Here is a 220,391-nt window from a genome sequence, read left to right on the forward strand (position 1 = left end):
GCCCGGACGCCGCGCCGCCCGGCGTTTTACTGCGTAGCGATCACTGGGTACCGACTACTGGGTACCGATTACTGCGTACCGGCTAGTTCTCGATGGTGAAGCCCTGCTCCCCGCCGTACTTGATCGAGGCGTCCTGCCAGGCCTTCAGACCGTCCGCCAGCTTGGTGCCGGAGACGTAGGCCTTGCCGACGGTGTCGTTGAAGATCGAGTTGGCGTACGGCTGGAACGGGAGGTACGACCAGTCGCTCGCGACGTTCGCGGCGGACTCGGCGAAGATCTTGTTCGCTTCCTGGCCGCCGAAGTAGTCGAACTTCTTGCTCTGGAAAGCGGCCGACTCCAGCTCCGCCTTGGTGGCGGGGAAGGCACCCTCGCTGATCCGGGAGGCGACGCCGTCACCGGCGTTGGCGTACTCGGTGAAGGCGTAGGCGAGTTCCTTGTTCTTGGCCAGCGCCGGGACCGCCAGCGAGCTGCCGCCGTTCTCCGCGCTCGCCTTGTCTCCCGCGGTCCAGGCCGGCATCGCCGCCGCGCGCCACTGGCCCTTGGCGTTCGGGACGCCGCTGACGAAGTTGGCGGGCATCCATGCGCCGGTGGCCAGGGTGGCGATGGTGCCGTCGCCCAGACCCTTGTACCAGTCGTCGGTCCAGCCGTTGACCGGGGCGAGCAGCTTCTCGTCGATCAGCTTCTGCCAGACCGTCTCGAACTTCTTGGCGCCCGCGTCGTCGAAGTTGATGGCGACCTTGGTGCCGTCGACCTTGTAGGGGCGCGAACCGGCCTGCCACAGCAGGGAGGTGGTGAAGCCCGGGTCACCGAGGTCGTTGGCGATGTAGGCCTTCGGGTCGGCCTTGTGGAGCTTGCGGGCCGCTTCCAGGTACTCGTCCCAGGTGGTCGGGACGGTGATCTTGTACTTGTCGAAGACCTTCTTGTTGTAGAACAGCGCCATCGGGCCCGAGTCCATCGGCAGGCCGTAGACCTTGTCACCGTCGCTGACCGCGTTCCACGGACCCGGCGTGTACTTCGAGGCGAGCTTGGAGGCGCCGTACGGGGCCAGGTCGCTCAGGCCCTTGGTCAGGGAGTACTGGCCGAGCGCGAAGTACTCGACCTGGGCGACGTCCGGGACGCCCTTGCCGGCCGAGATCGCGTTGGACAGCGCGGTGTAGTGCTTGTCGCCGGAGCGCTCGCCGACCAGGTTGATCTTGACCTTCGGGTACTTCTTCTGGAAGTCGGCGGCCACCGTCTTCAGAGTGGGCTCCCAGGCCCAGACCGTGATGTCGCCGCCCTTGTCCAGGGCGGCCTGGATGTCGCCGGCGGAGACGGCCTTCGTGTCGGAGTCGTCGTCCGAGCCGCCGCAGGCGGTGACGCCCAGGGCGAGGGTGGAGACGAGGGCTATGCCGCGCAGGATGCGGCTCGTTGTTCTGCGCATGGGGCTGCTTCCACTTCTTCGTGGGTGGGACAGGTGAGGGTGGAGGTGGTGCCGGTACTGCTCAAATGTGGGGCTTGGGGGCGCGGCCCACGTCACTCCTTGACACTTCCGGCGGCGAGGCCGGACTGCCAGTACTTCTGGAGGAACAGGAAGGCGGCGATCAGCGGAAGGATGGTGAGCAGGGACCCCGTGATCACCAGGTTGAAGATCACGTCGCCACCGATGGTCTGTGCCTGGGAGCTCCAGGCGCTCAGACCCAGCGTCAGCGGGTACCAGTCCGGGTCCTTCAGCATGATCAGCGGGAGGAAGTAGTTGTTCCAGGTGGCGACCGTGGTGAACAGCAGCACGGTCACGATCCCTGGGGCCAGCAGCGGCAGCGCGACCCGGAAGAAGATGCGCGCCTCGGTCGCCCCGTCCATCCGGGCCGCCTCCAGCAGCTCGGTCGGGATCGCCTCCGCGGCGAACACCCACATCAGATAGAGACCGAACGGCGACACGAGCGACGGGATGATCACCGCCCACGGGGTGTCGGTCAGCCCCATCTTGCTGAACATCAGGAAGGTCGGCACGGCCAGCGCGGTAGCCGGCACGGCGACCGCGCCGATCACCACGGCGAAGATCGCACGCTTGCCGGGGAACTGGAACTTCGCCAGTGCGTACCCGCCCAGCACGGCCAGCAGCGTCGCGCCGCCCGCACCGAGGACCACGTACAGCAGGGTGTTCAGCAACCAGCGGCCGAAGATGCCGTCGTGGTAGGTGAAGGTGGTCCGGATGTTGTCCCACAGGGCGAAGTCGTGGGCGAACCACAGGCCGTTGGAGTCGGCCAGGCCCGACTGGGTCTTCGTGGCGTTGATGACCAGCCAGATCAGCGGCACCACGGTGTAGAGGACCATCAGGGCCATCAGCACCGTCAGCAGCACATTGCGCTTCGGCTTGCCCGGGGTGTGCTTCTTGCGAGGGGTCCGCAGTCTGGGAGCGGTGCTCTTCGCGGGGGAGGCGGTGACAGAGGTGCTCATCGGGGTCACGCTCCCTTGCGCATGCCGCGCAGCTGGACGGCGTAGGCGACGATCATCGTGATGACGCCCATGATGATGGCCACCGTCGCGGAGTAGTTGTGCTGCTGGCCGTTGAAGGACAGCGAGTACGTGTAGAAGTTCGGCGTGAAGTCCGTGGTGATGGAGTTCAGCGCCAGCGGACGCAGGATGCTCGGCTCGTTGAAGAGCTGGAAGCTGCCGATGATCGAGAAGATCGTCGCGATGACGAGCGCGCCCCGGATCGCGGGCAGTTTGATCGAGCTGATGATCCGCCACTGACCGGCACCGTCGATCTCCGCCGCCTCGTACAGCGAGGTCGGGACGACCCGCAGCGCCGAGTAGAAGATCAGCATGTTGTACCCGACGAACTCCCAGGTCACGATGTTGCCGATGGAGGCGAGCACCCAGCCGGGGGAGAGCAGGTCGGGCAGGGTGACACCGAACGCGGAGTTGATGTCGCCCACCAGGCCGTACTTGGTGCCGTACATGAAGCCCCACATCAGGGTGGCGACCACGGCGGGCACGGCGTACGGCAGGAAGATCGTGATCCGGAAGAAGCTCTTGCCGTAGAGCCGGCCGCTGTCCAGTGCCAGCGCCACCAGCAGGGCGATGCCCAGCATGATCGGCACCTGGATCGCCAGGAAGAGTGCCACCCGGCCGACTGCCGACCAGAACGCGTCGTCCTGCAGGGCCCGCGTGTAGTTGTCGAGCCCGACGAACTGGTTGCCGCCGATCAGCTGGTCCCGGAAGAGGCTCAGGTAGATCGAGTACGCGATCGGCGCCAGGAACACCAGCGCGAACACCGCCACGAAGGGACCGATGAAACCCCATCCCGTCCAGGAACGGCGGTCCCGTCGCGCCGGAGGAGGGGCCGGCCGCGGCTCGGCGGCCACCGGCGGTTGCAGCGTCGTCATGTCGTTCCTCGCTCGTCCAGTCCTGGAGCCCGGCAGTGTTGCGCGGAGATTTCCGTACGCCCACCGCCACCATGATGTTTACGTAAACATCAGCCACGCAAGAGGCTTGGCAAGCTGTTATGTTTACGTAAACATCTGATGGCGGCATGTCTACACTGCCCCGATAACGATGGTCAAGGGTCCTCCGGGGAGACCGTGGCACCTGCGCCGACAGAGAGGTGGGCACACCGAGTGGACATGGCTGGAAGAACACCGGCCAACGTGCCGAGACGCGCCCGGACCACCGCCTCCATGGCGGACGTCGCGAGGCTCGCCGGGGTGTCGTCGCAGACCGTCTCCCGCGTCTCCAACGGTTACGCGGGTGTGAACGAGGAGACCCGGCAGCAGGTCCTCGAAGCCATGGCGGAACTCGGCTACCGGCCCAACAGCGCCGCCCGCGCCCTCAAGCGCGGCGAGTTCCGCACGATCGGCGTCATCACGTTCACGCTGTCCACCACCGGCAACGTGCGCACCCTGGAGGCGATCGCGACCTCGGCGGCCGAGGAAGGCTACGCGGTGACACTGCTCCCGGTGGCCGTGCCCACCACCGACGAGGTGCGCGGCGCGTTCTCCCGGCTGGAGGAACTGGCCGTCGACGCGGTGATCGTCATCATGGAGGTCCATCTGCTGGACGCGGCGACCGTGAAACTGCCGCCGCACGTCCAGGTCGTCGTGGTGGACTCCGACGCCGGTGACCACTACACCGTCGTGGACACCGACCAGGCCGGCGGCACCATGACCGCCGTCCAGCACCTCCTCGACCTGGGCCACCGGACCGTGTGGCACCTGGGCGGCCCCGAGGGCTCGTTCGCGGCGCAGCGCCGCGCGGACGCCTGGCGGGCGGCCCTCACCGAGGCGGGCCGTACCGCGCCGCCCCTCGTCCGGGGCGACTGGTCGGCGGAGTCCGGCTACCTGGCCGGCCTCGAGCTGGCCGCCCGCGAGGACTGCACCGCAGTCTTCGCCGCCAACGACCAGATGGCCCTGGGCCTGCTGCGCGCCCTGCACGAGCGCGGGCGCCGGGTGCCCGAGGACGTCAGCGTCATCGGTTTCGACGACATCCCCGAGGCGGGCTCCTTCCTGCCTCCGCTCACGACCCTGCACCAGGACTTCGCCGAGGTCGGCCGGCTCTGCGTCCAGGCCGTACTGCGCAAGATGCGCCCGGACGGCTCGGAACACGGCACGACGCTCGTACCGACCCGGCTGGTGCTCCGCCAGAGCACGGCACCGCCGTCGGCGGTGGGATGACGGCGGCTGCGGGCGCGTGCGCGCCCCTCGGTTGTTCGCTCGCCCCTCGGGTCTTCGCCCACGGCACCGGCCGCCGGTCCACGCTGCGGTGACGGCCGCTGCGCACACGCGTGTGCGCCGTGCGCCCTTGGCCGGCTCAGGTGTCCCCTGTGGAGCCGTCCGGCGTGTGCGCCCGTGGCCACTTCGGCCGTCAGCCCGTGGCTGCCCCGGGCGGGTGCCCACGCCGCGGTATGGGCCGCTGCGCACACGCGTGTGCGCAGCGGGGTCGCCCGGGTGTCCGCCCGGGCTGCTTCCGCTCTTCGCGCACGGCGCGCCGTTGTCCGGGTCCGGTGACGTCGCGGCGCACACACGCGTGCGCGCCGCGGCCGGCTCGGGCAGCCGCGGTGGGGTCGTGCGCCCGCCGTTGCCTCGGGCGGGTGCCCGTCGCTACCTCGGGTGTTCGCCCACCGCGCGGGCCGCTGTTCGCCAGGCCGTGGTGACGGCGAGGCGGGCGGCCGCCGTGCCGCGTTCCGTCTCCGCGGGGAGCCGCAAGGGGGCGCCGAGGTGGACATGGCAGTGCGGACGCCGGACCGGCGCCGTCAACGCGCCCGCCAGCTGCTTGGCGGCCGACCCCGAGGCGATCCGCCGGGCGCCCGCATGACCCACCGGCACCACCAGCGCGCCGGTCGCCTGCGCCAGGCGGGCGAGCCCCGTGCGGAACGCCTCGGGCGCGGCGGTTGCCGCGTCCCTGCGGCGCGGCAGCCGGCCCTCGCCGTACAGCAGTACATGCCGGCCGCCCGCCAGCGCCTCGGCTGCGGCGTCCAGAGCGAGCGCCGCGTGCGCCGTACGGCGGTGGACCGGGATGTGTCCTTCGCGGCTCAGCGCTCTGCCGAGCAGCGGTATGCGCCACAGCCCCGCGGTCGCCATCACCACCGGCTCCAGGTCCAGCCGCCGCAGCGCCGTCATGACGACGGCGGGGTCGGCCATGGAGTCGTGGTTGGCCACGAAGATGGTCCCCGCGGGCAGACGCAGCTTGATCTCACTGGTGACGGTGAGGCGCCCGAAGAACGGTGTCAGGGCGAGGACGGCACGACTGAACACGTGGGAACCTCCGGTGAGGGCGTTCGGAGCCCCAGTTTCGTGCCGCGGGGCGGGACCGCGCCTGAGTACGGATACTCAAGCAGCGCGCCGGATACGGCGGGTCGGATACGGCGGGCCGCTCGCGCCCCGGCCGCGGCCCCACGTGCCGGTGCGCCGTCCGGGGCCTGAGCCGGAGGGCGGCCGGGGTGGGCCGGCCCGTCCGCCGTGTGCACGGCCGATGCCCTCAGCCGGCCGGGTGGGTGCGGGCCAGCAGGAGCGCGACGTCGTCGTCGGGCTCCGGGCGCAGGGCGCTGAGGAGCGCGTCACCGGTCTCCTCCAGGGAGCGGCCGCTCGTACCCTGCAGGAACCGGGTCAGGGTGGCGAGGCCCGTGTCGATCGGTTCCTCACGGTTCTCGACCAGTCCGTCGGTGTAGAGGGTGAGCAACGACCCCGGGGTGAGCTCCAGCTCCGTGGTGCCGAAGTCCACTCCGCCCAGCCCGCCCACCCCGAGCGGTACACCGCCGGGGATGTCGACGAGTCGGGTGGTGCCGTCTTCCCCGGTCAGGACCGGCGGCAGATGGCCGGCGCTGGACAGGGTGCAGATACCGCGACGCAGGTCGCACACGGCGTAGACGCAGGTGGCGATCGCGTCGCCGAGCGAGCCGGCGATGTCGTCGAGGTGCCGCATCAGCTCGGCCGGCGGCAAGTCGAGGCGGGCCAGCGCGCGCGTGGCACTGCTCAACTGCCCCATGATCGCGGCGGCCTGGACGCCCTTGCCCATCACGTCCCCCACGACGAGCCCGGTGCGCTGCGGTCCCAGCGGCAGCACGTCGTACCAGTCACCGCCGACCTCGCTCAGGGCCGGGCGGTAGCGGGCGGCGATGTCCAGCCCCTCCCGCTGAGCGGGCGCGGACGGCAACAGGCTGCGCTGGAGTGTCAGGGCGGTCGCGCGTTCGCGTCCGTAGAGGCGGGCGTTGTCGATGCAGATCGCGGCGCGCGCGGCGAGCTCCGAGGCGAGCACCCGGTCCTGCTCGTCGAAGGGGCGCTCGTTGACCGTGCGGTACAGGCTGAGCGTCCCGAGCACCTTGCCCCGGGCCATCAGCGGCAGTGCCAGGTAGGAGTGGACACCCGCCTCGTGCAGGGTCTGGGCGGCGCTCGCGTCCCGGGCGATGCGCCGCATCATGCGCCCGTCCACGCGCCCGACGAGGACCGGCCGGGCGCTGCGTACGCACCGGGTGATGATCCGCGACGAACTGTAGACGGCCAGTTCGCCGACCGGGTCGGCGGCGTGGATGGCGTCGGTGGGGTAGCCGGCCGCGACGGCCAGCGCCCGGAACTCGGCCGGGGCATGGCCCGTGACGGGCGTGATGGTGCCGTGGGCCACGACGGACTCGAGGATGTCGACGGCCGCCAGATCGGCCACGTGCGGGACGGTCACGTCGGTCAGTTCCCGCGCGGTCTGGCGCAGGTCCAGCGTGGTGCCGATCCGTACCCCGGCCTCCGCGATCACCGACAGGCGCTGACGGGCCTGGGCGACCTCGGCCGCGGCCTGCTGGCGCTCGGTGACGTCCAGGACGGCCATCGCGAGGCCGAGCACCCGGCCGTTCGTGTCCTCGATGCGGTGGTACGACTCGGAGTACGCGCGCTCCTCGACGTCCGCCGCCGTACGCCCGATGGTCTGCTGGTCGAGCAGCGGCCGGCCGGTCGCCAGGACGTGCCGCATACGGGCCTCGATGGCCGGTACGTCCAGGTCGGGGAGCACCTCACCCACCCGGCGGCCCACCACGGCCGCCTCGGGCACGCCGTTCATGCGCTCGAGCGCCGGGTTGACGCCCACCCAGCGAAGCTCGTTGTCGAAGACGGCGATGCCGACCGGGGTCTGGTTGACGAGACCGTGGGAGAGGGCCAGGTCCCGTTCCACGCTCCGCACCGTCGTCGCGTCCGTCGCGAGCCCCAGCAGGTGGGGCTGTCCCTCGTCGTCGAGCAGCCGCATCGTGCGGAACTCCACGGCGCGCTCCGTACCGTCCCGGTGACGCAGCGGGAACACACCGGCCCACCGGTCCCCCGAAGCGACCTGGGCGAACAGCTCCCGGCCCCGCGCCCGGTTCCCGGGCGCGACCAGAAGGGTGTCCGCGCGCTGCCGGAGGGCCTCCGCCGCGGAGTAGCCGAGCAGCTGTTCGATCTCGGGGCTCCACAGCGCGATGTGCCCGCGCGCGTCCAGGACCACGGCGGCGACCTTCAGGAGGTCGAGCAACCCGCCCGGCGCCGCCGTGACCTCGTCGTTGTCCGTCGCATACCCATGCATGCCAGCCGCTCCTCCCGGCGCGGCAGGGGCACCGCCAAGATCCGTTCCTGAGATTCGATTACGTCACAATACGGTCGGAAGAGCAACGCTGTCGCGAAGATCCTTTGATCCCGGACGCGACGGCGCCAGTCCCGCTGAGCAGGAGCGTCGCCGCCCGCCCGGCCGGTCGCCGACTGCCCAGGACCGGCCGCTCAGCGCTCGATGCTCAGCGGTCGCCGCTCAGCGCTCGTCGCTCGATGCCCGGCGATCGATCACTCCGACCCCGCCGGGCGGGCACGCTGTTCCGGTGCCGGCTCTCGGCCTCCCTCCGTGCCGAACACCTTCAGGATGCGCTCCGCAGCCAGTGTGGCCGTCAACTCGCCGTCCCGCACCTGTTGTTCGAGTACGGGCGCGAGGGCCCGTACCGACGGGGCGGAGTGCAGCCGGCCGAGGAGTTCGTCGCGGACCATCGCCCAGGTCCAGTCGACCTGCTGCTCGCGGCGCTTGGCGGCGAGCCCGCCGGTGGAGTCGAGCAGGGTGCGGTGCTGTTCGAGGCGGTCCCAGACGGTGTCCAGGCCGGCCGACTCGCGGGCACTGCAGCTGAGGACCGGCGGGGTCCAGACGGCGTCCCTGCCGTGCATGAGCCGCAGGGCGCCCGCCAGTTCCCGCGCCGCGCCGCGGGCGTCGCGCTCGTGCGGACCGTCCGCCTTGTTGACGGCGATCACGTCGGCCAGTTCCAGGACGCCCTTCTTGATGCCCTGGAGCTGGTCACCGGTGCGGGCCAGGGTGAGCAGCAGGAAGGAGTCGACCATGTTGGCGACCGCGGTCTCCGACTGGCCGACGCCGACCGTCTCCACCAGGACCACGTCGTAGCCCGCGGCCTCCATCACCACGATCGACTCGCGCGTCGCCTTGGCCACCCCGCCCAGCGTGCCCGAGGTCGGGGACGGGCGGACGAAGGCCGCCGGGTCCACGGCCAGGCGTTCCATCCGCGTCTTGTCGCCCAGGATCGAGCCGCCGGTCCGGGTGGAGGACGGGTCGACGGCGAGCACCGCGACCCGGTGTCCCAGCGCGGTGAGCATGGTGCCGAACGCGTCGATGAACGTCGACTTGCCCACCCCCGGCACTCCGCTGACACCGATCCGCCGGGCCTTCCCGCTGTGCGGGAGCAGCTCGGTCAGCAGCCCCTGCGCCAGCGCGCGGTGATCGGGCCGGGTGGACTCGACCAGCGTGACCGCCCGGGCCACCAGGGCCCGCCTGCCGTCGAGTACACCCTTGACATACGTGTCGAGGTCGATGGCCATGGGGCTTACAGATCGTGTCCGAGGTCGGCCGACAGCCGTTCGACCAGGTCGTACGCCGCGTCCGGGATCACCGTCCCGGGCGGGAAGACGGCAGCCGCGCCCATCTCCAGCAGGAGGGGCACGTCCTGCGGGGGGATCACCCCGCCGACCACGATCATGATGTCCTCGCGTCCCTCCTCGGTGAGCTGCTCCCGCAGCGCCGGCACCAGGGTGAGGTGTCCGGCGGCCAGCGACGAGACGCCGACGATGTGCACGTCCGCCTCCACGGCCTGACGGGCCACCTCGGCCGGCGTCTGGAACAGCGGACCGACGTCCACGTCGAAGCCGAGGTCGGCGAAGGCGGTGGCGATCACCTTCTGGCCGCGGTCGTGCCCGTCCTGGCCCATCTTGGCGACCAGGATGCGCGGGCGGCGGCCCTCGGCCTCCTCGAAGGCGTCCACCAGGGTGCGGGTGCGTGCCACGGACGGGGACTCGCCGGCTTCGTTGCGGTACACGCCGGAGATGGTACGGATCTGGCCCGCGTGGCGCCCGTACACCTTCTCCAAAGCGTCGGAGATCTCCCCGACGGTGGCCTTCGCACGAGCGGCGCGCACGGCCAGCTCCAGCAGGTTGCCCTCGCCGCCGGCCGCCCGCGTCAGGTCGTCGAGCGCGTCCTGACAGGCCCGCTCGTCGCGTTCCGCGCGCAGCCGCCGCAGCTTGGCGATCTGCTGGGCCCGTACCGAGGAGTTGTCGACCGATCGCACGTCGATCTGTTCGTCGGTCTCGACGCGGTACTTGTTGACGCCGATCACCGGCTGGCGCCCGGAGTCGATACGGGCCTGGGTGCGGGCCGCCGCCTCCTCGATGCGCAGCTTGGGGATGCCGGCGTCGATCGCCTTGGCCATGCCGCCCGCCGCCTCGACCTCCTGGATGTGCTGCCAGGCCCGGCGGGCGAGGTCGTACGTCAGCTTCTCGACGTAGGCGCTGCCGCCCCACGGGTCGATCACCCGGTTCGTGCCGGATTCCTGCTGGATCAGCAGCTGGGTGTTGCGGGCGATCCGCGCCGAGAAGTCGGTGGGCAGCGCGAGCGCCTCGTCCAGGGCGTTGGTGTGCAGCGACTGGGTGTGGCCCTGCGTGGCCGCCATCGCCTCGACGCAGGTACGGGTCACGTTGTTGAACACGTCCTGCGCGGTCAGCGACCAGCCCGAGGTCTGCGAATGGGTGCGCAGGGACAGCGACTTGGCGTTCTGCGGGTCGAACTGCCGCACCAGCTTCGCCCAGAGCAGGCGCGCCGCCCGCAACTTGGCGATCTCCATGAAGAAGTTCATGCCGATCGCCCAGAAGAACGACAGCCGGGGCGCGAAAGCGTCCACGTCCAGCCCCGCCTCCCGCCCCGCCCTGATGTACTCCACGCCGTCCGCGAGCGTGTAGGCGAGTTCCAGGTCGGCCGTCGCGCCCGCCTCCTGGATGTGGTAGCCGGAGATCGAGATGGAGTTGTAGCGGGGCATCCGCTGTGAGGTGTAGGCGAAGATGTCGGAGATGATCCGCATCGACGGCTTCGGCGGATAGATGTACGTGTTGCGGACCATGAACTCCTTGAGGATGTCGTTCTGGATGGTCCCGGCCAGCTTCTCCGCGGGCACGCCCTGCTCCTCGGCCGCCACGATGTAGAGCGCCAGCACCGGCAGTACGGCGCCGTTCATCGTCATGGACACCGTCATCCGGTCCAGCGGGATGCCGTCGAAGAGCTGCCGCATGTCGAGGATCGAGTCGATGGCCACGCCCGCCATGCCGACGTCGCCCGTCACGCGCGGGTGGTCGCTGTCGTAGCCGCGGTGGGTGGGCAGGTCGAAGGCGACCGACAGACCCTTCTGGCCGGCCGCCAGGTTGCGCCGGTAGAAGGCGTTTGACTCCTCGGCGGTGGAGAAGCCCGCGTACTGGCGGATCGTCCACGGCTGGTTGACGTACATCGTCGGGTACGGGCCGCGCAGATACGGGGCGATGCCCGGGTAGGTGCCCAGGAAGTCCAGGCCCTCCAGGTCACGGCCCGTGTACAGCGGCTTGACCGCGATGCCCTCCGGGGTCTCCCACAGCGGCTCGTCACCGCCGGTGGCCTGCTTGACGGCCGTACGCCACTCGTCGGCGCCGGCGTCGGCGGCCGGGGTCCCCAGTTCGATCCCGGCGAAGTCGGGGATTCCCATCAGGACACTCCCATGCGGTCGAGGGCGGCGCAGAGCACGGCGACGGCGTCGCAGCCCGCGAAGACGTACGCGTCGACTCCCGGGTACTGTCCCGGGCGGCCCGCGAGGAACACGTGCGAGGCACCCGCGTCCTTGAGCTCCTGGGCCAGGGTCGCCGCCTGTTCCTCGTACAGCGCGTCGCTGGAGCAGAGGACGGCCTCGGTGGCACCGCTCTCCGCGAAGGAGCCCTCCGTGACGGGCTCGATGCCGCCGGCCTGGAACAGGTTCGCGGCGAAGCCGAGGCGGGCGGTGTGCGCGGCGGCGGGACCCAGGGCGGCCAGATAGACGCGGGGGCGGGATCCGGTTGCCGCGAGATGGGCGTCGGACCGGGCGCGCAGCCTCTCGTACGCCTCGTCACGCCGTACCCGGGGCAGCCCGCCGGACCGGGGTGCGGGCGCGGGTGCGCGCTCCACCGGACCCTCGGCGAGGTTCGGGAACTCGCTGACACCGGTGACGGGTTCGCGCCGCTTGGCGAGCTTCGCGCTGCGGGCCTCCCAGGTGTCCGCCAGGTCCCGGCCGATCCGGCCCGAGCGCAGACCGGCCGCCTGGCCGCCCGTCCGCTCGATCCCCTGGAAGAACTCCCAGCCCGCACGGGCGAGTTCGTCGGTGAGCCGCTCCACGTACCAGGAGCCGCCCGCCGGGTCGATGACCCGGGACAGATGCGACTCCTCGATGAGGATGGTGGACGTGTTGCGGGCGATGCGCCGCGCGAAGGCGTCCGGGAGTCCGAGCGAGTGGTCGAAGGGCAGCACGGTCACCGCGTCGGCGCCGCCCACCCCGGCCGCCAGCGTCGCGACGGTCGTGCGCAGCATGTTCACCCAGGGGTCGCGACGGGCCATCATCACCGGCGAGGTCACCGCGTGCTGCACCTGCCCGGCAGGCGCCCCGCACACCTCCGTGACGCGCGCCCACAGTCGGCGCGCCGCGCGCAGCTTGGCGACGGTCAGGAACTGGTCGGCGGTGGCCGCGTACCGGAACTCCAGTTGCGCACAGGCGACTTCCACCGGCAGGCCCGCCTCGGTGAGCTCCCGCAGATAGGCCACCGAGGTCGCCATCGAACAGCCCAGCTCCTGCGCGGCCGAACCGCCGGCCTCGTGATACGGCAGCGCGTCCACGGTCAGTGCCCGCAGCCCCGGATACCCTTCGGCGCACCTACGCGCGAGGCCGGCCACGGGCGCGAAGTCGTACGAGCGGCCGGTACGGGCCTCGTGGCCCAGCGGGTCCGCGCCGAGGTTGCCGCGCGCCGCCTCGGGGGCGATGCCCCGCTCCTCGTACAGCTTCAGCAACTCCCGTGCGGCGGGCTCCACCTCGTGTCCGGCGTCCAGGACGACGGGCGCCAGATCGAGATGGACGCCGTCGAGGACCCGGCCGAGTGAGCCGACCGGCACGCCGCCCTCACCGAGGACCAGCCACAGCGACGTGACACCGTTCTCCAGGTCCGCGAGGACCGCGCCGTCGGTCATGTGCTGCTGCCGGACGTCCCAGCCGCCGACCGTGTTCCCCTCCGCGCGGCCGCCGCGCACGAAGGGCGCGAAACCGGGCAGGCCGGGGTCGGGAGCGGGGTCGTCCGCGGTGTACAGGGGCCGGACACGAAGCCCGTCCTCGAGCGCGGTGGACAGAGCCTCCTCGGCTGCCGTGCCCGAGACCTCCCGGCCCGACTTGCGCAGCACACCCGCCACGAGGCGTTGCCACTGCTCAAGGTCGGCGTCGGGGAACTCGGCGGCCAGCGAAAGCCCGTCGTCGGGCAGGACCTTCATGCTCCGGATGCTAGGCCAGATGACCCGGGCAGCAGCAGAGGGCACGGCTGTGACCTTGGCCGCTGCCCTCCTGTGACCTCGGCCTCCTACGGCGGGACCGGCCTCTTACGGCAGCACCGGCCCCGCGCGACGACTCGGTCCTGGCCGTAGCGGACACCTGGGCTTCGCGCGCCGTTCGCCCCCTGTACGAACGTGCTTGCTTCCATCACGAGATGGAACAACTGCTGTCAGGGATGCGCGTCGACTACACGGACCACGACGATCCGGTGCTGATCCGGCCGGACGGCACCTCGGTGGACACCTGGCGGGAGAACTACCCGTACGACCAGCGTATGGAGCGCGGGGAGTACGACCTGTACAAGCGGCTCCAGCAGATAGAGCTGCTGAAGCTGCAGAGCTGGATCAAGGAGACCGGGCGCCGGCTCGTCATCGTCTTCGAGGGCCGGGACGCCGCCGGCAAGGGCGGCACCATCAAGCGGTTCACCGAGCACCTCAACCCCCGTGGTGCCCGTGTGGTCGCCCTGGAGAAGCCGACCGAACGCGAACGCGGACAGTGGTACTTCCAGCGCTACGTCGAACATCTGCCGACCGCGGGAGAGATCGTCCTGCTGGACCGCTCCTGGTACAACCGGGCCGGTGTGGAGCGGGTGATGGGCTTCTGCACCGACGACGAGTACCGCCGATTCATGCGCCAGACACCCCTGTTCGAGCGGATGCTCGTGGACGACGGGGTCGAACTGGTCAAGTTCTGGTTCTCCGTCTCGCAGGGCGAGCAGCGCACCCGTTTCACGATTCGTCAGGTCGACCCCGTGCGGCAGTGGAAACTCAGCCCCATGGACCTGGCCTCCCTCGACCTCTGGGACGACTACACCGCCGCCAAGGTGGCCATGTTCCGCGAGACGGACACCGAACACGCCCCGTGGACGGTGGTGAAGAGCAACGACAAGAAGCGCGCTCGCGTGGAGGCCATGCGCAGCGTCCTGGCCCGCTTCGACTACGCGGACAAGGACGAGGAGGTCGTCGGCCGGCCCGACCCGCGGATCATCGGCGCGGCGGCCACCCTGCTCGAGGCGGGCGAGGACGACACCGTGCACGAGTGGTGACACGGCTGGTTGCCGCGGAGCGGGTCCGCGGCCGCCGCGGGACACCGTGATCAGCGCGACCACACCACGGCACCGGCGACCAGGGTCGCGGCCACGAGGTCCGCGGACGGCCGCTCCAGTGCCGCCGCCCGTGCCACGCGCAGCAGGACGAGGTCGGCCGGCGCTCCCCGGGCGACCCTGCGCGGCGGCCCGCCGGGAGCGTCGAGCGGGCCGAGACAGGCGTCCAGCGCCTGCTGTGCGGTGAGACGTTCCGCCCGGCCGACGACCTGCCGGGACCGGGTGCGCCGGTGAACCGCCGCGTCGATCACCAGCCATGGATCGACCGGCCCGTACGGCGCGTCGCTGGAGAGCGCGACCGGGACACCCCCGTCGACCAGGGACCGTACCCGGTAGAGGTCCGGGTGGTCCCCGGCGGGGACGTCGCGCAGATAGTCGTCACCGCGGTCCGCGATGAACCCCGGCTGGGTCACGACGGCCGGACCGAGGCCCCGCAGACGTGGAATCAGCGCGGCGGGCACCAGCGAGGCGTGCTCGATCCGGTCACCGGCCCGTGCACCGGCCTCGTCCAGGGCGGCGATCAGGAGGACGAGCGCCTCGCGGGTCACACAGTGCACGGCCACCGCCCGGCCCGCACCGTGGGCCGCCCGGACGCGTTCCACCAGGGCGTCGAGGCAAGGCAGGCCCGAGTCCGCGAGGACGATCTTGTAGGGGCCGGCGGTCGGTGCACGCGGTCCGCCGGGCGCGGCCCAGTCCAGGGGAGCTCCCAGCAACCGGACCCGCTGGGGGAGCGCCCCGGTGCGCATGGCCTCGCCGATCGCGTCGATCGCCGTGGCGCTCAGATCCGGGGTCGCGTCCGTGAGGTGGGTGATGCCCAGGCTGGCGAGCCGGGCGCCGACCGCCCGCAGGCCGGGCGGCCGGGACCCGCAGGAGCGGGAGCGGAGCCAGTCGTCGGCGCGCCAGAGTCTGCCGGTGGGACGCCCCCGGCCGTCGCGTTCGACCCCCGGATGATCCGCGCGGGCGAGGTCCAGGGCCCGGGCCCCCACGGTGTTGACCATCCACAGTGCGCCGCTGCGGTGCTGGACGCGCACCGGGCGGGCGCCGTGCAGGCGGTCCAGCGCGCCGCAGTCCAGCGGACCGGCGACGTCCTCGCCGTACCCGACGCCCCGGACCCAGCCCTGTTCGTCGGCGGCCGCGCGCGCGAGGGCGTCGGCCAGCTCCTCCGCGGTGGTCACCGCCGGCGGGCCGCAGTGAACGGAGCGGTCGGCCGCGGCCATGGCGTGCAGGTGCACATGGTGGTCGCAGAGGCCGGGCAGCAGGGCTCCGCCCCGGGCGTCGAGCACGTCCTCGCCGCGGCGGGCCCTCAGCCGGCCGCCGATCTCGACGACGTTTCCTTCCCTGACGCGTATGTCCGTCACCGTCCGGCCGTCCAGTTCGGCGTCGCGGAACAGCACTCCCGGCGTCATGGTGACGGGAGCCGCGGCTCGTACAGCACCTCTGCGCCGGGCTTCCCCAAGCCTGCAGGATGACCCGCGACCGCACGACGCCCGGACGCGGCGACCGGCGTCTCGAAGGCGGCGACCGCCCGGCCGACACCGTCCCGGTGGAACGCCGGGGTGGTCCCGACGGGCGACCCCGGGACCGTACGGCCCGGGACGCGTGAGTCCGGGGCGGCGCGTGAGTCCGGGGCGCCGAAGACCCGGTCCGCCGCACCGGGCTCCGCCCGCTCACTCGACACGGCGCCCAGGTTACGCCGGTCACGGGCGCCGATGTCATGGACCTGAACACAGCTCGCAGCAGGGCGTTCCGCGCCGCCGCGAGGACAGGCCGCGCACAGGGCCGCTGTGACTTCTCCCACCCGCTCTTGCCTGCGCGAGGACCGCTTACCTACGTTCGGTCGCATGTCCCCCCATGAGCGCGCCTTTCCCGGCGAACCGGACGAACCCGATGCCGCGGGCGGGCCCGCCCCGGACCGGCCCGGCACCCGCACGTCGGCCGACTTCACCATCGACCTCGGCTCGCACGAACTGCTCAGGCGCGCTCATGTCCTGGACGCTGTCGGGCCCGACTGGGACCCCGTCGCCGTCCTGCACGGTGAGGAAGCGGCGTACGAGCTGCTGTACTCCGGCCTCGACGCGGAGCAGCAGCGCATGTACGACGAGCTGGTCTCGGCCGGTGTGCTCCCGCGAAGAGGAGGTGGCCATGCTGCCGCTTGACCCGCAGGCCGACGTCGGGCGCCGCGCCTGGGTGGCCTGCCCGAACTGTGACGACCGTCGCGGCTGCGCCACCTGCGAGCAGGGGCGGACCTGCTCCGAGCACTGGCGCTACCTGCTCTCCAACGCCGGCAGCCTGCTCCACCTCCAGTGCCGGTCGTGCACCCACATCTGGGCGCACGAGACCCACTTCGGTGCCACCCGTTCCCCGTGGGAACGCATCACGAGCGGTCTGCGACGACGGTGAGCCCCTGCGACGGCTGATCACGGCTGGCACGGGGGCGGGACGCCCATGAGCCGGTGCCTCCGCGAGCGGCGAGCGGTGAGGCCGGACGGCGGATCGGTGCCCGCTTTCGGATGATCCGACCGCCTGTCGCCGGAGGCGGCGGGCAGCGGGGGCCGAGGATCGCGGCGGCGGACACTCCTCCTGCCGTTCGTCCGCCCGGAGGCAGCCGTGCACATCCTGCTCGTAGCCAGCGCGTTCAACAGCCTGACCCAGCGCGTCCATGCCGAACTGCGCGACCGCGGCCACCGGGTGGCGGTGGAACTCGCCCTGCCGGGCACCTCACTGCCGGACGCCGTGCGACGCCACGCACCGCAGCTCATCGTCGCGCCGATGCTGAAGTCGGTGATTCCCGAGGAGGTCTGGGCGGCGCACACCTGTCTCGTCGTCCATCCGGGGCCCGTGGGCGACCGAGGACCGTCCTCCCTGGACTGGGCGATCCACGACGGCGTCGACGAGTGGGGCGTCACCGTCCTCCAGGCCGACGCGGAGATGGACGCCGGCGATGTGTGGGCCACCGTGCCGTGCCGGCTTCCCCGGGTGTCCAAGAGCGAGCTGTACCGGGGTGAGATCGCCGACGCCGCGCTCGAGGCCGTGCTGCTCGCGGTGGAGCGCTTCGCCGGGGGGACCCACGTACCGCGCCGACAGGACTCGGCGGGCACGGCCGACGCGCCACTGCGTACGCGTCCGTACCTCGACCAGGGCGTGCGGCGGATCGACTGGACCGAGGACTCCACTCGGACCGTCCTGCGCAAGCTGAGGGCGGCGGACTCGCAGCCCGGTGTGCTGGACACGCTGCTCGGCGGCGAGTGGTACCTGCACGGCGGTCACCCCGAGAGCGTGTTGCGCGGCCGCCCCGGGGAACTGCTGGCGACCCGGGCCGGCGCGGTCTGCCGGGCCACCAGGGACGGCGCCGTGTGGATCCCGGAACTGCGGCCCCGGCGCGTGGTCGATCGGCCGCCCGCCTTCAAACTGCCCGCCGTACGGGCCCTGGGCGACCGGCTGCCGCCCCTGCCCGAGCACCCCGCGCCCCTGTCGCCAGGGGCGCGGCACGACACCTGGACGGACATCCGCTACCGGGAGGACGGGAGCGTGGGCTTCCTCGCCTTCTCCTTCCCCGGCGGCGCCATGAGCACCGAGCAGTGCCGACGGCTGCTGGACGCCTACCGGGAGGCGTGCGCGCGCCCCACGTCGGTGCTGGTCCTGGGCGGCGAACGGGACTTCTTCTCCAACGGCATCCACCTCAACGTCATCGAGGCGGCCGACGATCCCGCCGCCGAGTCCTGGGCGAACATCGAAGCCATCGACGATCTGGTCGAGGCGGTCCTGACCACGACGGACCGGCTGGTGGTCTCGCAGGTCGCGGGCAACGCCGCGGCGGGCGGGGTGATGCTCGCCCTGGCGGCCGACGAGGTGTGGTGCCGCTCGGGCGCCGTACTGAACCCGCACTACCGTCTGATGGGCCTGCACGGCTCGGAGTACTGGACCCACACCCTGCCGCGCAGGGTGGGCCCCGAGACGGCCGACCGGCTCATGCGTGAGGCCCTCCCGGTGAGCTCGGCGGGCGCGCTGCGGCTGGGGCTCGTCGACCGGGTGCTCGAGTGCGGTCCCGACGGGTTCGCGCGCGAGGTCGCCGGTCTGGCGGCGCGGCTGGCGGCACTGCCCGCGACGGCGGTCCGGATCACCGGGAAGAAGACGGAGCTGGACCGGCTGGAGAGCACGACGCCGCTGGCCGGCTTCCGTGAGCGGGAGCTGGCCCTGATGCGCCGGACGTTCGACGATCCGGACGCGCCGTATCACGCACTGCGACGTTCCTTCGTCCACAAGAAGCGGCCGTCGGGCACCCCGCCGCACCTCGCCCCGGCCGCGGTTGCGGAAACCGGCCCGGTCCCCTCCGCCGCCGGCGTCACCCGAACGGCCCCGCTCGGCAGCTCATCGCGACCGATCGGCTGATACGAAGAATCACGAAGACATTGACGGTCGACATGCAGGCCTTCATCCCTTACCTCCCCAGGAGGCGGTCCCATGACTGAGGCCACGCCGGGCACGGTCCGCGCTGCGGAAGCCGACAGCGCGCCCGACGAGACACCCACGATCCACATTCTCTGGATCAACGCGGGGCTGAGCTGCGACGGCGACTCGGTCTCGTTGACGGCGGCCATGCAGCCCAGCATCGAGGAGATCGTGCTCGGTGTGCTGCCGGGGCTCCCGAAGATCGCCGTCCACTGGCCGCTCATCGACTTCGAATGCGGTCCGATCGGCGGCTCGGACACGTTCATCGAGTGGTTCTTCAAGGGGGAGCGGGGCGAGATCGACCCGTTCGTGCTGGTCGTCGAGGGCTCCATCCCCAACGAGGCGATCAAGCCCGAGGGCTACTGGTGCGGCTTCGGCGACAACCCGGAGACCGGCCAGCCGATCACCACCAGCGAGTGGATCGACCGGCTCGCCCCGAAGGCCCTGGCGGTCGTCGCCATCGGCACCTGTGCCACCTACGGCGGCATCCACGCCATGGCGGGCAACCCGACCGGCGCGATGGGCGTGCCGGACTACCTCGGCTGGGACTGGAAGTCACACGCCGGCATCCCGATCGTGTGCGTCCCCGGCTGTCCGATCCAGCCCGACAACTTCTCCGAGACGCTCACCTATCTGCTCTACCAGGCGTCCGGCGCCGCCCCGATGATCCCGCTGGACGACAAACTGCGCCCCACCTGGCTGTTCGGAGCCACCGTCCACGAGGGCTGCGACCGCGCCGGCTACTACGAACAGGGTCAGTTCGCCCTGTCGTACGACTCGCCGACGTGCCTGGTCAAGCTCGGCTGCTGGGGCCCGGTCGTCAAGTGCAACGTGCCCAAGCGCGGCTGGATGAACGGGATCGGCGGCTGCCCCAACGTCGGCGGCATCTGCATCGCCTGCACCATGCCGGGCTTCCCCGACAAGTTCATGCCGTTCATGGACGAACCCCCCGGCGCCAAGGTGTCGAGCAACGCCAGCGGGGCCTACGGCGCCGTGGTGCGCAAGCTGCGCTCGATCACGGCGAAGACGGTGGACAAGGAGCCCAAGTGGCGCCGTACCGGAGAGAAGATCACCACCGGCTACCGGCCTCCCTGGTGACCTCTCACCGCGAGTGACCCGCTTCTGCTTCGTGCACCCCCCACACCCCAACCCCGCGCGACGAAGGGCACGGCAAAGACGATGGCAAGGACGAAGGCGGCCGGAGACGGCAGCGGCCTGGTGGAGATGGCCTGGGATCCGATCACCCGGATCGTGGGCAGCCTGGGCATCCACACGAAGATCGACTTCAAGCAGAAGCGGGTCGCGGAGTGCTACAGTACCTCGTCGGTCTTCCGCGGCTACAGCGTCTTCATGCGCGGCAAGGACCCCCGCGACGCGCACTTCATCACCAGCCGCATCTGCGGGATCTGCGGTGACAACCACGCCACCTGCTCGGTGTACGCGCAGAACATGGCGTACGGCGTGAAGCCCCCGCACCTCGCCGAATGGATCATCAACCTGGGTGAGTCCGCGGAGTACATGTTCGACCACAACATCTTCCAGGAGAACCTGGTGGGGGTCGACTACTGCGAGAAGATGGTCCGGGAGACCAACCCCGGGGTCCTCGAACTCGCCGAGCGCACCGAGGCCCCGCACGCGGCCGAGCACGGCTACCGCACCATCGCCGACATCATGCGCTCGCTGAACCCCCTCGAAGGGGAGTTCTACCGTGAGGCGCTCCAGGTCAGCCGCTACACCCGCGAGATGTTCTGCCTGATGGAGGGCCGCCATGTGCACCCCTCCACGCTCTACCCGGGCGGCGTCGGCACCATCGCCTCCGTGCAGCTCTTCACGGACTACCTCAGCCGCCTGATGCGCTACGTCGAGTTCATGAAGCGGGTCGTGCCCCTGCACGACGACCTGTTCGACTTCTTCTACGAGGCGCTGCCCGGCTACGAGGAAGTGGGCCGCCGCCGGGTCCTGCTCGGCTGCTGGGGCGCGCTCAACGACCCCGAGTACTGCGACTTCACCTACGCCAACATGTCGGACTGGGGCCGGCGGATGTTCGTCACGCCCGGCATCGTCGTCGACGGCAAACTGGTCACCAACGACCTCACCGAGATCAACCTCGGCATCCGCATCCTGCTGGGCAGCTCCTACTACGAGGACTGGCAGGGCCAGGAGCAGTTCGTCACCCACGACCCGCTCGGCAACCCGGTGGACCCGCGCCACCCGTGGAACCAGCACACCATCCCCGCCCCGCAGAAGCGGAACTTCGACGACAAGTACAGCTGGGTGATGTCCCCGCGCTGGTTCGACGGCAAGGACCACCTCGCCCTGGACACCGGCGGCGGCCCCATCGCCCGCCTGTGGTCGACCGCGCTGTCCGGGCTCGTCGACATCGGGTACGTCAAGGCCACCGGCCACAGCGTGGTCATCAACCTGCCGCGCACCATGACCAAGCCCGAGACCAGCTTCGAGTGGAAGATCCCGAAGTGGTCCAACGCGCTGGAGCGCAACCGCGCGCGCACCTACTTCCAGGCGTACGCGGCCGCCGTCGCCCTGCACTTCGCGGAGAAGGGCCTCGAGGAGGTCCGCGCCGGACGCACCCAGACCTGGGAGAAGTTCGAGGTCCCCGACGAGGGTCTCGGCGTCGGCTTCACCGAGGCGGTCCGCGGTGTCCTCTCCCACCACATGGTGATCCGCGACGGCAAGATCGCCAACTACCACCCGTATCCGCCCACCCCGTGGAACGCCAGCACCAGGGACTCCTTCGGCACGCCCGGCCCGTACGAGGACGCCGTGCAGAACACCCCCATCTTCGAGGAGAACACCCCGGAGAACTTCAAGGGCATCGACATCATGCGCGCCGTCCGCAGCTTCGACCCCTGTCTGCCCTGCGGTGTCCACATGTACGTCGGCGGAGGCAAGACGGTGAAGTCGATGCACGTGCCCACCGGCCTGAGCGGACTGGGCGGATGAGCGCCCCCACGGCGGCGCGGCCCGTCGACGCGGAGCAGACCGGACGCCGGGTCGAGGAGGTGCTGGACCGGCTGGCCGCGAGCGCGGACCCGGCCGCAACGGCGGCGGCCGAGGAACTCGTCCGCACCCTCATGGACTTCTACGGCTCCGGCCTGGCCCGCGTCCTGCACCTGCTGTCCGCCGCTCCGGGCGACCCGGTGGCGGCCCTGCTAGGCGACGAACTCGTCGCGAGCCTCCTGGTCCTGCACGACCTGCACCCCGAGGACCGCGACACCCGCATCGCCCGGGCCCTCGACAGCGTCCGCGAACACGCCCTGGACGTCGTGGACTTCGAGGAGGCGAGCGGCGCCCTGACCCTGCGGGCCCGGGAGGAGTCCGGCGGTTGCGGCTGCGGCTCGGGGGCGAGCGCCCTGGAGGCGGCGCGGGCAGCCCTCGCCTGCTTCGCGCCCGAGGTCAGGGCCGTCGACGTACAGAAAACACCCGCGGGGCCCACGCTCCTGCAGATCGGCACGGCACCGACGGGGGCCCGATGACGGCGTCCCCGGCGACGCGCCCGCCCGGCCTGCGGAGGTTCCTCACCGAGCGAACTCCGCAGCCCGAACGGTGCGAGCTGTGCGCCGTGACGGTGCAGGCGGACCACCGTCACCTCGTCGACACCGACCGACGCGCCCTGGTCTGCGCGTGCGTGCCCTGCGCGCTGCTGATGGAACAGCCGGGCGCCGCCGCGGGTCGCTTCCGCACGGTCCCGGCCCGCTACCTCACCGACCCCGGACACCGCCTCGACGAGAGCGCGTGGGAGGCCTTGCAGATTCCGGTCGGCGTCGCGTTCCTCTTCCGCAACGCGGCCCTCGACCGGCTGGTCGCCCTCTATCCGAGCCCGGCCGGCGCCACCGAGAGCGAACTCGACCCGGCGACCTGGACGGCGGTCCTCGGCGGCAGCCGTCTCGCCGGACTGCTCGAGCCCGACGTGGAGGCGCTGCTGCTGCGGCGCACCGACGGCCGCTTCGAGTGCCACCTCGTACCGATCGACATCTGCTACGAACTCGTCGGCCGGATGCGCCTGTTGTGGCAGGGCTTCGACGGCGGGGCCGAGGCCCGCGCCGCTCTGGACGCGTTCTTCGCGGACGTCTCGCGACGTGTCCGGCCCGTGCAAGGGGCGGTGCGGCCGTGACGGAGTTCTCCTTCGCCTGCGCCGGCGTCCGCGCCGACCGCTACGCCGCCGGACCGACGCTCGTCTTCCGGCTGCGCGTCACCGCCGCCGACAGCGCCCGCGTGCACGCCCTCGCGCTGCGCTGCCAGATCCGCATCGAACCCGCCCGCCGCGGCTACGGGTCCGCCGAGGCCGACGGTCTGGCGGACCTCTTCGGCGAGCGCTCCCGCTGGGGCAGCACGCTCAAGCCGGTGCAGTTCGCACAGGTCCCGCTCATGGTCCCCGGTTTCACCGGAGAGACCGAAGCCGACCTCGTCGTGCCCTGCACCTACGACATGGACATCGCGGCGACCCGCTACCTCGACGCCCTCACCGAAGGCGAGGTCCCGCTGCTGATGCTGTTCTCCGGTACGGCGTTCACCGGGGACGCCGGTTTCCAGGTGGAGCCGGTGCCGTGGGACCGGGAGGCGGCCTTCCGGATGCCGGTCGCCGTCTGGCGGGAGATGGTCGAGCAGCACTTCCCCGGATGCGGCTGGATCCGGCTGCCGCGCGACACCATGGACGCCCTCCTCGCCTACCGATCCCGGCGCGCGCTGCCCTCCTGGGAGGCGACCCTCAAGTCCCTGCTCGACGGCGGCGGCGCCGTGGACCTGCCCCGGAGCGACCCGCTGCGCGCGCTCACCGGCAGCACCGGAAGGACGGATCAGTGACCGTGACCGCGTTCGCCTCCGAGACGGAGCAGCGGTTCGCCCTCGCCCGGCAGGTGGCCGACGCCGTCCTCTTCGAGGGCTATGTGCTCTACCCGTACCGCGCCTCGGCGGCCAAGAACCGGCTGCGCTGGCAGTTCGGCGTCCTGGTGCCGCCGCGTTGGGGCGCGGACTGCGAGGAGCACGACTTCCAGCACACCGAATGCCTGATGGAACCGAAGGCGGGCGCGACCCTGTCGGTCGAGGTGCGCTTCCTGCACGCCCGGCGGCGCACGGTGCAGCGGGTCCGCCAGGACGGCGGCTTCGAGACCGTGTCCGAACTCCGCCTCGACGACCGGGTGCTGGTGCCCTGGGACGAGGGGAACGAGGAGCGTGTAGAGGTGGTCGCCGCCATGGACGAGCTCCTCGGCGACGGAGTGACGCATCCCTTCCGGCGCCCAGCCCGGGAGGACACCGCACCGGTCCTGGACGCGGCCGGCCGCACCGTCGGCCGGCTCCAGCGGCGGTGCGAGGAGATCAGCGGGACGATCCGGCTGTCCGCCCGCGAACTCGACGGCCCCTACCGGGCGATGCGGCTGACCGCCGTCGTCGAGAACACCAGTGCCTGGACACCGTCCGAGGGCCGCGACGCCGGCCGGGACGCGGCGCTGCCGCACTCCCTGGTCGCCACCCACCTCCTCATGGCCCTCAGCTCCGGATCGTTCCTGTCGATGACCGATCCACCCGAGTGGGCGAAGGGCGCCGTCGCCGCCTGCCGCAACCTGCACACCTGGCCCGTACTGGCCGGCGAGACCGGCAGCGCCGACCTCGTGCTGTCCTCGCCGATCATCCTGGAGGACCATCCGGCCATCGCGCCGGAGAGCCCCGGGGCGCTCTACGACGCCACCGAGATCGACGAGATCCTCGCGCTGCGCACCGCGGCCCTCACCGACGAGGAGAAACGCGAGGCCCGGGGCACCGACGAGCGGGCGGCAGCCGTGATCGAGCTGGCGGACTCGATGCCGGCCGAGGTGCTGGAGCGGCTGCACGGAGCGGTGCGCAGCCTGCGCGAGGTGACCGGCCCCGACCCCACCGCCCCGGCTCCCACCGCCCCGGACGGCGGATTCCCCGACGAGTACGGGGTGCAACGGCCGGACACCCCCTGGTGGGACCCCGCGAGCGAGGCGGGCTTCGACCCGGCGCGGGATCAGGTGCTCGTGGACGGCCGGCCGGTGGCCAAGGGCAGCCGCGTCGAGCTGCGCCCGGGCCTGCGGCGCACCGACGCGCAGGACATCTTCCTGCGCGGCCGCACCGCGAGGGTCGAGGCCGTGCTGCACGACGTCGACGGCGGTGTGCACCTGGCGGTCACGGTCGAGGGCGACCCGGGCGCCGACATCCGCCGCGAGCAGGGCCGGTTCCTGTACTTCCAGCCCGATGAGGTCACCCCGCTGGAGGACGACGCATGAACCCGTCCCCACCGGCGGTTCCGAGGACGCTCGTCGCGGGCATCGGCAACATCTTCCTCGGGGACGACGGCTTCGGCGTGGAGACCGCCCGTCGCCTCGCCGAGCGCGACCTGCCCGGACACACCGAGGTCGTGGACATCGGGGTGCGCGGAGTGCACCTCGCCTACCAGCTCCTGGACGGCTACGACACCCTCGTCCTGGTGGACGCCACGGCGCGCGGCGGAGCCCCCGGCACGCTGTACGTGATCGAACACGAGACCGGCGGCGGTAGCCGGTCGCCCGGCCCGCCCGCGCTGGACGGCCACCGGATGACCCCGGACACCGTCCTGGCGCTGCTGGGCACCCTGTGCGCCGGGACCGGTGGCGAGCCACCACGCCGCGTCCTGGTCGTCGGATGCGAACCGGCCTCGGTCGAGGAGGGCATCGGTCTCAGCGCGCCGGTCTCCGACGCCGTACCGGAGGCCGTCCGGCTGATCGAGGAGCTGCTGCTGGACGAAGCGCCGGGAGAGTCCGCGCCGCGGGCCACGGCCGGAGGGACCCCGACATGAGGAGAGACGGATGAAGAAGACGATCGTCATCGGCGGAGCGGCCCTGGCGGCCCTGGTCGCCCTCGGCATCGAGGTGTTCCCCGACCTGAGGCGCTACCTGCGGATCCGACGGATGTGAACCGAGGCCACCACCGGCAGGCCCGCGCGGTTGCGTCGAACGGCGTACCCGCCGGCCGGTGACGGCGTGCCGGGCCTTACCACCCGGCGGCGCACGCCTCTAATGAAGGCCGACCGGAGGCAGGCCGCACAAGGACGGAGACCCATGCACGAGATGTCCGTCGCGATGGCCGTCGTCGACCAGGTGGCAGAGGCCGCCGAACGGGCCGGCGATGTCACGGCGGTTCGATCGGTACGGCTCCAGGTGGGCGAACTGGCCGGCGTCGTGGCCGACGCGCTCGCCTTCTCCTTCGAACTGGTCTGCGCCGGAACCCTGCTGGAGGGCGCCGAACTGATCACCGAGGAGGTGCCGGGGCGGGCCCGCTGCACGCCCTGCGCACACGAATGGGCCGTCGGCATGCCGCCCCGGCTGACCTGCCCCGTCTGCGACGGGACGAGCACCGATCTGCTCGCGGGCCGGGAACTGCGGATCGCCGCCGTGCAGTGGGAGACCGACGACGCCACACCGGCACCCACCCGCGAACCGATCTCCGAGGAGTGCTGAACCATGTGTCGTGTCGTCGACCTGCGGCAGGCCGTGCTGGCGAAGAACGACGCGAGTGCCCACGCGCTGCGCGCCCGCCTCGCGGCCCACGGCACCACCGTCGTCAACCTGTTGTCCAGTCCGGGCAGCGGCAAGACCGCCCTGCTCGAGAGTGAGCTGCTGCGGGCACGGGAGCGGTCCGTGCCCGTCGCGGCGCTGACCGCCGATCTCGCCACCGAGAACGACGCGACACGGCTCGCCCGGTCCGGCGCCCCGGTCAAGCAGGTGCTCACCGACGGACTGTGTCATCTGGAGGCGGGGATGCTCGCCGGGCACCTGGACGGGTGGCTGCCCGACGGCACCCGGCTGCTGTTCGTGGAGAACGTCGGCAACCTCGTCTGTCCCGCCTCCTACGACCTGGGGGAGACCCTGAGAGTCGTCCTCGCCTCGGTGACGGAGGGGGAGGACAAGCCACTCAAGTACCCCACCGCGTTCGGTCTCGCCCACCTGGTCGTGGTCACCAAGACCGACATCGCGGAGGCCGTGGAGTTCGACGAGATCGCCTTCCGCGCGAACGTGCAGCAGGTCAACCCGGGCGTCGAGGTGATCCTGACCTCGGCTCGCCGGGGTACGGGCGTGGGCGTGCTGCTCGACCGGGCACTCGCCGCCGCGGAGGGCGCGCCCCCGCACGCGCCGGTGATGGCCGGCCGGCCGGATTTCCCTCACGGCCACCCGCACCCGCACACCCATGCCGGCGAGACCGACGCCGGTGGCCTCGCGCCCACCCGCTCGTGAGCGCTCCGCCGTCGGCCGCCGTCGCCGAGGACCTTCCGCTGCGCCGCCGGGTCACCGTCCGGGGGGTGGTGCAGGGCGTGGGCTTCCGGCCCTACCTGTACGGCCTCGCCACCGAACTCGCCCTGGCCGGACACGTGACCAACACCCCGGAGGGCGTCGTCGTGGAGGTCGAGGGCGCCGCCTCGGCCGTGGCGCGTTTCTGCGACCGGATCGCCGCCCAGGCGCCCCCGCTGGCCCGCGTCGAGTCCGTCCACCACCGGGAGATGCCTCCCGTCGGCGGCACCGCGTTCACCATCCTCACCTCCCGCACCGACGGACCGGCCCGCACACTGGTCTCCCCGGACTCGGCCACCTGCGCCGACTGTCTCGCCGAGCTGGCCGACCCGGCGGACCGGCGCCACCGCCACCCGTTCGTCAACTGCACGCACTGCGGCCCGCGGTTCACGATCGTCACCGGCGTGCCCTACGACCGGGCCCACACCACCATGGCCGGCTTCGCGATGTGCCCAGACTGCGCCCGCGAGTACGCCGATCCGGCCGACCGCCGCTTCCACGCGCAGCCGGTCGCCTGTCCGGCCTGCGGGCCGCGGCTGCGGCTGCTCGCCGCCCGGGAGCCGGGCCCCCGGATCGTCGAGGGCGTGGACCCCGTCACCGAGGCGCGCGCGCTGCTGACCCGGGGCGCGATCCTCGCCGTGAAGGGCCTGGGCGGCTACCACCTGGCCTGCGACGCCACGAACGAGACGGCGGTCGCCCTGCTGCGACACCGCAAGGCGCGCGGGGACAAGCCGTTCGCCGTCATGGCCGCCACCGCGGACGACGTCCGCCACCTCGTCCGGCTGAGTCCTGAGGAGCGGACCCTGCTCGAGGACCGGGCCAGGCCCGTCGTACTGCTGAGACGGCGTCCGCACCCGTCGTACGCGGCCGGGGACGCACGGCCCGCCGAGGCCGTCGCGCCCGGCAGCCCCGACCTGGGCGTCCTGCTGCCCTACACGCCCCTGCATCATCTGCTGCTCGGCCTGCCCGGCGACCCGGAGGGCCCCCGGCTGCTGGTCATGACCAGTGGCAACGTGTCCGGTGAACCCATCGTCACCGACGACACCGAGGCACTGGAGCGCCTCGCGTACCTGGCCGACGCCTGGCTCACGCACGACCGGCCGATCCATGTCCCGTGCGACGACTCCGTGGTCCGCGTCTGCGACGGGGAGCCGCTGGTGATCCGCCGCTCCCGGGGCTATGCCCCACTGCCGGTCCCGCTTCCGCTGTCCGTGCGGCCGGCCCTCGCCGTCGGCGGCGACCTGAAGAACGCCTTCTGCCTGGGGGCGGGCCGCCGGGCCTGGCTGTCGGCGCACATCGGCGACATGGACGACGTCGGCACCCAGCGGGCCTTCGAACGCGCGGTGGCGCAGGCGGAGTCCCTCACGGGGGTGCGGCCCGAGACCCTGGTGTCCGACCGGCATCCCGGTTACCGCTCCGTCCGGTGGGCCGACCGCAACGCGGCGCACCGGCCCGTCGTACGCGTCCAGCACCATCACGCGCACGTCGCCGCCGCGATGGCCGAGCACGGCCTCGACGGCACCCGTGCGGTGATCGGCGTCGCCTTCGACGGCACCGGCCACGGCGACGACGGAGCCGTGTGGGGCGGGGAGTTCCTGCTCGCGGACTACGACCGCTTCACCCGCTTCGGACACCTCGCGTACGTCCCGCTGCCCGGTGGTGACGCCGCGGTGCGCCGGCCGTACCGCATGGCGCTGGCCCACCTGAGGGCGGCCGGGATCGGCTGGTCCGACGACCTGCCCTGTACGGCCGTCTGCCCGCCCGACGAACTGCGCCTGCTGGAGCGGCAGTTGGAGCGCGGCCTGAACTGCGTCCCCACCTCCAGCATGGGCCGGCTCTTCGATGCCGTGTCCTCCCTCGCCGGGGTGTGTCACCGCGCCGGATACGAGGCACAGGCCGCCGTGGAGCTGGAAGGCGCCGCACTGCTCGCACCCGACGGGGACACCACCGCGTACGCCTTCGCCCTGCGCACGGCACAGGAGGACGGCGGCGGCGCGGTCGGGGCCGACGCGGCACCCGTGCTCGCGGCGATCGTCCGCGACCTGCGCGCGGGCGTCGAACCGGCCGTGCTCGCGGCTCGCTTCCACCGGGCGGTGACCGGCCTGGTGCACCGGATGTGCGCGCGGGCCCGGGAGCGGCACGGGCTGGACACGGTCGCCCTGACCGGCGGTGTGTTCGCCAACACGCTGCTGTCCTCGGCCTGTGCCACCGCCCTGCGCGACGACGGCTTCACGGTCCTGCGGCACCGGCTGGTGCCGCCCAACGACGGCGGTCTGGCGCTGGGCCAGCTGATGGTGGCCGCCCGGGCCACCCCCGCCGACTGAGCAACGCGCGACCCACAGCGAGGAGAGGCTCATGTGCCTGGCGGTACCCGGCAGAGTGCTGGACATCGAGGACAGGGACGGCACCCGGATGGCCACCGTCGACTTCGGCGGCGTGGTCAAGGAGGTGTGCCTGGAGTACCTGCCCGACCTGCGGGTCGGCGAGTACGCCATCGTCCACGTCGGCTTCGCCCTGCAACGGCTGGACGAGGATTCGGCGCGGCAGACACTCGAGCTCTTCGCCGAACTCGGCATGCTGCAGGAGGAGTTCGGCGACCCCTGGGAGACGGCGGCGGCAGCGGCGGGCGTGGACCCGCTGGAAGAGGTGCGCAACCAGTGAAGTACATCGACGAGTTCCAGGACCCGGAGCTGGCACGCCGGCTCCTCGACGACATCCACGCCACGGTGACCAGGCCGTGGGCCCTGATGGAGGTGTGCGGAGGGCAGACGCACAGCATCATCCGGCACGGCATCGACCAGCTCCTGCCGGCCGAGATCGAACTGATCCACGGGCCCGGCTGCCCGGTCTGCGTGACCCCGCTGGAGGTCATCGACAAGGCCCTGGAGATCGCCTCCCGGCCGGGGGTGATCTTCTGCTCCTTCGGTGACATGCTGCGGGTGCCGGGCACCGGACGGGACCTGTTCCAGGTCCGCGGCGAGGGCGGCGACGTACGCGTCGTCTACTCGCCGCTCGACGCGCTGCGGATCGCGCAGCAGAACCCGGACCGCGAAGTGGTGTTCTTCGGCATCGGCTTCGAGACGACGGCGCCCCCCAACGCGATGACGGTCCATCAGGCCCGGAAGCTCGGCATCCCGAACTTCAGCATGCTGGTGTCCCATGTCCGCGTACCGCCCGCCATCGAGGCGATCATGTCGTCACCCCGCTGCCGGGTGCAGGGCTTCCTCGCGGCCGGGCACGTGTGCAGCGTCATGGGCGTGGACGAGTACCCGGAACTGGCCGAGCGCTTCCGCGTCCCCATCGTGGTGACCGGCTTCGAGCCGCTGGACATCCTCGAAGGCGTGCGCCGGGCCGTCCGTCAGCTGGAACGCGGCGAGCACACCGTCGACAACGCCTATGCCCGCGCCGTCCGTCCGGAGGGCAACCCGGCCGCCCGGGCCATGCTGGAGGACGTCTTCGAGGTCACCGACCGGGCCTGGCGCGGCATCGGCGTGATCCCCGACAGCGGCTGGCGGCTGTCGTCGAAGTACCGCGACCACGATGCCGAGCACCGCTTCCCGGTCGGCGGGATCCGGACGGAGGAACCCGCCGAGTGCCGCAGCGGAGAGGTCCTGCAAGGGCTGCTCAAGCCGCACGAGTGCGAGGCCTTCGGCACCCTGTGCACCCCGCGCACCCCCCTGGGCGCCACCATGGTCTCCAGCGAGGGCGCCTGTGCCGCCTACTACCTCTACCGGCGTCTGGACATGCCCACCGCCACGACCCGGGAGGCGAGCCCCGTTGTCTGACACCACCGGTCTCCCCGCCCCGGCCCTGGACCCCGAAGGATGGACGTGTCCGGCGCCGGTACGCGACCGGCCGCGCGTCGTCATGGGCCACGGCGGCGGTGGGGTCCTCTCCGCCGAACTGGTCCAGCAGATCTTCGCGCCCGCCTTCGGGGGCGAGGTGCTCGCCCAGCTGGGTGACTCCGCCGTTCTCTCCCTGGGCGGTGCCCGGCTGGCGTTCTCCACCGACTCCTACGTGGTGCGGCCGCTGTTCTTCCCCGGCGGCAGCATCGGCGATCTCGCGGTCAACGGCACCGTCAACGACCTCGCGATGAGCGGCGCCCGCGCCGCCTACCTCTCCTGCGGATTCATCCTCGAGGAGGGCGTCGAGCTGGACGTGGTCAGGCGGGTGTCCGAGGCGCTGGGCGCTGCCGCGCGTACCGCCGGCGTGGAGGTCGCCACCGGGGACACCAAAGTGGTGGAGTCCGGACACGGCGACGGGATCTACGTCAACACCGCGGGCATCGGTCTCATCCCCGCGGGCGTCGATCTGCGGGCGCAACGGGTCGTCCCCGGTGACGTCGTGATCGTCAGCGGCGCCATCGGTGTCCACGGGGTGGCGGTCATGAGCGTGCGCGAGGGCCTGGAGTTCGGGGTGGAGATCAAGAGCGACTGCGCGGCGCTCGGCGGTCTGGTCGACGCCATGCTCGCCGTCACCCCGGATCTGCACGTGCTGCGCGATCCCACCCGAGGCGGCCTGGCCGCCGCACTCAACGAGATCGCCGCGGCCTCGGGAACGGGGGTGGTGATCCGGGAACGGGACGTCCCGGTCCCGCCGGCCGTGGCCAACGCCTGCGCCATCCTCGGCCTGGACCCCATGTACATCGCCAACGAGGGCAAGCTGGTGGCGTTCGTCCCGCGCGCACATGCCGACGCCGTCCTCGAGGCGATGCGGGCCCATCCTCTGGGCACCGACTCCGTGATCATCGGTGAGGCCGTGGAGGCGCATCCCGGAATGGTCGTCGCCAGGACGGGCCTGGGCGGAACACGGGTGGTCGATCTGCCCATCGGGGAGCAGCTGCCGCGGATCTGCTGACCCGGACACGCACACCGGGTCGCTCTCACCGGGGCACTGCCATTGGGGCCGTTGCCGGCGGGCCGTCGTCACCGGTCCGTCGTCACCGGGCCGTAGTCACCGGGCCTCGCTCGGTCTCGCCGGCCGGGGAACCGGCCGTCCCCGCGTCGGACCGGGCCCCCGGCCCGACGCGGGGGGACCGGAACCCCGGCGCGATTCAGTCCCCGGACTGCTGATCCCGCGGTTCCTGGGGGTCCACGCCGGTCACGGCGGAGGCGTCCTTGGTGCCGCTGGGGCGCTGGGAGCGACCCCTGGGTCCGGTGTCCCGACGGCCCTTCTCGTCGGCGTCGCCGTACCGCTCGCCGCGTGCGCCGTGACTCTTGACCGTGTCACCCGGAACGGACTTCGTCTCCTCCGCGGACCTGGTCCGGCCCCGGCCCTTGTCGTCGGCGTGCTCGGCCGTACGGAAGGAACGGGAGGCGCTCGGATTGTCCTGCTGGCGCGTCTCGTCCACGTCGGGCGACCAGCCGTGCTGCCCGGCGCCCTCGTGACGGCTCGGGCCCTTGCCGTGCGGGGGTTCGGACGAACGTGGTTTCTTCGACATGGTTCCGACCTGCCTGTTCATGGTCAGTGGAGGACGGCGGTCTCGCGTCGCCGAGTGACGTCAATTATCTCCTCTTGTCACATTTCGGGCACATCGTGGCGCCCGAATGCGGCTCCGGCAATTGTTGTCGAAATTGTTGATGATCCGTCGGTGTGGGACACGCTGTCCGCCCGGTGGCGTCGCCGCCCGAAGCGCGCCCGCACCGAGAGGGGAACCATGTCGGCAAGTACTCCGACGGCTACCAGACGCGGTGCAAGGCCGTGGACGGCGAGCTGGTGTGCCGGCCGACCCGGCCCTGGCCGACCGAGCGGAGGCGAAGCGCGTAGACGGGGGACCGGGACGGGGGGCCGGCGTCCCGAAGGAGGCGGTGGTGCTTCCCGCGTCGGTGGAGACTGGCTCCTGCACCAGCCCATCGGCCAGGAAGCCCCGAACCGCGAGGAACGAGCATGGACTTCACCGTCGAGACCGCCACCCGAACGGTCGTGGACAGCTTCCGTGACACCGGGGACCCGAGGCTGCGGGAGGTGGTGCAGAGCCTGACCCGCCACCTCCACGCCTTCGTACAGGACGTCGGGCCCACCATGGGGGAGTGGGCGGCGGCGATCGACTTCCTCACCGCCGTCGGCCAGAAGTGCGACGACACCCGGCAGGAGTTCGTCCTGCTCTCCGACGTCCTGGGCGTCTCCATGCTCGTCGAGACGCTCAACGGGGTGCAGGAGGGAACCGAGAGCACTGTCCTCGGCCCCTTCCACCTGAGCGAGTCCCCCCACCGGGACCTCGGCGACAGCATCGACCTCCTCGGCACCGGCCGCCCCTGTGTGGTCTCCGGCCGGGTCCTCGCCACGGACGGCACCCCGCTGCCCGGCGCCGGACTCGACGTGTGGCAGTGCAACGAGGAGGGCTTCTACGACGTACAGCAGCCCGATGTCCAGCCGCCGGGCAACGGACGCGGGCTGTTCCGCGCCGACGACGAGGGCCGCTTCTGGTTCCGTACCGTCGTCCCCTCCCCCTATCCGATCCCCACGGACGGGCCGGTGGGCACCCTGCTGCGCGCCACCGGCAGACACCCCTACCGGCCCGCCCACATCCACTTCATCGCGAGCGCCGAGGGCCACCGGCCGGTCACCACGCACACCTTCGTCGCCGGCAGTCCCTACCTCGACTCCGACGCCGTGTTCGCCGTCAAACAGGGCCTGATCGCCGACTTCACGCAGTCGTACGACGAGCGCGCGGCCGAGCGCTTCGGCGTGACGGCGCCCTTCACCCACGCCGGCTTCGACCTCGTCCTGGCGCCGGCAGCGAGGACATCACGGTGACCTTCACACGCGAGGCGCTGCCATGACGATCTGTGGTGTACCCAGCCCCCGGCGCTCCTGCGGGCCCGGCGTTCGGCGCTCGGGCGGGCGAAGTGGCCGATGAGCTCGGGGGCGTCCACCGCCGCGAGGTCGGCCGGACTCAACACCGCGGACATCTCCACCAACGACTCCGTCACCTCCACCGACCTCATGCTCCTCGGCCTGACCGTGCTCGCCCCGCACGTCGCGGGCATCGGCATCCGCATCGGCAGCGGCTGGTCGGTGCGCGGCCGCCGGCGCTGAGCGCTTCGGGCGGAAACCGACCCGTACTCGCGGACAGCGGCCACCACAAGGGAAGATGGAAGGCGCAAGCCATGATCGACCGATGTGGAGGAGCGGGCACATGCAGCACGAGCGAGCGGGCACGAAGGCCGGCCCCGAGGATCTCGTCGACGTCGCCCGGCTGGTAACGGCGTACTACGCGCTGCACCCCGACCCGGCCGACCCGGCGCAGCGGGTGGCGTTCGGCACCTCGGGGCACCGTGGATCCTCACTGAACACGGCGTTCAACGAGGACCACATCGCCGCGACCAGCCAGGCCATCTGCGAGTACCGGGCAGTCCAGGGCACCGACGGCCCCCTCTTCCTCGGGGCCGACAGCCATGCCCTGTCGGAGCCTGCCCGGGTCACCGCCCTCGAGGTGTTCGCGGCCAACGGAGTGACGGTCCTCATCGACAGCGCCGACGGCTACACGCCCACGCCGGCCGTCTCCCACGCGATCCTCACCCACAACCGCGGCCGTACCGCCGGCCTCGCCGACGGTGTGGTCGTCACGCCGTCGCACAACCCGCCCGCCGACGGCGGCTTCAAGTACAACCCGCCGAGCGGCGGCCCCGCCGGCTCCGACGCCACCTCATGGATCCAGGACCGGGCCAACGAGATCATCGCGTCCGGCCTGAAGGACGTACGGCGTATCCCCTACACCCAGGCCCTCGGCGCGCCCGCGACCGGCCGCTACGACTTCCTCGGCACCTATGTCGCCGACCTCCCGAGCGTTCTCGACCTGGACGCGATCCGTGCCGCCGGTGTCCGTATCGGTGCCGATCCGCTGGGCGGGGCGTCCGTCGCCTACTGGGGGCGGATCGCCGAACAGCACCGGCTCGACCTGACGGTCGTCAACCCGCTCACCGATCCCACCTGGCGTTTCATGACGCTCGACTGGGACGGCAAGATCCGCATGGACTGCTCGTCGCCGTACGCGATGGCCTCGCTCATCGAGCAGCGCGACCGCTTCCAGATCGCCACGGGCAACGACGCCGACGCCGACCGGCACGGCATCGTCACGCCTGACGCCGGCCTGATGAACCCCAACCACTACCTGGCCGCCGCCATCGCCTATCTCTACGCGCACCGTGAGCAGTGGCCGGCCGACGCGGGGATCGGCAAGACGCTGGTGTCGTCCTCGATGATCGACCGCGTCGCGGCCGACCTCGGGCGCCGACTGGTCGAGGTACCCGTCGGCTTCAAGTGGTTCGTGGACGGGCTGGTCGGCGGCTCGCTCGGCTTCGGCGGGGAGGAGTCGGCCGGCGCGTCCTTCCTGCGCCGCGACGGCTCCGTCTGGACCACGGACAAGGACGGCATCATCCTGGCGCTGCTGGCCTCCGAGATCACGGCGGTCACCGGGAAGACCCCGTCCGAGCACTACGCCGCCCTGACGGACCGCTTCGGCGCCCCTGCCTACGCGCGCATCGACGCCCCGGCCACCCGGGAGGAGAAGGCGCTTCTCGGCAAGCTCTCGCCCGCGCAGGTCACCGCCGACACCCTGGCCGGGGAGCCGGTCACCGGCGTGCTCACCGAGGCCCCGGGCAACGGCGCGTCCATCGGCGGCATCAAGGTGACCACCGCCAACGCCTGGTTCGCCGCCCGCCCTTCGGGCACCGAGGACGTCTACAAGATCTACGGCGAGTCCTTCCTCGGCCCCGACCACCTGCGCCGGGTGCAGGAGGAGGCCAAGGACGTGGTCGACGCGGCGCTGGGCGGCTGAGCCCCGGTCCCGGCAGGAGGCGCTCGCGCCGGGGCCCACGGCACGGTGGAGGCTTCGCCGGACTAGCGGGCGAGTGACCCGTTCTGGGTGTCGGACGCGGACTGCCACGCCCGCATACCCGCTCGGGACGCCTCCTTGGCCTGCTGCCACTTCGCGGCCGCCTGCTGGGCCGGAGGCACGTCCATGTCGCGGATCATGCGCCGACCCGCCGTGAGCACAGCGAAGGCCCCGACGGCCATGCCGGCGCATGCCACCGCGGCACCGGCCGCGGTGAGCACGGCAGCGATCCTGACGAGCCGGGTGTCGATCTCGATCGTCCGAGGGGAGTGCTGGTGGTGCTGGTTCATGACTCCACCATCCAACGTGGGTAACCGCCTCGCATCCCGACCAACGGCTCGGCCGCCGTACCGGATCGGGTGCGCATCGCCGGATGGCCTCCGGCACGCTCGGGACGACGCGGACCGCAGGCACCTTCCGCCGACGGTGACCACCGTCGACGGCAGCGGAAACCCTGGTTGCCGGTGCCGGTGCCGGTGCCGCTGTCGGAGGCAGGGGCGGCGACCCGGTGAACGGTGGCAGCGGGGGGCGTGGCACAGGCAGGAACCGCTGTGGACCACCCGCAGCACGCCGAGTCCTTCTGACGGGCTCGCCCGGCGTGCGGTCACGACTGGAGGACCTTCTCCTTGGCCTGACGGAACTCCTCGTCGGAGATGTCGCCGCGGGCCCGGATCTCCGAGAGCTTGGCGAGTTGGTCCGCCTCGCTGGCTGGGCCGGTGGCGCCGACGGTCTCGCGGATGTAGCGGTTCGTCTCTTCCATCTTGGCCCTGGCGTGCTCCTGTTCGCGCCTGCCCATGTCCTTGCCCCGGGCGATGAGGTAGACGAAGACGCCCAGGAAGGGGAGGACGATCGTGAAGACCAGCCATCCCGTCTTGGCCCATCCGCTCATGGAGTCGTCGCGGAAGATGTCGACGATGACGCGGAAGAGCAGGAAGATCCACATGACCCACAGGAAGATCCACATGATCGTCCAGAAGGCCCCCAGGACGGGGTAGTCGTAGGCCAGATTCACATAGCTGCGCATTGCTTCTCCTGATCGGTGGCGTCCGTGTCGAGGTCGCGGTGTGTGTGCGGGAGGAAGGACCACCGGCCCCTTGCTGCGGGCCGGCCGGGGCATACCGGACTCCCTTTCTGGCGGGTTGGGGTGACGTACGTCTTCAGGAGAGCCCCGGCGCGCACCGGACCGCATCACCCGGGGTGGGTGACTGGCCGGTCGTCGGCGGCCGGATGTTCGTGGCCGTGCCGGCGGCCGGCGGCGCCGGTGCGCAATCCGTGTCGCGCCATGGACCGGCCGGTTGCGCCGGTTCCGCTCGACCCGGTCCGTCCGACCCGCCGGGCGCATCGTCCGGCCGACCGACCGACGGGAGCGTCCTGCTCGTCGTGGACGCCGACGGCCCACGCGGACGCCAGGGCGCCGAACCCTTTTCGGCGGTGCGGCGGTGCGGCGGTGCGGCGGTGCGGCGGACGCCCTGGTACGCCTCGCTCGCCCGCGTGCCGGGGCGTCTCGCCTGGTCGAGGAATTGCGCAGCGACCGCGGCGGGTCCGCCCGACGCCTGCCCTGTCGGGCCCGCCCGACGCCTGCTCTGTCGGGCCGGCCGTACCTCGAGGCCGCTATCATCCTCTGAAGGTAAAATGTGTGGTTTGTGCGATATGGCGACCCTCTCGACGAGCTGCCGTCCCGCCGGAGTGATCAATGTCCCGCAAGCGCCCCACGGACGACGGCGACGAACTGCTGGCCAGACTCGGTTCGCTGACCGCCCAGGCGCGTGAACGCGCGGAGCTGCAGCGCTCCCGCGTGGAGCTGGCCCTCGCCCTCCAGCGCGGCATGCTGCCCAGGGACCTGCCCGCGGCACCCGGCTTCCGCCTGGCGGTGGAGTACGCACCGGCCTGCCACGGCCTCAACGTGGGCGGCGACTGGTACGACGCCTTCGGCATGCCGGACGGGCGCATCGGCCTGTCCATCGGAGACGTCCAGGGCCACAACATAGAGGCGACCGCGTTCATGGGCCAGGTCCGGGTCGGGCTGCGCGCCCTCGCCTCCGTCACCGGCGAGCCCGGCGACCTCCTCGCCCGGACCAACGAACTGCTCCTCTCCCTCGGCAGCGACCTGTTCGCCACCTGCACCTTCATGCGGCTCGACCCCGCCACCGGAGTTCTGGAGAGCGCCCGGGCCGGGCACATCCCGTGCGTATGGGCGACGGCGGACGGCAAGTCCGGCGTCGCCGAGGACGAGTGCGGTCCGCCCCTCGGGGTCCAGGAGGGCACGGACTACCCGGTCACCCGCTACCGGCTCACCAAGGGCGGAGTGTTCGTCCTGCTCACGGACGGCGTGGTGGAGGGGCCGACCCTGAGCGTCGAGGAGGGCCTCGACCAGGTCGTACGGCTCGCCGGCATCGCCGCCGTCGCGGGCATGGGAGCGGACTCGCTCGCCGCCGCGGTCATCAAGGGGGCCGAGCGCGTGGGGCACGAGGACGACGCGGCCGTGCTGGTCGTGGGACATGACGGGCGGACGGCTCCGGACGTCCCCCTGGTTGAGCCATAGGGCCGGACCCCGCGCGTCCCGCCTCGCCGACAGCGCCGCGCCGGTGTCTGATGGCTCCCGTGGTGGCTACCCCGGATCTGCGTCGACCAGCCGTCTCCGCCCTGCAGGTGCTGGCCGTCGCCCTCGGCTACTACGCGGCCGGGCGGCTGGGGCTGATGCGGGAGCTCACCGTCGAGGGCGCGGTCTTCACCCCCATCTGGCCGCCCACCGGCGTGGCGGTGGCCGGTCTGCTGATCTTCGGCATCCGCTGCTGGCCCGGTATCACCCTCGGCTCCCTCTTCGTCATCATGTCGCTGACCTCCCTACGGCCCGCGGTCATCGGCAACCTGATCGGCAACACCGCCGCTCCCGTCTGCGCGTACCTGATGCTGCGCAGGGTGGGCTTCCGCAACGACCTGGCCCGGTTGCGCGACGGCCTCGCGCTGGTGTTCCTGGGCGCCCTCACCGCCATGCTGCTGAGCTCGACCATCGGTGTCGGTCTCCTCGTCCTCACCGACAAGCTGGCCACGCACAGCTTCTGGTCCGTCTGGCTGGCCTGGTGGGTCGGCGACGCCATGGGCGTTCTGATCGTCACGCCGGTCCTGCTCGTGCTGCACACGATCAGCAGGCCTTTCAGCCGTCCGACCCGCTGGACAGAGGCCCTGGGCCTCGCCCTCATCTCCTGCGCTCTCGTCCCGCTGGCCACCTACAGCCCCGTCAGCCTGCTCTTTCTCGTCTACCCCCTGCTGATCTGGGCGGCGCTGCGTTTCCAGCTCGCCGGCAGCATGCTCTGCGCGCTCTTCACGTCGGTCATGGCCACGGTCGCCGCGACGGACGGCGTCGGACCCTTCGAGCGCCTCAGTCGCGTCGAAGTGATGATCAAGCTCCAGGCCTTCAACGGGACGATGGCCCTGACCGCCCTGCTGCTCTCCGCGGTGATCACCGAACAACGCAACACCAGACGCTCGGTGGAACGCGCCTGCCAGGAACTGGTGGAGGTCCTGGAACACCTCGCCGCGGGCGACGCCCCGCCCGGGCGCCCGGCGAACGACGTCGAGGGCATCGACGCCGGCAAGGACACCGGAGCCGGCGAAGGCACCCAGGACACCGATGACCCCAAGGGCAGGGGACAGGGGTGACCTGAAGCCTGAAGCCTGAAGCCTGAAGGCGGTCCGGGCGCGTCCCTGCGCCGGGCCGGTGCCTGCTGCTCGGCGGGCGGCCCGGCGGGGGCGCCGGACGCTCCCCGACGTGATTGTCAGTGCCTGCGCCTACGGTTCGGGGAGTGGGACCTGCCGGAACGGCCGCGGGTCCACCCTGGGGAGGGGTTTGTCATGGCTACCGGGTCGAGCACCGTGTCGACGACGTATCTGGAGCTCTCGCAGGACAGCGGCGGCGCGCACAAGTTCTACGAAGTGGCCGTGGACGGCGTGGTGGTGACGGTGCGGTACGGGCGGATCGGCGCCGCCGGGCAGACGCAGACGACGACGTTCCCCACCGCCGAGAAGGCGCGGGCCGCCGCCGCGCGCAAGCTCGGCGAGAAGGTCCGCAAGGGATACGCCCCCGCCGTCGCCGGACAGCGTCCCCCGCGTGCGGTGACCCGCCGTCAGGTGACCTCGGCGCCGTCCACCGCGCGCGCCGTGGCACCGGTGCTGTGGCGCTTCCGCACCGGTTCCTCGGCCTTCGGCATCCACGTGGACGACGACCGCTGCTGGGTCGGCAACCAGTCGGGCGACGTCTACACCCTGGACCACGAGGGTGCGGTCCTGGCCCGCTTCAGCCTGCCGGACGGCGTGAAGTGCCTGGTCGCCGACGACTTCTGGATCTACGCGGGCTGCGACGACGGCAAGGTCTACGACCTGTCCTCGAAGCTCCCGTTCGCCGCGTACGACATCACGGCCGACGTCGACATCTTCTGGCTGGACATCCACGAGGGCCTGCTGAACGTCTCGGACCGCGACGGCCGGCTCACCGTCATCGACCACGAGGACGAGCACCAGTGGGCCCGGCGCAGCCAGGGCGAGCACGCCTGGATGGTCCGCGCGGACGACCGGGCCGTCTACCACGGTCACCACCGGGGCGTCACCGCCTACGCCCCCGACGGCAGCGGCGAACTGTGGCACACGCAGACCCGCGGCGGCGTCCTGTTCGGCTGGCAGGAGGACGACGCCGTGTTCGCGGGGACCGCGCACAAGGTGGTGCAGCGGCTGTCGAAGGCGACCGGCGCGGTCGAGGCCACCTACGGCTGCGACAGCGCGGTGTACTCGTGCGCCACCTCGCCCAGCGGGCGGTTCGTCTTCGCCGGTGACGCGTCGTCGTCCGTCTACTGCTTCGACCGGGACGGCACGCGCCTGTGGAAGCTCGGCACGGGCGGCGGTTCGGCCCTGTCGATGCAGTACCGCGACGAACGGCTGTACGTGGTGACCACGGACGGCTCGCTGGTGTGCGTGGACGCGAGCGAGACGGCCATCGCCGCGGCCCAGCAGGGCACGGTGCCGGTGGCCCGGGACGTCAAGCTCGCCGCGGCCCTGCCGACCTATGTGCCCGCCACTGCCGCGACCACGGTGGCCACCGTGGCTCACGCACCCTCCGGCGCGGTCGTCGTCGAGTGCGTCCGGACGGCCGGCCGGGTCCGGGTGCACGTGGTGTCCGACGGCTACGACTCGTCGTGGAACGTCCAGTTCCCGCGCGAGATACGCGAGCCCGGGGCGCGCTACGTCGTGGACTCCCTGCACACGGCGGCCGGCGGCTTCTACCGGGTCCGCGGTGACATCCGACGCCTGGTGTGACCGGGGCGCGCGGTGCCGGCGGCCGGTCGCCGTGCCGTGCGTTCCCGCGCCCCCTCGCTCACCGGCCGGTCCGCTCCGAGCGCTCCAGGATCTGCTCCGCCGTCCCGACCACCTCAGGGCCGGGTCGGCTCATCGGTGCCCGGTGCCCGGTGCTCATGACCCGCCCCGCTCGCGGGGGATCCTCTCGCCGGCCTCGACCGGCACGGGCAGCCGGTTCTCCGCCGGCGGCAGCGGGCAGGTGGCCAGATCGGTGTAGGCGCACGGCAGGTTCGTCGCCCGGTTGAAGTCCAGGACGACCGTGCCGTCGGCGGCGGGCCCGTCCAGCGCGAGAGCCCGGTTGGCCGCGTACGTGGTGACCCCGGAGGTCGCGTCGGTGAACAGCACCAGCAGACTGCCCGGCCCGTGACCGGGGAACGCGGTCAGCGCCAGCGGCTGCCCGGCCAGCTCGAACTCGATCCGGCCCGGCGCGTCGTACACGTGCTCCAGACCCTCGACCGCCGCGCCCACGGTCGTCGGCCTGGGCTCGTCGAACGCCGTGTAACGGCCGGTCACCACCCAGCGCGGATGCGGGGCGTAGGCCGGCGTTCCGGTGAAGGCGGTGCGCAGCGATGCCTCGGGGTGCCGGGGCCGGACGATGTCCTGTCCGCCGCGCTTCGCCACCTCGATGACGGCGTCGCCCCATACGGCGTTGACGCCGCCGCGCTCAGGGAGCACCCCGAAGCGGTGCTCGCCCCGGACGGTGGCGCCGTCGACGACCAGTTCCTCGCCCTCGTCGAGCACCACGACGACTCCGTCGGCGCCGGTCGACCACGCTCCCGGAGCGTCCGGGAAGCGCTCCGGCCGCTCACTCAGCCAGTGCAGGCCGGTGACGGCCAGGAACCCGTGCGGGTCGGCGAGCCGCTCCTCCTGCCGGCGATGCCATTCCTGCCAGTCGCGGACGAAGGCGTCGAGGTCTGCCGACGTGTCGTGAACGGTCATTCGAGCTCCTTGGGTTCGTGCGACGCGGCCCCGGCCGACGCGTGGCGGCCGCCGGGGATCGCCGCGAGCAGTTCGCGGGTGTAGTCGTGGCGGGGACGGGTGAACAACTCCTCGGCGGTGCCCGTCTCGACGATGCGGCCGGACCGCATGACGGCGACCTGGTGGGCGATCTGACGTACGACGGCCAGGTCGTGCGAGATGAACAGGTACGCCACCCCGGTGTCGGCCTGGAGCTCGGCGAGCAGGTCGAGCACCTGCGCCTGGACGGACACGTCGAGCGCCGACACCGGTTCGTCGCACACCACCAGGTCCGGCGAGAGCGCGAGGGCGCGGGCGATCGCGACACGCTGCCGCTGCCCGCCGGACAGTTCCGCCGGGCGACGGCTCAGCACCGAGGCGGGCAACGCCACCTTCTCGAGCAGTTCCCGCGCCCTGGCGAGCCGGGAGGCACGGTCACCGACCCGGAACGCGCGCAGCGGCTCGGTGATCACCTCACCGATGGAGAACCGGGGGTCCAGCGAGGCGTACGGGTTCTGGTAGACCAGCTGGGCCCGCCGGCGCAGTTGCCGGGCCGGTGCCCCGCGGGCGGCGGTGACATCGGCGCCGTCGAACAGGACGCTCCCGGCACTCGGATCGGCCAGCCGCAGCACCAGTCGGGCGGTGGTGGACTTTCCCGAGCCGGATTCCCCGACCAGGGCCAGCGTCCGGCCGCGGTGCAGGGTGAGGCTGACGTCGTCGACCGCGCGCAGGGTGCGGGCCGCGCCCTCGGCCGCGGGCAGCCGGAACTCCTTGACCAGGTTGCGGGCCTCCACCAGCGGTGTCCCGTCGGGGGCCGGCACGGTGGCGGAGCCCGCGGGGCGCGGGCGGGCCGTGGCGAGGCTGGGCGCACTGGCCAGCAACCGCCGGGTGTACGCGTGCCGCGGGTTCTCCAGGATGTCGCGGGTGGGACCGGCCTCCACGACCCGGCCCTCGGACATGACCACGATCCGCTGGGCCCGGTCGGCGGCCACGCCGAGATCGTGCGTCACCAGCAGCACGGCGGTGCCGGACTCTTCGGTGAGGTGCTGGAGGTGGTCGAGGATGACCCGCTGCACGGTGACGTCCAGCGCGCTGGTCGGCTCGTCGGCGATGATCAGCTTCGGCTTCGCGGCGATCGCGACCGCGATCAGGGCCCGTTGGCGCATCCCGCCGGACAGCTCGTGCGGGTACTGCCGGGCGCGGGTCGCCGCGTCGGGCAGCCCCGCCCGGTCCAGGATCTCGATCGCGGCCGACGGCGCGGAGCGCCGGGTCGCCAGTCCGTGGATGCGCAGGACCTCGGCGACCTGCTCACCGACGCGTTTGACCGGGTTGAGCGACACCGTCGGGTCCTGGGGCACCAGCCCGATCTGCGCGCCGCGTACGGTGCGCAGCTCCCGTTCGGACAGTGCGGTGAGGTCGTGGCGGCCGAAGCGGACCGTACCGGCGTCGATGCCGCCGTTGGCCGCCAGCAGCCGGGTGATCGCGTGCGCGGTCGTGCTCTTCCCGGAACCCGACTCGCCGACCACGGCGGTGATCTGCCCCGGCCACACGTCGAGGTCCACGCCCCGCACCGCGCGCACGGTGCCGCCACGGGTGCGGTACGACACCGACAGTCCCCGCACTTCCAGCAGCGCGGGTTCCCCGGCCGAGACCTCGTCGGGTACGGCCGCGTCGGGTTGGGGGTGGTCGGGTACGGGTCGGTCGCTGACGGGCTGGTGGGTGACGGCCTCGCCGGTCACGGCCTTGCCGGTCACCGGTTGGTCGGTCACCGTCTCCTCGGTCGCCGCCTTGCCGGTCGTGAGCCGGTGGGCGACGGCCTCGCCGTTCGGGGGATGGTCGGTCACGGGTTGGTCGGTCACGGCCTCGGGCACCGGTTCGTCCGTCTCGGGTTCGTTCGTCGCGGGTTCGTTCGTCAGGGGGCCGGTCATCGCTGTCGGGACCATTCGCCGTCCAGCGCTCGCGCGACGCGGTTGGTGGCGAGGCCCGTCGCCGCGATCGCAAGCCCGGGCAGCGCGGTGAGCCACCAGGCGTTGGCCAGGTAGTTTCGCCCGTCGGAGATCAACGTGCCCCATTCCGGCGCCGGCGGTGGCGCCCCGTAGCCGAGGAAACTCAGCGACGACACGGCGAGGATGGCCGAGCCGAACTCGAGGGTCGCGAGCACGATCACCGGGCCCGCCGCGTTGGGCAGCACGTGCCGGCCCAGCACCGAGTACCAGCGGGCCCCGCAGGAGCGCGACGCCTCGACGAAGACGGCCTGCCGCACGCGCAGCACCTCCGCGCGGGTCACCCGGGCGAAGCCGGCGACGCTGGCGATGCCGACCGCGACCGCCACCTTCACCGTCCCGTAGCCCAGCGCGGTGACCAGGGCCAGCGACAGGAACAGCGACGGGATCGACAGCAGCACGTCGACGAAGCGCATCAGCACGTCCTCGACCCAGCGGCCCACGAACCCGGCGACCAGGCCGATGAGACCGCCGACGACGAACGCGAACCCCACCGCGATCAGCGTCGCCTTCAGCGACAACTGCGCCCCGTGCACCACGCGGGAGAACACGTCACGGCCCAGCTCGTCCGTGCCGAACCAGTGCCCGCCGCCGGGACCGCGGAAGTTCTCCGAGGGCACCCCGTGCAGCGGGTCCTGCGAGGTGAACAGGCCCGGCCGGAACGCGGCCAGCACCACCAGCACCAGCACCGAAGCCGAGACCAGCAGCCCGGGCCGGCGCAGCAGGAAGCGCAGGCCCCGCAGCGCTCCGGCCCGGCGCCCGGGACTCGCGGGCCCCTGATCGGCGACGGGATCCACCGGTCGGGCCAGGCCGGCCGCGGCTTCGGCGGTTCCCGCAGGCTCGGTGGTTCCTGCGGCCCCGGTGGCCCCGGTGGCTCCGGTCGTTCCGGTCGTTCCGGTCGTTCCGGTCGCTCCGGCGGCGACATCGTCGGCGAGGGTCCGGCTCATGCGGGACGCACCTTCCTGTTCGAGGCCACCACGATCCGCGGGTCGAGCAGCGGGTAGACGAGATCGACGATCAGGTTGGCCGCCACGAAGATCAGCGCCCCGAACACCACCACCCCCTGGACCAGCGGAATGTCCTGCACCGTGACCGCGGCGGCGGTCACCCGGCCCAGGCCGTCGCGCGAGAACACCGTCTCGACGACGACCGAACCGGCGATCAGCTGGCCGGCCAGCAGTCCGACGACCGTCAGGGCCGGCAGCGAGGCGTTGCGCAGTGCGTGCCGCAGGTGGATCCGCAGCCGGCCGGCGCCCTTGGCCCGCGCCGTCTCCACATAGGCCTGGTCCAGCGCCGTCAACAGGCTCTTGGCCAGCACCTGCGCCACCAGGGCACCGGTCGGGATCGCCAGCGTCACCGCCGGCAGCACCAGGCCGCGCAGTCCGTCGTTGCCGAACGCGGGGAACAGCCTGGTCCGGAAGGAGAACAGCTCGACGAGCACCAGCCCGACCCAGAAGGTCGGCACCGACACCCCCAGCGGCGGCAGCGACAGCAGCAGTTGCCGCAGCCACCGCCGGCCGGTGCAGGTCGCCAAGACCGCCAGACCGCCGCCGAGGAACACCGCGAGCAGCAGCGCCGCTCCGGTCAGCTGGAGGGTCTGCGGCAGCGCGTCGGCCAGCGTCGCGGTCACCGGCCGTCCGGTGGACACCGAGTCGCCGAAGTCGCCGCGCACCGCCCTGCCGAGATGGTCGGCGTACTGCGCCGGCACCGGTTTGTCGAAGCCGTACTCGCGCCGCAGCGCGGCGAGTTGGGCCGGATCGACCTGGCCCGTGTCCGCGCCGGCGCCCGCCATCGCGGAGACGGGGTCACCGGGCAGGTAGTCCAGCACGAGGAAGGAGACCGTGTAGGCCGCCCACAGCACCCCGAGTGCCTGCGCGAGGCGTTTGACCACGTAGAGACGCATGCGGGCCGCTATCCGATCCAGGTGTCGTGCAGCTGGATCCGGCTGGAGGCCTCGAATTCGAGGTCGTGCACCTTCTTCGCCACTCCCAGCTGGGTCTGGAGCTCCACCACGGGCACGACGTAGGCGTTCTGCACCATCAACTGCTGAGCTTGGATCACCAGTTGCTTGCGCTTGGCCGCGTCGGTCGTCGCGGCCTGCTGGGTCAGCGCGGAGTCCAGCGGGCTCACCGGCAGGTGGTAGAAGTTGGCCAGCAGGGTGGAGTACGAGCTGCGCAGGATGTCCGGGTCGGCCCGGGTCACGTTCCCCCACACCGCGTCGAAGTCACCGGACTGAAGCGTGGGGGAGAACTGGGTGATCTGGAGCTGCTTGAGCACCACGTCGACGCCGACGGCCTTGAGCTGCTGCTGGATCAGCTCCAGCGCGGGCTGGTTGGTGGCCGCGTTGGCGAACCACTTGACGGTCAGGCTCAGCTTCTTCCCGTCCTTGACCCGGGTGCCGTCGCTGCCCGCCTTCCAACCGGCCGAGTCCAGCAGTGACTTCGCCTTGGCCGCGTCGAAGGACAGGCCGGCGGAGAGGTCGGTGTAGTCCGGCGTGGTGTGCGCCAGAATGCTGGTCGCCGGCTTGGTGCCGGTCGGAAACACGGCGTCGACGATCTGCTGCCGGTCGATGGCGAACAGGATCGCCTGACGCACCTTCGTGTCCTTGAGGAGCGCCCGGGAGTTGTTGAATCCCAGGTTGAACACCACGCCCGGGTTGGCCCGTTGCCGAAGGTTCACCTGGCCGCCCTTGAGCGCTGCCTCGTTGGCCCTGCCGACGCTGCCGATCGCGTCCACCTGGCCGGACTGCAGGCTGCCGCTGCGTACGCCCGCCTCGGGCACCACCTTGAACACCAGCTTGTCCAGGTACGCCTCGCCCTTCTTGGTCCACAGCGAGGAACCCCAGGTGTACCCGTCGCGTTTGGCCAGGGTGATCGACTGGTTCTGCACATAGCCCTTCAGTACGAACGGCCCCGAACCGGCCACGCCCTTGCTGCACTTCTCCTGCGGGCTCTCCTTCGCGCTCGCCGACGACTCGATCCCCAACGAGTGTGTCGCCGTGGCCTGGAGGAACTGCGCGTTGGGCTGCTTGAACCGCACCCGCACCGTCAGCGCGTCCACCGCGGTGGTGCTCTCCACGCCGCTCAGGTATCCCTGGGCGAGCGTCCCCAGGGCGCCGAGCTTCGGCACGGCGTCGAAGTTGTCCTTGACCACCTGCGCGGTCAGCGGTGTCCCGTCGCTGAAGGTCACACCCGATCTCAGGTGGAACGTGAACGTCGTGGTGTCCGGGCTGACGTCCCAGCTCCTGGCGAGCCACGGCACGATCTTGCCGGTCTTGGGATCCTGGTCGGTCAGGGAGTCCACGACCTGACGCAGTGAGTAGATGGTGTCGTTGCTGCCCACCTGCTGCGGGTCCACGCAGCCGGCGTCGGAACTCACCGCGAAGGTCAGGGAGCCGCCCGGCTTCGGCCGGCCGCCCTCGCCGCTGGAGGTGCCGCTGCCGCTCGACGAGCAGGCGCTCAGCAGCAGGCTGCCGGTCACCAGCGCGGCGAGTGCCGTCCAGCGGTGGGTACGGGAATCCGGATGCGCTGTCACGGGATGGTTCTCCTACTCCAAGGTCACCGCGCACATGCCGGGGCGGAGCACGGCCGTGGCGATGGGCGGACGGTGCCGGGCCCGCGGGTCGCCACGGGCCGGCACTGCTCAGAACTGTTCAGGGGGAGGGGAGTCGACGGCCGATGTCTTCGGCCCTGTCGACGACGGCGTGACCGCGCGGTGGGCGAGGGTCAGCCGGCGGGAAGGGGCGTGATCAGCCCTGACACAGACAGCTGGCGGACCGCTGCAGGTCGATGTGGCGACGGCGTGAGAATCCGGAGAACAGCGCCGCGGTCGTGATCGAGGCACTCGGGTTGCCGCTGTGCCGCACGCTGGCCCTCCACCTCTCAGGCCCCTCGACCGGGGCCACGCGCTTGCGGAGTCGGTGACCCCGCCGGGCTTTCACCTGGAGCACCCCACCGCGGAGGAGGGTTGCCGGTCAGCAAGCCAGGGCTGGACGCTGACACTCAATGCCGCTGTCGACCTTACGTAGTACTCACATTGTCCGTCAATATCGGTACGAGGGTCGGACAACTCCGCCGCACCGGCCGTGACGGGCCGGTGCGGCGGAAGGACCGTCAGCGCGCGACGGCCGGCCGTCCTGCCGGGACGGCGGCGGCGCCGGTCACGGCTTACGGGCGAGGCCGCCGTGTTCGCCGATGACGTCCGGGGCGGGGGAGGTGGTCTCCGGGCGCCAGAGCGGGACCGCGACGACGCCGGGGTCCAGGAGTTCCAGGCCCTCGAAGTACGCGGTGATCTGGTCGACCGTACGCAGGTTGTACGGGACGGCGCCGCTTTCGTTGTAGGCGTCCTGGGCCGCTTCGAAGACCGGGTCGATGCCCCGCGAACCGTCGTTGACGGAGAGGTAACTGCCGGACGGCAGCGCCGCCATCAGCGTGGTGACGATGGAGCGGGCCCGGTCGTAGTCGGCGATGTGGCCCAGGATGTTGCTGAGGATGAGCGCGGTGGGACGGGTGAGGTCCAGAGTCTCGGCGGCCGCCGCCAGAATGTGCTCCGGGTCCAGCACGTTGGCGTCGACATAGGAGGTCGCGCCCTCCGCGGTGGAGTAGAGCAGCGCGCGGGCGTGCGCCAGGACCATCGGGTCGTTGTCGACGTAGACGATCCGGGACTCCGGGGCGATCCGCTGGGCGACCTCGTGGGTGTTCTCGGCGGTCGGCAGGCCGGTGCCGATGTCCAGGAACTGTCGTATGCCGGCCTCGGAGACCAGGTGGGTGATGTTGCGGCGCAGGAACGCGCGGCTGCTCCGTGCGATGGTGACGATGCCGGGAAACACGGCGGTGTAGGCGTCGCCGGCCTGTTCGTCGACGGGATAGTTGTCCTTCCCGCCCAGCCAGTAGTTCCAGATGCGGGCGGAGTGCGGCACCGATGTGTCGATCTTCTGATGAGCCGCCGGTCCGGGCGAGGTCACATGGTCGGTCATGAGGGGCGTCCGTCTTTCAGCCGAGGCGTGAGCAGTTCGAGCCACAACTTACGTCCCAACGCCCCTGCTACGTACATCCGTTCACTTTTTCGGTGTCCGGGCCGGCCGTGTCGTCGGTGGCGGTAGCGTGACGGCGGTGATGGTGGGCACCCGGGAGACCCGGCTGATCGTGCTGCGGGGCAACAGCGCCTCGGGCAAGTCGGCGGTGGCGGCCGGTCTTCGCGACCGGTTCGGCCGGGGCCTGGCCCTGGTCGGGCAGGACCACCTCCGCCGGGTCGTGCTGCGCGAGCACGACCGGCCCGGTGCGGCGAACATCGGCCTGATCGAGGCCGTCGCCCGCTACGCCCTGGACGCCGGGTACCACGTCGTCCTCGAGGGCATTCTGTACGCCGACCGGTACGGCCCCATGCTCGAGCGGCTGCGCGCCAACCACCGCGGCCCGACTTACGGCTACTACCTCCAGGTGCCGTTCGCCGAAACCCTCGTGCGCCACGCCACCAAGCCGATCGCCCACGAGGTCGGCGAGGCGGACCTGCGATCCTGGTACCGCGACCTCGATCTGCTGCCGGGTGGCGTCGAGACCGTCATCGGTGCCGACAGCTCCCTCACGCAGACCGTCGACCGCGTCATGCGGGACACGGGCCTGGACCGCCTGCCCACCCGGGAACACTGACAACCGGGCCTGTCCCCGCCCCCGTACCCGCCGAGTCGGTTGCAGCTTGAACTTCGTTGCGAGCATAGTTGCCTGTGTGAACCGCGCCGCCCGACCTGAGCGATCCCCCGCCAACCTCTGCCACCCCCACAGGAGTTGGACCGCTCGGGCGTCTCTTCGCGGCGCCGGGTCCCTACGTCGGAACACCCCTCCCCAGTAGGCCCGTTGCTCACCTTCCCCCGCCCCTGGCTGCTCCCGTCCCCAAACGGAAGGCGACCACCGTGTCCCCCCACACGACGTCCTCACCTCGGTTCCTGGACACCTGGAGTCCCGACCGGACGCACTGGCTCGAACTTCCGGCGCACCGCTCCAGCGTCTCGGTGGCCCGCCGCTCCGTCAGCGCCCGGCTGACCGCGTGGCGGCTGCCGGGCGAGCTGTGCGCGGACGCCGTCCTGCTCGTGTCCGAACTGGCCACCAACGCCGTACGGCACGCGCTCGGCACCCGGTTCCTGTGCGGCGTCGGACTGGTCACGGACGGGTTCCTGCGCCTGGAAGTCCACGATCACGACCGTACGGAACGCGGTCTGCCCCGCCGCGATCCCGCACCGGACGACGAGGGCGGCCGCGGTCTCTTCCTCGTGGAGCAGCTCGCCGAGGTCTGGGGAGTCGACCGCTCGAGCTCACCGGCGGTAACACGGTGTGGGCGAATCTGACGGCCTGAGCGGACCCGGCCGAGCCCGGTGGGCCGGCCGGCCCCCGCGGCTCAGCACCCGGCGGGGGTCAGTTCGGCCAGCAGCAGGGTGCGGTCGTCGGCTCCGGCCGTGCCCGAAGGGGCGTGCAGGAGTCGACGGCACAGGGACGGCAGTGCGTCCGGACCGTCGCCGTCCACGGGTTCGACGGCGGCCGCCGCCGCGTCCACGGTGCGCGCGAGGCGGGTGATCTCCTGGTCGATGTCCGCGTCGCGGGACTCGACCAGACCGTCGCTGTAGAGCACCAACAGGGCCGGATCCGGCACGCTCAGCACGGTCTCCTCGTAAGTGCCCGCACCGAGCCCGAGAGGCAGGCCCGCCCCGGTCAGCCTGACCGGGGCCGTGCGGCCGTCCGGGCCGCGCAGCAACGGGGGCGGGTGGCCCGCCCCCACCAGGGTGCAGGTGCGCCGCCGGGCATCCCACTCGGCGTATATGCAGGTCGCGAAGGAGACGCCGGGGGAGTCCCTGGCGAGGGTGTCGAGTCGTCCTATGAGGTCGGCCGCGGGGATGTCGAGCCCCGCCAGCGTACGGACGGCGGTGCGCAGCTGGATCATCGCGACGGCGGACTCCGGACCGTGCCCCATGGCGTCCCCGACGATCAGACTGACCCGGTCACCCGGCCGCCTCAGCACGTCGAACCAGTCGCCGCCGACGAGGTTGCCCTGCCCGGCGGGCACACAGCCGTGCGCGGTGCGGCAACCCCCGAACTCCTGGGCGGTGCCCAGCGGGAGACTGTTGCGGATGGCCAGGGAGGTCCGCCGCTCACGCTCGTACCGGCGCCCGTTGTCGAGCGCTACGGCGGCCCGCGCGGCCAGCGCCTCCACGGCGGCCACGTCCGCCGGCCCGAACGGCGCACGGCCCGGTCCTCGCGTGCACGTGACGAAGCCGACCTGTACGTCCCGCAGCCGCAGCGGCACGACGAGGAAGGACGCCACGCTCAGCAGGTCGCCGGCGCGCGCCTCGCCGTCCCCGGAGGCGATGAGCCGCTCGGAGGTGTGCGGGTCCACCGCGTCGAGCACCTGTGCCTGCCCGGCGGCGAGGGCGCGGGCGTACGGCGTCTCCCGGGGGAAGGCGATCACCTCGCCGACCGGCAGCATGCTTTCCCAGTCCTCCAGGGCCCCGGGTCCGACGCGCAGTGCCATCCGGCGTGCCTCGATCCCGGGCGTGTCCGCGCCCACGTGCACGTTCTCCTCGACGCGCCACCGCTCCAGCAGGTACACGGAGGCCGCGTCGCAGAATCCGGGAGTCAGCGCGTGCACGACATGGCTGCCGGTCATGCGCAGATCGAGTTCCGAGCCGATGACGTCGGCCGCGGGGGAGAACGCCGACCGGCGGGGCGAGGACAGCGCGGCGGAGGCGTCGTCGATGCGGCTACGCGGTTCGTTCCGCAGGATCGTGCCTTTCCAGTGGGGGTTCGGCCGGGCGGCGGTGAAGAAGGGAGCACCGCCGGCCGTCGCAACTATATGATGGCGCGTCAAGTCACCAGGTACAAAACCAGGTTGTGGCACACGGCGCCCCGGGCGGCCGTGAACTTCCGGGACCGTGCGGCGACAAACCTCTTGAAGTGCCGGGCCGACTTGATAAAGCTCTGTGAGCATGGAGTTCTTCTGTTACCACCGTGATCGGCCCGCCTCCGCCGCCCTGCGCGACGAGTTGCTGGAGAAGCACTGGTCCTACATGGACGGGTATGCGGCGGAGATGATCGCCCGTGGCCCGACCTTCGCCGCCGACGGTGATACGCCCACCGGCAGTGTGCACATCCTCGACCTCCCGGATGCCGCCGCCGCCCGTGCGTTCGCCTTCGACGAGCCGAACTACCAGGCCGGTGTCTACCGTGATGTGCTGCTGCGCCGGTGGCGCAACCTGCTGGGGCGCACCATGTGGGACTTCCCCGGCGGCCGGACCGGTGGCGAACGCTACCTGGTACTCGGCTTCGGCTCGGACCGGGACGCCGGCCTCGCCGTACCGTCCGACCGGGACGAGCTGATCGCGTACGGCCCGCTGCTGTCCGACGACGGCGCCACCCCGGTGGGCACGGCGGTGCTGCTCAGAGCCCCGGACCCGGACGCGGCACGGGCCGTCCTGCCCCCACACCTGTATGCGGACGTCGAGGTCCACGACTGGCAGTTCGGCGGACGGCCGTCATGAACCCCGGCTGACATCCGCACCGACCGGCGGGCCGACGCCGAACGGGCGGGTGGCATGTTCACCGCAGCAGGCGAGGGGACCTCGGGTCGCCCTTCCGTCCGGCCGGGGCCGACTTGCGGGACAGTGGAAGCATGAACGCGGACGACAGGAACATGCTGGCCCGTGGGCGCGTGGCGACCAGGCTTCCCACCCAGGACCTGGACCGGGCCCGGCGCTTCTACGCCGAGCGACTCGGTCTGGAGCCCGTCGACGAACGTCCCGGCGGGCTGCTGTACCGGTGCGGAGGGACGGAGTTCGCCCTGTTCAAGTCGACCGGAGCCGCGCCCGGCACCTTCACGCAGATGGGATGGGAGGTCGACGACCTCGACGCCGTCGTGGCCGAGCTCAGGGGGCGCGGCGTGGTGTTCGAAGAGGTCGACGCCCCCGGTCTCGGCACGAAGGACGGGATCGCCGAGGTCGGCGGCAACTACCCGAGCAAGGGTGCGCGAGGGGAACGCGCGGCCTGGTTCCGTGACAGTGAGGGAAACCTCCTGGGCATCGGCCAACCGATCGTGTGAGGGGCGGCATCCCCGCCGGTACGGCCGGGGAAACCGCCTTCCACAACGGCCCCCGGCTTCTTCTCCGCCAGCACGCCGGCCGGCGTGGAGACGGGCTGACCGGCAGGTGAAGAGGCGAGCCGTCAGCGCGCGGGCCTGATCCCTGGCGCTCGGGGCAGGTCCGCTCGCTGTGGCCCGGGGGTCGTCTCGAACCGGGTACCGCCTACTCGCCCTTCGGTGCCGCCTGCTGGACCACCTCGAAGGACCAGAGGGTGGAGCCCGACGCCGCGGGCCTGGGCCGTTCCCCCTCCGTGCCGCCCTGGTGCGCGGCCTTCATCGGGCCTTCCATCCACGCCTGGAACGACGCCTCGTCGCGCCACCGCGTGTAGACGAGGTAGGTGTCGGTGCCCTCGACCGGGCGGAGGAGTTCGAACCACTCGAAGCCGTCGGAGTTCTCGACGGCGTGGGCCCGTGCGGCGAACCGCTTCTCGAGGGTCTCCCGCTGCTCCGCCGGGACGGTCAGTACGTTGATCTTGACTACGCTCATGCGCCCATCCTGCCCCTTCGGGGCCCGGGAAGCCTCCGCGTGTCGAACTGGTCCATACCAAGCTCCCGGCAGGGTCATTACTCAAGTCTTGAATCACGTAGTGAACCAAGCCCCGCCAGGGCTGGTTCGTCCCCCCCACCCATGTGGCGCGGCCCGCGGCGAGCTGCCCTGCCGCGCCCGCGAATGTCATGGGCTGTCGTGACATTCGTCGTGCGCCATGAAGGGAGAGGCCATGGCCTCTCCGCGCCTGCCCCGGCGCCTGCTGTTGTCGCCGGCCTCACTCCTCGCCTTCGCGTCGCTGTCCACCGGACCGGCTCAGGGAGCGTCTCCATCCGCGGCGGAACCTTCCGCGCGCGCCGTCGTGTCGGCCGCCGTCACGTCTTCTCCGGTGAGTTCGACGGTCCCGCCGGCTCCGCCGTGGACGGCGCCCGATGGCGGACCGAGACCGGTGACAACGTCGGCAGCCACGAGCGGCAGTACTGCACCGCGCGCAACCGCGACGCGGCCCTGGACGGTCAGGGCCATCTGGTGATCACCGCCCGCCGGGAGGACCCGGGCAACTACCAGTGCTGGTACGGACGGTGCGAGTACACCTCCGCCCGGCTGAACACGGCCGGGCGGTTCACCACGACCTACGGCCGTGTGGAAGCCCGTCGGCGGCGGGTGCTACTTGGTGAGCGGCGCCAGCTTGGGGTCGTTCGCGTAGGCCTCGGCCGCGTTCTCCTTCGTCACGATGACGGGCGGCAGGAGGTAGGACGGGACGACCTTGACACCGTTGTCGTACGACTTGGTGTCGTTGATGGTCGGCTTGTCACCCTTCTGGAGAGCCTTGACCATGGCGACGGTCTCCGCGACGAGCTTGCGGGTGTCCTTGTTGATGGTCGAGTACTGCTCGCCGGCCATGATGGACTTCACCGACTCGACCTCGGAGTCCTGACCGGTGACGACCGGGACCGGCTTGCCGGCGCCCTTGACCGAGGTGAGGATCGCGCGGGCGAGGGTGTCGTTGGGGGACAGGACACCGTCGAGGGTCTTGCCGCTGCCGTAGGCCGAGGTCAGCAGGGAGTCCATGCGCTGCTGGGCGTTCTCCGCCTTCCAGCCCTGCACGGCGGTCTGCTTGATCGCGGTCTGACCCGAGCCGACAACGATGTCGCCCTTGTCCATCAAGGGCTTCAGCACGTTCATCGCGCCGTCGAAGAACACCTTGGAGTTGTTGTCGTCCGGCGAACCGGAGAACATCTCGATCGTCCAGGGACCCTTCGGCTTCTTCGCCTTCATGCCGTCGATCAGGGCCTGGCCCTGGAGCTGGCCGACCTTGAAGTTGTCGAAGGCGATGTAGTAGTCGATGTCGGGGGTGTTGGTGATGAGCCGGTCGTAGGCGATGACGGTGGCGCCCTCGTCCTTGGCCTGCTTCACCTGGGTCGCGAGCTGCGAGGCGTCGGTCGCGCCGATGACGATGACCTTCGCGCCCTTGGTGACCATGGAGGAGATCTGCGCCTGCTGGTCGGCGACGGTGGTCGAGGCGCCCGCGTACTGGACGTCGGCCTTGAAGCCCGCGTCCTTCAGGCCGCCGCTGAACAGGTCACCGGCGAGCACCCAGTTCTCCGAGGTCTTGGCGGGCAGGGCGACGCCGATCAGGGCGTCCTTCGCGAAGCCCTTGCCGTCGGAGCCGTCGCTGCCGGTCGAGCCCTCGCGTTCGTTGGAGCAGGCCGTGCCCAGGGTGAGCAGGGCGGCGGCGCCGACGGCGGCGATGCTTCTGATGACGAGTGTGCGCATGGTGGAGTTGGCCCCTTCGTGTGGTGCTGGTTGCCGGAGTGCGGTGTGCCGTCGGGTGCGGCGGAGGGTGGCGCGGGCCCTGCGGTCAGCCCGCGATCCCGGCCTTGTCGGCGTCGGAGTTCGGCGCCGCCGGTGGCGTCGCCGCCGACGCGTCGCCCTGCCGGAACGGGCGTGTCAGTGTGCCGATGACCGAGAAGCGTCCCTGGCTCTTGTTGTGGACGTCGAAGGCGACGGCGAGCAGGAGGACCAGGCCCTTGATGATCTGGACCATGTCGGAGCCGACGCCCTCCAGTTGGAGGCCGTTGTTGAGCAGTGCCATGACCAGGCCGCCTACGATCGAGCCGCTGACGGTGCCCAGGCCCCCGGAGACCGCCGCGCCGCCGATGAACACGGCCGCGATGGCGTCCAGTTCCCAGCTCAGGCCGTCCTGCGGTCCGGAGGCCGAGGACCGGGCGACGAAGATCATGCCGGCCAGCGCGGCCAGCACCGACATGTTCGTCATGACCAGGAAGTTGACCCGCTTGAGCTTCACACCGGACAGTTCGGCCGCTCGCGCGTTGCCCCCGACGGCGTAGATGTGCCGGCCGCCGACGGTGTTGCGGGTGTAGTGCGAGTACGCGAGGACCAGAACGATCAGGATGATGCCGGAGATCGGCAGGCTGGTGCCGATCCGGCCGCCGGCGAAGCGGAGCGTCGCGAACACGATGACGCCGATCATGACGGCGATGCGGATGCCCGTGACCCACAGCGGCGCCGTGCCGGCCCTCATCTCCCGGCGGGTCTGCCGTGCCTTCCACTCGCGCCACACCACGCCCGCGCAGCCGGCGACACCGAGCAGCAGCGTCAGGTTGTTGTAGCCGGTGTCCGGCCCGACCTCGGGCAGGAAGCCCGCGCCGATCTCGCGGAAGCCCCCGGGCACCAGAACCGTGTCGGCGTTGCCGATGTACTGGTTGCCGCCGCGGAACAGCAGCATCCCGGCGAGGGTCACGATGAAGGCCGGCACGCCGACGTAGGCGACCCAGAAGCCCTGCCAGGCGCCGATCGCGGCGCCCACGAACAGGCCGAGCAGGATGCCCAGGGGCCACGGCAGGTCGTACTCCTGCATCGCCTTCGCGACGACGATGCCGGTGAACGCGGCGACGGAACCGACCGACAGGTCGATGTGCCCGGCGACGATCACCATCAGCATCCCGATGGCCAGGATCAGGATGTAGGAGTACTGGCTGACCACGGCGATGAGGTTGCCGGAGGTGAGCGTCAGGCCGTCGGTCCAGATCTGGAACAGCAGGACGATCGCCACCAGGGTGGAGATCATGCCGAACTGGCGGGCGTTGGAGGTCGTGCCCCCGAAGAGGTTCTTCTGAAGGTCAGTCGTACGGCTCATGGAGTGGGGCTCTTCTTGGTAGCGGTCATCTGCTTCATCAGGAGTTCCGGTTCGGCGTCGCGGCGCGCCACGTCGCCGGTGATGGTGCCCTCGAACACCGTGTAGATGCGGTCGCACAGGCCGATCAGCTCGGGCAGCTCGGAGGAGATGACGATGACCCCCTTGCCCTGGGCGACGAGCCGCTGGATGATCCCGTAGATCTCGAACTTGGCGCCCACGTCGATGCCGCGGGTCGGCTCGTCGAGGATCAGCAGGTCCGGGTCGGTGAACATCCACTTCGCCAGGACGACCTTCTGCTGGTTGCCGCCGGAGAGCTTGACGACGCCCTCGTCGACGCCGGGGGTCTTGATCCGCAGGCTCCGGCGGTACTCCTCGGCGATCCGGTGCTCGAGCACGGGGTCGATGACGCGACGCCGGGCGATCTTCGACAGCTTGGCGGCCACCATCGAGGTCTTGATGTCGTCCAGGAGGTTGAGGCCGATCGACTTGCGGTCCTCGCTGACGTAGGCCAGTCCGTGCCCGATGGCGTCCGACACGGTCCTCAGCCGGATCTCCTCGCCGTCCTTGAACATCTGCCCGGACAGCCAGGTGCCGTAGGAGCGGCCGAAGAGGCTCATCGCGAGCTCGGTGCGGCCGGCGCCCATGAGTCCGGCGAAGCCGACGATCTCCCCGCGGCGGACGTGGAACGTCGAGCCCTTGCACACCATCCGTTCGTCCGAACCGGGGTGCCGCACGGTCCAGTCGCGGACCTCGAAGAAGACCTCGCCGAGGTCGGGCGTGCGGTCGGGGAAGCGGCTGTCGAGTTCACGGCCGACCATGCCGCGCACGATGCGGTCCTCGTTGACGCCGTCGGCCCGCACGTCGAGGCTCTCGATGGTGCGGCCGTCGCGCAGGATCGTGATGGTGTCGGCGACCGCCTCGATCTCGTTCAGCTTGTGCGAGATGATGATCGAGGTGATGCCCCGCTCGCGGAATCCGCGCAGCAGGTCGAGCAGGTGCTGCGAGTCGTCCTCGTTGAGGGCCGCGGTCGGCTCGTCGAGGATCAGCAGTCTCACGTCCTTCGCGAACGCCTTGGCGATCTCGACGAGTTGCTGCTTGCCGACGCCGATGTCCCTGATCAGGGTGTCCGGGTCCTCTCGGAGCCCGACCCGCTCCATCAGCTCCAGGGCCCGGCGCTGGGCCGTCTTCCAGTCGATGCCGCCGCGACGGCGCGGCTCGTTGCCGAGGAAGAGGTTCTCGGTGATCGACATACCGGGCACCAGGGCCAGTTCCTGATGGATGATCGCGATGCCGGCCCGCTCGCTGGCCCGGATGTCGCCGAACCGGACCTGTTCGCCCCGGTAGACGATCTCGCCGGTGTAACTGCCGTACGGGTGCACCCCGCTGAGCACCTTCATGAGGGTGGATTTGCCGGCGCCGTTCTCGCCGCAGATCGCGTGGATCTCACCCTCCCGCACGACGAGACTGACGTCGGCGAGCGCGGTGACGCCGGGGAAGGTCTTGGTGATCGACCGCATCTCCAGCAGGTTCGGGGCGGTGGGCGTCATGAGCGGTGCTCCCCACCGCCGGGAACGCGCCGAGGCGTCCCCGTGCCTTCGGGCCTGCGGCATTGCATGGACATCAACTTGCCTCCGATGGCACTGCCCTGTGCCGTCGTGTCCGAGATTTCGTCTGCGGGTCCGGACACTAAATCCATTTGTTTTACTAAGTCAATGGGCCGCGGGGGATAGGTTGGCGTGGGGTAACGAGAGAGGACCGTGCGTGCGGCAGGCAGGAACGAACCTTCCCAGGGTCGGGCGATACAACCGGGCCGTCGTCCTGGACCAGATCCAGCTCGCCGACGGCATCAGCCGGGTCGAGATCGCCCAGCACACGGGCCTCACCCCGCAGACCGTCTCGGGCATCGTGCGCCGCCTGATCGACGAGGGCATCGTGCGGGAGGACGGCGCGAGCAGGGTGTCCAGCGGCGGAAAGCCCCGCACCACCCTGCGGATCAACGCCGAGGCGGGCAACGCGGTCGGCCTCCACTTCGATCCCGTGGAGCTCAGCTGCACCGTGGTCGACCTGCTCGGCCGGCCGCTGGTCGTCAAGAAGCGCCCCACCGACCCCGCGACCGACCCGGCCCGGGTCGTGCAGGACATGGCGGAACTGGTCGCCGACGTGCTGGCCGAGACGGGTGTCGACCGCGGCAAGGTCCTCGGGCTCGGCCTCGCCACTCCCGGGCCGATCGACCTCGAGGCGGGCGCGATCGTCGGCGCGCCCCAGCTCGCCCGCTGGACCCGGGTGCCGGTGCAGCACATGCTCAGCGAGGCGACCGGCCTCCCGGTGACCCTCGACAACGACGCCACCGCCGCCGCGGTCGGCGAGCGCTGGTCCGGCAAGGGCAAGGGGGTGGCGGACTTCGCCTACTTCTTCTTCGGCACCGGCGTCGGCGGCGGTCTCATCCTCAACCACCAGGTGTACCGCGGCGGTTCACTCAACGCGGGCGAGTTCGGGCACTCCTCGGTGCTGCCCGAAGGACCGGAGTGCTACTGCGGCAACCGGGGCTGCCTGGAGCGGCTCGTCAACCCCACGGCCATCGTCGCCGAGGTGCACCGCAGGCTCGCCGCCGGACCGCACCCGGACAGTGCGCTGGCGCGGGTGTTCGCCGAGAATCCCGAGGCGGTCGACCACGCCGCCATCGCGGTGGCCGCCGCGGCCGGCGATCCGGTCGCGGCGGCGGTCATCGACGAGACCGCGGAGCACGTCGCCTCGGTCGCGGTCGACATCGCGAACTTCATCGACGTGGATCTGATCGTCCTCGGCGGGCACGGCATCCAGCACGTCGAGTCGCGGTACGTCGAGGTCGTCGCCGCCGCGCTGGCGAGCCGGCCGCTGTCCCGGCACGTTCGGGTCGTCGAGGTGGAGGCGTCCTGGCTCGGCACGGACGCGGCGGTGGTGGGCAGCGCCGCACTCGTCCTGCACGCCACGTACTCCCCGCAGCTGTCGGCGCTGCTGGGCACGGCGGTGGCTCCCGGCGGGATGCGACAGCCGAGCTCACCGCCGGTGCGATAGCCGAGCTCATCGCCGGCTTCCGCCTCCCGACCGGAACGGCAGGTGCGGCGACAGCGGGCCGGTGCGCCCACGGAACACCATCCCGTCGATCGCCTGGCGCCGGCGCCGTCGTCCCGCCGGGCGCTCCGCCGTCAACCGGAACGACCGCCGCTCCTGCTGCGGGGGTTCGGTGAGTACGTGTGCGGGACCCCGGAATCCCCGTTGCCGAGGAGACCGGCCGCCCGCGATCCTGACGTCATGAGGCACTCCGTATGCAGCTGAGGCTGCGCGAGTTCGGACCCCGGACCGGGCCGCACGAGCACCGTGTCGTCCAGCCCCGGCACCCCCTTCGCCACACCTCGCTGAGGGCCCCCGAGCCCATCGGCCTGCTGCTCGGCGACCACGACGGGCTGAACCGGCTCGCGGGCCTGTTCTCCTTCGCCGCCTACTCCCGGCACACCATCGTCCACGTACCGCTGCGCGACAGCCTCCCGCCCGACGAGGGCATCGGCGAGCCGGTGGACCTCGTCCTGGCCCACCACACGCTCGGCCTGCGCCCCAGCAAGTGGCCCGAGCTGCGGCGCAGGCTGGTGAACGGCACTCCGCTGACCGTCGGCACCGACGAGGCGCGCACCGCCCGGGACGCGGCCTCCTGGCGGGAGCGCTCGCAGCGGACCGACTTCCGGGACGAGCTGCGACACGCCACCCACGCACGGACGTTCTTCCTGTTCGGCAGCCGGGACGTCTTCGCCGTGACGGCAACGGTCCTCGCCGACGCGGCGGGCTGGGGCCCGCGGCAGAAGCGTGTCGAAAAAGGCCACTCGGCCCTGATGACCGCGCTTCCGGCGCTGGTGCAGCCACCCGGCGGCGGTCACCCCGTGGAGGTGATGATCAGCTTCAAGCCGTATCCGCCCTACGCCCACTTCAAGCGGCCGGGGCGCTGAGCCGCTCGCCGATGATCCGCGCGACCGGCGTTTCGGCGGATCGCCCGGGCCCGCCGTGAGCGGGCGACGGCGCGCCTCGGCGGCCCCTCCGTCCCGCGCCTTGCCCGGACCGTGTGTCTGGCGCACGCTGGTCGTATGGGTGCGCGGGACGGGCCCACGCTCATCACCTCCGTGCAGCGGGCGTTCCGCCTGCTGGAGGTGGCGAGCGCACACGAGAACGGCGCGCCGGCGAAACAGCTGGCGCGCGAGACGGGGCTGCCCCTGGCCACCGCCTACCACCTGCTGCGCACCCTCGTCCACGACGGCTACCTGCGGAAACTGCCGGACGGCGGGTTCGTCATGGGCGACAGGCTCCAGACGCTGCACACCGCCGGCCGTGGGCAGGCGCTGCTCAGCCGGGTCCGCCCCGTGCTCGCCGCGCTGCGGGACGAGTTCGCGACCGCGGCCTACCTCACCTTCTACGAGGAGGGCGAGATCAGGGTCGCCGAGATCGTCGACGGCCCCCGGGCCCCCCGGGTGGACCTGTGGGTCGGATTCGAGGACGCGGGGCACGCCACCGCCCTCGGCAAGTCGGTGCTGCGGGAACTGGACGACGAGGCCCGCAAGGACTACCTCTCCCGCCACCACCTCGCCGACCTCACACCCAGGACCATCACCAGCGCCCCCGAACTGCTGCGGCAGCTGGACTCCTCGCCCGTGGCGCCCGCCGTCACCGACCTGGAGGAGTACGCCCTCGGCACGGTCTGTGTCGCCGTGCCCGTCTACAGCGGCGACACCCTCGGCTCGCTCGGCGTCTCGCTGCCGGCCGACCGGCTGCCCCGGCTCGAGCAGGTGCGGGCGCGGCTGCTTCCGACCGCGAACCGCGTGACCAGGGGTCTTTCCCTCACCATGTGATCGTTCACTATCTGAAAATCTGATCCTTGTGAGCGGTGGGGCGATCCCGTTCCCTAGTGGAAACGGACATTTCAGAAGTGCCCCGGCGCACCCACAGGTGAGGACTGCGGACGAAGCATGAGTCATGCGCGGAACCACGGCGGCGACCACTGCCCGACGCGAGTGTTCAGATCGTTCAGATACCGAGTGGCAGGTCCGCTGCTGCCGGTCCTGATCCTCCTCGTCATCATGCTCGTCGGCCTCTTCGGCGAGGCGGGAATGATCTGGCTGCCCCTGCTGGCGGCGGGGCCCGCGCTGGCGGCCACCACCAACGGCCCGCGCGGCGTCTTCTCCGTCGGCCTCCTGGCCGCGGTGGTCGGCGCGACGCTCGGCGCCCGGGCCGGCGCTCCCGGCCGTGAAGTGGCGGCCGTACTGGCCGCCCTGGTGGCCGTCACGCTGGCGAGTGCCCTGGCCAGCGCGCTGCGCGGACGGCGTGAGCGGGTGCTCGCGGACGTCCGGTCGGTCGCGGAGGCCGCCCAGCACGCACTGCTCAGGCCGGTGCCGGCGACCGTCGGTCCGTTCGAGGTGGCCGTCCGTTACAGCGCGGCCGCCGCGGAGGCCCGGATCGGCGGCGATCTGTACGCGCTGGTGCCCACCCCGTACGGCGTACGGCTGATCGTCGGTGATGTGCGGGGCAAGGGGCTGCCGGCCGTGGGGACCGCCGCGCTCGTCCTCGGCGTCTTCCGGGAGGCCGCCTACGACGAACCCGATCTCCTCGCCGTCGTCGACAGGATCGAGCGGAGTCTCGCGCGCAACCTCGGCACCGACGACTTCGTCACCGCCGTGGTCGCCGGGTACCCGCGGTCCGGCCGGCTGGAAGTGGTGAACTGCGGTCACGCGCCACCGCTGCTGGTGGGCGCCTCGGGAGGCGTCACGGCGGTGGAGCCCACGCATCAGGCCCCGCCCCTCGGGCTGCGCGCACTCACCGACCAGACGCCGAGCCTTCAGACGCTGTCCTTCGGCGACGGGGACCAGATGCTGCTCTACACGGACGGCGTCATCGAGGCCCGTGACCGCGACCGGGAGTTCTACCCGCTCGTCGAGGGCCTCGCGCGTCATCTCTGCGACGAGCCGGCGCGTACGGTCGGCGCGATCCATGACGAACTGCTGGCGCACGTCGGTGGTCGGCTGCACGACGACGCGGCGCTGCTGCTGATCCGCAAGCCGGCCGTGACCACTCTTCCTGTCCCCCAACCAGCCGTCCCTGGAGAGTTGTTGGGGGACCAGGCCGTGTGACCGTCGTGGCGCTACTCCCCGGAGGGGGCGGTCGGGGTGGCGCCGAGGGCCACCGGGGCGCCGGAGTCCGGCGTTCCGTCGGCGTTCCAGGTGAACCTGTGGCCCTGGTCGTCCGGTTCATGTCGCAGCCGCCGCCCGCGGAGTTGTCGGCGTGGTAGACGATCCAGTCCTCGGTCCCGTCGGGCGACTCGAAGAAACCGTTGTGACCGGGGCCGTAGACACCGTTCGCGCTGGACCGCTGGAAGGCCGGATTCGTCGAACCGCGGGACGGGCCGGACGGCACGGTCGTCGTGCCGGGTGAACTCGTCGCCGCACGAGACGAATCACGCGACGTCACCCGGCCGTACCAGCCGCTCGGCCGGCCCGTCGCCCCCGCTGCCGTACGCACCGGCATCGTCCTGGTGCCCTACCACTCCTGGGCGCAGCGAGGCCCCTCGGCGATGCGCGTACGGCTGCCGACGACCAGCGAACCGCCGCGCTGCTGAGCGCCCGGCCGCGGACGTGTGAATCCCGTACGGCTTCACGGAACGTCCACACAGCTGCACATGGCTCCACGTGAACTTAAAAGTTCAAGCGCTACGCTCGTCGGCAGTCGAGCGGCCGAGGAAGCCCCCACGGCGCGCCGCTCGTTCCCCTCCCAGGCACAGGAGACGCGCGTGCGCGACGGCGACATAGTGGTGATCGGCGGCGGTTACGCGGGCGTCCGGCTGGCGAAACGGCTGGACACGACGGCACGGGTGACGCTGGTGGACCGCAAGGAGGTCTTCTTCCACCGCATCGCCTCCCTGCGCGCCGGCGTGCGTCCGGAGTGGTCGGTCACCCCCTTCATCCCGTACGACCGGTTGCTGCGCGAGGGCCGTGTGGTCGTGGGCAAGGCGGTCCGCGTCGACACAGACGAACGGCAGGTCGTGCTGGCGACGGGCGAACGGCTCCCGTACGACGTCGTCGTGATCGCCACCGGCGCCGACTACCCCGAACCGGCCCGCTTCACCGGCACCACCCCCGAAGAGACGATCAAGTCCTTCGCCGGCCACCAGCGCAAGGTCGCCGCCGCCGAACACGTCCTGGTCGTCGGGGGAGGGCCCTCCGGCGTCGAGCTCAGCGCCGAGATACGGCTGGCCAGGCCGGACGCCCGGGTCACGCTCGCCCACTCGGGGACGACGCTGCTGAAGTCCGCCGGCGGTGCGCGGGCCGGACGCAGGGCACTGGCCTGGCTGGAGTCCCACGACGTGGAGGTGCGCCTCGACTCGTTCATGTCCCCCGGGAACGACTTCGGCACCTACCGTGACGCGCGGGGCAACGTCATCGAGGCGGACCTCTCGTTCTGGGCCACGGGCACCACACCCAACACGCTCTGGCTACGGCTGGGCGGACACGGCGACTGGCTGAACGCGGCCGGGCACATCAAGGTCGACCGGAGACTCAGGGTGGAGGGACGCCCGGAGGTGTTCGCGGTCGGCGACGTGAACGACGCCACCGAACTCAAGATCACCCCCGTCGCGCTCGCCCAGGCCGATCTCGCCGCCCACAACATCCGCGCCCACCTGAGGAGTTCCGGCAGGCACCGCCGGGAGCCCCGCCTCTACCGGCCGGTCCAACGCACCCCGCTCATCGTGCCGTTCGGCGCCGCCGACGGGCTCACGGTGCTGCCAGTGCCGGGCGGCGAGAGCGCCGTACTCGGCAGCCGCACCTCCGTGCTGGCCAAGGCGAAGACCCTCATGACCCCGTACATGAGGCGCCAACTCGGCTACACCGCCAGCTGAACCAGCACCACCTGAACCACCACCGCTGCCTGCATCACCACCCGCCCCCGGCGGGCTGCCCCACATGGCCGAAACAGCATGTCAGGGGATAGCAAGCGCTCTCAACTGCCCTGCGCGGAAGGAAAGTTCGCCTACGTTGGTGCTCTGATCATCAACGTACCCGTGCAGGAGGCATTGCCGTGTCGGACCCCACCGCCCAGAACGCCGTGACCGCCGGAGCGCCCGGCCGGATCGACACGTCCAAGCCGCACTCGGCCCGGTTCTGGAACTACTTCGTCGGTGGCAAGGACAACTACGAGGTCGACCGGGAGATCGGGGACCAGATCAAGGAGATCTTCCCCGGCCTCGTCGACGTGGCGGTCACCAGCAGACATTTTCTGGGGCGTGCGGTGCGGCACCTCGCAGGTGAGCGGAACATCCGCCAGTTCCTGGACGTGGGCACCGGTCTGCCCACCGCCGACAACACCCACCAGGTGGCCCAGCGCGTGGCCCCGGACGCCAGGATCGTGTACGTCGACAACGACCCCGTCGTCCTCGCCCACGCGAACGCCCTGCTGACGAGCACGCCGGAAGGCAGGACCGCCTATCTCGACGCGGACCTGTACGACCCGGAAGCCGTTCTGCGGGCCGCCGAAGGAACGCTCGACCTCTCCCGGCCGGTTGCCCTGATGATCCTCAACACGCTCGGCCATGTCGCCGACTACGAACAGGCGCGTGACCTGGTCCGGCGGCTCATGGCCGGTCTCCCCTCGGGCAGCCATCTGGTGATCAGCGACAGCACGGCCACCAGCGCGGGCATGATCGCCGCTTCGGAGGCGTACAACGCGAGCGGTGCCGTGCCGTACCACGTGCGCGCCATCGAGGAGATCGGCGGCTTCTTCGACGGGCTGGAGCTGGTGGAACCCGGGATCGTCCAGGTGACGAAGTGGCGTGCGCACCCCGATGATCCGGCCAACTTCGCCGCGGCGGTCGACGCCTACTGCGGAGTGGGCCGCAAGCCGTAACCGCCCGTCCCCGGACCCACGGGGCGCGTGCACCGGGATCTTGTCGGTCGGTCCCGGGCTGGACGAGCCCGACGAAGAGCCGGGCACCGGCGCGCCGTGCGGGCGGGCGCACTGTGCCCGCACCCCTACGGGCTTCGAGTAGGAAGCCGGCTGGAATCCCCTGGTCGTCGACGAAAGCACCTGGCGGCCCAGCACCCGCCAGGGCATCAGCGTCCGGGGCCGTACCCGGGCCGGCCGGACGGTCGTCGCCGGAATCGACCAGTTCCGCCTCGGTGCGCGTTCCCTCGTCCGCCCGGAGAGGACCGTCCCGGCCCTCAGCGGCACCGGCATCCCCGACGACTGACGGACGCGGCGGCGTGGGCTCCGGAAAGGAGACGACCGCGTACCTCCCCGCCCTTCCGATAGAACCTCCGGGACCTGGGCACAAGCTTGATGATCTTCGTTGACGGACCCGGGAGGAAGCACCGCCATGACCGTACCCCCAAGTGCTCCGCAGGCCGTGCGTAGTCCGGGTCGCTTCGAACTCCGGTCCACGGCCGTGTACTTCGTGCTTCTCGCCATCCTCCTGACACTGCTGGTCATGGTCGCCCGCACCGCCACCGCCGCGGCGGAGCACCGCCCCGGGTGGGCCGTCGCGCTGGTGCTCGTCGGCGCTGCCGGTGTCGTCGCCGGCCGCCGCGGACGGCGCAGGTTGTCGGCGGCGAGAGTCGCGCGGCGCGCCGCGAAGTCCCTGGAAGTGGCCACGGAGACGGTGGTGGAGGCTCTCGAGACCGTGCCGCCGGTTCCTCCGTCCGGCGGACCGGACGGCATCGCCCGGACGGTCCAGCTCACCGAGCCCCTCGATCGGCCGCTCGATGACGCGGCGGCCGCCGAGGCGATCGTCTACGAGGAGCTGGACCCCTACGAGTTCGAACAGGCGATAGCCGAGCTGTGCCGACGCGACGGCTGCACCGATGTGGAAGTCGTCGGCGGGGCCGGTGATCTGGGCGCCGATGTCCTGGGCAGGGCGCCGGACGGGCGTCTGCTCGTCGTCCAGTGCAAGCGGTACAGCGATACGAACCGCGTCGGCTCCCAGGACATGCAGCGTTTCGGTGGCACGTGTTACACCGTGCACGGGGCCGAGGTCGCGGTCGTCGTCACGACCGGCGACTTCACGGCGCCCGCCGTGGAGTACGCGCAGCAGTGCGGCATCGTGTGCGTTGACGGTGAGGACCTCCGGCACTGGCAGGCCGGTGCGGGACCGAGGCCGTGGGACCCGGAGTTCGTGGCTGACTGAACCGGTCGTCGCCGAGAAGATCCGGGCGCGAGGCGAGAGGGGCGGCGGAGTGGAACAGGAAGAAGCAGGCGGCGAAGAGGGAGCCGGAGCCGGGCAAGGCGGGGCAGGACGTGAGAGAGGAGCCGGCTGCGGGAGCGCGTCAGCGCTGGTGGTGCGGCACCGGCCGGTCGGCCGGCCGGGTGCCGCGGTCGTGGTGCTGCACGGTGGCCGGGAACACGGCCGGGAGGCGTCGCGGGGCTGGCATCCGGCCGCCCTGCGCATGCGTCCGGTCCTGCGGGCGGCCGTGGCCGCGACGGACCGTCAGGACGTGCTGTTCGGCGAGGTGCGCTACCGGTACCGGGGCTGGAACACGACCGCGGACCCCGTACAGGACACCGTACGAGCCCTCGACGAGCTGCGCCGGACTGTGGGCGAGGTGCCGGTGACCCTGGTGGGCCACTCGATGGGCGCCCGAGCGGCGCTGCGGGCGGCGGCCGATCCCGCGGTGAGCGGTGTGCTGGCTCTGGCGCCCTGGTGCCCGCCCGGCGAACCCGTCGCCCATCTCGGCGGGACGAGGATCGTCGTGCTGCACGGAGACCGCGACCGGGTGACCGATGCCGGAGAGTCCGCGGACTACGTCCGCCGGGCCCGGCGGACGGCGGCGCAGGCAGGCCTCGTCCTCGTCCGCGGGGGAGACCACGCCATGCTCCGGCGTGCCGCCGACTGGCACCGCGCCACCGCCTCGATCGTCGCCCAACTGCTGCGCCCGGAACCGGTTTCCGAGGGACTCGCCGGCCGGGCCTGCGCGGCGGACGGCCCCCTGCCGTGGTGACGCCGGACGAAGGGGATGCCGACGGCAAGGCGCCTCGCCGAGGGTGGCCGGGGCGCGCCGGGGGACCCTGTTCGCGGTCCACCGCCATCGCTTCCGTGCCCCGGTGGTCGCCCTCGCCCGGCCCATCGGGGACAATACGATGACGTCACCGCGGGCGGGTCGGCTGTCGGACCGTCAGGAGACGTCACAAAAGCGCCGGTTCGCCCTGTGGGATCGTCGGCCGTGTCCGAAGCAAGTCCTGTCACGTCGGCCTGCCCGACCGTCCACGAAAGCAGAGCCACCTCGGTGATCCCCGTCTTCGACGACACCCCGATCTACCACCGCCTCATCACCGAACGGGGCGACATTCCCGCTCAGGTACGAGGCGAGGCCGAACGCATCAAGCGGGACCTGGACCGCGTCATGAGCGCCCCCTCCCCCTCCTCCTTCACCCCCGGCCTGCCCGCGCCGCGAGGGTTCTTCTCCTGAGCCGTCCGTCCGGAGGGCGGACGTGCCCGGTTGTCGTGAGCCTGCCCGGCATCGACCGGTCCGGCTGTCCGAGGGCCCGGGCGCGACCCGGGTCGCGGCGGACGCCCTGCGGGACCGCGCGACCGCCGACCGGGTGGGGGAGCCGCGTTCACCAGCTTCGACGTACTCGGCTGCCTCCGGCTGTCCGCCCACGTCCACAACACCCCGCCCGGACGGCTACGCGTACTTCGCCGAGCCTGTGCGTCCGTCGTCGAGAAGTGGGCGTGTGAAGCAGAAGCAAGGGACGCAACGGATCCGGTGTTCGGTCCGCCGGCGGGTGAGAACCGGCGACGGGTCGCCGTCGGAGGCCCGCGCGCCTGCGAGGGGGCCGCTCACCGCCCGTTCGGCGGGTAACGCGGCTGCGCCGCCGCGTCGTCTGCTCGGCCGCCGGCGCCGAGCAGCCCGGTGGGACGCAACCGGTCGGCGGCCTCCAGACGGGGCAGCGCGCGCCGGGACCGGCGCATGACCAGTGATGGCACCACGGCGCGCGACACCTGGACCAGGCGCAGCGGGGCGGGGACGTATACAGCGGTGCGCCGGCGTTCCACGGCCGTGGCGAGCCGGGCCGCGACGAGCTCGGGCGGGAGCACGCTCCGGAGCGGTGGCGGCATACGGGCGCGCAGTTCGCGCAGCACCGCATGCCGGTCGGCGTCCCGGATCATGTCTGTGTCGGTCCAGCTCAGGTAGGCGATGCCGACGGCCACGCCCTTATGGGCCACCTCGGCCCGCAGGGCGTGCGCGAAGGCCTCCACGCCGGCCTTCGAGGTGCAGTAGGCGCTCATCAGGGGGGCCGCCGCGATCGAGGCCAGCGAGGCGATCTGGAGGTAGTAGCCCGCCGTCTCCACCAGATCCGGCAGGAAGGCGCGCGCCGTAAGGGCGCTGCCCGTGACGTTGACGTCGATCACCCGCCGCCAGGAGGCCATGTCCGCCGAGGCGAACGGGCCGCCCTGCGCGATCCCCGCGTTGGCCACGACGACCGAGGGCGGGCCCAGCCGTGAGCGGACGACCGCGGCCGCCCGCTCCAGTGCCCCGCCGTCGGTGACGTCTGCCTCGACGACCAGCGCGGGAGTGGGCAGGGACGCGGCAACGGACGCCAGCGCCACCGGCTCGTGGCCGATCAGCGCCAGGCGCGCACCCCGGCGTGCGAGCTCGCGCGCCTGCGCCGCTCCCACCCCGCGGGCGGCTCCCGTCACCACGACGGTGCGGTCCTTGAGGGGACTGTCATGCACGGCCTGCTCCGTTCCTCGACGGCCCTGGGTGGCCTCAACGGGCCCCGGGCACCTGCGCGGCGGCTCGTCCCCACGCCGAGGGGCGTGGTGCCCGTCAGCCGGCGGACGGCTTTCTGGCACCCGTGCGATCCCGGCGGGCGAGCACCCGCTGCACATACGTTCCGCCGGTCGGGCGGTGCCGCCGCAGTGCCGCGCGTGCGGCGTTCGCTCCCGGCGCGCCGTGCACACCCCCGCCGGGATGGGCGCCGGCGGAGGCCAGGAACAGCCCGCGCACCGGGGTCTCCGGGCGCCCGCTGCCGGGCAGGGGGCGGAAGAAGAGCTGCTGGTGGAGCGCGGCCGTACCGCCGTTGATCGCGCCGCCGTGCAAATTGGCGTCGAGGGACTGGAGTGTGGGCGGGGCGAGGACGCGACGGGCGCGGATCAGGGACCGGAAGCCGGGAGCGAATCGCTCGACCTGACGCTCGACCCGGTCGGCCATCAGCTCCTGCTCGCTCGCGTCCCAGCTGCCGGTGAGTCCCTCGTCGCCGGCGTCCCCGTCGACCCGCTGGGGCACATGGGTGTAGGCCCACGCCGACTCGGTGCCGGCGGGGGAGCGCCCGGGGTCGGAGGTCGTCATCTGGCCGAACAGCGAGAAGGGGCGGTCCGGGACCTGGTGCATGGCGATCTGGGACGCGAACCGGGTGAGCTCGTCCATGCCGTCGGCCAGATGCACGGTTCCGGCGCGGTGCGCCGCCCCGGCCCGCCAGGGCACCTTCCCGTCGAGGGCCCAGTCGACCTTGAAGGTCGCGAAGTCCCACTGGAAACGTTCCAGGTCGGCCAGCACCTGGGGCGGCAGATGCTCCGGCTCCAGGAGTGCGCCGTACAGCGCGGGGACGGACACGTCGGCCAGCACGGCGCGGTGCCCGGCGATCAGCTCCCCGTCGGTGGTGCGCACCCCCACGGCCCGCCCGTCACGGACCACGATCCGGCTGACCCGCTGCCCGCAGCGCAGGGTGCCGCCCCGGGCGCGCAGCCGTCGGACCAGGGCCTCCGTGAGGGCACCCGAGCCGCCGGCCGGCACGGGAAAGCCGTACGACTGTCCGAGCATGGACATCAGCCAGCCGAAGCCGCCACTGCCCGCGGCCTCCGGAGCGAGATCGGCGTGCAGGGCGTTGCCGGCCAGGAGCAGCCGGCCGCCCTCGCCCCGGAACTCCTCCTCGCCCATCCGCCGTACCGGCAGCACCAGGGTCCTGGCCATGCGCAGTCCCCCGGCGGCGCGCAGCCGGGCCGCGAGCCGGGCCGTCGCCCGCACCGGAGGGAACGGGGTGAACAGTGCGCCGAGGATGCCCGGGCGGAGCTGGTCCCAGACCTCGTGCAGTCGGCGCCAGGCGGCCCCGTCCCCGGCGTGGAAGGCGTCCAGGGAGTCGGCGGTGACATCGATCCTGCGGTCGAGGACCGCACAGCTGCCGTCCGTGAGGGGATGGGCCAGGACGCTGGGCGCGTGGCGCCAGCGCAGACCGTGTTCGTGCAGCCGCAGCGCGGACAGGACCGGGGAGGCGACGGCCAGCGGGTAGAAGGAACTGAAGAGGTCGTGGACGAAGTCGGGATCCACGGACCGGTCGTGCCGCACCGCGCCGCCGGGCTCCGGCTGTTCCTCGAGGACCTCGACGCTCCAGCCCGCGTCCGCCAGCAGGTTCGCCGCGACCAGCCCGTTGGGACCGGCCCCGATCACCACCGCGTCAGGCACCGGCGCCTCCCTCGGCCTGCGACCGGGCCGCCACCGGCGTCTCCCGGCCGCCGTCGGACCGTCCGGCGTGGGCCTCGGACTCGCAGACCCTGGCCAGTCGGCCGAGCAGGGCCCGGTGCCGGATCTGGGACACCACCTCCACGCCCGCGTTGTGCAGCAGCCCGCTGACGCCCTGCAGCGGATGCTCGTCCAGGATCACCAGACAGTGGCGGCCCCACGGCCGCAGCTCGAAGGCGATCCGTGCCGTGCCCAGCACGCCCGCCCGCGCCTCCAACTCCAGCACGTGCGGCTCCTCGCAACGCCGCACGACCGTCTCGTTGGTCAGGCTCACAGGGCCGATCCGGATCTCGTAGGCGATCGTGGAGTCGACCTGGGGCCAGTCTCCCTCCCGCTGCTGGGACGACGACGGGCCCACCACCCACTCCGCGTAGCGGTCGCCGTCGGCGAGGACGGCCCACACCGTCCGTGGACTTGCTTTGATCAACCGATGCCGCACCGCCACCGTGTACCTCCCGCAGTCGCTGATACGTGTCCGCCAAGTGCCCATATCGACGGTGGTCAACCACGTCACGCCACGGCCCCGCCCGTGCGCGCCGCGTTCAGCGGGCGGGGGTCCCGGCGGCGGCGCGGTGTCCCGTCCGCGCCTCGCCGCGCAGGTCCGCGTCGTGCAGCACGTCCAGCGCCGTGCGGGCGAGGGCCTCCGTGACGGTCGCAGGACCCGGCGGGCCCGCTCGGCGGCGTCGGAGGCGAACCCGGGGGTGTGGTCGGAGCCGTTCTCGTCCATGATCGCCACGAAGGGGCGGGGCGGCCGGCACGCGCGTGCTCACGTAGCCGATGTCCGAGGAGCCCAGGTACACACCGGGCGCCGGCGGCGTGAGCGTGATCCCCGGGCGGGGGCTCACAATGACCCACCGCGTCCCCCGACGCACGGCACGTGGTGACCCGCTGACACTCACGGTTTGCGCGCGACCCGGACCCACGCCTCCCGGGCACGGAATGACCCCTGCTCCCGGCCGGTTTCGAACGGCACGGCCGGGAGCAGGGGGTCGTGGTGCTGCTCGTCCCGGATGATCGACGAAGGGCCTCGCCGGACCGGTCGAGCCGCTCCACCGCCTCACGATCCGAGGCGGCGGCGGTCCTCCTCGTCCCACTTCCGGGTGTCGCGCGGCTGGACGTACGGCTCGGCGTCGGCCGGGTGGCCCCCGGCGACGGCGCGCTGGCGCACCAGCTCCGCGTCGAACTCCAGACCCAGGAGAATCGCCAGATTGGTGATCCACAGCCACACCAGGAAGACGATCACGCCCGCGAGCGTCCCGTAGGTCTTGTTGTACGAGCCGAAGTTGGCCACGTAGAGCGCGAACCCGGCGGAGGCGACCATCCAGATCAGCAGCGCGAGGAAGCTGCCCGGCGTGACCCAGCGGAAGCCGCGCACCCTGGCGTTGGGCGTCGCCCAGTACAGGAGCGCGATCATGATCGTCACCAGGACCACCAGCACCGGCCACTTGGCGATCGACCACACCGTGAGTCCCGCGTCACCGACCCCGAGCGCCGTGCCCGCCTGCCGGGCGAGTCCGCCGGTGAACACCACGATCAGCGCGCTGATCACGGCCATCACCATGAGGACCACGGTCACACCGACCCGCACCGGAAGCACCTTCCACACCGGGCGGCCCTCGGGGATGTCGTAGACCGCGTTGGCGCTGCGGATGAACGCGGCGACATAGCCGGAGGCCGACCACACCGCGAGCACCAGACCCACGATGGCCATGAGCGAACCCAGTCCGCCGTTCCCCTGCATCTGCCGCACCGCGTTGCGCCGGACGTCCTGCGCGGGACCCGGGGCGAGCTTCTGGATGTTGTCCAGCACCTGCTGTGTCGCCGACTTGCCGACGATGCCCAGCAACGACACGAGCGCGAGCATCGCCGGGAACAGCGCCAGGATCCCGTAGTAGGTCAGGGCGGCTGCCCGGTCGGTCAGCTCATCCCTCTTGAACTCCTTCAGGGTGCCCTTCAGCACCGCTGTCCAGGAGTGTTTGGGCAGGTCGGTCGGACTGTCCGGTGCCCGCCGCTCGACCTGCTCGTCCGGCCCCGCCTCCGGGGCCCGCCCGGTCTCGTCCTCATGATCGGCGGCGACGCGCCCACCGTGCCGTCCGTTCCGTAGTGTCCTTACCATTCCACCCGAGTATCCGGCCCTGCATTGCATATGTATGGATTCGTCACATATCGGACTTTTCTCAGAAAAGTGTGGAGTCCCCACAAACGGCCGAGGTCATGGGAGTGATCGCAATCACCGGCCGGCACCGGGCATGAGATCACGGCATCCGGGTAGCCGATGCCTGCCGACCGGGGAAGGGCGGTGACGCCTGGGGAGGTCTAGCAGGCTCTTCCCCGGTCCGTCGGCGTCAGGCGCCCCGTGGACAGCCCGGACATGTGCCGGGATCCGGCCGCCGCCGCTCACATGTGGGACAGCGCGAAGGAGATCAGGAAGCCGCTGACGGTGACCAGTCCTATCGCCAGGTGCGCCTCCTCGAACGCCTCGGGGATCATCGTGTCGGCGATCATGGCCAGGATCGCGCCCGCGGCCACCGCCGTCACCGCCGCGATCACAGCCGTCGAGAAGCCTCCGACCACCGTGTAGCCGAGCACCGCCGAGGCGGTGCTCGCGGCGGCGATGGCCCCCCACACGCCGAAGACGTACCCCTTGCCGCGTCCCGCCCTCCGCATACCGGCCGAACTGGACAGCCCCTCGGGGATGTTGCTGATGAACACCGCCGTCACGGTGACCGCGCTGACCGCGCCTCCGTCGAGCAGGCTGACGCCGATGACCGCGGACTCCGGGATGCCGTCGAGCAGCGCGCCGAGGGCAAGGGCCAGGCCCGATCCGCTCTGTTCCTTCTCGGAGGGCTGGGCCTGCCCCGAGTGGTGACCCGACCGTTTGCGATGACGGGCGCCTCGGCGCGCCAGCCACAGGTTGCCCACCGTGTAGGCGGTCGCCCCGATCAGGGTTCCGATGACCGCCGGGCCCAGCCCTCCCTCGTCGTAGGCCTCGTCGATCAGCTCGAAGGAGACGGCCGAGAGCAGTACGCCGGCGCCGAAGGCCATCACCAGGGCGATGACCTTCTGCGGCACGCGCACGCCGTAACCGAGCGCCGCTCCCAGCAGCAGCGCGGAGCCCGCCACCAGTCCCCACCAGCCTGCCTGGATCACCTCTGCCATGCCGCTCCGTCTACCCCGTACCGAGCCGTGATCACCGACTCGTGTCCCCTCACGGTGAACGCTCTGGCGCCTGGGCCCGAGGCCCGGCGCCAGGACGTCGGTCAGTGCCCGAGCCACGGCCACCGGGGCCTGAGTATCGGCATCAATGTCAGTGCCGTGATGAAGGATGCCTCACATGAGATCAACTTCGGCTCTTGCGGGTAGTCGGTCTCATGTCCCTGCCGAGGAAAGGTCACCGATGATGTCGCCCACCGCCGTCCAGCCGCAGGTCCTCGACGTACGTTCCGACGTTCACCGTCGGCAGCGCGGGTACGAGGCCATGCTCGGCGCGGCGGGTACGGCCGCCCTCGCGGCCGGCGTGCCGCGCCCCCGGAGCCCGCTCACGGGCGGCCGCGAGGAAGGGGTGCGTCCGGCCCGGCGACCGGGCCCCCCGGACGACGGCGGCGCGGCCCGGGACGTGCGGCCGTCGGCGTCGCGCCGCCCGAGCGGACCGTCGTCCGGCGCGAGCGGATCGCCGGGCCGCGCCGGTACCGACGTGCTGCGCATCGTCTCCGATCCGCGCACACCGGTGTTCGTCACCGAGCACGCCAGTGGACGCCGTGTGTACGGCTACTGGCGGCCGTTGGACGCCGGCAGCGGCCGGGGAGGCTGTTATGTCGCCCTGCCGACCGCCCAGTGCGACGAGCTGTTCGCGGCCGGGCGGATCACCGTCGGCGACCCCGTCACGGATCCGACGAAGACGACCTACCGGGTCCGCCCGGCCCGCCCCCGGGCCCCAGCCGCCCGCCCCGCAGCCGCCCGCCCCGCGGCCGCGCCGCCGGTGCGGACGACGACGGCGCGGCGACGCGCGGCGTGACCGGATGTGCGGGCTGACCGGACGGGCGGCGGGGGAGCGGCCCCTGCGTCCTGCGACAGGCCGGCCTGATCGGCCCGTTCGGGGGTAGCCGGACGACCGGCGGAGACAGTTGCGGAGACAGAACGCCGACAGGCAACGGGAGGAGAGCGATGAGCGTCATCCAGCGCATCAAGGAGTTCGCCAGGAGCCCCCAGGGGCGGCGCACGATGGAACAGGCACGACGTGCGGCGGCCGACCCGCGCCGTCGCGCCCAGGCGCGCGGCCTGCTGGCCCGCCTGCGCACGCGACGCTGACATCAACGCCCGAGGCTCGGCGCCCCAGGCCGAGGTCCGGCATCCGAGGTCCGGCATCCGAGGCCCGGCGCCCGAGGCCCGGCGCCCCAGGCCTGAGGCCTGAGGCCGGCGTCCCAGGCCCGGCGCCCCAGGCCTGAGGCCTGAGGCCGGCGTCCGAGGTCCGGCGTCTGAGGCCCGGCGCCCCAGGCCCGAGGCCGGCGTCCGAGACCCGAGACCCGAGGCCCGGCGCCCGGCGTCCCAGGCCCGAGGCCCGAGGCCCGGCGTCCGAGGCCCGGCGCCCCAGGCCCGGCGCCCCAGGCCCGAGACCCGGCGGCCTGGGCCCAGGTTGGCTTTGATCGCACGTCAATAGCCCGGTGCCACGGGTCCATTGCAAGGAAGTCCAGGCTCACAGCGAACCTTAAGGCGATTCCTGCTTCTTTCATTGACAGCGGAAAATAAGAGCCCTAGGTTCCGGGCATGGCCTCGTCCTTCGCCTCGCACCCCACCGAGACGTTCCCCGCCGGAACACCGGCCGCTGCCCAGATCTTCACCACCGTTCTGTCCCAGGGTCCGCTCACCCGCCTGGAACTGGCCCGGCGGGCCGGTCTGTCTGCGGCGGCCGTCACCAAGGCGGTGCGGCCCCTGATCGAGTCGGGATACCTGGTCGAGGACGCCGACCCGGAGGCCCGCCCGGCGCTCGGGCGGCCCGCGAACCTGGTGCGGGTCGACGGGGGCCGCGCGCTGTTCCTCGGGCTCAAGCTGACCGGTGACGAGATCTTCGGCGTGCTCACGGACCTGCGCTGCCGGACCCTGCTCGCCCGGCACGCATCGCTGGCCGACCGTGCCCCCAAGGCGGTCCTGGCCGCGACCGCGGAGGTCGTGCGGGAGTTGCTGACCGAGGCGGACGGCTACGGCGTGCGCGTCATGGGCCTGGGCATCGCCGTCTCCGGCGACGTGGACCGCGCCGAGGGAGTGGTGCGCTACTCGCCGTTCCTGGAGTGGCGCGACGTGCGGCTCGCCGAACTCGCCTGCGCCGTCACCGGTCTGCCGGCCACCGTCGACAACGACGTACGGGCCCTCACCGTCGCCGAGCAGTGGTTCGGCGCCGGAGTGGGCCTGTCGAACTTCGCCGTGGTGACCGTCGGCGCCGGTGTCGGCTGCGGCCTGGTCGTGCACGGCCGGGTGGTCGCCGGAGCGCACGGCGTGGCCGGCGAGATCGGGCATGTCACCGTCGACCCGAACGGGCCGCTCTGTCACTGCGGCAACCGGGGCTGCGTCGAGGCGATCGCCGCGGACCCCGCGATCCTCGCCCGGATCCGCGCAGGCACCGGTGTCGAGGTCGCCGACACCACCGAGGCCGTGGACCTCGCCCGCCGGGGCGACGCCCATGCCCGCGACGCGTACTCACGGGCGGGGGAGGCGATCGGCCGCGGCATCGCCACCGTGGCCAACCTGCTCGGCCCCGAACGCGTCGTCATCTCCGGCGAGGGCCTGGCCGCCTACGACCTGTTCGCCGATCAGATCCGCAGCGCCTTCGCCGCGGCCGCGTTCGGCTCCGCAGCGCAGTGCGACCTGCAGACCCGCCCGCTGCCTTTCGAGGAGTGGGCGCGTGGCGCCGCGGCCACCGCCATCCAGTCCTTCATCACCGAGCCGAACTGACCGTACGGCAGCGTCCACCGCACCCTCCGGCGCCCGTTCGCCGGCGGCCCTGTCATCGCCACGGCCACGACCGCGCCACCTCGAGGCCGTCCCGCCGAACCCCACCCCAGGAGGTCAGACCCATGCGGTCACCCTCGTACTCCGTCCTGCCCGCACGCTCTCTGAGAGCCGTCGTCGTCCTGGCCCTCGCCCTGGGCACCGCGACCGTCGCCCCCGCAGCCCACGCCGGAACCGCCCACCCGGGGACCGCCGTGACGGCCGCGCCCGGTTCCGCCGCCAAGCCGTACATGGGCTGGTCGAGCTGGAGCATGCAGTCCTCCAAGTACCCGGGCCTCAACCCCGACGGCGACTACAGCTACCTCACCGAGGCCAACGTCCTGAAGCAGACCGACGCCCTGGCCGCGAAGCTGAAGAAGTACGGCTACGAGTACGTCAACATCGACGCCGGCTGGTGGCGCGACAAGGCCTGGAAGCCGCAGTTCGACCAGTACGCCCGGCAGAAGGCGGACCCGCAGCGCTTCCCCCGGGGCATGAAGGCCGTCGCCGACCACGTGCACGCCAAGGGCCTCAAGGCGGGGATCTATCTGCCGGCCGGCCTGGAGAAGGAGGCCTACGCCGACGGCAGGGCCCCGATCCGGAACGCCGAGGGCTGCACCACGGCCGACATCGTCCACGACGATCTGCGCACCACCAACGGCTGGGACAGCGCCTACAAAATCGACTTCTCGGACCCCTGCGCCCAGAAGTACATCGACTCCCAGGCGCGGATGTTCGCCGACTGGGGCTACGACTTCCTCAAGCTCGACGGCGTCGGCCCGGGTTCCTTCAAGAGCGGCGACAACTACGACAACGTTGCCGACGTCGCCGCCTGGCAGAAGGCGATCGCCGCCACCGGACGCCCGATCCACCTGGAGGTGTCCTGGTCCCTCGACATCGGTCACGCCGCCGACTGGAAGAAGTACTCCGACGGCTGGCGCATCGACACCGATGTCGAGTGCTACTGCAACACCCTGGTCTCCTGGGAGAACTCCGTCGACGACCGTTTCGACGACATCCCCGCCTGGACGCGGCACGCCGGTCCCGGAGGCTGGAACGACCTCGACTCGCTCGACGTCGGCAACGGCGCGATGGACGGCCTCACCAAGGCCGAGCGGCAGACCTACGCCACCCTGTGGGCCGTCGCCAAGTCGCCGCTCTACACCGGCGACGACCTCACCCGCCTGGACTCCTACGGACTGTCGCTGCTGACCAACCGCGAGGTCATCGCCGTCAACCAGGGTGACGCACCGCCCGCGCACCCGGTCACCGCGTCCGACCCGCAACGGGTGTGGGCCGCGAAGAACCCCGACGGCACCTACACCGTCGCCCTGTTCAACCTGGCCGACGCACCGGCCCCGGTGAGCGCCGACTGGGCGACGCTCGGCTTCGCCGGCGAGGCGGCCGTCCGTGACCTGTGGAACCACGAGAACCTCGGCACGTACACGAACAGGATCACCCAGGCGCTGCCCGCGCACGGCTCCCGCCTGTTCACCGTCACCCCGCGCGGCAGCGCGCTCCAGCGGACCGGCCACGAGGCCGAGGCCGCTGCCAACACCCTCGCGGGCAACGCCTCCGTCGCCGACTGCTCCGCCTGCTCGGGCGACCGCAAGGTCGGCAACCTCTACCTCGGCGGCAAGCTGACCTTCACCGGTGTCGTCGTCGACAAGCCCGGCACCTATCAGATCGAGGTCGCCTACATCAGCGGCGACGCACGGCCCGCGAGCGTCTCCGCCAACGGCGCCGGCGCCACCCGCCACACGTTCCCCGCGACCGGCGACTGGGGGACCGTCGCCCGCGTGCATGTGCCGGTAACGCTGAAGGCGGGCGCCAACACGGTCACCTTCGACAGCGGTTCGGGCTACGCGCCGGACATCGACCGGATCGACGTACCGAAGACCTCCTGACGACACCCTGGGGCCCGGTTCCGCACCCGGGCCCCAGGCACCCTCGGACCTCCGGAGCCGCCATGAACCCCCACCCGACAGACCCCCGCAGACGCACCCTTCTCGCCGCCGGTCTCACCGCCGCCGCCCTCGCCGGCCTGCCCGCTTTCACCGCCTCCGCCGCGCCGCTGCGGCCCACCGCCGCACCGCGGCCCGCCGACGCCGCCCGGCACCGGCTGTGGTGGCAGGCCCCCGCCGACGACCACTCCATGATCGAACAGGGCCTGCCCGTCGGCAACGGCCGCCTCGGCGCCCTGGCGGGCAACGACCCCGGCCGGGAACTCCTCCTGATCACCGACGCCACCCTGTGGACCGGCGGCCTCAACGACAAGCTGGACGCCGACGGCCAGTTCCCCTACGGCCGGGCCGACTTCGGCTCCTTCACCCTGCTGGCCCGGCTCACCGTGGACATCCCCGACCACGACCTGTCCGCCGTCAACGGGTACCGCCGTACCCTCGACCTCTCCGAGGCGCTGCTCACGACCAGCTACGTCCGCTCCGGAGTGACGTACCGGCGGCAGATCTTCGCCAGCCGGCCCGACGACGTGATCGTCCTGCACTTCACCCAGAGCGGCGGCGGCCGGTACACCGGGTCGGTGACACTGGACGGCACCCACGGCGAGACCGGCGGGGGAGCGGAGTCCTTCGGCGGGTCCTTCCCGAACGGCCTGCGCTACGGCGCCGCCGTCACGGCGCACGGCACCGGCGGCCGGGTCCGGGTCGACGGCGCGCGGATCGACTTCTCCGGCTGCACCGACCTCACCGTGGTGGTCAGCGGCGGTACCGACTATGCCCCCGACGCCCGGGCGAAGTACCGCGACCCGTCCCTGGACCCCGAGAAGCTGGCCCGTACGAAGGTCCGCGCGGCCGCCGCCCATCCGGCAGGCACACTGCTGCGCACCCACGCCGCCGACTACCAAGCCCTCTACGGTCAACTGGACCTCTCGCTCGGCACGTCCACCGCCGGACAACGCTCCCTGGACACCTGGGAACGCCTCGCCGCACGCGCCCGCGACAGGACACCCGACCCCGAACTCGAGGCCGCCTACCTCCAGTTCGGCCGCTACCTGATGATCTCGGGATCCCGCGGCAGCCTCCCCCTCAACCTCCAGGGACTCTGGCTCGACGGGAATGACCCGGACTGGATGAGCGACTACCACACCGACATCAACCTCCAGATGAACTACTGGATGGCCGACCGGGCCGGTCTGCCCCAGTGCTTCGACGCCCTCACCGACTACTGCCTGGCCCAACTGCCCTCCTGGACCGCCCTCACCCGGTCCCTGTTCAACGATCCACGCAACCGCTACCGCAACTCCGGCGGAAAGGACGCCGGTTGGACCGTCGCGATCTCCACCAACCCGCACGGGGGCATGGGCTGGTGGTGGCACCCCGCAGGCAACGCCTGGCTGGCCAACACCCTTTTCGAACACTACGAGTTCACCGGCTCCCGCGCCCATCTGGCCAAGATCTACCCGCTGCTGAAGGGCGCCTGCGAGTTCTGGGAGTCGCGGCTGCTGCCCACGACGCTCCCCGGCAGCACCCGGGAGGTCCTCGTCGCCGACAGCGACTGGTCCCCCGAACACGGCCCGCTCGACGCCCGGGGCATCACCTACGCCCAGGAGCTGGTGTGGGAGCTGTTCGGCCACTACCGGGCCGCCGCGCAGGAGCTGGGCAGGGACGCCGCCTACGCGCAGACCGTCGCCGGGCTGCGCGACCGGCTCCACCTGCCGCAGGTGAGTCCCAGGACCGGCTGGCTGGAGGAGTGGATGTCGCCCGACAACCTGGGCGAGACCACCCACCGGCACCTCTCCCCGCTCGTCGGTCTCTTCCCCGGCGACCGCATCCGTCCCGACGGCTCCACCCCGAAGGAGACCGTCGACGGCGCCACCGCCCTCCTCACCGCGCGCGGCATGAACAGCTTCGGCTGGGCCAACGCCTGGCGCGCCCTGTGCTGGGCCCGGCTGAAGAACGCGGAGAAGGCGTATGAGCTGGTCACGACCAACCTGCGCCCGTCGACCGGCGGCGGCAACGGCACCGCCTTCAACCTGTTCGACATATACGAGGTCGAACAGGGCCGCGGCATCTTCCAGATCGACGCCAACTTCGGCACCCCGGCGGCGATGACCGAGATGCTCCTGTACTCCCGCCCCGGACACCTCGAACTCCTGCCCGCCCTCCCCGACGCCTGGGCCGCCGCCGGGTACGTCACCGGTCTGCCCGCGCGCGGCGGGTTCGTCGTCGACCTGCGGTGGCGCGACGGCACCCCCACCTCGGTGCGGCTGCGCAGTGCAGGCGGCCGGACCACGACCGTCGCGCACGGCGGAACGTCGAGGACGGTGGACCTTCGGCCGGGCGAGTCCGTCACGCTGAAGGGCTTCACCCGATGACGGCCCGACGCACGCCGGTACGCGTGCTCGTCGCCGTCCTGCTCGCCGCCGTCCTGCCGCAGGCCCTCCCGGTGGCCGCCCGCGCGGCGGACACCCCGCACGACGTCGTCACCTGGGCGGCGTCCGCCGACCGTCTCGGGGACGGCGTGGCCGACCGCGGCTACCGGCTCGTCGTCCGTACCAGCGTCGGCGGCGGCGACCTGCGGATCCGGCTCACCAACGCCTTCGGCGAACGGCCGGTGACCTTCGACAGCGTGTACGCGGGAGTCCGGCGGCAGGGCGCGGCCCTGGTGCCCGGCAGCAACCGGCGGCTGAGCTTCGGCGGCGCGCACTCCGTCACGATCCCCGCCGGCGGCACCGTGACGAGCGACGCGCTGCCCGGCCGGCTGCCCGCCGCCACCGATCTCGTGGTGAGCCTGCACTCACCGGACGCGGGGGGCCCGGTGAGCGGTCACGGGATGGCCATGCAGACGTCGTACCTCACCCAGGGCGACCACACGGCCGAGGAGAGCGCCGATCGGTGGAGTGCGACGACCGGCTCCTGGTCCTACCTCGACGCCGTCACCGTCCGCGCGGACGCGTCCACGGGCGCGGTGGCCGCGCTCGGTGACTCGATCACGGACGGCTGGCAGTCCTCCTCCGACCTCGACCGCCGCTGGCCCGACTACCTGGCCCGCCGACTTCGACAGGCGGACACCGCGATCAAGGGCGTGGCCAACGAGGGAATCTCCGGCAACAGGGTCCTGGCCGACGGAGCCGGCCAGAGCGCGCCGAACCGGCTCCAGCGGGACGTGCTGTCGCTGCCGGGCGTCCGTACGGTGTTCCTCTTCGAGGGTGTCAACGACATCAAGGCCCACACCGGAGTGACCGCCCAGGACATGATCACCGGATACCGGGAGATCGTCCGCCGTGCGCACGCGGCGGGCAAGTGCGTCGTCGGTGCCACCGTGGCCCCCTTCGAAGGCTGGTCGGAGTGGGACCCGGCCGCCGAGTCCGTACGGCAGGACGTCAACACGTTTATCAGGAGCAGCGGGGAGTTCGACGGCGTCACCGACTTCGACCGCATCCTGCGCAGCCCCTACGACCCCGAGCGGATCCTGCCCTTCTTCGACGGCGGCGACCATCTGCACCCCAACGACAAGGGCATGCGGGCGATGGCCGACGCGGTGGACCTCACGGCGCTCGACTGCACCTGACCGCAACCGACCGCGGCCGGGCAGGGAGAGGGCGGCCCGTCGGGGTACCCGGGCGGTCGCGAAAGGAGCGCTGATGACCCCACGACAGACGGCACGGCTGCGAAGCACCGCGGCCGAGGTGTTCGGCTGGCACACCCTCCTGCCCGAGCAGCTCACGGCGATGGAGTCCGTCCTGCAGGAGCGCGACACCCTCGTCGTCATGCCGACCGGATCCGGCAAGTCCGCCGTCTACCAGGTCCCCGGCATGCTGCTGACCGGACCGGTCCTGGTCGTCTCGCCGCTGCTCGCCCTCCAGCGGGACCAGATCGCCGGGCTGCCGGACGGAGAGCGGGCGCCCGACGGCGTCGCCCTGAACTCCGACCTGACGGCGGCGCAGACCGAGACGGCTTGGGAGGCCGTGCGCCGGGGCGAGGTCAGGTTCGTGTACCTGTCGCCTGAGCAGCTGGCGAAGGACGAGGTCGTGGAACGGCTCGCGGCGATCGGCCCCGCGCTGTTCGTGGTGGACGAGGCCCAGTGCGTGACGTCGTGGGGCCACGACTTCCGTCCCGACTACCTCCGTCTCGACCAGGCTGTACGGCGCCTGGGACGGCCGCCGGTCCTCGCCCTGACCGCGACCGCGGCGCCGCCGGTGCGCCGGGAGATCGTCGAACGGCTCGGCATGCGCGAACCCGCCGTGACGGTGGCCGGCTTCGACCGCCCGAACATCAGACTGGAGGCCCGGCGCTTCCAGGAGGACGACGACCGGCGTCGCGCGGTGCTCGAGCGGGCGGCCGCCGAACCCAAACCGGGCATCGTCTACGCCGCCACCCGCAAGGACACCGAGTACTACGCCGGTGAACTGGCCTCCTTGGGCCTCGCCGCCGAGGCCTACCACGCGGGGCTGCGGGCCTCGGAACGGGCCAGGATCCATGACGCCTTCCTCACGGGCGAGGCCGACGTAGTCGTGGCGACCTCGGCATTCGGCATGGGCATCGACAAGGAGGACGTGCGCTTCGTCCTGCACGCCGCACTGCCGGGCTCGCTGGACGCCTACTACCAGGAGATCGGCCGGTGCGGCAGGGACGGGAAACCGGCCCTCGCCGTGCTCCACCACCGCCCGCAGGACACCGGCATACAGACGTACTTCGCCGGCCGCGCACCAGGCCACGACGTCCTGACCGAGGTGGCCGACGCCATCCACGCCCATCGCGCGGACCCCGCCGACCTGGACGAACTCCGTGAGGACACGGGCCTCTCGCGCAACCGTGTCACCGCGGCCGTCAACCTCCTGGAGGAGACCGGCACCGTCACCGCGGGGGAGCGGGGCGAGCTGCGACCCGTTCCCGGCACCGCGTCCGCCACCGCGGCGGCCCGTGCCGCCGAGGCCGCCGAGGCGCATCGCCGCACGGACCGGTCCCGCGTCGACATGGCCCGCGCCTACGCCGAGACGACGGCCTGCCGACGGCGGTTCCTGCTCGGCTACTTCGGGGAGGAGTACCAGCCGCCGTGCGACGGCTGCGACGTGTGCGACACGGTCCACGGGGACACTCCCGAGGCGCAGCGCCCCGCCCATCCCGCGGCCTCCGACTACCCGGTCGGTACCCAGGTGAGGCACGGCGAGTGGTTCGACGGGACGGTGCTGAGCGTGGACGGCGACCGCATCACCGTGCTGTTCGACCAGGCCGGCTACCGCACGCTGTCCCTCGAAGCGCTGGCCGGACGCGACGACCTGCTCGAGGTGGTGGAGCCACCGCGCGGATCCTCGCCGACGTCCTGAAGGACCCGCGCCCGACCGAAGCGCGCGAAGCCGGAGCGGGAGACTCACCCCGCGCGCGGTGCGCTCCGGTCGGACGCCGGCCAGACGTACGGCAGATCGTCGGGAACGCCGGGGAAGAGAGCGGCGTAGAAGTCCGGATCCTTGCGCACGAGCGCCGACCGGTGGCTGCGGTGGAACGCGGTGTCGCCCAGCCACGGCGGCAGCTCGCCCGCCTCGGCGAGCCGCTCCTGGGTGCGGATGCCCTCCGGCTCCCCGGTGAAGCCGGTCACCAGTGAGGAGGCGCAGGTGTCCGCCCGGCCGGTCGCCGTCCACACACCGCAGACCTCCAGGCCGTAGCGCACCAACGCCTCCTCGTACCCGGTCCACATCCGCACCGCCGGGTGATGGCGCCATCCGTAGCCGGCGACCGTCAGGCCCCGCAGCACCTGGAGCGCCTCGACGCGCTGCTTGCCCAGCCGGCGAGGGTCCAACGCGGCGGCCGACTCGGTGAAGTCCGGGTACGGCAGAAAGGTCTGCATGGTCAGCCCCCGGACGGCGGAAGTGCTGCATGGCGTGCCGCCGGACACCGTGGGGACGGTGTCCGGCGGCGTGAACCGGTCCGGCCCGCTCAGGCAGCGGTGAAGCGGTCCCACACCCGGTGCTCGCCCAACAGGGTCACGAGCTGTTCCAGGGCGGCGGTGCCGCTGTCACCGACCACCACACCCGGGGCGCCCGTGGGCACTCCGGCACCTTCCAGGACTGCCTCGCCGCCCGCCCAGGCGCCCACGGCCTTGCCGTGCCGGAACGCCTCGGACACCAGCAGGGCGACGCGGGGATCGCCCGTCAGCTGCTGCGCGGCGGCGGGGAACGCCTTGGCGTCCCGGGCGCCGTACGCGTCGCTGCCCACGCCGGGCAGACCGGCCAGCAGCACCGCGTCGAACTCGACGGACCGCGCGGTGGCGTAGGTGCGCTGAACCGTCACCGCGCCCTCGCCGGAGCCGAGGACACCACCGGCCGGGGCGACGACCAGCGGAACCATGCCGCCGGCGAGGACCGCCTCGCGCACGGCGCGTACGCCGTCCAGGTCGCCGTCAGGACCGACGACGATGCCGATGACGCGGCCGTCCGTCGGCCAGCTGTGGCCGAGCTGCGACAGGGTGGGGCTGGGCTCGACGTCGGCCAGGGGCACGGTGGGTGCCGGCGCCGGCAGCCCGAGGCCCGTCGCCACCTCACCGCAGAGCTCCGGGTCGATGTTGGCCAGGACCTGCAACGCCCTTTCCTTGACGGCCTGTTCGTAGCACTTGGCGAGTTCGAAGGTGTACGCGCCGATGATGTGCTCACGCTCCAGCGGGGACATGCTGAGCCAGAACCGGCGGGGCTGGCTGAAGTGGTCCGCGAACGACTCGGGCGCTTCCCGGACCTTGGTGCCCTCGGGTACGCGCACCGGCGTCTCGATGAACGCCCCGGTGTCCGCACCCGCGGTGAACGGGCAGCCGCCGTCGAGCGAGTTGGGCCGGTAGGGGGCGACACCCCGGTGGACGGCGGTCTGGTGGAAGCCGTCGCGCAGCATGTCGTTGACAGGGGCGTGCGGGCGGTTGATGGGCAGCTGCGGGAAGTTGGGGCCGCCCAGCCGGGTGATCTGGGTGTCCAGATAGGAGAACAGCCGGCCCGCGAGCAGCGGGTCGTCGGTGACGTCGACGCCCGGCACGAGATGGCCGACGTGGAAGGCGACCTGCTCGGTCTCGGCGAAGAAGTTCGACGGGTTGCGGTTCAGGGTCAGCAGCCCGACCGGCTGCACGGGCGCGAGCTCCTCGGGCACGAGGTTCGTCGGGTCCAGCAGATCGATGCCCTCGAACATCTGGTCCGGGGTGTCGGGGAACGTCTGGATGCCCAGCTCCCACTGCGGGTACGCGCCCGCCTCGATGGCGTCGGCGAGGTCCCGGCGGTGGAAGTCCGGGTCGACGCCGTTGATGATCTGCGCCTCCTCCCACACCAGTGAGTGCACGCCGAGCTTCGGCTTCCAGTGGAACTTCACCAGCGTCGTCTCACCCGCGGCGTTGACCAGCCGGAAGGTGTGGACGCCGAAGCCCTCCATGGTCCGGTACGAGCGCGGGATGCCCCGGTCGGACATGTTCCACAGCGTGTGGTGGGTGGCCTCGGTGTGCAGGGTGACGAAGTCCCAGAAGGTGTCGTGCGCGCTCTGCGCCTGCGGGATCTCCCGGTCGGGATGCGGTTTGCCCGCGTGGATGACGTCGGGGAACTTGATGGCGTCCTGGATGAAGAACACGGGGATGTTGTTACCCACCAGGTCGAAGACGCCTTCGCTGGTGTAGAACTTCGTCGCGAATCCCCGGGTGTCCCGTACGGTGTCGGACGAGCCCCGCGAGCCCAGCACCGTGGAGAAGCGCACGAACACCGGCGTCTCCTCGTCCTCGGACAGGAACGCCGCCTTGGTCACCGAGCCCGCCGTGCCGTAGCTCTGGAACACGCCGTGCGCCGCGGCGCCCCGGGCGTGGACCACACGCTCCGGAATGCGCTCGTGGTCGAAGTGCATGACCTTCTCGCGCAGATGGTGGTCCTGGAGCAGCACCGGCCCCCGGGGCCCCGCCTTGAGCGAGTGGTCGGTGTCGGGGAGCCGCGTGCCCTGGGCCGTCGTGAGGTAGCTGCCGGACTGCGCCATCCGCGCCTGGTCGGCGCCCGTCGGCTGCCCGGTCGGCGACACGGTGTCGGGGCCGCTCTGATCCGGCTTCGGCGGCAGCGGCTCCCGCGGCTCCGTCGGCTCCGCGACGGACGGGGACTCGGGACCCGGCTTGCCGGGAATCCCCTCCTCCGGCGCCGCGCCGGGGCCCTGGAGACTGTCGGTGATCTTCTGGGCCGCCCGCTTGAGGGGGTTGCTCTCGCTCATGGGATTACAGTCCTTCGATGGGTACCTTAAAAATGGGCAAAATGGTACTTATTGCGTCACGCTCTCACGGCCCGGAGAGCCGCGCACCAGGCGCGCACCGATGGGGTGAACCCCGTGACGGCTGTTGATCCGGACCACCGGGGTTTCCGCGACGCGCTGGGTCAAACGGCTTTTCGGCAGGCCATCGTCGGGCGAAGCGGACCCTGGCCCGAGGCCGCGGAGCGACGTGGCGGATCGACGGCGTGGACAGCCGGCGTGGATCGACGGCTTCGACGGCGGACCCGCGTGTCCTCGCGTTTGGGGCGGCCCCCGGCACGGAACCCAGCAGGCGCCAGTGACGCATTACGAGGAGGCGCGGAACCAATGGATCGTGACGAGGCCGACAAGACCCGGTTGCTCGACGGGCTGACGGTGGACGACCGCAGGCCGGAGCAGCCGGTGCTGCTCGACGGCGCCCGGCGGCCGATCACGACATGGCGGGAGAACTACCCCTACGACAGCAAGGTGAGCCGCAGGGAGTACGACCGCAGCAAACGCGTCCTCCAGATCGAACTGCTCAAGCTGCAGCGCTGGGTCGCCGACACCGGCTCCCGCGTGGTCGTGATCTGCGAGGGGCGGGACGCGGCGGGCAAGGGCGGCACCATCCAGCGGTTCACCGAACGCCTCAACCCCCGTGGCGCCAAGATCGTGGCCCTGGGCAAGCCCACGGACCGGGAGAAGGGCCAGTGGTACTTCCAGCGCTACGTCGACCATCTTCCGGCGCCGGGAGAGATCGTCTTCTTCGACCGCTCCTGGTACAACCGGGCCGGAGTCGAGCGGGTCATGGGATTCTGCACACAACGCGAGTACGAACTGTTCCTCAAGCAGTGCCCGCTCTTCGAGGAGATGCTGGTCGAGGACGGCGTCATTTTGTTGAAGTTCTGGTTCTCCGTCTCCCGGGCCGAGCAGCGGACGCGGTTCGCGATCCGCCAGGTCGACCCCGTACGCCAGTGGAAGCTCTCGCCCACCGACCTCGACTCCCTCGACCGCTGGGACGAGTACACCACCGCCAAGGTCGAGATGTTCCGCGCCACCGACACCGCGCACGCCCCCTGGACGGTCGTCAAGAGCAACGACAAACGGCGGGGCCGCCTCGAAGCCATGCGCAGCCTGCTGCACCGGATCGACTACGAGGCCAAGGACGCCGACGCCGTCGGCAGTCCTGACCCTCTCGTCGTCGGGGCCGCCGCCACCCTCCTGGAGCCCGGCGAAGAGGACACCGTCCTGTCGCCGACTCCGCTGGCACACCGGGCCGAGGGCCCCGGACGGCATCCCGGCACCACGGCCTGAAGCGCCGCGGAGCAGTCCGCACGGCGCCGCTCGCACGGCGCCGCTCGCACGGCGCTGTTCGCACGGCGCTGTTCGCACGGCGCTGTTCGCACGGCGCTGTTCGCACGGCGCTGTTCGCACGGCGCTGTTCGCACGGCGCCGCTCGCACGGTGCTGCCGACGCGGCCCTGGCCGGGGTCGGTCAGGCGCGGCGCCGGCGCCGCCGCACGCAACCGGCCGCGGCCAGCAGGCCCGCGGTCGTCAGGCTGACGCCGATGCCGATGTCCCAGCGGGACGGTCCTGCGGTCGAGGCGCCGCCGACGCCGCCGCGCACGCCGAGGCTGGGCAGCGCGGCCGGGCCGGTCGCCACCGGCGCTGGGATGCTCGTGGCGGGAGCGAGCGTGGCCGCCGCCCGGCGAGGCAGGACCTCGCAGGCGATGTCGTCGTCCGGTCCCTGGTCCTCGTCGAGCCGGTTGGGGTCGCTGGGATCCTGGTCGAACACCGCCTGGGCGTCTTCCTGGTAGCTGAAGTCACGGCAGTCGAGATCCTGCGCGTGGGCGACTCCGGTCAGCGGAGCCAAGGTCATGATCGTCGCGGTTATGCCCGTGACGATGGCGCGGTGTGGCATGGGCGTCTCCTCCCGGCCGGGGGCCGTCCCCTCGACGCTAGGCAACGACCGACGCCGTCGCGCGAGGCGAGCCGCCATCCGGGTGGACGCCCGGCTTTCCGGTCCGGTGCCGGTGGTGTGCCCGGCGCCGGTGCGGCAAGACGTGCTCAGAGCCGAGAGAAGTGGAGTGCAACGTGAAGGATCTGCTGGGCGGGTTCCGCAGTTTCATACTGCGCGGGAACGTGGTCGACCTGGCCGTGGGCATCGTGATCGGCGCGGCCTTCACCGCGGTGGTCAACGGCTTCGTGAAAGCGTTCCTGACCCCGGTGGTGGGCTTCGCGACAGGGGCGACGGGCGACTACAGCCGCAGGACCTTCTCCGTCGGCGGGGCGATCTTCCCCTACGGAAGCTTTGTGAACGCCGTCATCAGTTTCCTGCTGGTCGCCTGCGTCCTGTACTTCCTCGTCGTCCTGCCGATCAACAAACTGCACGAGCGCTTCGCCCCGCACCAGGACGTCCAGGCGGACAAGCGGGACTGCCCCGAGTGCCTCAACCCGGTGCCCGCCCGGGCGCGCCGCTGCGGGTTCTGCACCAGCGATCTCGCGCCTCTCCCCGCCACCGCCCACGCGGGTGAAACGAGGGCCCAGACCTGACCGGCTCGGCCGCACCGGCAACCCGCCGCAACCAGGGATGTCTTTCCCGCCGGTCATCGGGTACCCGGACCGGCACCGAGAGGAAGGGGTGAAGGTGATGGCTGAAGCAGGACGGTACGGCACGGACGGTGAGCGCGGCGCGCGTACCGCTGACGGCGGTGAGTCCGTCGGCCAACTGGTGCAGCGTGCTTCGCAGCAGCTGACCGAACTGGTGCGCGGCGAAATGCAGCTCGCACGGGCGGAGATGGTCGAGAAGGGCAAGCGCTACGGCAAGGGCGGGGGCCTGTTCGGCGGGGCCGGACTCTTCGGGTTCCTCACCCTGCAGGCGCTGGCCGCCACCGCGATCGCCGCGATCGCGGTGGCGCTCCCGGTGTGGGCCGCGGCCCTGATCGTCACGGCCGTACTCGCGGTGATCACCGCCGTGCTGGCCCTGACCGGTAAGAAGCAGGTCGCCGCGGCCGCCCCACCGGTCCCCGAGCGGACCGTCGACAGCGTGAAAGCCGATGTGTCGGAGATCAAGGAGAGTGCACGACGATGACCCAGCCACCCCAGGACGAGCCCACCGCCGACAGCCCCGAAGAGCTGCGCCGACAGGTCGAGCGGACCCGTCACGAACTCGGCGGGACGGTCGAGGCGCTGGCCGCGAAGACGGACGTCAAGGCCCGCGCGCAGGAGAAGGCGACCGCGCTCAAGGAGCAGGCGGGCACCACTGCGGCGCACCTGTCCGAGCAGGCCAGGACGAAGGCGGCCGAGGCGGCCCACCTGCTGGAGGAGAAGGTCCCCGGCCCGGTCAAGGACACGGCCGCCGCGGCCGCCGTCCAGGTCAGGGCCAGGGCCGGGCAGGCCGAGCAGCTGTGGCAGGAAAAGGCACCCCGACAGGTGCGGGACCGCCGCGGCGCCCTCATCGGCGCCGCCGCGGCGATCGCCCTCGTCTGTCTGCTGCTGCGCCGCGGCAAGAAGTAGCCGACGGCGGACCGGGCGCCGCCGGCCCACCGGGCGGGCGGCGCCCTTCGCCGATCTGCGGATCATGCCGCCGGGTGTGAGACTGCGGCCGGGCGATCAGCCCATCCGACAGCGCCCGCGCGGCGCCCGCACAGCGGTCGGGCAGCGGTCGGGCAGCGTTCCGCGCGGCGGTCCGGGGCAGGGGTCAGGGCGACGTGACGGCCCCGCTTCTCGAGTGGCAACCGCCCACTCTCGTACGACGGCTGTCCGGCTCGTACGACGGCTGTCCGGCCGGGCAAGGTGGAGTCATGATCATGCTTGCCGTGCTCTTCGCCGTCCTCGGCGCCATCAGCAACGCGGTGGGCACGGCGTTCCAGCGCAAGGCCGCCTCCACGGTGGAACAGGGCGGCGGAGTGCGGCTGCTGCTCGCCCTGGCGCGGCGGCCCGCCTGGTCGATCGGCATCGCGGGAGTGGTGGGCGCCGCGCTGTTCCAGGCTGTCGCCCTCATCAACGGCCCCATGGCGCTGGTCCAGCCCCTCTTCATCCTCGAGCTCCCCTTCGCGCTGCTTCTCGCGGTGCCCCTGATGCACCGCCGGCTGTCGGCCGACGGCTGGTGGGCGGTCGGTGGGGTGGTGGCCGGACTCGCCCTGCTCCTGGCCTCCGCGGCCCCCTCCGGCTCCCGGGAACAGGCCTCCATGGCACGATGGATCCCGGTCCTGGTGCTCGCCCTGGGAGCGATGACCGCGGCGTTCCTCCTCGCGCGCTCCTCGTCCTCGCCGTTGTTCCGGGCCGCCGCGCTGGCCTCGGCCGCGGCGGTCGGCAACGCCCTGACCGCCGCCCTGCTGAAGTCGGCCACGGGACGCCTCGCCGACGCGGGCCTGCCCGCCTTCCTCACCACCTGGCAGACCTACGGATTCGCGCTCACCGGGGTCCTGGCCCTCCTGCTGCTGGAGAACTCCCTGCAAGCCGGTCCCCTGGTCGCCTCACAGCCCGCGCTGACCATCGGTGACGCGGCCGTGAGCCTCCTGCTGGGCGTATTCCTGTTCGACGAGAGCATCCGCACGGGCTGGTGGCTTCTGCCCGAGGCGATCGGCGCGCTGCTCATCCTGCAAAGCGTGCTGCGCCTGACCCGGGTGGTGCCCCACCTGGTCGACGTCATGCGATGAGACCGGCTCGTCCGGGTTCGGCGATCGTGCATCCGGGCGGTACGGACGGTGCCGCCGCCCGGGTTGTGCTGTGCTTTTCCGGACAGGAGGGGAGGGCTCGGCGCCGCAGGCCCCATTCCTGTTCACAGGTCGAAGGGAGTGGCGACGATGGGTGACCGCCAAGGTCCGGACGAGGAGCACCGGCGCCCCGAAGGTGTCGGCGACGAGACGGTGGAAGCGCTCGGATCGCTGTCCAAAGCGCTGGAGACGATCGAGCGGGCCCGTGGACACCTCTACTCGTTCCACCAGCTCACAGGCACCGCGGACCTGGAACTGGATCGCGCGGTCGAGCTGCTGCGCAGGGCGGGCCACGGGGCATGGGCCGAACGCGTCGAGACGGAGATCCTGGGGCGCAACGTCATCCCGGGCCACTGGACGTTCCAGATCGTCGAAGCGTACGACGGCACGTACTACCGGGCGTTCAGGCAATTGGAGCAGGAGGCGGTCGAGCAGCTGGCCGACGGGCGCGACCACCTGTACGAGGCGGAGATGAAGGAAGCCCGCCGCACCCGCGACCACCCCGACCACACGGCTCGCCCCGACAGTCCCGGCACCCGCGAGCCGACCGGTCCTCTCCCCTGAACAGCGAACACGACCCAGCGCGCAGTCAGGAGGGGCAGTCACAGGCGCAAAACGATCAGGGCGGTGTCGTCGGTGTTGCCGGTGGTGGGCAGGAGGTCGGCCAGGAGGGCGTCGGCCAGCGGCTCGGGAGGCGAGTGCCGGTGGTGGGTGAGGGAAGCGGCGAGCCGGGCCAGGCCCGTGTAGATGTCCTCGCTGCGGCGCTCGATCAGACCGTCGGTGTACAGGACCAGGGTGTCGCCCTCGGCGAATCCGGTGTGGGCCTGAGGGCGGGGGAGGTGCTCCGGGCGGGCGGCGAGCGGGGGATCGGTGGCCTGGTCGAGGAGCGTGACGGTGCCGTCGGTGTGCACGAGGACGGGCGGCGGGTGGCCCGCGGAGCTGTACGCGACGGTGTGACTGTCCCAGTCGATGAAGGTCGTCACGACGGTGGTGGCCTGGGCCCCTTCGACGAAGCGGGCGTACAGGCCGAGGGCCTCCACGGCCTGCGCCGGGCCGTCGGCCACCCGACAGGCGGCGCTCAGGGCGCTGCGCAGCTGCCCCATGGTGCAGGCCGCCGCGAGGCCGTGCCCCACGACGTCGCCGACGGCGACCGCGAGGTTGTCGCCGGGCAGGTCGACCAGGTCGTACCAGTCGCCGCACACGTTCAGCGCGCCGATCGCGGGTCGGTAGCGCACGGCCGCGGCGTGCGGCCCGGTCGGGCCGGGCGCGGGCAGCATCGCCGCCTGGAGGGCCAGCGCGACCTCACGCTCATGGGCGTGCGCCTGGCGGAGCCGTTCGTTGATCTCTTGCAGCTCGCGCGCCCGGGTGTACAGCTCGGCCTCCAGCACCCGGGCCCGGGCCCCGCCGTTCGTGCCGCCGCGGGCGTGGATGAGTTCGGTGACCTCCTCCACCCGGTGCACGACCAGTACCACCTGTCCGTCGGGGCCGTGGACGGGCGCGTTCACCGGGCTCCAGTAGTGCTCGCGCCAGAGGCCGGGCCGGTGGGGATCCTCGATGTCGTAGCGCAGCAGTGCCATGGTGTCGCGCGCACCGGTGGCGACCACCCGCAGCATCGACTCCCGGGTCTCGCGCATGCCGGCCGCGGCCGGGTCGTTGGGGTTCTCGGGGAACACGTCGAAGATGTACCGGCCGAGCAACTGCTCCCGGGTCCGTCCGGCCAGCCGAAGGAAGTCGTCATTGGCGTCGGCGTACACCAGGTCGGGGGTGAGGAGGGCCACCATGCCGGGGAGGGCTCGGAAGACCGCCACATAGTCGATCCGCGGTTTTCTCATGGCCTGCCGCCTGTCTCGGTGCCGAGCGTCACTGTGCCGTTCCACGATAGAAGGGAGATCGCGGCGGGGCCCGGAAACCGCGTCCCCCGGCCCCACGCGTTCCCCGATCGCGGACGTGCCGACCGGCCGCGGGAGAGCCGGTCGGCACGAGGACGCTGTCGGGGTGGTGCCTCACCGCCCCGCGGAGATCGCGCGTAGCTCCGGTGTGCCCGGCGGTCGTGCAGGTGACATCCGATCCGGGCAGCCTCCCGCGGAGTCGGTGGCCTTGATCCGCGAGGGGGCGAGGGTGATCGTACGGCCGCCGGGATCGGCGTCGTCGAGTGGCACGGTGACGTCGGCGCAGCGGGCTCCGGCCTTCTCCAGCTCCTGCCGGTGCCGTCGTCGGGGCCGAGGACGCAGCTCTTCCAGCCCGGCTGCTGGTCGCGGTAGCGGCTGAGGCCGGCGGCGCGGGCGGACGACGGGCCGGCCGCGGCCGCGGTGGGCAGGGTGGTGAGGCAGACGGCGGGCAGGGTGGTGAGGCAGACGGCGGGCAGGGTGGTGAGGCAGACGGTGGCGGGCCCGGCGGTTCGCAGGCTCACGCAGGTCCCTCCCCGGTCTGTCCGGGTCCGGCCCACCCCGTGAGCGGGCAACTCACTCCGTTGCGACCGGCGACCTCTCACCCGGTCCGACGCCATGGTTGCGGACGGCCAGGAGCGCCACGCCGATGTCCGCCACCGCCCGCGGATCGGAAAGGGAGCGGCCCGTCAACTCCTCGACGCGACGCAGCCGGTAACGGACGGTGTTGGGGTGGACGAACAGGCTCCGGGCCGCGTCGGTGGCCGAACCGGCGGCGCCGAACCAGTGTTCCAGGGTCTCCAACAGGCGGGCGCGCTCGGCGACCGGGAGGTCGAGCAGGGGCTGGAGGACCACTGTCACGAGATGCGCCGCCTCCGCCGGGGCGGCGGCCACCATCATGGCCAGCGGGTTGTCGTCGAAACGCGCGACGCCGGCACCGGTCCCGCGCAGCCCGGCGAGAGCCAGACGAGCGAAGCGCAGAGCCTGGGGAGTGTCCCGCAGGGAGTGGAAGCACGGGCTGACGCCCACGCGGGCCTGTGTTCGGCGCAGGACGCGCAGACAGGTGCTCTCCGCCGCCGGTGTGGGCAGGGCGACCAGACCGATCTGATGGTCCGGCAAGAGCCGCCAGGCCGACGGTAGTTGGGCCTGGTGCAGCGCGGCTTCGACTCCTGCGAGCGGCTCCTGGCCGGGAGCGCCGGCCGCGGCCGCGGCGACCGCGTAGGGGCCGTGCTCGGGCAGGCCCAGCTCACGGGCGGCCTCCCACAGCGTCGTCCGGTCGGCGATGACGCCGGTGAACAGCGCCTCCACCAGGGCCGAGCGCCGGGCGTGACGCTCTGAGGTCAACTCGGCGGAGGTCTCCCGGTAGGCCGCCGCCACCGCCTCCGCGTACAGCCCGAACAACGCCCATATCTCCGCCGACTGGGACACCAACTGGTCGTCGGAGACCTCGGGATGGGACCGTGACTCCAACAGGATCTCCGTCCACAGGAGTTCGAAGCCGACGCGGTACGCGTGCAGGGTGTCCGCGAGTGGCACGCCCTGTTCGGCGCGTACGCGGCCGGTCTCGCGGGCCGGGCTCGGGTCCGGGGCGTCCGGGTGACCGAGGTGGCTCAACACCAGGTCCGCGTTGGCGGTGCACGAGCGGCGCAGGGAGTCGAAGGGGATCAGCGACTCCTCGTCATAGGCGTCGACGTCCGAGCGGATGCGCTGCGCGATCCGCTCACCCAGTTCCGGCAGCCTGGAGTGCAGCGCCGCGGCCACGCCCGAGATCTCCATTACCGCAGCCTAACGCCCTCATTTTGTTCCTGGGGACAATCCGGGAGGGGAGGCGCTGTCCTGCCGCCCATAGGCCGTCGTCAGGAGCGGCAGCACCATGTCGTCGAGATGAACAGCGGATTTCAACGGTGACGTTCGTGGAGGCGGTCATGGCCAATCTTGCGCAGTACCTCGTGGAGACGGCACAGCGGCAGCCGGGACGTCCCGCGCTGCGCCTGGGCGAGCAGGTCACCAGCTACGCCGAGCTCGACGAGCGCAGCGCCCGCGCCGCCGCGCTGCTGAGGGCACAGGGCGTGCGCCCCGGGGATCGTGTCGCCCTGATGCTGCCCAACGTCCCCGAGTTCGTCGTCCTGTACTACGGCATCCTGCGTGCCGGAGGGATCGTCGTACCGATGAACCCGCTGCTGAAGACGCGGGAGACCGAGTACCACCTCGACGACTCCGGGGCGGTGCTGCTGTGCGAGTGGCACCGGGCGCCCGGCGAGGGCGCGCAGGGCGCGGCCGCCGCAGGGGTGCGGCACCTGGCCGTCGAACCCGCCGCCTTCGCCGCACTCCTGGCCGGGCACGCACCACTGCCCGAAGTGGCGGAGACCGGCGTCGACGACGTGGCCGTGCTGCTGTACACCTCCGGCACCACCGGCCGCCCCAAGGGCGCCACGCTCACGCACTCCGGGCTGCGGCACAACACCGAGGTCAACGCGGTCCACGTGCAGCGCATCACGCCCCAGGACGTGGTGGTGGGCTGTCTGCCGCTGTTCCACATCTTCGGACAGATCTGCACCATGAGCGTGGCCGTCCGCGCGGGCGCCTCCCTCACTCTGATCCCCCGCTTCGAACCGCAGGCCGTGCTGGACGCCATCGCCCGCGACCGGGCCACGGTCTTCGAGGGTGTTCCCACGATGTACGCGGCGCTGCTCCAGCACCCGTCGCCGGCGGACGTGTCGACACTGCGGATGTGTGTTTCCGGCGGGGCCTCGCTGCCCGTGGAGGTCCTGCACGGCTTCGAACGGCGCTTCGGCTGCGCGGTGCTGGAGGGCTTCGGCATGTCCGAGACCAGCCCGGTGGTCACGTTCAACCACCCCGACCGTCCGCGCAAGGCCGGCTCCGTCGGCACCCCGATCCGAGACGTGGAGGTGCGGCTCCTCGACGGCAGTGGCCGGGACGTCGCACCCGGCGAGGTCGGCGAACTGGCGGTGCGCGGCCCGAACGTGATGAAGGGGTACTGGAACCGTCCCGAGGAGACAGCGGTCGCCATCCCGGACGGCTGGCTGCGCAGCGGTGACCTCGCCCGGCAGGACGAGGACGGCTATCTGTACATCGTCGACCGCAAGAAGGACATGATCATCCGCGGCGGCTACAACGTCTACCCGCGCGAGATGGAGGAGGTCCTGCACGAGCACCCGGCCGTCGCCCTGGCCGCCGTGGTGGGCCTGCCGCACGCCCACCTGGGCGAGGAGATCGCGGCCGCGGTCGTGCTGCGCCCGGGCGCCCGGGCCACGCCCGACGAGCTACGGGAGTTCGTCAAGAGCCGGGTGGCGGCGTACAAGTACCCGCGCGAGGTGTGGCTCGTCGACGCCCTGCCGACCGGCCCCAGCGGCAAGATCCTCAAGCGGGAGATCACCGCGCCGACGGGGTGAACACACCGGTCCTCGACCCCGGGGACGCGGATGGGAGGGACTGTTCGCCGTCCTGCACAGCGGCCCGCACGCCCCGGACCGGGCGGCCGGCCTCGCGACGTGACGGGGTGCCGGGGGCCGGCCGACTCGAACCGTGTCCTCCTGGTGAGAGATGGATGGCGCGGATCGGGGTACCTGGGCCCACATGGCACAGAAAAATGATCACGTCGAATCCGTCCGTGCCGTGCGGCAGCTGCGGCGCGTCCGCCCCGTCTACGGGGGCGGTGCCCTCCTGTGGGCCGCATCGGCCGCCTGGACGGGGTGGGAAGACCCCGGAAGCCGGCAGATGTGGGTGTCGGTGCTGTTCCTGGTGGTCTTCACCGGTCTGCTGTCCGTGACTTCGCTGTGGCTGTCGCGTCAGCGGGCCGCCGGTGAGGGCAGGTCCGTGCACCATGCCGCTCCACGAAGGGCGCTCTCGGGCCGCCACGCCAGTGCCTGAGCGCTGAACTCTCCGCGGGTACACATCCCGCCTCGGCCACCAGGACCGGGCCCGCCGCTCCCCCGGCGGGCCCGACCCGTCCCAGGGGATGCCGAACGGCGTCGGCTCTCGACCTCGCCGGCAACACCCGCGGGGGACGGACGGCAACCCCGCTACGGGACATCGCCGTTCACGCGCCCACACCTGAGGAAGCGTCACGCCGTGCGCCTCGCAGACGTCGGCGATCCCGTCGCCCGGCGCAGGATGTCCGGCGGGGCGGGCGCGTAGTCGAACGTCGCTCCCTCCGCCGGCCGCGGCGTGGCCGGCAGCCCGGAGTTGAAGACGCAGGCGGCGAGAACCGGGACACCACCTCGGTGCAACGCGGGCAGCAGGTCGTCGAGAGCGCTGTGATCCACCAGCGTGCACCGGCCGGAGAGCACCACCACGTCGGCGTCGGTCTCCCGCACCGGCGTCGTCAGCATGCCCGGGTGACGCATGCCCGCGCCGACGGCGCCCACCACCCCCTGGGGACGCGGCTCCGACAGGGCGGGGAAGCCCTCACACAATGCGGCGTCGAACGAGGGCGTCCTTCTTTCAGGTTCCGGTCTTCCGGGTTCCGGCTCGTCTCAAGTGGCCTGCGGATCAGACTCGTCGGGGACGCGGCGCCCTCCCACCGGTTCTGCGGACGAGCCTGTCGTCCGCGGCGGCCCGGAGCGGACCGGGCTCGGTGGGCCACCGGCAGGGACGGGCCCGCATCCGGTGAGCGTGCCGTTGCCGCTCGAGACGTTCGGTGGTCCCATGGGGGCGCGGCGCCGCCGCGACGGTACGGGCGGTGCGGGGCGTGACCTTCGCGCCCGTGCGACTCGACCGATGAGGAGTGCCCATGTCAGGACAGTTCGAAGCGACGGTGGAGGTCGATCGGGCTGTCGAGGAGGTCTTCGCCTACCTCGCCGACGGCCGCAACGATCCGCGGTTCAGTCCCCGGGTGCTCAGGATCGAGCGGATTCCGGACGCGCCGACCACGGTGGGGACCGTCTTCAGGAGCACGGTCAAGGACGCCGGGATGAAGACGGCCAGGGAGTTCCGCATCACCGCTCTCGAGGCCCCGGTGCGGCTCCGCTGGACCGAGGCCTCGAAGAACTCCGTGACGGTACGTGAAGGCGGCTACGACCTGGAGCGGTTGACCGGCGGCAGGACCCGGGTCCGCATCTTCAACGTTCTCGAAGGGCACGGACTGGGCAAGCTCCTCGTCGGCCTGGCACTCGCCGCCGCCCGCAAGGATGCCGACGCTTTCGGCGCCCGCATCAAGGCGGCGACCGAGGCGGCGATCGCTCCGCGCTGACGGCCCCGCCCTCCGAAGGCCCCGGCGACCCCGGAACACCGGTCAACGGGCGATACGGTGCCTGCGCCCGCCGCGGCGGAACCGGACCGCCGCGTAGCAGAGGTCGGCGAGGAGCACGACAGCGCCGATGACCAGCAGGTAGAACAGCCCGTGGACGGCGAATCCGATGATGCCCATGACCAGGGCAAGGAGGATCAGGAACAGAAACAGGCTCATTGGCTCTCCTGCGGGCCTCGACGTGTCAGCGACGGGCAAGGCGTCGCTCGCCGCCGACGCCCGGCGCATAGTCCAGTTCGTAGTGTGCGAAGACCTTTGGTTCGTCCGGGGCGAGCAGTTCGCCGTCGGTGTCGATCGACGGTGCTTTCTTCACGGCGTTCTTGTGGTGGGCGACCTTCACATAGCCCGGGCCGACCGTCGCCCCGAGGAGCGGCACGAAGACCAGACGGCGCCGGGTGGGCAGACCGACGGTCACCGTGGCGAAGCTGGGCAGGTCGGTCCCGGTGTCCACGTAGACCGACTCCAGGACGCCGATCCTGTGCCCCTGCGGATCGACCACGTCATGACCGCGCCATTCACGGATATCGCTTGCCTCGACCATTGAGTAACCTCCGCAGGCCGTGTACCCGTGTTCGTGCCGCCGATGTCATGCCCGCCCGCGCCGGGCTGCCGTGCGAACGCGGCAGCTGCGCCGCTCGTGAGACGCGCCGCCGTGCGGTGCCCGCCGCGGCTCACTGCGGTCGGGCCATGAGCACCGCCACGTCGTCCTGGGCGGGGTACGGCAGCATCTGCTCGAGGACGCCGTCGCAGAGTGCGGCGAGCGGCCGCCCGGGGGAGCGCAGGGCCCGGGCGAGGCGGTCGAGCCCCTGGTCGAGGTCGCTGCCGCGGGCTTCGATGAGCCCGTCGGTGTACAGGACGAGGAGGCTGCCCGGGGGGAGCGGGACCTCCTCGGTCCGGAACTGCTGTCCGCCCGTTCCCAGGGGGGTCCCAGGCGAGCCGTCGAGGAAGGTGAGCACTCCGCCGGGCGTCACCACGGCCGGCGGGGGGTGGCCGGCCCTGGCCACGAGGCATCCGCCGGAGGCCGGGTCGTGGACGGCGTAGACACAGGTCGCCATCTGGTCCTCTCCCAAGTCGGCCACGACGGTGTCCAGCGACCGCAGCAGACGGGCGGGGTCGATGTCGTGCCGGGCGAGCGCCCGCACCGCTGTGCGGAGCTGGCCCATGAGCGCCGCGGCGTGCACGCCGTGCCCCATCACGTCCCCGATGACGAGTCCGGTGCGGTCCTGGGGCAGTGCGATGACGTCGAACCAGTCGCCGCCGACGTCGTGCTCACTGGCGGGCAGGTACCGCCCCGTGAGCTCGAGGCCGGGGACGGCGGGCAGGGCGCTGTTGGTCAGGCTGCGCTGCAACGTGAGGGCAGCCGCACGCTGCCGGGTGTACATGAGCGCGTTGTCGATGTTCAGGGCCGCGCGCGCCGCCAGCTCGTCGATGAGCACACTGTCCTGCTCGTCGAAGGGCTCACGGCTGCGCAGCCGCGTCACCACGACCGCGCCGAGCACCTTGCCCCGGGCCACCAGCGGGATCAGCCTCGCGGAACCCAGGTTCACGAGGTAGGCGCGCAACTCGTCGGCGCGCGGATCGGTGACCAGCGCCGGGACGTCGGATCGGTAGAGGTTGGTGGGACGGCCGTCGGCGATGACCCGTTCGTAGAGGGAGCCGCGCGCGATCCGGGAGGTCATGCCCGGCAGCAGCCTCGCCGTCGGGGCGGCGGGGTCGGGGAAGAGGGCGGCCATGCGCCGCACCACGCCGTGGGTGGCGGCGGTGGACTCGTCGGGTGCGAGGACCTCTTCGAGGAGCTGTACGTCGGCGGAGTCGGCGAGCTGGGGCACCAGCATCCGCACGATCTCCTCCGACGTCTGCCGCAGGTCCAGAGTGGTGCCGATACGGGTGCCGGCCTCCGCCAGCAGGGCGAAGCGGCGCCGGGCGCGTTCGGCCTCGTGTTCGGCCTGCTGGCCCTCGGTGATGTCGATCAGGGAGGCGATCAGGCCCAGCGTCCGGCCGGTGCCGTCGACGAGCGGTGCGTAGGAGCACGACCAGGTGCGTTCGCGGTCGGGTTCCGCCGGGGTGCGCCCGGTGCGGCGGACGTCGACGACGGCCGTGCCCCTGTCGAGCACCTCCCGCATCGTCGACTCCAGTGCCAGGGCGTTGACGCCGGGCACGACCTCCGTCAGCCGCCTGCCCAGGTGCTCGGCGGCGGAGACACCGTTCATCCGGGCGAGCGCGTCGTTGACCCGCAGGAAGCGCAGGTCGGCGCCGAGGGTCGCCAGGCCGATGGGCGACTGGCTGAAGAGGCTCTCCAGGGCCGCCAGGGAGTCGCGCATGCGCAGGACCTGGGAGGTCTCCACGGCGATCAGCAGAGCTCCGGGCCGCCCCCGCGCGTCGGCGGCGGGCACGATCCACATCTCCATCGTGACCTGATGGCCTTCGCGATGGCGCACCGACAGGGTGCCGACGACGGTTTCCCCGCCCTGGACGCGACAGGTGAGCTGGTCGGCGAGCTCACGGTTGCCCTCCGGGACCAGCAGGGCCGACGCGAGCCGGTCGAGCACGTCCTGCGGCCGGTACCCGAGCAGATCCTGTGCGGCCAGCGACCACTCCACGATGCGGCCGTCCGCGTCCTCCCGCCACAGGGCGATCGGCAGCAGCTCGCGCAGGACACCCGCGTACCCGACAGCCCCCAAAGGCTGCTCCGGCGTCTGGCCCGCCGTCTGGGGGGCATTCACCGTACGACCTCCCCATCAAGCGACATGGCATATGAAAAGACCATATCCGGAAGTGCGTACTCCACCCCTTCTCTCCGCCGGGGGCCCGCGGCCGTGTGCCCGGCCGAGCGCGAGGGTGATCTTCGCCGCCGAGCGGGGCTCGTCCTGCTCGGTGAGGCGGCGGCGGACCGGATCGACCGGGGTCGGCCGCGCCGTGGTGGCGGGTTCGGTCGTGGCCGCCCGCCTACGGAGACGGCGCCGCAGCCATGGCGGTGCCGCGGCGGCATCGGCGGTGGCGCCGCGGCGGTCTTCTCACCCGTTCGTCGCTCCGCGCCCCAACGGATCGGCGAAACACGGCCGTCGCCGTCTGGTGGGCGCCGGTTTCGCCGTGTAGCGTCGCTCTCAGATGTCGTGGTTGGTTCGCAGTACCCGCCCGCGCTGCCGCGCGGGTGTTTTGCTGTCCAGTGCCGGACCAGGGCGATCACCTCCGGGTTCCGCGCGGTGCGGTTCCCGACAGCGACCGAGAGGCACCAGCATGGCCAGCGGAACCGTCAAGTGGTTCAACGCCGAAAAGGGCTTCGGCTTCATCGCCCAGGACGGCGGCGGACCGGACGTCTTCGCGCACTACTCCAACATCAACGCCTCCGGCTTCCGTGAGCTCCAGGAAGGCCAGGCGGTCACCTTCGACATCACCCAGGGTCAGAAGGGCCCGCAGGCGGAGAACATCACGCCTGCCTGACCCCGCACGCCCACTCGGGTCCCGGAGCCATCACGGCTCCGGGACCTGTTGGTGTGCCGTCCACCGCTCGGCGGTGACGGATCCCTCACGGATTCCTCGCGCGAAGGAGTGGACCGCCACCCTGGCCGGGCCGATCGTTGGCGACATGGACGATCACCGTGCAGCACCCGTCGACTCCGGCGGTTCCGCCGAACCCGCCCAGGCCGGCGCCGAGGCCGGAGAGGTCCGGCGGTTCTGGGGGAGCCTCGGTCTCCCGGGGCTGGTCGACGTCCACACGCACTTCATGCCCGAGCGGGTCCTGCTCAAGGTCTGGGACTACTTCGACGCACTCGGATCGCTGACCGGTGGACTCGAGTGGCCGATCACCTACCGGCAGGAGGAGGCCGAACGGACCGCCGTGCTGCGGGAGTTCGGTGTACGGGCCTTCACCGCGATGCTCTACCCGCACAAGCCTGGCATGGCCCGGTGGCTGAACGGCTGGGCGGCCGACTTCGCGCACCGCACCCCCGACTGTCTGCACACCGCCACCCTCTACCCCGAGCCGGGCGTGGAGGCGTATGTCCGCGAGGCCGTAGAGGCGGGCGCGCGTGTCTTCAAGGCGCATGTGCAGGTGGGGGCTTACGACCCGGCCGACGAACTCCTCCGGCCGGCATGGGGGTTGCTGGCCGAGGCAGGCATCCCCGTCGTGATCCACTGCGGCTCCGGGCCCGCGCCCGGCAAGCACACCGGACCCGCGCCGATCGCGCGGGTACTGGCCGGCCACCCCCGGCTGCGGCTGATCGTCGCGCACCTGGGGATGCCCGAGTACGAGGAGTTCCTGGGCCTGGCCGAGCGGTACGGGGAGGTCCGGCTGGACACGACGATGGCGTTCACCGACTTCACCGAGGGGCTCATGCCGTTCCCCCGCGGGGCCCTGCCCCGGCTGGCCGGGCTCGGCGACCGCATCCTGCTCGGCTCCGACTTCCCCAACATCCCCTACCCGTATGTGCACCAGCTCTTCGCCCTGCAACGGCTGGAGCTCGGGGAGGACTGGCTGCGGGCGGTGTGCCACGACAACGCGGCAGGGTTGTTCGGACTGTGAGAGCCGGCCCCCGCCTGCCGGCATGTGCCGCTGTCCGGCGGCCCGGCCGGCCGTGTGGGCCGTCTGTGCGTGGGTATCCGCTTCGGACCTGACCGTCGGGCCAGTCCCGAAACCGTTCGACCTGGAGAGAGGTACCCCATGTCCGCGTCACTGGTGGAAACCGTCGACGTCGAAGCCCCCGTCAGCGTCGCGTGGGCGCTCTGGAGCGATGTGACCCGATGGCCGGCCTTCCTGAGTCACGTACGACTCGTGGAGAGGCTGGACGGCCGCCGCTTCGCCTGGCAGCTGCAACTGCCGGGCGCCGACAAGAACTTCGTCGCCGAGCTCACCGAGGTCGTCCCGGAGGACCGCATCGCCTGGCACACCGTGGAGGGGGTCGAGCACGCCGGTGTGGTCACCTTCCACCGGCTGAACGACACGACGAGCCGGGTGACCCTGCAGATCGAATACGACCCCAAGGGGTTCGTCGAACGGCTCGGCGCGCTCACCAACCTGGACTCGGCACTCGCCAACTACGATCTCGGCGAGTTCCAGAAACTGGCCGAGGCGACCGCGGCGGCCTGACCTCCCGGACCCGGGGCCGCCGGTAATCCGATGGAGCCGCCGTTTCCGCGCTCCTATAGTGGCCCGCATGCCTACCCCCTATCCCAGGACCCCCCATCTGCCCTGGTCACCGGGCACGTCCGCGGATGATGTGCGGACCGCCGGGCTGGGCGGGTTCGCCGGGCGGGAGGTGGTCGTCACCGAGAAACTCGACGGCGAGAACACGACGCTGTACCCGGACGGACTGCACGCGCGGTCCGTGGATTCCGCGCACCATCCGTCACGCGCCTGGGTCAAGGCGCTGCAGGGGCGGGTGGGGGCGCGGATTCCCCAGGGATGGCGCGTGTGCGGGGAGAACGTGTACGCACGGCACTCGATCCCGTACGACGGCCTGGAAGGCTACTTCTACGGGTTCTCCGTGTGGGACGACCACGACCGGTGTCTGGGCTGGGACGAGACCGTGCGGTTCCTGCGGGGGCTGGGCGTGCCGGCGCCGCCCGTGTTGTGGCGGGGGACGTACGACGAGCGGGTACTGCGGCGGCTGCGGGTGGAGACCGGGCGGCAGGAGGGGTACGTCGTACGCACCGTCGAGGGCTTCGCGCGGGAGGACTTCGCCGGGCGGATCGCCAAGTGGGTGCGGCCCGGACATGTGACGACGGGGACGCACTGGATGCACACGACCGTCGTGGCGAACGGGCTCGGCCCGGCCGCCGCGCTGTGGGCGGTGCGGTCCGGGGCGGCGGCGGACGCGACAGTCCTGGCCGGGCACGTGGGGGCGGCGGACGAAGACGCGGACGCGGAAGCGGCCGCCGAGGCCGGCGTACGGCTGGACGCGCTCGGGGTACGCGGGGACGCGCGCCTCGCGGGGGTGCTCGCCGCGCTGCTGCACCGCACGCGACGGGCATGGCTGATGAGCCGGGCCGCCGGACCCCTGGGGGTGCCGCTCGCGAGGCGGGTCGCCGACCTGGTGGGACTGCACGCCGCGCTGCACCGGCCGTACCCGGACGCGGAGCGGCGGACCGGGCTCGTACGGATGTCGTTCGCGGCCGAACTCGGGGTGCTGCACGCCGTCGCGGCAGCGGTCGCGAGGGAGCAGCGGGCGCGGGAGCAGGTGGAGTGGTCCGCCCTGCACGCGGAGGAGGCCGGACTGCTCGGTGAGGCGCCGCTCCGGCCGCTGAGGGCCGGGCTGCGCGAGACGCTGGCGAGGGACGGGGTCGGCGGCGAGGCGGCGGACCGCTGCTGGGCGGAGGCGCGCGAGATGTACGCGCGGGGGCGGGTCGCCACGGTGGAGGAGGCCGTCGCGGCGACGTGGCGGTGGCGGGGCGGGGACTTCCCCCGGCTGGTTCATCTCGTGGGGCCGTCCGGCAGCGGCAAGAGCGCCTTCGCGGCCCGGTCGGCGGGCGTTACGTCATGCGTCTCGCTGGACGGACTGCGGGCGGCGCGCGGCTCGCGGGCGGATCAGAAGGCCAACGGGGAGGTGCTGCGGGAAGGCCTGCAGCGGTTGGACGAGGCGCTCGGGGCCGGTGGCACGGTGGTGTGGGACGCCACGTCGCTCAACCCGCACCAGCGGACCCTGGTGCACGCCGTGGCGGGCCGGCGGGACGCGCTGGTCACGCACGCCGTGCTGCTCACCGACGAGGACGAGCTGGTGCGACGCAACGCCGGGCGTGCGCATCCGGTGCCGGCGGACGTGCTGACCGGGCAGCTGCGCCGCTTCGTGCCGCCGTATCCCGGCCAGGCGCACCGCACCTGGTACGTGGGCGCGGACGGGACCGTGCAGGACCGCGACGGCTCACTGGACGGCTCACCGGACGGGGAGGACACCTGATGCGCACCAGCGACGAGATCTATCACCGGGTGCGCTGGGACCCGCGTTTCGACCCCGCGCGGTTCGTGCTCGGCATCAACCAGCGCGGCGCCGAGCCCAAGCGGGTGCCGCTGCCGACGTTCGTGCCGGGCGGCGAGATCCCGTGGCACCGGGTGCTGTTCGTGGAGGCGGACGGCGAGGTGGTGTGGGACCGTGCCACGGGCGTCGACCGCATCGACGCGTCCGGCGCCGGCCGGGTGCGCGAGGCACGGCGGCTGCGTGCGCCCTTCTTCACCGCGCGCACGCCACATGCCTGGGACGCCTCCACCCGGCGGTGGACCCCCGCGCAGCCCACCCCGGGGGAACCGGGGCGGGACCGGACACGGGTGCTGACCTGGAACACGCTCTGGGACCGCTACGACAGCCACCGCATCGACACCGCCCTGCGCCGCCCGCTGCTGCTGGCGGCGCTCGAGCACGCCGACGCGGACGTCATCGCCCTCCAGGAGGTCGAGGCGGGGCTGCTGGCCATGCTGCTGGCCGCGCCGTGGGTACAGGCCCACTACACCGTCGGCACCGACCCCTACGGCAAGGACGTCGACGACTGCGGTCTCCTCCTGCTCAGCCGGCTCCCGGTGCGGGAGGCGGCTCTGCACGTCCTCGGCCGTCACAAGGCCGTCACCGCCGTCGTCGTCGACACCGCTTCCGGACCCCTGACCGTGGCCGCCACGCATCTGACGAGCGACCACTCCGAGGACGGGCCGACCCGACGCGGCGCCGAACTCGCCCGGCTGGCAGAGGGGTTGGCGGGAGTCGAGGGCAGCCTGGCCCTCGTAGGCGACTTCAACGACGGAGGCCCGGGCCCTGCGCGCACCCTCGGCATGCTCGACGCCTGGACCGAGACGCACGGGCCGCACGACGACTCGCCCACCTTCGACCCCGGCGTCAATCCACTGGCCGCCGTCGCCTCCCTGTCGGGCCGCGCCTCCCGTCTCGACCGGGTGTTCGTCCGCCCCGCCGGCGGCGCGCGGGTGACCGGGGCGGCACTGCTCGGCACCACGCCCACCCCTCAGGGGCTGTACGTCTCCGACCACTACGGGGTCGTCGCCGACCTGAACTGCGGCACCGGCCCGTCCGTCGACGTGCTCGACGTCGCGCCGACGGCTCGTACGGCACTGGCGTGGGTCCCGCCGCGCGAACTGTGGCCGGCGCTCCAGGAGGTGCGCCGGGACCACGACGTGCAGATCCGGCGCTGGCCGCCGCACGTCAACGTGCTGTTCGGGTTCGTCCCCGAGTCGGACTTCGAGCGGGCGGCCCCGCTGCTCGCCACGGCGGCCGCCCAGGTCGCGCCGTTCACGGCACGGCTGGAGGGGCTGCACACCTTCGGCCACCGGCAGGACGCCACGGTGTGGCTGGACCCCGCGGCCGACGACGAGACGCCGTGGGCGGAGCTGTGGCAGGCGCTCGTACGGCGCTTCCCCCGCTGCCGCGGACACCACGACGGATTCACCCCGCACCTGAGCCTCGGCCGGGCCGCCGACCCGCACGCCGTCGGCGTCGACTGCGCGGCGCGGCTCTCCCCGATGAGCGTGTGGGTCGGCGAGCTGGTCCTGCTGTCCCGGCGCGGCGACGAACCGATGCGGCCGCGGGCCACGGTCGCCCTCGGCACCGGCGAGCTGCGGTGGCTTCCCGAGCCCGCCACGGGACGGCCCGACCGGGGCCGGGAGGACTGGGCCGCGCCCTCGGCCGCCGCGGCCGTCCTGCCCGCCACGGACGACGCGGCGGCCGAGCGGGTCGTGCGGCGGCTGACGGACGCGCTCGGCGGGGGCGTCGTCCACCTCGCGGGGTCGCGGCGCATGGGCTGCGCGCTCGCCGGATCCGACGTGGACGCCGTTGCGGCGCTGCCCGGCGCCGTGGACCTCGCGGCCGTGCGGGAGCGGGTCACGGCCGCGCTGCCGGACGCCGAGCGGATGCGGGAGGTCGTCGGCGCGCGCGTGCCGGGGCTGCGGTTCCACGTCGAAGGGCTCGACGTGGACCTGGTGGTCGTGGCCACGGGAGCGGTCCCCACGAAGGACGCGGTCGCCCGGCGGGCGGAGCTGGGTGAGGCCGCGGCTGTCGCGCTGAGCTCGGTGTCCGACGCGGACGCGGTACTGGCGGCTGTGAGCGCCCGGGCCGTGGGCCCGGCTGGGGCATCGCGGTTCACGGTGCTGGCGCGAGGCGTGAAGGCCTGGGCGCGGGCCCGTGGCCTGGACTCGGCACCGTTCGGTGGCCTGCCCGGCGTGGCATGGGCGGTGCTCGCGGCCCGCACGGTCCGGCAGTCGCCCGACCTCGCGGACTCCGGTGATCTGCTGCGGCGGTTCTTCGGCACCTGGGCCGCGTGGGACTGGCGCGAGCCCGTCGCCCTCACCGGGGGCGGGCACGAAACGCATGAGGCCCTGACCGTACTGACGCCCAGCGCACCCGTGCGTTCCTGTACCGAACAGCTCGGCCCGAACGGCCGGGACCTGCTGAGCAAGGAGCTCTACCTGGCCTGGGAAACAGTGGAGGCCGCGGCGGAGTCCGGTACGGATCCGTGGCCCGGGCTGCTGTCCCCGCCGCCCCTGCACCGTCGGCACGCCGCATGGGCCGTGGTGACGGTCCTGCCCCGCCGGGGGGAGGACTTCGACGAGCTGAACGGGCGCGTACGCGGACGGATGCGTGCGCTGCTCCGGGCGTTGCAGGAGGCGGGGGCCGGCGACGCGCACGCCTGGCCGCGATCCCTGGCCCCCACGTCGGCGGCGGCGTCCGCGGACGGGCCCACGAGTGGGCAGTACGTCATCGGGTTGGGACACACGTCCCTCGGCGCGGAGCGGCTCGCGGACATCGCCGCACGCTGGGTCACGGGTCTGCCGGGCGTCGAGGTGACCCACGTCGAGGGTGGGACGGTCCCCACGGTGCGGTGACGGTCGTCCGTCCGGGGGCGGGGCGAGGGGGGAGGCGGCGAAGTGCCGGGCGGGCACGGGATCACGTCGGCCGCCGGTCGTTCACCCGGGCTGCTCGTGATCGGTGAAGAAGCGGACGAGGCTGTGCGGGGCGTCGGCGTCGAAGCACAGCCGGTGGACGTGGGCAGCTTCGGCGGCGGCAGCGGCGCTCCGTGGGAAAAGTGCTTGCTCGTACGCGGTGAGCGCGGCCTCGAGGTCGTCCGGGTGCGCGGCGACGGCCTCGCCGAGCTCGGCGCCGTCGTACAGGGCGAGGTTGGCACCCTCGCCGGACGGTGGCATCAGATGGGCGGCGTCGCCGAGCAACGTCACCCCGGGCACGCGATCCCACCGGTGTCCGGCCGGCAGTGAGTGGACGGTCCGCAGCACCGGTGCGGTCTCACCGTCCGTGATCAACGCCCTCAGCGCCGGGGCCCAGTCGTCGAACTCCGCGGCGATCCGTGCCCTGACCGCGCCCGCGTCGGTGAAGTCGATGGCGCCGAACCACTCCTGCGGCTTGTCGAGCGCCACATAGGTGTGCAGGACGCCGCCGGGCTCGCGATGGGCGAGGATCCCCTTCCCGGGGGCGAGAGCGGAGAGCGAGCCGCCGCCGACCGTCCGGGCGCAGGCCGGGTGGCGGGTGTCGACGTCGAACAGGTACGTCTCGACGAAGGACCTGCCGACGTACTCGTTCCTGGCGTCCGACAGCAGCGGACGGACCCGCGACCACGCCCCGTCCGCGCCGACCAGGAGTCCGGTCCGCACGGTGGCCCCGTCCGCGAACGTCACCTCGTGTCGGCCCTCGCCCAGCGGACGGACCGCGGTGGCTTTGTGCCCCCAGTCGACGGTGCCGGCCGGCAGCGAGTCGAGCAGCATGCGGCGCAGGTCGCCGCGGTGGACCTCAGGACGTGTGCCGGTGCCGTCGTCGGGCTCGTCCAGGAGCACGGTCGCGTCCTTGTCGAGCACGCGCGACGCTTCACCGCCTTCGTGGACGAGGTCGAGGAACTCGTCGAACAGGCCGGCGGCCTTGAGGGCGAGCTGCCCGTTGTGCTCGTGGATGTCGAGCATGCCGCCCTGGGAGCGGGCGGTCGGTGAGGGCTCCGCCTCGTGGACCGTCGCCGGGATGCCGTGTACCTGGAGGACACGGGCGAGGGTCAGTCCGCCGAGGCCGGCGCCGATGATCGTGACGTCAGTGCTCATGCTGGCTCCTTGCGGGTCGAACGCCTGGCGGCCGGGCAGCCGGCGGACGTCTCTGGAATGCTGTTCCAGAGTCAGACTGGAGCGCCGTTCCAGAGATGTCAAGCTGGAACGGGGTTCCAGGGCTGTGCCAGGATGTGCGCATGGCATCCAGGACGCGTCGTGCCGAGCGACGAGAGGAACCGCTCTCCCGGGAGCGCATCGTCGAGGCGGCGATCGCGCTTCTCGACACGGCGGGCGAGGGCGGACTCACCTTCCGCGCGCTGTCCGAGCGCCTCGCCACCGGGCCCGGCGCGATCTACTGGCATGTCACGGGCAAGGACGAGCTCCTCAGCGCCGCCGCCGACGTCGTCGTCGCCGGCGCCCTGTCCGACGGCACCGCGGGCGCGACGCCCCAGGAGGCGATCCGTGCCCTCGCACTCGGCGTGTTCGACGCGATGGACGCCCACCCCTGGATCGGCACGCAACTCGCCCGGGCCCCCGCGCAGTCACCGCTGCTGCGGGTCTTCGAACACCTCGGGCGCCAGGTCCAGGCGCTCGGCGTACCCCACGCGGCCCAGTTCACCGCCGCGTGCGCGCTGCTGAACTACATCCTCGGCGTGGGCGGACAGAACGCGGCCAACGCCCGCGCACACCGGCCGGACACGAGCCGGACCGAGTTCCTCGACACCACCTCGGCCGCGTGGGCGGAGCTCGATCCCGACGAGTACGCGTTCACCCGGAACGTCGCGGCCCAACTGCGCGACCACGACGACCGGGAGGAGTTCCTCGCCGGCATCGACCTCATCCTCACCGGGATCACCGCCAGTCATTAGCCGACAGACCGGCGCCGTGGTGACCGGCCTGCGCACAGCGGACCCGAAACCCCGCACCGTCCCGTCGCGCGCCGGCCGCCAGGAGCCGGCACGCGGCTACCGTCCCAGGTCGCGCAGCACCTCCCGGGCGGCGCGGGCACCCGAGGCCATCGCTCCCTGGACCGAGCCGGTGGCCCGGTGGTCACCGCACACGTACCGGCCCGGGGCCACGCGGGTCGTGCGGCTGAGCTCCTGAGGGGGCGCCATCTCGGGCAACGCGTCGGGCACCGTACGCACGGTCAGCAGATCCCAGCGGTCGGCATCGGTGCCGTAGACCTCGCTCAGCGCCGCTCGCAGCGCGTGCTCCCGGTCCCCGGTGCCGGCGCCGAGCACCGAGGTGGCGACGAGCGCGCGGCCGGGTGGCGCACAGGAGGCGGCGACCTCGCTCAGTACGCACGTGTTGAGGAAGCGGCGCCCGGTGTCGACCAGCAGGGTGGGCTCGTCCAGTGGGGAGCGCGACGTGGCGTGGTAGTAGGTCGTCACGACGCGGTAGGCCGGCACGGCGAGGCCGGGCAGCAGGGTGACAGCAGGCCCGGGGCCGGTGGCCACCACCACGGCGCGCGCCGGGACGACCGCGCGGGCCGCGGTCTCCACACCGTCCTGCGTCAGACGCTCCACCGGCGTCTCCAGCCGCACGGTGCCCTCCGGGAGCGCGGACGCCAGCGCGAGCGGCACGGCACCGATGCCTTCCGCGGGCAGGGTCAGGGTGCCGCGCAGCATGCTGCGCCACACCAGGTGGAACATCCGGGAGGACGTCTCCAGCCGGTCCTCCAGGAACACCCCGGACAGGAAGGGACGGAAGAAGCGCTCGACGAACGCATCGGTGAATCCGGCCCCGGCGAGCGCCGTCCGGGTGCTGCGATCCGGCCGCCCCTTGAGCCTTCGGGGCGGGGTCAGCACGTCCGAGGCCGCGAGGGCACCCAGCGCCGCCAGGTCGCGCGGTCCCGCGAGACGTCCTGACACGAGGTCGCGGAGCGTCGACGGACGTGCGCCGGGGGCGGTCAGGCGGCGCCTGCCGGCCTCGGTGTGGACGAGTACGCCCCGGGTGAAGGGACGCAGCCCCAGCCCGCGCAGGGCCAGGCGCCGCCGGACCTGTGGGTAGGACGTGTTGAACACCTGGAAGCCGCGGTCGACCACGAAGCCGTGCACGCGGTCGGAGCGCATCCGGCCACCGACACCGTCGGAGGCCTCCAGGACCTTGACGCGGACGCCCGCCGCCAGCAGGTCCTGAGCGCAGGCGAGGCCCGCGACGCCTGCTCCGACCACCACCACGTCCGAGGACCGTTCGGCTGCCGTCACGTTGCATTCCTCCGTCCGCGGGCTGAGTACCGTCCCACCCTCTTCGCTGTGGACCGGGGGCACGGATGCACCGCGGCCCGGTCAGAGGATGCGTGAACGAGCCGACGGCGCGAGTCTGGAAGGTATGTCTGATCCACTCGTGCCCGCGCATGCGAGTGGGCTGATCGTCCGGGGAGAACGTCATGCCGAAGAAGGACGACCTGAGCAAGGGTGACAAGGTCTCGTGGAAGAGCCACGGCCAGAACGTGACCGGGAAGGTGAAGAAGAAGATCACCGACCGTACGGAAGCGGCCGGACGCACGGTCCAGGCCTCCGGGGAGGAGCCGCAGTACGAGGTGGAGAGCGACAAGTCCGGCCGTTCCGCCGTGCACAAGCCCGGCGCCCTGCGCAAGAAGGGCGACCGGTCCTGATGGCGCGGAAGCAGCCGGACGCCGACCGGGACGAGACGGTCGACGCGTTCCACGAGGCGGTCAACATGACCGCCGGCCAACTGGAGACATGGCTGGCCACCGACGAGTCGAGGAGTGTCGGGCAGAGCGACGGCGGCGAGAGCGTCGGACACGCCTCAGGGCGGCGCATCATCGGGCTGCTGCACACGAAGAAGGCGGATCTCACCGGCGACGACCTCGCTCACATGCGCAAGGTCGTCGGGTACGTCCATCGGCACGTGGAACAGCGTCCCGGTGGCGACATCACCGAGACCCGCTGGCGCTACTCCCTCATGAACTGGGGCCACGACCCGCAGAAGTGAGGCCCGCCGAACTCACCGGCGGTCCGGTCCGGCCTCCCATGCCCTCGGTCCGCCGCCCCGCCACTCGATCAGCGCGGACGACTCGACGTAGGTCTCGTCGGCGTCCTCGATCCCGGCCTCCCGGAGGAACTCGGCGATGTCCAGCAGCCCGTACGCCATTCCCAGGAAGTGATCGCCGGCGCGCACCCGCCGTCCGCCGTCCGCGGCGGGTGGATAGATCACGACGGGGTGCGCGAGGGCCATGTGAACAGCGTGGGCCCTTCGCCGGACATGCGCATGCGGACGTACTGCGCGGAGGCCGGGCCCGACGCGGACGCCGCCGGACCCCGCGCCCCGGCCTTCCTTACGCCGAACGGGTGAATCGCGGGTCGCGCCCTTCCGGGCACCGCATGGCCGAGGCGTCCCTGGGGAGAAATCGGGCATGTGATGCCGTGCCCGGCGACAGAGGGAGCCCGCGGGTGAGCACAGTCGTCTTCACAGCTGATTTCGCCTCGGACCGCCAGTGGGTGGCGGGGCGGTCCTGGGCCTATCCCGACGGTGGCCCCACCAACCCCGGCGACAACAAACTGGACCACCTCACCGACGACCCCTCGTACTCCCGCACCGGCACGTTCCGCGCCACACGCAGAACCGACGGACTGTGGGACGCGGGCCTGTTGACCACCGAGGAGAGCGCCGAGGGCTTCATGGTCCGCACCGGAGACCGCCTGGACACCCGAGTGCGGCTGCCCACCGGACCGGGTTCCTGGCCCGCGATCTGGACCTGGCGGGACGGAGGCAACGAGGTGGACGTGTTCGAGTACCACCCGGACAACCCCGACCTCCTCGAACTGAGCAACCACGTACGCGACGGCCACAGTTACGTGCGCGACGAAGCCGTCCGGCCCGGTGGCGTCATCGATCTGAGCGTGACGTTCGGCAGGCGCAGCGTGGTCTGGTCGCTGAACGGCGAGCGGGTCTTCGCCGACGGGCGAGGCGTCGGGTCCTCATGGCACGCCTACCTCATCGTCAACCTCTCCGTGTGCGCGGGCCGTTACCACCCGCCTCCCGACGCCGACACCACCGAGTTGTCGTACGAGGTGGAGAGCCTGGTCGTCCACCGTACGGCGGCCCGGGGGGCCGGCACATGAGAACGCGGTGTCGCGGTGACGTCGCCGGGCGGTCCGACGGTAATCCGGGATCGGCGGGGTAGAGGGAGATCGACCGGCCCCGCACCGTGGTGGCCGGATCTCCCTGTCGAGAAGGAGCCGAGAATGACCGACGAGGCTTACCTGTTTCTGCTGGACGACGGCGCCACGGCGCTCGGCGTGGCGCCGGCCGCCGTCGGTGACCTCGCCTGCATGGACACTCCGGCGGTCCGCGCCTGGCTGGACGCTCAGGGGAGCACGGCGACGTCCCCCCGGCTGCGCATGGTGCCGCCGGAGGAGAGGGGCGTCGTTCCCGAGGGGGCGGAGCGGCTGCCGGTCCCGCTGAGCGAGGAGGAACTCAGCCGAGTGCGGCAGCACATGGCGCCGCCGGCGCACGCCCCGGTCGAGGAGGAACTGCTCGCCTACCGCCACTGCGCCGACGGCAGGGACGATCTGATCGGGCGGGCACTGGCCTTCGGCGTGCCGCCGCACCGCATCGTGGAACTGACCGGCGTCGACCCGGCGACGGTCACGGCCGCGGCCGGCGGACGATGACACGTCGGCCGGGCCCGGGGGAGCAGGGACAACCGGGGCGGCCGGCCGCCCCGGGCAACGGACGGGAAGGCGCTCCCGACGACGCCGGGCGCCGGCGCCCGGCATGATGCGGGGTGCGACCGCCGCCTTTCCGGTTGCCCCGCGATCCACCGTCACGCACTCCGCCCGATTCCGTTCGGCGCACGCCCCTTCCACCGCCGCGCGTGGCGGCCTACTCCCGGTCGGCGAGGTCGGCGGCCCAGAACGTGCCGTCCGGGTAGCGGTATTCGGCGAGGGACCCGGGGTGCATGGCGGCGGAGAAGCCGGGGGTCAGCGGGGCGGTGTAGTGGCCGTCGCGCATGACCACCGGCGCGGTGAAGTGCTCGTGCAGGTGGTCGACGTACTCGATGACCCGGTTCTCGGTGGTGCCGGACAGGGCCAGGTAGTCGAACATCGACAGGTGCTGCACGAGTTCGCACAGGCCCACCCCGCCCGCGTGCGGGCACACCGGTACCCCGAACTTCGCGGCCAGCAGCAGGATCGCGAGGTTCTCGTTGACGCCGCCGACCCGGGCCGCGTCGATCTGGAGGACGTCGAGGGCGCCGGCCTGGAGCAGCTGCTTGAAGACGATGCGGTTCTGCACGTGTTCGCCGGTGGCGACCTTCACCGGCGCGACGCCCGCACGGACGGCCGCGTGACCGAGGATGTCGTCCGGGCTGGTGGGCTCCTCGATCCAGTACGGGTCGAACTCCGCGAGGGCCCGGACCCACTCGATCCCCTCACCGATGTTCCAGCGCTGGTTGGCGTCGATGGCGATGCGGATGCCGTCGCCGACGGCGGCGCGGGCGGTGCGCAGCCGCCGGACGTCGTCGGCGAGGTCGGCGCCGACCTTCAGCTTGATCTGGGTGAAGCCCTCGGCGACCGCCTCCTTGGCGAGCCGGGTCAGCTTCTCGTCGGAGTAGCCGAGCCAGCCCGGTGAGGTGGTGTAGCCGGGGTAGCCGCGCTCCAGCAGCTCCGCCTCGCGCTCGGCGATCCCGTCACGCCCGTCCCGCAGCAGGGCGAGGGCGTCCTCGGGGGTGAGGGCGTCGGCGATGTAACGGAAGTCGACCTGGGAGACCAGCCACTCGGGGTCGGCATGGGCGAGCAGGCGCCACAGCGGCCGTCCCGCGCGCTTGGCGGTGAGGTCCCACACGGCGTTCACCACGGCCCCGATGGCCATGTGCATGACGCCCTTCTCGGGGCCGAGCCAGCGCAGCTGGCTGTCGCCGATCAGATCGCGGTTGAGCGAACCCGGATCCGCGCACAGCTCCTCGACCGAGCGGCCCAGGAGATGCGGGCGCAGGGCGCCGATCGCCGCGACCTGGACGTCGTTGCCGCGCCCGATGGTGAAGGTGAAGCCATGGCCTTCGAGCCCGTCGCCGGCGTCGGTGCGGATCACCACGTAGGCGGCCGAGTAGTCGGGGTCCGGGTTCATCGCGTCGGAGCCGTCCAGTTCCCGGGAGGTCGGGAAGCGGATGTCATGGGTGTCGACCGAGATGACCCGGGCGGGGTTTGCAGACAAGGGGGTGCCTTTCACGCTTGACCGAAGGTCTGCCGCCGGCCGCCGAGCCCGTCGATCTCGAGTTCGACGGTGTCGCCGGGACGGAGGAAGGGAGTGCCGGGCAGGCCGAGGGCCACGCCCGTGGGCGTGCCGGTGTTGATCACGTCACCCGGTTCCGGAACCATGTACCGGCTCAGGTACGACACGAGATACCGGGCCGGGATCGCGGCCCCGGTCTCGGCGGCGTGGTCACGGTAGTTCAGAACCACGCAGACGATCTTTCCCGGCCGGGCGACGGGTGCCCCGACCCGCAGACCTTCCGCGTCGAGCCCGGGCAGCCCGCCGGCCTCGACCGCGGCGCGCGCCCGGCCGACACCGTCCGAGGAGAGGAAGGTGCCGTCGATCTCGGGGGTCACGGAGGTCAGGTCCAGCAGCCGGCCGTCGTCGACGCGGACCGCGGGCCGCTCCCTTCCCGGGGGCCCGACGCGTAGCAGTTTCACTGAACAACTCCCTAGCCATGGGTGCTTCGTTCGCTGGTGCGCTCCCCGTACGGCGAGAGCCGCAGGGCGATGCGTGCCGCTCTCTCTGCGCGTGTTCTGGCCGGACCACACGCACGGTCTGGGCTCGATCCGCATTCATCGGAGGAATAGCGACTCGCTGACTGTAAAGGTGGACTAGCGCCGGAGCAATGCATTCCTCGGATGTATTCAACGTGCCCCGGCGTGCCGCCTGGAAGATCGCGGCGACATGTCCGCATTCATCAGGGCAGTCGTCTGGCCCGGACGCGGCCCATCGGACGAATCGCCGTCGCGCGCGGTACGCGGCGGAAGCGCGACCCGTTCGGGTCGGAGGCGACGGGCCCTCCGTTCCGTGGTGTCGGGCGCGACGGGAAAGAGGTGACGATGGGCGCCCGCAACGCCCCGGGCGTCGTCTCCGGGACCGGGACCATGCCGGATCGTGAACTTCGGCGCCTGTCGCGTCCCGCACGGATGACGGAGGATAAGCGCAGTTCAGCACCGCTTCGTCAGCTGCCGTAGAAGCGGTCGGGCCGACTCGTGGCCGCAGGCGGGGCGAGGTCGCGGAAATCGTTGGCGGACGGACTCTTGTCAACGTCGGCAACGCCGTCGTAACGTCCACGTCGTCCCGGATACATCGGAGGAATCTGCTTCGCTGTCTCCTCCTGGCTGTTCAACTCCGCTTTCCCGGCCCCTCGTCCCACCTCATCCCGTCCCCGCCGGCACGGTCCGCGCACGCCCTTGGCAGCGGCCACCCTCACGGTTCGAGTCCCCGTCCCGCCCACCGGGCCCGGACGTCTCTGCCACCTCCGCGCACCGCCCTGCCCTGGCTAAGGAGAAACACACGGCCATGAAGCTCGCTCGCACACGCTCCGCCGCCGCAGCCGCCGGCACCGTCCTCGTGGCTCTCGCCCTCGTCACCGCATGCAACCGTGAGAGCGGCACCTCGGGTGGTTCGGGAAGCGGGGACAAGCCCGCCATCGGCATAGACCTGCCGCGCTCCGACTCGGACTTCTGGAACTCCTACGCCGACTACCTGAAGAAGGACGTCAAGGCCGACGGCGTCCACGCGCTTCCGCTGAGCAACTCGCAGAACGACGTCACCAAGCTGGTCGCCAACGTGCAGGTGTTCGAGAACACGGGCGCCAAGGCGGTCGTCATGGCACCCCAGGACACCGGCGCCATCGCCTCCACCCTCGACACCCTCGCCTCGAAGAAGATCCCTGTGGTCAGTGTCGACACCCGCCCCGACAAGGGCGACGTCTACATGGTCGTACGCGCCGACAACAAGGCGTACGGCACCAAGGCCTGCGAGTTCCTGGGCAAGCAGCTCGGCGGCACGGGCAAGGTCGCCGAACTCCAGGGCGCACTGGACTCCATCAACGGACGCGACCGCTCCGAGGCCTTCGCGGCCTGCATGAAGGAGAAGTTCCCGAAGATCAAGGTGTTCGAGCTGCCCACCGACTGGAAGGGCGACGTGGCCTCCGCGAAGCTCCAGAGCCTGCTGGCCCAGCACCCCGACCTGAACGGCATCTACATGCAGGCGGGCGGTGTCTTCCTCCAGCCGACCCTGGCCCTGCTGGAGCAGAAGGGCCTGCTCAAGCCGCCGGGCGAGAAGGGGCACATCTCGATCATCTCCAACGACGGCATCCCGCAGGAGTTCGACGCGATCCGCAAGGGCCAGATCGACGCGACCGTCTCCCAGCCCGCCGACCTCTACGCCAAGTACGCCCTCTACTACGCCCAGGCCGCGGCCGACGGCAAGACCTTCAAGGCGGGGAAGACCGACCACGACTCCACGATCATCGAGATCCCCAACGGTCTCGAGGACCAGCTGCCCGCGCCGCTGGTGACCAAGGACAACGTCGGGGACAAGACCCTGTGGGGCAACACCGTCGGCAAGTGACCGGCCGACGGCCGGCACGTGGAGGGACCGGGCACGCTCCGGTCCTCCGCCCGTCCCGCCGACTCGCCATCTCGCCCCACCTCCGTATCCGGACCAGAAGGACGGTATTCACCATGGCGGACTCCGCGACCGCCCCGGCGACAGGCACCGTGCGCCGCGCCCCGGTGGCCGAGGCGACCGGGATCAGCAAACGGTTCGGCGCCACCGTCGCGCTGCGTGACGCCCGTATCACCATCGCCGAGGGCGAGTCGCACGCCCTGGTCGGTCGCAACGGAGCCGGAAAGTCGACGCTCGTGTCCATCCTCACCGGGCTTCAGCAGCCCGACACGGGCACCCTGCACTTCTCCGGCGAACCGGCGCCCGCCTTCGGCGACATCGACACCTGGCGGTCCAGGGTGGCCTGCGTCTACCAGCGGTCCACGATCATCGCCGAGCTGACCGTCGCCGAGAACCTCTTCCTCAACCGGCAGAGCGCCGTCGCGCTGCGCCCGATCCGCTGGAAGGACCTGCGGCAGCGCGCCGGGCAACTGCTCGGCGAGTACGGAGTGGACGTCGACCCCACGGCCCGGGCCAGGGACCTCACCGTCGAGCAGCGGCAGTTCGTCGAGATCGCCCGGGCCCTGTCCTTCGGCGCCCGGTTCATCATCCTGGACGAGCCGACCGCCAAGCTGGACGGCCGCGGGATCGACCGGCTCTTCGACAAGCTCCGCGACCTCCAGCGGCAGGGTGTCGCCTTCCTCTTCATCTCCCACCATCTGCAAGAGGTCTACGACCTGTGCACCACGGTCACCGTCTACCGCGACGCGGCGCACATCCGCACCGCGCCGGTGGCCGGACTCGGCAAGCACGAGCTGGTCGAGGCCATGACCGGCGAGTCCGCAGGCACGACGAGTGCCGACGACCCGGGCACGGCCTCCCGGGCCGGCTCCGAGGAGCTCCTGAGCGTCAACGGGCTGACGCTGTCCGGCACTTGCCGTGACCTGTCGCTCTCCGTCCGTACCGGCGAGGTGGTGGGCCTCGCGGGCGCCACCGCGAGCGGCAACGTCCGGGTGGGCGAGGCCATCGCCGGACTGCACCGCGCCGAGGGAGGCAGGATCTCGGTCGGCGGCCGGACGATCCGTACCGGCAGTGTCCCGGCGTCCCTCACCGCGGGCGTCGGCCTCGTGCCGGAGGACCGCCATCTCCAGGGCCTCGTCGGCAACCGCAGCGTGGCGGAGAACGCGACCCTCACCGTCACCGACCAGCTCGGACCGTTCGGTACGGTCCTGCCGGCCCGCACCAGGACCTTCGCCCAGCGCATGATCCGCGATCTCGACATCAAGACGCCGGGTGCGGGCACACCGGTCTCCGCGCTCTCCGGCGGCAACCAGCAGAAGGTCGTCGTGGCCCGCGCCCTCGCCACCGACCCCCACGTCCTGGTCGCCATCCGGCCCACCAACGGAGTGGACGTCAAGTCCAAGGAGTTCCTGCTCGCCCGGATCCGCGGGATCGCCGAGGGCGGAAAGGCGGCGCTGATCGTCTCCGACGAGCTGGACGACCTCAGGGCGTGCGACCGGGTCCTCGTCATGTTCCACGGGCGCGTGGTCGCGGAGTTCGACCGCGGCTGGAAGGACGAACAGATGGTCGCCGCCATGGAGGGCGTCGCCGGAACCCCCGCAGCAGCCGACACCGAAGAACACGACACCGAAGAACACGACACCGAAGAGCACGGAAGGTAGTCATGTCCGCCACCTCAGACGTCACCGACCCCGCAGCGAACGTGGCCCGGCCGCCCGCCGCGGGCATCACCCGGCGCGGACTCGATCTCGGCCGCTTCCGTGAACTGTCCCTCGTCCCGGCCATCCTCGTCCTCGGCCTGATCGGGTTCATCGTCTCGCCGGCGTTCCTCACCTCCGACAACCTCATCGGCGTGGCCCAGCAGTCCACCGAGCTGAGCCTGCTCGTCCTCGCCACGGCGCTGATCCTGATCGTCGGCCGGATGGACCTGTCCCTGGAGTCCACGATCGGCGTGGCGCCCGTCATCGCCGTATGGCTGGTCCTGCCCACCAGCGGCGGCCGGTTCAACGGCCTGGGGCTGTTTCCGCAGTGGATGGCGATCCCGCTCTGCCTCCTGGTCGGGGTGGCGATCGGCGCCTTCAACGGCTTCCTCATCCTCAGACTGCGCCTCAACGGGTTCATCGTCACGCTCGGCGGCCTGACCATGCTGCGCGGGCTCCAGGTGGCCCTCTCCGAAGGCCAGTCCATCGTGGACCTGCCTCCTTCCTTCACCTACCTGGGCAAGGCGTCCTGGCTGGGCGTCCCGGCCGCCATCTGGATCTGCGCGGTGTTGTTCGCCGCCGGGGGCAGCGCGCTGGCCTGGCTGCGGCACGGGCGGGCCCTCTACGCCATCGGCGGCAACGCGGAGGCCGCCCGGACCGCCGGTATCCGGGTCGACCGGATCGTGTGGGTCGTCCTGATCATCGGCAGCCTGCTCGCCGCGTTCGCCGGCATCCTCTACAGCGGTCACTACGGATCCATCTCCGCCACCCAGGGCAGCGGCTGGATCTTCCAGGTCTTCGCCGCGACGGTCATCGGCGGCGTCAGCCTCAACGGCGGCAAGGGCTCGGTGTTCGGAGCCCTGACCGGTGTGCTGACCCTCCAACTGGTCGTCAACGTCATGACGCTGGCGGGCGTACCGCCCCTGTGGAACCAGTTCCTGAACGGCGCGATCATCATCGTCGCGCTGATCATCTCCCGCTTCGCCTCCGGCGAGAAGCAGGAGTAGAAGCGGCAGCCGGGAGCTTCGCGCGGACCCGCTCGCCGTCCGTGCGAAGCCCCCTCGCACGTCCCCCGGACAGAGAGGCACCCTCGTGGCACTGACGGACGAGGCGATGGAGAACATCAAGGCGATGATCGTCGCAGGCGAACTCGCGCCCGGCTCACGCCTGCCCAAGGAGGATGTTCTCGCCTGCCAGCTCGGCCTGTCCCGAAGTTCGCTCCGCGAGGCGGTCCGTGCGCTGACCGCCATGCGCATCCTGGTCACCCGGCAGGGCGACGGCACCTACGTGTCCAGCCTGGAGCCGCACCTCCTGCTCGAGACGCTGTCCTTCGCCGCCGACGTCTCCCACGGGCGGACCGCCCTGCAACTCCTCCAGGTGCGCAGGCTGATGGAACCGCCGGCGACCGGACTGGCCGCCACTCTGCTGACCTCGCAGGACCTCGAAGAACTCGGTGCCATCCTCGAACGGTCCCGGGCGGCCGTCACCGTCGACGAGTTCGTCGCCCACGACATCGCCTTCCACCTGCGCATCGTCGAAGCCGTCGGCAACCCCGTGCTGTCCATGCTGTTGCGCGTCCTGTCCACCCGCACCCAGCGGGTCCGCATCGTGCGGGGGACCCGGACCAAGCGCGCCGTGGAGCGCGCGCACGCGGAACACGACGAGATCCTCCGCGCCCTGCGGGCACATGACGCTCTGCTGGCCGCCTCCGCCGCGACGGTCCATGTGGCCGCCGTCGAGCACTGGCTCGCGGGAAGCCTCGTCGACGCCGACGGGCCGTCCGCCGACACCTGATGACCCCTCCGACATCCGATCCGTCACCCCGTGAAGGGTCGTCTCAGCGGTGGGGTTCACTGATCACGGAAAGGCTCCCGGCCCGTTGGCGTCCTCGAGCTCGGCGGTGTTCCCGCCGCCGCACTCCTGGTCACGCAGCTGACGGGCATCACCCCCACGGGCCGGGCCGTCGCCGCCGGGAACCACACACCGGCCCTCGCCTCCGGGGGAGTTCGGGCGGACGGCGGGGCGAAGGTTGCGGGGGCGCCTTGGTTAATCTGCACGGGTGACCACCGACCTGACCCTGCTGCCGCGTGTCGCCTGTCGCGGACAGGAGGTCACCGCGCCCCGGCTCCGCGCCCTCCTCGCGCTGTTGGCGGCCGACCTGCGCACGGGCCGCAGCACCGGGCGCCTCGTGGCGGGACTGTGGCCCGACGGGTTGCCGGAGCGGCCGGGGAAGGCCCTGCGAGTCCTCGTCTCCAGGGCCCGGGCGCAACTGGGCGCCGACGTCGTCGTCAGCACGCCGACCGGATACCGCCTGGCCCGCACGTCTCGGCCGGCGGTTCTCCACGCGCACACCAGTGAAAGGACCCGATGAGAGTGTGGAGCATCCCCGAGAAGGGCAGCACCATCGACAATCCGGTGATCCCCGGCTTCCATCCCGACCCGTCCGTCTGCCGGGCGGGCGAGGACTACTACCTGGCCTGTTCCAGCTTCGAGTACTTCCCCGGGGTGCCCATCTTCCACAGCCGGGACCTGGTGCACTGGGTCCAGATCGGGAACGTGCTCGACCGGCCGAGCCAGCTGCGCCTGCCACTCGACTCGCCGTCCTCGGGAGGCATCTACGCCCCCACCCTCCGCCATCACGACGGCCGCTTCTGGCTGATCGTCACCAATGTGAGCGGGGACGGCAATCTGCTGTTCACGGCCACCGATCCGGCCGGTCCCTGGTCCGATCCCATCCGTCTGCCGGGAGTGCGGGGCATCGACCCCGACCTCGCCTGGGACGAGGACGGCAACTGCTGGTGCACCACCGCCGGAGTCGGACAGATCCGCATCGATCCGCACACCGGGGAGACGTTCGGCCCGTCCCGTCGGCTCTGGTCAGGCGCCCCCGGCGCCAAGGCCCCGGAAGCACCGCACCTCTACCGGATCGGCGACTACTGGTACCTGCTCATCGCCGAAGGCGGCACCGAACGCTGCCACGGCGTCTCGATCGCCCGCGGTCGCACCCCCACGGGCCCGTTCGAGCCGTGCCCGGCCAATCCGGTCCTGACCCACCGGGGCACCGACCACCCCGTCCAGAACACCGGCCACGCGGACCTGGTGCAGGCGCCCGACGACTCGTGGTGGATGGTGCTGCTCGGGGTGCGGCCGGGCGGCGGCACCCCGGGGTGGCACGTACTCGGCCGGGAGACGTTTCTGGTGCCGGTCGACTGGGTCGACGGCTGGCCCGTCGTCGGTGAACTGTCGACCTCGATGCCGGCGCCCCGGTGGCCGCTGCGGCCCCAGGCCGTCGTGCCGGACCGGGACGACTTCGACCTGAGCGAGCTCGCCCCGCACTGGATCTCGCTGCGGCACCGGCCACCGGAGGTGTGCACCACGAAGGAGAAGCCCGGCTGGCTCACTCTGCAGGCGCGCGGCGGATCACTCGACGACACCGACGTGACGTTCGTCGGCCGGCGGCAGCAACACGTGTCATGCCGGGTGCGGGTCCTGGCCGATGTCGCGGACGGCCGCGGAGGCCTGGCCGTCCGCCTCGACGAGCAGCATCACTACGACATCGAGGCCTCGGCCGGCGAAGTACGGGTGCGGGCCCGTATCGGTCCGTTGAGCACCGTCGTCGCCTCCCGGCCGACACCCCCCGGACCCGTGGTTCTCCGCATCGAGGTGGCCGCCGTCCACGCGCTGGACGATGCGCGCACCGGCCCGGACACCGTCACGATCGGCATCGAGGAGCCGGACGGCACTGTCGTCGAGCTTGCCTCACTGGACGGGAAGTACCTCTCCACGGAGGTCGCCGGAGGCTTCACCGGCCGGGTGATAGGCATGTTCGCCGCTTCGGGCTCCGTCCACTTCGACTGGTTCGAGTACGAGCCGGCCGATCGCTGACGCGGCCACCGAAGTCGGTGTCGCACCACTCCGGGCCCGGCGGGCGCAGTTCCGGCCCGCCGGGCCCGGAGCCGTCGAACGGGCGCGACCGCCTCGGCGTGGCCCACCCCCGAGGCCGATGGGACCAAGGGCGCCCCGCTAGTTGTTGCGGAGGAACGTCCGGGCGAGCCGATCGCCGAGGGTCACCGCCGCGCTGTCGTCCTCGATGGGGGACACCTGGGAGTTCTTGAAGAGGATGTAGGTGACTCCGGAGTCGGTGCCGCCGTTCTCCGGGTCCGGATCGATGCCGAGCGCCTTGGCCGGCGCGTACGAGGCCTCGCCGATGATCTTCGTGGGGCCGGTGTCGCCGACGACCGCGTACTCCATCTTGTTCTGGTAGATCACGGCGACGACCCCGCCGCCCTTGATGCCGGCCGAGCCGTGGTTCCAGATCGAGCTTGAGCTGGGCACGACGCCGCGGGGGAGCGTGTCGGCGCGCAGCGGGGTGAGCATCGGTCAGCCCCCGGGGGCGCCCCACCGGTGCGGCCCCCGACCTTGACCCTCGGTCGGTGCTCCACGATGCTTTGTTGCGGCACAGGGAAAGTGTGCCGCACTAAGCAACACTGACTCAGGTCTCGTACCAGTCGAGGAGTGGTCATGGCTCACCAGGTCCGTGCTGTCGTCGCACGCGGCAAAGGCGCCCCCGTCAGCCTGGAAACGATCGTCGTGCCCGATCCCGGCCCGGGTGAGGCGCTGGTGAAGGTCGAGGCGTGCGGGGTCTGCCACACCGATCTGCACTATCGGGAGGGCGGCATCAACGACGACTTCCCCTTCCTGCTCGGGCACGAGGCCGCGGGTGTCGTGGAGTCGGTGGGGGAGGGGGTCACCGATGTCGCCCCCGGCGACTTCGTCATCCTGAACTGGCGCGCGGTGTGCGGGCAGTGCCGGGCCTGTCTGCGCGGACGCCCCTGGTACTGCTTCGACACGCACAACGCGAAGCAGCGGATGACCCTGCTCGACGGCACCGAGCTCTCCCCGGCGCTGGGCATCGGCGCGTTCGCGGAGAAGACGCTGGTGGCGGCGGGGCAGTGCACGAAGGTCGACCGGGCGGCGTCGGCGGCGGTCGCCGGCCTGCTGGGGTGCGGCGTGATGGCCGGCATCGGCGCAGCCCTCAACACCGGCAACGTCGGACGCGGTGACAGCGTGGCGGTCATCGGCTGCGGGGGCGTCGGGGACGCGGCGGTCGTCGGCGCCCACCTGGCGGGTGCGGCGAAGATCATCGCGGTCGACATCGACGACCGGAAGCTGGCCATGGCCAGGAAACTGGGTGCGACCCACACCGTGAACTCCAGGGAGTCCGACGCGGTGGAGGCCGTCCGCGGACTGACCGGCGGCTTCGGCGCCGACGTCGTCATCGACGCGGTGGGCCGCCCGGAGACCTACAGGCAGGCCTTCTACGCCCGCGACCTCGCGGGTACGGTCGTCCTGGTCGGTGTCCCGACGCCGGAGATGAAGCTCGAACTGCCGTTGCTGGACGTCTTCGGCCGCGGCGGCGCGCTGAAGTCCTCCTGGTACGGCGACTGCCTGCCCTCCCGCGACTTCCCCGTGCTCATCGATCTCCATCTCCAGGGCCGGCTGGAGCTGGACGCCTTCGTCACCGAGACGATCGCGCTGGACGAGGTGGAGAAGGCCTTCGAGCGGATGCACGGCGGCGACGTCCTGCGCTCGGTGGTGGTCCTCTGATGACCGCCCGCATCGAGCACCTGGTGACCTCGGGGACGTTCTCGCTGGACGGGGGTACCTGGGACGTCGACAACAACGTGTGGATCATCGGCGACGACCACGAGGTGATCGTCGTCGACGCCGCCCACGACGCCGGAGCCATCGCCGAAGCGCTCGGCGGCCGCAGGCTGCGCGCCATCGTCTGCACCCACGCCCACAACGACCACATCGACGCCGCGCCCGAACTCGCCGCGCGCACCGGAGCGCCGATCCTCCTCCACCCGGACGACCTTCCGTTGTGGAAGCTGACCCATCCGGACCGGATGCCCGACGGTGAACTGGCCGACGGCTGGGTGCTCGCGGTCGCGGGCGTCGAACTGACCGTGCTGCACACCCCGGGACACGCCCCCGGCGCGGTGTGCCTGTACGCGCCGGCCCTGACGGCCCTCTTCGGCGGCGACACCCTCTTCGCGGGTGGACCGGGGGCGACGGGAAGGTCGTACAGCGACTTCCCTACCCTCGTCGACTCGATCCGCGACCGGTTGCTGACCCTGCCGGGCGACACCGTCGTGCACACCGGGCACGGGGGGACGACCACCGTCGCAGCCGAGGCTCCGCACCTTCAGGAGCGGATCGACCGGGGTTTCTGACGCCCGGTGCACAGAGGGCAGCGCGCCCGTTTCCCCGTCCGTCACCGGGTGGGGAGGCGGGCCGCCCTCATGTGCTCCCGAGCTCGGGACGAGTCGAGCCACGCCACAGGTCTCGTTTCCTATCGTGCGCAGTGTTGCTCCATGGGCAACGTCGCGTGCCAAGTTGTCCGGCCTGTGAACGCCTTGACAAGGATTCGGGCCGACTTCAGACTGATGTTGCGCTTACCGCAATCCGTTTCGTTATACGCACCGAGGTGTCATGATGATTCCCGTGTGCCGTCTCGTGGATCTCCCGCGAGGTGAGGCCTTCCGGCTTGACATCGACCCGCCGGTCTCGGTGTTCCACACCGACGACGGCGAGGTCTTCGCCATCGACGACACCTGCACCCACCAGGACGCCTCGCTCGCCGACGGCTGGCTGGAGGGCTGCGAGGTGGAATGCCCGCTGCACGCCTCGAAGTTCGACCTGCGGACCGGCGCGGTCGACGCCCCGCCGGCCAAGCTCCCGGTCCGGACCCACGGGGTCCTCGTCGAGGACGGCATGATCTATGTCCGGGTGTCCACGGACGCCCCCAACCTGCCGCCCTGCGTCGCGTCCCGGCTCGCCGGTGGTCCCGCGTGAGGACCGTGGCCGTGGTGGGCGCCTCGCTGGCCGGTCTTTCGGCGGCGCGCTCGCTGCGGAAGCAGGGCTACGACGGGCGGCTGGTGATCATCGGCGACGAGATCCACCGTCCGTACGACAGGCCCCCGCTGTCCAAGGAGTTCCTGGCGGGCACCCTCGGCGAAGCGGATCTCTCGCTGGAGACGGACGACGAGGACCTGCGGGCGGAATGGCTCCTCGGCGCCCGGGCCACCGGACTCGACCGCGCCGACCGCGCCGTCCGGCTCGCCGACGGCCGTGAGGTCCGCGCCGACGGCCTCGTCATCGCGACCGGTGCCGCGGCGCGCACGCTGCCCGGTACCGAAGGCCTCGCCGGAGTGCACTGTCTGCGCACCCTGGACGACGCCCGCGCCCTGCGCGACGAACTGGCCCGGGGCGGAAGGCTGGTGGTGATCGGTGGCGGCTTCGTCGGCGCCGAGGTCGCTTCCACCGCCTACGCGCTCGGGCTCGACGTGACGGTCGTCGAGGTCGCCCCGACGCCGCTCGCGGGACCGCTCGGCGTGACCATGGGCGGCATCGTCTCCGGCCTGCACGCGGACCACGGCGTACGGCTGTTGTGCGGTGTGGGCGTCAAGGGGCTGAGCGGGGACGAGCGAAGCGAGGTGGGGGTTCCCCCGGACGGAGTCCGGGGGAGGGTGGACGCCGTCCTGCTCGAGGACGGTCGCAGCATCCCGGCCGACATCGTCGTCGTCGGCGTGGGGGCACGCCCCTGCGTCGAGTGGCTGGAGGGCTCCGGCGTCGGACTCGACAACGGCGTCACCTGTGGCGCCGACGGCCGCACGAGCCTGGCCGGTGTGGTCGCGGTCGGCGACTGCGCCAACTGGTACGACCCTCGCGCCGGCGCCCACCGCCGCGTCGAGCACTGGACCGGGGCGCGGGAGCGGCCCGAGGCCGCCGTCGCCACCCTGCTGGCGGGCGGCGCGGCGGAACCGGGAGTGCCCAGGCCGCCGTACTTCTGGTCCGACCAGTACGGAGTGAAGATCCAGTTCGCGGGGCACGCGGCCGGCGCCGACAGCGTGACCGTCGAGGAAGGCGCCCCGGACGACCGCAACGTCCTGGCCGTCTACCGGAGCGCGGGCCGGCCGGTCGCCGTGCTCGGGATGAACCAGCCCCGCCTGTTCACCCGCTGGCGCAAACAGCTCGGCGCTCCGCTGTGAGCACTGTGATGGGTCGTGTACTTTCCGCGGCGCCATTGTGACTGGTCGCGCCCACGCGGCGGAGCCGCACCCAGAAGCAGTCCCGCGCCCCTGCGGGGCGCCCCCGAATTCTGCCGCGTACGCCTGCGGCACGCAGAGTTGCCCCTCTACGACGTCCTCCGAGGAGTGCACCGTGACCTCGACCAGTCTGCCGGACAGCCTGATCGCCACCCTTCCCGGCTCCTCCTACACGGATCCGGCGGTCTTCGCCCAGGAGCAGGAGCGCATATTCGAGACCATGTGGTTCTGCGTGGCGCGCGCCTCGGAACTGGCGAAGCCCGGCGCCTTCCGCACCGTCGACGTGGGCCGCGAGAGCATCCTGGTCACCCGCGCGCGTGACAACTCCGTCCGGGCCTACTTCAACGTGTGCCGGCACCGCGGCGCCAAGCTCTGCACGGAGGACTCCGGCGAGGTCAAGCGGGCCTTCCAGTGCCCCTACCACGCCTGGACGTACGACCTGAACGGCAAACTCGTCGCGGCGCCCAACCTCACCAAGATGCCCGACGTCGGACGCACCGAGTACGGCCTGGTGAGCGTCGCCGTCCGCGAATGGCTCGGCTACGTCTGGGTGTGTCTCGCGGAGAACCCGCCCTCCTTCGAGGAGGACGTCATCGGCGAGGTCGTCGGCCGCCTCGGCGACGTGGAGTCGATCGAGCACTACGACATCGACAACCTCTCCGTCGGCAGACGGATCGTCTACGACGTCAAGGCGAACTGGAAGCTCATCATCGAGAACTTCATGGAGTGCTACCACTGCGCCACCATCCACCCCGAACTCACCGAGGTGCTCCCCGAGTTCGCCGACGGCTACGCCGCCCAGTACTACGTCGGCCACGGCGCGGAGTTCGCCGAAGGGGTCCAGGGCTTCACCGTCGACGGCTCCGAGGGGCTGGACCGCATCCCCGGGGTGGCGCAGGACCAGGACCGCCGCTACTACGCGATCACCGTCAGGCCGCAGGTGTTCATCAACCTCGTCCCCGACCATGTGATCTTCCACCGGATGTACCCGGTGGCCGTCGACCGCACGATCGTCGAGTGCGACTGGCTCTACCTGCCGCACGTCGTCGAGAGCGGAAAGGACGTCAGCCGGTCCGTGGAACTCTTCGACCGGGTCAACCGCCAGGACTTCGACGCCTGCGAGCGTACGCAGCCCGGGATGAGCTCCCGCATGTACGCCAAGGGCGGCGTGCTGGTGCCGAGCGAGCACCACATCGGCGCCTTCCACGACTGGGTGAACGACCGCCTGGGCAGCAGCCCGCAGTAGGGGCGGTCAGCCCAGGAAGCCCATCCGGTGACTGATCTCCTCGGCGCCCTTGAGCAGCACCGGGGAGAGCTCGTGCAGGCGTTGCTCGGTGAAGCGGTACGCGGGCCCCGAGGCGCTGAGCGCCGCGATGACCTCACCGTCGCGGTTGCGAACCGGCGCGGCCATGGCGTGCAGGCCGATCTCCAGCTCCTCCAGGGTCCACGCGTAGCCGCGCTCCCGCGCCTCGGCGAGGTTCTTCTCGAGCTTCGTCTTCGCGGTGATGGTGTGCGGGGTGACCTTCTTCATCCCGGCCTCGGTCAGCAGCGTGGCGCGCTCCTTGGCGGGCAGGTGCGCCAGCAGGATCTTGCCGCTGGAGGTGGCGTGCAGCGGGGTCAGCTCGCCGACCCAGTTGTGCGCTGTGACGGCGCCGGGGCCGCGCACCTCGTACAGGTTGATCGCGTAGTGCTCCTGCATGACGGCGATGTTGACGGTCTCGCCGATCTCCTCGGCGAGGCGCTCGCAGACCGGGCGGCCCTGCTGGGTGATGTCGATACGTCCGGTGACCGCACCGGCCAGGCGTACGATGCCGAAGCCGAGCCGGTACTTACCGCGCTCGCCCGCCTGCTCCACCAGGCCGCGGGCCTCCAGCGCGCCGAGCAGACGGAATGCGGTGGACTTGTGAACGTCGATCTCGGCGGCCACCTCGCTGACGCCCGCCTCGCCGCGCTGGGCCAGGATCTCGAGGACGCTGATGGCGCGGTCGACCGACTGCACTCCGCCGGCCTGGGGACTTGACGTTTCGTGGTCTTGGCTGTGGTTGCTCACAACAAAACTATACGCGTAGTAAACAACACCACTGCAAGTAACCGCATCGAAACGAAGACCTGGCAAGTTGCGTCGTTCGCAACCTGGTGCGTATAGCGATACCGGTACTACCATGCGTCGCGTATCTACGGCGCGAGCGAGACGAGGCACCATGGCTCCCCTGCAATACGACTTCGTCATCGTCGGCGGCGGTTCGGCCGGCAGTGCGCTGGCGAACAGACTCTCCGCGGATCCGGCCCACCGGGTCCTGGTGCTGGAGGCCGGCCGGCCCGACTACCCGTGGGACGTCTTCATCCACATGCCCGCGGCGCTGACCTATCCGATCGGCAGCCGGTTCTACGACTGGAAGTACGAGTCCGAGCCCGAGCCCCACATGGGCGGCCGACGCGTCTACCACGCGCGCGGCAAGGTGCTGGGCGGTTCCAGCAGTATCAACGGCATGATCTTCCAGCGCGGAAACCCCATGGACTACGAGCGCTGGGCGGCCGACCCCGGCATGGAGACCTGGGACTACGCGCACTGTCTGCCGTACTTCCGGCGCATGGAGAACTGTCTCGCGGCCGACCCGGACGACGAGTTCCGCGGCCACGACGGGCCCCTCGTCCTCGAACGCGGCCCCGCCACCAACCCCCTCTTCGGCGCCTTCCTCAAGGCCACCCAGGAGGCCGGTTACGCGCCCACGGACGACGTCAACGGCTTCCGGCAGGAAGGCTTCGCCAAGTTCGACCGCAACGTCCACCGCGGCCGGCGCCTGTCGGCCTCGAAGGCGTACCTCAAGCCGGTCAGGAAGCGGCCCAACCTCACCATCAGGACCCGCGCCCTCGTCACGCGCGTGCTGTTCGAGGGCAAGCGGGCCGTCGGCGTCGAGTACCGGCGCGGCAGGGGCGCGCTCCAGCAGGTCCGCGCCAAGGAGGTCATCCTCTGCGGCGGCGCGATCAACTCCCCGCAGCTGCTCCAGCTCTCCGGGGTGGGCAACGCGGAGGAACTGAGCGCCCTCGGTGTCGACGTCGTCCACGATTTGCCGGGTGTCGGCGAGAACATGCAGGACCACCTGGAGGTGTACGTCCAGTACGCCTGCAAGCAGCCGGTCTCCATGCAGCCGTACATGGCGAAGTGGCGCGCCCCCTTCATCGGACTGCAGTGGCTCTTCCGCAAGGGGCCGGCCGCCACGAACCACTTCGAGGCCGGCGGGTTCGCCCGCAGCAACGAGGACGTCGCGTACCCCAACCTGATGTTCCACTTCCTGCCCATCGCGGTCCGCTACGACGGCTCCTCCCCGGCCGGCGGCCACGGCTACCAGGTGCACGTGGGGCCGATGTACTCCGATGCGATCGGCTCGGTGAAGATCAGGAGCAAGGATCCGCACGAGCACCCGGCGCTGCGCTTCAACTACCTCTCCACCGAGCAGGACCGCCGTGAGTGGGTCGAGGCGATCCGGGTGGCCCGCAAGTTGCTCAGCCAGCCCGCGCTCGCTCCCTACAACGACGGGGAGGTCTCGCCCGGCCCGTCCGTGGACAGTGACGAGGAGATCCTCGCCTGGGTGGCCAAGGAGGGCGAGACCGCGCTGCACCCGTCCTGCACCTGCAGGATGGGGACCGACGAGATGGCCGTCGTCGACCCCGCCAGCATGCGGGTGCACGGCGTCGAGGGCCTGCGCGTGGTGGACGCCTCGGTGATGCCGTACGTCACCAACGGCAACATCTACGCGCCGGTGATGATGGTCGCCGAGAAGGCCGCCGACCTGATCCTCGGCAAGGAACCCCTGGCGCCGTCGAAGGCCGCGTACTACCGGCACCAGGACGCCCAGAAGCAGGCCGGGTAGACGTTGGCTGCCGCTGCTCTCGCGACGCTGCTGCGCAGCGTCCGTTATGAGGTGCTGCCCGCGAAGGCGACCGAGGACAAGGTCCTCGCCCACGTCCCGCGCGATGTCGTCGTCACCGTGACGGCCTCGCCTGCCAGGGGCCTGGAGCCGACCCTCGGTCTCGCCACCCGCCTGTCGGCGCACGGCTACCGCGTCGTCCCGCACGTGCCCGCGCGACTGCTGCGGGACGGGGCGCATCTGAAGGAGGTCGTCGACCGGCTCCGTGCGGCGGGGGTGGACGACGTCTTCCTCCCCGCGGGCGACGCCGATCCGCCGGCCGGGGTCTACGAGGGGGCGCTGCCGGTGCTGCGGGCGCTGGGCGAGCTGGGCGGTCCTTTCGCCCGGATCGGCGTCACGGGGTATCCCGAGAGCCATCCGCTCATCCACGACGACGTCACCGTCCAGGCGATGTGGGACAAGCGCGAGCACGCCACCTACATCGTGAGCAACCTCTGCTTCGACGCGCGGGTGCTGGGGGAGTGGATCGCCCGGATACGGCGCCGGGAGGTCGCCCTGCCCGTCCATGTGGGCGTCGCGGGGCCGGTGCAGCGGGCGAAACTGCTGTCGATGGCGACGAAGATCGGGGTGGGGGAGTCGACGCGCTTCCTCACGAGGCACCCGTCGTGGTTCCTGCGGTTCGCGGCGCCCGGCGGGTACGCGCCCGAGCGGCTGCTGGCCCGCGCCGGGACGGCGTTCACCGCGCCCTCGGCAGGGGTGGCGGGCCTGCACCTGTTCACGTTCAACCAGATCGCCGAGACGGAGAGGTGGCGGCGGGCCCTGCTGGAGCGGCTCGGAGGCTGAGGGCGGCTCGCGGGTGTGCGGGCGGCTCGCGGTGTGCGGGCGGCTCGGGGGCCGAGGGTCAAAGGACGCCGGACGGGCCGATCTGCCCGTCCGGCGTCCCTGTGCATCCGCATGGATCCGTATACGGCGGAGTTCAGCGGAAGACCACCGTGCGGCTGCCGGCCACCATCACCCTGCTCTCGCTGTGCCACTTGACCGCGTGCGCCAGGACCTGTGCCTCGACGTCGCGGCCGACGGTGACCAGTTCGCCGGGGTCGAGCGAGTGGTCCACCCTGACCACGTCCTGCTCGATGATCTGCCCCTCGTCCAGGTCCGGCGTCACATAGTGAGCCGTCGCGCCGACGAGCTTCACCCCGCGGTCGTAGGCCTGCACATACGGTCGGGCGCCCTTGAAGCTGGGGAGGAAGGAGTGGTGGATGTTGATCGCGCGGCCGTCCAGCTGCTTGCACAGGTCGTCCGAGAGGACCTGCATGTAGCGGGCCAGCACCACCAGGTCGACGTCCAGCTCGCGCACCAGCTCCAGCAGCCGGGCCTCGGCCTCGGGCTTGGTCTCCTTGGTCACCGGGATGTGGTGGAAGGGGATGTCGTAGGTATCGGCCAGTTTCTCGAAGTCCCGGTGATTGGAGACGATCGCGGGTATCTCGATGTTCAGTGCGCCGGTGCGCCGGCGGAAGAGCAGGTCGTTGAGGCAGTGGCCGAACCTGGACACCATGATGAGTGTGCGGGTCGGCGTCGAGGCGTCCCGCAGGGTCCAGGAGATGCGATAGGCCTCCGCGACCGGACCGAACCGGTAACGCAGATTTTTCAGATCCGCGTGCGGATCGGAAACGTCGAAGTGGACCCTCATGAAGAAACGTCCCTGGAGTCGATCATCGAACTGCTGGCTCTCCAGGATGTTGCCGGAGTTCCTGACGAGAAAGCCGCTCACGGCGTGGACCAGTCCCGCGCTGTCGGGACACGAGAGAGTGAGGACGTACTCACGGCCGGATTGCGGTCGAGGGGACATAAGCGGCCTCCGTCGGTGCGTATTGCACAACTGGGTGAGCGATACGCAACATGGTCGGCTCGGTGCCGCCCGGGGTCAAGGGCGGTACGGCAACTGCTCACATGGCGAAATCGTCATCAGCCAACCTCTTGACGTATGTCTGCACATTCGCCAGGGTGTTCCACCACAAGCAATTGAATGCACAATGCGCAACGCATTTCGCTCGAAGGGCATGGCGCGTGGCAGACCTGTATGTGGACGGTGAATGGCGGGAACCGGTGGCCGGCGGCCTTCGGGAAATCCGCTGTCCCGCTGACGGCACCCTCGCGGCGACCGTGTCCGAAGGGACCCGTCCCGACACCGAGGCGGCGATCGCCGCGGCCCGCCGCGCCTTCGACGAAGGCCCCTGGCCCCGCACCCCCGAGCGGGAGCGCGGCGCCCGGCTGCTGCGCACCGCCGACATCGTCGAGCGCGACGCCAAGGAGTTCGCCCGCGCCGAATCGCTGGACACCGGCAAGCGCCTGGTGGAGAGCGAGTACGACATCGCCGACGTCGTCTCCTGCTTCCGGTACTACGCGGGGATCGCCGGCACCGACGCCGGGCGAGTGATCGACACCGGACGGGACGACGCCGTCAGCCGCGTCGTGTACGAACCGATCGGCGTGTGCGGGCTCATCACCCCCTGGAACTACCCACTGCTGCAGGCTTCTTGGAAGGTCGCTCCCGCCCTCGCCGCGGGCAACACGATCGTCCTCAAGCCCAGCGAGCTCACCCCCTCCACCTCCGTCCTGCTGATGAGGGCGCTGGCGGAGGCCGGGCTGCCGGCCGGCGCCGCGAACCTCGTCCTGGGCACCGGGCCCGAGGTCGGTGCCCCCCTCGCCGAGCACCCGGACGTCGACATGGTCTCCTTCACCGGAGGCCTGGACACCGGCCGGCACATCATGGCCACCGCGGCCGCCACCGTGAAGAAGGTCGCGCTTGAGCTCGGAGGCAAGAACCCCAACGTCGTCTTCGCCGACGCCGACTTCGAGACGGCCGTGGACTTCGCCCTCACCGCCGTCTTCCTGCACTCGGGGCAGGTCTGCTCGGCCGGCGCCCGCCTGATCGTCGAGGACTCGCTGCACGACCGCTTCGTCGACGAGGTCGTGCGCCGCGCCCGGCGGATCCGCCTGGGCGGGCCCTTCGACCCCGAGGCCGAGACCGGCGCGCTGATCTCCGGCCGGCACCGGGAGAAGGTCGAGGCGTACGTCGCCGCGGGCCTCGCCGAGGGTGCCGTACTGCGCTGCGGCGGTGAACGCCCCGGCGACCCCGCCCTCGGAGACGGCCACTACTACCCGCCGACCGTGCTCGACGAGTGCACCCAGGAGATGCGGGTGGTGCACGAGGAGTCCTTCGGACCCGTGCTGACCGTCGAGCGCTTCACCGACGAGGACGACGCCGTACGCATCGCCAACGACACCGAGTACGGACTCGCCGGAGCCGTCTGGACCCAGGACGCGGGCAAGGCCCAGCGGGTCGCCCGGCGGCTGCGCCACGGCACGGTGTGGATCAACGACTACCACCCCTATGTGCCGCAGGCGGAATGGGGTGGCTTCGGGCACTCGGGCGTGGGCCGGGAGCTGGGACCGACCGGCCTGGACGAGTACCGAGAGCCCAAGCACATCTGGCAGAACATCCAACCCCGGCCGCAGCACTGGTTCCGCGGCTGAACGCCGAAAAGAGGTCGATCGTGACCCCCACACAGACCGAGGTGGCGCAGCGTCGCGGCACGCCCCAGGACTCGGACGGCACTCCGGTCATATCCGTGCGCAAGCTGTGGAAGGTGTTCGGGCCGAAGGCCGACCGGGTACCGGGCTCCGAGGAGCTGTGCGGCCTCACCCGCCGCGAGCTCATGGACCGCACCGGATGCACCGCCGCCGTACGGGACGTGAACTTCGACGTCTCGCCCGGCGAGGTCTTCGTCGTCATGGGCCTGTCCGGCTCGGGCAAGTCCACCCTGGTGCGATGTCTGACCCGGCTGATCGAACCCACCGCCGGTGAGGTCGTCTTCGAGGGCGAGGACATCCGCCACGCGGACGCCGGACGCCTGCGCGACCTGCGCCGCCGCAAGTTCTCCATGGTCTTCCAGCACTTCGGGCTGCTGCCCCACCGCCGGGTGGTGGACAACGTGGGCTTCGGCCTGGAGATCCGCGGCATGAGCCGGGCCGAGCGGACCCGGCGCGCGATGGAGGTCGTCGAACTCGTCGGCCTCGCCGGTTACGAGAACTCCTACCCCGACCAGCTGTCCGGCGGTATGCAGCAGCGCGTCGGTCTCGCCCGGGCGCTGGCCGGCGACCCGGACGTCCTCTTCTTCGACGAGCCGTTCTCCGCGCTCGACCCGCTGATCCGCCGTGACATGCAGAACGAGGTCATCCGGCTGCACCACGAGGTCAACAAGACGATGGTCTTCATCACCCACGACCTCTCCGAGGCGCTCAAACTGGGCGACCGCATCCTCATCATGCGCGACGGCAAGACGGTCCAGTGCGGCACCGGCGACGAGCTGGTGGGCGCCCCGGCCGACGACTACGTCCGCGAGTTCGTCAAGGACGTGCCGCGCGGCGACGTGCTCACCCTGCGGTGGATCATGCGCGCGCCGGAGGACGGCGACGCCCTGGACGGCCTGGAGCTGGGCCCGGACGTCGTGGTGCGGGAGGCCACCCGGGCCGTACTGGGGGCGGACAAGCCGGTCAAGGTGGTCGAGAACGGCAAGCTGCTCGGCATCGTCGGTGACGAGGAGATCCTCGCGGTGATCGCCGGGCAGGAAGGCGACGTGTGATGACCGTTGCCATGGAGAAGCCCGAGAGGACGGACCCGGCCGACACCACGCGGACGTCCGCCCCCGCCGCGAGCGGGCGCAAGGTCAGCCGGTCCGTGATGGTGGCCGCGATCCTGGTGGTCTGGCTGGTGCTCTTCGCCGTGCTGCGCGGAAAGCAGACCCTGTCCCTGGCGGCGGCCGACCTCACCGATCTGCACCGGTGGCTCAACGACATCCGGGACTCCGTCGGCGCGAACCGCAACTCCAACCCGCTGTTCCTGTACTTCTTCAACGAGATCCGGCTGGTCATCGACAACCTGGTGACCTTGGTCCAGGACCTGATCTCCCAGCCGTCCGGCGACCGTCCGCTCCCGCAGATCGGCTGGCTCGGCGTCGTCGGCCTCGCCGGCTATGTCTCCTGGGCCGTGGGCAACTGGCGGGTCGCGCTGCTCGCCGTGGCCGGCTTCACCTTCTTCGGGCTGCAGGGCCTGTGGCAGGAGAGCATGGACACCCTGGCGCTCGTCCTGTGCGCGGTGTTCGTGGCGCTGCTGTTCGCGATCCCGCTGGGCGTGCTGGCGGGGCTGTCCGACCGGTTCAACCGGATCCTCACGCCCTTCCTGGACCTGATGCAGACGATGCCGACCTTCGTCTACCTGGCACCGCTGACCCTGATCTTCCTCATCGGCGGGGCCTCCGCCACCATCGCCACCGTGATCTACGCGGCCCCGCCGGCGATCCGCATCACCGCGCACGCCATCCGCTCCGTACCCGCGACGACCGTCGAGGCGGCCGACTCACTGGGCGCGACGCGACGCCAGTCGCTGCTGAAGGTCCTGCTGCCGATGTCCAAGCGGACCGTGGTGATGGGCGTCAACCAGACCATCATGGCCGCCCTGGCGATGGTGACCATCGCGGCCCTGATCGACGCGCCCGGCCTCGGCAAGACCGTCATGCAGGCGCTGCAGTCCCTCGACGTCGGTACGGCCTTCAACGCGGGCCTGGCCATCGTCGTCATGGCCATCGTGCTCGACCGCGTCACGACCGCGGCGAGCGCACGCGCGGAGGCCGCCCGGCGCTCGGACAACCGCTTCGCACAGTGGCGGCGGCCGCTGCTGGGGGCCGGCGCGGTGGTCGCCGTGGTGCTCGTCCACCTCTCGCACACCTATCTGTGGGCGGCGGAGTTCCCCGGCGAGGGCAGCACGGGCAGCGGCATCGCGAGCGCGGCGGACGACGTGACGACCTGGGCGCAGGACAACCTGTCGGGTCTGACGAACGGCTTCCGTGACGCCATCACCAACGGCCTGCTCAACCCGTTCCAGTCGCTGCTCACCGACTCCCCGTGGTGGCTCGTCGGCGCGGTGCTGATCGCTCTCGGCGTGGTGCTCGGCGGGTGGAAGACCGGGGTCACCACGGCCGTGTGCGCGGGCCTGCTGGTCGGCACGGGGCTGTGGTCGGACGCCATGACGACACTCGCGTCGACCCTGGTGGCGACGGTGCTGGTCATGCTGCTCGGCATCGTCTTCGGGGTGTGGATGGGGCGCAGCATGCTGGTGGACCGGGTGCTGCGGCCGTCACTGGACGCGGCGCAGGTCATGCCTCCGTTCGTCTACCTCGTGCCGTTCCTCGCCCTGTTCGGCGCGACGCGCTTCACGGCAATCGTCGCCGCCATCGTCTACGCGGTCCCGGTCGCGATAAAGATCATCGCGGACGGGGTGCGGGCCGTGCCCGCGACCACCGTGGAGGCGGCCACCTCCGCCGGGTGCAACACCTGGCAGATCATCACCAAGGTTCAACTGCCGATGTCACGCAGTGCCCTGACGCTCGCGACCAATCAGGGCCTGATCTATGTGCTGTCGATGGTTGTGGTGGGCGGCCTGGTAGGAGCGGGCGCCCTCGGCTACGACGTCGTGGCCGGCTTCTCACAGGGGCAGCTGTACGGGAAGGGACTCGCGGCGGGTCTCGCCATCGTCCTTCTCGGCGTCATGTTCGACCGGATCACTCAGGCAGCGGCGCGACGCACGAGCGCATAAGGAGCACTGACCATGGCAAGGCAAGCAAGACAGTGGAGAGTCGGCGTCGCCGGTACAGCGGTCGTCACCGCTATGGGGCTCGCCCTCACCGCCTGCGGTGGCGCGAAGGTCGGTGACGACTCAGCCTCCGCGGGCAGTTCGGGCAAGTGCGGGACCTTCAACCTCGCCGTCAACCCCTGGGTGGGCTACGAGGCGGACGCGGCGGTCGTCGCCTACGTCGCCGAGCACGAACTCGGCTGCAAGGTCACCAAGAAGGACCTCAAGGAGGAGATCGCCTGGCAGGGCTTCGGCACGGGCGAGGTCGACGCCGTGCTGGAGAACTGGGGACACGACGACCTCAAGGCGAAGTACATCACCCAGCAGAAGACCGCCGTGCAGGCCGGCTCGACCGGAAACAAGGGCATCATCGGCTGGTACGTGCCGCCGTGGCTGGCCAAGGCGCACCCGGACATCACCGACTGGAAGAACCTCGACAAGTACGCCGACAAGTTCAAGACCTCGGAGTCGGGCGGCAAGGGGCAGCTCCTCGACGGCGACCCCTCGTACGTCACCAACGACGAGGCGCTGGTGAAGAACCTGAAACTGGACTTCAAGGTGGTGTACGCGGGCAGCGAGACCGCGCTCATCCAGGCCTACCGCAAGGCCGAGAAGAACAAGGAATGGGTGATCGGCTACTTCTACGAGCCGCAGTGGTTCCTCTCCGAGGTGCCGCTGGTCAAGGTGAACCTGCCCGCGTACAAGACGGGCTGTGACGCCGACGCGGCCAAGGTCGCCTGTGACTATCCCGTCTACGACCTCGACAAGGTCGTCAGCGCCAGGTTCGCCAAGTCGGGCAGCCCGGCCTATGACCTGGTGAAGAAGTTCAACTGGACGAACGACGACCAGAACACCGTGGCCAAGTCCATCGCGGTCGACAAGATGACGCCCGACGCGGCGGCAAAGAAGTGGGTCGACGCCAACAAGGACAAGGTCGACGCCTGGATCAAGTGACGCGGAGCCGGCGGCGGTCGGACATGCCCGGTGGGCGGTGTGCGCAGGTGCGCACCGCCCACCGGGCATTGCCATGTCCCGGGCCGTGTTCCGAGCGCGTTCCGGGCCGTTTTCCGGCGTCACGGACCCCTTGACACCCCCTCCTCGCGACAGGCACATTGAGTTGCGCAACCTGAAGCATGTTGCGTAGACAGCAACCGGATCGGTTTTGAATTCGGAGGTGCGGCGATGGCGGGACCCCGAGTGGTGATCATCGGAGCGGGTGTCGTGGGAGCGGCACTCGCGGACGAGATCTCCGCGCGTGGCTGGACCGAAGTGACCGTGGTCGACCAGGGCCCGCTGCCCGCCACCGGGGGCTCGTCGTCACACGCCCCCGGTCTGGTCTTCCAGACGAACTCCTCCAAGACCATGACCGAGCTGGCCCGCTACACCGTCGAGAAGTTCTGTTCCCTCGACGTCGACGGCAAGCCCTGCTTCCTCCAGGTCGGCGGTCTCGAAGTGGCCACCACCCCCGAGCGCCTGACCGAACTCCACCGCCGCCACGGCTGGATCACCGCCTGGGGCATCGAGTCCCGGCTGCTGAGCCCCGAGGAGTGCGTCGAGCAGCACCCGCTGGTCAACCCGGACCGGGTCCTCGGCGGCCTCCTCGTCCCCACCGACGGCCTCGCCAAGGCCGTGCTCGCCGTCGAGGCACAGATCCGCCGGGCCACCGGGCGCGGCGTGCGATTCCTCGCCCGCCACGAAGTCCTCGACGTCCGGCAGGCCGACGGCCGCGTCACCGCAGTCCTCACCGACCGGGGCGAGCTGCCCGCCGACATCGTCGTGTGCTGCGCCGGCATCTGGGGCCCCAGGATCGCCCGCATGGTCGGCATGAACCTGCCGCTCACCCCGCTCGCCCACCAGCTCGCCTGGACCGGCCCGGTACCGGCGCTCGCCGGCCAGACCGAGGAGGCGGTGCGCCCGATCCTGCGCCACCAGGACGCCGACCTCTACTACCGCGACCGCTTCGACGCCATCGGCATCGGCTACTACGGCCACCGCCCGATGCCCATCTCCGCCGACGACATCCTGTCCGTCGACGCGGCCGACGGGATGCCGTCGGTCCTGGAGTTCACCGAAGAGGACTTCGCCGACGCCTGGACCGAGACCCGGTCCCTGCTCCCGGCGACGCAGGAGGCCAAGGTCGAGGAGGCCATCAACGGCCTGTTCTCCTTCACCACGGACAACTTCCCGCTGCTCGGCGAGTCCGCGGACGTCAAGGGATTCTGGGTCGCCGAGGCCGTCTGGGTCACCCACTCCGCGGGGGTCGGACGGGCCGTCGCCGAATGGCTGGTCGACGGCCACTGCTCCTCCTTCGACCTGCACGAGTGCGACATCAACCGCTTCGAGCAGCACCAGCTGTCACCGGAGTACGTCCTGGCCCGCGACTGCCAGAACTTCGTCGAGGTCTACGACATCCTGCACCCGCTCCAGCCGTCGGGGCACCCGCGCCCGATGCGCACGAGCCCCTTCCACGCCCGCCAGCAGGAGCACGGCGCGTTCTTCCTGGAGGCGAACGGCTGGGAGCGCCCGCAGTGGTACGAGGCCAACGCGGGGCTCGTCGAAGGCCGCACCATCCCCACCCCCGACGACTGGGCGGCACGGTACTGGTCGCCCATCGTCGGCGCCGAGGCCCAGGTCACCCGCGAGACCGTCGCGATGTACGACATGACGGCCCTCAAGCGGCTGGAGGTGGCCGGCCCGGGTGCCGCCGACTTCCTGGAGCGACTGGTCACCGGCAAGGTCGCCAAGTCCGTCGGCTCGGTGACGTACACCCTGCTGCTCGACCACGACGGCGGCATCCGCAGCGACATCACCGTCGCCCGCCTGGCCCGCGACGTCTTCCAGGTCGGCGCCAACGGCAACCTGGACCTGGACTGGTTCATCCGTCACCTGCCCGCCGACGGCACGGTCCAGGTCCGCGACATCACCCCCGGCACCTGCTGCGTCGGCCTGTGGGGCCCGCTGGCCCGCAAGGTCCTCCAGCCGCTGACGGACGAGGACTTCTCGAACGACGGCCTGAAGTACTTCCGCGCCAAGCGCGCCCACATCGGCTCCGTCCCGGTCACCGCGATGCGCCTGTCGTACGTCGGTGAACTCGGTTGGGAGATCTACACCACCGCCGACCTGGGCCAGAAGCTGTGGGACACCCTCTGGCAGGCGGCCGAACCGCTGGGCGGCATCATCGCCGGCCGCGGCGCCTTCAACAGCCTGCGCCTGGAGAAGGGCTACCGCTCCTTCGGCACCGACATGACCTACGAGCACGACCCCTACGAGGCCGGCGTCGGCTTCGCCGTCAAGCCCGACAAGGACGACTTCATCGGGAAGGCGGCCCTGGAGCGCCGTAAGGCCGACGTACGGCGGAAGCTGACCTGTCTCACGATCGACGACCCGCGGTCGGCCGTCCTGGGCAAGGAGCCGGTGTACGACGGCGACCGCGCCGTCGGCTACGTCACCAGCGCCGCCCACGGCTACACCATCGGCAAGGGCATCGCCTACGCCTGGCTCCCGGCCGACCTGGCCACCCCCGGCACCACCCTGCACATCGGCTACTTCGACCGGCGCGTCGAGGCCGTCGTCGCCGAGGAGCCCCTGTTCGACCCGACCATGTCCCGCCTCCGTGGCTGACCGCGAGGAAGAGGCACCGCCGGTGACCGCACAACTCCTCGACGGCCAGGCGACAGAAGCCCTTTCAGAAGACGGAGACGTCCGATGAGCCCCCGCACCCCCGGCTCCGAGCTCCCCGAGCACCCCGACTGGCTGTGGCGCACGCCGGAGCCGAAGCGGTCGTACGACGTGGTGATCGTCGGCGGCGGCGGACACGGCCTCGCCACCGCCCACTACCTGGCGAGGAACCACGGCATCACCAACGTCGCCGTGCTGGAGAAGGGCTGGCTGGCGGGCGGCAACATGGCCCGCAACACCACGATCATCCGCTCCAACTACCTGTGGGACGAGAGCGCCGGCATCTACGAGCACGCGCTCAAGCTGTGGGAGGGGCTGGCGGAGGAACTCGACTACCCGATCCTCTTCTCCCAGCGAGGCGTGCTGAACCTCGCCCACAGCCTCCAGGACGTCCGTGACAGCGTCCGCCGTGTCGAGGCGAACCGGCTCAACGGCGTCGACGCCGAGTGGCTCGACGCCGAGCGGGTCCGGGAGGTCTGCCCCATCGTCAACATCTCGCCGGACGTGCGCTATCCGGTCCTGGGCGCCACCTACCAGCCACGGGCCGGCATCGCCAAGCACGACCACGTCGCCTGGGGCCTGGCCCGCTCCGCCGACGCCGCCGGGATCGACATCATCCAGAACTGCGAGGTCACCGGCCTGGACGTGGTCGGCGGCCGGGTCGTCGGCGTACAGACCACCCTGGGCCCGATCGCGGCCGGCAAGGTCGCACTGTGCTCGGCCGGCCACACCTCGGTCCTCGCCGCCATGGCGGGCATCGAACTCCCTCTGCAGAGCCACCCCTTGCAGGCGCTCGTGTCGGAGTTGCTGGAGCCGGTGCACCCGACGGTCGTGATGTCCAACGCGGTCCACGTGTACGTCAGCCAGGCGCACAAGGGCGAACTGGTGATGGGCGCGGGCATCGACTCGTACAACTCCTACACCCAGCGCGGCGCGTTCCACATCATCGAAGAGCAGATGTCGGCGGCCCTGGAGCTCTTCCCGGTCTTCGCCCGCGCCCATGTGCTGCGCACCTGGGGCGGCATCGTCGACGTCAGCCCGGACGCCTCGCCGATCGTCGGCCTCACGCCGGTGGACAACCTGTACCTCAACTGCGGCTGGGGAACGGGCGGTTTCAAGGCCACCCCGGGCGTCGGCTGGGTCTACGCCCACACCATCGCCCACGACACCCCTCACCCCCTCAACGCCCCCTTCTCGCTCGACCGTTTCACCACCGGCGCGCTCGTCGACGAGCACGGCGCGGCCGCGGTGGCCCACTAGGGAGCCGATCCATGCTGCTCATCCCCTGCCCGTGGTGCGGGCCCCGCGACGAGGCCGAGTTCCACTACGGCGGCCAGGCACACGTGCCGTACCCCGAGGACCCGTCGGCCCTCGGTGACGAGGACTGGGCCCGGTACCTGTTCTTCCGCGACAACCCGAAGGGCCCGTTCGCCGAGCGCTGGAGCCACGCGGCGGGCTGCCGCAAGTGGTTCAACGCGGTACGCGACACCTCGACGAACGAGATCCTGACGGTGTACAGGGCGGGGGAGGCTCGCCCGGTCACTGTTGCATCAAGGCCGGCCGTACCAGCCCGTCCTGGGGTGCCCCCTCCGGGGAAGATCGAGGACGAGGCCCTTTCGGAGCCGAAGCGTGGGTCCAAGGGCGCAGCCCCCGGCGGGGCCGAAGGGGCAGAGCCCCTTCAGGAGGGGACGGGTAGGGGCGGCAAGGGTGAGGAACCCATCAGCGGCCCCGCCGCAGGCCGGCCGTTCCGCCACCCCACCCGAGGCCGAATCCACCGCGACAAACCACTCACCTTCACCTTCGACGGCACCGAGTACCAGGGCTACCGGGGCGACACCCTCGCCTCGGCCCTCCTCGCCAACGGCGTCATCCAGGCCGGCACCGGCATCAAGCTCGGCCGCCCGCGCGGCATCTTCTCGGCGGGCGTCGAAGAGCCCAACGCGGTCGTCCAGATCGAGGCCCCCTTCCCCGAGCCCATGCTCCCCGCGACGACGGTCGAGCTGTACGACGGCCTGGTCGCGAGCAGCCTCCCCGGTCAGGGCCGCCTCTCCACCGAACCGGACCCCGCCCGCTACGACGCCGTACACGCCCACTGCGACCTGCTGGTCGTCGGCGCGGGCCCGGCCGGCCTCGCGGCCGCCGCCGCGGCGGCGAAGAGCGGCGCACGCGTCATCCTCGCCGACGACCGGCCGGAACCGGGCGGCAGCCTCCTGGGCTCGGGCGAACACCTGGACTGGGTGGCGGGGGTCGCCGCGCTGCTCGACGCCGAGCCCGAGGTGCGCGTGCTGCGCCGCACCACCGTCTTCGGGTACTACGACGACAACCACCTCCTCGCCGTCGAGCGCCGCACCAACCACCTCGGCGCGGACGCCCCGGCGCACACATCCCGCGAGCGCGTCTGGCGCATCCGAGCGCGTCGCGTGGTCCTCGCCACCGGCGCCCACGAACGCTCGCTGGTCTTCGCGGACAACGACCGCCCAGGAGTGATGCTGGCCGCCTCGGCCCGCACCTACGTCAATCGTCACGGGGTCCTGCCCGGCCGCTACGCGGTCGTCTTCACCACCAACGACAGTGCCTACGCGGCGGCGCTGGACCTCGCCGCGGCGGGCGTGGACGTCGCGGCGGTCGTCGACACCCGCTCCGAGCCGGGGGAGTGGGCCGAGCGCGCCCGGGCCGCCGGTATCGAGGTGCTGTCCGGGCATGCCGTCACCGGCACGGAAGGCGGCACGCGCCTCACCGCGGTGACCGTCGCCCCGTACGGAGAGCCCACGGGACAACGGCAGTTCGCCGCCGACCTCCTCCTGGTCTCCGGCGGCTGGAACCCGGTGGCGCAGCTGTTCAGCCAGGCGGGCGGAAAGCTGCGCTTCGACGAGGCGCTGGGCTCCTTCGTCCCCGACACCTGCCGTCAGGCGGTCGAGGTCGCGGGCAGCGCGAGCGGCATCCCGGACCTGGCCCGGGTCCTCACCCAGGGCGCGGCCGCCGGCACCCGCGCGATCGAGGCCGAGGGCCACACCGCCGAGGCGCCACGGCTCCCGGACGTGGCCGCACAGCCGCACACGCCACCGATGCACGTGTACGTGGTCCCCGGTACATCCGGCGCCCACCGCTTCGTCGACCTCCAACGCGACGTCACCGTCGTCGATCTGGCCCGGGCCACCGGCGCCGGTATGCGCTCGGTCGAGCACACCAAGCGCTACACCACGGCCGGCACCGCCAACGACCAGGGCAGGACGTCCGGCGTCCTCGCCAGTGGTGTCGTCGCCGAACTGCTCGGGGTGGACATCTCCACGCTCGGCACGACCACGTTCCGCCCCCCTTACACCCCCGTCTCCTTCGCCACGCTCGCCGGACGCGACCGCGGCGCGCTGCACGACCCCATCCGGGTGACGGCCCTGCACGCCTGGCATGCCGGGCACGGCGCCCTGTTCGAGAACGTCGGGCAGTGGAAACGCCCCTGGTACTACCCGCAGGACGGCGAGGACATGGAGGCCGCCGTGCTGCGTGAGTGCGCCGCCGCGCGTGACGGCGTCGCCTTCATGGACGCCTCCACCCTCGGCAAGATCGACGTACAGGGCGCGGACGCCGGTGTCCTCCTGGACCGGCTCTACACGAACATGATGAGCACCCTGAAGGTCGGCATGATCCGCTACGGCGTCATGTGCCGCCCGGACGGCATGGTCTTCGACGACGGCACGGTCATCCGCCTCGCCCGGGACCGCTTCCTGGTCACCACCACGACCGGCAACGCGGCGGCCGTGCTGGACTGGATGGAGGAGTGGCTCCAGACGGAGTGGCCCGAGCTGAACGTCCACTGCACCTCCGTGACCGAGCAGTGGGCCACGGTCGCCCTGGTCGGCCCGCGCTCCCGCGACGTGCTGGGCGCGCTCGCTCCCCGACTGGCCGTGGCCAACGACGACTTCCCGTTCATGGCATGGCGCGACACGCAGGTCGCGGGCATCGCGGCCAGGGTGTGCCGGATCAGCTTCTCCGGCGAACTGGCCTACGAGGTCAACGTGTCACCGTGGGAGGCCCTCGCCCTCTGGGAGGCCCTGGACGAGGCCGGTGCCCCGTACGGCATCACCCCCTACGGCACCGAGACCATGCACGTCCTGCGCGCGGAGAAGGGCTACCCCATCATCGGCCAGGACACCGACGGCACCGTCACCCCGCAGGACCTCGGCATGAGCTGGGTGGTGTCGAAGAAGAAGCCCGACTTCGTCGGCAAGCGCTCCTACGCCCGTGCCGACACCGCGCGCGCCGACCGCAAGCACCTGGTCGGCCTCCTCCCGGAGGATCCCGGCACCTTCCTCCCGGAGGGCACCCAGCTGATCGCCGACAGCGTGCTGCCCGCGCCGCCCGTCCCCATGCTCGGCCACGTCACCTCCAGCTACCGCAGCGCCGCCCTGGGCCGGACCTTCGCGCTCGCCCTGATCAAGGGCGGCCGGGAGCGCATCGGTGAGCGGCTGTACGCCCCCGTGGGCGACCGGCTGGTTGCGGTGACCGTCGCAAGCCCCGTCCTCTACGACCCCGAGGGAGCACGTCGCGATGGCTGACACCGCCCTTTCCGCCCCGCCCCGCAGCCCCTTGTCGCACGTCGCCGGCCGCCTGGCCGCCGCGACCCGCACGTCCGGGGGCGCGGTCCGGCTGGCCGAACTCCCCTTCCTGACCCAGGTGAACGTGCGCCTCGACGCCAAGGGACCGGCGGCCGACGCCGTCGGTCCGGCGCTGGGCCTCCCCCTGCCCCTCGAACCCAACACCGTCGTACGCGCTGGGGAGTTGACCGCGATCTGGCTGGGCCCGGACGAATGGCTGCTGGTGGGCCCGCCGGGCGGCGAGCGGGACCTGGAGAGCCGGATCCGGGCGGCCGCCGGGGACGAGCCCGTCTCCGTCACCGACGTCTCCGCGCAACGCACCACGCTCCTCGTGACCGGGCCCCGCGCCCGAGACCTCCTCGCGCACGGCTGCGCGCTGGACCTGCACCCGCGCGCCTTCGGCCCCGGACGCTGTGCCCAGACCACTCTGGCCCGTACCCAGATCGTCCTCGTCTCCCGTGACGAGACCAGGGCCGGGTTCTGGGTACTGGTCCGGTCGTCCTTCGCCGGCTATCTGGCGGACTGGCTGCTCGACGCGGCGACGGAATACATCTGAGCCCCACCCTCCGGCGGCTCCCGGCGCGTGCCGCGGGAGCCGCACAAGGCCTCCCACAGCATGCTTCCGTGTACGCGGCGTGGGCGATCACTGAAGTGCCGGCATCAGGAGAATGACCCGAGCGAGTTGACCCTCCCCTTACGTCAGGCTTGACGCTGTACGCCGACGAAAGGGCAGGTGGATGAGTTACTCCGTGGGGCAGGTCTCGGCTTTCGCCGGGGTGACGGTGCGTACGCTGCACCACTACGACAAGGCGGGGCTGCTCTCGCCCCGTGACCGCAGCCATACCGGGTACCGGCTCTACAGCGACGCCGACCTGGCTCGTCTCCAGCAGATCCTCTTCTACCGAGAGCTCGGCTTCTCCCTCGACGGGATCGCCGCGATCCTCAAGGATCCCTACGCACGAGCCGCCGCGAGAGCCGCGCGGCACATGGGGACCGAGGACGGAGCAGGCCAGGCACTCAAGGCGGTCAGGCGATTGACCAGGACATGAGCCAACGGCGATGTCCGACGACGCCGCGCGCGCGAGCGGCGGGCTGCCGAACGGCTGACGCGACGGTGATCGTGATCCGGCGTGGAGGAGATGCGCCCCCTGTCGAAGGGCAGCATCCTGGTGATCAGGTGGCGTCGGCACCGTTCGCTCCACCGCCTGACCGCGGGTGACACCCACCACCGGCCGGCCGGATTGCCCTGACTCTCGCGTGCGCAGCGATGAGGCCGCTCATCCGAGGGTTGCCCGCGTCATATGGGTCGCGTGGGCTTACAAATCGGCGTTCTGGTGACTCGAAGATCCTCACATGCCGCCGCGCCCGCCGGTGAGGCACCTCGCCGGCGGTCGGCAGCCGTTCATCGCCCCGAGGAGTGACCGTGAGCGTTCGTATCGGAGTGGAAGAGGAGTTCCACGTCCTGGAAGCGGAGAGCGGGCTGCTCGTGCCGCGCGCCAATCCGCTTCTGCGGCGCCTTCCACGGCGTACCTTCACGACCGAACTGCATCAGTCCACCGTGGAATCGAACAGCAAGGTGCACACGTCCCTCGGCGACCTGTACGCCGACCTCACCGAGACGAGACGACGGCTCGACGCGGCAGCATCCTCCCTGGGTCTGGCGGCGGTGGCCGCCGGCACCGCGCCGCTCGCGCCCGCGGCCTCCGCGCACCCCACCGCCGGAGCGCGCTACCACCGCATGCTCGAGGACTACCGCGCCATCGCCGACGAGCAGCTCATCTGCGGGGCCCAGGTCCATGTGGACGTCCCCGACCGCGACACGGCGGTGCGGGTCATGTGCGAGGTCTCTCCCTGGCTGCCCGTGCTGCTGGCGCTCTCCGCCGGTTCGCCGTTCTGGCAGGGGGCCGACACCGGCTACGCGAGCTGGCGCACCATGCTGTGGCAGCGCTGGCCCACCGCGGGCCCGGTCGGCTGCTTCGCGGGCGCGGACGAGTACGACGCCACGGTCCGCGACCTCGTCCGGGCCGGGATCATCAGCGACCCGGGGATGATCTACTACGACGTACGCCCCTCCGCGCATCTGCAGACCCTGGAACTGCGCATCTGCGACTCCTGCCCCCGCGCCGAGACCGTCGTGCTCGTCGCCGGACTGTTCCGCGCCCTGGTGACCGAGGCCTGCGAAAGGCTTCGGACGGGCGGTGTCCCGAGCTGCGAAGGACGGCACGAGTGGCTGCGCGGCGCCTCCTGGCGGGCCGCACGCTCCGGGCTCGAAGGCAGTCTGGTGGACCCCGGAACCCACCAGGAGGTGCCCGCCGGTCAGGTTGTGCGCAAGCTGCTCGCCCGACTGCGCCCCGCCCTGGAGGGGCACGGCGACCGGCAGACCGTCCACGAGCTGGCGGAGGAGGCCCTCTGCGACGGCAGCGCGGCCCACCGCATGCGCCGCATCGCCCAGGACGAGGGTCTGCCGGCCTGCGTCGACATGCTGATCGCCGAGACCCGCGGCGAACGCGCTCCCCGCAGGGCGACGGACACTCGCCGCCAGAACCTCTACGCCGCCGACGTGACAGGCCCCTCCCGCGTGTCCGCTCGGCCGCTGACCCCCAGGTGAACCGCCATGGACACCGACGATCCCCACCCCTGCGCCGATGATCCGGCACCCACGTTCCGGTCACCGGCCGGCGCCGAACGAGAAGGAGGCGGCACCACATGTGCGGTCTGAGCGGGGAGATCCGCTTCGACGGTAGCCGACCCGACCTCGAGGCCGTCGAGCGCATGAGCGAGCGGCTCGCCGCCCGCGGCCCCGACGGTCAGGGAACCTGGACGCGCGGGGCGGTGGCGCTGGGGCACCGACGGCTGAAGATCATCGACCTGTCGGACCTCGGGGCGCAGCCGATGACCGACCCTCGAGCCGCGATCACCGGAGTCTTCAACGGCTGTGTGTACAACTACCAGGAACTGCGCGAGGAACTGCGAAGCCTGGGACACCGGTTCGCCTCGACATCCGACACCGAGGTGGTGCTGAAGGCCTACCAGCAGTGGGGCACCGCCTGCGTGGAGCGCTTCCACGGCATGTTCGCCTTCGCCCTCGTGGAGCACCGGTCCGGGCGGGTGGTGCTGGGGCGCGACCGGCTCGGTGTCAAGCCCCTGTACCTGGCACGGACGCCGGGCCGGCTCCGCTTCGCGTCCTCCCTGCCCGCGCTCCTCGCCGCGGGCGACGTGGACACCTCACTCGACCCGGTGGCCGTTCACCAGTACCTGAGCTGGCACGCCACGGTGGCGGCCCCCCGTACCGTCCTGAGCGGAGTGCGCAAGCTCCCGCCGGCCACCGTGCGGGTCGTCGAACCTGACGGCACCCACCACGACCACCGCTACTGGCAGCCGTCGTACACGCGCCAAGCCGAGTACGCGGACATGGACGCGGACGACTGGCGGGACGCGATGCAGGAGGCGCTGCGCACGGCCGTACGCCGGCGCATGGTCTCCGACGTCCAGGTCGGCGTCCTGCTCTCCGGCGGCCTGGACTCCAGTCTGATCGTCGCGCTGCTGGCCCAGGAGGGGCAGCGGGACCTGATGACGTTCAGCGTGGGGTTCGAATCGGAGGGCGGAGAGGACGGCGACGAGTTCCGCTACTCGGATCTGGTGGCCCGCGAGTTCGGCACCGACCACCGTCGGCTGATGGTTCCCTCCGACCAGGTGTCGACAGCCCTCGACGGTGCCGTCGAGGCCATGAGCGAGCCGATGACCAGCCACGACGTGGTCGCCTTCTATCTGCTGTCCGAGCAGGTGTCCAAGGAGGTGAAGGTCGTGCAGAGCGGCCAGGGCGCCGACGAGGTGCTCGCCGGCTACCACTGGTACCCGCGGCTCGCCGAAGCCACCCGCGCCGGCGCGGCCGAACGGTACGCCGACACCTACTTCGACCGGCCGCACGCCGACCTCGCCCGGATCCTCGAACCCCGCATGCTGCCCGACGACGACGTCTCGGGCCGCTTCGTCCGGGACCACATGGCGGTCCCCGGGGCCGAGACGGCCCTGGACGCGGCCCTGCGCCTGGACACACACGTGATGCTCGTCGACGACCCGGTCAAGCGGGTCGACAACATGACCATGGCCTGGGGTCTGGAGGCCCGGGTGCCGTTCCTCGACCACCAACTGGTCGAACTGGCCGCGGCCTGCCCGCCGGAACTCAAGCTGGCCGACGGCGGCAAGGGCGTGCTGAAGGCGGCGGGCCGTCAGCTGCTGCCCCGGGAGATCGTCGACCGCCCCAAGGGCTACTTCCCGGTCCCGGCGATCAGGCACATGGCAGGGCCCGTCCTGAAGCGGGTGCGCGAGGCGCTCGAGGCACCCGAGGCGAGGCAGCGCGGCCTCTTCCGGGAGTCGTACGTGTCCCAGCTCCTCGAGGCGCCCGACGAGCACCGCACCAAACGGGGAGCGAACGCGTTGTGGCAGGTAGCGTTGCTGGAGATATGGCTTCAGACGCACGGCATCACGTGACCGACGAGCGGACCGCCCCGGCCGGTGCGGTGTCCACCTCGCCGTCCGTCGCCGCCCGGCCGGGGGCCGCCGGCGCCCCAATCGCTCCGCCGCCGCCCGGCACCCGGTCGGCGGACGGACGGGGGGCCGCCGCCCCAGCCCCGGCGCCGGTCGCCCTGCCCGAGGCGAGCGGTCCACGGGACGCCGTGACGCGGCTGCGCGCTCACGGCTGCTGGTACCCCTCCGCCAGTGCCGACGGCTCCGAGGTGGCCTTCATCTGCGACCGGGGCGGCGTCCCCCAGCTGTGGGCCGGCCCCGTGGACGGGGACGAGGTGCACCTGCTGGACTCCCTCCCGGACCCCGTCAAGGAGGTGTCCTGGTCACCGGACGGCCGCTGGATCGCCTACACCACCGCACCGGGCGGTGGCGAACACTCCCGGGTGCTGTGCGTACGGCCCGACGGCACCGGCCGCCGCGTGATCGCCGGGGCCGACCCCGGCCACACCGCCCACCTGGGCTGCTGGGCGCACGACGGCTCGGCCGTCGCCGTCACGCTCGCCGCTCCGGACACCCGCACGCCCACGGACGGCGCCGGACCCCCAGGCGACGAGACCGCCCTGCCGGCGAACTGGGCCGGACGGGACGGCCGGGCGACGCTGCTGGGCGGAACCCCGTACGACACCGCACGGCCGACGGGACGGACCCTGACGCCGTCCGACGCCACGGCTCCCGCGCCCCTCGCCGTACCGGCGGTCCGGCCCGACGGCGGGTTGTCGGCCTACCTGATCGACCCCGACGGTCTGGCGTCCCCCGTACTGCTCGCCACAGAGACGCACGCCGCCACCCTGCGGGTGTGCGACATCAGCCGCGACGGCCGGCTCGTGCTGCTGCGCCGGGGGCCGCGCGGACGACGGGAGGCGGTCGTCCGCCGCACGGCCGACTCGGCGCCGACATGCACCGTGCAGGTCGCCGACGGCGACCCGTGGATCGGCCGGTTCGCACCCGACGGGCGGACGCTGTGGCTGCGCAGCGACGCCGAACGCGAGTACGCGGCGCTGCTCGCCGTCACCCTCGGCACCGACGGCCGGCCGCACGGCAGGTCCGTCGCGGCGGAACGGCCCGACAGCGACCTCGACCTCCTGGCGTGGTCGCAGGACGGCCGCACCGCCGCGCTGTCCTGGAACGAACGCGGCGCGAGCCGGCTCGAACTCGTGGACACCTCCCCGGCCCACCGGGCCCCGTACGGACCGCTGCCGACGACGCCCGTCCCCCTGCCCCACGAGGTCGTCACCCGCGTCACGGCAGCCGGCCCGCGGGGACTGCTGTCGGCACTGTCCGGTTCCCAGCGCCGCCCCGGGGTGTGGTCGGCCTTCGAAGGCGTGTCCCTGCTGCGCACACCCTGGTCGTCCCGTGACGAGGACGCCGCCGGGCCGGGCCGCCCGCCCGTGCGCCCCGTCCTCCTACGGCTCACGGCTCGGGACGGGCTGCCCCTGAGCGGCTGGTACTACCGGGCTCCGGGCCGGCCCGCGGGCGACCCGGCACCCTGTGTGATCCACCTGCACGGAGGTCCGGAGGAACAGGAGCGCCCCGTCTTCAGCCCGCTGTACCACGAGCTGACCGGGCGCGGACTGGACGTCTTCGCCCCCGACGTCCGAGGCTCCTCGGGGCACGGCAGATCGTTCGTCGACGCCGACCTGGGCACCGGCCGCTTCGCCGCGCTGGACGACGTCGCGGACTGCGCGGCGCACGCGGTGCCGGCAGGCCCCGCCGACCCGACCCGGCTCGCGGTCATGGGCCGCTCGTACGGCGGCTACCTCACCTTCGCCACCCTCGTGCACCACCCGGATCTGTTCCGGACCGGCGTCGCCGTGTGCGGCATGTCGGACTTCGCGACCTTCTTCGCCGGTACGGAACCCTGGCTCGCGGAGTCGGCGGCCCACAAGTACGGCCACCCCGAACGCGACCGGGAACTGCTGCGCGCGCTCTCGCCGATGACCCGCGTCGACGCGCTGCGCGTCCCCCTGCTCGCCGTGCACGGCGAACACGACACCAACGTGCCGCCGGGGGAGTCCGAGCAGTTCGTCCGGGCGGCGCGTGACCGCGGGATCCCGGCCGAGCTGCTCACTCTGCGCGACGAGGGCCACGACTTCCTGCGGGCGGACAACCGACGACTGTTCCGCCGGGCCGCCGCGGACTGGCTGCAACGCCACCTGACCGGCTGAGCAGGGCCGCGGTGTGGACCCGCGGGTGGCGGAGATCGTCGAAATGTCCCGGACGCGGCCGACCCGTCGCTGAGTTCGCTGCGGGTGGTGCGGCGCTGATCACGACGTTTCACGGCAGAGCGGCAGCCCGGCCGTCAGGTGCGGGCTGCCGCTCCCTCGTCAGCGGTCCCGCCCCTCGTCAGCCGTCCTTGCCCATGGCCTTGCGTACGGCGTCCTTGGTGCGGTCCATGAGCGCGGCGACCGGCCCGAGCACCATGTTCGCCGCTCCCGATTCGGCACCGGGGTGCGGACGGGTGGGTGCCATGGCCTCCGCGGCCTTGACCGCCTTCGCCATGGCGGCGAGGTCGGTGACGTCGGTGCTGCGGCGGACATGGGTGAACTCGTAGCGTTCCTCGGCCCGCGCGTGCTCCTGTACGTCCTTGCGCAGCTTCAACAGCTGGGGCATGAACTTCGGGTCGTCGGTGTCGAGGTCGTCGAGGGCGGCCAGTGTCTCCTTGACGGCGCGTTCCTCGGCGAGCCGGTCGTCGACCACCTGGGCACCGCCGGACAGGGCCCGCCGGGCGAAGGGATGGACGACCTCCTCCTCCGCGGTCTCGTGCACGGCCAGCAGCCGCACGAGACGGCGGAACGCGTCGCGGCGCTCCTCACCGGTGCTCGCCTCGACCTCGTCGAAGAGGTTGCGGATGTCACCGTGCTGCCGAATCAGCAGCGTCACGACATCGGTGTCCTCGGACCGGTCGTCTCCGGCCTGCGGGGTCTCCAGACCACTCATCCCGGTTCCCCTCACTTCTCGCGCATCGCGGGGTCGGGGTGCTCGCCCTCGGACTGGATGCGGTACTCCCGGCCGAACATCTCGTCGTGTTCCGCCATGACCCGCTCGCTGGGCGGCTCCTCACCGCCGTGGATCTCCTCCTGCATCTTCTCGAACCGTTCGTGCTGCTCGCGCACGTAGCCGGCGCCGAGCGTGGTCAGATCCATCTGGGTGTCCAGCAGCTCGCGCAGGTACTGCTTGTTCGGCTCGAAGGTGAGCACGTTCGGCAGCTCGGGCGCCAGGACCTGCTGCGGCTCACGCCCGTCGTGCCGGCGCATCAGGTCACAGGCGATGTGCAGGTGCTCCAGCTCCATGTTCAGGTGCAGCTCCCAGATGGCCTTGACCCTGGGGTCGCTCTCCTGCTCCATGAAGGAGTAGTAGAGGTAGCACTCGTTGTACTCGTGGTTGACGAGCTGCTCCCACCACGTCTCACCCGGGTCGACCAGCGACTCGTAGTGGGTGACGTGCTCCTCCTCGATCAGCCCGATCTCCTGGTAGAGCTGTCGGGCGATCGGCTCCATGTAGGTGGGGCCGGTGTTCATGTAGAAGTTCATGGTCTGCTGCTCCGTCGCCGTGATCGTCAGCGCGTGCAACTTCGACAGCGGGTTCGTCTCGTCCTTGGCGTACGGATCGCGGACGTTGTCCACCGGGTCGCGGTGGTGGAACTTCGTGGGCCGCCCGGGCATGACCTCGGTCAGCCCCTCGACGATCGACTCCGCCTTGCGGTGCTCGATCATCTCGTACAGGTTGGCGTACCGGTACAGGTGGTCGAAGTCCTCCAGCACGCCGAACTGGTACGCCTGCTTCAGGTACGGATCCGGCTCCATCCGGGCCACCCACGCCGTCAGGTCCACCGCGACCTGCTCGTAGGCGATGGTCGTCTCCAGCACCGAGGACACGCCCGGCAGCAGCCAGTTGACCACCTTCTGCTGCTGCGCCTCGATGTACCGGGTCCGGGCGAGCTGCTGTTTCACCTCGGGATCGACGGCGTTGCGGGCGAGCTGGTGGCTGAACATGATGGCCTCCACCTCGATCCCGTTCATCGTGATGATGCGACAACGGGTGTACGGGTCGCAGTGGTCGGGATCGATCGGTTGCACGTTCAACTCGCGCCAGTTGCGCAGCTGGCGGTCCAGCGGAATGCCTCGTTGTTCCAATGGATTGAAGGTCATGGGGGGGGCGCTCCTCGTGGCTCGGCAGGGCGGGCGAAGTACCCCCGTTGCCGCGTTGCATGTCCGCAACCCAGGGCACCTCGGCCATGCTTCAGCCATCCGCTTCCCCCGGCCACCGCCCACACCCGGACGGCCGAACGCGTCCTCCGTCGGAGTGCGCGACCGGGCTGTTTCGGCTGCACTCGAGATGCCGTGGCCCGCTGCCGCGTCCAAGGGCGGCGAGTCAGTGCGCGACCGACAGCGCCGCGAGGTGCGGGGACGTGATGTCATCGCGCGAACCCGACCATGCCCGTCCACCGGCCGGACTGTGGGTCAGGGCGTGTCCGTGCGAGGGCGCCGACCGGTCGGTGGCCTTGTGGCCGGATGTGGCCCGGCCATCGGTGGCCGGGCCGACCGAACGCTCTGGGGAAGGCCGGCGTCCACAGAGGTGACGGTCCGGGAACGGGATGTACGTCCGCGGGCCCTGAACCAGCCCAGCCCCACCACGGCGGCCAGAGCCAGCTCCACCAGATCGCCGCCGTAGTACATCAGGCGGGCCCCGCTGCGCAGGTCGGCTGCGGCGAAGCCGGTACCGGGCGGCGGAAGGGCGTAGAGGGTCTTCGCCAGAACGGCGTGCGCGGCACCGGCGGCGAGCAGGGTCCCACCGCGCACGGCGACACCCCAGCGGCGACGCACCGGATCGAGCCGGCACACCGAGAAGGTCAACAGCAGACCGGCCGCCAGCAGATGGGCGTGCACCAGGTGGCCCAGTAGCGGGCTGTCCCGCATGGCCGCGAACAAATCCGTCCGGTACAGCACCCACAGCCCACCGGCATCGAGCAGCGCCGCCACCGGCGGGAAGACGAGCGTGCCCACGACGGGGGAGTGCGCGACGGCCAGCACACGCCGCCGGGCCGGGCCCGGTCCGAGGCTCCGCAGGACGAGGGTCAGCGGACGGGCCGCCACGACCAGCAGCGGGGCCACCATACCGACGAGCAGGTGCTCGACCATGTGCCCGGTGAAGGGCCCACCCGGCAGCGCTCCCGCCGCCGCCCAGGCCGTTGCGACGCCACCGGCCCCGAACGACACGTCCCGACTCCCGGGCCATGCGTCCCCCCGGCGCCGCAGCCGCCTCGCGGCCCACAGATACCCGACGGCCACCAGCAGCACGGCCGCGACGGTCAGCAACTCGGCCGTACCCAGCCCCGGCCCCGGGCCCGCGCCCGGGTGGACATGCGCGAGACTCACCTTCCCGGCCCCGACCCAGCCCCCGACCCAGCCCCCGGCCCCGGCCCAGACTCCGGCCCCGACCCAGGCCCCGACTCCGAGCCCGATCCGGCCTCGCCGCGGCGGGCCGCGTGCGCTGCGAGAGCCACGCCGACGGCCAGCAGGATCAGGCCCCCGAGGTTCCACGCCCAGTCGTACGGGGTGACGTCCACGCCGTAACGGATCTGGTGCACGCGCAGCAGCTTGTGGTCCACGATCCCGTCGAACAGCTGGAAGGCCCCCAGTCCCAGGAAGACCCCCGCCCGCGAGTGGGCCGGCGCGAGGGCCCGACGGCGGCGCAGATCGGCGTAGAGGAAGAACCCGGCGACCAGCGCCAGGAGCTCGGCGGTGTGCAGCAGGCCGTCGGACAGCAGACCCACGCCCGCGGTGGAGCGGTCGTAGAAATGGTGCCAGTGCAGAATCTGGTGGAAGACGATCTCGTCGACCGCCGCCATGACCGCCGCCCCCAGCAGCGCGGCCACGGCCATCGACCTCCCGGGCTCGGCGGGCGCACCCGGGACGGTGTCCGGCGCGACCGGTCCACTCATGACTCCGCCTCTCCCCGCCCCGTCGTCCGCGGCGTCCTGCGCGTACCGCTCCTGAAGGCTGAGCGGGGTGAGTCCTGTTGCCAGAACCTGTGCCCAATGGTGACGGGCGGCCTTCGCCAGGCGCTTGCCTGCGCGTACCACGTGCAACCGGCACGCCGCCCAGTCCGCCTCCACCGCCGCCGGCCGGTCCTTCAGGGCGTGCAGGCGGCGCGCCCTGGCATGCCACTCGCTCCGGGAGGCGTACCCGCGCGTCAGCCCTGCACACTTGTCCGTCTTCGCACCCAGCGGCCGGGCCAGCCGCGCCTCAACCACTGCGATCTGCCCTCGCAGCCAGCTCAGATGCGCCACCTGCCCGCGCCGGCCAGCGCCCACTGATCATGGGTGGCCTTGGTGATACTGCCCGCCCGACTTCGGCCAGCGCCACCGCATCCATTTCCGACACCCGCAGCCGGTCCCGGACAGCCACCCCAGTGGGACCGGGCACCACGAACGACGCCGGCAACTCCCGCAACCCATCCACCCGTTCACCCCCACCCGTCCCGAAGATCCCGCTACCGCAGTCAACGAACGCCACCCGCAAAGGGCACCCATTCGCCCCAGGAACTCCCGTTCCCTTCCCGCGGCAAGCCCAGGCCACGCCGCCCGCAGGAAGGACAGCCCCGTACGACCAGACCGAAACCCGGCACTCACTCACGCTCGCCAGAAGTCACTGGCGCGCAGTCTTCCGGCAGCAGTCCACAGCCCCTCCGCATCGCGACGAGTCCGCCGGGTGCGGCATCCGGGGGAGTCACGCACGCCGGGATTTCCGGCCGCCCCCTAGCAGCCCGCCGTGGCGCGGGACGGTCGCCGTTCGATGGGTACTCGGGCGTGCGCTGGGACATATCGACCAATTCGTCCTTGAACTAGGAGGCCATCATGACCGAGCGGACCCATACGACCATGGAGTCGCACCCGGACATCCTGGAGATGCGGGAGCGCCACGCCCGGGCCGAGCGAGCGGTCACGACCCAACAGGGACAGGCCGTCGAGGCAATGGCCCTCATCACCGGGCTGTACCTCGCCGCCTCCCCCTGGATCGCGGGTTTCAACGACTTCAGCACCCTGGCCGTGAACAACCTGATTTGCGGAATCGCCTACGCACTGCTCCTGGGCGGCTTCGGCCACGCCTACGAGCGCACCCACGCCCGCGCGTGGGCCGCCGCGATGATCGGTGTCTGGACCATCGTGGCGCCCTGGGTCGTGGCCGGGAACGTGGACACCACACGCACGGTGGTCAACAACATCATCGTCGGCGTCATCGCCCTGGCGCTCGCGCTCGCGACCAGCTCGGCGGCGGGCAACACGGACAAGGGCGACCGCAGCTCCACCCGGATGGCTCGCTGACGCGGCGTCCCGAGCGCACCACGGACCGGGCTCTGAACACGACGGCGACCGCGAGACACGCGGTCGCCGTCATGGCGCGCGGTCGGAGACGGCGTGGTCTCGGAGACGGCGCGGTCAGAGAAGGCCTGCTCGGCGACGGGACGGCGGTCGTGGCGCGCGGTCGGCGGTCGCCCGGCCGGACGCCTGAGCGAGGACCCGTCGGCGCCCGGCGGACCGTTTGCCGTACGCCCTGGTGGGGACCCGGTTGCGCATGAGTACAACGCTTCCCCGCCGCCGGACACGGCAGAACCGGATCCTGTGGCTGCTGGACCGCCTGGAACGGGAGCCGCGGGCGGACACGGTGATCGACGCGCTCCGTACGGGCATCCGGTCCCTGCCTCTGGGACGCGGCCGGGACGCGCTGCACGGCAGGTGGCTGGGGCATCCGGTGCACCCGCTGATGGTCCAGGTGCCGATCGGCAGCTGGCTGTCCGCCGCGGTACTGGATCTGCTCCCCGGCCGCTCCCGCGAGGCGGACCTCCTGGTCGGCGTCGGGCTGGCCGCGGCCGGTCCCGCCGCGCTCACGGGCGCGGTCGACTGGGCGGAACTGCACCATGAGCAGCAGCGTGTGGGACTGGTGCACGCCCTGGCCAACACGGCGGCCGTCGGCCTGTACTCGGCCTCGCTCGTATGCCGGCTGAAGGGGCGTACGGCGGCGGGCCGGACCCTCGGGTTCCTGGGCCTGACGGTGGTCGGGGCCGGTGGCATGCTGGGCGGCCACATGGCCTACCGTCAGGCCGCCGGCGCCAACCACGTGGAAGAGGTCCCGCACGTCGTCACCGAGGGCTGGCACCGTATCGGCAGTGTGGCCGACTTCCCGGCCGGCCAGGCCGTACGGCGCAGCGTGGACGACGTACCGGTCCTGGTGGTACGCGAATCGGGCGGGACGATCCACGCGCTGGCCGAGCGGTGCAGCCATCTCGCGGGACCACTGTCCGAGGGCGCCATCACGGACGGGTGCGTCGAGTGCCCCTGGCACGGCAGCGTCTTCAGGCTCTCGGACGGCTGGAACGTCCGCGGCCCGGCCACCGCGCCCCAACCCGCCTTCGACACACGGATCGTGGACGGCCATGTCGAGGTGCGCCTGCGTCGGCAGGACCAGGATGCGCACGCGAACGGTGACGAGAAGGATCGGCCTACGAACGGGACGTGAGCGGTTCATGAACACGGCAACTGACAACCGCCTCGCACGACGGCTGCACGGATTTCTCCGCGGTACGAAGCGAGAATATTCGGCGGGGCCCGAGCGGCCGCTGGAGGGCTACGTCGCGGCCATGGCCGGATTCGGGGCGTACACGGCGGCCTGGGCGACAGCGGTGCGGCTCCGCGGACGCCCCCTGCCCGACCGGCCCGCGCCCTCGGACATCGTGCTGACGTCGGTGGCGGCCTTCAGGCTCAGCCGACTGCTGAGCAAGGCAGCGGTGACGAGTCCGCTGCGGGCTCCCTTCACGCGGTACGTCGGCCCGCAGGGTCCGGCCGAGCTGCACGAGGTGGCACGGGCCGAAGATGGCAAGGACACCGTCGGAGAACTGCTGACCTGCCCGTTCTGCACGAGCGTGTGGGTGGTCTCGACCCTGACCGCCGCCGGGCTGCTCTGGCCGCGCGCCACCCGCACAGCCATGGGCGCGCTCACCGCCCTGGCCGGGGCGGACGCACTGCAACTGGCCTACACGGCACTGGTGGACAAGACCACCGGCGCATGATCCCCGCGGGTCCTTCACCGTCTCGCGCGGGGGTTCCCGCGCTTCACATTGCGCTGACCGGCGACTCCGCCCCGGACACGCCCTCGTCCTGGACGGGCGGGGCCGTTTCGGTGCTGCCGTGCCATTCGCACAGCAGCACGGTGGCGTCGTCGTTGAGGTGTCCGTCGTGGTGCTCCAGCACGGCGCGGACGAGTCTGCGCAGCGTTTCGGGAGCGGCCAGTCCGTTCGCCTGGCCGCGGATGACGAAGTCGACGAAGCGGTCGCGACCGAACTCGTGGCCCCTGGCGTCACGGGCCTCGACGATGCCGTCGGTGTAGAGCAGCAGCTGGTCGCCCGGCTCCAGCTGTTCCTGGCACAAGATCGTGGGAAGGCCCAGGTCTGTTCCCATCGGATGGGAAGGAGGGCAGTCCAGGTGGGTGGTCCAGCGCCTGCCGCGGATCAGGACGGGCGGATGGTGGCCGCAGTTGACCCAGGTCAGCAGGCCGGACTCCAGGTCGAGGTCGGCCAGTACCGCCGTCGCGTAGCGGGACCGGGCGAACTGCTCGAGCAAGGTGGCCTCGATGGCGTCCCGGGCCTCGGCGAGGCCGCTGCCCTGACGCCGCTGGTTGCGGCAGGTGGCCATGGCGAGATTGGCGGTCAGTCCGGCCGAGGTGTCATGGCCCATGGCGTCGAAGACCGCCAGGTGGGCCGTGTCGCCGGCCAGGGCGTAGTCGAAGGCGTCGCCGGCGGTGGCGTAGGCCGGCTCCATCGCCGCGGCGATGGTCACCCTCCTGTTGGCGAAGGTGCGCGGCGGCATCAGGGTCCACTGCATCTCCGCGGACACCGACATCGGGCGCACCCGGGTGAGGCGGGCGTAGGAGTCGCTGTGGTGGCGCTTGGAGACCAGGAACAGGCCCATCAACGACGCCAGATCCTCCATCGCCGTCCGCGTCTTTTCGTCCGGTTCCTGGTCGGTCTCGACCCGCAGGGCACCCAGGCGTTCGGTGCCGTCCAGGACGGGTAGCCAGTGCTGCACGCCGCCGTCGGCGGGCACGGAGTGGGACCGTGCGCTGCGGAAGACCCGGCCGGCCAGCGTCGCGTCGACCCGCAACTCCTGCCCGCCGGTTCCGGCGTCGATGCCCCGCCCGGTCACTTCCCGCAGCACCTGCTCCTGGATGTCGGCCACGTAGACACGCGCGCGGTGCAGCCCGGCCTCGCCCGCGTGGCGTGTCAGCAGCCCCGGCAGTTCTTCGAACGCGGACAGATGGCTGGCCCGCAACAGAGCGTGCGCCATGCGGGCACAGTCCTCGAGCGAAGTCATGCCGATCACCCGTCGAACAGGGACGGCCCGCGTCCGCCCGTCCCAGCCGCACCGTCCGGGAAGTCACGGACGGACGCTCGGCGGACGAGAACGAGAAGTCCGAACCGGTATCACGACCAGCGTACGACCCGGCCAACCGATCATGTGCCCCTTCAGGACGTGTCCACGCGCTGTTGACTTCGCCGCGACCGGCACGACGGGTGGGTGAGGATGGCGGTCACGGGACTGTCGACGGTGTTCACGGAACGGTTCGGGGTGCAGCATCCGATCCTGCCGGCCCCGAGGGGCGGGTGTACCGGGACGCCGTGGCGCGAGGCGAGATCCCCGCCCTGGCGCGGTGGGCCGGCGAAGCCGCCGACCTCATCGAGGACTTGCCGTCCGCGGCCGACCTGGTGGGCACTTGCGGCAGCGGATCACTCCCCGGTGGGCGGGGCCCGCACCGTCACCTGTGGGACGCGCGAAAGGCGGACGAACGGGCCGTCCGGGCAGGGGCGGGTGGCAGGGCGCAACGGTGAGCGTTCATCTGCATGTGCACTCAGAACGCGTACCGGATGCCCAGCCAGGGCGCCCTGGCGGCGACCAGTGTGCGAAGCCGGTCCACCGCCCGTGCCTTGGTGGGGCTCGCATAGCGGACGTTCAGCGCGCCGTTCTCGGAGACCTTGGTCTCCTGCAGGTCCGGCCGCCACAGGACGTCCTCGGCACGCGGGTGCCAGCCGAGGTTGACCTCGTGCAGCTCCCGGTTGTGCGTCAGCATGATCACCTCGGCGGCGGCCTGCCGCTTCACCCGGTCGGGCAGGACGTCGTCCAGCTGACCGAGGAGTTCCGCCCAGGCCTCCTCCCAGCCGGGGCGGACGACGACGGGGGAGAGGTTGAAGTGCACCTCGTACCCCGCGTCCAGGAAGTCCGCGGCGGCGGCGATCCGCTCGGCGACCGGTGAGGTGCGCACGTCCAGCAGCCGCGAGTCCTCCGGCGGCATCACCGAGAAGCGGACGCGGGTCCGGCCGCGCGGGTCCAGCGCCAGCAGGTCCGGGTTGACGAATTTGGTCGCGAAGGACGCCTTGGCCGTCGGCCACTGCCGGAAGGCGTGCACGAGATCCGCGGTGTTGTCGCAGATCAGAGCGTCCACCGAACAGTCGCCGTTCTCGCCGATGTCGTACACCCAGGCCCTGGGGTCGCACTGGTTCGGCTCGGGCTTCGGGCCCTGCCGGGCGATGTGCCGTCCGATGTGGGCGACGATCCGGTCGATGTTGGTGAACACCGTGACCGGGTTGGCGTACCCCTTGCGGCGCGGCACGTAGCAGTAGGCGCAGGCCATCGCGCAGCCGTTGGAGGCGCCCGGTGCGATCCAGTCGGCGGACCGGCCGTTGGGACGCGTCCGCGGTGACTTCCGCTCGCCGAGGACGAGCGTCTCGCCCTTGACCCGCACCCAGCGCGCGATGTTGCCCTTATTGCCGTGCAGCCCGGGGATGCGCCAGTGCGACTCGACCTCGACCAGCCGCGCCTCGGGGAACCGGGCGATGATCTGCCGGCCGCGCGGGGAGGCTGCGGCCGCGGGCTCGGCGTGTATCTCCCGTACGGGCAGCAGGTGCCGCGCGGCGTCGGAGTCGCGGAAGGACGGCCGGCCGGTGCTCGGAGCTACGGGCTCGGGGCCGAGGGCGTCGAGCCCGAACAGGGCGTCGGAGCCGTCGTCCGAGGCGGTGGACGGGTGGTGCATGAGCGTTCCGGTCGGATCGGAGTGGCACTGAACGGACCAAACGCGGAGGAATCCGCACCACCCACTGTACGGGCCGCCCCGCATGGGTGAAGCGGGTTCATTCGGCCACGGGATGCGGCTCCGTGCCGCCGTCCGCCTGGAAGCAGACGGTGACGTTCTTGCCGCGGGGGCAGCGATAGGCCTCCCAGCGATCGGCGAGGGCGTCCACCAGCAGCAGACCGCGCCCGCCGAGGGCCCCGTCGCCCGGGTTCCGCGGCTCGGGCAGCTGGGGCGAGGCATCATGCACGGTCACGTGCAGGCACTCCTCGTCCCAGGTGAGGATCAGCTGCGCCGCGCTGTGGGCGTGCACATGGGCGTTGGTGACCAGTTCGGACACGGCCAGCAGAACCGAGTCCACAAGCTCCGGGTCGTCCTGCGCCCAGCTGAGCGTGGCCAGATGCGCACGGGTCCAGTCCCTGGCGGCCTTCACCCCGCTGCTCACCGGCAGCGAGCGCGCCCACCCCACAGCCCTCAGCGATGAGTTCTTCGCCACTGTTGTCTCTCCTTTGGCCGACCAGCCGGGTTCCTGTCCCGTCTGCCCCGAAACCGCAGGCCCAAGGGGGACGCGAGGACGTCTTCAGAAACCGACGGGCTACGCCACCGCGCTCAGGGTGTCCGCGAGCCGACGACGGGAGGCCCGGGTCGCGGGCAGCGCCGCCAGCGCCAGGGCGCCCAGCAACGCGGCCGCGCCGAACGAGGACAGCGCGACCGGGGACGGCGCGTGTGCGATCCCGGCTCCGACGCCGCTCGAGCGGCCCTGGGCGTCGATCAGCCAGTGGGAGAGGGGCAGCCCCAGGGCCAGGGCGACGGCGACCGAGGCCAGCACGGTGCAACCGGTGGCCGTGACGGTGATCGCGGTGATCTGCCGCGGCGACAGGCCGATCGCCTTGAAGGCGAGCAGATCCCGTTCGCTCTCGCGCACCGCGCCACCGATGGCCGTGAGCAGGTCGACGAGTCCGATCAGCGCGAGGATGCCGAGCAGGCCGACCACGACACTGCGCAGGGGCGACAGACCGTCGGCGGGGTTCGTCACGATGTGCACGTCCAGCTGTCCACGGCCGGCCGCGGCGCCCAGCTCGGCGGCGACGCGCTGCGGGTCCGCGCCGTCCCGCAACCGGACCTGGTACAGCGTCGGCCGCAGCTCCGGGTCGTTCTCCCGGAGGGTGTCGAGCGACGTCGAGATGACCCGGCCGGCGTTCTCCGGCTCGATGCTGCGGCCCACGATGTGAAGGATCTGCGGCCGGCCGCTCACGGTCATCCGCACCCAGTCGCCGACCCGGACGTCCAGGAGGTCCAGCAGCCCCTGCCCGGCCACCGCCTCGTCCGGACCGTGGGCGGGACGGCCCTCGACCTGCGTGTAGGGGTACGGGTCGCTGCGGGTGCCGAGGCCGCGCAGGGCGATCGTCGCCGTCTGGCCCGGCACCAGGGCCGCCACCTCGACTCCCGGATAGGCGGCGGCGACCCCGGGACTGCGCGCCAGCAGCGCGTGGGTCGCGGCATCGCCCAAACCGTCGTCGGCGCGGACGGTGAGCGCGGCGGCGAGCCCCATCTCCTCCGGCGTGCTGTGGAACCGGTCGATGGTCGTCCACGCGCTCATCGCCACCACGATCAGCGTCAGCGGCAGGGCGAGGCGGGCGATCGTGGCCAGTGAGCGCGGGCGACGCGTGAACGTCCGGTGCCAGCCGAGGACCAGCGCGGGCGGCAACCGCAGGCCGAGCGCGCGGCGCGCCACGCCCGACAGACTTCCGCCTCCGGGGGCGGCGGTCCGCGGCAGCGGAACCGGAGGCACCCGCCCGGCCCGCCAGGCCGCGAGCCCGGTGGTCGCGCCGATGAACAGCACCACCCCCACCGGCACCCCGACCAGGGTCGCCGCGTGTCCGGGCAGCCCCTGCCACACCCCGACCGCGTCTCCCAGCCGGCCCGGCAGCCGGCTGCCCAGCGCCTGGGTGAGTGTCGCGGCGGCCACGGCGCCCAGCAGCGCGTAGGCGACATGCTGGAGCAGGAAGACCCGCATGACCTGGCCCGGTGTGAAACCGATCGCCTTGAGGATCGATATGTCCCGCAGATGGCCTCGGATGCGGGTGCCGATGGCCCCGTGCACGGCGAGTCCGGCGGCGACGAGGGCGCCGAGACCGAACAGGCCCAGTATCTGGCCCAGCAGCCGGTCGTCGCCCTGTGCCTCGGCGCGCGCCTGCTGCCAGGTGGAGACCTCGCGCACGGCGCCGGCGCCGAGCACGGTGACGGCGCGCTGGACGGCGTAGTCGGTGTCGCCGGGGTCCGCCAGGCGCAGCCCGATCACCTGGCCGCCGTCGGCTCCGGTGCGCGGCACGGCGGACGGCAGTGCCCAGACCAGCCCCGGCTGCTCGCCCTGGCGGAAGCGCGGCTCGGCGCTGTCGGCGACGCCGAGGACGGTCAGCGGCGCGGCGCCGCCGGGCAGGGTGAGCACATCGCCGGGCCCGGCCAGCAGCGCCCTGGCGAGGCTGCTCTCCAGCACCACACCGTCGGGCGCCGCCGGGTCGAGCCAGCGGCCGGAGGTGAGCAGAGGACGTCCGACGGCGGGGCGTTCGTCGGTGCTCCGCAGCTCGACGGAGGCGCGGGCGCCGCGGGAGGACACCGTGGCGGAAGCGGTGGGGTAGGGGCCGGCGACGGACTCGACGCCGTCCAGCCCGGCGAGTGCGGCCGTCTGCGCCGAGGAACCGGTGTGGATCCAGACGTGCGCGCCCCGGGACTGCGTGAAGACCCGCTCCCACGGGTTCGTCGCATAGCCGAAGAGCGCCGTCGCCAGCAGCAGGGAGGAGACGACACCGACCGTGGCGAGTACCAGGAACAGTGCCTCACCGCGATGTGTCCGCAGGTCCGAGTGCGCCCAGCGCAACGTGGCTCGCACGGGTCAGTCCCTCAGCTCGAGGACCGCGGATATCCCCTTGCCGGGCGACGGCGTGGCGTCCAGCCGGGCGTCGTCGGCTATCCGGCCGTCGAAGAAGCTGATCACCCGGTCCGCGGTGCTCGCCATGCGTGCGTCATGGGTGACCAGGAGGATGGTCTGGCCGCGCTGGTGGAACCGGGAGAGCAGCCGGGTCACCTCGCGGGTTCCCTTGCTGTCCAGGCTGCCCGCGGGCTCGTCCGCCAGCAGCAGCGGCGGATGGTTCACCAGGGCCCGGGCCAGCGCCACGCGCTGCTGCTCGCCGCCGGACAGCTCACCGGGCATGCTCCGCTCCTTGCCCGCCAGACCCAGCTCGGCCAACAGTTCCTCCCGCTCCGACCGTGCCCGTTTCGGGGAGACCCCGGCCAGCAGCGCGGGCAGTTCCACGTTGTCGGCGACGGAGAGGTTGGAGATCAGGTTGAAGAACTGGAAGACGACGCCGATCCGGCGCCGGCGCGCCACGGCCCACTGCGCTTCGCTGTAGCCGTCCGTGCACGTGCCGTCCAGCCGGACGCTGCCGCTGTCCGGCCGCTGGAGGCCGGCGAGCAGATGCAGCAGCGTCGACTTGCCGGCGCCGGACGGACCGGTGACGGCCACGAACTCGCCCTGCCGTACGGACAGGTCCACCCCGCGTACCGCATGGGCGGGAGCTCCCTCGCCGTAGTGGGTCTTCACGAGGCCCTCGGCCTGCAGCGCAGGAATGGGGGCGTCTTTCACTCCGGCTCCTCCAGTTCCTCCTGGCAGCGTTCCAACCAGTCGAGGTCGGCCTGCAGGTGCAGCATGGCGCCCTCGACGAGCAGCCGGGCCATCCGGTTGTCGCGGTGCTCGCCCGTGACGAGCTTGGACAAGGTACGCATGGTGTTCAGATAGTGGCGGCGTTGCTTGTTGATCAGGGCGATCCGGTCGGCGAGACCGGTCTGCCCGGCGAGCGCGAGCTTCATGAAGAACTCGTCCCGCAACCGCGGTTCGTCCGCGGTCTCCTCGTACCAGACCCGCAGCGCTTCCTGCCCGGCGTCGGTGAGGTGGTAGATCTTCTTGTTGGGCCGACTCGACTGCTCGACCTCCTCGCCCTCGATCAGCCCTGTCTTCTCGAGGCGGCTCAGAGTCACGTAGATCTGGCCGATGTTCGGCTGAGGGTACGCGGCGCCCAACAGACGCTCAAGGTCCTGCTTGAGCTCGTAGCCGTGGGCCGGGCCGCGCGCCAGCAGGGCCAGGAGGGGCAGGCGCACTCGTGCTGTCCTCCTCGCAGCCTCGTATTGTGTTCCAGGCCCTAGTATCGCCCATACCTAACGGGTATACATAGCCTCTGACTCCGGGCGAGGGTGCCCGGCGCCGGTGTACAGGGAGGAACCTATGCGGTGGATACGCGCCGCCGGTAGGGGCCTCCTCGTTCTCGCCGTCGTCCTGGCCGGCTACGGCGCGTCCGGCGCCCGGGCGGACGGTGGGCCGCAGGGCCGCGGACCGCTCACCCTGGCCACCGCGGGCGACCTCACCGGCTACCTCGGCCCGCTCCTGCAGGGCTGGAACCGCGCCCACCCCGGGGAGAAGGTCACCCTCGTCGAACTGCCGGACTCGGCGGACGAGACGCGCGCCCAGATGATCACCGATCTGCGCGGCGGCGCACGCAGCCGCTTCGACGTTCTCAACATCGACGTCGCGTGGACCTCGGAGTTCGCCGCCGCCGGCTGGATCCGCCCGCTGCCGCGAGACCGCTTCCCGCTGGGCAGCTTCCTCCGCCCGGTCGTGGACACGGCGACGTACGACGGCCGGCTGTACGCCGTCCCTTACGTGACCAACGCCGGGCTGCTCCTCTACCGCAAGGACGTCCTCGCCGCGGAGGGCCTCCCGCCGCCCCGCACCTGGGCAGAGCTGGAGCGCGACGCGAAGACCGTCGCGCCCAGGCACGGACTCGCCGGCTACGCGGGTCAGTTCCTGCCCTACGAGGGACTCACCGTCAACGCGGCCGAGGCCGTGTACTCGGCGGGCGGCACGATCCTCGGCGACGAGGGCGACCGTGTCACCGTCGGCTCCGCGGCCCGGGACGGCATCGGCTTCCTCGCACGCGGCGTCCGCGAGGGCTGGGTGCCCGAGGAGGCCCTGACCTACACGGAGGAGGAGTCCCGCCAGGCCTTCCAGGACGGACGGCTGCTCTTCCTGCGCAACTGGCCCTACGCGTACGTCAGTGCCTCCGCCGCGGGGTCCGCGGTCGCCGGCAAGGTCGGCGCCGTACCGCTGCCCGGGCGCGACGGGCCCGGAACGAGCGTCCTGGGCGGCTCCAATCTCGCCGTCAACAGTCACGCCGAGCACCCCGGCACCGCCGCGCGTCTGATCGCGTACCTCACCAGTGAGGGCGTCCAGCGGCAGGTGCTCACCAGGGGTGCGCTGCCTCCCGTACGCGCCGATCTGTACGAGGACCCGGAACTGGTGCGCCGGTTCCCGTACCTTCCGACCCTGCGCGAGAGCGTCCTGACGGCCGCGCCGCGTCCCAAGAGCCCCCGCTACGACCAGGTCAGCATGGTGGTGCAGGCGGTCGTGCACGACGCGATGGCAGGGCACTCGACGCCCGAGGCCGCGGTGCGGCGGCTGGCGCGGGAACTGGCGGACATCTCCCGCCACGGCTGACGTCCGTCGGCCGACGCCCGTCCACTCCTACTTACGTGTTAGGTAACGTCGGCGTATCAACCGGGTGCGATTTGTCCCGGTAAGCACATATCTACGGACCCTCCCGTGAATTATCTGCCGCCTGTTCGTTGACACCCCCGTGAAACGCCTACCTAACATGCATGCATAACAGTCAGCCCGCACAGACAGGCCAACGGGTGAGCTCCCAGCACATCGACACGCACATCGACACGCACCGCTGGTGGCGTGAGGCAGTGATTTACCAGGTGTACGTCCGCAGCTTCCTGGACAGCACCGGCGACGGCGTCGGCGATCTCGCCGGGGTCCGCGCCGGACTGCCCTATCTGAAGAAGCTGGGCGTCGACGGGATCTGGCTGAGCCCCTTCTACCCGTCCCCGCAGCACGACCACGGCTACGACGTCTCCGACTACTGCGACGTCGACCCGCTCTTCGGCGACCTCGCCGAGTTCGACCGGCTGGTGGCGGCCGCCCGACGGCTGGGCGTCAAGGTCCTGCTCGACATCGTCCCCAACCACTGCTCCAGCGAGCACCCCTGGTTCCGCGAGGCGCTGGCCTCGGCTCCGGGCGGCGCGGCCAGGGCCCGCTTCCACTTCGCCGACGGACGGGGGCCGGACGGCGCCGAGCCGCCCAACAACTGGCACGCCATGTTCGGCGGCCCGGCGTGGAGCCGGGTGACCGAGCCGGACGGCCGCCCGGGCCAGTGGTACCTGCACATGTTCACGCCCGAACAGCCCGACTGGAACTGGCGCGACCCCGAGGTCGGCGCGTACTTCGAGCGGGTACTGCGCTTCTGGCTGGACCGGGGCGTCGACGGCTTCCGCATCGATGTCGCCGCCGGCCTCTTCAAGCACCCCGAACTGCCCGACTCGCCGGATCCCGAAGCCGACGCCCGTACCCGCGACTCCGTCAACCCGCTCGCCTGGAACCAGCCAGAGGTGCACGACGTGTGGCGCCGCTGGCGGGCGGTGTGCGAGCAGTACACGGCAGACGACGGCCGCGAACGGCTCCTGGTCGGCGAGGTCTCGGTGCCGACGGCCCGCGAACACGCGAGGTACGTCCGCCCCGACGAACTGCACCAGGCCTTCTTCTTCGACCTGCTGAGCGCCTCCTGGGACGCCGACGCCTTCCGCAAGGTCATCACCGAGGCCATGCAGGACATCGCAGGAACGGGATCGACCGTCACCTGGGTCCTCAACAACCACGACCAGGTCCGCACGGTCACCCGCTACGGCGAACCGGCCGTTGAGGGCAGCGGTCTCGGCGCCGCCCGCGCCCGCGCCGCCGCCCTGCTGCTGCTGGCGCTGCCGGGCGCCGCCTACATCTACCAGGGCGAGGAGCTTGGCCTGCCCGAGGTCGTCGACCTGCCCGACGACGTGCTCACCGACCCGATCTTCCGCCGCACCGGCAGCCGCGCCCGCATCCGGGACGGCTGCCGGGTGCCGCTGCCCTGGTCCGGGCAGGCCTCGCCGTTCGGCTTCACCTCCGGCGTCGACGGCACCAAACCCTGGCTGCCGCAGCCCGAGTACTTCGCCGAGTTCGCCACCGACCGCGCCCTCGCCGACACCCGCTCCTTCTGGCACCTGTACCGCGACGGCCTCCAGCTGCGCGCCACGCTGCCCCAGCTGGGCGAGGGCTCGCTGCGCTGGCTGGACACCCAGCCCGGCGTCCTCGCCTTCGTCCGCGGCGACGGCCTGGTCTGCGCCGTCAACTTCGGTACGGCACCCGTTCCGGCGCCCGTCTCCGGCATCCCCCTGCTGTCCAGCGGCCCCTGCCCGGCCGGGGCGCTCCCCGGCTCCACGGCCGCCTGGTGGATCGGTGACGACACCGATTCCTGAGCACATCCGGCACCTCCCCTCCCCATCCCCTCCTCATCCCGTCAACTCCCCATTCCCGGTATTCCCGGCATTCCCGAAGGGACATCAACGATGATGCGACGACGTACCACCCTGCTCACCGGCTGCACCGCCCTCGTCCTGGCACTCGGCGCGACCGCCTGCGGAGGCAGCGGCCCCGTCTCCGCAGGCGGCGGCGACCAGGCACTGAGCGGCCAGACGGTCTCCGTGGCCGGCGTCTGGTCCGGCGCCGAGCAGAAGAACTTCCAGAAGGTGCTGGACGCCTTCACCGAGAAGACCGGCGCCAAGACCCAGTTCGTCTCCACCGGCGACAACGTCTCCACCGTCGTCGGCAGCAAGATCGAAGGCGGCAACGCCCCCGACGTCGTGATGGTCCCGCAGGTCGGCGTGCTCCAGCAGTTCGCCGGACAGGGCTGGCTCGAGCCGCTGTCACCGACCACCCAGAAGTCGGTCGCCGCCAACTACGCGCCCGTCTGGAAGAACTACGGCAGCGTCAAGGGCACCCTCTACGGCCTCTACTTCAAGGCCGCCCACAAGTCGACCGTCTGGTACAGCCCCGACGCCCTCGACCAGGCCGGCGTCCAGCCGCCGAAGACCTACGACGAGCTGCTGAAGGCGGGTCACGCGGTCTCCGACTCCGGCCTCGCCGCCTTCTCCGTCGCCGGACAGGACGGCTGGACCCTCACCGACTGGTTCGAGAACGTCTACCTCTCCCAGGCAGGACCCGAGAAGTACGACGCCCTCGCCGCCCACGAACTGAACTGGACCGACCAGAGCGTGGTCGACGCCCTCACCACGCTCAGCAAGCTCTTCAAGGACAAGCAGCTCCTCGCGGGCGGCCAGAAGGGCGCCCTCAACACCGACTTCCCCGGCTCCGTCGAGAAGGTCTTCGGGCCCAAGCCGGAGGCGGGCATGGTCTACGAGGGCGACTTCGTGGCCGGCGTCGCCAAGGACCAGTTCGGCCGGAAGATCGGCGAGGACGCGGACTTCTTCCCGTTCCCGCCCGTGGGCGGTGGCGCGGCACCCGTGGTCAGCGGTGGCGACGCGGCCGTCGTACTCAAGGACGGCAAGAACACCAAGGCCGGCATGGCGCTCCTGGAGTACCTGGCCACCCCGGAGGCCGCCGCCGTGTGGGCCGAGGCGGGCGGCTTCCTCTCTCCCAACAAGGAGCTCGACCTCGCCACCTACGGCGACGACGTCACCCGGACCACCGCCAAGTCCCTCATAGCCGCCGGTGATTCCGTCCGCTTCGACATGTCCGACCAGGCCCCGGCCGCGTTCGGCGGCACCAAGGGCGCCGGCGAGTGGAAGGTCCTGCAGGACTTCCTGCGCGACCCGTCCGACCCGAAGGCGACCGCGGCGCAGCTGGAAACCGCCGCGGCCAAGGCCTACAAGGGCTGACCGGCGATGACCGCCACGCTCACGAAGCCGGCCGCACCGCCCGCCGCCGAGGCCGTCGCCCGCAAGCGGCGCGCCCGGCGGCGGGGCAGGACCGTCGCCCTGCTCTTCGTCCTCCCCGCGCTGCTCCTGCTCGGCGCCCTCGTCGTCTACCCCGTGCTGTTCTCGGTCGGCCGCAGCTTCTTCGACGCCTCCGGGACACGCTTCGTGGGCGGCGACAACTACACCGAGATGTTCCGCGACCCGGCCACCCTCACCGCGGTGCGCAACACCGCCGTCTGGGTGGTCGTGGCCCCGACCCTGCTGACCGGCCTGGGCCTGATCCTCGCCGTGCTCGTCGAGAAGATCCGCTGGGCCACGGCGTTCAAGCTGCTGCTCTTCATGCCCATGGCCGTCTCCTTCCTGGCCGCGGGCATCATCTTCCGGCTGGCCTACGACGAGGACCCCGACAAGGGCGTCCTGAACGCGGCGGCCGTCGGCGTCCACGACGCCTTCCAGGACACCTCCTCCTACCCGACGGCCCGCGCCCGTGACGGGCAGGGCCTGAAACACGGCGCCGACGGCTCCTACCGCACCGGCGCGACCGTGTCGCCGGGCGACACGGTCGCCCTCGGCATGGTCGGCGTCCCGCCCAAGGAGCTCCCGGCGGGCGCGGAACCGGCCGGAAAGGCGGCCGCCCGTGCGGCGGGCCCCCGCGAGCTGCGTGGAGTGGTCTACCTGGACTTCACCCCCGGCGGGGGAGGGAAACAGGGTGTGGTGGACAGCCGGGAGAGCGGGCTGCCCGGGATGAAGGTCCAGGCGGAGCGCGACGGGAAGATCGTCGCGAGCACCACCACCGCGGCCGACGGCTCCTTCCGCTTCCCCGGTCTCGAGGCCGGCTCGTACACCGTCTCCCTCTCCGCTTCGAACTTCGCCGCGCCCTACGACGGCGTCTCCTGGCTCGGTCCGGCACTGGTCACCCCGGCGATCATCGGCGCCTATCTGTGGATCTGGACCGGCTTCGCCATGGTGCTGATCGGCGCCGGCCTGTCCTCGCTGCCGCGCGACTCGCTCGAGGCGGCGCGGATGGACGGCGCCAACGAGTGGCAGGTGTTCCGCCGGATCACCGTGCCGCTGCTGGCGCCCGTGCTGACGGTGGTCTTCGTGACCCTCGTGATCAACGTGATGAAGGTGTTCGACCTCGTCTACATCATCGCGCCCGGACCGGTGCAGGAGGACGCCACCGTGCTGGCCACCCAGATGTGGCTGGTGTCCTTCGGCGGCGGCAACGACCAGGGGCTGGGCAGCGCCCTCGGCGTGCTGCTCCTGCTGCTGGTGATCCCCGCCATGGTCTTCAACGTCCGTCGCTTCCGAGGGAGTCAGCGATGAATCTCAGTGCGCTTCGGCGCGGGCTCGGCAACAGTGCCGTGCAGGCCGTCCTCGTGGTCATCGGGCTGCTCTGGCTGACGCCGCTCGCGGGACTGCTCGTGTCGTCCCTGCGGTCGACGCAGGACACGGCCAAGGGCGGCTGGTGGACGGCGCTCACCAGCCCGGGACAGCTGTCCTTCGACAACTACTCCGCGCTGCTGGGCAACGCCGGGATGACGCAGGCGTTCTGGAACACCGTGCTGATCTCGGTGCCGGCGACGTTTCTCGTGGTGGTGATCGCCGCGCTGGCCGGGTACGCCTTCGCCTGGCTCGACTTCCCCGGCCGTGACGCCGTCTTCCTGCTGGTGGTCGCGCTCCTGGTGGTGCCCGTGCAGATCGGTCTGCTCCCTGTGGCCAAACTCTTCGGCCAACTGGGGCTGTTCGGCACGATTCCCGGCGTCGTTCTCTTCCACGTCTCCTACGGACTGCCGTTCGCGATCTTCCTGTTGCGGAACTACTTCGCCGAGATACCGCGGGAGATGCTGGAGGCGGCCCGTATGGACGGGGGCAGCGAATGGCGCATCTTCACCCGGCTCGTGGTGCCGGTGGGGCGGCCCGCCCTGGCGAGTCTGGCCATCTTCCAGTTCCTGTGGGTGTGGAACGACATGCTGGTGGCGCTGCTGTTCGCCGACAGCTCGTCCCAGCCTCTGACCGTGGAACTCCAGTCGCAGATACGGCAGTTCGGCAGCAACATCGATGTGCTGGCGCCGGGCGCGTTCCTGTCCCTCGTCGTGCCCGTGGCTGTGTTCTTCGCCTTCCAACGGCACTTCGTGCAGGGGGTCATGGCGGGATCCGTGAAGTAGGGCGTGCGGCGTCCGCCGCGCCTGGCGCGTCCGCTGTCGGTGACCGTCCGCCCGCTACTCCGCCGTGACGAACCGCAGTCGGCGCCGGACACGTGGCGGGGCGGTCCTGCGGGCGCGGATCTCCTGGACGACGGCGGCGACGACGATCACGGCCCAGGCCACCGTGAACACCCCGGTCTGCTCGTCCGAACCGAAGGCCAGCCAGCCGACTCCCAGGCCGCCCAGCGTGAGGCCGCAGGCCGCCTCGAGAGGCGAGAGACGGCGGCGGCTCAGCGAGCGGACGAGGCACAGCGCGGCGAGGGCGAGCACCGGGGCGGCGAAGACCTCGATGTCTTCATGCGCGGTGTGGTCCTGGTAGACCTCGGCCGTGGCGGGAGAGTACCCGCCGCTGTAGTCGCTCTCGAAGAGCCTGTGGCCGGAGGAGTCGGTCGGCAGCTCGGAGTAGCTCTGGTACGTGGAGTCGTAGTAGTAGAGGGTGCCGAAGTTCGTCTCCGTGACGGAGCTGGAGTCGTAGTCGTCGACCGCCCCGCCGATCGCGACACTCGCGATGACGAGGGCTCCGGCACCCCACCACAGGATGGCCGAGGTGAGGGGGAGCCAGCGGAACAGGGCCAGCCCGAGCACGACGGCGGCCACCCACACCCCGACGAGCTCGTCGGCCGAGCCCGCGTACGTGTCCTGGTAGCCGATGCTGACGGCGCCGGAGACGACGATGCCGAGCAGGGCGATGATCCTGCCGCCGGTGCGGGAGAACCGCCGCTCGCCCGGTGAGGGCGAAGCGGCGCCTCCCGACGGCGTCCGGGCACCGCCCGCGACACCGGGGACGGCCGAGCCGAACGGCCCGCCCGGAGGCGGCACGGCCGGCCGGGGCGGCGTCGGCGCGGTACGGGTCTCCTGCTCGGCCAGTGCCGTGTGGCCGGGCCCCGTCCCGGAGTCGGCCTTCGCGCGCGCGGGCGGTACGGCGGGCGCGGGCGGCGCGACCGGAGCCGAGGCGGCGGCCCGTGGGGTCGGTGCGGCCGTCGGGCCGCTCAGCACGGTGAGGGCCGCCGCCAGCGCGTCCCGCAGCTCGGCCGCGCTGCCCAGGCGCTGCTCACGGTCCTTCGCCAGGGTCCGGAGCACGAGGCCGTCCACCATGGCCGGGATCTGCGGGCGCAGCCGGGAGGGTGCGACCGGTTCCTGGCTGATGTGCTGGTGCATCACCGCGAAGGGGGAGTCACCGACGAACGGGGGGCGGCCGGTGAGCAGTTCGTACACCAGACAGCCAGTGGAGTACTGGTCGGAGCGGCCGTCCACGGGCCGGCCGGAGAGCTGCTCGGGGGAGAGGTAGGCGGGGGTGCCCACCGTCATGCCCGTCGCGGTGAGACGGGTGGTGGTCTCCGCGACGACCTTCGCGATCCCGAAGTCCAGGACCTTGATGCCGCCTTCGGACGTCAGCATGACGTTGGACGGCTTGATGTCCCGGTGGATGAGGCCCTGGGCGTGGCTGTGCGCGAGGGCGTCGGCGATGTCCCTGCCGACCGCCAGGGCCCGTTCGACCGTGAACGTGCCGTCGGCCAGCACATCCGTCAGCGTGCGTCCCCAAATGAACTCCATGACCAGGAACGGAGTGGTCTCGCCGTCGGTGGTGTCCTCGCCGACGTCGTGCAGCACGGCGACGTTCCGGTGGTTGAGCGAGGCCACGACGCGCGCCTCCCGGCGGAACCGGACCCGGAACTCCTCGTGCCGGGTCAGTTCCGGCGGTAACACCTTCACCGCGACGGTGCGCCCGAGCTCCCGATCGGTGGCGCGCCAGACCTCCCCCATCCCACCGCGTCCGACCGGCCCGATCAGCTCGTATCGCTCGGCGAGCACCCGCATGGTTCTGCCCCCTGATGACCATGGGGCAGCCCTGCGACAGTTCGGCCGCCCGGAGTTCCGGAACCGCGGCGTACGAAGGGGCGGCACATCCGGAACCCCCCGGCGCCGGTGTGCCTTTCGCTCAACCGCCCGCCCACCATACTGGCGGGAATTCGCTCATGGGATATTCGCCGCCCAGTAGTACAAATGTGCGCCTCGCGTGCGCTGGCGGGCCCCGCCCGTCGCGTGGGCGGAGCCGGGGGCGATGGTCGCGTCAGGCGGTCTCGGAGGCCTGGGGGCCGTGCCAGTCCAGGCACAGGACGGTGGCGTCGTCTCTCGGCCGGCCGCCGTGGTAGGCGTCGGTGACCGTGCCGACCAGCGTGCGCACGACCTCGCGGGGATGCGCGGTGGCGGTGTCACGCAGGAGGGCGGGCAGGTCGACCGCCTCGGCCTGGCGTTCCTGCATGCCGTCGGTGTGGAGCACGAGGCGGTCGCCCGGGGCGCAGGGCGAAGTCCCGCACCCGGTAGGGGCCCTGCCAGGAGACGCCGAAGGGCAGGTTCACGGCCAGGTGCAGGGTGTTCTGGTCGAGGGAGTAGTCGTAGGTGTCACCGGCGATGTCGGAGGCCGGTACCAGCCCGCCGGCGAGGTCGAACTCGGCGGACTCGCAGGAAGCGGCTTCACCGGCTCCCGGGCGAGGTCGCTGTCACAGGATGGCCGAGAGACCTGTGAGCGGGTGCCGGACCGCCGGGTGCCTCCTCGCTCAGCTCACGGACGGGGGTTGGGAAGGCGGCGGAGGCTGCGTCGGCGGGTGTTGCCGGGGTGCGGCGGCGGACTGCCAGGGCTGCTGCGCCTGGGGCGGGTACTGGTTCGGCGCGGGTGCCGGGCCGGCGGGCCGGCGGGTGCCGAGGACGGTCAGTACGGTGAGCACGGTCGCGGCGAGTGCGGCCAGACAGGCGAGGGTGAGCAGGTAGAACCCCGGGCCCAAAGTCGTGGACCGGGTGTCCGTGTCCCACTGGGTGTCGTTGAACGCGGCCGTCGCCACCGTCAGCGTGGTGCCGAGCAGCAGTGCCGCGGCGGTCACGCCGAGCACCCGGGCCGGCGGAAGCCTCCGGCCGGATCCGGCCAGCAGGAGTACCGCCGCGGCAATGGCGACAAGGCCGCCGATGAGCAGCGGAACTCCGTAGAACTGCGTGACCTCGACGGTCTTCTGCCCCGGTATCGCGTTGGAGTAGGACCACGGCTTCGCGACGGTTCTGTAGACCGCGTCGCCGCTGTGGCCCTCCGCGTACTCGGCCGACTTGTCGAGTGTGGCGAAAGAAGCGCCGACGGCGAGGGCGGCGCCGACGAGCAGCAGCGCCCCGGACACCCGCTCGGAGACGGCGGCCGGACCCTTCGGCGGGCCGGGTGGTCTGCCGTAGGGGGCGGACGGCGGGTACGCGTCGGGGTGGTGACCCGCGGCCTGAGGGGGAGGTGCCGGCCAGCCGCCGGGCGCGGGCGCCGCCGGCTGGATGGGAGGGGTGGGCGGACCTGTGTACGGCCCGGGTTGCGTCGGTTCCGTCATCTTCTGATCATAGGGAGTGGAGTTCGTGCGGATAAGGTGAACTGCCTCGCAATATACGTAAGTTGGTCTTTCGACGAGTCGACCCTGAGCGCCGCCCTTCAGGGTGTGGTGGAACCGTCCGTGGGCAGGAGTCGGACGTCGACGAGACGGGTGAGGCCGGAAACCGTCAGGACCGGCTGGAGCAGCGGGGTGGCGATGAGTTCGAGGCGTTCGGCATGGACGAACAGCACGTTGAGGCCGGCGCTGTCCAGGTATTCCACGTCGGTCAGGTCGACGACGAGCGGCCCCGGCACAGCGTCGATCGCGTCGGCGAGTGTGGTGCTGTTGCTCATGTCGATCTCGCCCGCGACGGTCAGCAGGGTGCCGCCGTCGGTGGTTCTGCCGTGAGTGAGGGTCAGCTGAGTGGGCATTACACGATCCTCGTGTGCATCTCGACGGTGGTGCCCAAGGGGCCGGGTGTGATGGTCACTTGGCTCGACAGAGCCTTCATGATGCCGAGGCCCCGGCCACGGTGGGGCGTGTCGGCCGGGTTGCCGGGCTTCCACGTCCCGCTGTCCGCCACGATCACCCGGACGGTGTCGGAGGAGGTCTCGGCGCACAGCCGGATGATCCCGTCAGGAGTGGCTCGGTGGCCGTGTTCCACGGCGTTGGCACAGGCTTCACCGGCGGCGATGAGTACGTCCTGCGCGGTCCGCCGGGGCAGATCGCATCGGGTGAGCCAGTCGCGCAGGGCGTGCCGCGCGCCGGCGAGCTGTCCGGACTCGGCGGGAAACGCGAACCGCAAGGGGCCCGGGTACCGGTAGAGCAGGAGGGCGACATCGTCGTCGTAGCCGCCCGCGGGGGCCAGCTCGGACATGAGGCGGTCGGCCAGCCCTCGCGCGGCGAGGTCGCGGCCGCTCTGCATCACCTCGCCGGCCCGGGCGATGCCCACGTCCAGCGATTGCCGTCGGCGCTCGACGAGACCGTCGGTGTAGACCAGGAGCGAGGAGCGGGCGGGGAGCGGGCAGACGTGCTCGGGACGGTCGAGAGTGGGGCGGACGGCCAGGGGAAGGGCGTCTCCGGCTTCGAGCAGGCGCGTACCGCCGTCCGGGAGCGCGAGCACGCCCGGCGGATGGCCGGCACTGGAGTAGGTCAGGACTCCGGTCCGGGGGTCGAGGACGCCGCAGAACACGGTCGTGCACATCGCACCGGGGATGCCTTTGGCGAAGTGGTCGAGAGCCATGAGCGTGCGGGCCGGGCTGGGATCCTGGAGGAACAGGGCACGGCAGGCACTGCGCAGCTGGCCCATGACGGTGGCTGCCTGCAGGCCGCGTCCGACGCAGTCGCCGACCACGATGCCGATCCGGTCGTCCGGCAGGGGGATGACGTCGTACCAGTCCCCGCCGATCTCCAGCGGTGGAGTGGCGGGCTCGTAGCGCGCGGCGAAGCCCTCGGGGAGTCGGGAGGGGCCGAGGATGGCGCGTTGCAGGGTGAGAGCGGTCTCGCGCTGCTGGTCGATCTGGTGGGCGCGGGTGAGTGCCTGGGCCAGATGACCGGCGAGAAGCACGAGCAGTAGTTCGTCCTCGCGGCTGAAGCGGTGTGCCGCGCCCGCGCCCAGTTCGATCCACAGCGCCATGGGGCCGTCGGGGTGCTCGAGCAGGACACCGGCACCGGTGGCTTCGTGGACCGGGGTGAGCAGGGGCCGATGCTGAAGGTCGCTGATCGTGCGCTGCCGTTGGGCCGGGACGTCCTGCCAGGTCAGCGGGCGGGTGGCGGTGAGGTGCGGATGGCCGGCCGTGGCGAAGACCGCCGACAGGACGTGTTCGGCCCGCCACAGCTCCTGGAGCAGTTCCAAAGCCGTCGTGAGTGCTTCGTGCAGGCCGGCCGCCTCGGCGAGGCGGGTGCTGAGAGAGGCGAGGGCGCTCTCGCGTTGGATGGCATGGCGTTCGGCCGTGACGTCGCGGAAGGTGCCCACGATCATCCGCCGTCCGCTGTCGGGATCGTGGGCGTCGTTGAAGGCGGCCCTGACGTACAACCGGTGCCCGTCCCGGTGGGTGAGGGGAAGGGTGTGGCTGCCGTGCCCGTGCGTGAGCAGGTGGGCGAAGGCGTCGGCCACCTGCCGGTGGGCCTCGGGGTCGGTCACGGCATCCGGCCACCAGGGGTGGGCCCGGGGGTAGGGAAGCCCGTCGGTGCCATGGCCGAGCACCTGGGTGAACGCGGCGTTGATCTCGAGGACGGTGCCGGTGTCGTCCATGACGAGCAGGGCTTCCTGCAGCGAGTCCACAAGGGCGGCGCGCCACCGTACGTGATGGGTGCGCAGACGTGCCAGTTCCACGTTGGCCCGCACCCGGGCCAGCAGTTCGGCCGCGGCGAAGGGTTTGACGAGGTAGTCGTCCGCGCCCGCCGACAAACCCTCGATGGACGCCTCCTGCCCCGCCCGGGCGGAGAGCAGCAGAATGGGCACCGAGGCGGTCCGGGTGTCCGATCTCAGGGCGCCGACGAGGGCGAGTCCGTCCAGCAGCGGCATCATCACATCGCTGACGATCAGATCCGGGGTGTGGGCGCGGGCGGCCGCCAGGGCCGCCAGACCGTCGCTCACGGCGTCCGCCCGGTATCCCGCCTCGGAGAGAATGCGGACCAGGTACTCGCGCATGTCCGCGTTGTCGTCGGCGACCAGGACCCGGGCGCGCACGGCCGGTCGGCTCGCGACCGGCGGGGAAGACGTGTCGTGCGCGGCCTTGTCCTGGACGACTGTGCCGCTGTCGGCGGGGAGCCAGCGCAGGGCTTCCTGGACGTAGGGCACGGCGGAGGCCGACGCGGGGCGGGACCGGGACGACCCGCGGACGGCGTCGGCGGGGAGGTGCGCCGACCCGAACGGCAGCCGGACGGTGAAGCGCGTACCGCGGTCCGGAGTGCTGTCCGCCGAGATGGTGCCGCCGTGCAGCACGACCAGTTCACGGACGAGGGCGAGGCCGATGCCGCTGCCCTCGTGGGATCGGGCACGGACACCGCTGATGCGGTGGAAGCGTTCGAACAGACGCGGCATCTCGTGCTCGGCGATGCCGACGCCGGTGTCGGAGACGGTCACCACCGCCCGATCGTCCTCCTCCCGGACCGTGACGCCGAGGGAACCGTCGAAGGTGAACTTGAGCGCGTTGCTCAGCAGGTTGAGGATCACCTTCTCCCACATGTCCCGGTCGACGTGGACCGGCCGGTCCAGCGCGGGGCAGTCGACGACGAGGTCGAGGCCGGCCCGGTCGACCGCGGACCGGAAGACGCTGGTGAGTTCGGCCGTCAACGCGGCGAGGTCCACCGGCTCGAAGCACGCCTGCATCCGGCCCGCTTCGATGCGGGAGAAGTCCAGCAGGGTGTTGACCAGTTTGCCCAGACGCAGCGCGTTGCGGTGGATCGCCGCCAGCTCCTGCCCGACCTGCGCGTCGGCGTCCGCGAGATGCTTCTGGAGCTCCTCGACGGGCCCGGAGATCAGCGCGAGGGGGGTGCGGAACTCATGGCTGATGTTGGAGAAGAACGTGGTCTTGGCCCGGTCGAGTTCGGCCAGTTCTTCCGCCCGCCGCTGCTGCGCACGGTAACCGCGGGCGGAGCCGATGCCGGCGGCGAGATATCCGGCGACGAGTTCGACGAACCCCCGGTAGTCCTCGTCCAGGGCACGGTACCTGTTGAGCGCGGCGACCACGAAGCCGTAGGGCGCTCCGCCCGGCTGCACCAGCGGTACGGCCAGGGCCTGTTCGGGGGGCTCCGGCCAGGAGCCGGCCGGCAGTTCGGCGACGATGTCGGCGTCGAGCCGTACCGCCACGGACGCGCCGTCGACGAGGGCTGCCACCGGCCACGGGCCGCCGGGGTCCTCGGGAGACAGGAGTTGCGGGGCCGCCGGATGGCCCGTCGGCATGCCGGTGGTGCAGGCCAGACGGGCGCCGTCGTCCTTGAGGAGGTAGGTGAGGGTGAACGGCAGGTCCGCGAGGTTGCGTTCGAGCTGACGGCCGAGGAAGGCGAGCGTCTCCGCCTCGGTACGAATGACACTGGGGTCGGAGCCCAGATCGCGCAGTGTCGCCATCCGCCGCGCGCCGACCACGCGTTCGGTGTCCTCGCTGACCACACACAGCATGCCCACCACGGCGCCGGCGTCGTCGTGCAGGGGGCTGTAGGAGAAGGTGTGGTAGGTCTCCTCCCGGTATCCGGACCGTTCCAGGAACAGCAGCAGACCCTCGTCCCACGTCGCCTCGCCCGAGGACAGGACGCGGTCGATACGGGGTCCCACGTCGGACCAGATCTCCGACCAGACCTCGCCGGCCGGACGCCCCAGGGCCCATGGGTATTTGCGTCCCAGCGTGTTGCGGCGGTAGGCGGCGTTGCAGAGGAACGTGAGATCCGGGCCCCAGGCCATCCACATGGAGAAGCGCGACGACAGCAGGATGCGTACCGCCGTCAGCAGGCTCTGCGGCCAGCCGGCCGGCGGTCCGAGCGGTGTGGCCGACCAGTCGACGGCGGCGAGATCACCGCCGATGCCGGGATCGGCGGCGAAGACGTCGGACCAGTCCGCATTGCTCGGCTCGTACCCACCGCTGTCCGCGTGCGCCACCGGATACCTGCTTCTCGTCCGTGATCGATTCGCAAGCCGGTCGTGGCCCGCAAGGATGAAGCCGTGCCACTTCCTCTGCTCATCCTCTTTCCAGGACTGCGCTCTTGTCACCTCGGGCGCCGACGAGATTATTCCGCGCCTGCCGCATCCGGACGCAACTCCGCCGTCGGGCCGCGTCCGCCCGCTCCGGGGCCACGGCCGAGAACACGGGACGCCGGGCGTCGGCCGTCGGCCGTCGCCGGTCTGACAGGCGTGCGCGTGGCGGGCCGTCCGCCGTTGCGCGAGGTGGTGAGAGACGCGGGCCTGCCTGCACCACGGCGGCGCCCGCCCTGACGTGTCCCTCATGACCGATCGGGCAGGGCAGTGGTCCTCGGGCCGGTCGGCTGTCGGTGCTTTCTCAGGCGCCCACGGTTCCGTCGACACCCTCACGCAGGAAGTCCGCGTGCCCGTTGTGGCGGCCGTACTCCAGGAGAACGTGCACCATCACCATCCTCAGCGACACCTTCTCGCCCCATCGTGCCTGGTACCCGGCCTGGTCCAGGGACTCGGCCGCCCGCTCGACACGGCGGGAGTTCTCCACCTCCGCCTCCCAGGCCGAGAACGCCTCGGCCCTCGTCGACGCACTCGCGTCGTACGCCGCCTGGAAGTCGATCCTGTCGGACCAGACCATGGGCGCGTCATGGTCCTCGAACACCCGGCGGAACCAGGCACGTTCCACCTCCGCCATGTGCCGGACCAGTCCGAGCAGCGAAAGGGTGGACGGCGGCATCGACTGCTGCCGCAGCTCCTCGTCGGAGAGCCCCTCGCACTTCATGGCGAGCGTCGCACGGTGGTAGTCGAGAAAGGCCCGCAACATGTCGCGTTCGCTTCCGAAGTGGGGCGGTCCTATGCGATTGTCGCTGGTCACTTACTGCGCTCCTCATCCGTACCGGCGTTGAGGGGCCAGTATCCCCTCCCGACGGCTCCGCTCACCCGGCTGCGGGCGGCGCGGAGCCCCCGCTCGTCGATCCGCAGCCACCCCGGGCGGGCCGGTCAACGGCCTTTCGGGTTCACCGTGATGGACGGGGTCCGCTGTTCTCCCCTACCACCAGTTCCGTACCACCAGTTCCGTACCACCAGTTCCGTCGCCACCTCCACGCGCGTCGTCTCAGGCTGCTCCCCGGACGGCAGCCGCAGGACCATCCGGGCCGCGAGCGCGGTCATGTCGGCGAGGGGAGTGCGGATCGTCGTCAGGCGTGGGGTGACCCGGTCCGCGAAGGGCAGGTCGTCGAAGCCGACCACGCTGAGGTCGGCCGGGACACACAGGCCCGGTTCGGCGGCGGCCCGGTAGGTACCCGGGGCCCGGTGATCGCTGCCGGCGGAGCGACGACCTGGTGCGCGATGAGGGGCGAGCAGGTCCGCTCCCTCGGCGACCTCATGCGGTCTTCGAGGAGGAGGGCGTCGACTCCGTCTTCTGGTTCAGCTTCGCCGGCCTCGCCACAGCCCACCGTACGACCGGACCGGACGAGAGGCATTCCATGCCCTCGCCGGGCGCTACAAGGTGCGCAACGGCCAGGGAGAGCGCACAGCCCTCCGCGCAGGCGGCACGGGAAGCCCCCGGCTGCGCCGCCAGGCCTGGTACCGCCCCGCCGCGAGGCTCGCGTGGAAAGCTGGGTATGAGAGCTGTCCGGACACGACGAGAAGCGGAGGGCGAAGTGCACTGGGACCGGTTCGCGCAGCAGATGGCGTCGATGGCCCGTGATCTCCTGGCGCAGGAATCGGTCGACGCCACGCTCCGGCGGATCACGGCGTCGGCCACGGAACTGGTGGACGGCTGCGACGCGGCCGGAATCCTGGTACTGCAGGACAAGCGCGTGGAGACTCTCGCCCCGACCGACCAGCTGGTCGTCGACAGTGATCAGCTACAGGCCAGGTTGGGTGAAGGGCCGTGCTTCGACGCGGCCCACTCCGCACAGGGAGAGCGGGTCTTCCGCATCGGGGACCTGACGGCCCAGAGATCCCGCTGGCCTGCCTACGCACCGCAGGCCCATGCACTCGGCGTGGGGAGCATGATGGGGTTCCTGCTGTTCACCGATGACGAGGACCTCGGCGCGCTCAACTTCTACTCCCGCAAACCCGGCGCGTTCACCGAGGCCAGCGAGATGGCCGGGTGGCTACTGGCCTCCCACGCGGCCATCGCCTTCTCCAGCGCCCGCACCCACGCCCAGATGGAACACGCGGTCGCCACCCGGCACGTCATCGGCGAGGCCATGGGCATCCTCATGGGGAGCCACCACATCACCGAAGAGCAGGCGTTCGACGTGCTGCGCCGCTACTCGCAGGAGAACAACGTCAAGCTTCGTGAGGTCGCCCGACTGGTCTGCGAACGGGGCACTCTCTCGTGACCTGCGGAGGGCGGCTCCCCCAGCACAACGTCCGAACCAGAGGAACCTGAGCCGGACCAACCCCATGGGAACGCCGAACCGGCCTGCGGTCCAAGTCCCCCATCCCGCCCCGTCCACACCTGGGTTCCTGGTCAGATGGCTGGGGGAGGACCTCGGGCCGCCAGGCCGCCCCCGACGGGACCCGTGACCGAGAGCTATCAGCCGCGGGCCGACCCGCTCGCCACCTGGTGTCACCCGATGTCACCTGTGTCAGCGGAGCGGGCGAACTTCTCGATCGCCGCCGGCGTGACCGGGGTGAAGAAGTTGACGAGGTTGCCGTCGGGGTCGCGGAACAGCAGCGACCGGTTGCCCCAGGGCATGGTGGTGGGCTCGTTGACGAAGTCGGTCACGAAACCGGTCAGGTTCTCGTGCACGCGGTCCACGTCGTCCACCAGGAACTCCATGATCACGCTGTGGTTCGCCGCCGGGCGGGCGGAGCCCGGCGCGAACAGCGGGACAGTACGTGTGCTGCCGATGGCGAGCGTGCCGCTCGGGGTCCTGATTTCCGCGAAGTCCTCGGTGGACCAGCTCGCCGGCACCCCGGTGGCCTTCTCGTAGAACTCGACGAGGCGGGCGACATCGCCGGTGATGACCCGGATCGAGACGAAGTCCATGGTGTTCTCCCTGATGCGTGGGTTCGTGAAGTCGTTGCACCTCGCACGCTAGAACAGATAGAGGACAGAAACGGTCCGGTATTCGCGTTAGGCTCGGACCATGTCCCGACCGACCAGCCGCGTGCTCACCCTCCTGGAGCTGCTGCAGTCGGGGGGAACCCGGACGATGGGCGAACTCGCCGACCGGCTCGGCGTGGACGCACGCACCGTGCGACGGTATGTGACCCAGCTGATCGACCTCGACGTGCCGGTCGAGGCAGTGCGCGGCCGCTACGGCGGCTACCGCCTCGCCCCCGGCTACCGTCTGCCTCCGCTCATGCTCAGCGACGACGAGGCGATCGCCGTGCTGCTCGGCCTGGTCGCCGGCCGCCGAACGGGCCTGACGACGACCACGGCCACCGCCGGCGAGACGGCAGCCGCCAAGATCCGGCGGGTGCTGCCCGAGCGGCTCACCCGCCGGCTCGACACGGTCCTGGAATCCCTCGCCTTCACGGAACCGGCCGGCGAGTTCGCCACCCCTGACTCCGAGGTCCTGCTCACCGTCGCCGACGCGGTGCGTCACCGCCGGCCGGTCTCGATCAGGTACACCGACCGTGACGGTCGGCGCACCGGCCGCACGCTGCACCCGTACGGGGTCGTAGCGCATGCGGGCCGGTGGTACGTCACCGGCGCGGACCCCGAGATCGGTGAGGACCGGACCTTCCGGCTCGACCGCGTCGCCGACGCGAGGACCCTGCCCGGCTCGTTCGAGCCGGTCGCAGGCCCGGACCCGGCGCAGCGTGTTCTGTCGGGGTTCGCCACGGCGGCGTACCGGCACGAGGTGACCCTGCGGATCCAGGGGACGGTCGAGCAGATCCGCGCCCGGCTTCCCGTCGGCGTCGCGAGCGTGGAGGAGCCCGCCTCCGGGACCGGCGCGGATTCCGCGACCGAGCGCTGGCTGCTCGTCGAGCTGCGGGTGGAGCGGCTGGACTGGCTGCCTCCGGTGCTCGCCTCCCTCGACCGGCCGTTCACCATCGAGCGCCCCGATGAGCTGCGCGACCTCGTCATCGCGTTCGCGGACCGCCTCGCCACCCGCGCCCACCAGGCCTGACGGCCGCCGCCGTCACCGGGATGAGGTCACCTCGAACCGGTCGAACGTGGCGATGCCCCGGGCGCCGTTCCAGCCGTTGACCGCGGTCACCAAGACCCCGACGTCCTGGGCGGCGCCCGCGCCTCCCGGCGTGGCCTTGCCGACGGTGGTCCAGGTGACGCCGTCCGTGCCGGCCTCCCCGGTGTACGAGCGCCGGACCTGGTCAGCCGCAGCCGCACCGGCACGGCGAAGAAGCCCGACAGCGCGATCGCGTCGCTGCTCGGGCGCTCTGATCGGCCGCCTATGCGTTCGTACGCCTGCGGGCCAGGTCCTTGCTCTCCTCCGGCAGCGCGTCGGCGACCAGCAGCCGCCGCAGCAGCTCCGGTTCACGTGTCATCGCGCGGAAGACGAGCGAGACGGTCACGTCGTGGTCGGGCCGGTGCGCGATCTCGACCGGATCGCCGGCGCGAATGTCCCCCGGCTCGATCACGCGGAGGTACGCGCCCGGCCTTGCGGCCTGGGTGAACCGCTTGATCCAACCCTCGCGCTCCAGCCAGCCCTGGAACGTCACGCACGGGATCCGCGCGCACGACACCTCCAGCACCACGTCCGGCCCGATGCGCCAACGCTCGCCGATCAGGGCGCCGTTGACGTCGAGGCCGACGGTCGTGAGGTTCTCCCCGAAGACGCCGCTGTCGAGCGGCCTGCCCAACTCGGCCTGCCAGCCGTCGAGATCCTCGCGGGCGTAGGCGTAGACGGCTTGGTCGGTGCCACCGTGGTGCTGTACGTCGTAGACCCGGTCGCCGACGAGACCGACCGCGCCGGTGCCCTTGGGGCCGGGGGCGACGACGGCCACCGGGCCGTCGACGGGCCGCTTGTCGATGCCCGTTGCGCTGAGCCCCTTCCAAGGGTTGGAGCGGGGCCTGCCGACATTGACGGAGAGCAGCTTCATGCGGCGACGGTACGGTCCGACGCGTCCGTGGGGCGACGCATTTTCCTGGCCACTGTCACTGGTGAGGGGAAACGGGTTCGACGTCGGTCCCCGCAGTAGTCGATCATGCTCCTATGCCGCTGAGAGACACTCTTGCCCGAGCCGAAGCAGACCTGGCCGCCGGGCGGGTCCCCGTCGCGCGCCAGCGCCTGCGCGGACTGGTGTCGTCCTTTCCGAACGACCTTTTGCTGCGCCGCCGCCTGGCCGAGGTGTACCGACTGTACGGAGAGCCGGCGGAAGCGGGTCGCTGGATGTACCTCGAACCCGACCGGGAACCGGCTGAGACCTCCGCCTTCGAGACGCGATACCGCACACCTCCGCAGCGCATGCGTGCACTTGCCTGGCATGGCCCCGAGTCGCTTGCCCGATCGGCCTTCGCGAGAGAGCAGCTGGCGGCAGTGCGAGCAGCGAGCTCCGATGCCGTGGGACGCCCGGTCGACTGGGACACGGTGCCGGTCGGCGGGAGCGCGGACAGCAAGGGAAGCGCCCTCACCGGCTTCCTGACGGGGGCCGGATGCCTGGTGGTGCTCCTCGCGTTCCTCGCGATCTGGGTGTACGGGCTGGTTGCCCTCTTCGACTGACTCGGACCTCAAGCGAGCGGTCACCGTGCACGAGTCGAGTCACCGATGGATCGCCGCGGAGGCCTGCCGACGGGACCTCGCGGCTTGTCGTCCGGATGGCGCGCCGGAGTCGTGTCGGCACCTACCGGAAGCTGACCGGCGGGCGGCTCGCGCCCACGCTGAGTTCCGCCAGCCGCCTCGACCGTCTCGGTGTCCCGACGCGGATCCGCTACGTGCTCGTTCCCGGCTGGGCCGACGATCCGCCGACCGTGGACGCCCTGGCCGGCTTCGTCGCGGGGCTCGAAGCGGTCGAGCGGGTCGACGTGCCGCCCTTCCAGAAACCAGCCCCGAAGTACGAGACGCTCGGCATCCCCTTTCCCCTGCGCGACGACACCGCGGTTCCAGACCCGGCCTGACCGGGAGTGTCCGCGAGCGCTTCAGGGAGCGGGGCGTGGCCGCCTACTGACGTTCGAGCCACGCCCGGTACGCGGCGACGGCGGTCGGCAGCGTCAGGAACATCCGGTCCTTGCCGACCGCGTCCGCGAGTCCGTACGCCTCCAGGTCGTCCAGCAGGTCCTGCTTCACCCGGGCGAGAGCGAACACGACGCCCCGGCCGGTCAGTTCGCGGCGCAGCTCGTCGACCGCGTCGAGGGCGGTGATGTCGACCTCGACATTGGCCTCGGTGTTGAGGACGAACCAGCGGACGGTGTCGGCCTGTTCGTCGACGGCGGCCAGGGCGCGGCGCCGGAAGTCCTCCGCGTTGGCGAAGAACAGGGGCGAGTCGTAGCGGTAGACCAGCAGCCCCGGGATCGTCCGGGCCCGCGGGTAGTCGTCCACGTCGTGCATGCCGGCCACACCGGGAACCAGGCCCTCGACGGCGTCGTGCGGACGCGCCACCCGGGTAAGCAACTCGGCCACCGACAGGCCGACCGCCACGATCACCCCGTACAGGATGTCCAGGGCGAGCACCCCTGCGAGGCAGCCGAGGGCCAGCAGCAGCTCCCTTCGGCGGAAGGAAGCCAGCCGGCGGAAGCCCGCGAGGTCGATCATGCGCACCGCGGCGTAGACGACGAGTGCGCCGAGCACGGCGGACGGGGTTCTCGTGAGCAGCGGGCTGAGGAAGAGCAGCACACCGAGCACCACCGCGCCGGCGACCAGTGAGTACGCCTGGCTGCGGGCACCCCCCGAGGCCGCGAGCGCGGTGCGGCTGGCGCTGCTGCTCACCGGGAAGCCGTGCAGCACTCCGGCGCCCAGGTTGGCCGCGCCCAGAGCGAGGAACTCCTGGTTGGCGTCGAGCCCGGGACCTTCGTCGTCGCGGACGGTGAAGGCCCGCGCGGTGAGGATGAAGTCGGTGTAGGCGACCAGCAGCACGCCGAGGGCGGGCAGCACGAGATGCGGCAGCTCGCCCAGGTCCGGGACGGCGAGGCCCGGCAGACCGGACGGGACCTCGCCGATCACCTTGAGCCCGTACCGCCCGTCGAGGTCGAAGACCACGACGGAGGCCGTGCCGAGGACGACGGCGAGCAGCGGGCCGGGCACGGCACGGGCATAACGGGCCGTCACGAAGAGGAACAGGAGGACGACGGCGGAGAAGACGACGGTCGCCGGGTGCGCGTCGGGCAGGTGCACGAGGAAGGACCACAGCTGGGGGAAGAACTCCGCGCCGCTCGTCTTCACCCCGGTGAGCTTGGGCAGCTGGTCCACCATCATGATGAGAGCCACGCCCGCGAGATAGCCGATCAGGACGGGGCGGGACAGCAGGTCCGCGAAGAAGCCGAGCCGTACCACCCGGGCGACCAGGCACAGCAGCCCGACCGTGACCGCCAGGGCCGCCGCGAGGGAGGCGTAGCGCCCGGGGTCACCCGCGGCGAGCGGTGCGACCACGGTGGCCGTCATGAGGGCCGTCGTGGACTCGGGGCCGACCGACAGCAGCCGCGAGGAACCGAACAGGGCGTACATCGCGAGCGCCGGGAGGATCGCCCACAGCCCGGCCACCGGCGGCAGCCCGGCCACCTCCCCGTACGCCATGACCTGCGGCACCAGATATGCGGCGACGGTCACCCCGGCGAGCAGGTCACCCGTGAGCCACGCGCGCCGGTAGCCGAGGAGCGCGACGAGACCGGGCACCAGCCGGCGCCACTGCGCGATGTGTCTCTCCGGGCCCTGGGACATCTGCCGCCTTCCGTCGCCTGGCCCCATGATCCATCGGTCGCGAGAGCTACGGCGGGAGCCCGTGCCCGGCGTGCCGCGTCCGGTGTGCCGCGCGACCGGCCCAACGACCCCTGTGAACAGGGCCGTTCGGCGCCGCGATCACGGACCTTCGGCAGCCGTCGCCGGCGGCTCGCGCGGCCGGAGTTGAGTGGTGTCAGGCACCGACCGGACCGCCTTCGAAGGGAACCACGACCATGGCCGTGCACGAGCACCCGCACCGGGGCTCCGGCTTCCACCTCCCGCCGCTGCGCAGGAAGCGGACCACGTCCGCATCCGAGTCGGCCGTCTCGGCAGGCACCGGCACGCACACCGCGCGGGCCTGCGGTACCGACGGCGCGACGGGCCCGGCACCCGGCCCACCGCGCCGCCGCGCAGGGGGTCGGTCGGCCCCGATCCGGGACCAGTGGCCCTGCCCGGGCAACCCCCCGAAGACGACGCTGGAATCGGGTCCCTCGCCCCAGGATCCTCGCCCCCGAGGAGGGGAGTCATGCTCTGGACCAGGCGCTCAAGGACGCACCCGCGAAGGTGGACCTGTGCCGGCGCACCGCCCAGGGCCCCGCCCACCGGGTCCCGCCGGCCGCCTCGCACGAGGCCGGCCTCCTGGTGGTCGGCCCGGCGCAACCCGGACACCTCGGACTCCAGCTGGGGCGCGTCGCCCACGCGGGGCTGCACCACTCCGTCGTGCGCCGTCGCCGTCGTACCCGAGCGGGTGTGAGAGGTGGCGGCCGGCTGCTCAGAGGCTCGCCGCGTGGTCGGGGACATAGGTCTGCAGATCCCGCGGCGGGCGCTCGTAGCCGGTCGAAGCGGGCCGCTCCGGGAGCTCCAGCACGGGCGGCGGCACCTCGTGGTACGGCACGGACGACAGCAGGTGGGCGATCATGTTCAGCCGCGCCCGGCGCTTGTCGTCGCTCTCGACGACGTACCAGGGCGCCTCGGAGATGTCGGTGTGCACCATCATCGCGTCCTTGGCCCGGGAGTACGCCTCCCAGTGCGTGATCGACTCCAGGTCCATCGGCGAGAGCTTCCAGCGTCGAAGCGGGTCCTCCAGCCGGCGCCGGAAGCGTTCCTGCTGCTCGGTGTCGCTCACCGAGAACCAGTACTTGCGCAGCAGGACCCCGGCCTCGACCAGCATCCGCTCGAAGATCGGGCACTGGCGCAGGAAGAGCTGGTGCTCCTCCTTGGTGCAGAAGCCCATCACGTGCTCGACCCCGGCCCGGTTGTACCAGGACCGGTCGAACAGCACGATCTCCCCGGCCGCCGGCAGATGCTCCACGTATCGCTGGAAGTACCACTGGGTGCGTTCGCGCTCGGTCGGCTTCGGGAGCGCCGCGATCCGCGCCACACGTGGGTTGAGGTGCTCGGCGACCCGCTTGATCGTGCCGCCCTTGCCCGCCGCGTCCCGCCCCTCGAAGACGACCACCAGCCGGGTGCCCGACGCCCGCACCCACTCCTGCAGCTTCACCAACTCGGTCTGCAGGCGCAGCAGTTCCCTCTCGTACTCCTTGCGCGGCAGCGCCGCCGCCTTCTTGCCGGCCATGCCGCCTCCACCGCCCGATGACCCCTACGCCGACGAATCCCGGAGTCCCACCATGTCCAAGGTCGAACACCAGGACGCCACCGTACTGACAGACGACGCGCTGCGCACCCTGGACGCGCGCCGGGGGGCCGCCGACTACCTGGCCGCCGGACAGATCCACCTGATGTCCAACCCGCTGCTGACCGAGCCCCTGAGGCCCGAGCACATCAAGCAGCGGCTGCTGGGACACCGGGGCACCTCCCCGGCCCTACAGCGAGACCTACCCGGACGTACTGTTCCTACTGTTCGTGCGGTGCGGGCCGGCCCGCACCAGACTGTCGCACTGCGGCGCTGGGCAGCTCCGAGCGGTGACCGGTTCCGGCGTTCCGCGTCCGGCGATCACTGGAGGGCCGCGTGGATCTCCTGCTCGGTCGCGTTGTGCGAGACGAGCAGGATCTCGTCACCGGGTCGGAGCCGCACTGCCGGATCCGGCACGGTCGGTTGTCCGTCGCGGACGATCGTGGCGACGACCGTCCCTTCGGGCAACCGGACCTCGCCCAGGGCGCGGCCCACCGTCCTGGACCGCGGTGTGATGGCCGTTTCGCCAGTACCTGGAGCGTGAGGTCGGACTCGGCCCCGTCCTGAGGGAGGCGGGGCCCGTCCAGTTCCCGCCGCGCGACGGCCAGCACCCGCAGCCCCTGCGACGCCAGCGCGTCACCGGCCGCGAGGACCACCGATCTCGGAGGGCCTTACGTGAGGCTTCCATCACGGACTCCATCGAGTTCGGCGGCCGTTCCGCCGGTGTGCCGCCCCGAGCGGTGGCGCCCTCTCATCGTGTGACGGGTGGGCCGGCACCACCAGGGCCGTACGGGGCAGGGCACCGGGCCGTTCGGTGCCTCACACCGGGACCGTGATGACGGGGCAGCGGGCGTGGTGCAGCACTCCCTGGCTGACGGAGCCCAGCAGCGTGCCCGTGAAGCCTCCGTGCCCGCGGGTTCCCACAACCAGCCCCAGCGCGTGTTCCGAGGCTTCCGTCAGGACCTGCACCGGGTGGCCGCGGACGACTTCATGGTGCAGCTCCACTTCCGGGTACCTCGCGGTCCGGCCCGCGACCGTCTCGGACAGCACCTGGCGGCACTCCCGCACCGTGGCGTCCTCGTCCAGGACGCCCAGGAGCGGCGGATGCCACACGTACAGGGCCCTGAGGACCGCTCCGCGCAGGGCCGCCTCCTCGAACGCCACGTCCACCGCCGCGGCCGCGTGCGGACTGCCGTCGACGCCGACGACGAAGTACGCGGGATCCTGGGTGACGTGCTCCGGCTCCGGAACGACGACGACCGGACAGGGAGCGTGGGCGGAGACCGGCAGCGCCACGGAGGCGGAGGTGAACATCTCGCGCCTGGTGCTCAGATGCCAGGAGCCCACCACGACCAGGGACGCGTTCGCCGCCTCCTCGCGCAGAACCCACGCCGGCTCTCCTTCGGCCAGCAGCGCCGACACATCCACGGCCGGCCGTCGCGACTCGACGAAGGCGACCGCCCCCTTGAGTACCTCGGCACCCGCCTCGTGCAGCGTCCGGTTCCACTCCTCCCAGGAGGGCCGTGCCTCGCCCGTGCGGTATCCACCGGTCGGTACGCCCTGGGCGTGGACGAGTCGCACCGGCAGGCCACGGCGCTCCGCCTCGTCGGCGGCCCAGGCGAGGGCAAGCCGCTTCGAGGGATCGGGGTCGACGCCCACCACGATCGGCCTACGACCGTCCGCACCGCTCATGGCACCTCCAGCAGATTCCGTGCCGCCGTCCGTTCCCTGTCCTTCCCAGCGTGACCCCGGCCGTCGGGAGACGCCACGGCACGGCAGCGAGGGGGCTGATCCGGCGGTTCGTGGCCTTGCGAGGCCAGGCCGGGTGGCCGAGGTGGCCGGGCAGGAAGGGCACGACGTCCGGGGTCTCCGTACGGCGTTCGACGACTGTCCAGGACAGCAGCAGCGAGTCCTCGGACCGGCCCGGGCGCCGTCCTGCGGCCTGTTCTGTCTGCCAAGGACAACGGGGTGGGCATCCCCGCCGACGGCCGCCGCAGCGGGCTGCGCAACATGGCGGAGCGCGCCGAACAGCTGGGCGGCCGGCTGGAACCGGGGAGTCCCGAGGGCGGCGGCACCGCGCCGGTGTGGCGGGTGCCGGCGCGGAACCCGTAGGCACCGGGGAGGCGTCAGCCGCTCGCGGAGTCCAGCGCCGACTGGAGCGACTGACGGTAGCCGTCGCTGGTGTACGTGGCGCCGGAGACCGTGTCGATGTCGGCGCTCTGGGCCGTGAGCGCCTCCCTGGTCAGCTGCGGGATGGCATACGCGTTGATCTGCTGGTCCCTCGGGTTCTCCTGGGGGTAGGCGACCGCCGTGACATCGGTGAGCTTTCCGTTCTTCAGCGTGGCGCGGACCTGGACGGGGCCCCAGCGGGTCTGCACGGAGTCCCCGGTGAGGATCTGGGTCCCCGTGGTCGTCGACCCGCTCGAACCGCTGGACCCGCCCGTCCCGCTCGACGAGCTGGAACTGGCGGCCGGCGCGGGGGAGGACGCCAACCCGGCGACGGCCGGTGCCGTGTGCGGTTTCAGCGACAGCAGCAGCACCATCCCGGAGACGGTCGCGGCGCTCGCCAGCACGATACGACGCAGCGGACGGCTCTTCTTCAACGTGTGCAAGACGGCCTCACAGCTCGAAGGACTCGTGGTGGATACGGCTGTCCGGGACCCCGGCGGCGCGCAGCGCCTCGTACAGGTCCTGCGCGAACGCGTGCGGGCCGCACAGGTACACGTCGTGGACGGCCAGGTCGGGCACGGCCTCCCGCAGGGACCGGGCCGTGAGATCGGGGCGCCGGCCCTGCGGACCGTTGAGCGCGTAGAGCACCTTCGCCCCGCGCCACCGCGCGACCGTCTCCAGCTCGCCGCCCAGGGCGAGGTCCTCCGCCGAGCGGGCGCGGTAGAGGAGCGTGACGTCTCCGGGCAGCGTCTCGAACAGGGCCCGCAGCGGGGTGACGCCCACGCCGCCCGCGATCAGCAGGGACTTGTGCGCGCTCTGCCGGTCCGCGGTCAGGGCCCCGTACGGTCCCTCCGCCCAGACGCGGGTGCCCTGGCGCAGCAGCGGCACGGCGGCGCTGTGGTCGCCGAGCGCCTTGACGGTGATGCGCAGCAGGTCCGGGCGCGGCGGCGCCGACAGGGAGTACGGCGTGGAGGTCCAGCGCATGCCCTCGGCGAGGAACCGCCAGCGCAGGAACTGCCCCGGCAGCGCGCCCATCTCGTCCAGGCGCCGGCCGCGGACGACGACGGAGTACACGCCCGGCGCCTCCCGGTGCACGGAGTCCACCCGCAGCCGGTGCCGCAGGTTCAGCCGTACCGGGCTGAGGATCCGGAACCACACCACCAGGGCCGCGACGCCCAGGTACAGCGTGTACCAGGCGGCCTGAGCCGGGCCGCTGCCCACGAAGTCGGACCCCAGGGCGAGCTGGTGGCCGAAGGTGAGGAAGACCGCCGCGTACGTGAGCAGGTGCACGTAGTACCAGAACTCGTGGCTGACCCGGCGGCGCACCGCGCGGGCCGAGACGATCCCGACCGTGAACAGGATGACCGTCCCGGCGGTGGCCTTGAGCATCTCCGGGTAGTCCAGGACCACCGTGAGCGTCTCGTGCACGAGCGAGGAGCCGTCCTGGGCGGCGTACCCGAGGAGTATCAGCACGACGTGCGCCACCAGCAGACAGATCGTGTAACGGCCCGCCATCGCGTGCCAGCGCGTCACCCGGTCCGTCCCGATCCGCCGCTCGAGGAGCGGGACGCGGGCCATCAGGCCGACGAGGACGGCACAGGCGTACCCGCCCAGCAGCCCCGCGATCCGCCCGGCCCCCGTCAGCCAGCCCGCGGCGCCGACGACCGACCCCGTGTCGTACCACCACAGGGCCACCACGGCAGCCGCGCCGGCCCACAGGACGGCCAGCACGGGGCCCACGGGGGAACGCCCTGGCGCGGGAGGCGCGGGGGCGACCCTGGGTTGTGAGTGCACCGTCGTCATCCGTGTGTCCCTTCGGCTGTCCGCACGCCCCCTCGGCCGTCCGGAAGGACAACTGTGCCGACCCAACCTCTGAGCGGGCTCTGAGCGCAGCGGTGGCCGACGCGGCTCCGCCGCAGGTGGGAGGGGCCGCCCGGGTGATCGGACCCGATCGGCGCACAGCGGACTCAGAGTGAACTCAGAGGTCGAGAAGACGGTTCAGAACGCGGCGAGACCGCATCCTGGTACCTGAGATGAACACTTCCCGCCCCCGCGGCTCCGCCCGCCCCGTGCTGACCCGGACCGACGGCGCCCCGCTCCGGGTCCTCGTCGTCGACGACGACCCCGACCTCGCCGAGGTCCTCTCCGGCGCGCTGCGCTACGAGGGCTGGGAGGTACGCACCGCGGGCGACGGTGTCTCGGCGGTCACCGAGGCACGCGAGCTGCTGCCCGACGCCATCGTCCTCGACGTCATGCTCCCGGACACCGACGGCTTCGCCGTGCTGCGCACGCTGCGTACCGTGCGCCCCGACGTGTGTGTGCTGTTCCTGACCGCACGGGACGCGGTCGAGGACCGCATCGCGGGCATCACGGCGGGCGGCGACGACTACGTGACGAAACCGTTCAGCCTGGAGGAGGTCGTCGCCCGCCTGCGCGGACTGCTGCGCCGGGCCGGCATGGCCCGCCAGCTGGAGGACGGGCCGCGGCTGACCGTCGGCGACCTGGTCATGGACGAGGAGGCCCGCGAGGTCACCCGGGGCGGCGAACTCGTCGAACTGTCCCCGACCGAGTTCGAACTGCTGCGCCTGCTCATGCGCAACCCGCGCCGCGTCCTCAGCAAGGCACAGATCCTCGACCGGGTGTGGTCCTACGACTTCGGCGGGCAGGCCCACGTCGTCGAGCTGTACATCTCCTACCTGCGCAAGAAGGTGGACGCGGGCCGCCCGCCCATGATCCACACGGTGCGGGGCGCCGGATACGTGCTCAAGCCGGTGGTCCGGTGAGGACGCTGAGGCAAAGGCTCGCGCGTGATCCGCTCCGGAGCGGAGAGAGGTGGTCGCCGGCGCGTCTGCCCCGGCCGCACACCCTGCGGGCACGGCTCACCGCCGGTCTCGTCGTGCTGCTCGCGGTCAGCTGCGCGGCCGTCGGGGTGGCGGCGGTGGTGGAGCTGAACGGCTTCCTCACCGGCCGCCTCGACCAGCAGCTGCGCGAGACGGGCGTACGGTTCCCGGCGAGCCTCGAGCACGGCGGGACCCGGCCCTCGGACCTCCCCCGGTCTCGAAACGACTCGACCGGGGAGACCCCCGTCGGCGACGAGGACGGCGACGGTGACACCCGCCGTCAGACCGTCGGGACCTTCGGCGCCAGGCTGGTCGGCGACACGGTCACCAACGCAGCGGTGGTGGGCTCCAGTACGGGCGTCGGCGCCCAGAACGTTCCGCTCGGGGCCGGGGACAGGAGAACCCTCGCCGCGGTCCCGGCCGACGGCAGGGGGCACACCCTCCACCTCTCCGCGCTGGACGACTACCGCGTGGTGGCGGTCCGGGGCCGGGACGGTGACGTCCTGATCACCGGGCTGCCCACGGAGCCCGTCGAGGCCACCGTCCACCGGCTCGAACTGGTCGCCGCGGTCGTCTTCGGCGCCGCGCTCGCCGTAGCGGGCTTCGCCGGAGCGCTGTGGGTGCGCTGGTCGCTGCGACCGCTGAGCAGGGTGGCCGCGACCGCGACCAAGGTCAGCCGGCTGCCGCTGTCCAGCGGCGAGGTGGAGCTCTGGCCGCGCGCGCCCGAGGCCGACCCGCGCAGTGAGGTCGGACGGGTCGCCGGCGCCTTCAACACGATGCTCGGTCATGTCCAGGACGCGCTGACCAAACGGCACGCGAGCGAGGAGCGGCTGCGCAGTTTCGCCGCCGACGCCAGCCACGAACTGCGTACGCCGGTGGCGTCGATCCGTGGCCACGCGGAACTGGCGCTGCTGCATCCCGGCCCGGTTCCGCACAAGGTGGTGCGGGCCCTGGAACGCATCGAGGCCGAAGCGGCCCGCATGGGCGAGATGGTCGACGACCTGCTGCTCCTGGCCCGCCTCGACGCGGGCCGCCCCCTGGAACGTCTGCCCGTCGACCTGACCCGCCTGGTCCTGGACGCCGTGACGGACGCGCAGGCCGCGGGCCCCGGACACCGCTGGACGCTGGAGCTGTCCGAGGAGCCCGTCACGGTGCCGGGCGACGCCCACCGGCTCCACCAGGTACTGGCGAACCTGCTGGCCAACGCCCGCCTGCACACCCCCGTCGGCAGCACGATCACCATCTCGCTGGAGAGCGCGGACGGCACGGCGGTGCTCAAGGTCCACGACGACGGTCCGGGCGTCGCCGCGGACGTCCAGCCCAGGGTTTTCGAGCGCTTCGCTCACGGGGACCGCCGCCGCACGGAGGGCGTGGAGAGCGGCGCCGGCACCGGCCTCGGCCTGTCGATCGTGGCGGCGGTGGCGGAGGCCCACGGCGGCAGCGTCACCCTCGACAGCGGCCCGGGCTCGACCACCTTCACCGTACGGATCCCCGCCGGCGACGGGTGATCAGCTGCCGTTCTCCCTCCCGGGGCGGAGCGCGCCGGCCGGCCTCTCGGCTCATGTGCCCCGACCGGCGGTGGAGTTGGCTGGTGGAGGAGACGGAACCGACCGTTCGGTGCCGAGTGTGCGCGACGGTGAGCGCGACCGGCCGGCGGGGCCCGCACGGCGGCCCCGGCTCGCGGCCGCTCACCCGTCGGCCGGAGTGATGCGTCGGCCCGTGAGCTGCGTGGGCCGGATCGACACCCACATCTCGCGTTCACCGCCGGCCCACGGCGGGGTGTGGGCGCGTTCACTGAGCCCGCGCACGGCGTCCGGCTCGGTCACGGCGCTCGCGGGGCCGACGGCGAGGACGCTCCAGCCCTGGCTCAGTGCCTCGTCCATGTGGTCGACCTCGAAGGCGACCTCGGTACCGACAGCCGCCGCGGGCGTGGAGTCCGGCGCGGTGCGGAAGACGATCGCGTCATCGATGACGTCGTAGTTGACCGGAACGACCGCCGGGTGGCCGTCGGACGCCGACACCGCGACGCGCCCGACGCCGTGCGTGGCGAGCAGGGTGCGGCATTCGTCCGGGCCGATGTCCCGCAGCTCGGGATGGACCAGCGCCTGCCCCAGGCCGGGGGGCAGATCCAATCCCCCGCCGCGCAGCGTGGTGACCGTGGTGCCGAGGGCGTCGGCCAGTCTGATCAGGGTCGACATACTCGGGTCGGCAGGCCGTTCCTCCAGGTACGCCAGGTAGCCGGGGGACATACGGGCGCGGCGGGCCGTCTCCTCGCGGCTGAGCTGCCGCCTCCGGCGTTCGACGGCCACGCGTCGGCCGATGTCGGCCGGGTGGGGCGTGTCGTGCTGCACCGCCTCCGCTTCGGCCGGCACGCGGTCGGAAGGGGAGCGGGCGCTCCCGGCCCGCCCCTGTCCGGGGTCACTTGGATGTCGGGGATATTCGGGATGTTCTGGATGTTCGAGATGGCGGATGTGTGCGTCGGGCCCGGGGAACACGAGCGTCACCTCGTCCGTGTCCGACCAGCGCACGTCATAGGGCGGAGTGCCGTCCTCGTGACGGAGTCCGACGATCTCGCCGTCACGCCTGGTACTGGCGGTCGTCGTGTTCGCGATGACGAGTTGATCGCCGAGGTGAGCTCTCATGACGCCGCCCTTCCTCAGAGTGGTGCTGTATCCAACGTGCCACGCTCGAAGGCCGGCCGCACGAGGCGGGCACCGCACCCCGCAGGGCCTGCGGTCGGCCCGGGCGGTGGTGCCTCCCGCTCGTCACCGGCGGCCCTTGCGCGCCTCATCGCCGCGCCCCGACGGCGGACCGGATGCGTACGGTGAATCCTGTGCGCTCATGAGTAGGCCTCCAGCAACTCGCCGGTCGTCCCCCACCACCTGTTCCCACCGTCGAACGATGGTGGGCTCGGGGGCATGGGCCGAAAGTCCCTCGGGGCAGGTTTCCGGCCCGACTTCCTCTTTCATGGCTCCACATGCGCCGGTGAGTGGATTGGGGTACTCCTCGAAGGAGAGGAACACCGCGCTCGGCATGTCGGCGACGCCCGGAGCGCGCCCGCCATCGGACTCGTTCACCGTCATCCACCGTCGTATCCAGCTTCGTACGAGACGGAGGCCGCCGCCATGGAACCACTCGTCACCGTGGGTCTCAACGGTTCACCCGAGAGTCTTGCCGCCGCCCACTGGGCCGCCGACGAGGCCGAGAAGCGCCGGCTCACGCTGCGCCTGCTGCACGCGTGGCCCCTGCTGGCGCCGGAACCCGCCCACGCCTCCACCGAGGTCGATCAGAATTACTGGGCGAAGCGTTTCGTCCACACGGCGCGGGCGGAACTGCAAGCCCGCCACCCGGGTCTGACCGTCGTCGGGAGTCTGGTGGCCGACGACGCCCGGAACACCCTGCTCCAGGCGGCGTCGGAATCCGAGCTGCTCGTGCTCGGTTCCCGGGGGCTGGAATCCGTGGAGAGCTACTTCCTGGGAGAGGTCAGCCTCGCGGTCGTGGCCCGGGCGGAGCGGCCGGTGGTCCTGGTCCGTGCCGGAACCCGCGAGGCGGTACAGCCGGCGTCCGCGGGCCGTGTGGTGGTGGCTCTGCATCTCCACGGATCCAGCGACGAACTGCTCGACTTCGCCTTCCATACCGCCGAGGCCAGGAGGGTTCCGCTCCTGGCGGTGCACGGCCGCCGCGTGCCGCTCCACGCGCGCGTGCCCTGGGGCGTGGACCACGCCGTCACCGAGGAGATGACGCGGGACGCGGGCAACGAGCTGAGCAAGGCGCTGCGCCCCTGGCGCGAGAAGTACCCGCAGGTGGACGTTGCCGACACTGTCCGTCTCGCGAGTCCCGCCAAGGCCGTCGTGCAGGCTGCCGAGGGCGCCACCCTGCTCGTGGTCGGCCGGCATGCACCCCGGCACGGCGTGGCACCCCACCTGGGTCACGTTGCTCACGCCGCCATCCACCACGGGCGCTGCCCGGTCGCCGTCGTCCCCCATGGCTGAACCCGGCCACCACGGGCGAGCGGGGGCCACCCCTGAGGGTCACTCGATGTCGAGCACCTCCTGCACGGGCCGGCGTGGTGTGCCCGGGCCTGAGGGGCCGTATCCGAGCCGCAGCACCATCTGAATGAATCCCATCGCCGACTGCGGGTCGCGCACGGTCCAGCGGAGTTCCGGCCATTCGAGAACCTGGGACGTGAGCGAGGTGGCGAGTCCGTCGAGGGTGGCCTGGAGCAGCACGCGTTCCATCGCCTGGCCCGCCAGCAGCCAGTCCCTCGGCCGGTCGCCCACGGTCCCCAGTAGCGCGAGCTGGGGTGCGTTCTCGAACGCGGCGGCCTCGCGCCCGGGAACGGGGTGCCGACCGGCGAAGTCGCGCACGGGCGCCCTGCCGTAGCGCTTGCGAGGGCCGAACGCGTACTCCGGTATCCCGTCGCTCGCGGTTCCCGCCGCTCCTGCCCCTGCCCCTGCCCGGGTCCAACGCCCCAGCTCCTCGGACGCGGCGGCGTCCATGGCGTCGCGTCCCTCGGCGTCGTGCACCAGGTCCAGCAGTGTGTGTATATGCCATGCGTCGGGGAAGAGCAGCCGCGCCCCTTCCAGAAGGGCTGCGGCACACAGAGCATCCTTGATCGCCCGGGGGATCGCCTCGTCGGTGAACGGGTGACGGCTGGTCCGACGGTGGCGGATCGCCGGATACAACGGGGCGAGGTCCTCCTCGGTGTCGTTACCGGTGAGCGCCGGGCTGGTCAGCCGTACCACCGCGAGCAGGCGCGGGTCGGTGGGGTCGGGCAGCAACCCGGTGGCCGCCGCCCAGCCCGCGTGAGCGGCCGCGACGCGCAGGTTGAACAAGGCGGCGGCGCAACCCAGGTGAAGTCCGCGCGTGGCGGGGTCGGCCCGCGGCATGGCGCGCTCGGGATCCGAGTACACCTCGAAGGTGCTGTCGGCGCGCAGGAATCGGAATCTCCACGGTTGCGCGTTGTGCATGGAGGGAGCCGCGGCCGAGTCCTCGACCAGGGCTGTCACGGTCGTCGTGTCGAGGGCACGTACGGACACCGGACCCGCCTCCCTTCCGGCCTCCGACCGGCCGTTCACGGATGGGCGATCCCCGTACCGTCCACTATTCCACGGCGACGGCGGTTCAGAGCGCGTGCGGCGACGGCGGCCGGGCCGGGCGCACGACCGCTGAACCTGGAGCACGCGGCGAGGCGTCCCCGCATGGCGTTCGTCGGCCGCGCGGCTGATGGCCGACGGCGTCGTACCGGCGCAGGAGCCGGCGGCCGCCGGCACCGCGGAGGACGCCCGCGCCGGTGCCGGCCGGACGGCCCGGTCGACACGGAACAGTAGCCACGTCAGGGAACTCCCTGTCTGCCATCACTTGCCGGATCAGGCTCTCCGGGCAGCGGCCCTCCCGTCGTCGTGCGGCTACGGGCACTGCGCCGACCGCATCCGGAGGACCGACCACTGAAACCGCGGTACGTGTCCGCGACCTTCAGCGGCGCGCGGTCTCCGCGGCGAAGGCGTCGAGCAGGGCGAAGGTGCGTGACGGCTGCTCGAGGTGGGGCAAGTGGCCTGCTTGCGCGACCACTTCGAAGCGGGCGTTCCCGAACGACGCGGCGTACTCCTTGCCGTAGGCGGGGGTCGCGATGCGGTCGCTCTCGCCCCACAGGACGAGGGCCGGGACGGTGATGTCCGCGAGGCGGGGGCGGAGGGTGGGGTCGCTCATGGCGGGGCCGCCGGAGAAGACGCGCAGGCTCGCCATGTTGGCCTGGATGGCGGCGAGGCGCTCGGCGGGGAAGGTCGCCGGGTCCATGTAGAAGCGCTCGGAGTCGTGGTAGGCGTACTCGGCGAGGCCCCGCGCGTCCAGGGCGAAGAAGTCCCGGATCGGTTCGCCGTCGACCTCGATGCCGACCGCGTCCATCAGAACGATCCCGCTGATCAGGCCTTCCGTGTCGGCCGCGGCCAGTTCGGCGGCGATCCAGCCGCCCAGCGAGGAGCCGACGACCAGGACGTCGGACAGCTGGCGGTCGCGGAGGAGGCGGAGATAGGCGGCCGCGAGGTCGGCCACGCGGGTGAGATCCTCGGGCCGGTGGGCGCCGTTCCAACCCGGATGGGTGGGCAGCAGGGTGTGGGCGGTCGCGGCGAAGTGCTCGGCGATCGGGGTCACGGTGAGCGGACCGCCACCGCCGTGCAGGACGAGGACGGGGCGGCCGTCGGCGGGGCCGGATTCGGTGAGTGTCAGTTCCGTAGTCATGACCGGAACACTAACTAAAGATGTTTATATAAGCAAGCTTAGTCAGGGTGTTAGTCTGACGAACATGGCCGTTGAACTGCAGATCCTCGGAAGGGCCGTGAAGGCCGCCCAGTATCGCCAGCACCGAGCGCTCGACAGCCGCCTCGCGTCGGTCGGCAGCACGCTCGCGCAGTGGGACGCGCTACGGGCGATCGGCCGCGCGCCGGGCGCCAGCGCGCGCGAACTCGCGGCGGCGACCTTCCAGAGCGAGCAGGCGTTCGGCACGCTCGCCGGACGGCTGACGGCGCAGGGACTGGTGGAGCGGCGCCCCGGGCGAGGCCGGCGTATCGAGCACCACCTCGCTCCCGACGGGCAGCGGGTGCTGAAGGCGGGCCACGAGGTGGCGGAGGCGGTGCTCGCGGAGTGTTTCGAGGGCCTGACGGAGACGGAGCGGGAGGCGCTGCTCGGGCTGCTGCGGAAGCTCGAGGGGCGGCCCGAAGGAGAAGGCGTCTCTTAGGTCGCCGGCAGACGGAACGGGTGTGGTGGATGCGCCTCTCCACCGACCCCGAAGGACTCGGGCGGGGAACTCCGCTGACGCCCCGCCGCTGTCACCGCGTCCCCCGGGCCGCCGTCTCGTCGTCGGTCGGGACGCCCAGCGCGTCGGCCAAGGTGGTGAGGGCTGTTCCCAGCGGGAGCGCGACGCGGGTGACTGCGTGCCGGTCGCCGCGGGTCGGGTCCCGGTTGACGATCAGCACCGGCTTCCCGTCCTGGGCCGCCTGACGGACGAACCGGAGCCCGGACATCACCGTCAGTGAGGAGCCGAGGACCAGCAGCGAGGCCGCCTCGCGGACCAGTGTGCGGCAGCGCTCGACCCGCCGCGGCGGAACGGTCTCGCCGAAGAACACCACGTCCGGTTTGAGGATGCCGCCGCACTGCGCGCAGGGCACCACACGGAAGTCCCCCACCTGTTCGTCCGTGAGGTCGGCGTCTCCGTCCGGGTTGATCCCGGCGGCCACCGGCTCGAAGCCCACGTTGGCCTCCTCCAGCCGCCGGGCGAGCTCACGGCGCGGACTGGGAGCGCCGCAGGAGAGACACACGACGCGGTCGAGGCCTCCGTGGAGTTCCACGACGTCCTCGCTCCCGGCGGCCTGGTGCAGACCGTCGACGTTCTGGGTGATGACTCCGGAGAGCAGGCCGTGCCGCGCGAACGCGGCCACGGCCCGGTGCCCGGCGTTGGGGCGGGCGCGGCCGAAGGTGCGCCACCCGAGGTGGCTGCGCGCCCAGTACCGGCGCCGGGCCCGGGCGTCGGCGGTGAAGTCCTGGTAGGTCATCGGAGTGTGCCGGCTCAGGCTCCCGCCCTCGCCCCGGTAGTCGGGGATGCCCGACTCCGTGGAGATGCCCGCCCCGCTGAGCACCAGCACACCGCCCGTGCTCAGTGCATCGGCGACCGGCTCCAGATCCGTGGTGGCCGGCGGCAGGTCCTCGGTGGGAATCCAGCTCAGAGTGGGACGCGTGCGCATGCCGCCAGGATACGGAACAGGCTGCGACCATCCCTTCCGCCCGCACGGTGCCGGTCCGGTACGCGGGGACGGTCCTCGACCAGCCGGGACCTGGACACAGTCAGCGGACCCCGACACCGGCGACCACCCATCGAATGCCCGCGCGCGACAACCGGAGCGAACCGAACGCCGGCCCCAGGCGCAACCGTTTGACGTCGTCCAGTGTCAGAGTTCGGTGGTCCAGATGCCGGCGGGGTGCTCGTTCGGCGGCAGCCACAGTTGAGGCTGCGACTCCCGGTGCCGCCGATGCGCCTGCTCTTCCCAGTGGAAGCGGCCTTCCGAGACAGGCCACGCAACCTGCGCCACAGGGAAGGGAGGTCGCCGGTAGAACCCGATGGCCCGCCCGAAGAAGATCCGGTACCACCGCATGTCGACGTCTTTGAGCATGACTTGGTGCCCATCGACAACGCCTTGATGCGTTTGGCCGGCGCCCAGCACGACGCCGGAGGCGGCCATGTCTCCGAGTGTGTTGAGCATGCGGTGCATGGCATGTACATCGAGCCCGAACATGGCCAGCTCAGGTGCACCGTGGGTGTGCGACAAGCCAATCGTGTAGGCGAAGCCCGGGCCGACTTCGTCCTCGGGAACCATGACAACGTGCCAGCCGTGTCGCCGTACATTGTCGATGATCGTCAGGTCCATCCGGTCCGCTTCGTCACGATCACCGTAGTCGTGGCAAAGGACACAACGGCACTCGCATGGATCACCAGTCATGTGCGGAGGCTACGGGGGCAGCGCGTGGGCCAGGTGGCTGGGCCCATGGCCATTCCTCGGCGTCGAACACCGCGGTGACCCGCCCGGCGGCCGATCTACCGCCCGCGGGCATCGGCGAGGCCGGCCGCTTCGAGCAGCATCCGTGCCGGAACGGCGCCTGAGTGCTGCCGGTCGTTGAAGGCGGGCACGGATTCGTCATGGAACTTCCGCTGGATCGCCTCCAGCAGGATCGCTGAAGCGTCGACAACGAGGTCCTGGTCGCCGTCGGCCTCTGCCCGGAGCGCACCGATGAGGCAGACGGCGCCGTCATCGTCGGCGAGGGTGCCCGCGCACCATCCGGCCGCCTGCATGCGGTGGTGGGCGCGCTCCAGGAGTGCGGCAGCGGGGGTGCGGTAGGTGGCCGGGGCGGGTGGCTCTGGGGTGGGGGTGAGCGGGACGGTGATGACGTCGGCGAGGCCGATGGGGTCGACGGCCAGGTGTGCGGTGCGTACTTCGTGGGCGACGGCGGCCTCTTCGAGGCGGAGGGTCATGGCGGCGTCGACGGCGGCGAGCCGGGCCTCCAGCCCGAGCGTCACGGCCGGCGCGGGGGTGACGCGTGCGGCGGGCTGCGGCGGCGCTGTGGCGGGGCGGGGGGAGGCGGGCATGAGGAGCTCCGGTGGGACGGTGGCGATCAGGTCCGCCAGGACGCCCATGAGGCGGGTGACGGCGGGGCGAGACCGGTGGAGGGGAGGATGAACCGTGCGCGGGGCAGGTGGGGGCGGGGGAGGGGCGGGGGCGGGGTGACCGTGCCGTGCTTCCTGAGGGTGGCGACGGTCATGGAGAGCAGCAGGGACAGGGAGACGGTCACGGCCACGGCGGTGACCCCGTTCAGCGTGGTGGGGTTGGGTGGGCGCTGCCCGGCGGGATAGGCCAGACAGCGGATTCGGGTCGCTCGACGGTGGTGAGTGCGAGGCCGGCGCTCAGCTCGGGCAGGACGCCGTCCTGGACTTCGGGCTCGACCAGAGCCTCGCGGGCCGTGCCACCCTCGGCGGGACCGGCGACGCCGGGCTTTCCCAGCGCGAACATGACGCCCTGCGCATCGGCGAAGCCGATCCGGAGCTTGTGCAGCGGCATCGAGGTGGAGCTTGTGCACTGGCTTCGAGGTGGAGCCGAACCGCGATTCTTATTCGATCGCCCGAACGGATCTTGCCGGGCACAATCGGCGGATGCCGACCAACGCGGAGCGACTGCTCTCCGCCCTCGAACCGCTGCCCTTCCCCGCACGCCTGACCCTGACGGCGCGGACCGCACGCAGGCTCGCGGATGACGGGACGCTCGCCCCGCTCCTGACCGAGTTGGACGGGCGGGGGCCGTACGAGCGGCGGCTCGCGGCGTTGGCGGCCCTCGTCGGACGGGACGCGGGGTTCCTCGCGGAGCGGCTGGCAGACCCGGACCCGGTCGTCGCCGGGTACGCGCGACGCGCCGCACGTGACCTGCCCGTACCCGACCGGGCGGTGGAGGCGGCCTACGACGACGCACCGGCCGTGCTGCGGCAGCGGCTGGCCCGTCTGCTCGCCGCGGGAGGCCGAACCGCACTCGCCGAGCGGCTGGTGGCGCGACTGCGCGCGGAGTGGGGCGACGCCGAGGCCGCGCGGCTGCTGCCGGCCTGCTCTTCCGCCTTCGTGGCGCGGGAGTTGCCAGGGCTGGCACACGCCGTCGAAGGCTGGACGAGGCTCGCGTGCCGGCACCCCGACCCGGTCCTCGACCACGCCGAGCAGACCCTGGCCGACCGGGCCGGGGGACAGCAGCGGGATGACTGGTGGCGCCTCAACGCCACCACGGTCGCGGCACTCGCGCCACTGCGCCCCGAGCGGGTGCTGACCCTGCTGGAGCGGCACGGCCCCGGCAGTCTGCCGCCCGCACTGAACAACGGACTCGGCCCCCTCGTTGCCGCCGACGCCGAACGCGTGATCCGCTGGATCACCTCCCCCGATCGCCGGGAACAGCGCCACGAGCCGATACCTCCGGCCGGAGCGCTGCACAGGCTCGTGCGGGCCGAACCCGCGTCGCTGACCGCGCTGGGCCGTCACTGGCTGAACCGCGGCGGCCACTTCACCGCACTGGTGAAGGCCATCGCGCCCGGCCGGCGCCCCGCGTTCGTGGACGCGGTCGCCGGCGGAGGGACTCGCTCGGACCCGGCGCTGAGCGTCCTCGGCCTGCTGCCGCGCGAGCGCCGCTGGGCGGAAGTCCGGCGGGCGGCGGCCGAGTTCGACGGCACCGACTGGTGGGACGACCTGGACACCCTCGCCCACGGCCCGATCGACGAGGCGCGTCCCGCGCTGCTCGCCGCGATCGGGCGGCCCGACGCCGACGACCGGGCCGCCGCCTGGCCGCTGTTCGTGGCCTGCGCCGCCCGGGACGGCAGCCGGGAGGCGATCACCGAGCTGCTGACCACGGCGGGCCGCCGTCTGCGCAACGAGCGGGACCCGGTGCGCGCCGAGGCGCTCGGAGCTCTCGCCGAGACGCACCCGCGCCTCTTCGGCTCCGCCGACGCCCCGCTGCTGGACGCGATCACCGCCGACGCGCTGGAAGCACGGGACAGTTCTGCCGACACCCTGACGGCGCTGCGCGCACTCGCCGTCCGCCTGCTCGTCGAGCACGCCACCAACGAGACGACGGACCTGCGGCAGTGGGCGCTGCGCACCCTGGAGCGCATCACGAGCCGCGTCGGGGTACCCGACTTCGGCCCGCTGCACCGCGTCCTGCGGCGGGGCCAGGAACACCAGGTGTTCGAGGCTCTGCGCCCCTGGCTCGACGCCGGGGCCGGGCGGGCCGACTTCCGGCTGCTGCTGGGCCTGGCCGCCGCGCTGGGACCGCGTGCCCGGCGGCTGCCCGAGCTGCAGGAGAGGCTGGTCACGGCCCTGGAACGCGGCGACGACGAGACGTTCCGCGCGGCGGCCCAACTGTGGCTGGCCGCACCGGCGACCCGCGACGAACGGGTCGCCAGGATCGTCGCGCTCGAACCGTCGTCGGTCGTCCTCGCGCCCGTACGGCGGGTGCTGACCCGGCGGCGCACGGATCTGCTGGACATCCTGCTCGACACGTCATTGCCGCACGGCCGCTTCTTGGTGGACGGGGCCCGGCGCCCGCTGCCGGACCTCGACGACAGCGACCGCTGGCTGCCCCGCCAGCAGCGGACGGCTCTCCGGTTGGCCGCAGAGGCGGTCGCGGACGATTCTCTTCCGCTCGACGACCGGGCCGCCCTGATCCGGGCCGCGGCCCCGGTGCCCGAGTTCGGGCGGGCTCTGGCCCTCGCGCACAAGGACGACACGGAGGTGGTCGTCGCCGAGGCGGCGCTCGGCGCGCTGCCCTGGACCGACCGGCCCCACGACACCCTGGCGACGCTGCTGGAGCAGGCGGGCAGCGACCGGGCCCGGGTCGCCGTGTACGCGGCGTCCCGCGCCGCCCGTTTCACCGCTCCGTCCGAACTCGCCCACGCCCTGGGCGCGTTGCTCACCGGGCAGCGGCCCGCGAAGGTGACCTCCCGCAAGGAGGCCGTACGGCTCGCCGCGCGCTTCCTGCCGCCCCGACGGGCGGTGTCCCTGCTGGCGAGCACCTTCCACGCTCCCGACCGCCACCCGGACGTGCGGGCCGCCGTCGTCCGCGCACTGCCGCCGCTGCTCGGCGAGCCGGAGGCCTGGCACCTGCTCGACGACGTCGCACACGACGACGCCCGGCCCGTACACGAAGCCCTCCTGGCCGCCACCCCCTGGGAGTTGGCCGAGACGCACCGCCGCGCCTACGCCGCGGTGGTCGTCGCGGCATACGACACGTCCCTCGCCCTCACGGAGGGTTTCGGGGGCGGCTACGCCCTGCTGCGCGCCATGGGTGTGTGGTGCCGCTACTCACCCGAACTGGCCGTCCGTATCTCTCGTAGCGTCTGCGACCTCGGTGAGCGTACGCACTGGCAGTTCGCGGGGTGGGTGCTGCGCGATCTGGCCGTCTCCGACCTGCCGCACCCCGTGGGCGGTGCAGCGCCGGGCAGCATGTTCCACGGCGCGGTGGCCGAGTTGCTGACCGCGATGCACACGACGGAGGGGGGCTGTGACGCGCTGGAGGGCCGGGACCTGCCGGCGCTGCAGCGGCTGCGGAACCTGACGTCGTTCGGCTACGTCGACGGAGCGCGGCCCGAGTTGCTCGAAGCGGTCGCGGAACAGCTGGCGTCGGAGCCCCTGCTGGTGGCCGAACGCGCCGACCTGCTGGGCCAGTTGGTCGATCACGCCGTGGAGCCGGCCGCGCTGCTCGAACGACTGCGGGACCTCGCGGACGCTCTCGAGGGCGGCGGGGCGACCGTCGCGGTACACACGTCGAACCGGTTGCGGACGTCCTCGGCGTATCGCGCTGTGCCGCGACGCGCCGAGGCCCTGCTGACCGCGGCCGAGCGGTTCGCCCGCGACGGCACCACCGCGACGGGCCTGCTGGCGGTCGGCCTCGTGAAGGGAACGGGCGGCGCGCTCGGCTGGCCCGAGGAATGGCGGTCGCTGCTGCGTCTGCTGCGCGGGCACGAGAACGCCGACGTACGCCACGAGGCGCACAGGACCATGACAAAGAACGAATGACCGCTCCGCGTCGAGGGGCCGAGGGAGGAGCAGGAGGGCCCACCCAAGGGACAGGGGAATGATCGAGCATCCGGCCAAAGCTCCGGCCGCCGGACGCCTGGCCGCCGACGGCCCCAGCCCAGCGCTGCCGCCGGACGGCGTCACCTGCTACCGCGTACTACCGCGACGCGCGACCACTACGCCTGATCGTCCTCCGGAGCCTCCGGAGCCCCCGGAGCCTCCGGAGCTCCCGGAGCCTCCGGAGCTCCCGGAGTCCCCGGAGTCCCGGAGCCGTCGGAGCCCCCGGAGTCAGCGGAGTCGTCGGAGCCCCCGGAGTCGGCGAAAGCGTGCAGATCGGCGGCGGCATCCGGCGAGGCGGGAGCGTGTGCCGGCTCGCCCCGACCTCCTACCGGCGCTCTACCGGCGCCGCGACGTGATCGAACGCTGCTACAACCGCCTTGAGCACGACAAAGCCCTCGCCAGCTGCCACGGCAAACGCGCACGGCACCACCAGGCCCTCGTCATCATCGCCTGCCTGGGACTCCGGCTCCGTGACTTCGCGGATACGACCTGGCGCGGCTCGGCGCGGTTACGAGGTCCCGGCCCTGGTTCGTCGTGCGGTCCGGTTGGCGGTGAGCAGGCAGACCCACATGACGACCAGGCCGACCGCGATCAGGATGCGGGCCGGGCTGTCGCCGTCAATGACTCGCCACACCAGGAGGACCGTGCTCACGCAGAGCATCGGCCAGTAGAACCACGGCCCCCACCGGTTGCCCGGCCTGGCCCACGACCATGCGGCATCTGAATCGGAGCGTTGCGTCATACGAGCCTCCCTTCCCCTGATCGCCTTGCCCGTAAAAGGCGGTGCATGTGGCCGCGGGGCCATCGGGTTTTCGTCTCCGACGTGGCTTTCGTGACAGCCCGAGCCCGAGCCTCGGACCGTCACCGGCCGTGCGCGTCCTGCCCGTCCTCGGGCGGGCCGAGTACGCGGTGCAGGCCCGGCTCGATGTCCGGGGCGCCGATCGAGCCGTAGCCGAAGACGAGGCCCGGGCGCGCGGAGCGGTGCGCCGCGACCTTCGCCAGGGTGTAGACGGCCACGCCGGACGCGCGGGCGCGGCGGGCCCGTTCCGCGAGGGTGTCGGGGTCGGCGAGGTGGCCTCGGGTGTATGCGGTCACATGCAGGCCCGCGGCCGACGGCACCAGCTCGGCCAGGTCCGCGAAGCGGTCGGTGAGCGCGCGGGTGACGGCCTGGTGCCGGGTCGCGTAGGTGTGCTGCATCCGGCGGATGTGCCGGGCGAGCAGCCCGTCGTCTACGAAGCGGGCGAGCGCCGCCTGCGTGGGGACCGCCGTGTGCCAGTCCGCGGTGTACTTGGCGGTGCGCAGTGCCGTGCGCAGCGGGGCGGGCGCCGCCAGGAAGCCGACGCGCAGGGACGGCAGCATCACCTTGGAGAACGACCCCACATAGATCACGTGGCCGTCCCGGTCCAGGCTCTGCAACGTCTCGACCGGCCGCCCGCCGAACCGGAACTCGCTGTCGTAGTCGTCCTCGATCACCGCCGCGCCGTGCCGCCGCGCCCATCGCAGCAGCGCCGTTCTGCGCCGCAGGGACATCGGCATGCCGAGCGGGAACTGGTGGGCGGGGGTGACGTACACGGCGCGGGTGTCCGGCGGGACGGCGTCCACCAGCAGGCCCTCGGCGTCCACGGGTACGCCCGTGACCTTGGCACCCTGTGCCAGGAACGCCAGCCGGGCCGGTGGGTAGCCGGGCTCTTCGACGGCGACCCGGTCGCCCGGTTCGAGCAGCACCCGCCCGATGAGGTCCAGGGCCTGCTGCGTGCCGGTGGTCACGAGTATGTCGTCCGGGCCGGTCCGCACCCCGCGGGAGAGCCCGACGTGCCGGGCCAGTGCGGCCCGCAGCCCGGCGTGACCGGCCGGATCGCCGTATCCGGACGTCCCGGCCGCCGAGTGGCGCAGTTCCCGGGCGATCAGGGGACGCCAGGTGTCGTACGGGAAGAGCCGGGCGTCCGGCAGGCCGACCCGGAAGTCGTGGGCCGCCGTGGTCGGACCCGTGGTCTCCGGGGCCGCCCAGGGGGACAAGCCCGCCCACAGGGCGCGCGGACGCAGTCCCGGGCCGGTGGGTTCGGCGGTGGTCGCGGCCTCGGGCGCGGGCAGGCCCGCCGTCCGCACATAGGTGCCGGAGCCGACCCTGCTGTCCGCGTAGCCTTCGGCGACGAGCCGTTCATAGGCGACGCCGACGGTGTTGCGGGCCACCGCGAGACGGCGGCTCAACTCCCGGGTCGGGGGAAGTGGATCACCGGGCCGCAGCAGCCCGTCGTGGATCGCGGCGCGCAACTGGCGGTAGATCTGGCCGGACAGGTCGCGCTGCCCGTCGAGCCTGACATGCAAGTCCATCCCGGCTGTCCGCTTTCCGTCTCGGCCGTTCTCTCTTTTCGGCTCAGGTTCCCTGCTCAGGTTCCCGGTTCTCGGCTTTCGCTTCCGGTTCCTGGCTTTCGGTCTCGGAATTGGCTCAATCGTTTGGCAGCTTATTGGTTCTGGAGCTGAACCGCTGCGGGATTTTAGGCTCCGGGCATGGACATACGACGACTGGACCACCAGGCGCTGTTGCTGACCGGGGAGCTGGTCTCCCGGGTGAAGAGCGATCAGTTGGGATGGGCGACGCCGTGCGCGGACTGGACGCTGTACGGCCTGCTTCGCCATCTGGTCTGCCAGAACGAGGGGTTCGCCGCCTCCGCCCGCGGCGCGGGTGAGCCATGGGCCGTGTGGCGCGACGGAGACCTCGGTGACGACCCGGCCGGAGCGTACGACATGTCGGTGGGCGAGGTGACCGCGGCGTTCGCGGAAGACGAAGTGCTGGAGCGGCGGTTCGCGCTGCCGGAGGTGGGGGAGGGCTTCGCCGTCCCCGGACGGACAGCGATCGGATTCCATCTGCTCGACTACGTGGTGCATGCCTGGGACGTCGCGATGACGATCGGCGCCCCGTGGGAGCCCGCCGCCGAACTCACCGCCGCCGCGCTGCGGGTGGCCGCCCTGGTCCCGGACGAGGGCCGCGGGGCCGGTGCCGCGTTCCGCCGACGGATCGCCGTCCCCGACGACGCCCCGCAGAGCGACCGGTTGCTCGCCCTGCTCGGCCGCGACCCGTCGTGGACGCGGGAGCCGTGCTGAGGATCTGCCAGTGCCTGTGTGGCAGAGGGAGCGCCCGGTGACGCGGGCACCGCACGATGCCGCCACTGAGCGGGTCGGCTGACCGCGTTCGGTCGTGCCTTGATCGAGCGCGTCACCGACGAGACCGACCTGGGCCCGGTGCCGCGACGCCAGGTCCCCTGCGTGACTCTCCTGTTGGCCCGGCAAGGACGGGTCGAACGGCCGTGGTCCTCGCCGACCGGGCCACTGTCCTGCTGGTCCTGGAGCGGATCGGGCCCCGTTCGGTGGCAGTTGTCGTCGACCGGATGGCGAACTGGTCGGCACCGATTGCGAGACTCTTCCGATGATTCCGAAACTGCCTCTGCACAGCCCTCGTTGGCGTGACCTCGACGGTGTGACAGCCGAGGAGGTGAAGGCACTCCTCGAGGAAATGGCCTGCACGGCTGCCGCCGGGACCGGCGATGAGTGGAGACAGGCCTGGACGTACCTGACCGAGGGCCTGATCGACGACGGAACCGTCTCCGACGGAGCGTATGCGGCCTTGCCGCATCTCGTCGAGGCGGCAGCGGCCCTGCCGCCGGGGCAGTCCGTGGACTTCTGGGTGGACATGGGCTTCATCGTGACCGCGGAGGACAGGCCCCCCGTACCGGCCGATCTCCAGGCGGGATTCAGCGCCGCACTCCGTCTGGCCGAGCAGGCGGGTGTGCGAAGCCTCCTTACCGTCGGCACCGTCGAGATCGCCCGCATTCCCGCGAAGGTCTGCGCATTCCTCGCGCTGTCCTGTGTCGCCTTCGCCGGTCACCACACCGCCACAGCACTGTGGTCTCTCGAGCCCCAGGACGGTGACCTCCTACTGGTGTGTCGCGGGTGCGGTGCCGACACCGAGATCCCGGGCTTCTTCGTGGACCCGGTGCGTCCCCCCTTCGAGGCTCCGGCACTGCCCGGTCCCGCCCCCGTCCGTCAGGGGGAAAACCCCTGGGGCGAGGTAGCCGCGGCAGTGCGGGACGGGGCACTGGGGGAGGGCTGGGAGTCCTTCCTGCGGGTGGCCCGCGAAGTCGCCGCGGCGGGAGTACCGCCCGAAACGCCGGGGCAGGCCGTCCTGTGCCTGGTCGCCGGCATGGTCGCGGCCAAGGGCGACCCGACGTGGGCCGGGAGGGAGTGGGCCCGCAAACTGATGCTGCTCACCGGATACTTCCGCTGCTGGAGCTGCGAGCAGACCTGGACGATCGCCGACGGCCTTGCGGAGAACCCGGACGGTGCGCACCCCCAGAACCATCGCCCGCGGGCGTGGACTGCCACCGATGGGCCGGCTGCCACGATGCAGCCGGCCGTGACCGGCCGGACGAGCGACGCCACGACCCGGCTCCGGCGGGACGGGAACGCGTTGCTCGCCGCCGACGGCACACCCTGGGGCCACGTATCGGTGTTCGCCGATTCCGCGCCCGGTTTCACCGGGGGCGTCGACTCACTGACGGTCGTGTCCCGGCCCGGTCGGCCGACGCTGATAGCCGGCGCGGGCGTCGGCGTCGCCGGGGACAAAGGGGTGGTGTGCCTCTGGGAGCCCGCCGACGGCCGGCTCGTCCATGACCCGTTGCCCGGACACCCTGACCGGATCCGCTCGATGACGGCCCTGCCCCTGCCCGACGGCCGCATCCTTGTGGCGACCGGAGGCGAGACCGGGACGATCGCCCTGTGGGACCCCTTCACCGGGCAGCCCGTCCGCGAACCCGTCGGCAACTGGCTCGGCGGGGTGACCGGGATGTGTGCCGCGACCGTCCCCGACGGCCGGACCCTGCTCGTCACCGCGACCTCCCGAGGCGCGGTCCGGTTGCGGGATCCGGCGACGGGGGAGTCCGTCGGCCGCCTCAACCCCTATGGCCGTCCGATCCGTTCGATCGCCGCCGTCCCGATCTCCGCCGGCCACACGCTGATCGCGGCCTCGGACCCACAGGGCGGCGTCCAGGTGTGGGATCCGGCCGTCGACGACCCCTGGGAGCGGGGCGCGGCGGTGCAGCTCAGCGAACGTGCGCTCGGCGCTGCCGACCACCGGGTGGCAGCTGTGGCGGCTGTGCCGACGCACGACCGGACCCTGCTGGCCACCGGAGACGACCGGGGCGTGGTCATGCTGTGGGATCTTGCGACCGGTGCCCCGGTCGGCGACGGTCTGCCCACCTCGACCGGCACCGCCGGCCTTCCGGCGATGACTGCCACCACGCTCCATGACGGGCGCACCGTCCTGGTCACCGGCAGCAGACTCGGGCGCGGCCTGCGGATGTGGGAACCGGGGACCGGCACGGTGCGGCACATTGCCCTGGACGTGTCGGTCACCTGCCTGGCCAGTGCGGGTCCCGACCTGATCGTCGGACACGACAGAGGAGTCCTCACGCTCCCGCTCACCGGGCAGTGAACGTCGCGGCGGACCAGCGGTTCGCCAGGGTGCGTCGCTTCCGCTCCGGGGCCAGTCGTGCGCCCGCCCGTCGTGCCTCGGTGACGCGGTGCGGCGAGTTCCCGGCGAGGGCGACGTGTTCGGCCAGCGCGTAGTGGTCGGCCGCGGCCTGATCCTCGCCGAGGAGCCGGTACAGGACGCCGTGGGCGTGGGCGTGGGCGAGAGCCGGTGGCGCACCACCGAACGGCGGGCCGCCCGTACCGCCGGCCCTCGCACCGTCGTCGGCTCCCGGTCCACTTCGGCCCGGGGCGTGGCGAGCGCCCGGAACGCCTCCCACCGCACACGACCCGATGGACGATCACCATCTCGTGTGTACAGGGCTGTTGACGCTGATCGCCCATCTGCTGCCCATCCGCCGTCAGTTCGCCGGGACGGCCGGCGCCGCCTGCGCGACCCGCCCCCTCGCCCACGCCCACGCCCTCGAAGGAATGAGACACGTGCACTCGCTGATCATCGGGATCGCCCTGGCCGCCCTGGTGGCCCCGTGACCGGAGCGCGGGCCCTCGGCCGTCGGCCACACGCGCCGCGCCCGGACTCGATCGAGCAGGTGATGCGCTCACCCCACCACTGAGTGTCGTCCGGTGGCAGAGCCCGCCCCACGGCCCGTTCCCGTGACCGAGGGGCTTCCGGCCTAGCGGCGGTCCGTCCTCCGCACCGACCTCGCGGTCGGCGGCGAAGCCCCTCGGCGTGGAGAGGATCACCTTTCTGCCATCCAGGGTCGTACACTATAGTTATCGCGTAGCGGTGAGCTTCGTCAGCCGGGCCGCCGCCCTGGAGTCTTTCGCACCACGATCAACGACGTAGCCAGCGGAGGTTTCCATGCGCGTTCTGATCGTCGAGGACCAAGCTGACATCGCCGACGCTCTCAGAAGCGGTCTCAGCGACCACGGATTCGAGACAGAGATGGCGCACACCTGCCAGACGGCCCTGGAGCGGTACGCGGAGGTGGACGCGATTCTGCTGGACGTCGGACTGCCGGACGGCAACGGCATGGACGTCTGTCGTACCATCCGCGCGGCCTCGGACGTCCCCATCATCATGGTCAGCGGACGCGACGACGAGTTCGACCGTGTTCTCGGCCTGCGGATGGGGGCGGACGACTATGTCGTGAAGCCGTGCGGCCTGCGCGAACTCATCGCCCGTATCGAGGCGGTGGTCCGGCGTGCCGTCGGCGGCTGGGCACGGCTGGGCGGTGGCGGAGCCCGCGTCGTCGGCCCGCTCACCATCGACCTCAGGCAGCGCCGCACGTTCGTGGACGGCAGGGAGATCGCCTTCACCCGGAAGGAGTTCGACCTGCTCGTCCTGCTCACCGGGGAGCCGGGCAAGGTCTTCGACAGGGAAGCGATCATGCGCCATGTCTGGGGGCACCCCAGTGTGGGGGACACCCGCACTCTGGGCGTCCACATGGTCAGCCTGCGCCGCAAGCTCGGAGCGCCGGAACTGATCCAGACCGTGCGCGGAGTCGGCTTCCGATTCGTCCTCTGAGTATCGCCCGCTCACGCGGGCGCCGGTCCGCGACGGCATCCACACGGCCGCCCCGGGCCGGCCGCCGCAGTCGCCGCGAGCCGCCGTCGTCGCCGGTTCGCGTCCGTCCTCGCCCGGCCACAGCGCCCCCCACCGCATGGAGAGGCACACGTCGATGCTCCTGCCCCTGCTCGCTGCTGCGGCGGGTCTCGCCTTGGCGTTCCTGGGTGCCGCCTACCGCTACTGGTGCGTGCGGCTGCTCGGCTCACTGCACGCGGTCACCAGGACCGTACGCCAGCTGGAACGCGGCGAACCGGTGGAACTGCTGGCCGAACACACCGGGCCACCGCAGACCCGTGAACTGGTGGAGTCCGTCAACCGGATCGCCTCCACCGCCCAGGCCGTCGACCAGCGGTACCGCATGCTGCTGTCGGACATCGCGCACCAGCAGCGCACCACGCTCCACCTGCTCGGTATGCGTCTGGAGCGGCTGGCCGTCCACCTGCCGCCGAAGAGCGGCGACGTGCACCGGATGATCACCACCGACCTGGAGCAACTGTGCGCCACGGTAACGGAGTTGCGCGCCGCGTCGACTGCCACCGCCAGCCCGCCCGTGGAGGTCGACGCCGCCGCGGTCGTCCGGGAGCGGGTCGCCGCCTGGGCCGACGCCGCAGCCGAACGCGATCTGATGCTCGGCACGCCGCACACGGGCGGCCGGGCGACCGTCCTCACCCGAAGCGGCACCCTGGAGCGGGTGATGGACATCTTTCTCGACAACGCAGTCAGGATGTCCCGGCCCCGTGGGGCGGTCATCGTGCGCACCACGGTGACCGACGGCCAGGTGCACATACGGGTCACGGACGAGGGCCCGGGCATGAGCGCGCGGGAGCGGGAGCTGGCCGTACGACAGGGCTGGTCCGCCGACAGGACCGCGCGCTACGGCATGGGTGGGAACGAGGGCTGGGGGGTCGGGCTCTCCATCGCCCACATGCTGGTCGCCTCCCATGGCGGTGAACTCACCCTGGAGAACGGCCCCGGCGGGCGGGGTCTGACGGCGCACGTCCGGTTCCCGCAGGTGACATCGGCCGGAGCCCGCCCGCCCCACGCCGCGCCGGACGCCCCGCCGGACGTCCGGCCGCACGCCGTGCCGGACGTCCCGCAGGGCGGCGCGTAGAGCCGGCCGGGCCGCGGTCAGCCGATGACGCCGCCGTCCACCCGCAGCACGGACCCGGTCACGTAGGACGCGTTCACGAGGTAGGAGACACCGTCGGCGACCTCGTCCGCCGTTCCGAACCGGGCCAGCGAGATCGAGGCCAACAGGTCGCGTCGGGTCTTCTCGGACAGTCCGCCGAGCATCTCGGTGTCGATGAAGCCCGGCGCGATCGCGTTGACCCGGATGCCGAACCTGCCCAGTTCCTTCGCCAGGGACCGGCTGAACCCGATGATCCCCGCCTTGGTGGCCGCGTAGTTGGTCTGGGTGGCGTTGCCGAGCACCCCGGACACCGAGGAGACGTTGACCACGCAGCCCGACCTGCGCTTCATCATGGGGAAGACGGCCGCGCGGCACACGTTGTAGGTGCCGGTGAGGTTGACGTCCACGACGTCGCGCCAGGCGGCGTCGTCCATGGTGGCCAGGGGACCGTCCCGGACGATGCCCGCCGACGTCACGACCGCCTGCAACGGGCCCAGTTCCCGCTCGGTCCGCGCCACCCACTCCTGCACGGCTTCCTGTTCGACGACATCGGCCCGGGAACCGACGGCGCGGCCACCGAGTTCCGACGCCTCCTTCTCCAGTGTCCGGGCGTCCTCGCCGCCGGAGCGGTGACAGAACGCCACGTCGAAGCCGTCCCGCACCAGACGGAGGACCACGGCCCGGCCGATGCCGCGCGAACCGCCGGTCACCAGGGCGACGGGACGGGACTGCTCAGTGCTCTGCATATGTGTCTCCTGGGATCGTGCCGCGGTGGGCGGAGCACCCCCGCGGTCGCCGGGCCGCCGCCGCGGGGCGGGGGAACGGGCAGGGGGAACCGTCGATGCCCGCCCGGACGGGCCGGGCGGGACACGGACGGGAGGACCCAACCCGGGCCCGCCGCCGCACCGGCGGGCCCGGGTCGAGGGCGGACGCGGGCGGTAACCGAGGGGCGGGTTACGCCCGCGGCCGTGGGCAGGGCGCAACGCCGCCCCGCCGGTGCGCGCGCCGGCGGCAGGGCCCCGCGACGCGCACCAGGGCGG

Annotated in this window: 192 protein-coding genes, 10 pseudogenes and 1 riboswitch; of the genes and pseudogenes, 117 read left to right on the forward strand and 85 right to left on the reverse strand. The window is 71.8% G+C overall.

Annotation, left to right across the window (positions count from 1 at the left end; all coding sequences use genetic code 11):
- Positions 1 to 82: 82 nt before the first annotated feature.
- From ACFWBB_RS00860 to ACFWBB_RS00870, 3 genes are all read right to left on the reverse strand, one after another.
- Positions 83 to 1,420: an ABC transporter substrate-binding protein gene (locus ACFWBB_RS00860; protein ID WP_385265030.1), complete on the reverse strand. Its 1,338-nt coding sequence runs from the start codon at positions 1,418 to 1,420 to the stop codon at positions 83 to 85.
- A 92-nt stretch (positions 1,421 to 1,512) separates the two neighbouring features.
- Positions 1,513 to 2,436, reverse strand: coding sequence for a carbohydrate ABC transporter permease (locus tag ACFWBB_RS00865; RefSeq protein WP_385265033.1), 924 nt, complete (start codon positions 2,434 to 2,436; stop codon positions 1,513 to 1,515).
- Between the two features lie 5 nt (positions 2,437 to 2,441).
- The gene (locus ACFWBB_RS00870; protein ID WP_385265036.1) at positions 2,442 to 3,368 is read right to left on the reverse strand and encodes a carbohydrate ABC transporter permease; all 927 of its coding nucleotides are present in this window, start codon (positions 3,366 to 3,368) and stop codon (positions 2,442 to 2,444) included.
- Positions 3,369 to 3,605: 237 nt separating this feature from the next.
- Here ACFWBB_RS00870 and ACFWBB_RS00875 point away from each other — a divergent pair, with 237 nt between their 5' ends.
- Positions 3,606 to 4,652 (forward strand): LacI family DNA-binding transcriptional regulator, encoded by a 1,047-nt coding sequence (locus ACFWBB_RS00875; protein WP_385265041.1) that lies wholly within the window; start codon positions 3,606 to 3,608, stop codon positions 4,650 to 4,652.
- 426 nt (positions 4,653 to 5,078) lie between these two features.
- Here ACFWBB_RS00875 and ACFWBB_RS00880 read toward each other — a convergent pair whose 3' ends face one another.
- The 5 genes from ACFWBB_RS00880 to ACFWBB_RS00900 form a co-directional block, all read right to left on the reverse strand.
- Complete coding sequence (locus ACFWBB_RS00880; protein WP_385265044.1) at positions 5,079 to 5,732, reverse strand: lysophospholipid acyltransferase family protein; 654 nt, start codon at positions 5,730 to 5,732, stop codon at positions 5,079 to 5,081.
- Positions 5,733 to 5,955: 223 nt separating this feature from the next.
- Entirely contained in the window at positions 5,956 to 8,016 is a 2,061-nt protein-coding gene (locus ACFWBB_RS00885; protein WP_385265046.1) for a SpoIIE family protein phosphatase, read from the reverse strand.
- A gap of 251 nt (positions 8,017 to 8,267) precedes the next feature.
- Positions 8,268 to 9,299, reverse strand: a complete 1,032-nt coding sequence (gene meaB / locus ACFWBB_RS00890; RefSeq protein WP_385265049.1) for a methylmalonyl Co-A mutase-associated GTPase MeaB — start codon at positions 9,297 to 9,299, stop codon at positions 8,268 to 8,270.
- Between the two features lie 5 nt (positions 9,300 to 9,304).
- Entirely contained in the window at positions 9,305 to 11,479 is a 2,175-nt protein-coding gene (gene scpA, locus ACFWBB_RS00895) for a methylmalonyl-CoA mutase (protein ID WP_385265052.1), read from the reverse strand.
- A complete protein-coding gene (locus ACFWBB_RS00900; RefSeq protein WP_385265055.1) occupies positions 11,479 to 13,275 on the reverse strand; it encodes a methylmalonyl-CoA mutase family protein in 1,797 nt (598 codons plus the stop codon). Before ACFWBB_RS00900 ends, scpA begins: the two co-directional genes overlap by 1 nt.
- A gap of 212 nt (positions 13,276 to 13,487) precedes the next feature.
- Between ACFWBB_RS00900 and ppk2 (ACFWBB_RS00905) the strand changes: the two genes are divergently transcribed.
- A complete protein-coding gene (gene ppk2, locus ACFWBB_RS00905; protein WP_385265058.1) occupies positions 13,488 to 14,378 on the forward strand; it encodes a polyphosphate kinase 2 in 891 nt (296 codons plus the stop codon).
- 50 nt (positions 14,379 to 14,428) lie between these two features.
- Here the strand turns inward: ppk2 (ACFWBB_RS00905) and ACFWBB_RS00910 are convergent, their stop codons facing one another.
- On the reverse strand, positions 14,429 to 15,841 hold the full coding sequence (locus ACFWBB_RS00910) for an amidohydrolase family protein (protein WP_385265061.1): 1,413 nt from the start codon (positions 15,839 to 15,841) through the stop codon (positions 14,429 to 14,431).
- Positions 15,842 to 16,276: 435 nt separating this feature from the next.
- Here ACFWBB_RS00910 and ACFWBB_RS00915 point away from each other — a divergent pair, with 435 nt between their 5' ends.
- From ACFWBB_RS00915 to hypE, 17 genes are all read left to right on the forward strand, one after another.
- Positions 16,277 to 16,591 carry a DUF6400 family protein gene (locus tag ACFWBB_RS00915; RefSeq protein ID WP_385265064.1) on the forward strand — a complete coding sequence of 105 codons (315 nt, stop codon included), beginning with the start codon at positions 16,277 to 16,279 and terminating at the stop codon, positions 16,589 to 16,591.
- Entirely contained in the window at positions 16,578 to 16,835 is a 258-nt protein-coding gene (locus ACFWBB_RS00920; RefSeq protein WP_385265067.1) for a hypothetical protein, read from the forward strand. The genes ACFWBB_RS00915 and ACFWBB_RS00920 overlap by 14 nt, the downstream gene beginning before the upstream one ends.
- A 207-nt stretch (positions 16,836 to 17,042) precedes the next feature.
- Entirely contained in the window at positions 17,043 to 18,824 is a 1,782-nt protein-coding gene (locus tag ACFWBB_RS00925; RefSeq protein WP_385265070.1) for a hydrogenase maturation protein, read from the forward strand.
- A 72-nt stretch (positions 18,825 to 18,896) separates the two neighbouring features.
- Positions 18,897 to 19,982, forward strand: coding sequence for a hydrogenase expression protein HypE (locus ACFWBB_RS00930; protein WP_385265073.1), 1,086 nt, complete (start codon positions 18,897 to 18,899; stop codon positions 19,980 to 19,982).
- 81 nt (positions 19,983 to 20,063) lie between these two features.
- Positions 20,064 to 21,845, forward strand: coding sequence for a nickel-dependent hydrogenase large subunit (locus ACFWBB_RS00935; protein ID WP_385265074.1), 1,782 nt, complete (start codon positions 20,064 to 20,066; stop codon positions 21,843 to 21,845).
- Positions 21,842 to 22,378 (forward strand): hypothetical protein, encoded by a 537-nt coding sequence (locus ACFWBB_RS00940; protein ID WP_385265077.1) that lies wholly within the window; start codon positions 21,842 to 21,844, stop codon positions 22,376 to 22,378. Before ACFWBB_RS00935 ends, ACFWBB_RS00940 begins: the two co-directional genes overlap by 4 nt.
- Complete coding sequence (locus ACFWBB_RS00945; protein WP_385265080.1) at positions 22,375 to 23,016, forward strand: DUF5947 family protein; 642 nt, start codon at positions 22,375 to 22,377, stop codon at positions 23,014 to 23,016. Before ACFWBB_RS00940 ends, ACFWBB_RS00945 begins: the two co-directional genes overlap by 4 nt.
- Positions 23,013 to 23,705 carry a DUF6084 family protein gene (locus ACFWBB_RS00950; RefSeq protein ID WP_385265083.1) on the forward strand — a complete coding sequence of 231 codons (693 nt, stop codon included), beginning with the start codon at positions 23,013 to 23,015 and terminating at the stop codon, positions 23,703 to 23,705. The genes ACFWBB_RS00945 and ACFWBB_RS00950 overlap by 4 nt, the downstream gene beginning before the upstream one ends.
- Entirely contained in the window at positions 23,702 to 25,147 is a 1,446-nt protein-coding gene (locus ACFWBB_RS00955; RefSeq protein WP_385265086.1) for a hypothetical protein, read from the forward strand. The genes ACFWBB_RS00950 and ACFWBB_RS00955 overlap by 4 nt, the downstream gene beginning before the upstream one ends.
- Positions 25,144 to 25,695: a hydrogenase maturation protease gene (locus tag ACFWBB_RS00960; protein WP_385265089.1), complete on the forward strand. Its 552-nt coding sequence runs from the start codon at positions 25,144 to 25,146 to the stop codon at positions 25,693 to 25,695. Before ACFWBB_RS00955 ends, ACFWBB_RS00960 begins: the two co-directional genes overlap by 4 nt.
- A gap of 10 nt (positions 25,696 to 25,705) precedes the next feature.
- Positions 25,706 to 25,813 (forward strand): DUF6893 family small protein, encoded by a 108-nt coding sequence (locus ACFWBB_RS00965; protein ID WP_385265092.1) that lies wholly within the window; start codon positions 25,706 to 25,708, stop codon positions 25,811 to 25,813.
- 144 nt (positions 25,814 to 25,957) lie between these two features.
- Complete coding sequence (gene hypA, locus ACFWBB_RS00970; protein ID WP_385265095.1) at positions 25,958 to 26,356, forward strand: hydrogenase maturation nickel metallochaperone HypA; 399 nt, start codon at positions 25,958 to 25,960, stop codon at positions 26,354 to 26,356.
- Positions 26,357 to 26,359: 3 nt separating this feature from the next.
- Positions 26,360 to 27,130 carry a hydrogenase nickel incorporation protein HypB gene (gene hypB / locus ACFWBB_RS00975; protein ID WP_385265098.1) on the forward strand — a complete coding sequence of 257 codons (771 nt, stop codon included), beginning with the start codon at positions 26,360 to 26,362 and terminating at the stop codon, positions 27,128 to 27,130.
- A complete protein-coding gene (hypF, locus tag ACFWBB_RS00980) occupies positions 27,127 to 29,508 on the forward strand; it encodes a carbamoyltransferase HypF (RefSeq protein ID WP_385265101.1) in 2,382 nt (793 codons plus the stop codon). Before hypB ends, hypF begins: the two co-directional genes overlap by 4 nt.
- A 31-nt stretch (positions 29,509 to 29,539) precedes the next feature.
- Positions 29,540 to 29,845 carry a HypC/HybG/HupF family hydrogenase formation chaperone gene (locus ACFWBB_RS00985; RefSeq protein ID WP_385265104.1) on the forward strand — a complete coding sequence of 102 codons (306 nt, stop codon included), beginning with the start codon at positions 29,540 to 29,542 and terminating at the stop codon, positions 29,843 to 29,845.
- The gene (hypD, locus tag ACFWBB_RS00990) at positions 29,842 to 30,969 is read left to right on the forward strand and encodes a hydrogenase formation protein HypD (protein ID WP_385265106.1); all 1,128 of its coding nucleotides are present in this window, start codon (positions 29,842 to 29,844) and stop codon (positions 30,967 to 30,969) included. The genes ACFWBB_RS00985 and hypD overlap by 4 nt, the downstream gene beginning before the upstream one ends.
- Positions 30,962 to 32,041 carry a hydrogenase expression/formation protein HypE gene (gene hypE / locus ACFWBB_RS00995; RefSeq protein WP_385265109.1) on the forward strand — a complete coding sequence of 360 codons (1,080 nt, stop codon included), beginning with the start codon at positions 30,962 to 30,964 and terminating at the stop codon, positions 32,039 to 32,041. The genes hypD and hypE overlap by 8 nt, the downstream gene beginning before the upstream one ends.
- A 196-nt stretch (positions 32,042 to 32,237) precedes the next feature.
- Here hypE and ACFWBB_RS01000 read toward each other — a convergent pair whose 3' ends face one another.
- Entirely contained in the window at positions 32,238 to 32,624 is a 387-nt protein-coding gene (locus tag ACFWBB_RS01000; RefSeq protein WP_385265111.1) for a hypothetical protein, read from the reverse strand.
- A 446-nt stretch (positions 32,625 to 33,070) separates the two neighbouring features.
- On the opposite strand from ACFWBB_RS01000, the gene ACFWBB_RS01005 reads away from it, so the two are divergent.
- The 3 genes from ACFWBB_RS01005 to pgm all read left to right on the forward strand — a co-directional run bounded on the left by ACFWBB_RS01005 (position 33,071) and on the right by pgm (position 35,963).
- Positions 33,071 to 33,940: a dioxygenase gene (locus ACFWBB_RS01005; RefSeq protein WP_385265114.1), complete on the forward strand. Its 870-nt coding sequence runs from the start codon at positions 33,071 to 33,073 to the stop codon at positions 33,938 to 33,940.
- A 99-nt stretch (positions 33,941 to 34,039) separates the two neighbouring features.
- Entirely contained in the window at positions 34,040 to 34,222 is a 183-nt protein-coding gene (locus ACFWBB_RS01010) for a hypothetical protein (RefSeq protein WP_385265117.1), read from the forward strand.
- A gap of 100 nt (positions 34,223 to 34,322) precedes the next feature.
- Positions 34,323 to 35,963 carry a phosphoglucomutase (alpha-D-glucose-1,6-bisphosphate-dependent) gene (pgm, locus tag ACFWBB_RS01015; protein WP_385265120.1) on the forward strand — a complete coding sequence of 547 codons (1,641 nt, stop codon included), beginning with the start codon at positions 34,323 to 34,325 and terminating at the stop codon, positions 35,961 to 35,963.
- 62 nt (positions 35,964 to 36,025) lie between these two features.
- Here the strand turns inward: pgm and ACFWBB_RS01020 are convergent, their stop codons facing one another.
- Positions 36,026 to 36,310 (reverse strand): hypothetical protein, encoded by a 285-nt coding sequence (locus ACFWBB_RS01020; protein WP_385265123.1) that lies wholly within the window; start codon positions 36,308 to 36,310, stop codon positions 36,026 to 36,028.
- 314 nt (positions 36,311 to 36,624) lie between these two features.
- Positions 36,625 to 37,044 (reverse strand): SHOCT domain-containing protein, encoded by a 420-nt coding sequence (locus ACFWBB_RS01025; protein ID WP_385265126.1) that lies wholly within the window; start codon positions 37,042 to 37,044, stop codon positions 36,625 to 36,627.
- Between the two features lie 669 nt (positions 37,045 to 37,713).
- On the opposite strand from ACFWBB_RS01025, the gene ACFWBB_RS01030 reads away from it, so the two are divergent.
- The 3 genes from ACFWBB_RS01030 to ACFWBB_RS01040 all read left to right on the forward strand — a co-directional run bounded on the left by ACFWBB_RS01030 (position 37,714) and on the right by ACFWBB_RS01040 (position 41,327).
- Entirely contained in the window at positions 37,714 to 38,562 is an 849-nt protein-coding gene (locus tag ACFWBB_RS01030; RefSeq protein WP_385265129.1) for a PP2C family protein-serine/threonine phosphatase, read from the forward strand.
- Positions 38,563 to 38,612: 50 nt separating this feature from the next.
- Positions 38,613 to 39,680, forward strand: coding sequence for an MASE1 domain-containing protein (locus ACFWBB_RS01035; RefSeq protein WP_385265132.1), 1,068 nt, complete (start codon positions 38,613 to 38,615; stop codon positions 39,678 to 39,680).
- 192 nt (positions 39,681 to 39,872) lie between these two features.
- A complete protein-coding gene (locus ACFWBB_RS01040; RefSeq protein ID WP_385265135.1) occupies positions 39,873 to 41,327 on the forward strand; it encodes a WGR domain-containing protein in 1,455 nt (484 codons plus the stop codon).
- A 153-nt stretch (positions 41,328 to 41,480) separates the two neighbouring features.
- On the opposite strand, the gene ACFWBB_RS01045 is transcribed toward ACFWBB_RS01040, so the two are convergent.
- From ACFWBB_RS01045 to ACFWBB_RS01075, 7 genes are all read right to left on the reverse strand, one after another.
- Positions 41,481 to 42,305, reverse strand: coding sequence for a DUF1684 domain-containing protein (locus ACFWBB_RS01045; protein WP_385265138.1), 825 nt, complete (start codon positions 42,303 to 42,305; stop codon positions 41,481 to 41,483).
- Positions 42,302 to 44,251, reverse strand: coding sequence for an ABC transporter ATP-binding protein (locus ACFWBB_RS01050; protein ID WP_385265141.1), 1,950 nt, complete (start codon positions 44,249 to 44,251; stop codon positions 42,302 to 42,304). The genes ACFWBB_RS01045 and ACFWBB_RS01050 overlap by 4 nt, the downstream gene beginning before the upstream one ends.
- The gene (locus tag ACFWBB_RS01055) at positions 44,248 to 45,273 is read right to left on the reverse strand and encodes an ABC transporter permease (RefSeq protein WP_385265144.1); all 1,026 of its coding nucleotides are present in this window, start codon (positions 45,271 to 45,273) and stop codon (positions 44,248 to 44,250) included. Before ACFWBB_RS01055 ends, ACFWBB_RS01050 begins: the two co-directional genes overlap by 4 nt.
- Positions 45,270 to 46,229: an ABC transporter permease gene (locus ACFWBB_RS01060; protein ID WP_385265147.1), complete on the reverse strand. Its 960-nt coding sequence runs from the start codon at positions 46,227 to 46,229 to the stop codon at positions 45,270 to 45,272. Before ACFWBB_RS01060 ends, ACFWBB_RS01055 begins: the two co-directional genes overlap by 4 nt.
- Before the next feature lie 8 nt (positions 46,230 to 46,237).
- On the reverse strand, positions 46,238 to 47,860 hold the full coding sequence (locus ACFWBB_RS01065; protein WP_385265150.1) for an ABC transporter substrate-binding protein: 1,623 nt from the start codon (positions 47,858 to 47,860) through the stop codon (positions 46,238 to 46,240).
- Between the two features lie 214 nt (positions 47,861 to 48,074).
- Positions 48,075 to 48,266 carry a putative leader peptide gene (locus ACFWBB_RS01070; protein WP_385265153.1) on the reverse strand — a complete coding sequence of 64 codons (192 nt, stop codon included), beginning with the start codon at positions 48,264 to 48,266 and terminating at the stop codon, positions 48,075 to 48,077.
- Positions 48,226 to 48,335, reverse strand: a riboswitch (SAM riboswitch). Its footprint overlaps the gene before it by 41 nt.
- Positions 48,336 to 48,485: 150 nt before the next feature.
- Positions 48,486 to 49,301: an SAM-dependent methyltransferase gene (locus tag ACFWBB_RS01075; protein ID WP_385265156.1), complete on the reverse strand. Its 816-nt coding sequence runs from the start codon at positions 49,299 to 49,301 to the stop codon at positions 48,486 to 48,488.
- A 139-nt stretch (positions 49,302 to 49,440) separates the two neighbouring features.
- On the opposite strand from ACFWBB_RS01075, the gene ACFWBB_RS01080 reads away from it, so the two are divergent.
- Entirely contained in the window at positions 49,441 to 49,974 is a 534-nt protein-coding gene (locus tag ACFWBB_RS01080) for a kinase (RefSeq protein WP_385265556.1), read from the forward strand.
- A 260-nt stretch (positions 49,975 to 50,234) separates the two neighbouring features.
- Positions 50,235 to 50,666, forward strand: a complete 432-nt coding sequence (locus ACFWBB_RS01085) for an ATP-binding protein (protein WP_385265159.1) — start codon at positions 50,235 to 50,237, stop codon at positions 50,664 to 50,666.
- 50 nt (positions 50,667 to 50,716) lie between these two features.
- Here ACFWBB_RS01085 and ACFWBB_RS01090 read toward each other — a convergent pair whose 3' ends face one another.
- Positions 50,717 to 52,180, reverse strand: coding sequence for a PP2C family protein-serine/threonine phosphatase (locus ACFWBB_RS01090; protein WP_385265162.1), 1,464 nt, complete (start codon positions 52,178 to 52,180; stop codon positions 50,717 to 50,719).
- A gap of 118 nt (positions 52,181 to 52,298) precedes the next feature.
- Between ACFWBB_RS01090 and ACFWBB_RS01095 the strand changes: the two genes are divergently transcribed.
- Together ACFWBB_RS01095 and ACFWBB_RS01100 are read left to right on the forward strand one after the other, a co-directional pair.
- The gene (locus ACFWBB_RS01095) at positions 52,299 to 52,850 is read left to right on the forward strand and encodes a YciI family protein (protein WP_385265165.1); all 552 of its coding nucleotides are present in this window, start codon (positions 52,299 to 52,301) and stop codon (positions 52,848 to 52,850) included.
- A gap of 131 nt (positions 52,851 to 52,981) precedes the next feature.
- Positions 52,982 to 53,407: a VOC family protein gene (locus ACFWBB_RS01100; RefSeq protein WP_385265168.1), complete on the forward strand. Its 426-nt coding sequence runs from the start codon at positions 52,982 to 52,984 to the stop codon at positions 53,405 to 53,407.
- 202 nt (positions 53,408 to 53,609) lie between these two features.
- Here the strand turns inward: ACFWBB_RS01100 and ACFWBB_RS01105 are convergent, their stop codons facing one another.
- Entirely contained in the window at positions 53,610 to 53,933 is a 324-nt protein-coding gene (locus ACFWBB_RS01105; RefSeq protein WP_385265170.1) for an antibiotic biosynthesis monooxygenase family protein, read from the reverse strand.
- A gap of 232 nt (positions 53,934 to 54,165) precedes the next feature.
- Here ACFWBB_RS01105 and ACFWBB_RS01110 point away from each other — a divergent pair.
- Positions 54,166 to 54,593 (forward strand): annotated as a pseudogene (locus ACFWBB_RS01110) (1,3-beta-glucanase); the annotation flags it as partial.
- 6 nt (positions 54,594 to 54,599) lie between these two features.
- Here ACFWBB_RS01110 and ACFWBB_RS01115 read toward each other — a convergent pair.
- The 3 genes from ACFWBB_RS01115 to mmsA form a co-directional block, all read right to left on the reverse strand.
- Positions 54,600 to 55,709 carry a substrate-binding domain-containing protein gene (locus ACFWBB_RS01115; RefSeq protein WP_385265173.1) on the reverse strand — a complete coding sequence of 370 codons (1,110 nt, stop codon included), beginning with the start codon at positions 55,707 to 55,709 and terminating at the stop codon, positions 54,600 to 54,602.
- Positions 55,710 to 55,794: 85 nt separating this feature from the next.
- Positions 55,795 to 57,093: a multiple monosaccharide ABC transporter permease gene (gene mmsB, locus ACFWBB_RS01120; protein ID WP_385265176.1), complete on the reverse strand. Its 1,299-nt coding sequence runs from the start codon at positions 57,091 to 57,093 to the stop codon at positions 55,795 to 55,797.
- Positions 57,090 to 58,640: a multiple monosaccharide ABC transporter ATP-binding protein gene (mmsA, locus tag ACFWBB_RS01125; RefSeq protein ID WP_385265179.1), complete on the reverse strand. Its 1,551-nt coding sequence runs from the start codon at positions 58,638 to 58,640 to the stop codon at positions 57,090 to 57,092. Before mmsA ends, mmsB begins: the two co-directional genes overlap by 4 nt.
- A 214-nt stretch (positions 58,641 to 58,854) precedes the next feature.
- On the opposite strand from mmsA, the gene ACFWBB_RS01130 reads away from it, so the two are divergent.
- The 4 genes from ACFWBB_RS01130 to ACFWBB_RS01145 all read left to right on the forward strand — a co-directional run bounded on the left by ACFWBB_RS01130 (position 58,855) and on the right by ACFWBB_RS01145 (position 63,239).
- Positions 58,855 to 60,147, forward strand: a complete 1,293-nt coding sequence (locus ACFWBB_RS01130) for an ROK family protein (RefSeq protein ID WP_385265181.1) — start codon at positions 58,855 to 58,857, stop codon at positions 60,145 to 60,147.
- Between the two features lie 251 nt (positions 60,148 to 60,398).
- On the forward strand, positions 60,399 to 61,070 hold the full coding sequence (locus tag ACFWBB_RS01135; RefSeq protein WP_385265183.1) for a hypothetical protein: 672 nt from the start codon (positions 60,399 to 60,401) through the stop codon (positions 61,068 to 61,070).
- A 135-nt stretch (positions 61,071 to 61,205) separates the two neighbouring features.
- Positions 61,206 to 61,964, forward strand: a complete 759-nt coding sequence (locus tag ACFWBB_RS01140; protein ID WP_385265187.1) for an IclR family transcriptional regulator — start codon at positions 61,206 to 61,208, stop codon at positions 61,962 to 61,964.
- Positions 61,965 to 62,081: 117 nt separating this feature from the next.
- Positions 62,082 to 63,239, forward strand: coding sequence for a PP2C family protein-serine/threonine phosphatase (locus ACFWBB_RS01145; protein ID WP_385265189.1), 1,158 nt, complete (start codon positions 62,082 to 62,084; stop codon positions 63,237 to 63,239).
- Positions 63,240 to 63,250: 11 nt separating this feature from the next.
- Here the strand turns inward: ACFWBB_RS01145 and ACFWBB_RS01150 are convergent.
- Positions 63,251 to 63,495, reverse strand: a pseudogene (locus ACFWBB_RS01150) (family 43 glycosylhydrolase); the annotation flags it as partial.
- Positions 63,496 to 63,529: 34 nt separating this feature from the next.
- Here ACFWBB_RS01150 and ACFWBB_RS01155 point away from each other — a divergent pair.
- The 7 genes and pseudogenes from ACFWBB_RS01155 (at position 63,530) to ACFWBB_RS01185 (ending at position 68,561) form a co-directional block, all read left to right on the forward strand.
- Positions 63,530 to 63,724, forward strand: coding sequence for a hypothetical protein (locus ACFWBB_RS01155; RefSeq protein WP_385265192.1), 195 nt, complete (start codon positions 63,530 to 63,532; stop codon positions 63,722 to 63,724).
- 171 nt (positions 63,725 to 63,895) lie between these two features.
- Complete coding sequence (locus ACFWBB_RS01160; RefSeq protein WP_385265194.1) at positions 63,896 to 65,002, forward strand: NAD(P)/FAD-dependent oxidoreductase; 1,107 nt, start codon at positions 63,896 to 63,898, stop codon at positions 65,000 to 65,002.
- 179 nt (positions 65,003 to 65,181) lie between these two features.
- A complete protein-coding gene (locus tag ACFWBB_RS01165) occupies positions 65,182 to 66,006 on the forward strand; it encodes an SAM-dependent methyltransferase (RefSeq protein WP_385265197.1) in 825 nt (274 codons plus the stop codon).
- Between the two features lie 106 nt (positions 66,007 to 66,112).
- Positions 66,113 to 66,349 (forward strand): annotated as a pseudogene (locus ACFWBB_RS01170) (extradiol ring-cleavage dioxygenase); the annotation flags it as partial.
- Between the two features lie 126 nt (positions 66,350 to 66,475).
- Positions 66,476 to 67,282, forward strand: coding sequence for a restriction endonuclease (locus ACFWBB_RS01175; RefSeq protein ID WP_385265199.1), 807 nt, complete (start codon positions 66,476 to 66,478; stop codon positions 67,280 to 67,282).
- A gap of 148 nt (positions 67,283 to 67,430) precedes the next feature.
- Positions 67,431 to 68,093 (forward strand): alpha/beta hydrolase, encoded by a 663-nt coding sequence (locus ACFWBB_RS01180; protein WP_385265202.1) that lies wholly within the window; start codon positions 67,431 to 67,433, stop codon positions 68,091 to 68,093.
- Between the two features lie 222 nt (positions 68,094 to 68,315).
- Positions 68,316 to 68,561, forward strand: a complete 246-nt coding sequence (locus ACFWBB_RS01185; RefSeq protein ID WP_385265205.1) for a hypothetical protein — start codon at positions 68,316 to 68,318, stop codon at positions 68,559 to 68,561.
- Positions 68,562 to 68,932: 371 nt separating this feature from the next.
- Here ACFWBB_RS01185 and ACFWBB_RS01190 read toward each other — a convergent pair whose 3' ends face one another.
- From ACFWBB_RS01190 to ACFWBB_RS01210, 5 genes are all read right to left on the reverse strand, one after another.
- On the reverse strand, positions 68,933 to 69,829 hold the full coding sequence (locus ACFWBB_RS01190) for an SDR family oxidoreductase (RefSeq protein ID WP_385265207.1): 897 nt from the start codon (positions 69,827 to 69,829) through the stop codon (positions 68,933 to 68,935).
- Positions 69,830 to 69,923: 94 nt separating this feature from the next.
- Complete coding sequence (locus ACFWBB_RS01195; RefSeq protein WP_385265209.1) at positions 69,924 to 71,555, reverse strand: phytoene desaturase family protein; 1,632 nt, start codon at positions 71,553 to 71,555, stop codon at positions 69,924 to 69,926.
- Entirely contained in the window at positions 71,548 to 72,057 is a 510-nt protein-coding gene (locus tag ACFWBB_RS01200) for an SRPBCC family protein (protein WP_385265211.1), read from the reverse strand. Before ACFWBB_RS01200 ends, ACFWBB_RS01195 begins: the two co-directional genes overlap by 8 nt.
- Before the next feature lie 612 nt (positions 72,058 to 72,669).
- Positions 72,670 to 73,728 carry a YihY/virulence factor BrkB family protein gene (locus ACFWBB_RS01205; protein WP_385265213.1) on the reverse strand — a complete coding sequence of 353 codons (1,059 nt, stop codon included), beginning with the start codon at positions 73,726 to 73,728 and terminating at the stop codon, positions 72,670 to 72,672.
- Positions 73,729 to 74,009: 281 nt separating this feature from the next.
- Positions 74,010 to 74,771: a ZIP family metal transporter gene (locus ACFWBB_RS01210; protein ID WP_385265216.1), complete on the reverse strand. Its 762-nt coding sequence runs from the start codon at positions 74,769 to 74,771 to the stop codon at positions 74,010 to 74,012.
- Positions 74,772 to 75,009: 238 nt separating this feature from the next.
- Here ACFWBB_RS01210 and ACFWBB_RS01215 point away from each other — a divergent pair, with 238 nt between their 5' ends.
- From ACFWBB_RS01215 to ACFWBB_RS01245, 7 genes are all read left to right on the forward strand, one after another.
- Positions 75,010 to 75,627 carry a hypothetical protein gene (locus tag ACFWBB_RS01215; RefSeq protein ID WP_385265219.1) on the forward strand — a complete coding sequence of 206 codons (618 nt, stop codon included), beginning with the start codon at positions 75,010 to 75,012 and terminating at the stop codon, positions 75,625 to 75,627.
- Positions 75,628 to 75,776: 149 nt separating this feature from the next.
- Entirely contained in the window at positions 75,777 to 75,920 is a 144-nt protein-coding gene (locus ACFWBB_RS01220) for a hypothetical protein (protein ID WP_171401420.1), read from the forward strand.
- Between the two features lie 456 nt (positions 75,921 to 76,376).
- Positions 76,377 to 77,558 (forward strand): ROK family protein, encoded by a 1,182-nt coding sequence (locus tag ACFWBB_RS01225; protein WP_385265222.1) that lies wholly within the window; start codon positions 76,377 to 76,379, stop codon positions 77,556 to 77,558.
- Between the two features lie 122 nt (positions 77,559 to 77,680).
- Positions 77,681 to 79,501: an alpha-galactosidase D gene (locus ACFWBB_RS01230; protein ID WP_385265227.1), complete on the forward strand. Its 1,821-nt coding sequence runs from the start codon at positions 77,681 to 77,683 to the stop codon at positions 79,499 to 79,501.
- A gap of 62 nt (positions 79,502 to 79,563) precedes the next feature.
- Positions 79,564 to 81,930 (forward strand): glycoside hydrolase N-terminal domain-containing protein, encoded by a 2,367-nt coding sequence (locus tag ACFWBB_RS01235; RefSeq protein ID WP_385265230.1) that lies wholly within the window; start codon positions 79,564 to 79,566, stop codon positions 81,928 to 81,930.
- Positions 81,927 to 83,126 (forward strand): SGNH/GDSL hydrolase family protein, encoded by a 1,200-nt coding sequence (locus tag ACFWBB_RS01240; RefSeq protein WP_385265233.1) that lies wholly within the window; start codon positions 81,927 to 81,929, stop codon positions 83,124 to 83,126. Before ACFWBB_RS01235 ends, ACFWBB_RS01240 begins: the two co-directional genes overlap by 4 nt.
- 73 nt (positions 83,127 to 83,199) lie before the next feature.
- Complete coding sequence (locus ACFWBB_RS01245) at positions 83,200 to 84,882, forward strand: RecQ family ATP-dependent DNA helicase (RefSeq protein WP_385265236.1); 1,683 nt, start codon at positions 83,200 to 83,202, stop codon at positions 84,880 to 84,882.
- Between the two features lie 44 nt (positions 84,883 to 84,926).
- On the opposite strand, the gene ACFWBB_RS01250 is transcribed toward ACFWBB_RS01245, so the two are convergent.
- Together ACFWBB_RS01250 and ACFWBB_RS01255 are read right to left on the reverse strand one after the other, a co-directional pair.
- Complete coding sequence (locus ACFWBB_RS01250; RefSeq protein WP_385265239.1) at positions 84,927 to 85,400, reverse strand: MSMEG_6728 family protein; 474 nt, start codon at positions 85,398 to 85,400, stop codon at positions 84,927 to 84,929.
- Between the two features lie 89 nt (positions 85,401 to 85,489).
- A complete protein-coding gene (locus tag ACFWBB_RS01255; RefSeq protein WP_385265242.1) occupies positions 85,490 to 87,766 on the reverse strand; it encodes a catalase in 2,277 nt (758 codons plus the stop codon).
- 363 nt (positions 87,767 to 88,129) lie between these two features.
- Between ACFWBB_RS01255 and ppk2 (ACFWBB_RS01260) the strand changes: the two genes are divergently transcribed.
- A complete protein-coding gene (gene ppk2, locus ACFWBB_RS01260) occupies positions 88,130 to 89,095 on the forward strand; it encodes a polyphosphate kinase 2 (protein ID WP_385265245.1) in 966 nt (321 codons plus the stop codon).
- Positions 89,096 to 89,275: 180 nt separating this feature from the next.
- Here the strand turns inward: ppk2 (ACFWBB_RS01260) and ACFWBB_RS01265 are convergent, their stop codons facing one another.
- Positions 89,276 to 89,701, reverse strand: a complete 426-nt coding sequence (locus ACFWBB_RS01265; protein ID WP_385265247.1) for an excalibur calcium-binding protein — start codon at positions 89,699 to 89,701, stop codon at positions 89,276 to 89,278.
- 182 nt (positions 89,702 to 89,883) lie between these two features.
- On the opposite strand from ACFWBB_RS01265, the gene mscL reads away from it, so the two are divergent.
- The 5 genes from mscL to ACFWBB_RS01290 all read left to right on the forward strand — a co-directional run bounded on the left by mscL (position 89,884) and on the right by ACFWBB_RS01290 (position 93,062).
- On the forward strand, positions 89,884 to 90,333 hold the full coding sequence (gene mscL, locus ACFWBB_RS01270) for a large conductance mechanosensitive channel protein MscL (protein ID WP_385265559.1): 450 nt from the start codon (positions 89,884 to 89,886) through the stop codon (positions 90,331 to 90,333).
- 97 nt (positions 90,334 to 90,430) lie between these two features.
- A complete protein-coding gene (locus ACFWBB_RS01275) occupies positions 90,431 to 90,871 on the forward strand; it encodes a phage holin family protein (RefSeq protein WP_385265249.1) in 441 nt (146 codons plus the stop codon).
- A complete protein-coding gene (locus ACFWBB_RS01280; protein WP_385265252.1) occupies positions 90,868 to 91,296 on the forward strand; it encodes a DUF3618 domain-containing protein in 429 nt (142 codons plus the stop codon). The genes ACFWBB_RS01275 and ACFWBB_RS01280 overlap by 4 nt, the downstream gene beginning before the upstream one ends.
- A 287-nt stretch (positions 91,297 to 91,583) precedes the next feature.
- Positions 91,584 to 92,441, forward strand: coding sequence for a DMT family transporter (locus ACFWBB_RS01285; RefSeq protein WP_385265255.1), 858 nt, complete (start codon positions 91,584 to 91,586; stop codon positions 92,439 to 92,441).
- A 147-nt stretch (positions 92,442 to 92,588) separates the two neighbouring features.
- Positions 92,589 to 93,062: a hypothetical protein gene (locus tag ACFWBB_RS01290; protein ID WP_385265258.1), complete on the forward strand. Its 474-nt coding sequence runs from the start codon at positions 92,589 to 92,591 to the stop codon at positions 93,060 to 93,062.
- Positions 93,063 to 93,100: 38 nt separating this feature from the next.
- Here the strand turns inward: ACFWBB_RS01290 and ACFWBB_RS01295 are convergent, their stop codons facing one another.
- Both ACFWBB_RS01295 and ACFWBB_RS01300 read right to left on the reverse strand, forming a co-directional pair.
- On the reverse strand, positions 93,101 to 94,330 hold the full coding sequence (locus ACFWBB_RS01295) for a PP2C family protein-serine/threonine phosphatase (protein WP_385265261.1): 1,230 nt from the start codon (positions 94,328 to 94,330) through the stop codon (positions 93,101 to 93,103).
- A gap of 630 nt (positions 94,331 to 94,960) precedes the next feature.
- Positions 94,961 to 96,160 carry a PucR family transcriptional regulator gene (locus tag ACFWBB_RS01300; protein ID WP_385265264.1) on the reverse strand — a complete coding sequence of 400 codons (1,200 nt, stop codon included), beginning with the start codon at positions 96,158 to 96,160 and terminating at the stop codon, positions 94,961 to 94,963.
- Between the two features lie 149 nt (positions 96,161 to 96,309).
- Here ACFWBB_RS01300 and ACFWBB_RS01305 point away from each other — a divergent pair, with 149 nt between their 5' ends.
- The gene (locus ACFWBB_RS01305) at positions 96,310 to 97,797 is read left to right on the forward strand and encodes a long-chain fatty acid--CoA ligase (RefSeq protein ID WP_385265268.1); all 1,488 of its coding nucleotides are present in this window, start codon (positions 96,310 to 96,312) and stop codon (positions 97,795 to 97,797) included.
- A 184-nt stretch (positions 97,798 to 97,981) separates the two neighbouring features.
- The gene (locus tag ACFWBB_RS01310) at positions 97,982 to 98,275 is read left to right on the forward strand and encodes a hypothetical protein (RefSeq protein ID WP_385265271.1); all 294 of its coding nucleotides are present in this window, start codon (positions 97,982 to 97,984) and stop codon (positions 98,273 to 98,275) included.
- 194 nt (positions 98,276 to 98,469) lie between these two features.
- Here the strand turns inward: ACFWBB_RS01310 and ACFWBB_RS01315 are convergent, their stop codons facing one another.
- Positions 98,470 to 98,736, reverse strand: coding sequence for a hypothetical protein (locus ACFWBB_RS01315; protein WP_385265274.1), 267 nt, complete (start codon positions 98,734 to 98,736; stop codon positions 98,470 to 98,472).
- 401 nt (positions 98,737 to 99,137) lie between these two features.
- On the opposite strand from ACFWBB_RS01315, the gene ACFWBB_RS01320 reads away from it, so the two are divergent.
- Positions 99,138 to 99,596 (forward strand): SRPBCC family protein, encoded by a 459-nt coding sequence (locus tag ACFWBB_RS01320; protein ID WP_385265277.1) that lies wholly within the window; start codon positions 99,138 to 99,140, stop codon positions 99,594 to 99,596.
- 42 nt (positions 99,597 to 99,638) lie between these two features.
- On the opposite strand, the gene ACFWBB_RS01325 is transcribed toward ACFWBB_RS01320, so the two are convergent.
- The 3 genes from ACFWBB_RS01325 to ACFWBB_RS01335 form a co-directional block, all read right to left on the reverse strand.
- Entirely contained in the window at positions 99,639 to 99,812 is a 174-nt protein-coding gene (locus ACFWBB_RS01325; protein WP_385265280.1) for a hypothetical protein, read from the reverse strand.
- A 25-nt stretch (positions 99,813 to 99,837) separates the two neighbouring features.
- On the reverse strand, positions 99,838 to 100,194 hold the full coding sequence (locus ACFWBB_RS01330) for a PRC-barrel domain-containing protein (protein ID WP_385265283.1): 357 nt from the start codon (positions 100,192 to 100,194) through the stop codon (positions 99,838 to 99,840).
- A 130-nt stretch (positions 100,195 to 100,324) separates the two neighbouring features.
- Entirely contained in the window at positions 100,325 to 102,376 is a 2,052-nt protein-coding gene (locus ACFWBB_RS01335) for a SpoIIE family protein phosphatase (protein ID WP_385265285.1), read from the reverse strand.
- Between the two features lie 514 nt (positions 102,377 to 102,890).
- Between ACFWBB_RS01335 and ACFWBB_RS01340 the strand changes: the two genes are divergently transcribed.
- From ACFWBB_RS01340 to ACFWBB_RS01360, 5 genes are all read left to right on the forward strand, one after another.
- Positions 102,891 to 103,094 (forward strand): cold-shock protein, encoded by a 204-nt coding sequence (locus tag ACFWBB_RS01340; protein WP_037751662.1) that lies wholly within the window; start codon positions 102,891 to 102,893, stop codon positions 103,092 to 103,094.
- Positions 103,095 to 103,239: 145 nt separating this feature from the next.
- On the forward strand, positions 103,240 to 104,175 hold the full coding sequence (locus ACFWBB_RS01345; RefSeq protein ID WP_385265289.1) for an amidohydrolase family protein: 936 nt from the start codon (positions 103,240 to 103,242) through the stop codon (positions 104,173 to 104,175).
- A gap of 138 nt (positions 104,176 to 104,313) precedes the next feature.
- Entirely contained in the window at positions 104,314 to 104,739 is a 426-nt protein-coding gene (locus ACFWBB_RS01350) for an SRPBCC family protein (protein WP_385265292.1), read from the forward strand.
- 67 nt (positions 104,740 to 104,806) lie between these two features.
- On the forward strand, positions 104,807 to 106,546 hold the full coding sequence (locus ACFWBB_RS01355) for an RNA ligase family protein (RefSeq protein WP_385265295.1): 1,740 nt from the start codon (positions 104,807 to 104,809) through the stop codon (positions 106,544 to 106,546).
- Positions 106,546 to 109,467: a poly(A) polymerase gene (locus tag ACFWBB_RS01360; RefSeq protein WP_385265298.1), complete on the forward strand. Its 2,922-nt coding sequence runs from the start codon at positions 106,546 to 106,548 to the stop codon at positions 109,465 to 109,467. Before ACFWBB_RS01355 ends, ACFWBB_RS01360 begins: the two co-directional genes overlap by 1 nt.
- An 81-nt stretch (positions 109,468 to 109,548) precedes the next feature.
- Here ACFWBB_RS01360 and ACFWBB_RS01365 read toward each other — a convergent pair whose 3' ends face one another.
- Complete coding sequence (locus tag ACFWBB_RS01365; RefSeq protein WP_385265301.1) at positions 109,549 to 110,682, reverse strand: FAD-dependent oxidoreductase; 1,134 nt, start codon at positions 110,680 to 110,682, stop codon at positions 109,549 to 109,551.
- Between the two features lie 140 nt (positions 110,683 to 110,822).
- Between ACFWBB_RS01365 and ACFWBB_RS01370 the strand changes: the two genes are divergently transcribed.
- Complete coding sequence (locus ACFWBB_RS01370) at positions 110,823 to 111,494, forward strand: TetR/AcrR family transcriptional regulator (RefSeq protein ID WP_385265304.1); 672 nt, start codon at positions 110,823 to 110,825, stop codon at positions 111,492 to 111,494.
- Positions 111,495 to 111,590: 96 nt separating this feature from the next.
- On the opposite strand, the gene ACFWBB_RS01375 is transcribed toward ACFWBB_RS01370, so the two are convergent.
- On the reverse strand, positions 111,591 to 112,832 hold the full coding sequence (locus ACFWBB_RS01375) for an NAD(P)/FAD-dependent oxidoreductase (protein WP_385265308.1): 1,242 nt from the start codon (positions 112,830 to 112,832) through the stop codon (positions 111,591 to 111,593).
- A 182-nt stretch (positions 112,833 to 113,014) separates the two neighbouring features.
- On the opposite strand from ACFWBB_RS01375, the gene ACFWBB_RS01380 reads away from it, so the two are divergent.
- Both ACFWBB_RS01380 and ACFWBB_RS01385 read left to right on the forward strand, forming a co-directional pair.
- Positions 113,015 to 113,242: a DUF2945 domain-containing protein gene (locus ACFWBB_RS01380; protein WP_385265311.1), complete on the forward strand. Its 228-nt coding sequence runs from the start codon at positions 113,015 to 113,017 to the stop codon at positions 113,240 to 113,242.
- On the forward strand, positions 113,242 to 113,583 hold the full coding sequence (locus ACFWBB_RS01385) for a DUF3140 domain-containing protein (protein ID WP_385265314.1): 342 nt from the start codon (positions 113,242 to 113,244) through the stop codon (positions 113,581 to 113,583). The genes ACFWBB_RS01380 and ACFWBB_RS01385 overlap by 1 nt, the downstream gene beginning before the upstream one ends.
- 12 nt (positions 113,584 to 113,595) lie before the next feature.
- On the opposite strand, the gene ACFWBB_RS01390 is transcribed toward ACFWBB_RS01385, so the two are convergent.
- Positions 113,596 to 113,826 (reverse strand): hypothetical protein, encoded by a 231-nt coding sequence (locus tag ACFWBB_RS01390; RefSeq protein WP_385265316.1) that lies wholly within the window; start codon positions 113,824 to 113,826, stop codon positions 113,596 to 113,598.
- A 215-nt stretch (positions 113,827 to 114,041) separates the two neighbouring features.
- Between ACFWBB_RS01390 and ACFWBB_RS01395 the strand changes: the two genes are divergently transcribed.
- Together ACFWBB_RS01395 and ACFWBB_RS01400 are read left to right on the forward strand one after the other, a co-directional pair.
- Positions 114,042 to 114,713: a beta-glucanase gene (locus tag ACFWBB_RS01395; protein WP_385265319.1), complete on the forward strand. Its 672-nt coding sequence runs from the start codon at positions 114,042 to 114,044 to the stop codon at positions 114,711 to 114,713.
- Positions 114,714 to 114,836: 123 nt separating this feature from the next.
- Positions 114,837 to 115,265, forward strand: coding sequence for a DUF6003 family protein (locus ACFWBB_RS01400; RefSeq protein ID WP_385265320.1), 429 nt, complete (start codon positions 114,837 to 114,839; stop codon positions 115,263 to 115,265).
- Positions 115,266 to 115,476: 211 nt separating this feature from the next.
- On the opposite strand, the gene ACFWBB_RS01405 is transcribed toward ACFWBB_RS01400, so the two are convergent.
- On the reverse strand, positions 115,477 to 116,805 hold the full coding sequence (locus ACFWBB_RS01405) for an L-fuconate dehydratase (protein WP_385265323.1): 1,329 nt from the start codon (positions 116,803 to 116,805) through the stop codon (positions 115,477 to 115,479).
- 11 nt (positions 116,806 to 116,816) lie between these two features.
- Positions 116,817 to 117,284 carry a fumarylacetoacetate hydrolase family protein gene (locus ACFWBB_RS01410; protein ID WP_385265326.1) on the reverse strand — a complete coding sequence of 156 codons (468 nt, stop codon included), beginning with the start codon at positions 117,282 to 117,284 and terminating at the stop codon, positions 116,817 to 116,819.
- 865 nt (positions 117,285 to 118,149) lie between these two features.
- On the opposite strand from ACFWBB_RS01410, the gene ACFWBB_RS01415 reads away from it, so the two are divergent.
- The 6 genes and pseudogenes from ACFWBB_RS01415 to ACFWBB_RS01440 all read left to right on the forward strand — a co-directional run bounded on the left by ACFWBB_RS01415 (position 118,150) and on the right by ACFWBB_RS01440 (position 124,847).
- Positions 118,150 to 119,205 carry a sugar ABC transporter substrate-binding protein gene (locus ACFWBB_RS01415; RefSeq protein ID WP_385265330.1) on the forward strand — a complete coding sequence of 352 codons (1,056 nt, stop codon included), beginning with the start codon at positions 118,150 to 118,152 and terminating at the stop codon, positions 119,203 to 119,205.
- A 113-nt stretch (positions 119,206 to 119,318) separates the two neighbouring features.
- The gene (locus ACFWBB_RS01420) at positions 119,319 to 120,923 is read left to right on the forward strand and encodes a sugar ABC transporter ATP-binding protein (protein ID WP_385265333.1); all 1,605 of its coding nucleotides are present in this window, start codon (positions 119,319 to 119,321) and stop codon (positions 120,921 to 120,923) included.
- A gap of 2 nt (positions 120,924 to 120,925) precedes the next feature.
- Positions 120,926 to 121,969 carry an ABC transporter permease gene (locus ACFWBB_RS01425; RefSeq protein WP_385265336.1) on the forward strand — a complete coding sequence of 348 codons (1,044 nt, stop codon included), beginning with the start codon at positions 120,926 to 120,928 and terminating at the stop codon, positions 121,967 to 121,969.
- Between the two features lie 85 nt (positions 121,970 to 122,054).
- A complete protein-coding gene (locus ACFWBB_RS01430; protein WP_385265339.1) occupies positions 122,055 to 122,756 on the forward strand; it encodes a FadR/GntR family transcriptional regulator in 702 nt (233 codons plus the stop codon).
- Between the two features lie 265 nt (positions 122,757 to 123,021).
- A pseudogene (locus ACFWBB_RS01435) lies at positions 123,022 to 123,330 on the forward strand (hypothetical protein); the annotation flags it as partial.
- Positions 123,330 to 124,847, forward strand: a complete 1,518-nt coding sequence (locus ACFWBB_RS01440; RefSeq protein WP_385265342.1) for a glycoside hydrolase family 43 protein — start codon at positions 123,330 to 123,332, stop codon at positions 124,845 to 124,847. The pseudogene ACFWBB_RS01435 and the gene ACFWBB_RS01440, both read left to right, overlap by 1 nt.
- 138 nt (positions 124,848 to 124,985) lie before the next feature.
- Here the strand turns inward: ACFWBB_RS01440 and ACFWBB_RS01445 are convergent.
- A pseudogene (locus ACFWBB_RS01445) lies at positions 124,986 to 125,330 on the reverse strand (glycoside hydrolase family 75 protein); the annotation flags it as partial.
- A gap of 153 nt (positions 125,331 to 125,483) precedes the next feature.
- Here ACFWBB_RS01445 and ACFWBB_RS01450 point away from each other — a divergent pair.
- From ACFWBB_RS01450 to ACFWBB_RS01470, 5 genes are all read left to right on the forward strand, one after another.
- The gene (locus tag ACFWBB_RS01450) at positions 125,484 to 126,569 is read left to right on the forward strand and encodes an S-(hydroxymethyl)mycothiol dehydrogenase (protein ID WP_385265345.1); all 1,086 of its coding nucleotides are present in this window, start codon (positions 125,484 to 125,486) and stop codon (positions 126,567 to 126,569) included.
- Positions 126,569 to 127,198 (forward strand): MBL fold metallo-hydrolase, encoded by a 630-nt coding sequence (locus tag ACFWBB_RS01455; RefSeq protein WP_385265348.1) that lies wholly within the window; start codon positions 126,569 to 126,571, stop codon positions 127,196 to 127,198. Before ACFWBB_RS01450 ends, ACFWBB_RS01455 begins: the two co-directional genes overlap by 1 nt.
- Positions 127,199 to 127,457: 259 nt before the next feature.
- Positions 127,458 to 127,820 (forward strand): bifunctional 3-phenylpropionate/cinnamic acid dioxygenase ferredoxin subunit, encoded by a 363-nt coding sequence (locus tag ACFWBB_RS01460; protein WP_385265351.1) that lies wholly within the window; start codon positions 127,458 to 127,460, stop codon positions 127,818 to 127,820.
- Positions 127,817 to 129,016: an NAD(P)/FAD-dependent oxidoreductase gene (locus ACFWBB_RS01465; protein ID WP_385265354.1), complete on the forward strand. Its 1,200-nt coding sequence runs from the start codon at positions 127,817 to 127,819 to the stop codon at positions 129,014 to 129,016. The genes ACFWBB_RS01460 and ACFWBB_RS01465 overlap by 4 nt, the downstream gene beginning before the upstream one ends.
- 172 nt (positions 129,017 to 129,188) lie before the next feature.
- The gene (locus ACFWBB_RS01470; protein WP_385265357.1) at positions 129,189 to 130,319 is read left to right on the forward strand and encodes an aromatic ring-hydroxylating dioxygenase subunit alpha; all 1,131 of its coding nucleotides are present in this window, start codon (positions 129,189 to 129,191) and stop codon (positions 130,317 to 130,319) included.
- Positions 130,320 to 130,325: 6 nt separating this feature from the next.
- Here the strand turns inward: ACFWBB_RS01470 and ACFWBB_RS01475 are convergent, their stop codons facing one another.
- Positions 130,326 to 131,072, reverse strand: coding sequence for an IclR family transcriptional regulator (locus ACFWBB_RS01475; protein WP_385265561.1), 747 nt, complete (start codon positions 131,070 to 131,072; stop codon positions 130,326 to 130,328).
- A 202-nt stretch (positions 131,073 to 131,274) separates the two neighbouring features.
- Here ACFWBB_RS01475 and betA point away from each other — a divergent pair, with 202 nt between their 5' ends.
- Both betA and ACFWBB_RS01485 read left to right on the forward strand, forming a co-directional pair.
- On the forward strand, positions 131,275 to 132,945 hold the full coding sequence (gene betA / locus ACFWBB_RS01480) for a choline dehydrogenase (protein ID WP_385265360.1): 1,671 nt from the start codon (positions 131,275 to 131,277) through the stop codon (positions 132,943 to 132,945).
- Positions 132,946 to 132,948: 3 nt separating this feature from the next.
- Positions 132,949 to 133,785, forward strand: a complete 837-nt coding sequence (locus ACFWBB_RS01485; protein WP_385265363.1) for a 5,10-methylenetetrahydrofolate reductase — start codon at positions 132,949 to 132,951, stop codon at positions 133,783 to 133,785.
- Between the two features lie 133 nt (positions 133,786 to 133,918).
- On the opposite strand, the gene purU is transcribed toward ACFWBB_RS01485, so the two are convergent.
- A complete protein-coding gene (gene purU / locus ACFWBB_RS01490; protein WP_385265366.1) occupies positions 133,919 to 134,791 on the reverse strand; it encodes a formyltetrahydrofolate deformylase in 873 nt (290 codons plus the stop codon).
- Positions 134,792 to 135,009: 218 nt separating this feature from the next.
- On the opposite strand from purU, the gene ACFWBB_RS01495 reads away from it, so the two are divergent.
- The 12 genes and pseudogenes from ACFWBB_RS01495 (at position 135,010) to ACFWBB_RS01550 (ending at position 154,595) form a co-directional block, all read left to right on the forward strand.
- A complete protein-coding gene (locus ACFWBB_RS01495) occupies positions 135,010 to 136,479 on the forward strand; it encodes an aldehyde dehydrogenase family protein (RefSeq protein ID WP_385265369.1) in 1,470 nt (489 codons plus the stop codon).
- Between the two features lie 20 nt (positions 136,480 to 136,499).
- A complete protein-coding gene (locus ACFWBB_RS01500; RefSeq protein WP_385265372.1) occupies positions 136,500 to 137,588 on the forward strand; it encodes a glycine betaine/L-proline ABC transporter ATP-binding protein in 1,089 nt (362 codons plus the stop codon).
- Positions 137,588 to 139,597 (forward strand): ABC transporter permease, encoded by a 2,010-nt coding sequence (locus ACFWBB_RS01505; RefSeq protein WP_385265375.1) that lies wholly within the window; start codon positions 137,588 to 137,590, stop codon positions 139,595 to 139,597. The genes ACFWBB_RS01500 and ACFWBB_RS01505 overlap by 1 nt, the downstream gene beginning before the upstream one ends.
- Positions 139,598 to 139,609: 12 nt before the next feature.
- Complete coding sequence (locus tag ACFWBB_RS01510; RefSeq protein ID WP_385265379.1) at positions 139,610 to 140,587, forward strand: ABC transporter substrate-binding protein; 978 nt, start codon at positions 139,610 to 139,612, stop codon at positions 140,585 to 140,587.
- A gap of 228 nt (positions 140,588 to 140,815) precedes the next feature.
- On the forward strand, positions 140,816 to 143,254 hold the full coding sequence (locus tag ACFWBB_RS01515; protein ID WP_385265382.1) for an FAD-dependent oxidoreductase: 2,439 nt from the start codon (positions 140,816 to 140,818) through the stop codon (positions 143,252 to 143,254).
- Positions 143,255 to 143,338: 84 nt separating this feature from the next.
- The gene (locus tag ACFWBB_RS01520) at positions 143,339 to 144,571 is read left to right on the forward strand and encodes a sarcosine oxidase subunit beta family protein (protein ID WP_385265385.1); all 1,233 of its coding nucleotides are present in this window, start codon (positions 143,339 to 143,341) and stop codon (positions 144,569 to 144,571) included.
- A gap of 11 nt (positions 144,572 to 144,582) precedes the next feature.
- Positions 144,583 to 147,864 (forward strand): sarcosine oxidase subunit delta family protein, encoded by a 3,282-nt coding sequence (locus ACFWBB_RS01525; protein ID WP_385265388.1) that lies wholly within the window; start codon positions 144,583 to 144,585, stop codon positions 147,862 to 147,864.
- Positions 147,857 to 148,459: a sarcosine oxidase subunit gamma gene (locus ACFWBB_RS01530; RefSeq protein WP_385265391.1), complete on the forward strand. Its 603-nt coding sequence runs from the start codon at positions 147,857 to 147,859 to the stop codon at positions 148,457 to 148,459. The genes ACFWBB_RS01525 and ACFWBB_RS01530 overlap by 8 nt, the downstream gene beginning before the upstream one ends.
- 181 nt (positions 148,460 to 148,640) lie before the next feature.
- A pseudogene (locus tag ACFWBB_RS01535) lies at positions 148,641 to 148,877 on the forward strand (MerR family transcriptional regulator); the annotation flags it as partial.
- Positions 148,878 to 149,326: 449 nt separating this feature from the next.
- Positions 149,327 to 150,511: a glutamate--cysteine ligase gene (locus ACFWBB_RS01540; protein WP_385265394.1), complete on the forward strand. Its 1,185-nt coding sequence runs from the start codon at positions 149,327 to 149,329 to the stop codon at positions 150,509 to 150,511.
- A 98-nt stretch (positions 150,512 to 150,609) separates the two neighbouring features.
- Positions 150,610 to 152,394 carry an N-acetylglutaminylglutamine amidotransferase gene (locus ACFWBB_RS01545; RefSeq protein WP_385265397.1) on the forward strand — a complete coding sequence of 595 codons (1,785 nt, stop codon included), beginning with the start codon at positions 150,610 to 150,612 and terminating at the stop codon, positions 152,392 to 152,394.
- Entirely contained in the window at positions 152,367 to 154,595 is a 2,229-nt protein-coding gene (locus tag ACFWBB_RS01550) for a S9 family peptidase (RefSeq protein ID WP_385265400.1), read from the forward strand. Before ACFWBB_RS01545 ends, ACFWBB_RS01550 begins: the two co-directional genes overlap by 28 nt.
- Before the next feature lie 178 nt (positions 154,596 to 154,773).
- Here the strand turns inward: ACFWBB_RS01550 and ACFWBB_RS01555 are convergent, their stop codons facing one another.
- The 4 genes from ACFWBB_RS01555 to ACFWBB_RS01570 all read right to left on the reverse strand — a co-directional run bounded on the left by ACFWBB_RS01555 (position 154,774) and on the right by ACFWBB_RS01570 (position 158,371).
- Positions 154,774 to 155,367, reverse strand: a complete 594-nt coding sequence (locus tag ACFWBB_RS01555) for a hemerythrin domain-containing protein (RefSeq protein WP_385265403.1) — start codon at positions 155,365 to 155,367, stop codon at positions 154,774 to 154,776.
- A gap of 11 nt (positions 155,368 to 155,378) precedes the next feature.
- A complete protein-coding gene (locus tag ACFWBB_RS01560; RefSeq protein WP_385265406.1) occupies positions 155,379 to 156,578 on the reverse strand; it encodes a hypothetical protein in 1,200 nt (399 codons plus the stop codon).
- 312 nt (positions 156,579 to 156,890) lie between these two features.
- Positions 156,891 to 157,805, reverse strand: coding sequence for a cytochrome c oxidase assembly protein (locus ACFWBB_RS01565; RefSeq protein ID WP_385265409.1), 915 nt, complete (start codon positions 157,803 to 157,805; stop codon positions 156,891 to 156,893).
- Positions 157,802 to 158,371, reverse strand: a complete 570-nt coding sequence (locus ACFWBB_RS01570; RefSeq protein ID WP_385265412.1) for a DUF2243 domain-containing protein — start codon at positions 158,369 to 158,371, stop codon at positions 157,802 to 157,804. The genes ACFWBB_RS01565 and ACFWBB_RS01570 overlap by 4 nt, the downstream gene beginning before the upstream one ends.
- A gap of 915 nt (positions 158,372 to 159,286) precedes the next feature.
- Here ACFWBB_RS01570 and ACFWBB_RS01575 point away from each other — a divergent pair.
- The 3 genes from ACFWBB_RS01575 (at position 159,287) to ACFWBB_RS01585 (ending at position 161,496) form a co-directional block, all read left to right on the forward strand.
- Positions 159,287 to 159,754: an SPW repeat protein gene (locus ACFWBB_RS01575; RefSeq protein WP_385265415.1), complete on the forward strand. Its 468-nt coding sequence runs from the start codon at positions 159,287 to 159,289 to the stop codon at positions 159,752 to 159,754.
- 250 nt (positions 159,755 to 160,004) lie between these two features.
- The gene (locus ACFWBB_RS01580; protein WP_385265418.1) at positions 160,005 to 160,946 is read left to right on the forward strand and encodes a Rieske 2Fe-2S domain-containing protein; all 942 of its coding nucleotides are present in this window, start codon (positions 160,005 to 160,007) and stop codon (positions 160,944 to 160,946) included.
- Between the two features lie 7 nt (positions 160,947 to 160,953).
- The gene (locus tag ACFWBB_RS01585; protein ID WP_385265421.1) at positions 160,954 to 161,496 is read left to right on the forward strand and encodes a DUF1360 domain-containing protein; all 543 of its coding nucleotides are present in this window, start codon (positions 160,954 to 160,956) and stop codon (positions 161,494 to 161,496) included.
- Between the two features lie 43 nt (positions 161,497 to 161,539).
- On the opposite strand, the gene ACFWBB_RS01590 is transcribed toward ACFWBB_RS01585, so the two are convergent.
- The 6 genes from ACFWBB_RS01590 to ACFWBB_RS01615 form a co-directional block, all read right to left on the reverse strand.
- Positions 161,540 to 162,796, reverse strand: coding sequence for a PP2C family protein-serine/threonine phosphatase (locus ACFWBB_RS01590; protein WP_385265424.1), 1,257 nt, complete (start codon positions 162,794 to 162,796; stop codon positions 161,540 to 161,542).
- Positions 162,797 to 163,331: 535 nt separating this feature from the next.
- Positions 163,332 to 164,510: a spore photoproduct lyase family protein gene (locus ACFWBB_RS01595; protein WP_385265427.1), complete on the reverse strand. Its 1,179-nt coding sequence runs from the start codon at positions 164,508 to 164,510 to the stop codon at positions 163,332 to 163,334.
- 97 nt (positions 164,511 to 164,607) lie between these two features.
- On the reverse strand, positions 164,608 to 165,042 hold the full coding sequence (locus ACFWBB_RS01600) for an ATP-binding protein (RefSeq protein ID WP_385265430.1): 435 nt from the start codon (positions 165,040 to 165,042) through the stop codon (positions 164,608 to 164,610).
- A gap of 99 nt (positions 165,043 to 165,141) precedes the next feature.
- Positions 165,142 to 167,436, reverse strand: a complete 2,295-nt coding sequence (locus tag ACFWBB_RS01605; protein WP_385265433.1) for an FtsX-like permease family protein — start codon at positions 167,434 to 167,436, stop codon at positions 165,142 to 165,144.
- Positions 167,437 to 167,439: 3 nt separating this feature from the next.
- Positions 167,440 to 168,189 carry an ABC transporter ATP-binding protein gene (locus tag ACFWBB_RS01610; protein WP_385265437.1) on the reverse strand — a complete coding sequence of 250 codons (750 nt, stop codon included), beginning with the start codon at positions 168,187 to 168,189 and terminating at the stop codon, positions 167,440 to 167,442.
- Positions 168,186 to 168,701, reverse strand: coding sequence for a PadR family transcriptional regulator (locus ACFWBB_RS01615; RefSeq protein WP_385265439.1), 516 nt, complete (start codon positions 168,699 to 168,701; stop codon positions 168,186 to 168,188). The genes ACFWBB_RS01610 and ACFWBB_RS01615 overlap by 4 nt, the downstream gene beginning before the upstream one ends.
- A gap of 124 nt (positions 168,702 to 168,825) precedes the next feature.
- Between ACFWBB_RS01615 and ACFWBB_RS01620 the strand changes: the two genes are divergently transcribed.
- The 5 genes from ACFWBB_RS01620 (at position 168,826) to ACFWBB_RS01640 (ending at position 175,576) form a co-directional block, all read left to right on the forward strand.
- On the forward strand, positions 168,826 to 170,094 hold the full coding sequence (locus ACFWBB_RS01620) for an ABC transporter substrate-binding protein (RefSeq protein WP_385265442.1): 1,269 nt from the start codon (positions 168,826 to 168,828) through the stop codon (positions 170,092 to 170,094).
- Positions 170,095 to 170,255: 161 nt separating this feature from the next.
- Positions 170,256 to 171,950, forward strand: a complete 1,695-nt coding sequence (locus tag ACFWBB_RS01625; RefSeq protein ID WP_385265444.1) for a glycoside hydrolase family 13 protein — start codon at positions 170,256 to 170,258, stop codon at positions 171,948 to 171,950.
- A gap of 90 nt (positions 171,951 to 172,040) precedes the next feature.
- Positions 172,041 to 173,369, forward strand: coding sequence for an ABC transporter substrate-binding protein (locus tag ACFWBB_RS01630; protein ID WP_385265447.1), 1,329 nt, complete (start codon positions 172,041 to 172,043; stop codon positions 173,367 to 173,369).
- Positions 173,370 to 173,375: 6 nt separating this feature from the next.
- Positions 173,376 to 174,734, forward strand: a complete 1,359-nt coding sequence (locus ACFWBB_RS01635) for an ABC transporter permease subunit (RefSeq protein ID WP_385265449.1) — start codon at positions 173,376 to 173,378, stop codon at positions 174,732 to 174,734.
- Positions 174,731 to 175,576, forward strand: coding sequence for a carbohydrate ABC transporter permease (locus tag ACFWBB_RS01640; RefSeq protein WP_385265451.1), 846 nt, complete (start codon positions 174,731 to 174,733; stop codon positions 175,574 to 175,576). The genes ACFWBB_RS01635 and ACFWBB_RS01640 overlap by 4 nt, the downstream gene beginning before the upstream one ends.
- A 54-nt stretch (positions 175,577 to 175,630) precedes the next feature.
- Here ACFWBB_RS01640 and ACFWBB_RS01645 read toward each other — a convergent pair whose 3' ends face one another.
- The 7 genes and pseudogenes from ACFWBB_RS01645 to ACFWBB_RS01675 form a co-directional block, all read right to left on the reverse strand.
- Complete coding sequence (locus tag ACFWBB_RS01645) at positions 175,631 to 177,433, reverse strand: serine/threonine-protein kinase (protein WP_385265454.1); 1,803 nt, start codon at positions 177,431 to 177,433, stop codon at positions 175,631 to 175,633.
- Between the two features lie 253 nt (positions 177,434 to 177,686).
- A pseudogene (locus tag ACFWBB_RS01650) lies at positions 177,687 to 178,089 on the reverse strand (SpoIIE family protein phosphatase); the annotation flags it as partial.
- A gap of 84 nt (positions 178,090 to 178,173) precedes the next feature.
- A complete protein-coding gene (locus ACFWBB_RS01655) occupies positions 178,174 to 178,974 on the reverse strand; it encodes a hypothetical protein (protein ID WP_385265456.1) in 801 nt (266 codons plus the stop codon).
- 98 nt (positions 178,975 to 179,072) lie between these two features.
- Complete coding sequence (locus ACFWBB_RS01660) at positions 179,073 to 179,384, reverse strand: STAS domain-containing protein (RefSeq protein ID WP_385265459.1); 312 nt, start codon at positions 179,382 to 179,384, stop codon at positions 179,073 to 179,075.
- The gene (locus ACFWBB_RS01665; RefSeq protein ID WP_385265462.1) at positions 179,384 to 183,550 is read right to left on the reverse strand and encodes a SpoIIE family protein phosphatase; all 4,167 of its coding nucleotides are present in this window, start codon (positions 183,548 to 183,550) and stop codon (positions 179,384 to 179,386) included. The genes ACFWBB_RS01660 and ACFWBB_RS01665 overlap by 1 nt, the downstream gene beginning before the upstream one ends.
- Positions 183,551 to 183,947: 397 nt before the next feature.
- Entirely contained in the window at positions 183,948 to 184,457 is a 510-nt protein-coding gene (locus ACFWBB_RS01670; protein ID WP_385265464.1) for a DinB family protein, read from the reverse strand.
- A 125-nt stretch (positions 184,458 to 184,582) separates the two neighbouring features.
- Positions 184,583 to 184,945, reverse strand: coding sequence for a substrate-binding domain-containing protein (locus ACFWBB_RS01675; protein ID WP_385265563.1), 363 nt, complete (start codon positions 184,943 to 184,945; stop codon positions 184,583 to 184,585).
- Between the two features lie 260 nt (positions 184,946 to 185,205).
- Between ACFWBB_RS01675 and ACFWBB_RS01680 the strand changes: the two genes are divergently transcribed.
- On the forward strand, positions 185,206 to 185,934 hold the full coding sequence (locus ACFWBB_RS01680) for a GAF and ANTAR domain-containing protein (RefSeq protein WP_385265467.1): 729 nt from the start codon (positions 185,206 to 185,208) through the stop codon (positions 185,932 to 185,934).
- 230 nt (positions 185,935 to 186,164) lie between these two features.
- On the opposite strand, the gene ACFWBB_RS01685 is transcribed toward ACFWBB_RS01680, so the two are convergent.
- Complete coding sequence (locus ACFWBB_RS01685) at positions 186,165 to 186,587, reverse strand: VOC family protein (protein ID WP_385265469.1); 423 nt, start codon at positions 186,585 to 186,587, stop codon at positions 186,165 to 186,167.
- Between the two features lie 100 nt (positions 186,588 to 186,687).
- On the opposite strand from ACFWBB_RS01685, the gene ACFWBB_RS01690 reads away from it, so the two are divergent.
- On the forward strand, positions 186,688 to 187,677 hold the full coding sequence (locus ACFWBB_RS01690) for a helix-turn-helix transcriptional regulator (protein ID WP_385265472.1): 990 nt from the start codon (positions 186,688 to 186,690) through the stop codon (positions 187,675 to 187,677).
- 280 nt (positions 187,678 to 187,957) lie between these two features.
- Here ACFWBB_RS01690 and ACFWBB_RS01695 read toward each other — a convergent pair whose 3' ends face one another.
- Complete coding sequence (locus ACFWBB_RS01695) at positions 187,958 to 188,608, reverse strand: MOSC domain-containing protein (RefSeq protein WP_385265475.1); 651 nt, start codon at positions 188,606 to 188,608, stop codon at positions 187,958 to 187,960.
- A gap of 113 nt (positions 188,609 to 188,721) precedes the next feature.
- Between ACFWBB_RS01695 and ACFWBB_RS01700 the strand changes: the two genes are divergently transcribed.
- Both ACFWBB_RS01700 and ACFWBB_RS01705 read left to right on the forward strand, forming a co-directional pair.
- A complete protein-coding gene (locus ACFWBB_RS01700; protein ID WP_385265479.1) occupies positions 188,722 to 189,228 on the forward strand; it encodes a DUF6584 family protein in 507 nt (168 codons plus the stop codon).
- Between the two features lie 113 nt (positions 189,229 to 189,341).
- Positions 189,342 to 189,673, forward strand: a pseudogene (locus ACFWBB_RS01705) (pyruvate formate-lyase 1-activating enzyme); the annotation flags it as partial.
- Here the strand turns inward: ACFWBB_RS01705 and ACFWBB_RS01710 are convergent.
- Together ACFWBB_RS01710 and ppk2 (ACFWBB_RS01715) are read right to left on the reverse strand one after the other, a co-directional pair.
- Positions 189,667 to 191,379 (reverse strand): SulP family inorganic anion transporter, encoded by a 1,713-nt coding sequence (locus tag ACFWBB_RS01710; RefSeq protein ID WP_385265482.1) that lies wholly within the window; start codon positions 191,377 to 191,379, stop codon positions 189,667 to 189,669. The pseudogene ACFWBB_RS01705 and the gene ACFWBB_RS01710 overlap by 7 nt on opposite strands.
- Before the next feature lie 772 nt (positions 191,380 to 192,151).
- Positions 192,152 to 192,955 carry a polyphosphate kinase 2 gene (gene ppk2, locus ACFWBB_RS01715; RefSeq protein WP_385265484.1) on the reverse strand — a complete coding sequence of 268 codons (804 nt, stop codon included), beginning with the start codon at positions 192,953 to 192,955 and terminating at the stop codon, positions 192,152 to 192,154.
- A 52-nt stretch (positions 192,956 to 193,007) separates the two neighbouring features.
- Here ppk2 (ACFWBB_RS01715) and ACFWBB_RS01720 point away from each other — a divergent pair.
- A pseudogene (locus ACFWBB_RS01720) lies at positions 193,008 to 193,205 on the forward strand (hypothetical protein); the annotation flags it as partial.
- 128 nt (positions 193,206 to 193,333) lie between these two features.
- Here ACFWBB_RS01720 and ACFWBB_RS01725 read toward each other — a convergent pair.
- Complete coding sequence (locus ACFWBB_RS01725) at positions 193,334 to 193,528, reverse strand: TrkA C-terminal domain-containing protein (protein ID WP_385265566.1); 195 nt, start codon at positions 193,526 to 193,528, stop codon at positions 193,334 to 193,336.
- A 303-nt stretch (positions 193,529 to 193,831) separates the two neighbouring features.
- Positions 193,832 to 194,704: a universal stress protein gene (locus tag ACFWBB_RS01730; protein WP_385265487.1), complete on the reverse strand. Its 873-nt coding sequence runs from the start codon at positions 194,702 to 194,704 to the stop codon at positions 193,832 to 193,834.
- 276 nt (positions 194,705 to 194,980) lie between these two features.
- Here ACFWBB_RS01730 and ACFWBB_RS01735 point away from each other — a divergent pair, with 276 nt between their 5' ends.
- Positions 194,981 to 195,124 carry a hypothetical protein gene (locus tag ACFWBB_RS01735; protein ID WP_385265489.1) on the forward strand — a complete coding sequence of 48 codons (144 nt, stop codon included), beginning with the start codon at positions 194,981 to 194,983 and terminating at the stop codon, positions 195,122 to 195,124.
- Between the two features lie 14 nt (positions 195,125 to 195,138).
- On the opposite strand, the gene ACFWBB_RS01740 is transcribed toward ACFWBB_RS01735, so the two are convergent.
- Both ACFWBB_RS01740 and ACFWBB_RS01745 read right to left on the reverse strand, forming a co-directional pair.
- On the reverse strand, positions 195,139 to 195,624 hold the full coding sequence (locus ACFWBB_RS01740; protein WP_385265491.1) for an FMN-binding protein: 486 nt from the start codon (positions 195,622 to 195,624) through the stop codon (positions 195,139 to 195,141).
- 7 nt (positions 195,625 to 195,631) lie between these two features.
- Entirely contained in the window at positions 195,632 to 196,984 is a 1,353-nt protein-coding gene (locus ACFWBB_RS01745) for a ferric reductase-like transmembrane domain-containing protein (protein ID WP_385265494.1), read from the reverse strand.
- A gap of 230 nt (positions 196,985 to 197,214) precedes the next feature.
- On the opposite strand from ACFWBB_RS01745, the gene ACFWBB_RS01750 reads away from it, so the two are divergent.
- Positions 197,215 to 197,964, forward strand: a complete 750-nt coding sequence (locus tag ACFWBB_RS01750; protein WP_385265496.1) for a response regulator transcription factor — start codon at positions 197,215 to 197,217, stop codon at positions 197,962 to 197,964.
- Positions 197,965 to 197,969: 5 nt separating this feature from the next.
- A complete protein-coding gene (locus ACFWBB_RS01755) occupies positions 197,970 to 199,529 on the forward strand; it encodes a sensor histidine kinase (protein ID WP_385265568.1) in 1,560 nt (519 codons plus the stop codon).
- A 180-nt stretch (positions 199,530 to 199,709) separates the two neighbouring features.
- On the opposite strand, the gene ACFWBB_RS01760 is transcribed toward ACFWBB_RS01755, so the two are convergent.
- Both ACFWBB_RS01760 and ACFWBB_RS01765 read right to left on the reverse strand, forming a co-directional pair.
- The gene (locus ACFWBB_RS01760; RefSeq protein ID WP_385265498.1) at positions 199,710 to 200,663 is read right to left on the reverse strand and encodes a pyridoxamine 5'-phosphate oxidase family protein; all 954 of its coding nucleotides are present in this window, start codon (positions 200,661 to 200,663) and stop codon (positions 199,710 to 199,712) included.
- Positions 200,664 to 200,786: 123 nt separating this feature from the next.
- Complete coding sequence (locus ACFWBB_RS01765; protein WP_385265500.1) at positions 200,787 to 201,104, reverse strand: hypothetical protein; 318 nt, start codon at positions 201,102 to 201,104, stop codon at positions 200,787 to 200,789.
- A gap of 42 nt (positions 201,105 to 201,146) precedes the next feature.
- Here ACFWBB_RS01765 and ACFWBB_RS01770 point away from each other — a divergent pair, with 42 nt between their 5' ends.
- The gene (locus ACFWBB_RS01770) at positions 201,147 to 202,013 is read left to right on the forward strand and encodes a universal stress protein (RefSeq protein WP_385265503.1); all 867 of its coding nucleotides are present in this window, start codon (positions 201,147 to 201,149) and stop codon (positions 202,011 to 202,013) included.
- Positions 202,014 to 202,052: 39 nt separating this feature from the next.
- Here the strand turns inward: ACFWBB_RS01770 and ACFWBB_RS01775 are convergent, their stop codons facing one another.
- Positions 202,053 to 203,060 (reverse strand): Acg family FMN-binding oxidoreductase, encoded by a 1,008-nt coding sequence (locus ACFWBB_RS01775; RefSeq protein WP_385265505.1) that lies wholly within the window; start codon positions 203,058 to 203,060, stop codon positions 202,053 to 202,055.
- Positions 203,061 to 203,496: 436 nt separating this feature from the next.
- Positions 203,497 to 204,258, reverse strand: coding sequence for an alpha/beta fold hydrolase (locus tag ACFWBB_RS01780; RefSeq protein ID WP_385265507.1), 762 nt, complete (start codon positions 204,256 to 204,258; stop codon positions 203,497 to 203,499).
- A 64-nt stretch (positions 204,259 to 204,322) separates the two neighbouring features.
- Between ACFWBB_RS01780 and ACFWBB_RS01785 the strand changes: the two genes are divergently transcribed.
- Positions 204,323 to 204,754 (forward strand): MarR family winged helix-turn-helix transcriptional regulator, encoded by a 432-nt coding sequence (locus ACFWBB_RS01785; protein WP_385265509.1) that lies wholly within the window; start codon positions 204,323 to 204,325, stop codon positions 204,752 to 204,754.
- Between the two features lie 91 nt (positions 204,755 to 204,845).
- On the opposite strand, the gene ACFWBB_RS01790 is transcribed toward ACFWBB_RS01785, so the two are convergent.
- From ACFWBB_RS01790 to ACFWBB_RS01810, 5 genes are all read right to left on the reverse strand, one after another.
- The gene (locus tag ACFWBB_RS01790; RefSeq protein WP_385265511.1) at positions 204,846 to 205,757 is read right to left on the reverse strand and encodes an NAD-dependent protein deacetylase; all 912 of its coding nucleotides are present in this window, start codon (positions 205,755 to 205,757) and stop codon (positions 204,846 to 204,848) included.
- Between the two features lie 204 nt (positions 205,758 to 205,961).
- On the reverse strand, positions 205,962 to 206,438 hold the full coding sequence (locus ACFWBB_RS01795; protein WP_385265514.1) for a DUF4262 domain-containing protein: 477 nt from the start codon (positions 206,436 to 206,438) through the stop codon (positions 205,962 to 205,964).
- A gap of 167 nt (positions 206,439 to 206,605) precedes the next feature.
- Positions 206,606 to 207,202 (reverse strand): hypothetical protein, encoded by a 597-nt coding sequence (locus tag ACFWBB_RS01800; protein ID WP_385265516.1) that lies wholly within the window; start codon positions 207,200 to 207,202, stop codon positions 206,606 to 206,608.
- Positions 207,181 to 207,357, reverse strand: coding sequence for a hypothetical protein (locus ACFWBB_RS01805; protein WP_385265518.1), 177 nt, complete (start codon positions 207,355 to 207,357; stop codon positions 207,181 to 207,183). Before ACFWBB_RS01805 ends, ACFWBB_RS01800 begins: the two co-directional genes overlap by 22 nt.
- A gap of 20 nt (positions 207,358 to 207,377) precedes the next feature.
- Positions 207,378 to 207,623: a hypothetical protein gene (locus ACFWBB_RS01810; RefSeq protein WP_385265520.1), complete on the reverse strand. Its 246-nt coding sequence runs from the start codon at positions 207,621 to 207,623 to the stop codon at positions 207,378 to 207,380.
- 92 nt (positions 207,624 to 207,715) lie between these two features.
- Here ACFWBB_RS01810 and ACFWBB_RS01815 point away from each other — a divergent pair, with 92 nt between their 5' ends.
- Together ACFWBB_RS01815 and ACFWBB_RS01820 are read left to right on the forward strand one after the other, a co-directional pair.
- Positions 207,716 to 211,108, forward strand: coding sequence for a hypothetical protein (locus ACFWBB_RS01815; protein ID WP_385265522.1), 3,393 nt, complete (start codon positions 207,716 to 207,718; stop codon positions 211,106 to 211,108).
- Positions 211,109 to 211,437: 329 nt separating this feature from the next.
- A pseudogene (locus tag ACFWBB_RS01820) lies at positions 211,438 to 211,637 on the forward strand (IS5/IS1182 family transposase); the annotation flags it as partial.
- A gap of 39 nt (positions 211,638 to 211,676) precedes the next feature.
- On the opposite strand, the gene ACFWBB_RS01825 reads toward ACFWBB_RS01820, so the two are convergent.
- A complete protein-coding gene (locus ACFWBB_RS01825) occupies positions 211,677 to 211,820 on the reverse strand; it encodes a hypothetical protein (RefSeq protein ID WP_385265571.1) in 144 nt (47 codons plus the stop codon).
- 209 nt (positions 211,821 to 212,029) lie between these two features.
- On the reverse strand, positions 212,030 to 213,499 hold the full coding sequence (locus ACFWBB_RS01830; protein WP_385265524.1) for a PLP-dependent aminotransferase family protein: 1,470 nt from the start codon (positions 213,497 to 213,499) through the stop codon (positions 212,030 to 212,032).
- A 177-nt stretch (positions 213,500 to 213,676) separates the two neighbouring features.
- Between ACFWBB_RS01830 and ACFWBB_RS01835 the strand changes: the two genes are divergently transcribed.
- Positions 213,677 to 214,270, forward strand: coding sequence for a TIGR03086 family metal-binding protein (locus tag ACFWBB_RS01835; RefSeq protein WP_385265526.1), 594 nt, complete (start codon positions 213,677 to 213,679; stop codon positions 214,268 to 214,270).
- Positions 214,271 to 214,643: 373 nt separating this feature from the next.
- The gene (locus ACFWBB_RS01840; protein ID WP_385265528.1) at positions 214,644 to 216,656 is read left to right on the forward strand and encodes a WD40 repeat domain-containing protein; all 2,013 of its coding nucleotides are present in this window, start codon (positions 214,644 to 214,646) and stop codon (positions 216,654 to 216,656) included.
- Here ACFWBB_RS01840 and ACFWBB_RS01845 read toward each other — a convergent pair.
- A complete protein-coding gene (locus tag ACFWBB_RS01845; RefSeq protein ID WP_385265530.1) occupies positions 216,643 to 216,972 on the reverse strand; it encodes a hypothetical protein in 330 nt (109 codons plus the stop codon). The two genes, ACFWBB_RS01840 and ACFWBB_RS01845, sit on opposite strands and share 14 nt — an antisense overlap.
- Positions 216,973 to 216,985: 13 nt before the next feature.
- On the opposite strand from ACFWBB_RS01845, the gene ACFWBB_RS01850 reads away from it, so the two are divergent.
- The 3 genes from ACFWBB_RS01850 (at position 216,986) to ACFWBB_RS01860 (ending at position 219,333) form a co-directional block, all read left to right on the forward strand.
- Positions 216,986 to 217,183, forward strand: a complete 198-nt coding sequence (locus tag ACFWBB_RS01850) for a hypothetical protein (protein ID WP_385265532.1) — start codon at positions 216,986 to 216,988, stop codon at positions 217,181 to 217,183.
- A gap of 331 nt (positions 217,184 to 217,514) precedes the next feature.
- Complete coding sequence (locus ACFWBB_RS01855; RefSeq protein WP_385265534.1) at positions 217,515 to 218,180, forward strand: response regulator transcription factor; 666 nt, start codon at positions 217,515 to 217,517, stop codon at positions 218,178 to 218,180.
- Between the two features lie 154 nt (positions 218,181 to 218,334).
- Positions 218,335 to 219,333, forward strand: a complete 999-nt coding sequence (locus ACFWBB_RS01860) for a sensor histidine kinase (RefSeq protein ID WP_385265537.1) — start codon at positions 218,335 to 218,337, stop codon at positions 219,331 to 219,333.
- Between the two features lie 17 nt (positions 219,334 to 219,350).
- On the opposite strand, the gene fabG is transcribed toward ACFWBB_RS01860, so the two are convergent.
- Complete coding sequence (fabG, locus tag ACFWBB_RS01865) at positions 219,351 to 220,097, reverse strand: 3-oxoacyl-ACP reductase FabG (RefSeq protein ID WP_385265540.1); 747 nt, start codon at positions 220,095 to 220,097, stop codon at positions 219,351 to 219,353.
- Positions 220,098 to 220,391 lie beyond the last annotated feature (294 nt).

The organism is Streptomyces sp. NPDC060000, assembly GCF_042737375.1.
In the GTDB taxonomy this organism is placed as follows: Bacteria; Actinomycetota; Actinomycetes; order Streptomycetales; family Streptomycetaceae; genus Streptomyces.

What these genes read in the sequence shown, in the direction of transcription:
- ACFWBB_RS01660 (WP_385265459.1), bottom strand. Translation starts at nt 179,384, where the DNA reads ATGCCCACTCAGCTGACCCTCACTCACGGCAGAACCACCGACGGCGGC.
- betA (WP_385265360.1), top strand. Translation starts at nt 131,275, where the DNA reads ATGGCTCCCCTGCAATACGACTTCGTCATCGTCGGCGGCGGTTCGGCC.
- ACFWBB_RS00900 (WP_385265055.1), bottom strand. Translation starts at nt 13,275, where the DNA reads ATGAAGGTCCTGCCCGACGACGGGCTTTCGCTGGCCGCCGAGTTCCCC.
- ACFWBB_RS01265 (WP_385265247.1), bottom strand. Translation starts at nt 89,701, where the DNA reads ATGCCACACCGCGCCATCGTCACGGGCATAACCGCGACGATCATGACC.
- ACFWBB_RS01220 (WP_171401420.1), top strand. Translation starts at nt 75,777, where the DNA reads ATGAGCGTCATCCAGCGCATCAAGGAGTTCGCCAGGAGCCCCCAGGGG.
- ACFWBB_RS01645 (WP_385265454.1), bottom strand. Translation starts at nt 177,433, where the DNA reads ATGCGGGTGCTCGCCGAGCGATACGAGCTGATCGGGCCGGTCGGACGC.
- ACFWBB_RS01135 (WP_385265183.1), top strand. Translation starts at nt 60,399, where the DNA reads ATGCAGCTGAGGCTGCGCGAGTTCGGACCCCGGACCGGGCCGCACGAG.
- ACFWBB_RS01635 (WP_385265449.1), top strand. Translation starts at nt 173,376, where the DNA reads ATGACCGCCACGCTCACGAAGCCGGCCGCACCGCCCGCCGCCGAGGCC.
- ACFWBB_RS01685 (WP_385265469.1), bottom strand. Translation starts at nt 186,587, where the DNA reads ATGGACTTCGTCTCGATCCGGGTCATCACCGGCGATGTCGCCCGCCTC.
- ACFWBB_RS01515 (WP_385265382.1), top strand. Translation starts at nt 140,816, where the DNA reads ATGGCGGGACCCCGAGTGGTGATCATCGGAGCGGGTGTCGTGGGAGCG.
- ACFWBB_RS01860 (WP_385265537.1), top strand. Translation starts at nt 218,335, where the DNA reads ATGCTCCTGCCCCTGCTCGCTGCTGCGGCGGGTCTCGCCTTGGCGTTC.
- ACFWBB_RS01765 (WP_385265500.1), bottom strand. Translation starts at nt 201,104, where the DNA reads ATGACGGTGAACGAGTCCGATGGCGGGCGCGCTCCGGGCGTCGCCGAC.
- ACFWBB_RS01025 (WP_385265126.1), bottom strand. Translation starts at nt 37,044, where the DNA reads ATGCGCAGCTATGTGAATCTGGCCTACGACTACCCCGTCCTGGGGGCC.
- scpA (WP_385265052.1), bottom strand. Translation starts at nt 11,479, where the DNA reads ATGGGAATCCCCGACTTCGCCGGGATCGAACTGGGGACCCCGGCCGCC.
- ACFWBB_RS01345 (WP_385265289.1), top strand. Translation starts at nt 103,240, where the DNA reads ATGGACGATCACCGTGCAGCACCCGTCGACTCCGGCGGTTCCGCCGAA.
- ACFWBB_RS01315 (WP_385265274.1), bottom strand. Translation starts at nt 98,736, where the DNA reads ATGCTGACGACGCCGGTGCGGGAGACCGACGCCGACGTGGTGGTGCTC.
- ACFWBB_RS01115 (WP_385265173.1), bottom strand. Translation starts at nt 55,709, where the DNA reads ATGCGCACACTCGTCATCAGAAGCATCGCCGCCGTCGGCGCCGCCGCC.
- ACFWBB_RS01325 (WP_385265280.1), bottom strand. Translation starts at nt 99,812, where the DNA reads ATGAGCCTGTTTCTGTTCCTGATCCTCCTTGCCCTGGTCATGGGCATC.
- hypB (WP_385265098.1), top strand. Translation starts at nt 26,360, where the DNA reads ATGTGTCGTGTCGTCGACCTGCGGCAGGCCGTGCTGGCGAAGAACGAC.
- ACFWBB_RS01240 (WP_385265233.1), top strand. Translation starts at nt 81,927, where the DNA reads ATGACGGCCCGACGCACGCCGGTACGCGTGCTCGTCGCCGTCCTGCTC.
- ppk2 (WP_385265484.1), bottom strand. Translation starts at nt 192,955, where the DNA reads ATGGCCGGCAAGAAGGCGGCGGCGCTGCCGCGCAAGGAGTACGAGAGG.
- ACFWBB_RS01655 (WP_385265456.1), bottom strand. Translation starts at nt 178,974, where the DNA reads ATGACGGAACCGACGCAACCCGGGCCGTACACAGGTCCGCCCACCCCT.
- ACFWBB_RS00875 (WP_385265041.1), top strand. Translation starts at nt 3,606, where the DNA reads ATGGCTGGAAGAACACCGGCCAACGTGCCGAGACGCGCCCGGACCACC.
- ACFWBB_RS01695 (WP_385265475.1), bottom strand. Translation starts at nt 188,608, where the DNA reads ATGAAGCTGCTCTCCGTCAATGTCGGCAGGCCCCGCTCCAACCCTTGG.
- ACFWBB_RS01450 (WP_385265345.1), top strand. Translation starts at nt 125,484, where the DNA reads ATGGCTCACCAGGTCCGTGCTGTCGTCGCACGCGGCAAAGGCGCCCCC.
- ACFWBB_RS01360 (WP_385265298.1), top strand. Translation starts at nt 106,546, where the DNA reads ATGCGCACCAGCGACGAGATCTATCACCGGGTGCGCTGGGACCCGCGT.
- ACFWBB_RS00935 (WP_385265074.1), top strand. Translation starts at nt 20,064, where the DNA reads ATGGCAAGGACGAAGGCGGCCGGAGACGGCAGCGGCCTGGTGGAGATG.
- ACFWBB_RS01105 (WP_385265170.1), bottom strand. Translation starts at nt 53,933, where the DNA reads ATGAGCGTAGTCAAGATCAACGTACTGACCGTCCCGGCGGAGCAGCGG.
- ACFWBB_RS01855 (WP_385265534.1), top strand. Translation starts at nt 217,515, where the DNA reads ATGCGCGTTCTGATCGTCGAGGACCAAGCTGACATCGCCGACGCTCTC.
- ACFWBB_RS01730 (WP_385265487.1), bottom strand. Translation starts at nt 194,704, where the DNA reads ATGAGCGGTGCGGACGGTCGTAGGCCGATCGTGGTGGGCGTCGACCCC.
- ACFWBB_RS01060 (WP_385265147.1), bottom strand. Translation starts at nt 46,229, where the DNA reads ATGCGTCTCTACGTGGTCAAACGCCTCGCGCAGGCACTCGGGGTGCTG.
- ACFWBB_RS01210 (WP_385265216.1), bottom strand. Translation starts at nt 74,771, where the DNA reads ATGGCAGAGGTGATCCAGGCAGGCTGGTGGGGACTGGTGGCGGGCTCC.
- ACFWBB_RS00920 (WP_385265067.1), top strand. Translation starts at nt 16,578, where the DNA reads ATGCTGCCGCTTGACCCGCAGGCCGACGTCGGGCGCCGCGCCTGGGTG.
- ACFWBB_RS01055 (WP_385265144.1), bottom strand. Translation starts at nt 45,273, where the DNA reads ATGAGCCGGACCCTCGCCGACGATGTCGCCGCCGGAGCGACCGGAACG.
- ACFWBB_RS01570 (WP_385265412.1), bottom strand. Translation starts at nt 158,371, where the DNA reads ATGAGTGGACCGGTCGCGCCGGACACCGTCCCGGGTGCGCCCGCCGAG.
- ACFWBB_RS01750 (WP_385265496.1), top strand. Translation starts at nt 197,215, where the DNA reads ATGAACACTTCCCGCCCCCGCGGCTCCGCCCGCCCCGTGCTGACCCGG.
- ACFWBB_RS01710 (WP_385265482.1), bottom strand. Translation starts at nt 191,379, where the DNA reads ATGTCCCAGGGCCCGGAGAGACACATCGCGCAGTGGCGCCGGCTGGTG.
- ACFWBB_RS01760 (WP_385265498.1), bottom strand. Translation starts at nt 200,663, where the DNA reads ATGAGAGCTCACCTCGGCGATCAACTCGTCATCGCGAACACGACGACC.
- ACFWBB_RS01355 (WP_385265295.1), top strand. Translation starts at nt 104,807, where the DNA reads ATGCCTACCCCCTATCCCAGGACCCCCCATCTGCCCTGGTCACCGGGC.
- ACFWBB_RS01545 (WP_385265397.1), top strand. Translation starts at nt 150,610, where the DNA reads ATGTGCGGTCTGAGCGGGGAGATCCGCTTCGACGGTAGCCGACCCGAC.
- ACFWBB_RS01000 (WP_385265111.1), bottom strand. Translation starts at nt 32,624, where the DNA reads ATGTCGAAGAAACCACGTTCGTCCGAACCCCCGCACGGCAAGGGCCCG.
- ACFWBB_RS01145 (WP_385265189.1), top strand. Translation starts at nt 62,082, where the DNA reads ATGAGTCATGCGCGGAACCACGGCGGCGACCACTGCCCGACGCGAGTG.
- ACFWBB_RS00945 (WP_385265080.1), top strand. Translation starts at nt 22,375, where the DNA reads ATGACGGCGTCCCCGGCGACGCGCCCGCCCGGCCTGCGGAGGTTCCTC.
- ACFWBB_RS01230 (WP_385265227.1), top strand. Translation starts at nt 77,681, where the DNA reads ATGCGGTCACCCTCGTACTCCGTCCTGCCCGCACGCTCTCTGAGAGCC.
- ACFWBB_RS01275 (WP_385265249.1), top strand. Translation starts at nt 90,431, where the DNA reads ATGGCTGAAGCAGGACGGTACGGCACGGACGGTGAGCGCGGCGCGCGT.
- ACFWBB_RS01010 (WP_385265117.1), top strand. Translation starts at nt 34,040, where the DNA reads ATGAGCTCGGGGGCGTCCACCGCCGCGAGGTCGGCCGGACTCAACACC.
- ACFWBB_RS01340 (WP_037751662.1), top strand. Translation starts at nt 102,891, where the DNA reads ATGGCCAGCGGAACCGTCAAGTGGTTCAACGCCGAAAAGGGCTTCGGC.
- hypA (WP_385265095.1), top strand. Translation starts at nt 25,958, where the DNA reads ATGCACGAGATGTCCGTCGCGATGGCCGTCGTCGACCAGGTGGCAGAG.
- ACFWBB_RS01290 (WP_385265258.1), top strand. Translation starts at nt 92,589, where the DNA reads ATGGGTGACCGCCAAGGTCCGGACGAGGAGCACCGGCGCCCCGAAGGT.
- ACFWBB_RS01585 (WP_385265421.1), top strand. Translation starts at nt 160,954, where the DNA reads ATGAACACGGCAACTGACAACCGCCTCGCACGACGGCTGCACGGATTT.
- ACFWBB_RS01790 (WP_385265511.1), bottom strand. Translation starts at nt 205,757, where the DNA reads ATGCGCACGCGTCCCACTCTGAGCTGGATTCCCACCGAGGACCTGCCG.
- ACFWBB_RS01560 (WP_385265406.1), bottom strand. Translation starts at nt 156,578, where the DNA reads ATGACCTTCAATCCATTGGAACAACGAGGCATTCCGCTGGACCGCCAG.
- ACFWBB_RS01620 (WP_385265442.1), top strand. Translation starts at nt 168,826, where the DNA reads ATGCGGTGGATACGCGCCGCCGGTAGGGGCCTCCTCGTTCTCGCCGTC.
- ACFWBB_RS01005 (WP_385265114.1), top strand. Translation starts at nt 33,071, where the DNA reads ATGGACTTCACCGTCGAGACCGCCACCCGAACGGTCGTGGACAGCTTC.
- ACFWBB_RS00865 (WP_385265033.1), bottom strand. Translation starts at nt 2,436, where the DNA reads ATGAGCACCTCTGTCACCGCCTCCCCCGCGAAGAGCACCGCTCCCAGA.
- ACFWBB_RS01050 (WP_385265141.1), bottom strand. Translation starts at nt 44,251, where the DNA reads ATGACCGGCCCCCTGACGAACGAACCCGCGACGAACGAACCCGAGACG.
- ACFWBB_RS00910 (WP_385265061.1), bottom strand. Translation starts at nt 15,841, where the DNA reads ATGACGCCGGGAGTGCTGTTCCGCGACGCCGAACTGGACGGCCGGACG.
- ACFWBB_RS01250 (WP_385265239.1), bottom strand. Translation starts at nt 85,400, where the DNA reads ATGCAGACCTTTCTGCCGTACCCGGACTTCACCGAGTCGGCCGCCGCG.
- ACFWBB_RS00940 (WP_385265077.1), top strand. Translation starts at nt 21,842, where the DNA reads ATGAGCGCCCCCACGGCGGCGCGGCCCGTCGACGCGGAGCAGACCGGA.
- ACFWBB_RS01580 (WP_385265418.1), top strand. Translation starts at nt 160,005, where the DNA reads ATGAGTACAACGCTTCCCCGCCGCCGGACACGGCAGAACCGGATCCTG.
- ACFWBB_RS01505 (WP_385265375.1), top strand. Translation starts at nt 137,588, where the DNA reads ATGACCGTTGCCATGGAGAAGCCCGAGAGGACGGACCCGGCCGACACC.
- ACFWBB_RS01595 (WP_385265427.1), bottom strand. Translation starts at nt 164,510, where the DNA reads ATGCACCACCCGTCCACCGCCTCGGACGACGGCTCCGACGCCCTGTTC.
- ACFWBB_RS01780 (WP_385265507.1), bottom strand. Translation starts at nt 204,258, where the DNA reads ATGACTACGGAACTGACACTCACCGAATCCGGCCCCGCCGACGGCCGC.
- ACFWBB_RS01745 (WP_385265494.1), bottom strand. Translation starts at nt 196,984, where the DNA reads ATGACGACGGTGCACTCACAACCCAGGGTCGCCCCCGCGCCTCCCGCG.
- ACFWBB_RS01330 (WP_385265283.1), bottom strand. Translation starts at nt 100,194, where the DNA reads ATGGTCGAGGCAAGCGATATCCGTGAATGGCGCGGTCATGACGTGGTC.
- ACFWBB_RS01285 (WP_385265255.1), top strand. Translation starts at nt 91,584, where the DNA reads ATGATCATGCTTGCCGTGCTCTTCGCCGTCCTCGGCGCCATCAGCAAC.
- ACFWBB_RS01555 (WP_385265403.1), bottom strand. Translation starts at nt 155,367, where the DNA reads ATGAGTGGTCTGGAGACCCCGCAGGCCGGAGACGACCGGTCCGAGGAC.
- ACFWBB_RS01365 (WP_385265301.1), bottom strand. Translation starts at nt 110,682, where the DNA reads ATGAGCACTGACGTCACGATCATCGGCGCCGGCCTCGGCGGACTGACC.
- ACFWBB_RS01245 (WP_385265236.1), top strand. Translation starts at nt 83,200, where the DNA reads ATGACCCCACGACAGACGGCACGGCTGCGAAGCACCGCGGCCGAGGTG.
- ACFWBB_RS01350 (WP_385265292.1), top strand. Translation starts at nt 104,314, where the DNA reads ATGTCCGCGTCACTGGTGGAAACCGTCGACGTCGAAGCCCCCGTCAGC.
- ACFWBB_RS01770 (WP_385265503.1), top strand. Translation starts at nt 201,147, where the DNA reads ATGGAACCACTCGTCACCGTGGGTCTCAACGGTTCACCCGAGAGTCTT.
- ACFWBB_RS01640 (WP_385265451.1), top strand. Translation starts at nt 174,731, where the DNA reads ATGAATCTCAGTGCGCTTCGGCGCGGGCTCGGCAACAGTGCCGTGCAG.
- ppk2 (WP_385265245.1), top strand. Translation starts at nt 88,130, where the DNA reads ATGGATCGTGACGAGGCCGACAAGACCCGGTTGCTCGACGGGCTGACG.
- ACFWBB_RS01460 (WP_385265351.1), top strand. Translation starts at nt 127,458, where the DNA reads ATGATGATTCCCGTGTGCCGTCTCGTGGATCTCCCGCGAGGTGAGGCC.
- ACFWBB_RS01400 (WP_385265320.1), top strand. Translation starts at nt 114,837, where the DNA reads ATGACCGACGAGGCTTACCTGTTTCTGCTGGACGACGGCGCCACGGCG.
- purU (WP_385265366.1), bottom strand. Translation starts at nt 134,791, where the DNA reads ATGTCCCCTCGACCGCAATCCGGCCGTGAGTACGTCCTCACTCTCTCG.
- ACFWBB_RS01370 (WP_385265304.1), top strand. Translation starts at nt 110,823, where the DNA reads ATGGCATCCAGGACGCGTCGTGCCGAGCGACGAGAGGAACCGCTCTCC.
- ACFWBB_RS01295 (WP_385265261.1), bottom strand. Translation starts at nt 94,330, where the DNA reads ATGAGAAAACCGCGGATCGACTATGTGGCGGTCTTCCGAGCCCTCCCC.
- ppk2 (WP_385265058.1), top strand. Translation starts at nt 13,488, where the DNA reads ATGGAACAACTGCTGTCAGGGATGCGCGTCGACTACACGGACCACGAC.
- ACFWBB_RS01175 (WP_385265199.1), top strand. Translation starts at nt 66,476, where the DNA reads ATGACCGTACCCCCAAGTGCTCCGCAGGCCGTGCGTAGTCCGGGTCGC.
- ACFWBB_RS01300 (WP_385265264.1), bottom strand. Translation starts at nt 96,160, where the DNA reads ATGGAGATCTCGGGCGTGGCCGCGGCGCTGCACTCCAGGCTGCCGGAA.
- ACFWBB_RS01690 (WP_385265472.1), top strand. Translation starts at nt 186,688, where the DNA reads ATGTCCCGACCGACCAGCCGCGTGCTCACCCTCCTGGAGCTGCTGCAG.
- ACFWBB_RS01310 (WP_385265271.1), top strand. Translation starts at nt 97,982, where the DNA reads ATGGCACAGAAAAATGATCACGTCGAATCCGTCCGTGCCGTGCGGCAG.
- ACFWBB_RS01630 (WP_385265447.1), top strand. Translation starts at nt 172,041, where the DNA reads ATGATGCGACGACGTACCACCCTGCTCACCGGCTGCACCGCCCTCGTC.
- ACFWBB_RS01205 (WP_385265213.1), bottom strand. Translation starts at nt 73,728, where the DNA reads ATGGTAAGGACACTACGGAACGGACGGCACGGTGGGCGCGTCGCCGCC.
- ACFWBB_RS01625 (WP_385265444.1), top strand. Translation starts at nt 170,256, where the DNA reads ATGCATAACAGTCAGCCCGCACAGACAGGCCAACGGGTGAGCTCCCAG.
- ACFWBB_RS01100 (WP_385265168.1), top strand. Translation starts at nt 52,982, where the DNA reads ATGAACGCGGACGACAGGAACATGCTGGCCCGTGGGCGCGTGGCGACC.
- ACFWBB_RS01075 (WP_385265156.1), bottom strand. Translation starts at nt 49,301, where the DNA reads ATGACCGACCATGTGACCTCGCCCGGACCGGCGGCTCATCAGAAGATC.
- ACFWBB_RS01815 (WP_385265522.1), top strand. Translation starts at nt 207,716, where the DNA reads ATGCCGACCAACGCGGAGCGACTGCTCTCCGCCCTCGAACCGCTGCCC.
- ACFWBB_RS01380 (WP_385265311.1), top strand. Translation starts at nt 113,015, where the DNA reads ATGCCGAAGAAGGACGACCTGAGCAAGGGTGACAAGGTCTCGTGGAAG.
- ACFWBB_RS01280 (WP_385265252.1), top strand. Translation starts at nt 90,868, where the DNA reads ATGACCCAGCCACCCCAGGACGAGCCCACCGCCGACAGCCCCGAAGAG.
- ACFWBB_RS01550 (WP_385265400.1), top strand. Translation starts at nt 152,367, where the DNA reads ATGGCTTCAGACGCACGGCATCACGTGACCGACGAGCGGACCGCCCCG.
- ACFWBB_RS01305 (WP_385265268.1), top strand. Translation starts at nt 96,310, where the DNA reads ATGGCCAATCTTGCGCAGTACCTCGTGGAGACGGCACAGCGGCAGCCG.
- ACFWBB_RS01440 (WP_385265342.1), top strand. Translation starts at nt 123,330, where the DNA reads ATGAGAGTGTGGAGCATCCCCGAGAAGGGCAGCACCATCGACAATCCG.
- ACFWBB_RS01530 (WP_385265391.1), top strand. Translation starts at nt 147,857, where the DNA reads ATGGCTGACACCGCCCTTTCCGCCCCGCCCCGCAGCCCCTTGTCGCAC.
- ACFWBB_RS01785 (WP_385265509.1), top strand. Translation starts at nt 204,323, where the DNA reads ATGGCCGTTGAACTGCAGATCCTCGGAAGGGCCGTGAAGGCCGCCCAG.
- ACFWBB_RS01095 (WP_385265165.1), top strand. Translation starts at nt 52,299, where the DNA reads ATGGAGTTCTTCTGTTACCACCGTGATCGGCCCGCCTCCGCCGCCCTG.
- mmsA (WP_385265179.1), bottom strand. Translation starts at nt 58,640, where the DNA reads ATGACGCCCACCGCCCCGAACCTGCTGGAGATGCGGTCGATCACCAAG.
- meaB (WP_385265049.1), bottom strand. Translation starts at nt 9,299, where the DNA reads ATGGCCATCGACCTCGACACGTATGTCAAGGGTGTACTCGACGGCAGG.
- ACFWBB_RS01700 (WP_385265479.1), top strand. Translation starts at nt 188,722, where the DNA reads ATGCCGCTGAGAGACACTCTTGCCCGAGCCGAAGCAGACCTGGCCGCC.
- ACFWBB_RS00985 (WP_385265104.1), top strand. Translation starts at nt 29,540, where the DNA reads ATGTGCCTGGCGGTACCCGGCAGAGTGCTGGACATCGAGGACAGGGAC.
- ACFWBB_RS01045 (WP_385265138.1), bottom strand. Translation starts at nt 42,305, where the DNA reads ATGACCGTTCACGACACGTCGGCAGACCTCGACGCCTTCGTCCGCGAC.
- mmsB (WP_385265176.1), bottom strand. Translation starts at nt 57,093, where the DNA reads ATGAGCCGTACGACTGACCTTCAGAAGAACCTCTTCGGGGGCACGACC.
- ACFWBB_RS01080 (WP_385265556.1), top strand. Translation starts at nt 49,441, where the DNA reads ATGGTGGGCACCCGGGAGACCCGGCTGATCGTGCTGCGGGGCAACAGC.
- ACFWBB_RS01455 (WP_385265348.1), top strand. Translation starts at nt 126,569, where the DNA reads ATGACCGCCCGCATCGAGCACCTGGTGACCTCGGGGACGTTCTCGCTG.
- ACFWBB_RS00965 (WP_385265092.1), top strand. Translation starts at nt 25,706, where the DNA reads ATGAAGAAGACGATCGTCATCGGCGGAGCGGCCCTGGCGGCCCTGGTC.
- ACFWBB_RS01850 (WP_385265532.1), top strand. Translation starts at nt 216,986, where the DNA reads ATGGACGATCACCATCTCGTGTGTACAGGGCTGTTGACGCTGATCGCC.
- ACFWBB_RS00860 (WP_385265030.1), bottom strand. Translation starts at nt 1,420, where the DNA reads ATGCGCAGAACAACGAGCCGCATCCTGCGCGGCATAGCCCTCGTCTCC.
- ACFWBB_RS01810 (WP_385265520.1), bottom strand. Translation starts at nt 207,623, where the DNA reads ATGCCGCTGCACAAGCTCCGGATCGGCTTCGCCGATGCGCAGGGCGTC.
- ACFWBB_RS01215 (WP_385265219.1), top strand. Translation starts at nt 75,010, where the DNA reads ATGATGTCGCCCACCGCCGTCCAGCCGCAGGTCCTCGACGTACGTTCC.
- ACFWBB_RS01140 (WP_385265187.1), top strand. Translation starts at nt 61,206, where the DNA reads ATGGGTGCGCGGGACGGGCCCACGCTCATCACCTCCGTGCAGCGGGCG.
- ACFWBB_RS01035 (WP_385265132.1), top strand. Translation starts at nt 38,613, where the DNA reads ATGGCTCCCGTGGTGGCTACCCCGGATCTGCGTCGACCAGCCGTCTCC.
- ACFWBB_RS01590 (WP_385265424.1), bottom strand. Translation starts at nt 162,796, where the DNA reads ATGACTTCGCTCGAGGACTGTGCCCGCATGGCGCACGCTCTGTTGCGG.
- ACFWBB_RS01830 (WP_385265524.1), bottom strand. Translation starts at nt 213,499, where the DNA reads ATGGACTTGCATGTCAGGCTCGACGGGCAGCGCGACCTGTCCGGCCAG.
- ACFWBB_RS01320 (WP_385265277.1), top strand. Translation starts at nt 99,138, where the DNA reads ATGTCAGGACAGTTCGAAGCGACGGTGGAGGTCGATCGGGCTGTCGAG.
- ACFWBB_RS01385 (WP_385265314.1), top strand. Translation starts at nt 113,242, where the DNA reads ATGGCGCGGAAGCAGCCGGACGCCGACCGGGACGAGACGGTCGACGCG.
- ACFWBB_RS01575 (WP_385265415.1), top strand. Translation starts at nt 159,287, where the DNA reads ATGACCGAGCGGACCCATACGACCATGGAGTCGCACCCGGACATCCTG.
- ACFWBB_RS01030 (WP_385265129.1), top strand. Translation starts at nt 37,714, where the DNA reads ATGTCCCGCAAGCGCCCCACGGACGACGGCGACGAACTGCTGGCCAGA.
- fabG (WP_385265540.1), bottom strand. Translation starts at nt 220,097, where the DNA reads ATGCAGAGCACTGAGCAGTCCCGTCCCGTCGCCCTGGTGACCGGCGGT.
- ACFWBB_RS00915 (WP_385265064.1), top strand. Translation starts at nt 16,277, where the DNA reads ATGTCCCCCCATGAGCGCGCCTTTCCCGGCGAACCGGACGAACCCGAT.
- ACFWBB_RS01680 (WP_385265467.1), top strand. Translation starts at nt 185,206, where the DNA reads ATGAGAGCTGTCCGGACACGACGAGAAGCGGAGGGCGAAGTGCACTGG.
- ACFWBB_RS01835 (WP_385265526.1), top strand. Translation starts at nt 213,677, where the DNA reads ATGGACATACGACGACTGGACCACCAGGCGCTGTTGCTGACCGGGGAG.
- pgm (WP_385265120.1), top strand. Translation starts at nt 34,323, where the DNA reads ATGCAGCACGAGCGAGCGGGCACGAAGGCCGGCCCCGAGGATCTCGTC.
- ACFWBB_RS01420 (WP_385265333.1), top strand. Translation starts at nt 119,319, where the DNA reads ATGGCGGACTCCGCGACCGCCCCGGCGACAGGCACCGTGCGCCGCGCC.
- ACFWBB_RS01425 (WP_385265336.1), top strand. Translation starts at nt 120,926, where the DNA reads ATGTCCGCCACCTCAGACGTCACCGACCCCGCAGCGAACGTGGCCCGG.
- ACFWBB_RS00870 (WP_385265036.1), bottom strand. Translation starts at nt 3,368, where the DNA reads ATGACGACGCTGCAACCGCCGGTGGCCGCCGAGCCGCGGCCGGCCCCT.
- ACFWBB_RS01020 (WP_385265123.1), bottom strand. Translation starts at nt 36,310, where the DNA reads ATGAACCAGCACCACCAGCACTCCCCTCGGACGATCGAGATCGACACC.
- ACFWBB_RS01415 (WP_385265330.1), top strand. Translation starts at nt 118,150, where the DNA reads ATGAAGCTCGCTCGCACACGCTCCGCCGCCGCAGCCGCCGGCACCGTC.
- ACFWBB_RS01520 (WP_385265385.1), top strand. Translation starts at nt 143,339, where the DNA reads ATGAGCCCCCGCACCCCCGGCTCCGAGCTCCCCGAGCACCCCGACTGG.
- ACFWBB_RS00930 (WP_385265073.1), top strand. Translation starts at nt 18,897, where the DNA reads ATGACTGAGGCCACGCCGGGCACGGTCCGCGCTGCGGAAGCCGACAGC.
- ACFWBB_RS00960 (WP_385265089.1), top strand. Translation starts at nt 25,144, where the DNA reads ATGAACCCGTCCCCACCGGCGGTTCCGAGGACGCTCGTCGCGGGCATC.
- ACFWBB_RS01235 (WP_385265230.1), top strand. Translation starts at nt 79,564, where the DNA reads ATGAACCCCCACCCGACAGACCCCCGCAGACGCACCCTTCTCGCCGCC.
- ACFWBB_RS01040 (WP_385265135.1), top strand. Translation starts at nt 39,873, where the DNA reads ATGGCTACCGGGTCGAGCACCGTGTCGACGACGTATCTGGAGCTCTCG.
- ACFWBB_RS01800 (WP_385265516.1), bottom strand. Translation starts at nt 207,202, where the DNA reads ATGGGCGTCCTGGCGGACCTGATCGCCACCGTCCCACCGGAGCTCCTC.
- ACFWBB_RS01390 (WP_385265316.1), bottom strand. Translation starts at nt 113,826, where the DNA reads ATGGCCCTCGCGCACCCCGTCGTGATCTATCCACCCGCCGCGGACGGC.
- ACFWBB_RS00885 (WP_385265046.1), bottom strand. Translation starts at nt 8,016, where the DNA reads ATGCATGGGTATGCGACGGACAACGACGAGGTCACGGCGGCGCCGGGC.
- ACFWBB_RS01255 (WP_385265242.1), bottom strand. Translation starts at nt 87,766, where the DNA reads ATGAGCGAGAGCAACCCCCTCAAGCGGGCGGCCCAGAAGATCACCGAC.
- ACFWBB_RS01510 (WP_385265379.1), top strand. Translation starts at nt 139,610, where the DNA reads ATGGCAAGGCAAGCAAGACAGTGGAGAGTCGGCGTCGCCGGTACAGCG.
- ACFWBB_RS01795 (WP_385265514.1), bottom strand. Translation starts at nt 206,438, where the DNA reads ATGGACCTGACGATCATCGACAATGTACGGCGACACGGCTGGCACGTT.
- ACFWBB_RS01225 (WP_385265222.1), top strand. Translation starts at nt 76,377, where the DNA reads ATGGCCTCGTCCTTCGCCTCGCACCCCACCGAGACGTTCCCCGCCGGA.
- ACFWBB_RS01525 (WP_385265388.1), top strand. Translation starts at nt 144,583, where the DNA reads ATGCTGCTCATCCCCTGCCCGTGGTGCGGGCCCCGCGACGAGGCCGAG.